We start from the raw sequence: 230686 nt of genomic DNA, 5'->3' as shown, positions 1-230686 counted from the left end.
TGCCGTCGGCCGACTCAAAGCCGGTGATGGTGTCGTCGGAGCGGGTCAGGCGCAGCCAACGCGGGGACTCCGCCGATACCTTGCCCGCGTCTCCAGAGACGTCGTGGCGGTAGTCGTGCTGGAAGCGCACACCGTGCCCGCCGGTCATCATCAGCGCCGCGTACTGGGAGCCCGGCCGCACGCCGTCCTTGATGATGATCCCAGCCTTCGCCCACGGCACCATCCCGGACACGATCTGGTCGTGGTTCGGCGGAGGGTAGGTGATCGTCCCGGTCATCGCGGTCATCCGGACCGTGATGCTGCCCTCGCGGCCCAGGTCGCGATGCAGGAACCAGAACCGGTCGCTGACGGTAGCGCCGTCGCTGGCGACGGGAGCGGCCGGGCACGGCCCCGGGCAGGACGACTGGTTGCCGAATGCGTACAACAGACCCAGCGCGATGACGGTGAGGGCTGCGGCGGCCAGCGCGGTCATGCGGCCCGGGCGGCGGAACGCGGTCCATTCCCGCCGGAGGAGTTCGGTGGTCGACATACCGTCGGTTCTACGGATCGACCCGTAACGCCACCCGAACTGCCACTGTCATGCTGTTGTTAGGTTGCCCAGGGCATGCTGTAGGAATGGTCAGGCTGTCCAGGGGTACCGTGCGGGCAAGGTTCACGATCCTCTATGCTGTTGTGTTTCTCGTGTCCGGTACCGGGCTTCTGGGACTGACCTTCCTGCTCTCCGGCGGCAGCATCAGCCGCGTCGCACCCGCCGGAAATCCCCCGGTCCAGCGGAGTGCGGATCCGGCCCAGCAGCGTATCCAGCAGCTGGAGGAACAGCTGGCCACGGTGCACACGCAGCAGTCCCGCCAGCTGTTGGCCGGCTCGATGGTGGCGCTGATCGTGATGGCGGTGGTGTCGCTCCTGCTCGGTCGGGTGCTGGCCAAACGCGTACTGCGACCGTTACGGCTGATCACCAGCGCCACCCGGCGCATCTCCGCCGACAGCCTGGATCGGCGGCTTGCCGTCACCGGCCCGGTCGACGAGGTGAAAGACCTCGGCGACACCATCGACGAACTGCTCGAACGACTCGAAGCTTCGTTCGCCGCACAACGCCGCTTCGTCGCCAACGCATCCCATGAGCTGCGTACGCCACTGGCCACCATCCGGGCGTCGCTGGACGTCGCGGGCGCCAAGCCCGACCCGGCCCCGTCGACGGTGGCGCTCGCGGACCGGGTACGCACCCAGCTGGACCGCGTCGATCACCTACTCGACGGGTTCCTCGTACTGGCCCGGGCACAGCACGGCACGCCGGCCGACGCCACCATGGTCGATCTCGGCGACCTCATCGGCGTGGCCCTGCATGAAAGGACCACCGACGCGACGACGAAGCGGCTGAAGGTGACGGTCGACGTACCACCGGCAACGGCGACCCAGGGCAGCCCGGCGCTGCTGGCGCGGATGGTGGCCAACGTCATCGACAACGCCGTGACACATAACGAGCACGGCGGATGGATTGAGATCACCGGATCCGCAAGCGAGGAGGAGACGGTGCTCGTCGTCGAGACCGGCGGGCGAGTCCTCGACCAGCAGGAGGTTGACCGGCTGTCGCAGCCCTTCGAGCGGCTCGGCGGCGAGCGGATCGGATCCTCGGGACTGGGCCTATCTATCGTGGCCGCCGTCGCCGCCGCGCATGGGGGCCGGCTCGCCCTGCTCGCCCGGCCAGAAGGCGGCCTGTGTGTCTCGATCACGCTCCCGGTCTCGAAGGTGCCGGCGGCGGCATGAGAGTGCTCGTCATAGAAGATGATCATGCCTTGGCGGAGGTCATCGCGGAAGGACTGGGTGACCAGGGGATAGCCGTCGACCTCGCTCACGACGGACTCACCGCGGCCGCCAAACTGGACATCGCCGGCTACGACGTGGTGATCCTGGACCGGGACCTGCCAGGCCTCCACGGCGACGCGCTGTGCCAGATGATCACCGAGCGGGCGGACCGGCCGATGGTGCTGATGCTGACCGCGGCGAGCGCTCCCGGCGACCGGGTCAGCGGACTGACCCTGGGCGCGGACGACTATCTCGCCAAACCCTTCCACTTTCCCGAGCTGATCCTGCGGATCCAGGCCCTCGCACGTCGCAAGCCAGACGCGCGGCCGCGGACACTTCACGCGGCCGGGATCGCGCTGGATCCGATACGCCGGACCGCCGTTCGCGACGGACGGCAACTCAACCTCTCGGTGAAGGAGTTCGCCGTGCTGCAGGCGCTGCTACGGGCCAGCCCAGGCTTCCTGAGCACCGAGGCCCTGCTCGAACAGGTCTGGGACGAGAACGCCGACCCGTTCACCAACACCGTCACCGTGACCGTGAGCCGGTTACGCCGCAAACTCGGCAACCCACCAATCATCGCCACGACACCGGGAGTCGGCTACCGGATCGCCTAAGGCGTGTTTCATAGACAGTGCAGCTCAGCGGGCTGTCAGGCGGGTGGGGATTGCAGGTGGGGCCGCCAACGGACGTCAACGGCGCCGAACCGGCGTCGACGCTCCTCAATGGATGAGCCGCTGACCTGGGTCCACGATGGAGGTCGTGGGGGCATGAAGAGGTCTCTTGCCATGCGCTCTACACCGGTGTAGGAAATGTAGTGCGCTGGTGTGAATGTGGACTGTCGCGGCTGTCGGGAAGGTCCGCTGGCCGATCTCGATGGTGAGGCGCATGCCTTCGATGCGGGAGGCCTTGACGCTCTGAGAGGAGCAGCAACGCGATGTCACACAGCAGTGGCCCCCGAATGACCAGCCTTGTCGCAGCCGCGGCTTTGGTGGTGGTGTCAGTCGTCGCGACCGCCCCGGCGGCTGTCGCGACCGACACGTGGCATTCGAACGACGACGTCTATCACTACTTCAAGGTGCCGCAGTCGCAGGCCAGCAGCATCGTCGGCGGAACGCCGGCGACGCTCGAACTGGAGGCGAACATCGGCCCGAGCGGCACCTGGTCGGCGCTCGCGCTCGACCCGAGCGGCTCGGACTACACCGCGAACGTCGGTCCGCTCGAGCCCGGGCTGTACTACTACCAGTACACGGCGACCATGCAGGACAGGTCGAAGGTGTCCTTCCGCCAGCCTGGCAGCCCGGTGGCGGTGACGTCGAAGCCAAACTGGAACACCTTCTTCGTGCCGGGTGATTCGGTCGCGTGGATGGACGACATCGCTGCGGGCGGGACGGTGGAGGAACTGTCCTACCCGAGCGCAGCGGCGGCGGAGGGCCGCACCGCCTTGGTGTGGACGCCGCCCGGCTACGACTCCGCCCGGGCCGAGGCGTACCCGGTCCTGTACCTGCTGAGCAGCGAGGGTCAGACCGCTCGTGAGTGGCTGGAACTTGGCCGGGCGAAGCAGATCCTCGACAACCTGGTCGCAGGCGGGGACGCCAAGCCGATGGTGGTCGTAATGGCTGACGTCAATTCCGCCGACCCCCGCGCCGAGCTGCTCAACGCCATCGTCCCCGCAGCACGGGCCGGCTACAACATCTCGTCTCGGCCGAAGAGTCAGGCGCTGGCCGGTGTCGCCACGGGTGCCGAGCAGGCGATCAGCATCCTCCGCAGCGATCCCGGCGCATTCGCCTACGTCGGCTCCTTCTCCGGCTCTGTCGACGGCCCGATCACCAAGGCGGAGGCCAAGGCGATCAACAAGGGCACCAAACTGCTCCGGGTATACGTCGGCAACACGCTCGATCCGTCCTACAACGACAACTACGACCTGCTGGTGGACCTGAAGAAGTCCGGAGTGAAGTTCGAGTTCGACGGCGTCAACCCCGACGACGGCGCCATCTGGGACGCGTGGCGGGAGAACCTGCGAGACTTCGCCGCTCGGCTCTTCGGACAGAAGGTCGTCCGCCACGGCGCCAGCAAGGGACACCGCGCGCTGACCCGGCCGTACGAGCCCCCTGCGGCCGGGTCGATCACGACCCCGCACATCGACCCGCACGGCATCGTCACGTTCGAGACCGGCACCCAGTGGGCTGGCGCCAAGGACGTCACGATCTGGGGCAACTGGGCTCCGAATGGCCAATGGTTCCGGATCCCGATGAACAAGCAGCCCGACGGCCGCTGGCGAATGACGATCGGACCGCTCGACGGCTACCACTACTACCGGTACGTGGTCGACGGCGTCGACATGAAGGACCCGGCCGACACCGTCAACACCCACGTGATGGAGTCGCAGCTTTTCGTGCCCGGCAAGTCCGATGCGATGCTGGCCGATGTCCCCGAAGGCAGGGGCGGCACGGTCTCGCTGATGACCTACGACGGAGATCAGGGCGCAGAGCGCTACGCGTACGTCTGGACGCCGCCAGGCTACGATGCTGACCGCGAAGCTGCCTACCCCGTGCTGTACCTGTACCACGGCGGGGGCCAGAACTACGGCAGCTGGCTCGAAACCGGGCGTGCCAAGCAGATTCTCGACAACAGCTACCTCAACGGGACAACGGCGCCGATGGTTGTGGTCATGCCCGACCAGAACGGCGTCGACTTCTGGACCGACCTCAGCCAGCACGTGATGCCAACCGCGGCGGAAAAGTACAACATCTCGACTGATCCGGATGAGCAGGCGCTCGCCGGTCTGTCGTGGGGAGGGATGAACACCCTCGGCACCTGGCTCGGCCACCCGGGCGAGTTCGCCTACGTCGGTGTCTTCTCGGGGTTCCTGTTCTCCTACCCCAGCGGCGTCGACGTCCAGGTAATCAACGAAGGCACCAAGCTGGCACGGCTGTACTCCGGTGACGTCGACTTCACGTACACGTTCACCCAGAACACGATGCAGTGGCTGACCTCCCAGGGCATCGAATACGAGTACGCCGGCACCTGGGTCGGACCGCATGGCTTCGACATCTGGATGGCGAATCTGATCGACTTCGTGCCGCGGATCTTCGCGCCCGAGTACCGGTTCGGCGGGGTGCGGCCACCGCTGGCCGGCGACGGCTCCGACATCGTCAAAGCCGGACACCCCGTGCCGGTCAAGTTCACCCTGACCGACGCAGACGGCGAGACGGCCACCGACGCGCGGCCGCGCCTCTACCTCGTGAAGAAGACCGACGGCGTGGCCGGCAACCGCGCTCCGGCCACACCTGTCCAGAAGAGGGCGGACAACACCGCACGCTACAGCGCCGCAAGAAACCAGTACATCTTCCACTGGGACACCACCGGGCTCGCCCCGGGTGCCTACGAGTTGCAGATCGACCCGGTCCGCGGCTCCGTTCAAACCATCGCCCTGACCATCAACTGACCTCGCGTCACGCGGCCGGCGCGCCCCGGATCGGGCGGGCCGGCCGCTGCGTCCTGGGGTTGTGAAGGGTGCAGTCTTATACGCTGGCCGCGAATCGACGACCGGCGGGAGGGGCTGTGGCACGCAAGACCAACAGGTCGGCGACGATGCGCGACGTCGCCCGACTCGCCGGGGTGTCGATCAAGACGGTGTCCAACATCCTCAACGGCTATCAGTACGTGCGTCCGGAAACCCGCGAGCGGGTGGACGACGCGATCCGTGAGCTGGGCTACCACGTGAATGTGTCGGCGCGGAACCTGAGCCGAGGCCGGACCGGGGCGATCGCTTTGGTGCTGCCGTCGCTGCGCGTTGTGTACTTCGCCGAACTCGCGGACGCCGTCATGCGAGAGGCATCCAGGCGAGGCCTGACCGTCTTCATCGAGCAGACCAACGCTGAGCGCGACCGCGAGTTGCGGGTACTGGACGGCAGCTACCGGTCACGCTTCGACGGCGTGCTGTACTCCCCGCTCGCGCTGGGCCAGAAAGACCTCCCGCTGTTCGACGTCGACTTCCCCCTCGTGCTCCTGGGCGAGCGGGTGTTCGATGGCGGCCTCGACCACGTCACGATGAGCAACGTCGAGGGAGCACGTGCGGCGACCGAGCACGTGCTGGGCCGAGGTGCGACCACGGTAGTTCCCCTGGGAGTTAAGGACGACCCATCGCCGAGCAGCGGAACGCTGCGGTTCCAGGGCTTCCGGGACGCCCTCCAGTCACGAGGGTTCGACGTCGACCCACGCGCGATCATCGGTGTACCCGACTATTTCCACTCCACCGGCGCCACGACGATCGCTCGCATCCTTGACAGCGGCGTCAAGCCCGACGCGGTTGTGGCGTTCGCCGACACACTCGCGCTGGGTGCGCTCGCCGCCTTTCAGGACCGGGCCTACGGGTTCCCGAGGACGTCCTGCTGATCGGCTTCGACAACATCGACGAAGCGAACTACTCCCGACCTCCGCTGAGCACCATCGACCCCGGACGCGACGTGATCGCACACCAGGCAGTCGCCCTGTTGGAAGAGCGGATCCAGCTCCAGTTCGACGGTGTGCCGCGAGAGGAACAGCCGGCGCCCCGGAGGATAGTCGTCGACTTCGAACTGATCCAGCGGCAGTCGACGCTGCGCTGAGGCCGTCCTGCCACACCGGTTGCGCAATTGCCGATGGCGCCCGTCGGCGTACTGCTGTGACTGGCACATCTGGGCCGTGAACTGGGAAAACGCGGTTTCTTGCTACTACTCGGTCAGCTTTGATTTCGCTGCTCTCTGCGCGATGGCGCGTCCTCAGGCAAACTCTCGTGCGGTGGATTCCAGCCTCTCGCGGTAGTCGGCCCACCACGCGTCGTCGCCCTGGACCACGTTGTCGCTCGGCCGTCGCCAGCCGACCCGGCCGTCAATCAGCTCGCGCACGATATCGGCGTGCCCGGCGTGCCGGTTCACCTCGGCGAGCACGTGCACGAGGATGTGGTGAAGCGTCACCGGCGTGTGTTGCCACCACCGCACCGAGCCGGGTGCGTCGATCGGGAGCGTCTCGATCGTGACGTCGGCGTGTGCCCAGGCTCGGTGCCACAGGCCGATGATGTCGTCGCGGGACTCGTCGGCTGTGGCCCACATGTCCACGTTGGGTTCGGCGTCCCCGTTCAGACCAGCGATGGGTTCGGAAAGGGGCGGCCAAACACCTCGCCGAAATGCCCGGCCGGGTGGAGTCGGCTCTCCGTTTACCGCCTACGGCAGGACTGACTGCCCCGAATCTTGTAGAGACTCCGCCGTCCCCATGTGCGTGACCGGCTGCAGTACCGTCACGCCGTGCATTTCGTGTATCGCTCCCACTACGAGGGTCAGTTGAGTAAGCGGGTCCGGCGGCTGCCGGACGAGACTGTGCTGAGTTGGTTCCAACGAGGTTGGGACTGCGACGATCCGGAGTCGTGGGTCGAGAACGAGTTGGGCGGTGACGTCTACGGCCTCGATTCGATCTTCGAGGCGGCACGGAAGCACGGCCTTACTCGGGCGGCAACGACCAGCGAGCTGCGAGAGCTCCTGCGTGAGCACTTGTACGTCGAGGGTGACGAGGACTTCATCCGCCTCGACGATCACAGCCTCCGGGTACGGACTGATGACGACGAGGTGGAACTGGCCTACTTTTTCCTCGATGACGAGGTGGTCGCGACCGCCCCCGACCGGTTGGCATACCTGCTCCAGCCGTGGCCGTTGCCCGGCGCGGGCGGTGAGTCGACGTCGTTCGTCGCGGATGTGCCAGTGACAGTCGTTACGTCCGCCGGTACCGGTGGCGCCAGCACGTACGCGGTGTTCCTCACGTTCTACGACGGCGCGAGCCTCGCTTGCTCCCGGCCGCTGGCATTCCCGGGGGTCGGATTGTGGGAACTGCCCGGACATCTGCGGATCGCCGACCCCGACAGCGGTGCGGCATGGCCACCCGAGTTGCTGGTCTTGCGAGCACTCGTCGCGCCTGAAGACGACGCCATCAGGCCGGCGCTGGAGCGATGCAACAGATGGCCCGGCTTCAACCTCAACGCCGACCCGTGGCCCAGCCTGTCCAACGAGCACACCCTCGCCCACCACGAAGCCATGGCGATTCTCACGACGGGCCGGTACGTCGACGGTCGACGCCCCGACGAATCGCGCATTGAGGTCGACGACCATCTTGCCCAGGTCGCCATCCATTGTGGTGGGTCGTTCGGGTGCCAGCAGTGGTTTCTCTTCGACAGCGTGTGGGCGGCCGCTCACTCCGACCTGGCCCAATCACTGCTGCGCTACAGCAACCACTGGGATCCACTCGAGGACTGAAGGCAGCCGTGCCATCAGCTCCGGTCGTCGGGATGGGCGGATGCTGATCGGGCGTGCGGTCGCCGGCTACTTGTTTCAATTACCTGCGCCCGTGGCCGGTCAGGCTTCGGGGCCTCAGGCAGCCCGGCGGTCACCGGGGGAGTGACCCCTCAATCCGTTGCGCCGAGTCCGATCCGCGGCAAATCAGGATGTGTGACTCCGGCGGTTCGGCTGGCAAGTGCGGTGATGTCAGGTGGCGCCGAGGAGGTCCCACCGGTTGCCGGCGATGTCGAGGAAGACCGCGACCCGGCCGTAGGGTTCGGTCCGTGGTTCCCGGACGAAGGTGACACCGGCCTCGCCCATCCGCCGGTAGGCCGCCTCGAAGTCGTCGACGCGGAGGAAGAACCCGACCCGGCCGGCTATCTGGTCACCGACGGCGGCGCGCTGGTGTTCTCCGTCGGCGCGGGCGAGCAGAATCCCGGTCTGGGCACCCGGGGGCCGGACGACGACCCACCGTTTGGGTCGCCCGTCATTGGTCAGCGATGGGGAGTCCTCGACGAGGTCGAAGCCGAGCACGTCGGTGAAGAACGCGATCGCCGGGTCGTACTCCTCGACAATCAGGGCAACCAGGTCGATCTGCACCACGGCAGCGTACGCGGGGATCGCCTCCTGCCCGCCGCACGCGCGCACCACTGCGGCATGCAAGTGTGGCGGCGGGGCGGTGTACTTCGCGATGCTGGCGGGCGTCGGGCAGAATGATCGGGTGGCAGGCTCAGGTGTCGTTCGGATCTATCACCGCGATGAAGGCTGGGGTGTCATCGATGGGTCAGAGGTCCCCGGCGGGCGCTGACAGCGAAGGCCTGCCCGACCAGCGGCCAACTATCGAGCATCCCGTCGATCAGCCACCGCCCCAGGAGCGGCACCCGCACTCGGCGAATCGCCGGTCCGCTCCCTCTTCGCAGCAGGGTGCATTGTTTGCAGTGCTGGGGCTGCCGGCTGGTTCCTCGTTGCCATCACCATCGGTGGTCTGGCCCCTTATGAGCCCTGTGCGTGACCGCAGCAGATGATGGCGCAGGCGAGGGTGAGGAAGGCTTCGCTGCCGCCGTCGCGTCATCAATCGACTGGATTGCGGTGGCACGCGGAGGCGAAACCGAGCCAGGTATGCCGGTTGCCGGCCCAGCACCATCCGATCTTTGGCGCTCTGCGTCGGGCGGTGCCGTCGCGTCCGGTTCCGCTGCTGATCCAGATGGCGGGGGTCCGGGCGTCGAGGGTGTGGCCGGTGCGTTTGCGAGAGCCGATGGTCATGAAGCAGTGACTAGGTTCGAGCACCTTCGGTTCCTGGAGCAGCCAGCCGATCCCCTCGTTGATGGTGAGCGGTGTTCGTCCGCGTTCGAGGATGGCCGGTAGCGCCTCGTTGGGACTCCAGTTGCGCATGTCGTCGCCGCGGTCGGGTTCGCGGACGAGATAGAGCGGGCGGTCGGGTAGGGCGATGCCGTCAATGGGTACGAACTGCTCGAGGTCGACCATGTCGTCGACGACGAAGCCGGGTTTGTCGTGCCGGCGCAGCAGCGGTGCCAGCTGACGCGCGGTGGCCAACTCGGGGTGCACGGCCAGCACGGACTGGGGTTCGTCCGGCAGCGCGGCGACGCAGGCGGCGAGTTCCGCCGGACTGCTGCCGGTGATGTCGGCGAGTCCGGCGTCGAGCAGGCGGTGGAGTTGGTCGGTCAAGCTCATGTGCTCTCCTGTGGGGTCGGGACCGTGAAGTGGTACACGGATCATCGGCAAAACTGCTTGAGCTGTGGGCCGAGCGGCGCGGACCGCGGTGGCGCACGAACGCTGCGTTGCCGGTTTCAGTGGCGCAGTCGGCGGTACGCACGCGCCGACAGCGGCACGAAGACGGCGGTCAGCAGGAGCGGCCAGCCGACCGCCAGCCACACCGCCCCGTCGACAAGTGGCCCCTCGGTGATGCCGGTCGGGTTGCCGAAAAGCTGACGGGCGGCGGACGCGGTCGCGGACAACGGGTTCCAGGCCGCGATGGCGCCGAGCCAGCCGGGCATCGTCTCGGCGGAAACGATCGCGGTGGACAGGAAGCCGATCGGCCAGACCAGCACCTGCACCGCCATCGTCGCGCCCTCGCCGCGGAAGGTCAGCCCCAGGAAGATGCCGATCCACAGGACGGCGAACCGCAGCAGGAGCAGGAGCAGCACGGCCAGGGCCGCCGATGCCGGATCCGACGAGATCCGCCAACCGATGAGCAGGCCGCCGAGGATCAGGACCAGCAGTTCGACAGCCGAGTTGGCCATGTCGGCGCCGACGCGGCCCAGCGCCACCGACGCACTGCCGATCGGCATCGAGCGGAACCGGTCGGTGATGCCCTTGCGGGCGTCGTTGGCCATCGCGGTCGCGGTGGCCTCCACCCCGAACATCATGCTCAGTGCCAGCATCCCGGGCAGCAGGAAGCTGATGTAGTCGCCGCCGCCCGGGACGCTTATCGCACCGCCGAACAGGAAGCCGAAGACCAACAGCAGCATGATCGAGAAGAGTAGGCCGAAGATGGGCGCCCACGGTTGGCGTACCCAGTGGGCCAGATCCCGCTGGGTGATGACCCAGCCGGCGCGCAGTGTGGTCATCGTGCCACCTCCTTGTCGGTCAAGGTCAGGAACACCTCGTCGAGGGTGGGGCGGCGCAGCATCAGGTCCTCCGGGGTGACGCCGAGCTCGTCCAGGGCGCGGACGATCTCGGCGATCGCGATCACGCCGGTGCCGACTTCGAAGGTGATGGTGCGGGTGTCTGCGTCGATCGCGGGCGGCGCCCCGACGGCGGCCGACATCCGCTGCGCGATGGACGCCAGTGGCTCGCGCAGCGGCACCGTGACGCTCACCCGGTCGCCGCCGACCTGGCGTTTGAGGGCGTCCGGCGTACCGCTGGCGATGATCCTGCCGTGGTTCATGACGGAGATCCGGGCGGCCAACTGGTCGGCCTCATCGAGGTACTGCGTGGTCAGCAGGACCGTTGTGCCGCGGTCGGCGATCTCGCGGACGGCGGCCCAGACTTCGTTGCGGCCGCGGGGATCCAGGCCGCTGGTCGGTTCGTCGAGGAACAGCACCGCAGGGGTCAGGATGAGGCCGGCGGCGATGTCGAGTCGGCGGCGCATCCCGCCGCTGTAGGTGGAGACCGCCCGGGTCGCCGCGTCCGTCAGGCCGAAGGCGTCGAGCAGCTGGTCGGCCCGCACCCGGGCGTCGGCGGAGTTCAGGCCGTAGAGTCGGCCGAACATCACCAGGTTCTGCCGGCCGCCGAGGATCTCGTCGACGGCGGCATGCTGCCCGACCAGTCCGATGCGGCGCCGGACCTGGTGGGCCTGGGTGTGCACGTCGAACCCGGCGACGCTGGCGCTGCCGCCGTCCACGTCGATCAGGGTGGCCAGCGCCATGACCGCGGTGGTCTTGCCGGCACCGTTGGGACCGAGCAGCCCATGGATGACACCGGGGGGCACGCTCAGGTCGAAGCCGTCCAGCGCGTGCACGTCGCCGTACCTCTTGCGTAGCCCGTCGGCGGTCAAGGCGTGGTTGGTCAACACAGGCTCCTAACTCCGTATACATTACGGAAATGGTCGCGCGGTACACCGTACACCTCACGGGGTAATCTCCGCACATGGAAAGTCAGGACATCGACCGCACGCTCGGACTGTTGTGGCGGCGCACCCTCGGCACGCCGCAGGGCTCCCGGGGGCCGAAGCAGCGGGCCACCATCGACGAGGTCATCCGGGCCGCGATCGCGGTGGCCGACGAGGAGGGCCTGCCGGCCTTCTCGATGCGCAAGGTCGCCGATCGCCTCGGGCTGAAGCTGATGTCCATCTACACGTACGTCCCCGGCCGCTCCGAGCTGATCGGCCTGATGGTGGACGAGGTGGCGGGCGAGCAGGAACTCCCGCCGCACGAGGGCACGCTGCGGCAGCGGATGACCCGGGTCGCCGAGCAGTTGTGGGATGAGTTCCACCGGCATCCCTGGCTGCTGCAGGTGGAGAACAGCCGGCCGTGGATCGGTCCGAACGTCTCCGACCGGTACGAGTGGCAGCTCGCGGCCATCGAAGGTGCCGGTTTCACCGATCTCCAAATGGACCAGGTGGTCACGCTGCTAAGTGGGTTCACCGCCGGGATGGCGCGGGCATCGGTGGACGCACGCCGTACGGCGGAGCGGTCCGGCATCTCCGACGCCGAATGGTGGGAGATCAACGCGCCGATTCTCGAGCGAGTGATGCCCGCCGACGCCTATCCGCTCTCCGGCCGGGTCGGGCAGGTGGCCGGCGAGGAGTACAACGCGATCGGCGATCCGGACCGTTCGTTCCGGTTCGGGCTCGACCGCCTCCTGGACGGACTGGAGCAGTTTCTCAACGGGTAGCCGCCAACCGCGGCCAGCCAGGCGGCCACCACGAGTACCCGATTGGCGGGCGGCCCGCCGCTCCACGCACCACGGTGTCGAGGCGGAGATCACCGCTTCCGCCGGGGGATGAGGAATGCAGCCGCTCCCACTACCGCGCCCAGCCCGATCAGCACCAGACCGAGCACCTGCTGATCATCTCCGGTCACCAGGTTCACCCCGAAGCCGATCAGGACCGTGCCCACCCAGGCCACCGCTACCGCGACGGTCGACTGGCGACTCAGTTCGGCGAGGCTTTGCTTCGTCGCCTCGAGCTCACCGGTCAGCCGCGCGATCTCGGTCAGTTGAGTGCCGTTGCGCTGCTCGTGGCTCAGTTTGGTTTCGTTGAGTTCGCGCTGGCTGCGCTCCAGGCTCCGTCGAATCGTCTCATGCTGGGCGCGTAGCTGGATGATGGTCTCCTGGGCCTTCCCCTCGGACAGCGCCAGCACCCGGATCATCGGCTTGTTGTCGACGTAATCCTCGGGCTCGAACTCGCTGAACAGGTTGTCGGAGTCGGCCATCGTCAGGACTCCTCGCCGACCATTGCCTCGCGAACCAGGTCGACGTTGTGGCGCATCGTCTTTGTGTGTGGGTGCTGCGGCCCACGCGCCTCCCTGCTACGCCGCAATCCAGATTCGAACACCTCCAAGGCGCGTGGCAGCTCATCCATCCGCACCAGCGTCGTCCCGAGGGTGGCGAGCACAGCGAGGGTGTCCGGATGATGTGTGCCCAGCACCCGCTCGGCGCGCTCCAACACGTCGTTGAGCCGTTCCAGCGCCTCGCTCCGGCGGCCTGCCAGCACCAGGGACACCGCGAGATTCTGCTCGATCACCAGCGTGCTGGGGTGGTCACGGCCCAGGACCCGGGCGCTCTCCTCGTACGTCTCGGTGTACAGCTCGATGGCTCGGGTCAGGTCACCGGCGTCCTGATAGGAGCCGGCCAGGTCGCTCTGGGAGATCAGCGTACTCGGGTGATTACGGCCGAGGACCCGCATCGAGGCGGCGAGGGTCTCCTCATACATCGGGATGGCCCGCTTGAGCTTGCCCTGCCGTCGATAGACCCCGGCGAGGTCGTTGCGCGTGCGCAACGTGTCTGGGTGGTCAGGGCCGAGGACGCGGATGCTGTCGGCAAGGGTGCGCTCGAAGATCGCGGTGGCTTCGTCGAGCCGGCCGGTGGACTCCAGGACGCTGGCAAGGTTGTTTCGGGTGCGCAGCGTATCCGGATGGTCCGGCCCGAGTACGCGAACCCGGTCGTCGAGTACCTTGCGGTAGAAGGAGATCGCCTCCTCCAACCGGCCGAGGGAGACGTACGCGTGGGCGAGGTCATTGCGGGTGCGCAGGGTGTCGGGATGGTCCCGACCCAGGATCCGCGTGCGATCTGCGAGCACCTCGCGGTAGAGGGCCGTCGCCTCCTCGTAGTCGCCGCGTGACTCCAGCACGCCGGCCAAGTCGTTGCGGGTACGCAGCGTATCGGGGTGATCGGGTCCGAGGATACGTTCACGATTTTGTAGGACCCGGGCATACTCGTCCCGCGCGCGAGGCACGTCACCGACGGCCCGGTAGGCGCCAGCGAGATTGCTGCGGGTACGCAGTGTGTCTAGATGGTCCGGGCCGAGAACGCGAATGCTATCGGCGAGCGTCCGCTCGTACAGGGAGATCGCGCGCCGGAGCTGTCCTGCTGCACGATAGGCGCCGGCCAGTTCGTTCCGGACAACTTGCGTCTCTGGATGGTCCGGGCCGAGCCGCCGCTCCTGGTCGGCCAGCCGCTGGTCGAGGTCGCGCACCCGGCGTTCCGGATCGTCGACCGCCGGAATCGCGGAGGACAGCTCCACCAATGCCCGGTACAGCCGGTCACGGAGCTCGCCGGGACTGCTGACCTCGACGACGTGCGACACCCGGCGCAGATGGTCCCGGAACCCGAGCTGCCGCTCGCCAGCCTCGTCGTCGACGTAGAACCGGCGGGGGACCGGAATGATCAAATCCTCCGCCAGCAGCAGGACGACCAGGGGACGATTGGTGGCTCGCGCGACCTCGAACGCCTCGGCAACGCGGGGATCCCAGTGGAAGCCCACGATGCAGACCACCAAGTCCGCACCGGCCGGAGCGACGATCTCGTGCCCGGCCTGCCGAACCGCCGCTCGCGCGGCTTCGGCGAACGGGCCGTTGGCCGGGTACTCCGCGAGCTCCGGCGCATAGACCAGTTGCACACGCCGCCCGGCGGTGGGGGTTGCGCCGAAGGTCGACCGTTCGCCAAACACATTGTGCTGGATGTTGCTGTTGCCGACCGTTACCCCGTGTGCTCCGGTCACTGACACCCGGAATTTTTCATCTGCCACAATGGATCAGATTATGAGGACTGTGGGTGGAGCCAGATCCGCTGTTCAGGTGATGCTGCAAGTTCCCGGGACTGTTCCGCCTGACACGCGTACCCCGCCGCCTCAGAGCGTGTTTGAGATGGGGTTGATCAGGTTCAGATGAAGCTGCGGCGGGGTTGCCGGCGGGCGGGTTGGCCGCGGCTCGTCCGACACGCCGCGGGCCGGCTCCAATGGCGACCAGTCGCTTGATCATTTGCCATTGGAGAAGGCCCGCTCAGGTCAAGGGCGCACTACCGGGACGAGATATCTGTCACCGGACATCTGTCAGTGAGTGGCGGTGAAGTTGTACAACTCCGACGCGGTGTCGTCGAAATAGGGTGACCACCACAAGGTCGGTGCCGTGTACGAGTTGAGCGTGCTGTTGACCCCGTTGAGGTAGCCCCAGTTCCCATCCCAGTTGATCAACCACGGGCCGCCGCTGGCGCCTGCGGTCAGGTCGCAGTTGATGCGGATCCGCGCCCCGGACTGGGTCGAGTTGCCGCTGCACCTCAACAGGTTGCCGCCGTCGAACGGTGCGCCGCTCGGGTAGCCGAAGTTGTTGATGCCGACCGTGAAGCCCTGGTGCGTACGGAAGCCGTGGCCCCCGAACTGGTTCACGATGCGGACGCCGTTCCGGGTGTTCATGATGGCCACGGCCATGTCGGCCTCCCAGTTGGAGCTGTCGATCCAACTGCTCCAGGTCCACAGCTCGCGGGCCGTCCAGGTGCCGTGCGGCCGGGGGTTGGCCAGGTCATCGTCGTACGCTGGGACGAACGACCAGTTGGTGGCGAGACTGCTGCCGGGGCCGCCGTGGATGCAGTGGCCAGCCGTCCACACGGTGTTGAAGCCGACCGAGTTGATGACCGCGCCGGAGCAGACCCACGATCCGCCGTCCATGTTGAAGAAGACCTTACCGTTGGACCGGGCGGTCGGGTGGTTGGAGCCGAGGTTCGGGTTGATGGCCTGCGTGGACATGCCCGGGGTACCCATCAGGCCCGCCACCGGAGGCACATCCACCGGCTTGGAACGGTTGGTCGGCGCGGCAGACGAGGTACCTCCACTCTGGGCGAAACGCCGTGCCGCGGCCTTGTACGAGGGAGACTCCTCCACGGGCCTGGCATTGCGCATCCGCTCGGGCGTCCAGTACGCCTCGATCGCCGTGTCGGCAGTCACCTGCGCGCCGTACCGCTGCCTGCCGGCCGCCCACGCCTCGGCGCTGACGGCCGTGCCCACCTGACGGATGCTGTCACCGTCGGCGTGCGGAGCCGCCTGCGCCGGCTGGCCGACGGTCAGCAGCGGCAGGGCCAGGGCCAGGGCCAGAATGGGGTACGTTAGGCGCCGACCACCGATTGTTCTTGCTCTCATCGAACATCCCTCTTCCCGGATCGTGTGAGATACTGGGGATTGCCCCGGTCGATATCGAGTTTCGGTCCCCTACGGTTGGTCATGCGGCCATCCTGGACTAGGTTGGACGCCGTTGGACCGCCGCTGTCGAAAAGCAGACAGACGTCCGTCGATCCGTTACCGATTCAAAGTCGCCGATCAGTCGTCGTTGTCGTGGCCCGCCCGGCGGGCCCGATGTCGGCAAGCGCATCGATGAGGGAAGACGTGACTGGGCTACCCGCCAATGCATCTTCCACAGCGGCCAATCACCCCGACAACCCAGCTCAAGCGGCTGCCCGTCGAACACACAATGGCCCTGCGTGCCATCCCAGTCCATCGCCTGATGGCAAGGATTTCGTCTACGTTGAGAAACTTTGTCGCCTGAAAATTTGCTTCGTTGCCTACCAATAAGTGATCGAGGATCATGCAGGGTCTCCGGCGAGTCCGGAGACTCTGCCGTGTCACGATGACGGGCCGTGTCAGACCGTGCGTCTACGTACCGCCTTAACCGTTACGATCGGTTCCTGAGCTGGGTGAATGTGGTTCGGACTCTGCCAAGAATGGTCCACCCGAGTTCGAGCCGTACCAATTGTCACGCTTACTGCCATAAGGCCAGTAGTTCGTAATGGGCAGAGGCCTGGAGCCGCCTAAGGTCGGAACCAGTTCGGGCCGCTCCGAGCGGGCGTCGGTGCGGGCGGGCAGGTCCCCGCAACTATGAGGTTTTCGGCAGGGCAGCAGCGATCACCAGGCGCAGGGTGTGTAGTCCTTGAGGAAGCAGCCGTGCAGGTCTTCGCCCTGTTCGCCGCGGATGATCGGGTCGTAGACCCGGGCCGCGCCGTCGACGAGGTCCAGCGGGGCGTGGAAGCCGGCATCCGCCAGCCGCATCTTCGTCGGGTGTGGCCGCTCGTCGGTGATCCAGCCGGTGTCGACGCTGGTCATGAGGATGCCGTCGGCCAGCATCTCCTGGGCGCTGGTGCGGGTCAGCATGTTCAGCGCGGCCTTGGCCATGTTGGTGTGCGGGTGCCCTGGCCCTTTGTAGCCGCGGGCGAACTGGCCCTCCATCGCCGACACGTTCACCACGTACTTGCGGCGGGCGGTCGCTGCGGCCATCGCCGGTCGCAGTCGGCTGATCAGTACGAACGGCGCGGTCACGTTGCACAGCTGCACTTCGAGCAGCTCGACCGGATTCACTTCGTGCACCCGCTGCACCCAGCTGTTGACCGGGTCGAGGTCCGGGACCAGACCGCCGGCGTCGATGGCGCTGGCTGTCGCGATCCGTTCCGGGGAGGCGGAGCCGCTGGTCAGCGCCAGCGCGGTGAGCGCGTGCGGGGTGATGGTGGGCGAGTTCAGTGGGGCTATGAGGCTGCCCGCCGGGTCGCCCCGGCCGGCCGGTTTGGCGAATGTGATCATCTCCGGCAGTGGGCCGTCCGGCAGGGCCGCCGCCTCCGCGGCGACGAGTTGCGCGTACGCCGCAGGCGTGCGGCGGACGGTCTGCGCCGCGTTGTTGATCAGGATGTCGAGTGGTCCCTGGCCGCTGACCGAGTCAGCGAGGGCGATTACCTGGGCGGGGTCGCGCAGGTCGATCCCGACGATCCGCAGGCGGTGGAGCCACTCCGCGCTGTCGGGCATCGCGGCGAATCGGCGGACCGCGTCGTGGGGAAACCGTGTGGTCACCGTGGTGTGCGCGCCGTCGCGCAGCAGCCGCAGCGCGATGTACATGCCGATCTTCGCTCGGCCGCCGGTGAGCAGCGCACGTCGGCCGGTCAGGTCGGTGCGGGCGTTGCGGCGCTCCCGGTTCAGCGCGGCGCAGGGCGGGCAGAGCTGATGGTAGAAGGCGTCCACATCGCGGTAGCGCTGCTTGCAGATGTAGCAGCCGCGCGGTTTGTGCAGGACGCCGGCCGTGGCACCTACGGTGGGGGAGGCGAGCGGGTTGCCCTGGGTCTCATCGTCGATCCGGCCCGGGGCGCCGGTGGCGGTGGCCGCCGTCACCGCGCGGTCGGCCGCCGCGATGGCATCCCGCCGTTCCTCACGTCGCCGCTGCTTGATCATTTTGTAGAGCTTCGCGGTGGCCCGCTGCACCCGCACCACGTCGGGGTGGTCGGGAGGCAGGTCCTCCAACGCCTCGAAGACGCTGAGACAGGTCTCCAGCCGGGCCGGGTCAATGCGGTATTGACCGTTTTCCGCAATTTTGTTCGCCGTCATGTTGTCGCTGTCTCGTCCCGTTCCCTGCGCCGGAGCTGTCCGGCCCACCCCAAGTCCGACCCGGAACTGTACGCACCGCGCGGCCTTCGACGCATCCCGCGCCTGTTCACCAGCCCGAAGACCGTAGAGGGAACTGGCTTCGCTGTCCCTCGACGGTTGCTGCGGTCACACGAGCGTTGAGCGGGAGTGGGTCTCGTACATGCGGACCCAGGCAAGGACGCCCGCGGCGGCGGTGACGGCGGCGACCACCCAGATGGCGGCCCGAATGCCGGCCAGGTCGGCGACCGCCCCGGCGAGGAGCGCACCGACGGCGAATCCGCCGTCGCGCCACAGCCGGTACACGCCGACGGCGCGGGCACGCCATGCGGGGTGGGCGACGTCGCCGACGGCGGCCAGCAGCGTGGGGTAGACCGCGGCGGTGCCGGCGCCGAGCAGCACCGCGGCGGCGGCCCAGCCGGTGCGGCTGTCGACCATGGCGACCAGCGCGAGGGCGACGGCTTGGGTGAACATGCCGACGACGATGAACGGCTTGCGGCCGTAGCGGTCCGAGGCCGGGCCGGTGACGAGTTGGCCGAGCCCCCAGACGGCGGGATAGAGGGCGCTGAGCAGCCCGATCTCGGTCAGTGACAGGCCGGCGGCGGCGAAGAGCAGCGGGAACAGGCCCCAGGCGAGGCCGTCGTTGAGGTTGTTGACCATCCCGGCGTGACTGGCCGAGGCGAGCGCCGGCTCCCGCCAGGAGGTCAGGGCGAGAATCCGGGTGTTGGCCAGTCCTTGCTCGTGCCGACCGTGATGGGTGGTCGCCTCGAACCGGGCGTAACCGTGGGTCTCCCGCACGAACACCAGGGACAGGCCGAGGCCCAGGGCGGCGTAGGCCAGGGCGAGCAGGAACGGCGCGGTCCGCAGGCCGTGTTCGGCGGCCAACCACCCGGTGGCCAGCGCGGTGGTGGCGACCGCCGCGTAACCGGCGGCCTCGTTGAGACCCATGGCCAGTCCGCGCCGCTGCGGGCCGGCCAGGTCGATCTTCATGATCACCGTGGTCGACCAGGCCAGGCCCTGGCTGACGCCGAGCAGGACGTTCGCCGCGACCACCCACTCCCACGCGGGGGCCCAGATGATTATCAATGGCACGGGAATGCCTGCCAGCCAACCGGCGATGAGCACCGGCTTGCGGCCGTACCGGTCGGACAACGTACCGGCAAAGAAGTTGGTCACGGCCTTGGTGAGCCCGAAGGCCACGATGTAGGTCATCGCGGCCGTGTACGCGGCGAGTTGGAACTCCTGCTCCGCGATCAGCGGCAGGACGGTGCGTTCCGAGCCGAGGACCCCGCCGACCAGGGCGTTGACCGCCACCAGCAAGGTGAACTGGACGGCGTTGGCGCGCAGCCCGAGCCGCAACGGGGCCTGCCGGTCCTTCACGTCCCCTCCCGCAGCCGCTGACCGGTTACGGCGACCCAGTCCTGCGGGCCGCCGACCAGGACGGCGAGGTCGGCCCGGCCGGCGCGTTCAAGCAGGGTGACCGCGGTCATGGCCCGCTCACCGTGACCGCACATCACGACGGTCGGTCCGGCTGGCACGGCGTCGGGCGCCGCGGCGGCCAGATCGCCCAGTTCGAGGTGGACGGCTCCGGGCAGGTGCCCGGCGGCGTACTCGCCGGCCTGCCGGACGTCGAGCACCGGCCCGGAGATCTCGGGTGCTCGGATCAGTGCCGTACGGGTCACCGGCCCGCCGTCGGCGATCCAGGCGCTCATTCCACCGTCCAGCTCGCCGGCGATGTGTTCGATCCCGACCGTCAGTGCGGGCCAGAGGATGTCCTCCTCAGCCTGGTCGGGGTTACGGACGATGACCACCGGCTGTTCCGGGGGCACCAACCAGCCCAGCCAGGTCGCGAACTGTGCTCGCAGCGGGATGGCGAGCGCCTGGGGGACGTGCCCCGCGGCCACGTCGGTCACCGGCCGCACATCCACCAGGACGGCACCGTGGGCGAGCAGCCGTCGTACCTCGTCGGCGGAAAGCCGGGCCAGCCCGGGAGTGCCGGTCACCACCTGCGGGCCGTGGCGGTTCATCTCGGCCAACCAACGGAAGTACGCCGGATAGGAGCCCAACGACGTGAGCAGACGCGTGGTGAACGTGTCGACGTCGGGTGCGCGCAGCAGCGGGTTGGTCGTCTTCTCGGCGCCGACCGTGGTGGTCCGAGCCGAACCGGGCGGTGCGGAGCAGAACGAACCGCTGCCGTGGGTCGGCCAGATTTCTGTCGGGTCGGGGAGTGCGGCCAGGCGATGCAACGACGCGTACTGGGCGTGCGCGAGTTCGACCGTCCGGTCCTCGCCGAGCAGGTCGGTGCGGGCGACCGATCCCACGATCAGCGACCCGCCGGTGAACACTCCCACTGCGGTGGGGCCGTCCCGCAACAGGTAGGACAGGTGCTCGTCGGTGTGCCCGGGGGTCGACCACGCCTGTAGGGTCAACCCGCCAAGATCGATTTCGTCGCCGTCGGTGAGCCCGTGGTGGGGGAACGTCCGCCGCCCGGTGGCCGACGCCAGGATCGTCGCGCCGTCGGTCGCGGCCAACTGCACGGCTCCGGAGAGGAAGTCGGCGTGCAGGTGTGTCTCCGCCACCCAGGTCACGGTGAGGTGGCGTCGACGGGCCTCCGCGCGTAGGGCTCGAAGGTCGCGCGGCGGGTCCACCGCCAGCGCCCGGCCGCTCCCGACGTCGAGCAGATAGGCGCTGTTGCCGAGACCTTCGTCGACCAATGGCACCAGCCGGCCCGCTTCGACACCCACCGCAACCCCTCTCGGCGGTCGCTCCTCCGTACGAGGCTCTCACAATATTCCATGAAAGCCTGGATGAAGAGGGGGCGTCCCCGGTCACCCGGGTATGGGGGCGCGTCAGCGGCGGTAGTCGGGTTGTGTCTGGGCGTTGAACTCGGTCAGCCGTACCGAGGCGGCCGACGCGGTCCGCCGGTCGTCGATGGCGAGGACGTCGAGTCCCTTCTGCAGGTCGCTGGAGTAGATGTATCCGTTGTAGTAGTAGGCCGACCACGAGCCGCCGGCCGGCAGCCCGCCGGGCGGTAGTGGACCCCGGTCGAAGTAGCCGATCTCGCGTGGGCGCCGGGAGTTCGTGAAGTCCCACACGCTCACGCCGCCCTGGTAGAAGGCCTGTACCAGGATGTCGCGGCCACGGGCGGGGACGAGTGAGGCGTTGTGGGCGACGCAGTTTTCCGCCGGGCTCTGGATGCGTGGGATCTTGAAGTAGGAGGCGAACCGCAGTCGTCGATGGTGGCCCACGCCGACGATGTCGTACACGGCGCTCGCCCCGTGTTTCGGGCCGACCTCGGGGTTGCAGGTGGCAGCCATTCCGCCGCCGAGTTCGTCGACGAACACCACCTTGCGGCCGGTCGCGTTGAAGGTGGCCGAGTGCCAGAAGGAGAAGTGCCGGTCGTCGCGGACCCGGTGGATGACGCGGGGGCGGTACGGGTTGGCGATGTCCAGCAACAGGCCGTCACCCATGCACGCGGCGGCGGCGAGGTGGTGTGTCGGCAGCACGGTGATGTCGTGGCAGCCAGTTGTCTGTGTGACGGGGCGCTCACCGGGGCGGCCCGGGTTGCCTCCGTAGGGAAACAGCACCGGCTTGGCGACGACGGCCGCGGCGGCCGGATCGTGCAGGGGCACCCGGATGATGCTGATGCTGTCGTGCGGCGGCCGGCAGTCCGGGAAGCTGGGGTCCGGTCCGTACGAGGAGACGTAGATGAGCACCGCCTTCCGCGGCCGGTCCGGTACCAGTGTGTGGGTGTGCGAGCCGCAGTCGGTCTCCACCGCGGCGACGTAGCGGGGCGCCGCCTTGTCGCTGATGTCGAAGATCTTGATGCCCTCCCACGCCTGTGGCAGTGTCGCGCTCAGCGGAGTGCTGGCGCACGAGTCGTCGCTGCGGGACTCGTCGGTGGACAGAAAGAGCAGGTTGCCCGAGACGGCGACATCGTTCTGCCCGCCCGGGCAGAGCACCTGACTGACCAGGCGTGGGGCGGTGGGCTGGGCGATGTCGTAGATGCTGAACCCGTCGTAGTTGCCGGTGATCGCGTAGTGGCCGGTGAAGGCCAGGTCCGTGCCGACCGAGAAGGAGGAGTCGAAGGGGGCCTGCTTCGGCACGTTTGCCACGTGCCGGATGTTGGTGCTGTGCCGGATCTCGTCCGGCGCGGGAATGTCCGGATCGGTGGTGGTGTCCGTCGCCGAGGCGGGTGTGGTGGGGCGTGTCGTGGTCACGCCTCCGGCGGATCCGGTGAGCAGGATCGCGAGGCCGACCGCCAGCCCCGCGGTGAAGATGCGGGAGATCAGCCGGCCCGTGCTGCTGTCTCGGATCATGGTCGGTCCTCTCTGCGGGCTCCGGCGGCCTGGCGACGCGGCACTGTCGGTGCTGGCCGGCGCGGCGCATGGCTCAGCAGAAGCTTGTAAAACATATAGCTTTCTGGTTGCCGACCATAAGGTCGCCCGTCTGGCCGGTCAAGGCGGAATGCCTTCCAGAGCAAGGGCGGGGGGTATCGGCGTGGTGCCTCGCGATATCGGCCCTGTCGGACAACACTTGAGAACCCGTCGGTACGGGACGGTTCCGCTGGCCGTTGCCATCGCCCCCGACGGCGGCCGGTGTCCCCGCGTGTCTTCCCGGGATGTGTGGATAGGGGCTGATGTGGGGTGGCGTGGTGATCCGATAGTTTCTACACTGTTCTGTGGAATTTGGGAGGTCACCCGCATGGCTGATTCGGCCGCGATGGCGCAGCTGCTGACATCCGTGGAGCGAGTGGGCAAGGCGCTGGCCAGTAGCAGGCGTCTCGAGCTGATCGATCTGCTGGCCCAGGGTGAACGCACCGTCGAGTCCCTCGCCCGGGTGGCGTCCCTGGGCGTGACCACCTGCTCGGCGCACCTGCAGATCCTGCGGCTGGCCGGGCTGGTCCTGACCAGGCGCGAGGGCAACCGGATCCACTACCGACTGTCCGGTCCGGAGGTCGCCGCGGCGTACGTGCTGTTGTGCAACCTGACCATCACGTACAACGCCGAGGCGGCGGTGGCTTGGGACCGGTACCTCGCGACGGCGGAGGTCCCGGAGACGGACCAGGACGACCTGCTGGGGCGGCTGGCCGATGATTCGACGATGGTGCTCGACGTCCGGCCCGTCGAGGAGTACGCCGTCGGTCACATTCCTGGTGCGCTCTCGGTGCCCCTCGACGAGTTACCGACGCGACTGGGGGAGCTGCCTCGCGACGTGGACCTCGTGGTCTACTGCCGCAGTCGCTACGGGACCCTCTCGTCCGAGGCGGTCCGGCTGCTGCGCGCGGACGGCCATCGCGCCCGGCGGCTGGTGAACGGGATGATCGAATGGCGTCTGGCGGGCAGCCCGCTCTCGCCCTCCGGCTCGTCGGAGGGCGAGAGCTGAGGCGGACGGCGGCCCGTTGGGGGTGGCACTCAGGCGGGTACGCCGAGCGGCAGGTGCACAGTGGCCGCCCGCTGCCCGCCCGGCGCGGCCCGACCCGGGCGGCGGTGCGAGGTCGGATCACGTCGGCCGGTCGCCACGTCGCAGATCCAGCTCAGTGGGGTGGCCGCCAGCAGTGGCAGGTCGGTGGGCTGGCTCGGACGCAGATACAGATCCGACTGGCCGAGCAGCCGGCCGCGGATGTCGACCCGCAGGCGGGCGGTACCGGTGAGGAAGCTTCCGGGCAGGTGATCCACGAACGCCTCGGCCGCCGTGGCAGCCGGATTGACCAGGACCAGTCGTACCTCGTACTCGCCGGGGTCCGTCGGGCCGCGCAACTGCACGGTAGGGCCCAGGCTCGCGCCACAACCGTCCGGTGGATCGGCCCGGTCGTGGCTGCGGCGCAGCTCGACCGAGAGCAGCCAGGCCGGCGGCGACGCACCCCGGCCGGTCACCGGCAGCTCACGGATGGGCCGGTCGGTGAGGCGCAGGGCCAGTGCCCGGAACCGCCGCGGCGAGGTGCCGACCAGTCGGTTGAACTGGGTGCCGAAGGTGCCCGAGCTGGTGTAGCCGACTCGGTTGCCGATCGTGGCGACGGACAGGTCGGTGTGCAGCAACAGTCGGCGGGCCTGAGCCATCCGCAGCGCCGCGAGGAACCGCGCCGGAGTGGTGGCCGTGATGCTGCGAAAGATCCGGTGGAAGTGGTACGGACTGAAGGAGCCCGTCGTCGCCAGATCGGACAGCGACAGCGGACCGGAAAGATCCTGACGCATCCGTCCGATCGCCCGCACGACCGCCACGGTGTGGTCGTGGCCGACCTCCGACCGGACGACGCGGTGCTGTTCCGGGGTGGGCCGTACCCGCATGGCGAGTGGATGTGGACCGGCGACGAGCACCTCCGGAACGGACTGCGGCCGGCTGAGTCGAAGGTCGCGCCGGTCACCGTCGACAGCGTGGTGCATGGTGCTCACCGTCCCTCGGCCGTGAGCAGACCGAGCCTTTTCGCCTCTTCCCGTAGTGGTGCGTAGTCGGCCGCGGTGACCGGCACATAGCTCTTGGCTCGCATCAGGGACAGCAGTGTCGGATCCGTCATCGAGGTGAACGCCTCGGTGATCGCCGTGCGCGCCGGGGCCGACAGGTCGGCTCGGGCCACCCACGGGTAGCCCATCACCTCCTGGGTCTGCACCGCGCGCAGCGCGCCGGGAGGGACCGTGCCCTGCCGTTCGAGCCGGTGCAGGATACGCAGTTCGATCCCGGCGGCATCGACGCTGTCGTTGAGCACCGCCTGGGCGGCAGCGTCATGTCCGCCGGTGAACACGACCCGGGACAGCGGCGGGCAGTTGGTGAGGTCGTCGGTCTGGCACCGGGCCCCGGCACCGACAAGCATGACCCGCGGGTACAGGCTGCCGGAGGTGGAGCTGACGTCGCCGAAGGCGAAGCTGCCGCCGGCGTTCACGACGTCCTCGACCGACCGGTGCGGCGAGTCGTCCTTCACCACCACCGCGGAGAGGTACCGCGCGGTGCCGGTCTCCTCGTCGACCTCCGTGACCAGGGGCGTGACCTCGTTCTGCTCGTCCGCCTGCACGTAGGTCAGGCCACCAAGGTACGCCATGTCGACCTGGTTGGAGACCAGCGCGGCGACGACGCCGGCGTAGTCGGTCGCCACGAACAGCTCGACGTCAACGCGGAGACGGTCGGCCAGGTACGCGCGGAACGGTTCGTACTGGGCCTGCTGTTTCTCCGGTGAGATGTTGGGGATGATGCCCACCCGTAAGTGCTTCGGGATGCCCTGTCCGTTGTTGTCGGATCCGTTCGAACAACCGGTGGTGCCAAGCGTTGCGATGGTGCCGGCGAGCACCATTGCTAACAGTGCCTGTCGTCGGTTCATGTCACCGTCTCCTCCCCAGTGGAAGTGCATGAATGGTCGCGCGCACCGTCCGTGGACTTGGTTGCGCGTCATTGCCTAGTGGGCGTGACCGAATCAGCTGTGAGTGGTCACGTTCGATTGACGTCTCCGACGACTTCCGTCCAGTCGCGGCTCATTGTCCGCACTGGACGTCAGGTGCGTAGCGAGGTCTCACCCGGTCGGTGTCCCCGGTCCGTGTGGGCGGTCGACCTGCTGGCACATGTTGATCAAGGTTCCCCCCGGGCGGCGCGGTCCTATAGCATTCCTATGATCATCTATTCCGCTAACCTTTGGAGAAGTATATGAGCGGTCACGCTCCGCGCAAGTTTCATGTCTACGACGAGACAGCCCGGGTGGCGCGAGCCCTGGCCAACGGCAAGCGGCTGGAGCTGCTGGACCTGCTGGGACAGGCGGAACGTACGGTCGAGGGCGTCGCCCGGGCCGCGGGCCTGGGCACCGCTCTGGCGTCGGCGCATCTGAAGAGCCTCAAGCAGGGCGGCCTGGTCGCCGTCCGCCGCGACGGCACCCGCGTGCATCACCGACTGGCCGGCGACGACGTAGCTGACCTGTGTCTTCGGCTTCGGGCGGTCGCCGTGACGCGCCTCGCCGACGCTGCCGCCGCCGTCGCCGAACAGCTCACCTCCGCGCCGATGGCGGTGCCACACACCGACGTGTCCAGCCGAGCCCGGGCGCGCGAGATCCTCCTGCTGGACGTCCGACCCGAGGTCGAGTACCGCGCCGGGCACATCGCCGGTGCCACCTCGGCGCCCCTGGAGGCGCTCGCCGGCCGCCTCAACCAGTTCCCATCCGCTCCGGAGGTGGTCGCCTACGGCCGGGACGCCTTCTGCGGCCTGGCTCCGGAGGCCGTCCGCATCCTCGCCCACCACGGCTGCGTCGCGCGGCGCCTGGACGTCGGGATGCTGGAGTGGCGGCTCGCCCGGCTGCCGGTGGAGCAGCTCGGCTGACGTCCGGAAACCATCGCCTTCGCGCTGCCCGCCAGGCTGCCGGCCCGGGTACGGGCAACCGTCCCGGGCCGCCGGCACCGCGTCACGGCCGACGCCGCAAGGTGAGAGTGGAAATAGACGCGCACTGTCGGTGAGGATGAGTGGCAACGGGGCCGAATCAGGTTCCCGGCACCATTTCCGATCCCGCTCCGGCCGGCTCTCACAATCAACCGCCCGCCATTCGGGGTCGCTCCGTGACCTTTTTCGTTGGGGGTGGGCTGTGCCCAGTGCATTACGGTTGATCCGCCGTCGGGTGCTCATGCCGGACCATTCGGAGACCACCCTGGCGAAACGCGGATTTCCGCCAAAGGACGTCGCGTCGAAGGAACTGCTGGAGACGATTGGCAGGACCTTTCTCACCGGATTCGGTCACGCCCTGGACGCCCGAGCACCCCGCGAGGTCGAACACCCCCTCGAGCAGGTGACCCCCGGGTACCGGGGCTTCGCCTACGAGGGCGCCGCCATGGCCCTGGCCGTGCTCGACGGCATCGGCCCGGGCCGGCCGACCCGCGTGCGGCGGTTCCTGCGGGGCCGCGCCGAGCGACACAGCTACATGGTGCATGTGGGCGTGGGCTGGGCCCTCGCCCGACTGCCCCGCTGGCGTCGGCACCGGGTACTGCCCGACGATCCCCTGCTGCGCTGGCTGACCCTGGACGGATACGGCTTCCACCAGGCCTACTTCCACACCGACCGGTACGTCCGGGCCCAGCACCGGGACCCGGCGCACCACTGGCCGTCCTGGACCCGCCAGCCGTACACCTTCCGCGCCATCGACCAGGGCATCGGGCGGGCGATCTGGTTCGTCGAGGGAACCGACCCGCGCCGGGTGGTGGACACCATCGAGCGTTTCCCGGCCGCCCGTCACCCGGACCTGTTCAGCGGCGCCGGCCTGGCCGCCACCTACGCCGGCGGCGCCGACCGGGCCGAACTGGAGTGGTTCGGACAACGGGCCGGCCGGCACCGCGCCGCAGTCGCCCAGGCTGCGGCCTTCGCCGCCCAGGCCCGGGTCCGCGCGGGCCTGGTGACTCCACACACCCACCTGGCAACGGCGGTCCTGTGCGGCACCGGCCCGGTGGAGGCGGCCTCGCTCACCGACCGCGCGCTGGTCGGACTCCCGCCGGACGGGCCCGACCCCGCCTTCGAGGTGTGGCGGAGCCGCATCGCCGACGCGTTCGTGACCCAGGGGAGGCAACAGTGACCGCCATCGTCCATTGGGGCCGCCGACAGATATCCGGCGTCCTCGCCCTCGTGCTGCTCATCGGCCTGTTCGCGGTGGCCCGCCTCCCCGAGGCATCCGCCGCCGAGCGGGCGGAACTGGCCCGGCCCTACCGCTTCACCCCGCTGTCCATCTCCATTCCCGGCGGCTTCCCGCAGCAGGGGATTCGCCGGGTGAACCAGGACTATCAGCACATCCGCGCCTGGATCTCGTCCGTCGGAGCCGGCATCGCCATGAACGACCTCGACGGCGACGGCCTTGCCAACGACCTCTGCCTCGTCGACGTACGCATCGACCGGGTCGTCGTGGCGCCCACGCCCGGCGCCCGGGAGGACCGCTACCGGTCCTTCGCCCTCGACCCCGCCCCGCTGCCGATGAACCCGCACATCGCCCCGATGGGATGCGTGCCCGGCGACTTCAACGGCGACGGTCGCGTCGATCTGCTCGTCTACTGGTGGGGCCGTACCCCGGTGATCTACCTCGCCCGCGCGGGTGCCGCCGGCCTCAGCGCGGACAGCTACCGCCCGGTCGAGCTCGTCCCCGGCACCGGTACCACCGGCCACTACGACGGCCCGCGGTGGAACACCAACGCGGTGGCCGTCGCCGACTTCGACGGGGACGGTCACGACGACATCTTCGTGGGCAACTACTTCCCGGACGGACCGGTCATCGACGACACCGTCCGAGGCGGAGTGTCGATGAACCACTCCATGTCGACCGCCTACAACGGCGGCCGCAACCATGTCCTGCGCTGGAGCGGCGGTACCGCCGGGGCGGTCCCCACCGTCACCTTCACCGAGACACCCGACGTCTTCACCGACGACGTCGCGGGCGGCTGGGCCCTGGCCGCCGCCGCCAACGACCTCGACGGCGATCAACTGCCCGAACTCTACGTCGCCAACGACTTCGGCCCGGACCGTCTGCTCCACAACCGCTCGACTCCCGGCGACATCCGCTTCGCGCAGGTGACCGGCACCGGCAGTCGGGCCGTCGTCCCCAAGTCCAAGCTGCTCGGCCACGACTCCTTCAAGGGGATGGGCGTCGACTTCGGCGACCTCAACGGCGACGGCGTCTACGACATGTACGTCGGCAACATCACCACCACCTTCGGTCTTCAGGAGAGCAACTTCGCCTTCGTCAGCACCACCGACGACCAGGCCGAGCTGCGCCGCAGACTCCGCGACGGCGAGGCACCGTGGCAGGACCGCAGCGCCTCACTCGGACTGGCCTGGAGCGGCTGGAGCTGGGACGTCAAGCTCGGCGACTTCGACAACAGCGGCCAACCCGCGATCGTGCAGACCGCCGGCTTCGTCAAGGGGGAGGTCAATCGCTGGGCACAGTTGCAGGAGCTGGCCACCAGCAACGACGAACTGCTGGCCCATCCCGCCTGGTGGCCCAACGTGGGGCCGGGCGACGACATCGCCGGCAGTCAGCACCTGGCCTTCCACGTCAAGGGGCCCGACGACCGGTACACCGACCTCAGTGCCGAACTCGGCCTCGACGTACCCGTCCCCACCCGTGGCATCGCCACCGGCGACGCCGACGGCGACGGCCGGCTCGACTTCGCCGTCGCCCGCCAGTGGGACGCCCCGGTCTTCTACCGCAACGACAGCCCCACGCCCGGATCCTTCCTGGGACTGCGGCTGTTCCATGACACACCGGCCGACCCGGCCGGCTCGCCTGCCGTCGGCACCCAGGTCACCGTCACCATGCCGGACGGCCGTCGGCAACTCGCCCGGGTGGACGGAGGCAGCGGCCATTCCGGCAAGCGCAGCTTCGAGGTCCACATCGGACTCGGCGACGTCAGTAGCGACGTCACCGTCGACCTCGCCTGGCGGGACCGCGCCGGTGTCACCCACGAGCAACAGCTGACCCTCGCGCCCGGCTGGCACACCGTCCGGCTCGGCACGCACGCCCAGGAGGCCCAGTCATGACCACCAGCGCACCGCCCCGGCCGCACCGGGACCTCCGGCTGGCCGCTCTCCGCCGGTTCGCGTTGTCGATCACCATCTTCAACCTCGTCGGGTACGCCTTCCTCGGCTTCGAACAACCCTGGACCTGGCCGATCATCGCCGTGGTCACCGCGTACACCACCGAGCTCCTGCTGGAGGCCGTCGCCGCCCGGGCCGAGGACCGCGCCCCCCGGTTTCGCGGCGGTGGCCTCCGCGGGCTGATGGACTTCCTGCTGCCCGCTCACATCAGCGGCATCGCCGTGAACATGCTGCTCTACGTCAACGACCAGGTTTTGGTCATGATGCTCGGCGTCGTCGCCGCGATCAGCGGCAAGTGGCTGCTGAAGGCGCCGGTCCGGGGCCGGATCAGACACTTCATGAACCCGTCCAACCTGGGCATCGTGGTCGTGCTGCTGCTCTTTCCCTGGGTCAGCGTGGCACCGCCGTACCACTTCACCGAGAACGTCACCGGAGTGGTGGACTGGCTCATCGTGGCCGTCATCCTGGTCACCGGCACCATGCTGAACGCCAAGATGACCCGCAGGTCCTGGCTGATCATCGGCTGGGTGGGCATGTTCGCCGTCCAGGCCGTCGTGCGCGGCCTGTTCCTCGACACCTCGATCCTCGCGGCGCTGGGGACCATGACCGGCGTCGCCTTCATCCTGTTCACCAACTACATGATCACCGATCCGGGTACCACTCCCACGGCACCGGTGTCGCAACTGGCCTTCGGCGCGGGAGTCGCCGTGGTCTACGGCGCCCTCACCGCCGTCTCCGTGGTGTACGGACTCTTCTTCGCCACCACCATCGTCTGCCTGGTCCGGGGCGGATTCCTCTGGGCACTGCACGTCGTCCAGCAGGCCCGGCAACGCCACGAGGCGGCGTCCGCGGCGCCGGCCGTACCGGCTGCCACGGCGATACCCGCGGTACCCACACCGGAGGTCGTACGGGCATGAACGACAAGATCGCGGTCGTCGGCCTCGGCTGCCGGTTCCCCGACGCCACCTCCCCCCGCGAACTGTGGGAGAACGTGCTCGCCGGACGCCGTGCGTTCCGGCAGCTCCCGGACGAGCGCACCCGACTGGCCGACTACTGGTCCGCCGACCCGACCGCCCCGGACCGCTTCTACAGCCGGATGGCCGCCGTCATCGAGGGCTACGAGTTCGACCGCGTTGCGTTCCGGGTCGCGGGCAGCACCTACCGGGCCGCCGATCTGACCCACTGGCTCGCCCTGGACGTCGCTGCCCGGGCATTCGCCGACGCCGGCTTCCCCGACGGCGACGGGCTGCCCCGGGAACGGACCGCGGTCGTCGTCGGCAACACCCTGACCGGCGAGTTCACCCGGGCCAACGTGATGCGGCTGCGCTGGCCGTACGTACGTCGCACCGTCGCCGCCGCGCTCACGGCCCACGGCTGGACCGGTGACCGCCTCGCCGAGTTCCTCGCCGAACTGGAGGACAGCTACAAGTCGCCCTTCCCGCCCATCGACGAGGACACCCTCTCCGGCGGCCTGTCCAACACCATCGCCGGTCGCATCTGCAATCACTTCGACCTCGGCGGGGGCGGCTACAGCGTCGACGGTGCCTGCTCCTCCTCCCTGCTGTCGGTCATCACCGCCGCGAACAGCCTGACCAACGGGGACGCCGACGTGGTCCTCGCCGGCGGTGTCGACCTCTCCCTCGACCCCTTCGAGCTGGTCGGGTTCGCCAAGACCGGCGCCCTGGCCCGCCACGAGATGCGGGTGTACGACCGTGGCTCCAACGGTTTCTGGCCCGGCGAGGGCTGCGGCATGGTCGTGCTGATGCGCGCCGCCCACGCCCGGCGCACCGGACGCCGCATCTACGCCCTGCTCAGCGGCTGGGGAATCTCCTCCGACGGTCGAGGCGGCATCACCCGTCCCGACGCCCTCGGCTACCAACGTGCCCTGCGCCGCGCCTACCGGCGGGCCGGGTTCGGTATCGAGACCGTGGCGCTGTTCGAAGGTCACGGCACCGGCACCGCCGTCGGGGACACCACCGAACTGCGGGCACTGTCCGCCGCACGCCGGGCGGCCGATCCCACCGCGGCACCCGCCGCCATCGGCAGCATCAAGGCAATGATCGGACACACCAAGGCGGCCGCCGGCGTGGCCGGCCTGATCAAGGCCACACTGGCCGTGCACCACGGGGTGGTGCCCCCCACGGCCGGTTGCCGCGATCCACACCCCGAACTCGACGGCGACGGCCGGGCCCTGCGGGTCATCCGCACCGCCGAGGAATGGCCGGCCGGCAGCGAGGTCCGGGCCGGAGTCACGGCCATGGGCTTCGGCGGCATCAACACGCACGTCGTCCTGGAACACGGTGCACCCACCCGTCGTCGTCCACCCGCGCGCACCTGGACGCTGTCGTCGTCCGCACAGGACGCCGAACTGCTGCTCCTGGACGCCGCCGACACCACGGAACTCCGCCAGCGACTGGACACCCTTCTCGATCTCGCACCGCGGTTGGCGTACGCGGAGCTGACCGACCTCGCCGCCACCCTCCAGCGCGACCTGCGGGACCGACCCCACCGCGCCGCCCTCGTGGTGGGTGACCCCGCTGGCGCCGTCCGCGCGATCACCGCCGCCCGGGCCGCCCTCGACGCCGGCCGAACCGGCCTCGTCGACCCGGCCACCGGCGTCTTCCTCGGTCACCCCACCCAGCCCGGAAGGACCGGATTCCTCTTCCCGGGACAGGGCTCCGGCCGTGGCACCGGGGGTGCCTTCCGACGGCGGTTCCCCGCCGTCGAGGAGATGTACGGCCGGTTGCCACTGTCGCCCGGCGACGACTTCGTCGACACCGCCGTCGCGCAGCCGCGTATCGTCACCGCTTCGATGGCGGCCCTGCGCGTACTGGCCAGCCTGGACCTGGACGCGACCATTGCCGTCGGCCACAGCCTCGGCGAACTTACCGCCCTGCACTGGGCCGGCGCGATGGATGACGAGACCCTCTGGCGGATGGCCGCCGCTCGGGGCGCGACGATGGCGAAGACCGCCGCGGCAGGGGTGATGGCCGGCATCGACGCCGGCGCGGACGTGGTCGGTCGACTGCTCACCGGCACTCCTGTCGTGATCGCCGGGTACAACGGCCCCCGCCGGACCGTCGTCGCCGGTCCCGCCGACGCCGTACGGGACGTCTGCCGGGCAGCCACGGACGCGGGAGCCACCTGCACCACGCTCGCCGTGTCCCACGCCTTCCACTCGCCGTTGATGGCACCAGCCGCCGAGGCGTTCGGCGAGTGGTTGACGGACGTGCCGTGGCAACCACTGCAACGCCGGGTCGTCTCCACGGTCACCGGTGGCCCGCTGGACCCGGACACCGACCTTGGCGAGCTGCTGCGCAGACAGATTCTGGAGCCGGTTCGATTCGCCTCGGCGGTCACCACGGCCGCCGCCGGTGTGGACCTGTTCATCGAAGTTGGCCCCGGCCAGGTGTTGACCCGGATGGTGCGCGACCTCACCGACGTACCCGTGGTCGCTGTCGACACCGATCATGACTCGCTGACGCCGCTGCTCAGCGTGGTCGCCGCCGCGCACGTCACCGGTGTGCCGATGAGCCTCGGTCCGTTGTTCGACGGCCGGTTGACCCGACCGTTCGCGCTCGACGCCGAACGGACGTTCCTCGCCAACCCGTGTGAGAGGGCTCCGCAGCACATGGGACCGGACCCCGACGCGACGGCCGGTACGTCGGCGGACGCCACCACGCAGCCCACCGTCGACGCCGAAGACGACGCCCTCAGCAGGCTGCGCCGGCTCGCCGCCGAGCGGGCCGAACTCCCGGCCGACCTGGTCCGCGCCGACAGTCAACTCCTCGACGACCTGCACCTGAGCTCGATCACGGTCGCGCAGATCGTCAACCAGGCGGCCCGCGAACTCGGCCTACCCGCCGTCGAGGCGCCGACGAACTTCGCGACCGCGACCGTACGGGAACTCGCCGACGCCCTCGACGAGCTCGGTCGCGGTGACACCGCGCCCACCGTGCCCACCGTGCAGGGCGTCGACACCTGGGTACGTCCCTTCGTGGTCGACCTCGAACCGGTGCCGCTGCCCGCGCCCGCCACCGCCGAGGCGAACGGAACCTGGCAGCTCCACGCCCCAGACCGGCATCCCCTCGCCGGTCCGCTCAGGCAGGCGTTGCAATGCGGCGGAGTCGGCCCCGGCGTGCTGGTCTGCCTGCCCGACAACCGCCCCGACGAGGTCCTGGAACTGGCCCTGGCCGGAGTGCAGCAGGCCATCCGCCAGCCGGACGGCGCCCGCCTCGTGCTGCTGCACAGCGGACGGGGCGCGGCAGGGCTGGCCAAGACCGCCAGGCTGGAGGCCCGGAACCTACGTACCACGGTGATCCGGGCGCCACTGACACCGGAGACCGTGACCCGGGTGCTCGCCGAGGTGCGCGCCACCACGGGCTTCACGGAGGTGGACTACGACGACACCGGCAATCGCCGGATCCCGCTGCTGCGTGCCGCGCCGCCTCCACCGGCCGGCGGACGACCACCGCTCGGCGCCGACGACGTCCTGCTGGTCGCCGGCGGCGGCAAGGGGATCACGACCGAGTGCGCCCGTGCCCTGACCGCCGACACCGGATCCCGCCTGGCGATCCTCGGTCGTTCCGACCCGGCGACCGACGCCACGCTCGCCGCCAACCTCGACCGGCTGCGCGACGTCTGCCCGACCGTCACCTACGTTCGCGCGGACGTCACAGACCCGACCGCCGTCCGCGCCGCGGTGGCACGGATCCAGGCGGAACTGGGGCCGGCCACCGCGATCCTGCACGGTGCCGGCCGCAACGAGCCGACCGCGCTGGCCGAGCTGGACGTGGCGACGCTGCGGCGTACCCTCGCTCCGAAGATCGACGGTTTGCGGGCCCTGCTCGACGCCGTCGACCTCGACCGGCTCCGGTTACTGGTCACCTTCGGCAGCGTCATCGGCCGTACCGGCCTGCGCGGCGAGGCGCACTACGCCCTGGCCAACGAGTGGCTCGCCGAGCTGACCCGCGAAATCGGTCGCGAGCGGCCGAACTGCCGGGCCGTCTGCCTCGAATGGTCGGTCTGGTCCGGCGTCGGCATGGGGGAGCGGCTGTCGGTGGTCGAGTCCCTGCTGCGCGCCGGGGTGACCCCGATCGGTCCGGACGCCGGCGTGCGCATGCTGCGCCAGGTCCTCACCGACGCGCAACTGCCGCCGGTGCTCGTCGTCACCGGCCGTACCGGGGGCCTTGAGACGATCCGCTACGACCGGCCGGAGCTGCCCGTCCTGCGCTTCCTCGAACGGCCCTTAGTGCACTACCCCGGCGTGGAACTGGTCACCGAGGTCGACCTGAGTGCCGACACCGACCGCTACCTGCCAGACCATCGGCTGGACGGGGATCTGCTCTTCCCCGCGGTTCTCGGGCTGGAGGCGATGGCCCAGGTCGCCGGCGCGGTGACCGGGGATAAGGAGATCAGCCTGATCGAGCGGGTGGAGTTCCGCCGGCCGATCGTGGTACCCGCCGGCGGCCGTACCACGATTCGCGTCGCCGCCCTGGTCACCTCGGCCGACGCGGTGGAGGTGGAGATCCGCAGTGCCGAGACCGCCTTCGCGGTTGTCCACTTCTCGGCCACCGTCCGCGGCGGTGCCGACGGAGCAGCCTCCGACGGTCCCGAGCGCCTGACCGGGGATCTCGCCCGGGTTCCCCTCGACCCGGCCAGCGACCTCTACGGCGACACGCTGTTCCAGTCCGGACGGTTCCGCCGGCTACGGCGGTACCGGCGCGTCGCTGCCCGCGAGACCGAGGCGGAGGTGACGACGGACCAGAGTGCCACCTGGTTCAGCGCGTACCTGCCCGGGGACCTGCTGCTCGGTGATCCCGGAGCCCGGGACGCCTTCATGCACGGGCTGCAGGTGTGCGTGCCGGACGCCACGCTGCTGCCCGTCGGTGTCGACCGGCTGCGCTGCGCCGGGCCACCGCTGGCCGCGGCCGGCGCGCTGACCCTCACCGCAAGTGAACGCGAGCAGTCCGGCGACACGTACGTCTACGACATCGCCGTCCGCGACCGCTGCGGGCGAGTCGTGGAGGTGTGGCAAGGGCTGCGGTTGCGGGCGGTGCGTCGTCGCGGCGGTCACGGCCCGTGGACGCCGGCCCTGCTCGGACCGTACGCCGAACGTCACCTCGCGGAGCTGCTCGGGACGGGCATCGCCGTCGGGGTGGAACCGCACCGCGGCGATCGACCGTCCTCGGCCGGGCTGCTCTCCCGCCTGCTGGGCCGGCCGGTCCAGCTCCGGCATCGCCCCGACGGCCGGCCCGAACTGGTCGGCGAGGCCACTGTGGCGCCGGTGGTCTCCGTCGCGCACGGTCGCTCGGTCAGCCTCGCGGTCGCCGCCGACACCGAGGTCAGCTGCGACCTGGAGGATGTGGCACCGCGATCCGAGACGGCCTGGGCCGACCTGCTGGGCGGCCACGCGACCCTGGCCCGGCTGGTGGCGACCGAGGCCGGTGAGTCCACCGACGTGGCCGCCACCCGGGTCTGGACCGCCGTCGAGTGCCTACAGAAGGTGGGCCGGCCGACGGCCGGCCCGCTCACCCTGCGAGCCGTCGTAGATCCGTGCTGGGTGACGTTCGACGCCGGCAACCTGCGGATCGCGACGCTGGCCACGACCCTCCGTGACGCCGGTGAACCGGTTGTCCTCGCCGTTCTACAGGACCGGGAGAGATGACATGCCCCCGTACTACGAGTACCGGCACGTGGTCGGCTTCGAGGAGACCAACCTGGTCGGCAACGTCTACTACGTCAACTACCTGCGCTGGCAGGGGCGGTGTCGGGAGATGTTCCTGCGGGAGCGGGCCCCGGACGTCCTGGCGGACCTTCGCGCCGACCTGAAGCTGTTCACCCTGCGGGTCGACTGCGAGTTCGTCGCGGAGGTGACCGCGTTCGACGAACTGGTGGTCCGGATGCGGCTGGCAGAGCTGACCCAGACCCAACTCGAACTCGCCTTCGACTACCTGCGCGTCGACGCAGCCGGCGAGCAGCTCATCGCCCGGGGACGCCAGCGCGTCGCCTGCATGCGTGGTCCCAACGGGCACACCCGGCCCGACCGGGTGCCACCCGCCCTGGTTCGTGCCCTACGTCCCTACGGCGCTTACGCCGACGCCCGCGCCGTCGCCTGAACCCAACCGCCTGGAGGTCGTCTGTGAAGAGGTACGAGAGCACCACCGCCCGGCCCGCCGGGTGGATCGGCAGCTGGAACGGTTCGCACCATCGGGCCGCGCTCAACCTGTTCCTGCTGATCGTCCTCGCCCACTGGGCCGAGCACGTCGTTCAAGCCGTACAGATCTGGATCCTGGACATGCCCAGGCCGCAGGCCCGCGGCGTCCTCGGCATGCCTTTTCCCTGGCTGGTGGAGCAGGAATGGCTGCACTACGGTTACGCCCTGATCATGCTGGTCGGGTTCTGGGTGCTCCGACACGGCTTCGTCGGCCGGGCCCGACACTGGTGGTTGGCCGCCCTGGCGATCCAGGTGTGGCACCACTTCGAACACCTGCTACTGCTGATTCAGGCGCTCACCGGCTGGTACCTGGCCGATCGCCTCGCACCGACCAGCGTCGTGCAGCTCATCGCGCCCCGGGTCGAGCTGCACCTGTTCTACAACGCGGTGGTGTTCCTGCCGATGCTGGTCGCCATGTACCTGCACCTGCGTCCGAACACGGCGGAACGGGAGCGGATGTGGTGCAGTTGCCGCTCGGCGTTGCCCGCCGCCGTCCGATGACCGGCCGCCGCAAACCGGGTGGCTCCACCCTGGTCGGCGCCGCGGTCACGCTGCTCGCGGTCGCCGTGGTCGTCCTCGCCGTCCTGGCCGGTTCGGCGCCGCCCCGGCTCACCGCGGTCGCCCCGGCCGACGGTTCCCGCCTGTCCCGAGCGCCCGAGGCGGTGACGTTCACCTTCTCCGCACCGCTCGACGTGCGGGACAGCCACGCGTCGGTGGTGGACCTGGCCACCGGTCAGCGGGTGGACGACGGCCTCCGAATCGACGGATCCACCCTGCGACTGCCGATCGCCGCGCCGGCCGGGCACTACCGGAGCGCCTATCACGTCACCTTCCGCAACGGTCGGGAACTCAATGGCCAGCATGTTTTCTCGGTCACCACCGCCGCACCGGGGGAATCTGTCGCCGCACCGTCGCCACCGGCCGAGACAACCTCCGGTGGTCTGCACCGTCACGGCACGGTCGATGCGGTCAGTGCCGTACTGATCGCCGTCGACGTGGCGCTGATCGCTGTTCTGCTGCTGGTCGCCGCGATCCGCCGCGGGTCGCGGCGACCAGCAGCACGTACCGGAAGTAGTCGTTGACCGCACCGTCGGACCGGAACCCGCGGAGGCCGCGCCGGAAGTCATCACCCACAGACCGCTGGTGACCAGCGGGGATGCCCGTACCGTCGGTGCCGGCACGCCCCGCTGGCACATCGGCTTGCCCCACCGCCGATACTATTGGTTAATATAGTTCGGTGGAGGCATTGTCATGACCAAGCGACGGACCTACAACCAGTACTGTGGTCTCGCGGCCGCCCTCGACGTGCTGGGTGAACGCTGGACCCTGCTGATCGTTCGCGAGCTGATGATGGGGCCCCGGCGCTACGGCAACCTGCTCAACGACCTGCCCGGGGTGGGCACCAACCTCCTCGCCGAACGCTTGAAATATCTCGTCGAGCAGGGCGTGGTGCGACAGGTTGACGCTCCCGGTTCCGCCGCACGGCAGGCTTACGAGCTGACCGAGAGCGGCGAGCAGTTGCGACCGCTCGTTCTCGGTCTCGCCCGGTGGGGGATGGACCATCTGGGCAACCTCTCCGCGGACGACACCGTGCGGCCGCACTGGGGTTTCCTGGCGATCGAGGCGATGATCCAGGACGAGCACGTGCCCGACCTCAACGAGCAGTACGAGTTCCGCGTGGCTGACGAGGTCTTCCACATCGACGTGCGGGAGGGTGCGGCGCGGGCGGTCAAGGGCCCGGCCCCGGAGCCGGCGATGACCGCCACGACGGATGCCGCCACCTTTGTGCAGATCGGCGCGGGACGGCTCACCCCGCTGGCCGCGATGGTGACCGGCAAGCTGGCGATGGACGGCGACATGGCGGCGGTGCTGAGGGCCTGCCTGCTCTTGGGTCTGGACGCGGGGCCGGTGGCAGGGCTGGCGCGCGCCGCGTAACCGCCAGCCCTGGCCCTTGGCTCAGCGCGGTCAGCCGCGCATGGCATCGGCCTCCCGCTGCCGGTCCACCCCGGTCGTCTCGGCCCGCGGTGGCCGGATGATCAGTGCCGGTACCAGCCCGATCAGAGTGATCACCGCCAACACGACCAGGGCCGGCCCGAAGCCGTCGACGAAATCCTGCGGCGAGCGGTAGCCGCCGAAGGTGGCGAAGACCGCCGCGGCCACGGCCACCCCGAAGACAGCGCCGACGTGCCGGCTGGTGTTGCTCACCCCGGACGCGATACCGACATGCGCCGGTTCGACCGAACGCATCACCGCTGAGGCGATGGTCGGGAAGGCGGTCGCCACCCCGACCCCGGCGATGAACAGAGGTACGAGAATGCGTCCGTAGCCGTCCTGAACGTCCGCCCGGAGGCCGATCAGCAGGAAACCGACGGCGAAGAGGAAAAGACCCAGCGCGACCAGGGGCCGCTCGCCGATCCGGTCGGCGACCCGCCCGGCGATCGGGGAGACCAGGGGAGCCAACGCCACCCACGGCAGCAGTCGGATGCCCACCTCGAGCGGATCGTAGCCCAGCGCGAGTTGCAGGTACTGAGCGAGCAGGAAACCGCCTCCGTAGAGGGCCGCGCCCAGCGCGAAGCTGGCCCCTGAGCCGCCGGCGAGACTGAGATTGCGGAAGATCCCCAGCGGCATCATGGGCGCCGCCGCGCGTCGTTGCCACAGCAGGAAGCTGACGAGCAGGACCACGCCGGCCACCAGGCCGATCAGCACCGACGGTCTCGTCCAGCCGATGTCGCCCGCGCGGATCAGGGCGTGCGCGAGCACCACCACACCGGCGGTGGACAGGACCAGGCCAAGGAGGTCGACCGGCTGGGCCTGCCCTCGCGACTCGGTGATCTTCGACCGGCTCAGCCCGATGAGCAGCAGCCCGACGGGCACGTTGATCCAGAAGATCCACTGCCAGTCGAAGCCCTCGATCACGGCACCGCCGACGAGCGGCCCGACCGCCACGGCCAAGCCGGTGATGGCGCCCCAGATGCCGAAGGCGGCGCCGCGTCGGGCCGGCGGTGTGGCCGCCGCGATGACCGCCAGGGCGAGCGCGGTGGCGATCCCGCCACCGATGCCCTGCAGTGCGCGGGCGGCGACCAGCATGCCGATGCTGGAACTCAGCGCGCACCACACCGAGCCGACCGTGAAGATGGCGACGCCGATCAGGAACCACAAGCGGCGCCCGTACCGGTCGCCGAGAGCGGCACCGGTGAGGATCAGCGCGGCGAAGCCGATTTCGTATGCGTTGATGGTCCAGCCGAGGGCGGCGGTACCGGCGTTCAGCTCCTGGTGCAGCGTGGGCAACGCGGTAGTGATGACCAGCACGTCCAGACCGACCATGAACGAGGCGACCGACGCGAGAATCAGCGTCCATCGTTGCCGGGCCGGTGAGTGGTTCGCGTCGTCGAGCGCCATGTTGACTCCGCCTAGGAGGGCTCAGGTGGTCGAAGCGGCGGCGGGAGGTCTGTGTCGGGGCGTCGGTGGAACGCCGTCCACCCGCTGCTTCCGGGACGAATCGAACGTTAGTAGACGCTTTCGAAAGCGTCAACCGACAACGCCGATTGGTCGGTGTTTCACCTGGTGGGGCCCTGCCGTCGGGCGCAAGGTCCGCAATTACTAAGAAAACAGATAGCGATATATGGACCTGCCAGGGGGTCGGAGCTAGTCTGCTTCACGTACGTATAGCCGACCAAGGTGAATGTGTCGTTGTCGCAGGTCACGGTGACCGTGATCGGCGTCGACGTCATCCACCCCTCCGGTTCGGCACCGAGAGCCACCCCGATCCGCCGGCTCGCCGCGGCGGACACCCCGTCGAGTGCGCGCACCCCGAAGCCTCTTGCCCCCGCGCCTGGTGGTGGTCGTGGTGCGCGCGCCGACGGCGATAGCCAACTGGAGGCCACCGTGAAACTCCGTAACAGCGGCATCGGCGCCGCCGCCGCACTCGCCGCGGTGACACTGGTGCTCTCGGGCACCCCGGCCCTCGCGTCCGGCCGGCCCGACCGGCCGCGCCCCGCCCCGGCAGAAACCGTCGTGGTGCGGTGGAACAACCTCGCGCTGGACTCGGTGACCGATGCCGTGATGGGGCCACCGGTGGCCGCCCGAGCCCTCGCGATCATCCACACCTGCATCTACGACGCGTGGGCCGCCTACGACACCCGCGCCGCCGGCACCCGCTTCGGCACCCGGCTGCGCCGTCCGGCGGCCGAGCGGACGTCGCGGAACAAGGAGGAGGCGATCAGCTACGCCGCCTTCACCGCGGCCATCGACCTCTGGCCGGACTCACGGGCGCGGGCCGAGGCGGTGATGAGGCGGCTCGGGTACCCGCTTGTCGGCCGTTCCACCGCCAGCCGGGTCGGCGTCCGGGCCTGCCGGGCGGTACTCACCTTCCGCCATCACGACGGCGCGAACCAACTTGGCGACCTCGCACCCGGGGCGTACACCGACTACACCGGCTACCAGCCCGCCAACGAGCCGATGGTGATGGACGAGGCGATGGACGACGACACCATGCACGACCCCAACCACTGGCAACCGCTCATGTGGCAGGTGAACGGCGTCCCGGAGCCGCAGACCTTCATCGCCCCACAGTGGAACCGGGTCGCGCGCTTCGCGCAGCGCACCAAACTCCCCGTTCCCGCCACCAAACCGCCAGCGCGCTCCGGTAGCAGGGGTTACGCCAGGCAGGCAGGTGAACTGGTCTCCGTCTCGGCCCACCTGACCGACCGGGAGAAGGCCATCGCCGAGTACTGGGCCGACGAGGGCAAGGGCTACGCGATGCCCCCCGGCACCTGGGCGCGGGTGGCCCAGTTCATCTCCCACCGTGACCGCCACACCGTCGACCAGGACGCCAAGCTCTTTTTCGCGGTGACAAACGCCGTGTTCGAGGCGAGCATCGACGCCTGGAGCCTGAAGCGGCGGTACGACTACGTGCGCCCGATCAGCGCGGTCCGCTACGTGTTCCGCGGCACCCGGGTTCCGACCTGGGTACCCAACGGCCGGGGTTCCCGGATGATCGACGGTGGCACCTGGATGCCGTACCAGCCCGCCGCGTTCGGCACCCCACCGTTCGCCGAGTTCCCCTCCGGCCACAGCACCTTCGGCGCGGCCGCCACCGAGGTGCTGCGTTCCTTCACCGGCAGCGACCGGTACGGGGGATCGACTGTGGTGCGCGCCGGATCGTCCCGGGTCGAGCCCGGCACGGCACCGCGCAGAGACGTCGTGCTGACCTGGGCCACCTTCACCGAAGCCGACAAGCAGAACAGCATGTCGCGCCTGATCGGGGGTGTGCACTTCCGGCACGGCGTCACGTACGGCCGCAGCGTCGGGCACGCGGCGGGCGTCTCGGCCTGGCGTGAGGCCAGCCTCTACTTCGCCGGCGTCGCCGACCCGGCGGTTCAAGCCGGTGGCCCGGTGGCGCCATGAGCTCCGCTGCCGGACAGCACTCCGATCGGACGACAACAGTGAATGGAGGCATGATGAAGTCGACAAGACGCACGCGGCGGAGCGCCGTCGCGGTGGCGGTGGTGTCGGTTCTGGCCGTGTCCGGCGCCGCGGTGGCGCCGACCGCAGCCGCAGCGGGCAGCCGAGAGCGGGGGGTGACCTTCCGGGAGATCGCGCTACCGGGCAGCAGTCTCGGCCGGTACGTGCGGGTCTCCTCGCCGGAGCAGGCGATCCGCGACACCAACCTCCAGCGTTCCGTGGTCACCCTGGCGGAGTTCGCCCAGGAGCCGATCCACAGCCGTGGCATCGCCGGCGTGGTGCTCTTCGACTACGACGGCGACGGCGATCTGGACATGTACGTCACCAACGGCCCGGGCCGGGCGAACAGCCTGTACCAGAACCGGTTGGGCCGCAACCGTCAGGTCAACTTCGTCGATGTGGCGAGGTCGGCGGGCGCGGCACTGACCGATGTGGACAGCAACGGAGCCTGCGCCGGCGACATCGACAACGACGGCGACACCGACCTCTACGTGCTCGGCCGGCACGCCCCCAACCACCTGCTGCGTAACAACGGCAACGGCACCTTCTCCGACATCACGGCCGGCAGCGGCGCCGGCGCCGGCAACCTGAGCCACCCGAGTTGCACCATGGCCGACTTCGACGGTGACGGTCTGCTCGACATCGCCATCGCCAACTCCTTCGACATGCACAAGGCGCAGGCCATCGTCGCGGTCCCGTACGCGCTCAACCAGCCCAACCAACTGTTGCGCAACGTCAACGGCCGGCGGTTCGTGGACGTCAGCGAACGATCCGGCTTCACCAACACGGTGGTGAAGGACCCGCCGCCGGAGGACGGGCCGCCCTTCTCCGATCCCTCCTGGGCCATCGCCGCGGTCGACTACGACCAGGACGGTGACGCGGACATCATGGTCGGCAACGACCAGGGTGCGATCCCGATGAAGAAGTACGGCGGCATCGACCGCGGCTACATCCGGGTCTACAACAACGATGGCCGCGGCCGGTTCACCGACGTCACGCACGACGTCGGAATGGAGCCCGGCGCCTGGATGGGCATGTCGTACGGGGACTTCAACTTCGACGGCACGCTCGACGTCTTCGGCACCAACGGTGGTGACTACATGATGCTGCCGCTGGCCGGGGTGCCGCACCAGCTCGGTGATCTGAGCAGCCGGTGGTTGCTGCAACGCCGGGACGGCACCTTCGCCGACCCGCGGCGCTCCTCGATCCAGGAGCCGTCGAAGAACGGGGCGGACCCGGATCTGGGGGGCCTGCGCGCCACCCCGTGGGGCTGGGGCACGTCCGCCTTCGACTACGACAACGACGGAGCCACGGACATCCTGTACCAGGGTGGCCTGGACGCGGTCTTCTTCGGTGCCACTGCCGACAACCCGGCGGCGTTGCTGCGGAACAAGGGGCCCCGGGCGTTGCGCAAGGGCTTCTACCCCTCCTTCGAGTACGACCCGGCGCTTACCAACGCCGGTCCCGATGAGCGGAGTCGACTCGTGGTCGGCGTGGCCGTCGGCGATCTGAACCGGGACGGCTTCACCGATGTGGTGAGTGTGGCCCAGTCCCGCAAGGTCGGCGAGCTGACCCGCTACGGCGACGTCAAGCCCTTCGACTACGGCTCGCCGTTCGACCAGGATGCCAGCTACCTGCAGGTGTACGCGCCGATCCCCGACCAGCCCGGCACCTTCCGGCCGACCGGAAACCACACCGAGCCGGGCAGCCTGTCGGTGAAGCTGAACAGCGGCAACGGCAACCGCTCGGCGACCGTGCGGACGCGGGGCAGCGTGGGGATCACCACCCGCGGCAGCGTCAACCGTGACGGGGTCGGCGCGGTCGTCAAATTCACCCCGAACAGGGGGCTCACCGCCATCCGTCCGGTGCTGGCCGGGTCCAGCATGTCGTCTCAGGATGCCCTGGACGGTGTCTTCGGCATGGGCCGGGCGCGTACCGGCACCGTCGAGGTGCTCTGGCCGGGTGGAGTCCGCAACAAGCTCTACGGGGTGCGAGCCGGTGAGCAGCTGACCTTCCCGGAGATTCCGTGCAGCTTCGCCGACCGCTCCAGCTCGGTGCAGAAGTACACCGGCTGCGTCCAGCGGTCGCTGCGTGAGCTGGTCGCCGCCCGGCAGTTGAGCCGGAGCGAGCAGGGTCGGTTCTTCGCCAGTGCCATGAAGGCGTACCACGAGGCACGCCGCTCCCGGTGACCGTAACCGCCGGTCGCCCGCCGGTCCCTCTCCGGCGGGCGACCGGGCCGCTTCGTCCAGCTCCGAGAAAGGAGCCCTCCGATGCGTCTGGTAACCCGGGCCGTGGCGATGGCGGCCTGCGCCGCCGCGGTGCTGTCCATGTCCGTGGCGGCCCACGCCGCCCGCGGGCACCCCACGGTCCATCACCAGGGCCCGCCGCTGAGTGTGCCCGCCGACCGCTTGGCCGCGAGCCTCACCTGCGGTCCCGGCGTGGTGCACGCCCGCCGCGCCCCGGTCCTGCTGCTCGCGTCCACGGCGCTCAACAGCGGCGAGAACTACGGCTGGAACTGGCAACGCACGTTGACCCGCAGGGGCATCCCGTGGTGTGCCAGCGACGTGGTCGGCAGCGAGTGGGCCAACCACAACATGGAAGACATCCAGGTCCGGGCCGAGTACGTGGTCCACGCGATCCGAACGATGAATCGGCTGTCCGGACGCAAGGTGAGCGTGATCGGGCACAGCCAGGGCGGCATGGTCACCCGGTGGGCGCTGCGGTTCTGGCCGGACACCCGGCAGCGGGTCGACGACGTGATCGGACTGGCGCCGACGAACCGGGGCACCGCGTTGGGCACCGTCCTGTGCATGGATCACTGCGCACCCGCCGGCTGGCAGCAGCGGGTGGGTTCGCGGTTCTTCGCCGCGCTCAACTCCGGGCGGGAGACGTACCCGGGGATCTCGTACACGGTGATCCGTTCCGACGCGGATCCGTTGGTCCCGCCGGAGACGGCGGACCTGACCGGGCCGGGTCGAATCGCCAACGTGCGACTGCAGGACCGCTGTCCCGCGAACACCGCCGACCACCTGGCGGTGGGCACCACCGACCCGGTCGCGGAGGCCGTCGCCCTGGACGCGCTGCGCCACCCCGGGCCGGCGCGCTGGCAGCGGGTGCACCGGGCGGTCTGCGGGCGCACGCTGATGTCCGGCATCGATCCACGTGCCTATCCGGACGATGTGGCCCGCACGGGCCAAGTGTTCAACCACTATTTCGACAGCGCCCCCAGGGTCACCGGCGAACCGGCGCTGGCCTGGTACGCCGTCGCCGCGCCACGGTGAGCGACCGTCCGGCGGGGTGGCATCGGGCGTACCGGACGGTGGTACATCCACGGCGGGGACTTGTGCGGAGCGTGATCGGGCGGGTACACATCCAATAGTTGTTGGAATAGACAAGCTATGTGAAGACACTCCTCCGGAAGGTGGACGGTGCGCACAATGGACATCCGACTGACCGAGGTGACCGTTGCCCTGGACCCGCACCGCCCACCTGTGCTCGTCGGAGTCGACCTGGGTGTCGGCGAGGGCGAGCAGGTGGCGCTGCTCGGCCCGTCCGGAGCCGGGAAGAGCACGTTGCTCCGGGTCGTCCTCGGGGCGGTCCCCCCGATCGCCGGTCAGGTCCGGGTGGGGGGTCTCGACCCGTACGGCCGCAGCGCTGACGCCACCCGGATCCGCCGCGCCACCGGCATCGTCCGCCAGCGCGACGATCTGGTCCGCGGACTCAGCGCTCGAACCAACATCCTGATGGGTCAGAGCCACCACTGGCGGTTGACCGACTGGCTCGTGGTGCTGCGGGGGCGGACCCCGCACCGCCACGCCGCGCAGCTGGGCGCACTGGCCCGCAAGCACGAGGTGGAGGACTTCCTCGACGTGCCGATCGAGCAGCTCTCCGGGGGGCAACGCCAGCGGGTGGCGCTGGTCCGGGCGCTGCTGTCCAACCCCCGACTGCTGCTCGCCGACGAGAGCACCAGCGGACTGGACCCGCGCCGGGCGGCGGAGGCGCTGGCCGACCTCCGGCGCGCGGACGGCGCGACCCTGGTGGTCACCACCCACGACCTCGCCGTGGCCCGCCAGTTCCCCAGGATCATCGCGCTGCGGGACGGGCATGTGGTCTTCGACGGCACCACCCTGGCCGATGGCACGGTCCACGACATCTACGGCCGCCAGCCCGTGGGAGTCCGGTCATGACCGCCACCACCGGCGTCGCCACCCAGCAGCGACGGCAACGGTCTGATCCACCGCCCCGCCGCAGACGCCCGCGTCCGAGCCGCTGGTTGCTGGCGGTGGCGGTCGCCGCGGTCGTCGTCTGGTCGCTGCTCCAGACCGACGTCGGCGTGTCGTCCCTGGTGCTCGGCCGGGCCGGGGCCGCCCGGCTGCTGTCCGGCATGTTCCCACCCGACCTCGACAACGAGCTGCTGGCCCGGGTGGCCGCCGCGGTGATCGAGACACTGCAGATCTCCGTCGCCGCACTCTTCCTCGGCGCGGTGCTCGGGCTGCCGCTCGCCGTGCTGATGGCCGCCAACGTGCAGATGCCACGGTGGCTCTCCGGCGGGGCACGGGCGGTGGCCACCGTGCTGCGGGCCGTACCGGAGCTGCTCTGGGCTCTGCTGTTCGTGGCCACCGTCGGTCTCGGCCCGGCCGCCGGGGTGTACGCGATCAGTCTGCACGCCGCCGGCCTGCTGGCGAAGCTCTGTTCCGAACAGCTGGAGGCGGTCGATCCCGCCCCTGTCGAGGCGATGCGACTGACCGGCGCCACCCGCACCGCCACCGCCGTCTTCGGCATCTTCCCCCAGGCGCGGGCGAACGTCGCCTCCCAACTGCTCTACCAGTGGGAGTGCAACATCCGCAGCTCGGTGGTGATCGGTTTCGTCGGCGCCGGCGGCATCGGGCAGGCCCTCGGCATCGCCATGAATCTCTTCCGCTACCAGCAGATGGCGACGCTGCTGGTCGCCGTGGTGGTCCTCGTCGTCGGCGTGGATCGACTGTCCCGGGCCGTCCGTGGCCGCCTCGGTGCGGCGGCCCCGAGGCGTGACGGGCGTTGCAGCATGTGGTTTCCCCAGTCCTTGAGGAGGTAACGATGAAGATCCTGTTCGTCCTGCACGACCCGCCCTACGGCACCGAGCGCACCTACAACGGCATTCGCTGGGCGCGCCAGATGGTCGACGCCGACGGCGCCAACGAGGTCCGAGTGTTCATGTTCGGCGACGCCGTGGCGGCCACCGCCGCCGGGCAGAAGGTGCCCAACGGCTACTACAACCTCGACAAGATGATCACCGCCTTCACCGACAAGGGCGGTGTGGTCGGTAACTGCGGTGCCTGCATGGATGCCCGCGGCATGGCCGCGGATCGCATCGTGGCCGGCGCGCACCGCTCCTCGATGGTGCAACTGGCCGAGTGGACCGCCTGGGCCGACAAGGTAATCAACGTCTGAGGGAGGTGCCTGACCATGGCGAATACCGTTGTCGTCCTTGGTGCCGGGGTCGGCGGCCTCACCGCTGCCACCCGGCTGCGCGAGCTGCTCCCCGAGCGGGACCGGGTGGTGCTCGTCGACCGCTCCTTCGACGGGGTGCTCGGCCTGTCCCTGCTGTGGGTCATGCGCGGCTGGCGCGACGCGGAGGAGGTCCGGGTCAAACCGCGTGAGCTGCCCGGCATCGATATGCGACTCGGGCACGTCGAATCGATCGATCTCAAGGCCCGGGCCGTGCTCACCGATCGCGGCGTGCTCACCTACGACGCGCTGGTCATCGCGCTCGGTGCGCAACTCGCCCCGAGCCGGATCCCGAACCTGACAACCGCCGCCGACGCGGGCGTGGCCGGTGAGTTCTACACCCTTTCCGGAGCCGCCCACCTGAGGAACCGGTTCCTGGACGTCGACACCGGCCGGGTGGCCGTGCTCGTTGCCGGCGTGCCGTTCAAGTGTCCGGCGGCCCCGTTCGAGGGCGCCCTCCTCATCGCCGATCTGCTGCGTGAGCGCGGTGTCCGTGACGCGGTCACCATCGACACGTTCACCCCGGACCCGCTACCCATGGCGGTGGCGGGACCGGACGTCGGCAAGGCTCTGGTCGCGATGATGGAGGAGCACGGGATCGGCTTCCATCCCGGTCGGACGATCGACCGGATCGACCTGGCCGGACGACGGATGCTGTTCTCTGACGAGAGCGACGAACCGTTCGACTTCCTCGTGGCCGTACCGCCACACCGGCCGGCCGCCGCCGTCGTCTCCACCGGCCTGGGCCCGAACGGGTGGATTCCGGTGGACGCACGCACGCTGGCCACCGCCGTACCGGCCGTGTGGGCCATCGGGGACACCGCCGCGGTCACCCTGCCCAACGGCAAGCCCCTACCCAAGGCCGCCGTCTTCGCCGAGGCCGAGGCCGAGGTCGCCGCCGCCGGCGTCGCCCGGCATTTCGGCTACGACGGGCCGGAGCCCTGGTTCAGCGGCGCGGGCTCCTGTTACGTGGAGGTCGGCGGGGGTCGCGCAGCCAAGGGGGCGGGCATGTTCCTCGACCCGCCGGCCCCGGCGGTCGTCCTGCACGAGCCCTCGCCCGAGTTCCATGAGGAGAAGCGGCAACAGGAGCGGGACTGGCTGGCGCGTTGGAACGCCTGACCCCTGAGCTGCCGTGCCGTGCCGGCCGGCGCCCACCCACCACCACGGAGGCTGACCATGACCCGGCTGGGCATGCTCATCGACCTGAGCACCTGCATCGGCTGCCACGCCTGTTCGGTGGCGTGCAAGGCGGAGTTCGACGTCCCGCTGGGCGCGTTCCGCGACACCGTCCACTACGTCGAGCAGGGCAGCTACCCCACGGTGACCCGGCACTTCATCCCGGTGCTGTGCAACCACTGCGAGGACGCGCCCTGCCTGAACGCCTGCCCGACCGATGCCATCAGCCGGCTGCCGGACGGCCAGGTCGTCATCTCCGAGGGCGATTGCAATGTCAACCGGTACTGCATGTCGGCGTGCCCGTACGACGCGATCTATATCGACGAGGACAAGGGCGCGGCTCAGAAGTGCACCTTCTGTGAACACCGCACTGCCCAGGGGCGGGAACCAGCCTGCGTCTCCGCCTGTCCCACCGGTTGCCGCGTGTTCGGGGACCTGGACGACCCGGACAGCGAGATCTCCCGCCGGGTGGCCGCCAGCCCGACCACCGTCTGGAAGGAGTCCGCCGGCACCTCGCCGCGGGTGCGCTACGTCGATCCCCGCAACGCCCTGCCGCTGATCGCCGTCAACGGGGTGCAGGTCGACACCCGCGCGGACCTGACCGGCGGCCAGGAGCGGAATCGATGACCGCTCCGTTCACCGCCGGCCGGCCGTGGGGTGCCCTGGTTGCGGTCTATTTCGTCATCATCGGTCTGCCCAGCGGCCTGGGCCTGGTCACCTGGGGCCTGGGCCGTCTTGGCGGGCCAGGCACCCGGCTGCGCCGATACACCGACCCGCTGTCCGCCGCCACCCTGGTCGCGATCTCCGTGCTGCTGGTGACCGATCTGGGCAGGCCAGAGCGGTTCTTCCTGATGCTGACCCGGTTCGACAACCTCGGCTCGCCGATCGCGGTGGGCGCGAAGCTCATCGCGTTGAAGCTCGCGCTGCTGGTCGTCGCGATCTGGGCGGTGGAGCGGTACCGGCGCCTGAACACCGTCGCGGCCCGCGGGTACGAGCGGGGCGGAACCGGAGCGGTCCGGACCGGCACACTCACCATCGAGCCGCCCGCAAGCCGCCGCTCTGCCCGGGACGCCGCGGCCACCGGTACCTCCGGGCCGCCCGGCCCGGAGGTCGGCACCGCCGTCGGTGCCGCGCTGATGCCGATCGTCGGGTGGGGACTGCTCGCCACCAGCTTCGCCCTCGCCCTGTATCCCGCTGCGGTGCTCTCCCGTACCTGGTCCTCACCGTTGGCCGCCACCAGCGGGGCGGGCCTGCTGTTCCTGCTGACCTCCCTGCTGCTCGGCGCCGCCGCGATCGGCCTGCTGGCGGCCACCGCCCCGGCCCGTCTCGGGCTCTCCGGGCTGCTGAGGCCGGTCCGCCGGCTACTGCTCGGGCTGCTCGGGGCGTACGCCATCACCCTGGTCTTCGAAGCGCTCAGCCTGATCGGCGACCCGCGCCACAGTCGAACCGTCGCCGAGTTGTCCACCGGTGCCCAGGCCCAGCTCTGGTGGCTGGCCGTGGTGGCGGTGGGTCTCGTCGTCCCCGCCGCCGTGCTGGCGATCGAACGCCGCCGGGCCTTCGTCGCCGGGGCCGCCGTCGCGGTCGTCGTCGGCGCCTGCGCCGCCCGCTTTCTCCTGTTCTCAGTCGGAGGCTGACCATCATGCTGAAGGACGTCGCGGACCCGAACGCTGAGACGGCGCCGGACTCCCCGCACGGGTGGGCCCTCACCCGCCGGGACCTGCTGGTGCTGGGTGGACTGGCGGCCGGTGCGACTGCCGGCCTGGCCGGCGTCGAGGTCGTCGCGGCCACCGCACCGCACGACGGGGGTACGGCCGCCGGCACTCCGGAGCCGGTACGCCGGGTCCCCTCGATGTGCCAGATGTGCACCACCGCCTGCGGCATCATCGGCCATGTCCGCGATGGACGGCTGGTCGGCGTGGAGGGCAATCCCGAGGACCCGAACAGTCGAGGCGGGGTGTGCGCCAAGGGGGTGGCCGGACCGTCGGTGCTCTACGACCCGTACCGGCTGCTCTACCCGATGCGGCGCGTCGGCGCGCGGGGCGAGGGACGCTGGCGACGGATCAGCTGGGAGGAGGCGTACACCGAGATCGGCGATCGGCTGCGCCCGCTGCGCGAGCAGGGCCGCCCCGAGGAGTTCTTCTTTCAACAGGGCCGCAACCGCTCGGCCGACGCGGTGCGGCGGTTTCTCAACGCCTACGGCACCCCGTCGTTCTTCAACCACCGGGCACTCTGTTCGCTCAACCGCCGGGCCGCCATCCTGGCCACGATCGGCGAGTCCGACTGGGATCTCGGTGACTACGAGAACAGCCGCTATGTGCTGAACTTCGGCAGCAACTGGGCGGAGGCCCACCAGGGCCACATCCCGGTCGCCACCCGGATGATGCGGGCCCGGTCGACGAACGGAGCCAAGATCGTAACCTTCGATGCCCGGCTGTCCAACACCGCGGCCCTCTCCGACGAGTGGTTCTGTGTCAAGCCGGGCACCGACGGGCTGATCGCCCTGGCCATGAGCAACGTCATCTGCGCTGAGGAGTTGTGGGACCGGGACTGGTTCGACCGCTGGTCCAACTTACCCGCGGCCGAGTACGCTCGGCACCTTGCCCGGTACACCCCGGAGTACGCGCAGGCCGAGAGCGGGGTACCGGCGACGGCCATTCGCCGCATCGCCCGGGAGTTCGCGGCCGCCGCGCCCCGCTGCACCACCATCTGCAACCGGGGTTCCGCCGCGCACCGCAACGGCTTCTACAACGACCGCGCGATCACCGTGCTCAATGCCCTGGTCGGCAACATGGGCCAGGTCGGTGGCTGGTGCTGGCACCCGAGATCGGCCTGGGACACCGATGCGCTGCCGGAACCGGAGCCGGTCCCGCCCAAGCCGGTCCGGCGCAGCCTGATCGCCGAGGCGAAGGGCTGGCCGCTGGCGAACGCCTGGCAGCGGAACCAGATGAAGGTCGCCGAGATCGTCTATCTGTGGATCAAGGAGGGGCGGCAGAAGGCCTCGGCGTTGATGACCTACAACTGCGACCAGGCCTGGTCGTTCCCGGACACCCGGCTGATCCGCGAGGTGCTCACCGACACCGAACTGATCCCGTTTCACGTGTGCATCGACGTGATGTACTCAGACACCGCCGACCTGGCCGATATCGTGCTGCCCTGGACCACCTACCTGGAACGGTGGGACATCGACTCCCGACCACCCCAGAGCCTGGTGGACTACGTCGGGCTGCGCCAGCCGGTGGTGCCCCCGCTGGGCGAGTCCAAGGACATCCGCGAGATCTTCCCCGAACTGGCCCGCCGTATCGGCGGTGGAATGGAGACGTACTACCCGTGGAATTCCGTCGAGGAGTACCTGGCCGAGTACTTCGCCCCGGTTCCCGGTGGACTGGACCACATGCGCCGACACGGCGTCTGGCAGGACCCGACCAAGAAACCCGCCTACCGTCCATACGAGCGGCAGCTCAGCGCCGATGAACTGGCCGGATCCCGTACCGACCCGCAGACCGGCATCATCCACCAAGGCAGCGATCCGCAGACCGGCGAACCGCTCGCCGTCGGCATCATGATCGACGGAGTGCCCCGCCGCGGATTTCCGACCCCGTCGCGGAAGGTCGAGGTGCACAGCGCCTTCATCGCCGACCGCGGAGACGAGGCGGGTGTGCCGATTCAGCCGCTGCCGGTGTATGAGCCCATCCCCGCGCATCAACGGGACTTCGCCGCTGACGAACTCATCATGATCAGCTTCAAGTGGAACGTGCACAACGCGCACCGGACCAGCCAGTCCAAGTGGCTCCAGGAGATCGCGCACACCAATCCCGCCTGGCTCAATCCCACCACCGCGCAGCGGCTGGGACTCCGTCAGGGCGACTGGATCGAGGTCACCGGGCATCGACCGTACGACCGGCAGGTGCCCGGGGGCGACGGAGGAGTGATCGGCAGCCTGCGCACCCGAGTCCACCTCACACACGGGGTCCACCCGCAGGTCATCGCGATCGCGCACAACGCGGGTCGCGGGCAGGGAGGGCCGTTCGCCACAAACGGCGTCGACCGGACCCACCAGCCCGGCTACGGGCGCAGCGCCGACGGCGACCAGGGGAGGATCTGGTGGGCCGGTGCGCTGTCGGTGGCCCAGAACACCATCATGCCGATCTACCCGGACCCGGTCTCCGGTCAACAGGCCTACCACGACACCGTCGTCCGGGTGCGGCGGGTATGAGCACCCCCGTGGACACCGCCGTTCAGCGGGCCGTCGCGGCGACGTGGCGGCTGGCCTCCCGTACCTTCGCCGTCGAGGTCGACCCGCCGTTCTACGCCGCCCTGGTGCGGTTGTCCGCCGAGGCCGGCCTGCGCGCCACCGGGCTGGACCTGATGGAGGACCGGCTGCGCTCGCTGCCGGTCGAGCAGGCGCTGGAGGAACTCGCCGTCGAGTACGCCCGGCTCTTCGTCGGCCCCCGGCCGCTGGTGCCGCCGTACGCCTCCGCGCGGTCGGGCCGCGCACTGGGTGCCGGTCCCCGGCGGGCGCTGGAGGATTTCCTGGCCGCGTACCGGTTGCGGCCGGTGCCGCCGGTGGCCGCGCCGATCGTCGCGGTCGACCACGTCGCGGTGGTGTGCGCGTTGCTCGACACCCTGCACACGGCCGCGGCCGGCGACGCCGAGGCGGAGTTGGACCGGGACACCGCCCGCGAGGCGATAGACGACCTGCATCGCAGCGAGTTGTTGAGCTGGGTGCCCGAGCTGCTGTCCGACGTGGCCGACGGTGCCCGGTGCGGGCCGTACCGGCCGGTGGCGCGGATCACCCTGCCGCTGCTGCCGTGAGCGCCGGTGGGACGGGGTGCCGGCGGTCCGCGCCGGCACCCCCGGTCGGCGCGGATCAGGTGTAGTACGACGGCTGGGGCAGCTCGCCGAGCAGCGCGTAGCGGCCGACCTCGCGCCGTTTGTAGGCCACCGGATCGTGCAGGCTGTGGGTGCGCAGGTTGCGCCAGAACCGGTCGAAGCCGTACCGCGAGGCGGTGGCCCGGGCGCCCATCACGTCGAAGATGCGGGAGCAGACGTCGAGGCCGTCCTGGATGATGCGTTGCTTGGCCGCGGAGATCCGCACGGCCGTCTCACCGCGCTGCTGCCAGGTGACCGCCGCACGAGGGCCGTGCAGGTGGGCGGCGAGCTGCGCGTTCACCGCGTCGATCAACGACTCGGTGGCCCACAGCCGGGACCGGAAATCGCCGTACGCCTCGAGGATGTACCACTCGTCGGTCGCCGACTCCTTGTCGTCCCCGCCGTACGGCCAGGGGCGGGTGGTGGTACGGGTGTACTCGACGGCAGCCGACACGGCGCCCTCGGCGATGCCCTGGTAGAGGTTCGTCATGATCAGCTGAAGGGTGAGCAGGGAGAGGCTGTTGTACGGCATCGGGTGCGCGGTCTTGTCGACGTAACCGATCGCCGCGTGCCACGGCAGTCGCAGTCCGCTGATCGTCACGCTTCCGGACTCGGTCAGCCGCTGGCCCATGTTGTCCCAGTCGTGGTGATAGACCAGATCCGGCGACTTGGAGTCGACGATGGTGAAGACGGGACGGCCGTCGGGGAGGCTTCCGGCAAGGCAGGTCCGGTCGGAGACCCCGCTGCCGGAGGCGAAGCTCTTGCGCCCGTCGAGCCGGATGGTGTCACCCTCGTCGGTAACCGTCAGGTCCTTGTCCCGTGGATTGATCGCCCCGCTGTAGAAGTGGCGGTTGCGGGTGTAGAGCTGTTCCTCCTCGGCTATCTGTGTCTCGGTGCCGAAGAACCGGACGGCCCACGACCAGAGGTAGTGGTAGCCGAGCAACTGGCCGATCGAGCCGTCTGCCCGGGACACCTCCCGGCAGGCGCGTAGCGCCGTGGTCCAGGACTGGCCGCCACCGCCGTGTTCCCGGGGCCCCAGCAGCGTGACCAGCCCGGAATCCTTCAGGAGTTGGACCTCACCGTGCGGTGCCCGCCCGTGCCGGTCACGCTCAGCCGCGTCCAAGGCCAGCGTCCGGGCCACCTCACGGGCGCGGGCGAGCCACTCGTCGGGGGTACGCGGAGAGACGTCGAACCGGTCGCTCGCCGGTGTCTGCGCAGTGGTCATCGCCTTCGACTCCTGTCGGTGAGGGACTGATTGGCCGGTGAACGGGGCAAGGTCGCCGTCAGCCTCCGGCGGCCGGCTCTCGGGTCGCCGTGACCAGCCATGCCGGCACCTCGACGAGGTCGCCCGGCGTCGCCCCCAGGACCCGCCCGACGGCCTCGTTGGGCACGCGTTCGAGCAGGGTCTCCTTGTCGGTGTGCCGTACCCGCCACCCGGTCGCGGTGAGTTCGGTGGCCAGCGCCTCGCGGCTGAGGCCCTCGGGTCCGAAGCGCGGCGCGTCGGCCGAGAGCGCGAGGACGTGCAGGGTCGCGTCCCGGAGGCTGACCTCGTGCAGCGAGCGCAGGTACCGGTGCCGGGCCGGGGCGTCGAGCACGTGCAGCGCGCCGCAGTCCACCACGGCGTCGAACCAGCCGGCGAACCGGGTGAGCGCGGTGAGGTCGGCGACTTCGAACCGTACCGGCAACGCGCGGCTGGCGGCCTTGCGGCGAGCCAGCTCGACGGCGGTCGGGGACAGGTCGCAACCCACCACTTCGACCACGTGGCCGGCAAGGTAGAGGGCGAGGTCGCCGGTTCCACAACCGGCGTCCAGGACGCGACCGGACCGCAGCTCTCCGCGTTCGTAGAGTCGGACGAAGGCCGGTTGGGGCGTGCCGACGTCCCAGGGTGGGAGGCCCAGTGGACCCTCGCCCCGGTAGACGGCGTCGAACCAGTCCGGTGGGAAGGCGCTCATCAGGGCATGACCTCCTGCGGTGTCGGCGGCCGGATCGCTACCGACTTCAATTGACAAACATATAGTGAACTACGACTCGACCATAGGAGCGCCTCGATCGGGGCGTCAAGGGCCATGGCGTGGGCCAGCAAGATTCGAGCGACGGGTGGGCATCGGCGGGCATGAGGTGTCCTCTGATAGCTGTTACTTGCGAAAGCTGGCGCTAATGAAAGCCGGCACCTAGACTTTGCCGGGTAGCCGAACCGCAACCGTGAGGAGTGGTCATGGGACAGCCAGTCGCCTGGTTCGAGATCGCCGTCAAGGACGGCGCCAAGTCGCGCCAGTTCTACGCCGATCTCTTCGACTGGAAACTCAACTACGTCGAGCAGATGAACTACGCGATGATCGACACTGGCGGCGAGGGTATTCCCGGTGGCATCGGGAAGGCTGGTGACGGCCGCACCTCCGGGGTGCTCGTCTACGTGGTCGTCGACGACATCAACGCCGCCCTGACCAAGGCGGAGTCCCTCGGCGGCAAGACCGAGGTGTCGCCCTACGAGATTCCCGGCACGGGGCACCTCGCTGTCTTCAGCGACGTGGAGGGCAACCGGATGGGTCTCTGGCAGCGCGCGTGACTCGCCGGCTAGGGTGCCCGTGATGCCCAGTCAAGGACCCGCTCAGGACGTCGACGTGGTGCTCCGCGCCATCGCGGAGCCACGCCGTCGAGCCATCCTGACCCTGGTCTCGCCCACGGAGATGTCGGCCGGTGAGATCGCTCAGCAGTTCGACGTGACCAGGGCGGCGGTCTCGCAGCACCTCCAGGTGTTGAAGGAGGCGCGGCTGGTGACCGAGCGGCGGGAGGGGACACGGCGTCTCTACCGGGCCAGTGAGACGGGCCTGACGGAACTGCGGGCGTTTCTCGAGGCGCTGTGGCGGCAGCGGATGGAGGTGGCTCGCGACATCGTGGAGGACACCGGCCGCGAAGACGGCGGCGTGGCGGCTGCCAGCTAGGGTTTTCTGGCAGACTGGCCGGCATGGCTGCCGCCGATGCCGCGAGGTCGTCCTCCGTCAACATTGTTGAGCCGATACGTCAGGCCGTGCTGGTCGAGGCGGCACAGGAGCGGACCTTCGACACCTTCATCGGACGGCTCGCCGAATGGTGGCCGATCCAGACCAGGGTTCTCGCGCCGGGTGCGGTGCGCGACGTGATCGTCGAGGCTCACCTCGACGGACGCATCTACGAGGTACGCGACGACGGCAGCCAGTCCGACTGGGGTCGGATCACGTCGTGGCGGCCACCGGAGTCACTCTCTTTCACCTGGGAGGTGACACCCGGGCCGGACTTCACCGAGGTGGAGATCCGTTTTCAGCGGCTCGGGCCGGCCCTGACCCGGGTCATGGTGACCCATCACGGCTGGGAGCGGCTCGATCCGGCCCTGTTCGACCGGTACCACAAGTTCGCCAATGGCTGGCCAGGGATCCTGCGCCGGTTCGCGATGCTCGCCGAAGGCGGCGTCTCCGGTGGCGCGGAGCTGCCGGAGATGCCGCCCTGCGACTGACGGCCATCGGTTCGCCCACGCGCGGCATCTCGCAGCCTGCGCCGTTGCTTGACAGTGTCAGATCGTCAGTGAATACGATCGATAACTGAAGCGACGCGTCGACGGCGGGGGTTGAAAAGTGTTTCCCGATGACCAGTCGCGGCGGCTTCCCGCCCCGCATGCCAAGGGTGCGGCGGGGTCGACCGGGCGAGGATCCGGGACGCACCAGGACCGACTGGTTCGTCGGCCGGCACCGGCCGCGAGGCCGACCATCGGCATCGTGGGTTGCGGCGCGATGGGATCAGCCCTGGCCCGTCTCTTCGCGGCCCGCGGCTTCCCGGTCAGCCTCACCAGCCGGCGGCAGAGCAGTGCCCGCCGGCTCGCCGACGCGCTGCCGGGCGCGCGTGCCGGCGACCCCCGCTGGGTCGCCGCCGGCGCCGACGTGATCCTGCTCGCCACTCCCGTCTTCGCCGACTACCGGCAGCTCGCCCGCGATCTCGGGCCGGTGCTGCCCGGTACGCCGGTCATCGACATGTCCAATCCGGGTCTGGGCCGTCGGGCGACGCTCGTGGGCGGCTGCTCCGGAGCCGAGTCCGTGGCGTCGGCCTTCCCGGCGCGGACGGTGGTGAAGGCCCTCAACTGCCTGTCCCCGCGCCAGATCGCCGGGTTGGACCGGAGATGTCGGGTGCTGGTGCCGGTGGCCGGCGACGAGGGCCTGCCCAAGCGGCGGGCGGTGGCCGTCCTGACCGAGGCAGGTTTCGACGTGGCCGACACCGGCGCGCTGTCCAACAGCAGGTGGATCGAGGCGTTGACCGAGATCCTGGTCAGGGTGGGCCAGACCGAGGGGGTCGGTGCTGCGGTGGTCTCCCTGCTCGGACAGCTGCACGCGTACGACGAGGCGGTGCGAGCGACCCCGTCTGGTGAGTGCGGCAACGGCGACGCCGCCCTGCCGACAGTCAGGACGGCGTCCACGCCGCGGGGTTCAGCGTAGTGCGGCCACCGCCCGGACGACCCGGGTCACCTCCTGCGGGCTGGTCACCAGGCTCGGTCCGAACCTGACGTAGGACTGCCGGTAGGGGGTCGCACCGGCGAGGATGCGATGTCTGTCCCGAAGCCGGGTGACCACCTCCTCGGCGCTCAATCCGTCGATGGCACAGCAGACGATCCCGGAGGACAGCTCCGGCGAGCGCGGGGTGACCAGCCGGACGTGGGACAGCTGGGCCAGACCCTCCTTGAGCTGGCGGGCCTGCGCGTGCGTGTACGCCGCGATCCGGTCCCGCCCCACCGCCCGGTGGAAAGCCACCGCCTCGGGCAGGGCCCACCGCTGCTCGAAGGAGTGGTAGCCGCCAGGGCTGTGCAGGTCGCCGGGAGCACCGAGCGGTGGCTGTCCGGTCAGCCAGCCGACGAACGCCGGGATCGAGAAGCTCGGGATGGTCGTCCGCAGCCGTGCCCAGGCCTCCGGACGGCCCCAGACGAAGCCGGTCCCGCGCGGGCCGAACAGCCACTTGTGCGTCGCCGTCATGAAGAAGTCGACCCCCAGCGCCGGCACGTCGATGTCCTCCACCGCGAAGCCGTGCACCGCGTCGAGGCAGACCAGGATTCGTTCCTCGACGTTGCGGCGGGAGTTCAACTCGGCGATCGCCTCCGCGATGCGGCGCACCGGAAGCTTGACCCCGGTGCTCGAGTGCACCCAGGTCATGGCCAGTACCCGGGTGCGTGGAGTGACCGCATCGAGCAGCCGCGCCACCATCACCTCCGCCCGCGCGGCGGCGGGGTCGTCGTAGGGTGCGACTTCCCGGACGACCACGCCGTCGGATTCCCGGCGCAGCCGCAGCGCCTCGTACGTCGAGTAGAACTCGTGCGTGGTGGTCACCACCTCGTCACCGGGGCGAAGCCGCAGGCCGGCGTAGACCAGACCGATGCCCATCGTGGTGCTGTCGGTGAGTGCGATCTCGGCCGGAGCGGCCCCGATGTAGTCGGCGAGGGCGGCCCGGGCGCGGGCACCGAGCTCGATGTCGGCCAGACCCATCTGATACCGCTCGGGGTAGGTGTCGAGCTGGTTGCGGACGGCCGTGATGGCGGTCCGCACGGAGGCCGGATGGGACGCCAGCATGAACGCGGCGAAGTGGGCGTGCTGTCGGGTGAGGAGGAACTGGTTTCGGACCGAGCGCCAGTCGTGCGGATTGAAGCGCGGCGGGGTGGCCGTCGCCGCCGTCGCGGTCGCCGGCGGGAGCAGCGCCATCGCCGGCGCGGCGAGCGTCGCGCCGCGCAGCAGAGCCCGTCGTCCAACTGGTCCGCCGGACCGCGACAACTGGCTCTGGTTCATCCCTGTCGATTCGGGCATGGTGCCTCCTCGTCGCCGCCCATCGCCTTGTGGCGGGCGGTTGCTGGGTCGGAGCCTATCTCTTGACTATATTGTTCTAAAGCAAGAGACTGGCCTGCGTAGAACCCGGAGGGGAAACCCCGCAAGAATTCGCATGTTGCGGGAATGGCCCGATCCCACCGGTGCCCACTCACGCGTCCAGCGAGGGAGTTCGCCATGCCCCACGTCACCCTGCCCGCCGGCCTGATGCCCGGCACCCCCGGCCTCATGCAGTACCGCCAGGAGACCGGCCGTCCGCTGAGCGAACTGGCCGAAGTCCTGCTCCGCGACGAGCACACGCTCAGCCGGGCCGAGCGGGAGTTGATCGCCGCGTACGTCTCGGTGCTCAACGAGTGCCGGTTCTGTACCAACACCCACAGCGAGATGAGTGCCCAGCAGCATCCCGAGGGCCGCTCCCTGGTGGACAAGGTGCTGGCGGACCACGTCAGCGCCCCGATCAGCCCCAAACTGAAGGCGTTGCTGACCATTGCCGGAGCCGTGCAGGAGAGCGGGCACGCGGTCACCGAGCGGATGGTCGAGGCGGCCCGCGGCGAGGGGGCGACCGACATCGAGATCCATGACACGGTCCTGATCTCCGCGGCCTTCTGCATGTACAACCGCTACTGCGACGGGCTGGCCGTGGTCGTTCCGGAGGATCCGGCGACCTACGTGCCGATGGCCACGGCCATCATCCGCGACGGCTACAGCATGTGCGCCCGCGGCCACTGAGGTACCGATCGGATCAGTTACCGAGCGGCTGAAGGCAAGCTCATCGGTAGCCAACCGTCGACGCGTTGCTGACGGCCAGCGCCCGTGGTCCGGGTGCTGGCCGTCCTTTGTGCTGTTCAGCGGTGGGGTGTGGGTGGCTGGCCGAGCCGGCCAGAAAATCCATCCATGGCCATTGACTATATCTTTCTAAAGTGGTTCGCTGTTCATAGCGGAAGACGCGTCAGCCGCCGACACCCCACCGACGCGGCCGCCGGAGACCACTGCCGGTTCCCGTCGTCTCGTCCCCGCACCCCGAGACCCGACGCGACGGCGCGCGCCCCCGGTACCGGCGGCAGACCGAACGCCCTTCCCCAGGACCCGTCCGTCACCGCTTCAGCTCAGGATCGGAGAACGCCATGACGACAAGCGGCAGCACCATCGGGACAGCCTCGCCGGACATCACCGCGCTGATCAGCCAGTACCGCGAGGTCTTCGTGCCCGCGGCCATCGACTACCTCGAGGAGAAGATCTCCGCCAACGAGTTGCGGGAGCGGTGGCGTCCCTACTACGACCAGACCTTCCACCGCTACGACCTGTCCGTCGAGCAGGCCTGGCGGCAGTCGTCCGGCTCGGAGGGTCGACTCGAGTCCGGGGAGCCCAAGGCGGACCCGGCGCACGCCGTACCCCTCATGCACTTTCCGGTGAGCATCGCTCACAACAACCTTGACCGCCTGATCGAGGTGCTCGTGGCCGAGCTGGGTGACCAGACGGTGGCCAAGACCGCGATCCCCGCGCGCAAGGTCGACTTCGCGCACGTCGTCGACAGGCTTGATGCCTTGATGGCGTCACTGGCCGACTAGCCGGTACCGCCGAACCCGTCCAGACATCGCAGGAGCGAAAGGACAAGGTCATGACTCGACCACTGAACATCATCAGGATGCTGCAGGAAAGGGGCGTCGCCGTCGGCATCGACGGCGAGAGCCTCGCCCCGGCGAAGGTCGTCGAAGGGCACGAGGCGGCGTGGGGAGGGCCGGGGAACCTGTACCCGATCCGCCCGTACACGCTGACCCCGTCGGCCCTCGAGGCGTTCACCGTCCGTGAGCGGATCCACGTCCGCATCGACGGTCTGGGTGAGGACGTCGTCGACCTGTACGGCATGGCGATCTACCGTCGCCACGACCCGCACGCCGCGCAGGGGCGGGAGCTGGACTGGGCCAGCAGCACCATCACGGCCCAGTTCCTGTCCCTCCAGGTGACCGGCCACAGCGACATCTTCGGCCAGGTCAAGGTCATGAACACCCCGGCCAAGCCGGAGGGTGCGCGGGTCAAGCCCAGCCCGTCCCACTTCACCACCCCCATGCCGATCAAGGACTGCGTCACCGCGATCTACCCGCAGTTCGAGGTGGAGCAGCTCGGCCAGACCGTGACCACGGGCGAGCAGATCGTGCGGCTCGAGTCCCGGGTCGCCATGGTCCCGCCGATCGGCGACGTATCCCGTACCTCCATGAGGTACCCGCTGTACGACGGTGAGAACCGTCAGGTCGGCGAGCTCATCGCGGCGGACATCGAGATCGGTGCGCTCCTGCACCACGTCCCGATCGACAGCGCGGTGATCCCGGAGTACCTCGCCGGCGTGCTCGCCTAAGCACTGAGAACATGGACGACGTGCGTGTTGCGGGGCCGGTCCGTCCGAACCTTCGGGCGGGCCGGCTCACGGCCTACACCTTCAGCGTGGAGACGGCGATCGGCCGCAACCCGATGCGCTACCTGCTCGCCCGTCGCTTCGACGGCGAGCGTCCCACGCGCGCCACCACCGTGCTCTTCGTCCTACAGCCGGCCGTGCTGTCCGGCACGTACGTCCGGATCGAGGAGGACAAGCTGGCCGGTCGTTGTCAGGTCCACACGTTCCTGCCGACCATGGCCGCGCCGTTGCCGGTGGCCGAACCGCTGACCTTCGACTGCCTACCCTTGACCGACGTCAGCTACCTCGACCTGATGGCATGGTCACACCCGGCGCTGCGGCCGGTCGAGACCACCCACGCCGAGGACCGGAACCTCGACGGCTCCGCCGCGGTGGCACCGGACACCCGTCACTATCTCGGTCCGCCCAGCCTGCCGACGCTCGAGGTCACCGAGTTCGTGGACCTGGACCGGGGACTGGTGTCCCGGCGCCTGTTGCGGCGCGACGGGCAGCCGCTGCGTACCTGGGAGATCACCGAGCACGGTGGTGCCGGGGGAGAGGAACCCCCTCGGCGTATCGAGGTGTGCCGGTCGCGCACCGGCCACCGGACCGAGTTCATCCGAACCAGCCCCGCCGTGGCGTTGCCGGACGGTGTGTTCACCCGACCGCCCATGCAGCTGCGGCACGCGGCGGAGGAGCGGCTCGACAGGAGGTGACCGACCTTGCCACGATCCCTTACGCACGTGGCGGTCCGGACAGCCCGGGTCGGCGCGGAGGTAGGTGCGGCAGCGCTGCGCCTGGCCGCCGCCCGAGTCGCCCGCCGGCCGGATGCCCTCGGCGTCGAACTGAGCCGATTACTCGACCGACTCGGTGGCGCGTACCTGAAGCTCGGACAGCTGCTCGCCACCCGGGTGGACGTGATCGGCCCCGATCTCGCCGCCGCTCTCGGCCGGCTGCACGACCGGGCCAGACCGATGAGCGCCGGAGCGGCCCTGAGTACTGTCCGAAGCGGCTTCGGCCAGGTGCCCGCCTTCCTCGAGGAAGCCGTTCGCCGGCCCCCCGTGGCCAGCGGCTCCGTCGCGTGTGTCTACCGAGCCGAGACCGAGGGCCGCATTCTCGCGGTCAAGGTGCTCCGGCCTGACGTCGGCTGGGCCATGCGCAGCGACCTGGCGGCGATCCGGGCCCTGGCCGCGTCGCTGCAACGGCTGCCGAAGCTGCGCCGGATCCCGCTGGCGGAGATCGTGGACCAGCTCGCCGATTCACTGCTGACACAGCTCGACTTCGTCGCCGAGGCGCAGAACCTGCGCCAGCTACGCGAGGACCTCGGCCGCGTACCGGGCGTGGTCGTGCCGCAGGTGGTCGCCGAACACTGCCGACCGGGTGTGATCACGATGGAGTTCCTCGACGGCCTCGACACCTCCACCGTTCATCAGCTTGCCCCTCGGCAGCGGGAGCAGGAGGTACGTGCGCTGGTGCAGGCCGTCTACCGGATGCTGTTCATCAACGGCTTCATCCACGTCGACCTGCACCAGGGCAACACCTACTTCCGTACCGACGGCACCGTCGCCGTGGTCGACGCCGGCTTCGCCTTCCGAATGGCCGAACCGGCCCGTCGAACGTTCACCGAGTTCTTCGCCGGGATGATCAGAGGAGACGGCGAGACCTGCGCCGACATACTGCTCTCCACCACCCGGGGTGACCTGTCCGGCGCCGACATCGACGGTTTCCGCCGGGACGTGATCCGGTTGGTGACCGGCAGCGCCGGCCTGACGGCCGAGGAGTTCAGCCTCGTCGCCTTCTCGGTCGAGCTGTTCGACCTGCAACGGCGCCGCGGGCTGTTCGCCGAACCCCAGTTCGTCTTCCCACTGCTCTGCCTGCTGTCGCTGGAGGGCACCGTGAAGCGTCACCACCCGTCGATGAACTTCCAGCTCGAGGCGGCACCGCACGTCATGCACGGACTGCTCGACACCGTCTGAGCCCCACCCACCACCCCGGATCCGAAGGTGACGACATGCCGGACCGCGCCGCTACCGAAGTCTCCACCCGCTTCGTTCCGACGGTACTGGCGCTCTGTCTCGCCACCTTCGTGGTGATGACCGACACCACCGTCGTACAGGTCATGCTTCCGACCCTGATGCGGGAGCTGGGGGCCGGCCTCGACCAGGCGCTGTGGGTGGTGAACGCCTTCGTCCTCGCCTACGGGGCGCTCCTGATCCCCGGCGCCCGGATCGGCGACATGCTCGGCTTCCGTAAGGTGCTCGTGGCCGGGCTGCTGGTGTTTCTCGTCGGCTCGGTTCTCTGCGGTGTCGTCGGATCGGTACCCCTGCTCGTCGCGTCCCGGTGCGTGCAGGCCGTCGGCGGCGCCCTCCTCGTTCCACAGACCCTCGGCCTGATCACGGTGGCGGTTCCGGCCCACCGCCGGGGCACCGCGTTCGGAATGGTCGGTGCCACCATGGCGCTGGCTGCCATCGTCGGCCCGGTGCTCGGCGGGCTGCTCGTGGCGGAACTCGGCTGGCGCTCGGCCTTCCTGGTCAACGTGCCGCTGTGTCTCGGAGCGCTCGCGTTGGTGCGCCGGTTCGTGCCGGAACGCGCTCCCAGTCGCCGCCATCGGCTCGACCTCGGCGGCGTGGTACTGATCGCGGCCAGTGTCGGCATGATCACGTACGCGCTGCTGACCGCCGGTCGGTACGACACCGACGCCGCCGTGCCGGTGCTCTTCGGCGCCGGCCTGCTGCTCTTCGCGGGCTTCGTCCGATGGGAGCAGCACCGTCGTGAACCTCTGGTGCCCGGCGCACTGCTTCGGCACCGTTCCTTCACGGTCTCGGCGGCCCTGGCCGCGGCACAGTTCGCCGTGATGTTCGGGATGATGCTGCTGGTGACGCTGCATCTACAGGGCACGCTGGGTAGCGGACCGGTCCGCACCGGCCTGGTGTTCCTGCCGATGGCCGTGGTGTCCGGAGTGGTCTCACCCCTCGCGGGGCATTTGACCGACCGTTGGGGTGGTCGACGGATCATCACCGCTGGCTTCGTCGCCTTCGCCGTCAGCCTCGGCTGGCTCGCGGTCGTCGGTGACGCGACGGCCGGCGCGCTCGACTTTCTGGGACCGCTGGCAATCGCCGGGCTCGCGGTCGGCTTGGTGATGGCGCCCGTCAGTACCGAGGCGATGCGAGGGCTGCCGGAGCACCTGCTCGGCGCCGGTGCCGGGGTGCTCAACACGGGCCGCCAACTCGCTGGGGCGGTGGGCGTGGCGCTGGTCGGAGGGGCACTCCAACTGGCCGCTGCGGTTCGACAATCCATGCCCGAGCCGGGCTCCGGCCGGTCCGGACTGGACGGTGTCGCCTCCTTCGCCGGTAGCCCCCGGGGCGCGCTGCTGGTGCTGGCGGTGATCGTGGCCGGCTCGCTTGCCGGTGCGCGGTTGCTGCCCGCGCGGGCAGCTGCCGTGACCGCATCGTCTGCACGGCGCGCCGTGCGCACCGCTGCCTCGGAAGACGGCTGACGGGGCCGGTGTAGGGCCGGGTCCGCTGTCCAAGATCGGCTTCGTCGTCGCTGGCTCACGGCTGGTACAGTCTTCCATGCAAAGCTGGAGGATGATATGGGCGACCCGACGCGCAAGGCGGCACTCTTCGACAACCTTGCCCGGGTAGGCAAGGCGCTCGGCAACGGCAAACGGTTGGAGATACTCGACCTGCTCGCTCAGGGCGAGCGCAGCGTCGACGCGCTGTCCCGTGCCGCCGGGCTCGGGCTGACGACCGCCTCGGCCCACCTGCAGACCCTCCGCCAGGCAGGTCTCGTCGCCTCCCGCCGCGACGGTACCCGGATCCACTACCGGCTCGCCGGCGACGACGTCGCCGGGCTCTTCCAGATGCTGCGTGACGTCGCCGCGACGCACCTCGCCGACGTGGTCGCGGCCAGCCGCGCCTATCTCGGCCCCGACGACGCCGTCCCGGTCGGGCGCGAAGAACTGCTCCGCCGAGCCGAGCAGGGCGAGGTCGTCGTCCTCGACGTCCGACCCGCCGCCGAGTACGCCGCCGGGCATATCCCCGGAGCGATCAGTATCCCAATCGACGACCTCGCCGACCGGGTCGCCGAGATCGCCGCCGACGTCGAGGTGATCGCCTACTGCCGCGGTCGATACTGCGTGTTCGCCCACGAGGCGGTGCGGATCCTGTCCGCGCACGGCCGGGCCGCTCACCGCCTCGATGAGGGCATGCTCGAATGGCGGTTGGCCGGGCTGCCCGTCGCAGCCTGAGCCCAGCCGATAACCCGTCAGTGCTCGACCGGGTCCCGGGTGAGGCAGAGCAGGGCGATGTCGTCGCGTCGTGGCGACGGACCGACGTCACTGGCCAGGATGTGGTCCAGGATCTCGGCCGGGTCGAGGCGGGGCGCGTCGTGCACTGCCGCGCACAACTCCTCCAGGCCCCGGTCGAGCGGATGGCTGCGGTCCTCCACGAGTCCGTCGGTGTACAGCACCAGGGTGGCGGCGGGCGGAAGATCGAAGCGGTTCTCGCGGTAGACAACCGAGTCCGTGACACCCAGGGCGGGGTGCGTGGGGAGACGGACCAGACCGGTGGTGTGTGCGTCGCGCAGGATCGGCGGTGGATGTCCGGCGAGCACTCCGGTGACGGCACCCTCGGCGACGTCCAGTTGCAGGTAGCAGCAGGTGGCCATGGTGTTCAGTCGCAGGGCGCGGATGAGGTGGTTGACGTTGTTCATGACCACGGACGGCCGCTGCCCGGCGATGGCGTACGCGCGCAGTGCGTCACGGACCTGGCCCATCGTCGCCGCGGCCGCGGTGTTGTGGCCGGCGACATCGCCGATCACGACGGCGACGACACCGTCACTGATGGGAATGATGTCGTACCAGTCGCCCCCCACCTCGGCGCCGCGTGTCCACGGTAGGTACCGGGTCGCGTGCCGCAGCCCCGCCGTCTGTGGCAGCGTCGCCGGCAGCAGCGCGTGCTGCAGCTCGGAGGCGATCGACACGCTGGTCTCGAACAGCATCGCCCGCTGAAGTGCCTGGGCTCCCAGCCCTGCCAGTGCCGTCAGCGTCGATCTGGTGTCGGGATCGAAGTCGCGCGGGCTCCGATAGCCGACGACGAGCGCACCCAGCACCTCGCCGGCCACGGTCAGCGGGAGGAAGGCCCACGCCTGGCGGGACCCGGGCGGGACGGCTGTCTCCGGGTCTGGCTGAGCGGCGTGGAACTGCGCCAGTGAGGTCAGGTAGCGCGGCTTTCCGGTGTGGGCGACGGTCGCCGCCGGGTAGGGATGCTCGATCGGCAGATCATGCAGCCGCGCGACGACCTCCGGTTCGTACGCGGCGTGGTAGGCAAGGCGCAGGGACTGCTCCTGGCGCAGGAGCAACGCCAGGGACTGCCCGCCGGCCGAGGGCCGCAGCACCGATCCGATGGCGGTGTACACCTGCGCTGTCGTGCTCGCCGCCACCAACGCCGCGGTCACGCTCTCCAGGCTGCGGGCACGGGCGGCGGCCTGCTCGGCGCGGGCCACGCTGTCGGCCAGCTGGCGCTGTTTGTCGACCTGCTCGGTGATCTCCCGGAACGACACCGCGACGTGACTGCCGCTGGTACGCCCGACCTTGATCTCCCACACCTGGCTGATCTCGGGATAGGTCAGCTCCTGCCGCCACGGCTCCCCGGTCTCGGCCACCGTGCGGTAGCGATCGAACAGCCCGCTGTCCCAGCTGTGGGCAGAGACATCGCTGAGCCGGTGACCGATCACATCCTCCACGCTGCAGCCGGTCATCTTGGCCCCGACCTGATTGATGTATTCGCAGACGAAGTCCACGATTTCCGCACTGGCGTCCCGCACGGGACGAAGCACCGTGAACCCGTCGAACGCGGTGTCGAGCATGTCGTACAGCCGTACCGCACCGGCCGACTGCGGAGACACCGTCACCTGGCGCAGGTCCACGCACCGAACCATGATCCCGTCGCGGTACGGCCCCACCCGGAACTCGAAATGTCCGGTGATGGACTGCCGCTCGTAGTACACGGTGCGTAGGGCCGGGTTCCCCGTCTCCACGACCGACCGGTAGAACGGAAGCGTCCCGTCGTGCACGGTCTCCGGCCACAGCTGCCGGTAGCGGTGGCCGACCAACTCGACGCGTGGCCGTCCGACCAAGCGGCAACCCGCGTCGTTGATGTAGGCCAGTTCGAAGTCAACGATCAGACGACCCTCGTGCACCGCCCGGGCCAGCATCCAGCCCTGCGGCTCCAGGTCCAGCATGGCGAGCACCTGAGCGTCAGGCAGCCAGTCGTCCACCCCGCCACCTCCCTCACGCGCCATCGCCGCGCGCACAGGCATCATCGCCTGCCGACATCACCTTCGCCTAATGTCGTGGTCCCTCCGAGATTCAACGACAATGGTCGTGACGGCGATTCAACGACAACGGTCGGGACAGGTTTTCGCCGGCTGGAGCTGTGCGGGTTGGGTGGCAGGGGCGGCGAACCCGCCCCTGCCACCCGGAATCAGCCGGCGAAGTCGGGCCGGTGATCCTCGGCCCACGCGGCGTAGGTCCGCGCGGGGTTCCCGGTGATCCGCTCGATGACGTCGTTGACCGGCGCGGGTTTGCCGACCGCCTCCGCCATGAGGCCGAACAGCGCCGTCAGAAACTCGCGGTCCATGAACTGGCTCATCTGCTCCAGCACGGGCTGCGGGTCGAGGGTCTCGACGCTGAGCGAGCGTCCGAGCGTCTTGCCGAGTATCTGGATCTGCTGCGCCTGGGTCAGCGACTCGGGGCCGGTCAGCTCGTAGGTTCGTCCTTCATGCCCGCCGTCGGTGAGGATCCGCGCAGCCACCGCGGCCACGTCTCGTTCGTGTACGGCGCTGAACGCCGCCTCGGCGTACGGCGCACGGATCACGTCGCCGCCTTGCAGCTGCATCCCGAAGGCCAGTGAGTTGACGGCCGGGAAGAGCAGTCGCAGGAACGTCCATCGGATGCCGGACGCCTCGATGGCCCGCTCGACGTCCCGGTGGTACTGGGCTATCACATTGGGCTGCCGCTCGGCCTGCGAGACGATGGCTCCGGAGGACAGGAACACCAGCCGACGCAGGCCGGCCGCCTTCGCGGCCGCCAGCAGTGGGGCGACGTCCATGCCGTACTGCGGGACCAGGAAGGCGGCGTGGACGCCGGCCAGTGCCGCCGGGAGCGTCTCCGGCTTGGTCAGGTCGCCGTGGACGACGTCGACGCCGTCGGGGAGCGCGGCCCGTTCCGGGGTGCGGGTCAGCGCCCGCACCGGCACCTGGGCGGCGACCAGTTCCTCCACCGTCTGGCGTCCGAAGTGACCGGTGGCGCCGATGACGAGGTACATGAGGGGTTTCCTTTCGTCGGACCCGCTGAGGGTGATGGAGGAGGTTCAGCGAACCTTGCGGAAGAACTGCCGGATGTCGTTGACCAGCAGATCGGGGGCGTCGTGCGCAGCGAAGTGGCTGCCCCGGTCGTAGGTGTTCCAGGAGACGATGTTCTGGTGGTCGCGCTCGGCGAACCTGCGGATCGACGGGAAGTCCCAGGCGAAATTGGCCAGGCCGAGCGGCACGGTGGTCGGCTCCGGCACGGAGGTGCCCCGGCCGTTGGACTTCTGCTGTACGGGCGCCGCCGCCGCGTCCTCGTAGTAGAAGCGGGCCGCGGAGGCCGCCGTGTTGGTCAGCCAGTAGAGCATCACGTTTGTGAGCACGTAATCCGGGTCGAGCTGCTCACCGAGCAACTGGGCGTGCCAGCCCAGCAGGCCGGCCGGCGAGTCGGCCAGGGCGTGCGCCAGGTTCTGCGGCTCCGTGGACTGGAGCTTGTCGTACGCGCCCCGGTTCTGGGTGAACCATTCGGTGAACGTCAGCTTCCCGCGCTCCTCCTCGGAGAGGCCGACCAACTCGGCAGGGTCGCCGGACGGAAAGGAGAAGACCTGCGTGACGTGTACGCCGCAGACGTGTTCCGGGTCGACCCGGCCCACCTCGACCGAGATCAGCGAACCGCCGTCGTTGCCGGCCGCGCCGTACCGGTCGTATCCGAGCCGGCGCATCAGCTCGGCCCAGGCCCGCGCCACCCGGTACCGGTCCCAGCCCCGCTCCCGGGTGGGCCCGGCGAGGCCGAAGCCCGGCACCGACGGGATGACCAGGTCGAACGCGTCCGCTGGGTCGCCGCCATGGGCCGTTGGGTCGGTGAGCGGGCCGATCACGTCCAACCACTCGACCACCGTGGTCGGCCAGCCGTGGGTCAGGATCAGCGGCGTCGCGTCCGGCTCCGGTGACCGGACGTGCAGGAAGTGGATGTTCTGGCCGTCGATCTCGGTGATGAACTGCGGGTACAGGTTCAGCCTCGCCTCCCAGGCACGCCAGTCGTATTCGGTGCGCCACCGCTCGACCAACCGCTTGACGTAACCCACTGGGACGCCGTACTCCCAGCCGGGCGGCACCGGTCCCGTGGGCACCGCGTCGTCCGCCGGCAGTTCCTCGGCCCACCGGGTCCGGGCCAGCCGCTCCTGGAGATCGTCGAGGTCGGTCTGAGGGATGTCGATCCGGAACGGGGCGAGTCTGCTGTCGTTCGTCATGGTGATCAGCGTAGGAACCTATTAGGCAAGCTCCATTCCTAATCAGGTGGCAGACTCCGAGAAATGTTGGAAACCTCGGCGCGGCTGTTGCGCCTGCTGTCCCTTCTCCAGACGCCCCGGGAGTGGACGGGCACCGAACTGGCCCAGCGGCTGTCGGTCAGCACGAGGACGGTCCGCAACGACGTGGAGCGCCTGCGCAGCCTCGGCTACCCCGTGCACGGCACGCGCGGCGCGGTGGGCGGTTACCGGCTGGGTGCCGGGGCCGCCCTGCCGCCGCTGCTGCTCGACGACGAGGAAGCGGTCGCGGTCGCAGTCGGGCTGCGTACCGCCGCCGGCGGCACGATCACCGGAGTCGAGGAGACCGCCCTGCGCGCGCTGACCAAACTGGAGCAGGTGCTGCCCACCCGACTCCGGCGCCGGGTCAACGCCCTCCAGCGGTACGCCGTCTCGGTGCCCCGAGACGACCCCGGCCCCCGGGTGAGCGCGGACACGCTGAGCGCCATCGCCTCCGCCTGCCGCGACCACGAACGCCTGCGGCTCGACTACCGAAGCCACGACGGCTCCGAGAGCCGACGGGAGGTCGAGCCCTACCGACTGGTCAACTGGGGGCGACGGTGGTACCTGGTCGCCTACGACCTCGACCGGGCTGGCTGGCGCACGTTCCGGGTGGACCGACTCGACCCGCGTGGACCGGCCGGCCCCCGTTTCAATCCCCGTGACCTTCCCGAGGAGGCCGTCGACCAGGTCCGGCGGGGAGCTTCGTCGGCCGCCTGGCGATACCGGGCCCGAGTCGTCGTACACACACCGGCGGAACAGCTCGCCGAGCGCATCAACCCCGCCGTCGGCACGATCACGCCGGTCGACGACAGTCGCTGTGTCCTGGACACGGGAGCCGACAGCATCGAGGCGCTCGCCGTCCACCTCGGCCTGCTCGGCTTCGACTTCACCGTCACCGAGCCCGCTGAACTCGTCGAACTCGTACGCGAACTCGCCCACCGCTATCACCGCGCCGTCGAGACCCGGTGTGGAACGGCGAGCGGGGACCACCAGTCAGGTAGCTGACAGGCCGACCGTGTATCCGGTGGCGACCTCCGTCGTCTTGCTTGTGGCGCGGTTCGCGCGCCTCGTCGAACGGGAGGTTTCCATGTCACATCAACGTTCTCGCAGCCGGTGGTGGCGGCTCGGCCTTGGCTTGGCCGTCGCCGGCACGACCGGAGCCGCAACCCTCGCTGCGTCTGGTGGCCCGGTCGCCGCCGCGACCGCTGAGCTGCCGACCTACCAGGTCCGTGCCGCGGGCCTCAGTGAAGCCCAGGCCGCCGCGCTGGGAAAGGCGTTCGGCATCGAACGGCTTTCCCGCTCCCAGGACGGCAGCGTGCGGTTCGCGGACGAGCAGGGCTTCCTCGACATCCCGTCGATCACGGTCGGCGAGACGGGTAAGGACGAGGATGGCAACCCGACGGTCGGCAGCGTGCTGGACGAGGCGGCCTTGGCTCGCCTGCGTCCGATCGACGCCGACAAGGCGCTGAGCCTGACCCGCGAGGCGCTGACCCGCGCCGGCCTGTACCCCGAGCAGGCCCGGCCCACCGTCGGTCACACCACCCTGGAAATGGTCGACTCCAAGGGCGAGCAGACGGTCTCGGCGGCGCTGGACACCACGGTGTCGTTCTCGTTCGACCTGAACGGGCTTCCGTACGAGGGTCCGGGCGCGAAGATCAGGGTCGGCTTCGGCCCTGAGGGCGCGGTCACCCAACTGTCCTACAGCACGCGCGTCCTGGCGCGGGGCGAGCCGGTGCGGGTCCTCGACAGCGAAGCCGGCCGGGAACGGTGCGCCAAGGCCCTGCGTGGTGCCGTACGGATCCAGCAGGCCGACTACGCCTACGCGGCACCCGCCCTCGACGCGAAGCTGGACCGTATCGAGCCGAGCTTCCGCTGCTCGGGTGTCAACGCCGACGGCTCACCGGCGCAGATCACCTTCGTCCCGGCGGCCGTGGACGCCGAATTGCCCGAGGTCACTCCGTCACCGGTGCCGCCGCGGCGGCCGGCGGCGGCGCTCGCGGCACCGCGTGTCCAGGCCTACGGTGTCGTCGATGTGGGCAGCGAGGGCACCGGCCCTTGCTCCGGTCTGCCGTGGACCGGCAACAACCTCGCCTCGTTCAACGGCCAGTTCACCTCCCGGGGCATCCCGGTCGAGTTCAGCTGGTTGAATGCCAACGCCTGGGAGCAGGACTTCAAGGACCCGGCGTACGGCGGTGACGACAGCAACTGGACCGATCACGTCGACATGACCTACTGGCAGGGGCACGGGTCGCCCACCGGGTTCAGCTTCGCCGGGTGCAGCAGCAACGACGACACGTTCCTGGCGAACACCGAGGCCCGCTGGGGCAACGGAGACGTCGAGTGGATGAGCCTCTTCACCTGCCTGGTGCTCGCCAAAGAATCCGGCGGGAAGCGGTGGTGGCAGCGCTGGGGTGGCGCCTTCGACGGCCTGCACCAGATCAACAGCTTCCACACCGTGTCGTACCACAGTGCCAGCCACGGCGGAACGTTCGCCAACTACATGCTGCGTACGCCGTTCCTCTGGTGGAACAAGCCGATGCCGGTACGTAAGGCATGGGCGCAGGCCTCCATCGACGACCAGCCCGCGTCGGTGGTGTGGGCCACCATGGGTCCGGTCGGGCCGGGCGGTCTGGTCAACTTCGACGACTACTTCTGGGGCAAGGGCAGCGTCGGCCCGGACGTGCCCGCGTCGTCGTTGACCGGCTGGTGGTACATCTCCGGCACCTCCTGACATCACTGACCCGCCGGGGGCCGTGGGTAGTGCCCGGCCCCCGGCGCGGTCGCTCAGGCAGCCCCGTAGGCGGTCAGACCGCACCAGGTGACGAAATCGGCCGGGGAGGCCGGCGGCTCGGCGGCCCGTACGGCCCACAACGCGCAGGCAAGCGATTCGCCGCGCACGATCCGGTCGTGCAGCCGGGGCATCAGCGCCAGCGACGTGCCGTCGGGCAGCGGTACGCCGGACGCGATCACCCCGGCCGCACCGCCCGCCATCAGCGCGCTGACGAAGCCCAGCACCTCGTCGCCCTCGTAGTCGCGCTCGACTCCGGAGTCACAGGCGGCCAACACCACCCGGTGCGGGGCGACGGCGCGGCTGTGCAACTCGTACACGGTGAGCGGACCGTCGCTGAGCTCGAGCGCCGAGAAGAGCGGGCTGTCCGAGCGCAGGTGGCCGTGGCAGGCCAGATGCGCGAGGTCGGCCTGTCGGAGTGCGGCGACGACGCCCTCGACGGTGCTCTTCGGTGGCAGCAGCGTCGCCGCTCCGGGGTGACGGGCTTCGAGGGCCTGAACCTCGGCCACGGCGCCGGTCAGATTGGGCCCGGCCACCAGCGCGACCCGGTGGCCCGGTCGCCGGGACCGGGCCGCCCGCCGGCTGCGCGCCCACATGGTGGCCGACGGTGCGCCGCACACCGGCCCCTGGTGCAGCGGGGACCAGGGAACCCGCAGCAGCTTCGCGGGCGGGACCACGACCAGCGGTGCCCCCGGCGGCACCCCGAGCGGGGTAACGAGCAGGTCGGCGAGGGTGTCCAGGGACGCCCGGGCGGCCGACAGGGCCTGGTCGGTGTAGCGACCGCCGTGTAGCAGCCGCCGCAGGGCGAAGTGCAGCGCGGCAGTCTCCCGTTGCACAACGGACAGCGGACCGAGCCGGACCCGGCGGGTCCGGCGCGGCCCGACCACGACCGCGACGACCGCGTCGTCCACCGTCGCGAACTCGGCGAGCCATCCGCCGTCGAGCAGATCACGGAGTTGACCTGCGGTGACGATCTCGGCCGACCGCGTCGTCCTCCCGTCGCGGCCCCAGGACCGCCGCCTGATCTGCGCCTCCAGCGCGGCCTGGCGGGCCAGCAGGTTTCGCGGTTGCACGCCACGTTCACGCTGCGCCGCCCGCAGTTCCTGCTCGACCGTGCGCAGCGCGATCACGAGGTCGTCGACGTCGTCGTGGGCAGCGGGTTCCACGGTCAGCAGGGCAGCCGCCCGGGTGCGTTCCAGCCAGTGCAGAATCCGGCTCGGTGGCGCCGTGCGCAGCAGGTGGCGCAGACCGAGGTCGCCGAGTTCCACGCCGTGCCCAGCGGCCAGCACGCGCAGTTCCACCGACGGCAGCGCCGCCCGGTGGCGGGCGAGGTCGGCCAGTCCGGCCCCGCAGTGCCGCAACGCTGCACCTGCGCCGGGCGTCGCCGGGCGAGCCACTGCACCCTGGCCGTAGCTGGTGGCCGAGACCGCGCGGCGTCGAGCGGTCGCGGTGGCACCTCCGCCCTGGGCGGCCTGCTCCGCGGCGTCCGCCAGCAGTGCCAGCGCCAACCGTCCGCGTAGCCGGACCAGCAGCGGCTGCCCGCACGCCAGTGCGCCGGCCGCGGTCAGGTGGCGCTTCGCCCGCCGCTTGTCGTCCGTGGCCAACGCCGCCCGCCCGGCCACCAGATGCGCCTCCACCGCGTTGGCCCGCAGGCCGAAACGATGCAGCGTAGCCGCCGCGCGACCGAGTTGGCGTACCGCCATGGTGGTGAAACCGTCCGCGACGGCGTCCGCCTCCACGGCGGTGACGACGGCGCGCGCCGCCCAGGCCGCACGGCGCTGCCGCCGGAAGTCCCGCACGGCGCTGATCGCGTCTGCGCGGGCCGTGTCGACATCGCCCAGCGCAAGCGCCAGCCGGGCACAGCGCAGCCGCGCCTCCGCGGCCATCAGCCGGGCACCGTGTCGCTCGAGGTCGGTAGCAGCCAGCCGGACAACCGCGGCGGCCTCGTCCAGCAGGCGCAGTTCGGCAAGTGCGTCGGTGTAGTCGAGATAGTGCTCGCCGAGCGGCAGTCCGGCTGCGGTGTAGAGCCGGCCGGCCTCCTCGAACCGGCGCAGACTCTCGGTGAACCTTCCGGCATGGAAGCTGGACCACGCTCGACTGTTCTCGATGACTGCCGACAGCATCGGTCCCAGTTCGCTCGCGAGCGTGGCGGCCCGGTCCAGGTAGGCCAGCGCCGCCTGCGGACGACCGAGCTGGGTCTGCGCGTACGACAGGTTGTTTGCCGCCTTCACCCAGATCGCCGGCGGGCAGGCGGGCTCGGCGAGCACCAGCCGGTACTGACGCGCGGCTGCGAGCACCCGACCGGCGTTGTGGTCCAGGATGGCGAGCTGCATGAGCAGTTCGGGACGCTGGTGCGAGGACACCAGCTTCGCTGCCCGCCGCAGGTCCCGCGCGGCCGCGGCGTACCGGCCGAGTTCCTGCAGCGCCACCGAGCGGGTGAGGAGTACCTCCCCGAGCCGGCGGTGCAGGCCGTTGCGGATGGCCAGCCGGGCCGCCTGATCCAGCAGGCTCTTGGCCGCCTCGTTGTCCAGTACCGCGTGGCGGGTCCAGGCCAGCGCACGCAGACCCGCGACAAGTGCCTCGTCGTTTCCTGCCCGGCGGGCCAGCTCCACGATTTCCCCCGCCGCGGCGGTGTATCTCGCGGGGTCGAGGACGACTCTGGAGTACGCGGCATCCGCCTCTGCCACGAGGTCCGCGCCAAGATCAGCCGTCATCGTGGGACCGCTCGCCGCCGTACGTCAATATTTGCAGTCTATCCACACCCGGCGTCAGGTTATTGCTGGTGGTACCGATCAGCCGTGGCCGACTCTGGCTGCCGTCACGCAGCGGGAATCACCGCGATCTTCGATAGGAGCGTCACCGTGAACATAAAGACCAGGTCCTCTTCGGCGCCGGCCCCGGACGAGTTCCCGGAGCACCGGTCCAGGGAGCAGTTGAAGATCGACGCCGCCCACGTACGCCGCCAGCTGAAGGTCCTGACCGACGACGCGATACAGGGGCGAACCAGCGAGATCATCGGCCAGATGCAGGACCGGCAGGACCGGGCACCGGGGCGGTTCGCCCTGCCGTTCGACAGGTACCCGGTGACCGACCTGGCCGGACGGCCGACCTACGTGCTCGTCGCGCGGGGTCAGCTGGTGGTCGAGATGGATTCGGCCGGGCCGGGAGCCGACCCGCGGCAGGTGCTGCGCAAGTTGGGCTACCGACCGTGGAAGCGGGCCGTGGCGTCGCCGGAGCGGCGTCTCGGGGTATATGAAGGCCGCAAGCGTCCGCAGGAGTTGGCCGGTGACGTCCGGAAGTTGGCCGAGCTGGGCATCACCGCCGCGCCACATCTGGTCGTACCGCTCGGGCACATCATCAAGGGCGACGACTATCCATTCGCCACCGCCGCCCTCGGCGACTTCGTGCCGGACGCCGCCAAGGGCAAGCCGGGCATCCCGGCGGTGCGCGTGGCGGTCATCGACACGGGCATCACCCCGGAGGATCGGACCGACAGCTGGCTGGACGCTGTCGTCCGGCGCGCGGACAACACCGAGTCCCTCGACGTACTGCCGGTCACCGACGGCCGTGCGGGGGACGGCCGGCTCGACTGGTCGGCCGGGCACGGGAGCTTCGCCGCCGGCATCGTGCAGCGGGTGGCGCCCCGGTGTGAGGTGGCGGCATACCGGTTCACCCGCAGCGACGGGCTGGGCACCGACGCAGAGGCCGCCGAGGCGATGCTGCGCGCCGTAAAGGAGGCAGCCGCCGACGGCGTACGACTGATCATCAACGCCTCGATCGGCACGCCCGCCGTCGACGGTGTGCCACCGCTGGCCCTACAGAGCGCGGTGCGGATGATCGCGGACCGGTTCCCGGAGGTCCTGATCGTGGCGAGCGCCGGAAACAACGGCAGCGAGGATCCGATGTATCCGGCGGCCTTCGACGGCGTGGTGGCGGTCGGTGCGCTGACCGAGGACCTGCTACCGGCCCCGTTCTCCAGTCACGGCGACTGGGTCGACTGCTCCTGCGTCGGCCTCGGGGTGGTCGCCACCTTCGTGACCGGCACGCTGCCGCCGGTGCCGGACCCGGCGGTAGCCGACTACTCGTTTCCGGCGAACTCCTGGGCGGTCTGGAGCGGGACGTCGTTTTCCGCCCCGCAGATCAGCGGCATGGTCGCCAGGGCCTGCCTGGACGATCCCGGCCTGACTCCCCGTGACGCGCTGGACGCGTTGCTGGCCGGGCGGCGCACAATTCCCGGTTACGGGCGGGTGCTGCGGGTACTGCCGGGTACGCCGGTCTGAGGACCGCAGGTGCCGGCCGGTGTGACGCCGGCCGGCACAGTCAGTCCAGTCTGACCCAGGCCGTGGTGATCGCGTTCCGTCCCGGGCGACGCCAGGTCAGACGCATCAACCCGGCACCGACCGCCTCCACCACGAACCGTCCCTGGTCGTCGGCGTCCACCTGACGGACGGCGTCGACCTCGGGCTGCCGTACCTCGATCCTGGCCGCCCCCGGCGGTTGCAGTTGGCCGAGCAGCCGACGGTACCGGCCGGACCGGCTGACCTCCACCTCGACCGCCTCCGGCTCACCGGTCTCGGTCGGGCCCCCGAACTCGAAGGTGAGCAGCCGTGGGACGGTTCCCCGCTCGCCGGCGCGTACCGCGGTCCCGACCGCGTCCACCGCCGAGTCGGCCACGAGCGTCGCCAGCTCGGTGTCGACCTGGCGCAGACCGAAGCTCTGCTTGGCCAGCTCCACCGCCACGGCCGGCGGCGGGTCCTCCGCCCGGATCAAATCGCCGAGGGGGGCCAGCAGCCGATCGTCCGCGCCCGGCGCTGGCGTCTCCGGCCCCGCGTGCTCGTCGTCCACGATTCCTCCCTCAGTCCTCGGGTTGCCGTCAACCGCTTTTCCTCCTACGAGTCGCGCAGCGCGTCACTGATACCCTCGGCGTCAAGTAGGCCACGCAGTCTTGCCAGGCACCGCCCCCGGATCGGCCCGAGACTGCCCACCGGCATGTCGAGTGCCGCGGCGACCAACTCGTAGGAGACCCGGTCTCCTGCCGGTTCGATCAGCAGGAGTCGCAGGATCTTCTGGCAGCGGACGTCGAGTCGGCCAAACTCGCGCCACAGCCGTGCGTTCCGGTCCGCGATCAGCGCCGGTTGGTCGGCCGACGAGGACGGTCCGCTGAAGCGGTCCAGTAACCGGTCGTCATCCGTGGGCCGGACACGCTTGTTGCGGCGGAGGATACCCAGGCACTCCCGGCGGCAGGTTGTGCCGAGCCAGCCGGGCAGGCGGGCGGGGTCGTGGATGGTGTCGAGGTGCTCAAGTAGTCGCAGCCAGGTGAGTTGAAACGCGTCAGCGGCGTCGGCCGAACTCAGGCCGAAATGCCGGCAGATGGACCAGAGCAGCGGGCTGAACCGGTCGACGAGGTTGTTCCAGGCGACCTGGTCGCCGGAGGCGGCGAGCCGCAGTTGGTGCGCGACGTCATGCTGCACAGCGGGCACCGGTTGCGGCGAACCCGCCCCGGTCTGCCTCTCTCTCATCCGAAGCCTTCCGACGTGCCGGCCGCGCAGCTGTAGGTGGGCGGGCCGGACCCCGGCCGTGCACACGTCGCGGTGAGAGCTGACCAGACCAGCGGATCCTATCGGATGCAGTGAATGGGGAGGTGCGCGAACCGCGGTAGGGCCGGCGGGCGAGCCGGGCCGCGTACCTGCTGCTATGGACGTTTCTCCTGGTCAACTTGGTGATCCTCCAGGTCATGTTCGCCCATCCGAGCCGGCCGGTGCCCAACACCCTGACCGCGATCGGCCGTTACCGCCCGACGGTCGTACCCTGCGGCTGACCGCGAAGGCGATCGGCTCGACCAGCGCCGGGCTGCGGCAGTTGCCGGTGGGCACCCGGGTCTACGCCGAGGGACCGTACGGGGCCCTCACCACCGCCGGCCGTACCCGGGAGAACGCGCTGCTGATCGCTGGCGGCATCGGCATCACTCCGATCCGGGCGTTGCTGGAGGACCCGGAACTGACGGGAGACGTCGTGGTCCTCTACCGAGCCCGCACACCCGCCGACGCGGTGCTGATCGGCGAGCTGCGCAACCTCGTACAGGCCCGGGGTGCCCGCCTGCACCTGCTGACCGGGCGCACCGCCGACGGCAGCCAGCCGTTCAGTCCGGAGAGCCTGCGCGGCCTGGTTCCCGACATCGCCGAACGGGACGTCTACCTGTGCGGCCCCCCGGCGAAACTGCGTGGCGGACCGCAGCGGCCAGCTGCTAGTTTGCCGGCGGCCGTGCGAGAGACCGAGGAGGTGGTACCCGTGAACGTTTCGACATGGGTGCTCCCCCGCGGGGTCACGGTCGGACGATAGGTCGTCCGGGAGCGCCGTTCGCGAGCACTCCCGAAAGGTACGACCATGCGATTCACTACTGAGCAGCGCCTCGATGGCGACGTCCTCGAACGCGAGTTCGCCCTCGGCGAGATCCCCGGCATCCTGTGGACGCCCGCATCCATATCCGCTCCGGTCCCGCTGATCCTGCTCGGCCACCCGCCGCTCGGACTGCGCAGGATGTATCCCCGGCTGGTGGCGCGGGCCTGCCAGGCCGCGGCGGAGGGCTTCGCCGCAGCTGCGATCGAGCTGCCCGGCAGCGGTGACCGGCCCCGTTGGGCCGCCGTCGAGCAGGCCCGCGTCGGCCTGCGCCGGGCGCTGGAGGCCGGCGAGCCGGTCAGCGATGAGATCATCGACGCCCTCGTTCTCCCGCTCGTCGACAAGGCAGTCCCGGAATCGCAGGCCGCCCTGGACGCCCTCCTGTCGCTGCCCGAGATCGGTGGCCCGGTCGGGTACTCGGGTGGCGTGATCTCCGTCGGCATCCGGCTTGCGGTGGTCGAGCCGCGCATCGTGGCCGCCGGTCTCTTCGCCGGGAGTTTCGTGCCGCGCCTCATGTTCGAGCAGGCCCGGCAGGTCACCATTCCGTTGCACGTGCTGTTGCAGTGGGATGACGAAAGCAATGACCGACAGGCGGCCCTGAATCTGTTCGACGCCTTCGGCTCCAAGGAGAAGACGCTGCACGCCAACATGGGCGGACACACAGGTGTTCCCTGGTACGCAGGGGAGGACGCCGGCCGGTTCTTCGCCCGGCACCTACGTTAGCGGGCCTGAGGCGATCCGGGCGAGGCCGAGCAGAGTCAACTCTGCTCGGTGCCGGCGTCCGTAGGTCGGGCACTCCGGACCCCCGTCCCGCGGCGTGGCCCGTACGATGGCGGTGGTGCTGGTTCGTCCCGTCCGGCTGGGTGGGGCGTCGTAAGAGGGAACCCGGTGTGAATCCGGGGCTGCCCCGCAGCGGTGAGTGGGAACGACCGCCGTCAACAGAGCACTGGACCGTGAGGTCTGGGAAGCGACGGCCAGTAGGCGACCTGGTGTCATGCCCGCGAGTCCGAAGACCTGCCAGTGCTGCGCACGCCGCCGGTGTGCGCCGCCGGCGGCCTCTCGGGAGGGCCAGGGCGGAAGCCGGTACCTGAGGTGTACCCGTCTTCCCCTCCCGTGTCCGCCGGACACTGCGAGGGAAGGACCCCCTTGGTGAGTACCGCATTCGGGCAGAGCACCGTGCTCGGCTATCCACGCATCGGCGCCAACCGTGAATTGAAAAAGGCCGTCGAGGCGTACTGGGCCGGCACCATCGACGCCGAGGCTCTGGCCAACACCGCCGCCGGCCTCCGGGCGCAGGTGTGGCGGACGCTGCGCGATGCCCGTCTGGACGCGATCCCGTCGAACACGTTCTCCTACTACGACCAGATGCTCGACACGGCCGTCGCCGTCGGAGCGGTCCCGACCCGGTTCGCTCGGCTGGGCCTGTCCGCGCTGGACAGCTACTTCGCCATGGCCCGCGGGGTGGATGCCGAGCCGGCGCTGGAGCTGACGAAGTGGTTCGACACCAACTACCACTACCTGGTGCCGGAGATCGCCGCGGACACCGTGTTCACCGCCAACCCGGTGAAAGCGTTGGACGAGTACGTCGAGGCCCGTGACCTGGGTGTCATCACCCGGCCGGTGTTCGTCGGCCCGGCCACGTTCCTGCTGCTGGCCAAGGGGGACGATCCGTTCGCCCGGCTCGACGACCTGGTCGAGACGTACGCCCGGATTCTCGCCGCCCTGGCGGATGTGGGTGTCGGCTGGGTGCAGCTGGACGAGCCGGCCTACGTCACCGACCGCAGCCCGGCCGAGATCGATGCACTGCGTCGCGCCTACACCAGGCTCGGTGAACTCGCACACCGACCGCGGATCTTCGTGGCGACCTACTTCGGTGACCTCGGCGACGCGCTTCCGGCCCTGCTGGACACCCCGGTCGAAGCCGTCGGCCTGGACCTGGTCGCCGGACCGGGCAACCTTCACCGGCTCGCCGCCGCCGGACCGCTGGGCGGCAAGACCATCGTCGCCGGTCTGGTCGACGGCCGTAACGTCTGGCGTACCGACCTGCGGGCGGCCGTGACGGCCGGCGCGACGGTCGCCGGCCTGGCCGATCACGTCGCCGTGTCCTCGTCCTGCTCGCTGCTGCACGTGCCGGTCGACGTGTCCGCCGAGACCCACCTCGACCCCCGGTTGTCCGAGCGGTTGGCGTTCGCCCGGCAGAAGGTCGACGAGATCGTCGTGCTCGGCCGCGCGCTGCGCGACGGCACCACCGCGCTACCCGCGCCCCTGCCGCCCACCCCGGCCGACTGGCGTCACGACGACGTACGCGGTCGGCTGGCCGCCCTGCGCCCCACCGACCGGCAGCGTGGTGAATACCCCACCCGGGCCGCCCGCCAGCAGGAACGACTCAGCCTGCCGGAACTGCCGACCACGACGATCGGGTCGTTCCCGCAGACCGCCGAGCTGCGCAAGGCCCGCGCCGCGCACCGGGCCGGCAGCCTCGACGACGCCGGCTACGCGTCGCGGATGCGCGCGGAGGTGGAGCACGTCATCCGGTTGCAGGAACAGCTGGGCCTGGACGTGCTCGTGCACGGTGAACCGGAACGCAACGACATGGTGCAGTACTTCGGCGAGCAACTCGACGGCTTCGCCGCCACGCAGCATGGCTGGGTGCAGTCCTACGGCTCCCGCTGCGTACGCCCGCCGATCATCTACGGCGACGTGTCCCGCCGGGCACCGATGACCGTGGAATGGTCCACCTACGCGCAGTCGCTGACCAGCAGACCGGTCAAGGGCATGCTCACCGGCCCGGTCACCATCCTGGCCTGGTCGTTCGTCCGCACCGACCAACCCCTCGCGGACACCGCCGACCAGGTCGCGCTCGCCCTACGCGATGAGTGCCGTGACCTGGAGGGCGCCGGGGTCCGGGTCATCCAGGTCGACGAACCGGCGCTACGGGAGACGCTGCCGCTGCGCAGCGCCGACCAGAAGGCGTACCTGGACTGGGCCGTCGGAGCGTTCCGGCTGGCCACCAGCGGTGTCGCCGACGACACCCAGATCCACACCCACCTGTGCTACTCGGAGTTCGGTGAGGTGATCCACGCCATCGACGCCCTCGACGCCGACGTCACAAGCATTGAGGCGTCGCGGTCCAAGATGGAGGTCCTCGACGACCTGGCCGCGATCGGCTACGGCCGGGGCGTCGGCCCCGGGGTGTGGGACATCCACTCACCCCGGGTACCGCCGCGCGGCGAGGTGATCGAGGCGCTGCGCCGGGCCGTCGCGGCCGTGCCGGCCCGCCGGTTGTGGGTGAATCCGGACTGCGGCCTCAAGACGCGCGGCTATCCGGAGGTCGAGGCGTCCCTGCGGCACCTGGTGGCCGCCGCCGCCGAGGTACGCGCCAGCTGACCGTACCGAGCCGGGCGGTACCGACCACGCGGCTCGTGGTCGGTACCGCCCGTCAACACGTTCGGCTCGCCACTCGCCGCGAACACGCCAGCGGTGATCACCATGGTTTCCGCAAGGCAATCCCAGGGCGAGGTAATCGCGGTCTCCAGCAGGTCGATCATGGAACACGGCCGGCCACATCGAGCCTTCGTCCAGCTCGGCCTGGTCGCTGAACCCCAGCGTGGCGTAACGCGTCTTGAACTTCGCCGCCGGCTGGAAGTGGCAGATGATGCGTGAAAACCTCGTAGACGCTGCTGTCGGTGGCACTCATTGAACACATCTTCCTTCGATGGAACGATGAGGACTGCGTCCGGGATGACGAACCCCGATACCTGAATTCGCCATCCCGGCCGCACTCAGGTGGCGCTCCATTCGAAGCCGTCCGGGTCGGTGAAGGTTCCGGCACTGCTGCCGATGGCGAGCCGGTGTGATCCGGTTCCCTCGGGTGAAACGCCGACGTCCTTGGCCGCGGTACGCCGGCTGTACAGTGCCAGCTTGATGTTCGAGGTGGCGAACTCGACGTACCTGCGGCCAAAGCTCTTGGCCACGGGCAGGCCGCGTTCGGCGTAGAACCGTCTGGTGGCGGCGACGTCGGCCACTCCGAGCAGGAGGACGATCTCGTCGATGTGTCGGCTGGTCGGTCCGGTGTTCTTCTTCGTCGAGGTCGCGATCTTCCAGATCGTGCCGTACGGGTCACGCAGTACGCCGCCGTAGCCCCAGAAACCCTTCGCGGCCGGTTTCAACTCTGTCGCTCCGGCGCCCAGAGCGGTGCCGAAGAAGCTGTCCACCGTGCTTGGCTGGGATACCACGAGCGACATGGCGAAGCCGCGGAAGCCGGTTGTGGGAGCCTGCGAGGCGCGTACGCGCAGCCGTTCGCCCAGATCGAACGCCACGGTGTAGAAGTGGCGGGCGGCGGCGGGGTCGGTCACTTCGAATGTGACCGAGTCGATGGAGGCCATGGCTGAGGTCCTTCCGTGGGTGCGGATTGCGGCCGAGACGCCGCGAAGCGGCCGTGTCACCGGCACAGATTCGTCGGGTGGTTCCGACAGTGGTCGGGGTGACGCTGTCACCGGTCTTGGATCAGCCCCAGCACATTGCCGTCGGGGTCGGTCACGGCAGCTACGAGGCGACCGCCGCCGACGTCGTGTGCGGGCTCGGTCAGCGTGGCGCCGGCGGCGCAAAGCTCGGTCAATTTCGCCTCGATGTCGGTCACGTGCCAGTAGGCCACGGGGGCGGTCATGCGCTGCGGTCCACCGCCCGGCACGAGCCCGATGTGCTGGCCGGAGGCATTGAATCCGACGTAGTAGGACGAGTCGTCCGTGGGCGGGATACCGAGTAGGGCGGCATACACCGTTTTGGCCCTGGTCAGATCCGACACTGGATGCAGCACGGTTCTGATTCCCTGGGTGGTGAGGCGGGTCATGGTGACTCCTTCAGTTCGTCGGCCGCAGGCGCGGTCGGTGGGTGTTTCCCAGCATGGTCCCGGGCGCGTCGGGTCGGATCCGTGCTGACCACGGAGCCGGCCACGGAACCGGAGCACGGAGGGCCTGCGGCAGAATGGGGCGGTGGTTGACGTCTCCCCTCGGGAAGCCGAGGTGCTCGCGCTGGTCGCAGACCACCTCAGCAACGCCGAGATCGGAGCACGGCTGTTCATCTCGGTGCGTACTGTGGAGACGCACGTCTCCTCGCTGCTGCGCAAGCTGGAGGTCCCGGATCGGCGCGGCCTCGCCCAGCGTGCGCCTGAGCTGGCTGCCACCGACGCGGCGCCCCGGGCACCGGTGCTGCCGGCAGCGCTGACGTCGTTCATCGGCCGGGTCAGCGAGCGGGCCGAGCTGACCGAGCTGATCAGGGCGCATCGTCAGGTGACCGCGGTCGGCCCCGGGGGAGTGGGCAAGACCCGGCTCGCGCTGGCGGTGGCCGCCGAGACCGCTGGCGAGTACCCCGACGGGGTGTGGTTCGTCGACCTGGTCCCGGTCGCCGATCCCGACATGATCGCGACGGCGGTCGCCGTGGCGCTTGGGCTCGGCGAGCAGCCCGGCCAGGACATGACCGCCTCCGTGGTCGCCGCGCTGGCCGACCATCACGCGTTGCTGGTGCTTGACAACTGCGAGCACGTGGTGGACGGAGTGGCGCTGTTCCTGGAACGGCTGTTGGCGGCATGCCCCACCGTGACGGTGCTGGCCACCAGTCGGGCCCGCTTGATGGTGCCCTTCGAGCGGGTTTATCCGGTGCCGCCGTTGTCGCTGCCTGCCGACGGCGAGTCGGACGCGGTCACGTTGTTCACGCAGCGGGCGGCGGCGGTGGGCTGGCCACTGGATCCTCCACTGCACGACCAGGTCGCTTCGATCTGCGAGCGCCTGGATGGAATGGCGCTGGCTATCGAGCTTGCCGCCGCCCGGTATCCGACGCTTGGGCTGGACGGCATCACCGCCGCCCTGTCCCACCCGCTGCGGATGCTCACCGGAGGTGCCCGTGCCGACGACCGGCACCGGTCGGTGCGGGCGACGCTGGACTGGAGTCACGCCCTGCTGGAGCCGGCTGATCGGGTGCTGCTGCGCCGGGTGTCGGTTTTCGCGGCACCGTTCACCGCCGCAGCCGCGGCGGAGGTGACGGGAATGGAGGAGGCCATTGTTGCCGACGGGCTGGCCCGGCTCGCCGGACAGAGTCTGCTGGTGGTGAGGCCCCTTCCGAATGCAACCGAGTACCGGGCGCTGGAAACCATCCGCCAGTACGGGACGGAGCGGCTCACCGAGGCCGACGAGTTGGTCGACGCCCGATCTCGGCACCTGCGCTGGTGCCTGGCCAAGGCAGCCGACCTGACGGTTGTCCGACCGGATTGGCGGACCCGATTCGATCCGATGGCCGACGACCTCCGCGCCGCCCTGACCTGGGCGAGCGACCTGCCGGAGCAGCGTACGAACGCCTGCCGCCTCGCCCACCGGCTGGCAGAGCTGACCTTCACCCGGAATCTCGTCGGCGAGTCCCAGCTGCGCTATGAGCAGGCAGCCACACTCGCCGACGACCCCGCCGTCACCGCATCGATGCTTCGGCAGGCCGCCGTGGTGGCGGCCTGCCGGATGCGCGGTGACGACATGTATCGCCTGCACCTTGCGGCTGCGGAGGCGGCGCGTCGGTCCGGAGACACTGCCGTCGCCGCCTCCGAGCTGGCCACCGCTGCCACGAACGCCTACCGATTCTGGAGCAAGTTCGAGCGGATCCCGTCCCGGGACGAGGCGATCGCACTCATCACCGAGGCGCGGCGGCTTGCCGGGGACAACCTGGCCGCCCAGGCCGCGGTGGCCCTGGCCGAGGCCGGGGTGCTCAGCGACGCATTCGGCGCTCCGCAGGGGCCGTCGGACAATTACGTACCGGAGACGGCGGCGCGCGCCGAACGAGCGGTCGAATTCGCGCGCCGCGCGGGCGACCCGCTGGCCGAGTCCGCCGCCCTCGACGCGCTCACCGGTGCCCGGGGCTGGGCCGGCGAGACGTTCGCCAGCGCCGCCACGGCCCGAAGCCGGATCGCGCTGCTCGCGTCCCTGCCGGTCACGCCGGCCAGCACCCACGAACTGCTCGACGCTCTCGGCAACGCCGCCGAGGCCAGCCTCGGTGCCGGGGACCTGACGGCCGCCCGCCGCTGGGCACGGCAGATCGCTGACCATCCGCTGCTCGGGGAGGTCGGCCACCGTGCCACGAGTTGGCTGCTGACAGCCGACGCGTTGGCCGGCAACGCCGACGAGGTTCTGGCTACCAGCGTCCGGTTCCTGGACACGTGGCGGCGCGCCGGCAGCCCCGCCAGGTCAGTTCTCGGGCCTGCGGCGGCCGGCGTTGCCATGATCCACGGCCTCCGCGACGACCAGGAGGCCCGGCGCGCCTGGAGCGCGATACTCGACCAACTTGGTGCCCCGCCGGAAACCGTCCACGGCTATGGGGCAGTTTTCGACGCGATGCACCTGCTGCACCACGGGCAGCCACAGAAGGCGCTGGAACGGATGGCGCCCGAGCCCGGTGAGGTGTGGAAGTCGGTCACCTGGATCTGGCTCCACTGGTACGTCGCGCTACGTGCCGAAGCCGCTGTACTCGCCGAAAGTCCTGGCGCTCACGACCGCCTGCACGAAGCCCGGGCAATCGTAGGCGGTAATGCCGTCGCTGAGGCATTCGTCGACCGTGCCGAAGCCCTCCTCGACGGCGACAAGCAGGCGTTGCTCGCCACCGCAGCTGCGTTCGGCGCCGCCGGCTGCGCCTATCAATCCGCACGTACCCTGGTCCTCGCCGGCGGCGACCATGCCAAGCGCGGAGCGGCCGCGATTGACGACCTTGGACTTGCCCCGATGAGCACCCGCTGACTCCTACTGACGGCGCGAGGTGAGGCAGCCGAGTGCGCCGGCTGAGTAACGAACGTGAGCGGCCTCCTGCTGTTCATGCAGATCGCTAGCCGCTCTGAGCGGAGTCCTCGAAAGGACCGGTTGGCCGGTACGGGGCCACCTGCTCGGCCGGATCACCGGCGGTGGCGTTCGTGCTGTTGATTTTTTACGATGGGCCATCGTCCCATTCGGGGAGATGGATGCCATGAGTGACCGGATCTTGGCAGGCAAGACCGTCGTGATCACCGGAGCCAGTGCGGGTATCGGCGCCGAGGCTGCCCGCCGGTTGGCGTGTCTGGGCGCGTCCGTGGTGGTGGTGGGCCGGTCACCCGAGAAGACCGCCGCCGTCGCGCGCCGGGTGGGCGCCGAGCCGCTGGTGGCCGACTTCACCCGGTTGTCCGACGTACGCCGGCTCGCCGACACCCTCCTGGGTCGTTACCCCCGTATCGACGTACTTGCCAACAATGCCGGCGTCGTGCTGACCAGGCGGAGTCGTACCGAGGACGGTCATGATGTCATGTTCCAGGTCAACTACCTGGCCCCGTTCCTGCTCACCAACCTCCTGTTGGACCGGTTGACCACCGCCGGGCGGGCGCGCGTCATCACCACGTCCAGCAAGGGCCACCGGTTCGGCAGCGTCGATCTCGACGATCTCGAAGGTGCCGGCAAGCGGTCCGAGCTGCTGCGGTACGGGATGACGAAGCTGCAGAACATCCTGTTCACCCGCGAGTTGGCCCGTCGTACGCGCGGCAGCGGGCTGACCGCGATGGCGTTCCACCCGGGCGTGATCGCCGCCACCGACATCAACCGGGAAGCCCCGCTGGTCGCTGCGCTGGTCCGGTACCGCCTGCTGGGTGGTCTGTCCACCCTCGAGGAGGGTGCCGAGCCGCTGGTTCACCTGGCCACGCTGCCTGGTCCGGAGGCGGTCAACGGCGGCTACTACCACCGCCTCAGACCGAACGGGCCGGTGCACCGGCAGGCCACGGACGCCCAGTTGGCCACCGGCCTGTGGGAGCGAACGACCGAGCTGCTCGGTGCGCCGGTGTGACGAACCGCCCACGCTGACGGGCCGCCGGTCGGACGCGGCTTACGTAAGGTCGGGCCATGAGCGCGGATTCCGAGGTGCGGCGCTGGCTGCGGCAGCGTGGAGCCGAGACCATCCCGCACCCCGGCGGCACTCTCTACGCCCATCTGTGCCGGGTCCACGACCGCCTTGCGGACCTGGGCTGTGACATTGACGCGCAGCTGGCCGGTCTCGCGCATGCCGGCTATGGCACGGACGGCTTCGATGTGACGCTGCTCGACCGGGCCGATCGAGTCACACTCCGCAACCTCATCGGTGACGACGCCGAGGCACTGGTCTACCTGTACGGGGCGTGCGACCGAAGGCGGACCTGGCGACAGCTGGCGGAGGCCGGAGTGGTCGTCGACCGATTCACCGACCAGACATGGCACCTGAAATCCGATCAGAGGCAACCGTTCGTGGATCTCAGCATCGTCAACGAACTGGATGTCATCGAGCAGGATCCTGCTACCGCGGACCGGTACGGCGACTACTTCCGCTCGCTGTTCGCCGCTTGGGCGCCGATCGCTTCACCCCAGGTCATCGGCGAGGCGCAGCGACTTCTCGGTGTCGCTCGGCGTCAGTCGGGCTGACTCTCCATGTGGGCAAGGACGCGATCCGAGATCCTGGCGAGCATGTCGAGTTCTTCCTGACTGAGGGCGTCGATGAACAGTCGGCGGACATGCTCGACATGCACGGGTGCCGCGTCTTCGATCGCCTTGCAGCCGGCTGGGGTGGCGGCGATGAACGCTCCGCGTCCGTCGTCGGGGCATTCCTCCTTGGCCACCAGCCCGCGTTCGACCATTCGCCGCACTTGGTGAGACATGCGGCTTTTCTCCCACTCCACCTGCTTCGCCAGATCCATCAGGCGCATCCGTCCACCGCTGGTCTCGGTAAGTTTGACCAACACGATGTAGTCGGCGGCGGACATGCCGGAGTCGGCCTGGACGCGGCGGGCGAGTCGTCCGATGAGCTTCTCCTGCATACGGATGAAACTGTCCCAGGCGACCTGCTGTTGCGAGGTGAGCCAGCGGGGCGTTGGGTCCATGCGGGGAGCGTAGCGACAACTTCGACGGCTCGTGGCTGCCGGACTTCCTGAGCGGATTTGATCAAGGGTTGCCGGCTCCGAGGGAATTGGTTGACGCATCAACCATCGGTGGCTAGTCTAGGTGACACATCAACCAACCGGGGGGTGGGTCGCCGTGCGCGTGGCCGCGTACCCGGCTCATCACGGCATCGGGTGTCGATGCGCAGCATGGCGAGACGGAGGACACATGGTAGTGAATGTGAGCGATGCCCCCGAGGCCAATCGGTACGAGGCTCGGGTCGAGGGAGAGTCGAAGGTCGCGGGTTTCGCGCAGTACATCCGCACTGCGGAACTCGTTGCGTTCGTGCACACCGAGGTCTCGCCGGAGTATGAGGGCAGGGGAGTGGGTGCGGCCCTGGCCCGCGCCGCTCTCGACGAGGCCCGCGCCGCGAACCTGCTGGTCCTGCCCACCTGCCCGTTCATCGCGGGATGGATCGCCCGGCACCCCGAGTATCACGGCCTGGTGTACCAGTCCCGCAGCAGAGTCAGCGACTGAACAGCCGGGTACGGCAGCGACGGAGGTCGGTATGAGCAGCGAAACGGCGACGAAGGCGTACGAGGGTCGGTCGATCACCGTGACCTTCGAGGCTCGGCGTTGCCTGCATGCCGCCGAGTGCGTCCGCGGCCTGCCGGCGGTCTTCGACCCGGGTCAGCGCCCGTGGATCCGGCCCGACGGTGCCGAGGCCGAGCGCCTGGCCGAGGTGGTGCGGCGCTGTCCCTCCGGAGCGTTGCAGTACGAACTCGTGGACGGTGGGGCGGAGGCACCGGACCGGCCGACGCAGATCAGGCGCGACTCCACCGGACAGTTGATCGTGCGCGGTGAGTTGATAGTGGACACGCCGCAAGGCGTGCGCGCGGAGACCAGGGCAGTCCTGTGCGGGTGCGGGCGGAGCCAACTGCAGCCGTACTGCGATCACGGCGGGCCCTGCGGGCAGGCCCGGCTGGGCTGACTCGACACCGCCGCGTGACGCGTCCGGGCCGCTCCGACGCTGACGCGGCACTGAGGCCGCCGTGAGGCCGGTACGGATCGTGGGTTACCTGCCGCGTCACCCCGTCGGGGTGTAAACGTCTCGCGGCAGGTACGAAGTGGAGTGCACGATGCGTACTCGATCCAGGCTCGCCCGGCTCTCGGGCGCCGCGGGCCTGCTGCTGGCCAGCACCGCCGTGGCCGTCGCCACCGGCGCGGGGCCGGCGCAGGCGACCGTGGTGAACGTCAGCGTGGCGGGCGCCTTTCCCAACCAGTCCGCCGTGGCCACCTGTCCGGCCGGCGAGTTTCTCGCCGGTGGCGGTGGCTCGGTCGACGGCGGTGGCGGCGACGTCACGTTGACCGACATCATTCCGAACCTGGCCACCCAGTCGGTGACGGTCTGGGCGCACACCAACCCGGGCGGTGTGGCGGGCGCGTACAACGTCGTGGCGCAGGCGATCTGCGTGCCGGGCCCGCCCCCCGCCAACTACCAGCGTGTCACGTCGGCGAGCGGCAGCAACGCCGACCCGATCAAGAACCAGGTGGCCGCCTGCCCGGCCGGCACCGACCTGCTCGGGCTCGGCGCGGAGCTGCGCACCGCCAACGGTGAGGCGTTCTACCAGCGGATCGAGCCGAACGCGGCGCTCACCGCCGGGGTGGTCACCGCGGGCGCGGCCGGCGGGTTCGCCGGGCCGTGGGAACTCGTCGGGTACGCCATCTGCGCCACCCTGCCGGCGAACCTCACCGGCACGCTGGTCAGCCTGACCGGGGCGGCGAACAGCGCCAGCCCCAAGGGCCAGGTGTCCGCGGGTTGCCCGGCCGGGGCGCTCGCCACCGGTGTCGGCGCCACGGTCGCCGACACCGCCACCGGCAACGTCCTGCTCACCCGGGTCACGGCGACCGGCGCCCAGAACAACGCCCAGGCGATCGCTTTCGAGGACGGGGTCTACCTGCCCCCGTGGGACCTGGAGAGCCACGTCATCTGCTGGGGCCCGTAACGGTTTGCGGCCCGCCCCGTTCGGGCGCAGCGCCTGGTCCCGCCGACCGGCGGGACCAGGCATCGGGGGCTGTTCGGGGCGTGGCGGGCGGCACCATGACGCCACCGTGACGCGCGCGCCGAGGATTGCGGGCAGCGCCGCGCGAACCGTTCGCGGCGGCGTCAGCAGGAAAGGACAGTCGTCATGAGCAGGGGCACCACATTTGGCACCAGCATCCGGTCGCGGTGCGCTGTCGCGGCGGCCGCAGCGGTCGTCGCGGTCGCCGCGACCCTCGTCCTACCCGGGGCGGCGCACGCCGCGTACCGGCATCGAGCCGAGAGCACCTACGACACCACGTCGCCCAAGAGCGTGACCGCGACGTGCGGGTCCGACGAGGTGCTGATCGGCGCCGGTGGCCGGATCAGGAACGGCAACGGGGGAGTCCGCCTGGCCGCGATCGTGCCGGGCGCGATCTCGGTCGTGGTACGCGGCGAGGCGTATCCGGACCACGTGGAACCCTGGTCGGTAATCGCCGCCGCCATCTGCGAGTCGGACGACGGCACGACGCGGGTCGTCCAGGTCTCCCCGGCCGGGTCGCGGACCGCGAGCTGCCCGGCCGACCTGGTGCTCAGCGGCACCGGGTTCGACCTGCCCGCGGGGGTGCCACTGGCCGGACTGGTCCCCGACGCCGACGGCGCAAGCGTGACTGTCCGCACGGCCTTCCACCTGATCGGCGCCAGCCCGGTCGCCTACGCGGTCTGTGTGGAAGGCAGCCGTGCCTCGTGGGAGGACAGCGGAGTGTTTCGCTACAAACGGTTCGCCACGACCAGCCCGGCTGGTACGTCCTCGCCGAGGACCGCGACCGTGCAGCGCGAGTGGGAGTGGGAATTCCCGTCACTGTCCGGCGTCGGCGGTGAGATCACCGTGCTGCCCGACCCCTCAAACCCGTTCCCGACCCCCGCATCCGACATCTTCATCGACGCGATGATGCCCAACGACGACGGGACCCGCGCGACCGTCGTGGCGGTCCAGCGGGCCGGAACCGAGGCGGGCCGGTCCGCCCAGGGGCGCGCCCCCGGTGGGGTTTCGACGGCCGGCGACGAGCTGGGGTCGGTTCCCCGGTACTCGACCGACGACGACAAGATGTGGATGGTCACCGGGTACAGCACCGACCACGACATCTACTGAGCCATCGGGTGGGGCCGGGTACCGCCTGAGCTCTCACCCTGGCCGGGGTACGACCGTCGCAGGCGGCCGTACCCCGACCCGTGGCGTCAGGATGATCTCGTCCGGCGGCCGTACTCCGATGGCGCGCATCGCGGTGCGGTAGCGGGCGAACGCCCGCCGCGCCTCGCCGTGCTGCCCGCCCGCCACCAGGGTGCGTACCAGCATCCGGTGCGCCGGCTCGTCGTACGGGTCCTGCTCCAGCAGGCGGAGCAGGCAGTCCACGGCGGCGCCGCCGTTTCCCGCCGACCGGTGCGCGTCGGCCAGCATCCGCAGCGCCGCGACGTACGCGGCTCGCGCCTGTTCTCGCAGCGCGGAGGCCCAGTCGGCGTACGGCTCGTCGGAGAACACGTCCGCCCGGTAGTCCCGGACGGCCGCCGCGAGGATGGTGCGTGCTTCCGCCCGGGCACCCCGATCGAGCAGCCGACGGCCATGGGTCACGGCACCGAGGAACTCCATCACGTCGACCCGCAGGTGGGTGACGTCCAGCGCGACGCTGGCCGCGTCGGTCACCAGGTAATGGTCCGAGGCGAAGACCCGGTCCGGGTCGAGCACCCCGCGCACGATCGACAGCAACACGGAGAGCCGGTGCCCGGTCCTGCTCGGATCGTCGTCGGGCCAGAGCAACTCGCACAGCTCGCTGCGGGGGACCGGTCGCCCCCGGCGCACCACCAGGATCCGCAGCAGGTCCCGGGCCCGCCGCGACTGCCAGGCCGACGGCGGCACCGCGGCGCCGGCCACCCGTACCTCGAATCTGCCGAGGGTACGGACCAGGACGCCGACGCGGCCTACGCCGGTGGACGGTTGGCCGGCTGGTACGTCCGGCGGCGTCTCCTCCTGGTCGATCGAGACGCCGCCGGCGGCGAGGCGCTCGGCGGCCAGGAGCGCGGCGAACCGGTCGTCGGCGGTGGCACCGGGCAGCCGGCTCAGCGCCAGCGCGGCCCGGGCCGCGTCGCCCACGGCCGACGCGTCGGCCCAGATGGCGTGGGCCTCGCGCAGGGCGGTGCGGGCCCGGTTCGGGTCGATCTCCGCGGCGGCGCGCAACTCCAGCGCCCGGGCCAGGCCGGCCCGCAGCCCACCGGACCGGGCCAGGTCGAGCGCCTCGTCGGCGAGCCGCGCGGTGTGTGCGGCGTGGCCGCCGGCCAGCGCCACCCAGCCCTGGGCGAGCAGCGCCGGGACCCGGAGGTCGTCAGTGGCCAGCCGGGTCGCCTCGGCGGCGTGCCGGGCAGCCGCCGTCGCGTCGTCGGGTAGCAGCACCCGGGCCAGCCCGGCGTGCGCCCGCACCGCCAACTTCCGGCTGTCACTGTCATCGGCCAGCCGGACCGCTTCGACGAACGCGGCCCGGGACTGTTCCCGCCAGCCCCGCATGAGATGCAGCTCGGCCAGCCCCAGGTACGTGTCCGCGCAGCGGCGCGAGCCCATCCGCTGATGGCGGGCGAGCACCTGGGCGTACCGCGCGGCCGCCTCGTCGTACCGGCCGAGCATCGCCAGCATGTCGGCCTCGGTGCCGGCGGCCATCGCGTACAGGTTGGCGTGCCCGGCCGCCTCGGCGTGCCCGGCGGCCCGTTGCGCGGCCGCCAGCGCCGCCGGATAGCGGGCCTGCTCGACGAGGTGATAGCTCTGGTTGACCAGGATCCGGGCCAGCAGCACCAGGTCGCCGGTGCGTTCGGCGATTCCCAGCGCCAGTCGGTAGTGTTCCTCGCCGCCGACCTGGTCACCGGTGAGCCCGAGGCAGAGCGCAAGGCTGACGTGTGCGGTGGCCAGCGCACTGTCCCGGCCGGTCTCGGCCGCGAGCCGATAGGCCCGCCAGGCGTGTGCCACCCCGGTCGTCGCGTCACCACTTCGGGCGGTCGCCGCCGCCGTCCACGCCAGCAGCATCGCCTGATCGGTGGGGCAACCTGGGGCCTCGTCGCCCCGGGCGAAGTCAGCCAGGGCCCGGGGCTGGTCGCCGCGCAGGTAGTGGATCAAGCCCATCCGCCAGGCGATGCCCGGCTCCCACGCCGGCTCGGTCGCCGCCACCTCCTGGTACGCGCGTGCCGCCGCGGCGACGTCGCCGGCGGTACGCAGCGCGTCGCCGGCGAGCAGCCGCAGCCGGCGGGTGCGCAGCGGGGCCGGGAGAGCGGCGACCAACTCGGCTGTCGCGCCGGGCCGGCCGGCCGCGATCATCCGGTCGCCGTGCTCGTCGAGCACCGCCGCCAGCGCCGCGTCGTCGCCACCGAGCCGGAAGGTGTACGCGGCGGCGCGCGCCGGGCCGTGCTCGCGGTACCAGGTCGCCGCCCGCAGCAGCGTCCGGCGCGCTACCGGGGGCCGGTCGTGGCCGGCGACCGCGGCGATCACCGGTACCACCCGGGGCCCGGTGTCGGGATCGGTGCCCACCCTGGTCAGTAGCCCGGTACGCACCAGCCCGCCGAGCTGCGGTCCGGCCGCCGGGTGGCCGGCGACCACGCAGACGCCCGCCGTCACCGGCGCGAGATCGGCCACCTCGTGCAGCAACCGCCGGACGTCCTCCGGCAGCGGGCCGAGCACCTCCTCGGTCACGTAGCCCGTCACCAGACCTCCGGGCTCGGTCACTGCGGGCAGGAGCGGCCCGGCGGGTATGCCCTCGGCGACCAGGGTCTCGGCGACCAGCCGGACCAGCGCGGGCCACCCCGCCGTGATCTCGTGCACGCGCTGCGCCAGGGTGGCTACGGTCAGCCCGTACTCGGTGTGCAATAACTCATCGACCTGATCGGTGGTCAGGCTCAGCTCGGCCGGGCGGAGCTGCGCGGGCGCCATCCGGGTCAACCACGACGACGCGGCACAGCCCACCGGCCAGCGCGACGACAGCGCCAGACGTACGCCGTCCGGCAGGCCGGCGATCGCGTGCAGCAACGCCTGCTCAATCCGTTCCGGCATGGCCGGCAGCCCATCGAGAACGAGCTGCGCGGTGCCGGCGGCGAGCTCCGCCAGCTCGCCGCCGAGCAACGCGTCGACGTCGCACTCCCGCTGCCACCGGACGGTGGGGCCGGGGAACAGCCGGCGCAGCGCGGTGGTCTTGCCGTAGCCGGCGGCCGCCACCACCAGCCACAGCTTGCCGCGCTGCTGTTCCAGCATGGCGGCAGCGTGTCCCGCCGGGCGTGTCCGGGCAAGGCGATTCCCGCAATCCCGACAGCAACACCGTCCAAAGGGCCCACGCCGTCGCGGTGTCATCGACATGCCCCGGGGGATCGTCGGTGGCGTCCTCCTCGGTGCGCGCGACGTACGAATGCACCACTCGCGTCAGCGCCGCAGACCTTGCCCGCAGGTGTGCCCGGGCATTCGGAGAGAAACCGCTGGCCACCGAGTGGAACTGCGCGAAGTGACGCGACGTGGCGCGTCTCTGGCGCGTGATCAGCTATTGGTATGGATGATTGTGCTCGTGGGCCCCCGCTTCGCTCGGCGGGCTGTGGCCGTGGCCGTGGCCGTGGCCGGAGGTTCCGACGCACCGCTTCGATCGCGAGGTCACAGTGCCGTTCCGTTGACCGGGGTGACCCGGCCGGCTGGGTCCGGCGGTAGCTGCGACAGCAGACCGGAGGACATCAGATCCGCGACTGCCTCGACGTGGTCCAGGATGAAGAAGTGTCCACCTGGGAACACGTGTTGCGCGAAGGCGCCACGGGTGACCTCGGCCCATGCGTTGGCCGAGCCTACCGGCACCGCCGGATCCTCCGCGCCGTTGAGCACGGTCACCGGGCAGTGGAGCAGCCGGCCCCGGTGGTACCGGTACGCGGACAGGACACGGTAGTCGGCCCGGATCACCTCTAACGCGAGCGCGCGCATCGCCGCGTCGTCGAAGATCCGGCGGTCCGTGCCACCGAGGGCGCAGATGTGCTCGATCAACTGTGTGTCGTCCAGCAGGTGTTGTCCGCCCTTGGGCGGCGCCGACGGGTCACCCCGCCCCGACAGGTAGAGCGCCACAGGTTCTCGCCCTTCCGCCGCCAGGATGCGGGCGGTCTCCAGGGCGACGAGGGAACCCAGGCTGTGACCGAGAAGCACGATCGGACCGTCGACACAGGTCAGGATCGCCGCCGCCGTGTTCGCCGCAAGCTCGCCGATCGAGCGGGCGTAAGGCTCCTGGATCCGTTGCGCCCGCCCCGGATACTGCACGACCATCGTCGCCAGCCACGACGGGTACGCCCGGACGAGCTTGAGGTAGGCGGCGGCCGATCCGCCCGCGTGCGGGCAGATGACCAGGCTCGCCCGGGGATCCGCGGCAGCGGGTGTCATCTTGACCAGCCACGGTGACGCGGGCCGGCCGAGGTGTGGTCGCAAGATTCTTTCACCGTTGGTCGAGGAGAGAGCCGGTCGTCGGCCGAGGTGTCCGCCTGGTCCGGTCAGTCCCTGAAGACTGCTGCTTGGCATTCAAGCTCCTGGGATGTCTTTCGGCACACCCGCTGGCAACGATCGACGATTCGCAGTGCATCGGCAGTGTAGGCGATCCGGTGTGGATCTGTCTCTCCGCATCGACTGTGTCACGCCGGGTGTGCGGGGTTGCCGGCGGTACGGCGGTCGGGCGGGAAGTCATCGCCGGATGCCGGCATGATCGTCGGTTCAGCTCGTGCTGGCGATCAGCACGAGGATGCTGGCGAGGATCTCGATGAGGCCGACGTGTTTCGGGGTGAGCCGGCGTCGGGGTAGGACGGCGGCGCGGACGAGGAGAAGCAGGAACACGCCGAGCAGGGGGAGACTCAGCCAGGCGGCAAGGACGACCGCGCCGATGTGATAGCCGACCGAGGCTCGGTGGTAGGTGGTGTTGCCGCGTTCGCGGATCATCGTCTTGACGTACAGCACGGTGCCGGTGAAGTAGGCGGCGACGGCGAGGAACGCGGTGACGACCGTGTCGAGAGGCTGACCGGCGGCGGTGGCGACGACGAAGACCATGAGGCAGCTCTGCGCGACGGAGGCGATGTCGTTGCCGAGGGCACGTTCGGCCCGCCGTCGCGCGTGCACGACGTTGACGGCCAGCAGGGCGGTGTAGGCGGGGGCGTACCAGAGCAGTTCCGGGCGGAGCAGCAGGACGAGGCCGCCCAGCAGTGCGGTCGGGACGCCGTAGGTCCACAGCTGGGCGCGTACCCGGCCGGGCCGGCGCGTCTTGACGGCTTGCAGCAGGTAGTAGCTGAGCAGGTAGCCGGTGAGCCAGGCACCGAGCAGGGGCAGGTGCGGCCAGTGAAGTCCGACGGTGAGGACCGCGGCGAGCCACGGTACGAGCAGCATCGCCCAGGCACCGTGCTGAGGCGGGACGAACTTTCGGAGCCTGCGGGGCCGCGGCCGGACGGCGGTGGACCTGGCGGTGCGGCGTACGGGAGTGGTCATGGGCGTGGTCACCGCACCTCGATCACGCCGCGGGCGCCGCGTTCGGCGTCGACCATGGCATGGGTGACGAAGGGGAACCGCCCCGGTTCGGGCAGGACGGTCTCGACGAAGCCGCCGGCGGCGGGCGCGAGGTCGAGCACCTGGGCCGCCCCGGGGTCGTCCGGCCGCAGTCGCCAGCCGCCCTCGGCGTAGACGGTGTCGAACTGGGCGCCGACGACGTGGAAGGCGCTGGAGCGGTTCGGGCCGGCGTTGAGCAGCCAGATGCGGATCCGGTCGCCGGCCCCGGCGGTCAACGGCCGGTGCGCGTACTGGGAGACGTAGCCGTTGAAGACCACCGCGTCGGGTCGTTCGGCCTGCATCTTGGCCAGGTCGCCGGGTTGACTGTCGGGGCCGAGGTGGAACTCGGACTGCACGAGCACGTATTCGTGGTCGACGGCGGGCAGGTCGGGCGGGTCGATGATGACCGCGCCGTACATGCCGTTGCCGATGTGGTGCAGCATCGGCATCGTCGAGCAGTGGTACATCCAGATGCCAGCCTTGGTGGCGGTGAACCGGTAGGTGAGCCGCTCGCCGGGGTCGATCGGCCGCATGGGTCGGTCGGGGGCGAGGGCACCGGCGTGGAAGTCGACGCCGTGGTCGATGGTGCCGTCGTTGACGAGGGTGACGTCGAAGGTGTCGCCGACGCGGCCGCGCAGCACCGGCCCGGGCGACGTTCCGTTGAACGTCCACAGTTGCTGCCGTACGCCGGGTGCGACCTCCCGCACGACCTCCCGCACGCGCAGCTCGACGCGGTGGACCCGGCCGGTCGGGACCGGCGGGGCGGTGGCGTCGCGGGCGGTGAAGCCGGCCGGAGGCTCCGCCATCGCGTCGATGACCGGTGCGGGCGCCGGATCCGTGGTCGGTGCGGCGTGCTGGGCGTGACTGTCGGTCCCGGTCGGTGTCGCCGTGGTGATGGTCAGGGTCATGCCGGCCCGGCGGTGCCCGGGCAGCGAGCACCATCCCTCGACGGTGGCGCCGATGATGCCGGCGTCCAGGCGGGTGGTGCCGTTGCGGGCGAGGATGGCGGTCTTGGCGCCGGTCGCCAGGACGAGATCGTGGCGGCGTTGATCGCTGTTGGTCAGTTCGATGACCAGCCGGTCCCCGGCGGGAACGGTGATGCGGTCGGGTTGGAAACGCATGCCGTCGGCGGTGACGGCCACGGTGGTGGTCCGCCCGGTGGGTGCCACGCCGGCCGCCGCAGCGGTGTTGGTGGCTGGTGCGGTGGCGCGTTCGGCGGCCACGCCGACCAGGACGGCCAGCAGGACCAGGGCGAGCCCGACCGCCACGCCGCCGAGCGGGCGCGCCGGTGGGGGGGTGGCGACAGGTGGTGTCACGGTTGTCTCCGGGAGGCGAGCAGGACGTGCACGGCGGGCACGAGGAACTGCAGCAGGGCGGCGAGCAGGAGCAGCGAGGTGGTGATCCGTACGTAGGGGGGTACCGCCAGGACGAAGACCGCCAGGGCGGCGTTGGTCGTGGCGACGCGCTGCGGCCAGTGACGGTCGAGCCGTTCGGTGCGCTCGCGTACCAGGGCCGGTCCGCCACCGAGCGCCACGGGCAGCAGGTACGCCAGGGCACCGAGGAGAACCTGGCCGACGAAGCCGATGAGGAACGGCACGAGCACGGCACCGAAGCGATCTGCCGCCACGGCGGGGTCGGACGCGGACAGCAGCGTCCAGGCGTCGACGCCGAGCGCGACGACCAGCCAACCGGCGGCGGCCGTGATGGACCAGCTCGGGAATGAGGCTGGGGTCTTGCGCCGGGCGGCCTGTGCGGCCGGCACCGCGGTGAGCAGGACGGCCGTGGCGGTCAGCGCCAGCCCACCGACGGCCAGCAGCGGCCACCAGGCCAACACGCCGGTGCTGACAGCCGTGAGTCCGGCGACCGCGACCGGCAACCCTCGCCGGGCCGCGGTGGCGGCACCGTCGGCCATGCGGGTACGCAGCACTGTCGGCCACAGGGTGAGCAGGGTGCCCAGCACGGTCAACGTCACCCAGCCCAGCAGGTTGACGTGCGCGTGGAACAGCAGCAGTCGTGGCCGGCTGTCGTCGTCGACGACGAGCATCCAGGCGCCGACCGGGATCCCGACCAGCAGGGCACCGGTGGCGGCCAGGTAGTGGTGCACCGTGACGGCGAAGCGGGCGGGCAGCGCCGCGCGCAGCCGCGCGACCAGCCACACCAGGTGTGCCGCGACCGCGGCGAACACCAGGCCGGCGCCGACGACGCCGATCCACGGCTGGTCGACGACACCGCTGGCGAGCACTCCGGCCACGCCGAGGTTGAGCACGGTGAGCCGGATGCCGTCGCCGTGGCGGCTGGCCGGTGGTGGGCAGCGCAGCACGGCGCTGGTGAAGTGGGCGCTCCAGATGACGATGGCGTTGGTGGCGACACCGAGCAGCAGCAGGTGCATGCCGAGCCACCGCCAGGCCGGCAGGACCGGGTGGGTGAGCGCGACGGCGACGAGTGCGACCAGGTACGCCAGGGGCAGCATGCCGGCGCGGCGGTGCCAGGTCGCGCGGCCGGTGGGGCCGCTGCCGCTGGCTGGAGCCTGATCGCCGGCCACGATGGTGCTCACGACACACCCGCCGGGATGCGGTGCCGGATCGGCGTCGGCGTCGGTGACAACCTTCCGTGTCGTAGTGACAGGGTGACGGCGCAGCCGGCGAAGCCGAGCACGGCGGCCACGTTGGCGACTCCGGCCCAGCGCCACACCTGCGCCATGCCGGCGGCGTCGCCGAGGCCGACGCGTACCAGCAGCGAGGCGTGCAGCACGGCGAGGGGCGGATAGAGCATCCGGTGGTACGGCAGGGGCCGGCGCAGCACCGCGGGCAGGATCACCGGCGCGTGGACGAAGATCATGGACATGACGAAGCCGAGGAAGACCGCGTGCAGCGTGGCGTCGTACCGGGGGCCGTCGGTCGCCGGTCCGGCACCGGCCCACAGCACGCCGGCCAGGGCCAGCCACCCGTAACCGGACAGCAGACCCACGGCGACGTAGCGGGGGAGGGCCCGCGCCCGGACGGTGTGGCGGGCGACGTCGAAGACGGCGAGCCAGGCCGTGACGGCGAGGACGCCCGCACCCAGCAGATGGGGGCCGGTCATCGGCCACAGCGTGGTCGCCGTGGCTCCGGCCAGCAGGGCGGCCAGCGCGGTGAGGAACCACCGCTCGGCGTACGGGTGGTGCAGTGCGACGTGCGCCAGCTCAAGGCGTTCGCCGGCGATGGTGGCCACGACGAAGGTGGCCAGCCACGGCACGGTCTCGGCGACCGGGTAGCCGGCCAGCCACAGCAGTGTGGCCGCGTACCAGGCGAACGCGCCGGTGGCCTGGGCGAGCAGAGCGGCGCTGGGTTGGCGGCGCCACAGCGCCCGGTAGATCCCGAGCAGGACCACCGACGCGGACATGAGCAGCGCCTTGCCGGCCAGGCTCGGTCCGGTGGCGACCAGCGCGAGACCGCCGAGCCCGGAACAGGTGGGGGCGAGCAGCGCCCAGCGCGCGCCGAGTGCGACCGCGCGTTCCAGCGCGATCAGCGTGCCGACGAAACCGAGGACCATCAGCGGTCCGTGCACCTGGTCCACCGCGACCGGCGGGGTGGGAACCGGCGTGCCGAGCAGCAGCAGGCCCGCGTACAGGCCGGACAGCAGCGCGACGGCGGCGGTGGCGAGGGCGGGTAGCCGCCACCGGACGGGCATCGAGGCGGGGAGGCTCACGACCGTTACCCGGCCGTTCGCCTCGTCGCGGGCAGTCTCACGACGCACGCGGCGGGGGCGCCGAAGGGCTCCAGCACCACCGGCGCGTCCGGCGCGTCGTCGTGCCGCAGGGCTCCCCGGACGACGCCGAGGTGCAGGCCGCACATCGCGTCGGGGTTCTGGCCCACCAGTTCCAGGAACGGGCAGGTCAGCAGGTGTACTTCCATTCCGGCACCGTCGTCGGTGGTGGGCTGGCGTCGCGGGCTGAAACCCAGGCCGTTCAGGACCGCCAGGACGGTGTCCACCGGGTCGTCGCCAGGCGGTGCCGCGGCGGCCAACTGTCGGCCCCAGTCCTGGCCCACCTGGGCTGCGGTGGCCTTGACGTCGCCGCCGCTGCGGGACAGGTGTCCCAGCAGGGCAGCCGCCAGGTCCCGGTAGGTGGCCGGGGCGGGATCGGCCGCCGCCGCCCGGTACCGCCACGCCGGACGACCCGGCAGGCCGCCGCTGGCGCGGGCCTTGACCAGGAGCCCGGCCTTGGTGAGCCGGTCCAGGTGGGCACGGGTGGTGGACAGGTGCTGCCCGGTGCGGGCGGCCACCTCGGCGGCGGTGACACCGCCCTCGGCGGCCCGTACCAGCCGCAGGATCGACACCCGGCTGGTCGAACCCAGAGCACGGTGACGAGGAGTGTCGATCGTCTCCCCGCTGGGGCCTTTACGCGGAGTTTCCACGATGCATAACGTTACAACGTCAAACGACGTAGAAACCCTCGGAGGGTCTCATGTCACAGCTGAATCGTGTCGCCGACGAGCGGGCCGCGCGTGCGGTGGTCCGTCACCACAGCGAGCTGTCCGCAGCGCTGACCAACCACGTGACGCGCCTGGTCGATGCCGTCGATGCCGGTGTCACCGAGCAGGTGTGGTTGCGCCGCGACGAGTTGGTGGCCTGGTTGCACGGCGAGCTGCTGCCACACGCGTACGCCGAGGAGGCGGGCCTGTATCCGGCCGCTGCCGGTCTGCCGGCGGGCGAGCTGCTGGTGCAGGGAATGCTCGGCGAGCATCGCGCCATCACGGCACTGGTCACCGAGCTGACGGCGACCGCCTCCCCGACGACGGCGGCGGCGACGGCCCGCGCGTTGCAGGCGGTGTTCGCCACCCACCTGGCCAAGGAGAACGACCTTGTGGTGCCCCTGCTGGTCGCCGACGAATCGTTGTCCCTGGCCGGGCTGCTCGACGGCATGCACGAACTCATCGGCGCCGAGACCGGCTCGTCGCCGGGTGGCTGCGGCGGCGGTGGCGGTGGCTGCGGCTGCGGCGGCGATGCCGCCAGCGTGGAGGTGGATGCTCCGCTGCTGAGCATCGATCCCCGGCTCGACGTGCGGGATCTGCCCCACGGGGAGCGCCACGCCCGAGTTCTCGCCGCCATCGACGCCCTGCCCGCCGACGCCGCGCTGGTTCTGGTCGCCCCGCATGCGCCCCGGCCCCTGCTGGCCGAGATCGATTCCCATTTCGTCGGGCAGGTGACCGCCGAGTGGTTGCAGGACGGTCCGGACGTCTGGCAGATCCGCCTGCACCGGCTGTCCGTCGCGGCCTGAGCGTGTCGATGGCCGACGCCGGGGTGGGGCACACAACCGCCCCGCCGGCCGCGGCACCGATCGACGTCGCGGCCGGCGGCCCCTGCCGCGGCACGGGCCCAACGGCCCTACTCGCCCGAGTTTCTACCGGGGCAAGCTGGATGTATCACCACATCACCGTCAGGAGATCGATCATGTGCAACTACTGCGGTTGCCGGGAGTTTCCGTTGATCGGTCAACTGAGCGTCGAGCACGAGGCGATCGCGAACGCCGCGGGGCGGCTCCGGACGGCGATCACCTCCGGCGGGGCTGACGCCGTCGCCCTCCTCGACGAGCTGCTCGCGCTGCTGATGCCGCACACCGACACCGAGGAACGTGGCCTGTTCGTCGAGCTGCGCGCCGAGGGCAGCCTCACCGAAGCCGTGGACCGGTTGTGCGACGAGCACGACGACATCCACGGCGTCCTCGGTACCTTCGACCGCGCGGCGCCGGACTGGCCGACGGTGCTGGCCGCCTTGGACCGATTGCGCCGACACATCGACAACGAGGAGCACGGCCTGTTCCCGGCCGCGGTCATCGCCCTGCCGATTCCGGCCTGGGACCGCCTCACCGGCAGGTAGCCGAGCGGTGGAACACGACATGGTCGGGGTTGGCGACGCCACCCACCACCAAGCTGCGGCCATCGACTGTCAACGGCCGGCGGCGATCACCGGGCCTCGGTGCGGCGAATCCGGTCCACCATGCCGCATCGGGACCTTTGGCCCGGGCGGCGGGCGCCGACATCACGAAGTGATGGTCCGCGGTCCCAGGTTCGGGGTTGCGGCGAGGCGGCAGAGATACGAACGTGGGATCAAGGTCACGACCGAGGGAATGAGGCGCATGGCGGGCACTGGGGAGCACGCGAGTCGGGCACTGTTGGCGGTCGGAGGGCTGGTCCGCCGGGCGGAGGTGTCGCCGGACGGCCGGGCCCTGTATCAGATCGGCGGTCGTGAGGCGGACGCGTTCTACCGCGACCGCTGGTCGTACGACAAGGTGGTGCGCTCCACCCACGGCGTCAACTGCACCGGCTCGTGCTCGTGGAAGGTGTACGTCAAGGACGGCATCATCACCTGGGAGCAACAGCAGGTCGACTATCCCAGCGTGGGGCCGGACCGGCCGGAGTACGAGCCGCGTGGCTGCCCGCGCGGCGCCGCGTTCTCCTGGTACACGTACTCGCCCACCCGGGTGCGTTATCCGTACGCGCGCGGTGTGCTGGTGGAGATGTACCGCGAGGCCAAGCAGCGGCTCGGCGACCCGGTCGCGGCGTGGGCCGACATCCAGGGTGACCCCGAGCGGCGCCGCCGGTACCAGCGGGCCCGCGGCAAGGGCGGCCTGGTCCGGGTCACCTGGGACGAGGCGCAGGAGATGATCGCCGCCGCGCACGTGCACACGATCAAGCGGTACGGCCCGGACCGGGTCGCCGGTTTCTCGCCGATCCCGGCCATGTCGATGGTGTCCCACGCGACCGGCGCGCGGTTCCTGTCGCTGCTCGGCGGTTCCATGCTGTCGTTCTACGACTGGTACGCCGACCTGCCGGTCGCCTCGCCGCAGGTGTTCGGCGACCAGACCGACGTGCCCGAGTCCGGCGACTGGTGGGACGCCTCCTACTTCGTCATGTGGGGCTCCAACGTCCCGGTCACCCGTACGCCGGACGCCCACTGGATGGCCGAGGCCCGCTACCGCGGCCAGAAGGTGATCGTGGTCAGCCCGGACTTCGCCGACAACGTCAAGTTCGCCGACGAGTGGATGCCCGCCCAGCCGGGCACCGACGGCGCGCTGGCCATGGCGATGGGCCACGTGATGCTCAAGGAGTTCTTCGTCGACCGGCGCACCCCCCGCTTCGTCGACTACGTCCGCACCTTCACCGACCTGCCGTTCCTCATCACGCTCGAGCAGGCCGCCGACGGGTCGTACCGGCCGGGGAAGTTCCTCACCGCGGCCGACCTCGGCGGGCAGGGCACGGAGGACGCGTTCAAGCCGGTGCTGTGGGACTCGGTGACCGACGAGGTCGCGGTGCCGCGCGGCTCGCTGGGGCACCGCTGGCAGGAGCAGGCCGGCCAGTGGAATCTCGACCTGGGTGACCTGCAACCGGCGTTGACCTGCCTGGGGGCGGGCGACGCGGTGGAGGTGGCACTGCCGCGCTTCGACACCGACACGCCACAGGTGCTGCGTCGCGGCGTGCCCACCCGCACGGTGGCGGGCAAGCTCGTCACAAGCGTCTACGACCTCCTGCTGGCGCAGTACGGGGTGGCCCGTGACGGTCTGCCGGGGCAGTGGCCGGCCGGCTACGACGACGCCGAGGTGCCGTACACCCCGGCGTGGCAGGAGCCGATCACCGGTGTGCCGGCGGCGCAGGTGGCCCGGGTGGCGCGGGAGTTCGCCGACAACGCCGAGCGTTCCGGCGGCCGGTCGATGATCCTGCTCGGTGCGGGCACGAACCACTGGTTCCACTCGGACACCACCTACCGGGCGATCCTCGCGCTGGTGACGCTCACCGGCTGCCAGGGGGTGAACGGTGGTGGCTGGGCGCACTACGTGGGGCAGGAGAAGTGCCGCCCGGTGACCGGCTGGGCCAACCTTGCGTTCGGGCTGGACTGGGTGCGCCCGCCGCGGCAGATGATCGGTACCGCCTTCTGGTACGTCCACACCGACCAGTGGCGTTACGACACGTACTCCGCCGACACGGTGTCCTCGCCGACCGGCACCGGCCTGTTCGACGGCAAGCACACGATGGACCTGTTGGCCCAGTCGGCGCGGCTGGGTTGGATGCCGTCGATGCCGACGTTCGACCGCAGCCCGCTCGACCTGGCCGACGAGGCGTTGGCCGCGCAACCCGACGACCCGGCCGGGTACGTCGCGAGGTCCCTGCACGAGGGGCGGCTCAAGTTCGCCTGCACCGATCCGGACGCGCCGCAGAACTGGCCGCGGGTGCTGACGGTGTGGCGGGCGAACCTGCTCGGCTCCTCGGCGAAGGGCAACGAGTACTTCCTGCGCCACCTGCTCGGCACCGACTCCAACCTGCGTGCCACCGAGGCCGAGCCGGGCCTGCGGCCGCAGGACGTGGTCTGGCCGGACGAGGCGCCGGAGGGGAAGCTGGACCTGCTGCTGAGCCTGGACTTCCGGATGACGTCCACGACGCTCTTCTCCGACGTGGTCCTGCCGGCGGCGACCTGGTACGAGAAGCACGACCTCAACAGCACCGACATGCACCCGTTCGTGCACGCGTTCACCCCGGCGATCAACCCGCCCTGGCAGACCCGCACCGACTTCGACGCCTTCCACGGCATCGCCCGCGCCTTCTCCGCCATGGCCGGTCCCTACCTGGGCGTACGCAAGGACATCGTGGCGGCGCCGCTGCTGCACGACACCCCGGACGCCATGGCCACCCCGCACGGGGTGGTGCGGGACTGGGCCCGTACCGGTGAGATGCCGGTGCCCGGCCGCACCATGCCGAAGCTCGTGATCGTCGAACGCGACTACGCCGCCGTCGCCGACAAGCTCGCCGCCCTGGGTCCGCTGCTGGACACGCTCGGCACCACCGGCAAGGGCGTGCACACCGACGTGACCCCCGAGATCGAGTACCTGCGTCGCAAGAACGGCACGGTGCGCGGCGGCGTCGCCGACGGCCGTCCGTCGCTGGCCCGGGACGTGCACGCGTGCGAGGCGATCCTCGCGTTGTCCGGCACCACCAACGGCAGGGTGGCCACGGCCGGATTCCACGACGTGGAGAAGCGTACCGGCGTGGTGCTGGCCGACCTGGCCGCCGAGCACGAGGGCAAGCAGATCACCTTCGCCGACACCCAGTCGCGGCCGGTGCCGGTGATCACCAGCCCGGAGTGGTCCGGCAGTGAGCACGGCGGTCGGCGGTACTCGCCGTTCACCATCAACACCGAGCGGCGCAAGCCGTGGCACACGCTCACCGGCCGGCAGCACTTCTTCCTCGACCACGACTGGATGCACGAGGCCGGTGAGTCCCTGCCGATCTTCCGGCCGCCGCTGGACATGCACCGGCTGTTCGGCGAGCCTCGGCTCGGCCCGCACGGCGAGCTGGAGATCACCCTGCGGTACCTGACCCCGCACTCGAAGTGGTCCATCCACTCCGAGTACCAGGACAACCTGCTCATGCTGACGCTGTCGCGGGGTGGTCCGACGATGTGGATGAGCGAGGCCGACGCGGCGAAGGTCGGCGTACGCGACAACGACTGGATCGAGGCGGTCAACCGCAACGGTGTGGTCGTGTGCCGCGCCGTGGTGACGCACAAGATGCCCGAGGGCACGGTGTACATGTACCACGCCCAGGAGCGGGTCATCGACGTGCCGAAGACCGAGCGGACCGGTCGCCGCGGGGGCATCCACAACTCGCTGACCCGACTGCTTGTCAAACCCACCCACCTGATCGGCGGGTACGCCCAGCTGTCGTTCGCGTTCAACTACCTCGGTCCCACCGGCAACCAGCGCGACGAGGTCACCGTGATCCGCCGCCGTTCCCAGGAGGTGCAGTACTGATGCGGGTGATGGCGCAGATGGCGATGGTGATGAACCTCGACAAGTGCATCGGCTGCCACACCTGCTCGGTGACGTGCAAGCAGGCGTGGACCAACCGGTCCGGGGTGGAGTACGTCTGGTTCAACAACGTCGAGTCCCGGCCCGGGCAGGGCTATCCGCGCACCTACGAGGATCAGCAGCAGTGGCAGGGCGGGTGGGTGCGGACCCGCTCCGGGCGGCTCAAGCCCCGATCCGGCGGGCGGGTGAAGAAGCTGTTCAGCATCTTCGCCAACCCGAAGCTGCCGTCGATGCAGGACTACTACGAGCCCTGGACGTACGACTACGAGCACCTGCTGACCGCGCCGGCCGGCGACGACATCCCGGTGGCCCGACCGAAGTCGCTGTTGACCGGCGAGGACACGAAGATCAGGTGGAGTGCGAACTGGGACGACTCCCTCGCGGGCGGCAACGAGATCGCCGCAGGTGACCCGGTGCTGCGGCAGGTGTCCGACCGGGTCCGGGAAGAGTACGAGAACGCCTTCCTGTTCTTCCTGCCGCGCATCTGCGAGCACTGCCTCAACCCGTCCTGCGCCGCGTCCTGCCCGTCCGGGGCAATCTACAAACGCAGCGAGGACGGCATCGTCCTGGTCGACCAGGACCGGTGCCGGGGCTGGCGGATGTGCGTCACCGGCTGCCCCTACAAGAAGGTGTACTTCAACCACCGCACCGGCAAGGCGGAGAAGTGCACGTTCTGCTTCCCGCGTATCGAGATCGGCCAGCCCACCATCTGCTCCGAGACGTGCGTCGGGCGGCTGCGCTACCTCGGCCTGATGCTCTACGACGCCGATGCCGTGGCGGCCGCCGCAGCGGTCAAGGACGAACACGACCTGTACGCCGCCCAACGCTCGGTCTTCCTCGACCCGCACGACCCCGCCGTCGTGGCCGCCGCCCGGCAGGCGGACATCCCCGACGACTGGATCGAGGCGGCGCAACGATCCCCGATCTGGGATCTGATCATGCGCTACGAGGTGGCCCTGCCGCTGCACCCGGAGTACCGGACCATGCCGATGGTCTGGTACATCCCGCCGCTGTCCCCGGTCGTCGACGTGCTGCGCGACACCGGCCACGACGGCGAGGACATGGGTAACCTGTTCGGCGCCGTCGACGCGCTGCGCATCCCGCTGGAGTACCTGGCCGGGCTGTTCACCGCCGGCGACACCGCCCCGGTGCGGGCGGTGCTCAACCGCCTCGCCGCCATGCGCGCCTACCAGCGCCGGATCAACCTCGGGGAGCCCCGCGACGAGTCCCTCGCCGCCGCCGTCGGCATGACCGGTGCGCAGATGGACGACATGTACCGTCTGCTGGCCATCGCCAAGTACGACGAGCGTTACGTCATTCCGGCCGCCCACGCCGAGGACGCGCACCGTCTGGAACAGCTCGGCACCGAGTGCAGCCTCGACTACGAGGGTGGGCCCGGGATGGGTGGCGGTGGCCCGTACGGGCAAGGCCCCTTCGGTGAGTCGTCCGGCACCCCCGCGCCGATCCAGGTCGAGACCTTCCACATGCTGCGGGAACGCCAGACCTCGGACAGCTTCACCGACCCGGGCGACGAACCGCGCCGGGTCAACCTGCTCAACTGGGACGGCAAGGGCCGGCCCGCCGGTCTCTTCCCGCCCCGCCGGGACACGTCGGCCGGTGGCGCGGGCATCGACGAGCCCGGTGTGATCGACACCGACGGGAGCGCACGATGACCACCACACCCCTCTGGCGGGCCGCCGCGGCCCGGGCCGCCTCGCTGCTGTTGCGCTATCCCGACACCGACACCCTCGACGTGCTGCCGACGCTGCTCGCGGCCCTCGACGAACTGCCCGACACCGTGGCCCGGCACCTGCGTCCGGTAGCCGTGCACCGCCGCGACGGTGACCCCACCCGGCTCGCCGCGGAGTATGTGGAACTGTTCGACTTCCGCCGCCGGTGCGCGCTGCACCTGACCTACTACACCTGCGGCGACACCCGCAAGCGCGGTGAGGCCCTGGTGGGATTCACCGCCGCCTACAAGGCTGCGGGCGTGGAGGTGATCGACGGCGAACTGCCCGACTACCTGCCCGCGGTGCTCGATCTGGCCGCCGTCGACGGCGCAGGGTGGCGGCTGCTGCGTGACAACCGGGTCGGCCTGGACCTGCTCACCGAGTCGCTGGCCAGGGAGAAGTCGGTCTACCGGCATGCGGTGGAGGCGGTGCGCGCGGTGCTGCCCGCCGCCGGACCGGCGGAGGTGAGAGCCGCCGCCCAGCTCGCCCGCACGGGCCCGCCCACCGAACAGGTGGGCCTCGAACCGTTCGGACTCGTCGACACCACCGGAGGTCGCCGGTGAACGTCCTGCTGTGGGTGGTCTACCCCTACCTCGCCATCGCGATCATGGTGGGTGGGTTGATCTGGCGTTACCGATACGACAAGTTCGGCTGGACGACCCGCTCGTCGCAGCTGTACGAGTCGGCGGTGCTGCGCTGGGGCAGCCCGATGTTCCACTTCGGCATCCTGATGGTCCTGATCGGGCATATCGGCGGGCTGCTGATGCCCAAGTCGTGGACCGAGGCCGTCGGCATCACCGAGCACACCTATCACCTGATGGCCGTGTTCATCGGCACCGTCGCCGGCTTCTGCACGCTGATCGGCATGGCGATCCTCATCGCCCGCCGCCGCCTCACCGGGCCGGTCTTCGCCGCCACCACCAAGAACGACAAGGCGATGTACGCCGTGCTCGCCGCCGTCATCATCGTCGGCCTGTGGAGCACGCTCCGGGCCAACGTGCTCGGTGACGGCTACGACTACCGCGAGACCATCTCGCCCTGGTTCCGGTCGCTGTTCTACCTCAGCCCGGATCCGGAGATCATGGCCGGCGTCCCGGTCGGTTTCCAGATCCACATCGTCGCGGCGTTCGCGCTGTTCGCGTTCTGGCCGTTCACCCGGCTCGTACACGCCTTCAGCGCCCCGGTCGGTTACCTCACCCGCCCCTACGTGCCCTACCGCAGCCGCGACACCCGGCCCGGCCTACGGCCGTCGCGCCCCGGATGGGAAGGGCCGCCCACGGCACCGAGCGCGCAGCACAAACCCCGCCGCACCCGCCGCTGACGCGCCCACCGCCGCCGGCCAACCCACTACGAGGTACGAGATGACCACAACCGGCAAAGGGCCGAGGCCGAACGCGGCCGGTGCAGCGCCACGCCCCGGCGCCACGCGCAACCTGGTGGTCGCCACCATCGGCTTCACCGTCAACTTCTGGGCCTGGGCGCTGCTCGGCCCGCTCGGCCCCGGCGTCAAGGAGCGCCTCGGGCTCAGCTTCGCCGCCCAGTCGCTGCTGGTCGCGGTGCCGGTGATCGTCGGCTCGCTGGGCCGTGTCCCGGTCGGCGCGCTCACCGACCGGTACGGCGCGCGCATCATGTTCCCCCTGCTCAGCCTCGCCACCGTCGTGCCGGTGCTGACCCTGACCGTCGTGGACAGCTACCCGGCGCTGATCGCCACGGGGTTCTTCCTCGGCCTGGGCGGTACGACCTTCGCCATCGGCGTACCGCTGATCTCCGGCTGGTACCCACCCGCCCGTAAGGGGTTCGCGCTCGGTGTCTTCGGCATTGGCACCGGTGGTACCGCCATCGCCAACTTCACCACCGTGCGGCTCGCCGACGCCTACGGCGAGAACACGCCCTTCCTGCTGGTGGCGGCCATCCTCGCCGGCTACGCCGTGCTGGCGTTCCTGCTGCTGCGCGACCCACCCGGCCGTACCGCCCCGGCTGGGTCCGCGCTGGCCCGCACCGCCGAGGTCAGTCGGCTGACCGTCACCTGGCAGCTGTGCTTCCTGTACGCGGTCGGCTTCGGCGGGTTCGTCGCCTTCAGCGTCTACCTGCCCGCGTACCTGCGCACCGCCTACGAGTTGAGCGCCAACGACGCGGCGCTGCGAACCGCCGGCTTCGTCGTCCTGGCCGTGGCCGCCCGCCCGGCCGGCGGCTGGCTTTCCGACCGTCTCCACCCGGTGCCGGTACTCGTCTGGTGCTTCGCCGGCACGGCCGTGTTCGCCGTCGTTCAGGCGTTCCAGCCGCCCCTGATGCCGGTCGCCACGATCGCTCTCCTCGCCATGGCGGCTCTGTTGGGTGCCGCCAGCGGTGCCGTCTTCGCCCTCGTCGGCAGGGTCGCCCCGGCCGACAAGGTCGGCACGGTGACCGGCGTGGTCGGGGCGGCGGGCGGCCTGGGCGGGTTCGTCCCGCCGCTGATCATGGGCTGGGTGTACGGCATCGAAGGCTCGTACGCCATCGGTTTGATGCTGCTGTCCGACGTCGCCCTCGCCGCCGCCGTCTACACCGCCGTCAAGATGAGCCGGGTCGACAAGAAATCAAACCTCGTAGCGGACACAGCGCCCCGCCGGAGCATCCAAGCCTGATCTGATGACAGATATCGACCAGAAGAGGGAGATCATGCAGAAGTCGTCGCTGACCGACCTGACCGACCAACTGCTCACCGCGGCGCGGGGCGCGTCCAGCGGGCGTAGCGCCCAGACCGTGCACGGCGGCCACACCAAGACGTTGCGGCAAACCGTCATCGCCCTCGTCGCCGGTCAACGGCTGGACGAACACGAGAACCCGGGAGAGGCGACCGTGCACGTGCTGCACGGCCTCGTCCGGCTCGCCACCGACACGGCCAGCTGCGACGGCAGCGCCGGCGAGCTGCTGCTGGTCCCCGACGCCCGGCACAGTCTCGAGGCGTTGCAGGACTCCGTGGTGCTGCTGACCGTCGCCAAGAAAATGTGACACGGCACGGGGGCGGAGCCGTGCCATGCACTGATGTTATGGATTACCCAACCAAGTCGCAGTGGTGCTCATAGCTGGGTCCGTACACACTCACTTCCGTGGACAGCGTCCGAAGAGGTGATCAGATGCGGGTGGCGAACGCTCACCAGGCGATGGCCTGGAATGGTCCGGAGGGGGCCCACTGGGCCGAGCACCACGATCGGCGGGAGGACCTCGACGATGCGCTGCTCGACCGCCCGTTCCGGATGGCCGAAACCGGCCCCACCGACGTGGTGCTCGACATCGGGTGCGGCACGGGGCGCACCACCCGGAGAGCGGCACGACAATGTGCCCGGGGTTGGGCAGCCGGAATCGACCTGTCAGCGCCGATGCTCGACCGGGCCCGGGCCGAAGCGGCCCGGGAGGGGCTGACGGACGCCCGGTTCCACCAGGGCGATGCGCCGGTGTACCCATTTCCCCGCGGTCGGCACGACGTGGTGATCAGCAGGTACGGCCTCGGGGCCGGTGTCCGCCTGAGCGGTAGGCACTGGGTGGTCGCGGCGAGGTGGCAATGACCGACCGTGGAGTGGCCGTCGTGATCGGCGGTTACGGCGCCGTGGGTCGGGTGGTGGCCACCACCCTGGCCCGGGATTCGGCGAACGAGGTCGTCGTCGCTGGTCGTGATCTGGCGCGTGCTGAGGCCCTGGCCCGGACCGGCCCGGGCCGGCTGACCCCGCACCGGTTGGACCTTGACGACCTGCGGGGTCTCGACGGGCTGCTGGCCGACGCCGCCGTGGTGGTCATGTGTGTGGAGCATCGCAACGAGGCGGTGGCCCGCGCGTGCCTGGACCGCGGCGTCTCCTATGTCGACATCAGCGCGTCGGCCGACGTGCTGGCCGGCATCGAACGGCTCGACGCCGCCGCGAAGCGGACCGGAACGACCGCCGTGCTCAGCGTCGGGCTGGCACCCGGACTGACAAACGTGCTGGCCCGCCGCTGCACCGGGCGCCTGCCATCCGCGACCTCCGTCGACGTGACGATCCTGTTGGGCGCGGCCGGTGACCACGGGCCGGACTCGGTCCGGTGGACGGTGACGGGACTGATGGCCCCGCTCGACCGGACCCAGCGGCCGGGACGGGCTCGGGTGGACCTGCCGGGATTCGGCGTGCGTACCGCGTACCCGTTTCCCTTCTCGGACCAGTACACCTTGACCCGTACGCTCGGCGTCCCGGTGACCACCCGCCTCTGTTTCGACTCCGGTGCCGTCACGGCGGCGTTGTTCCGGCTGCGTGCCGTCGGCGCATTCCGGCTGGCGGACCGGCTGGGTGGGGCTCGCCTGCTGACCGGCGCGTCGAGCCGACTGCGGCTCGGCGGAGACCGGTTCGTGGTGCACGCTTCGGCCACCGACGGAGGGGGAAGGCACGTGTGGTCGGCGGTGACGGGCCGTCAAGAGTGCCACGCGACAGGTGTGGTCGCTGCGGAGATCGCCTTCGGCGTGCTGGGGCGCCGCTATCCGCCCGGGGTGCATCACATCGACCAGATCGTCGACGCGGGTGAGTTCCTGAAGACGATGCAGCGGCACGACCTGGCGGTGCACGAGCACCCGCTGCCGTTCCCGGCCGAGCCGTCGGCAGGCCGGTTGCCAGTTGTTCCCGAGGGAGGTGAGAAGTGATGCAACGAATGCCAGCCGGCCGGCTCCGAGCCGCCATCACCTGGACCACCGTGCTCTTTCTCGTGACGTTCGTCCACCACGTGTACGGGGGTCTCCGGTTCGACAGCCCACAGCGGACCATCCTGGCCGGGGTGTTCAGCGCCGTCTTCGCCGTCACGTATCTGGCATATCGGCTCGGATCGACGATGCGGTGGGCTCGCGCGATCTTCTGGTCCCTGGTCTACGCCTTCTGGGTGGCGGCGGTCGGCCTTTTCGAGGGTGGGCTCAATCACGCCCTGTTCGTCGTGCTGCGGCTGCTGGACGCTCAGACCCTCATCAACGACCTCTATCCCGTTGACGGCGATGCGCGCATCTCGGACGACGTGTTGTTCCAGGGCACCGGGGTGCTGACCCTGGTCACCGCGGTGGTGCTGGCGGTGGCGCCCGCCTGGTCCCGGAAGTCGCCGACGGTCGTCACGCCTCGACGGGCTGCCGGCAGATTGCCGTGAGGATCTCGATCATCGCGGTCGCCGCCGGCGACCGGAACGGCGGGGCGGCCGCTGCGGCATACAACCGGCGGGTCGGCAGGACCGGAACGGTGGGGCGCAGGACGATGTCCGGCCGTAGCGCGGCCTGGGTCAGCGTCGGCACGAGCATGACACCGGCCCGCGCGGCGACCAGGGCCTGCTTGCCGTTCCAGTCGTCGCAGAAGAAGGCGATCTGCGGGGGACCGCCCAACGCCTCGGCGATCGGCGGGATCGGACCGAGGCAGTCCGGATAGGCGCCCTCGATCCACCGCTCGTCCTTCAGTTTCCGCAACGGCACTCGATTGCGCTGCGCCAACGGATGATCGGCCGGCAGGGCGACGTGTAGCCGTTCGTCGCAGAGCGGCACCAGGTCGAGACCGTCCAGCGCTTCGTCGGTGACTCGCGACGCGGACGGGTCGTACTTCGCGCTGGCCGGGTCGACGAACAATTGCCACGAGGTCAGCAGGGCCACGTCGATCCGGCCGTCCCTGATGGCCGCCAGCGGCCCCGCCTCGTCCGGTCGGACAAGGTTCACCGCGACGCCCGGATGGGACTCGGCGAAGCACCGAATGGCTTCCGGAGTCAGCCGGGCGTTGGCGCTCGGGAAGGCCGACACGTTGAGCTGCCCGCCGGTCAGGCTGGTGAAGGCGCGCAACCGGGCTTCCAGGGCGTCGGTCCGCACCAGGATGTCGCGGGCCAGCTCGACGGCGGTCTGCCCGGCCTGGGTGAGCCGTACGCCGCGCGGAAGCCGACGGAACAACGGCACGCCGACGCGCCGTTCCAATCCGCTGATCTGCCGGGATACGGCTGGTTGTGTCATGGACAGCGCCTCGGCCGCGGCGGAGAACGAACCCCGGCTGGCGACCTCCAGGAGCACCCGCAAGGTCCAGGGGTCAATCATGCATGCAGCTTATATCCGTGGTTTCCGCCGAGACCGTACGCTGTGCGTTGTCAGCGCCCGGAACTGGCGACCGGAGGCCCCGCACCGACCATTACTCCTGCGCATGGCAGACGGGCCCGGCGCCTCGGGTGAGGGGCTGAGCCAGGAGGGCGGCCCGGGTACGGTTAGGCCCTGTGTCGAGTCCCTGGCCGACGCACGGCGGGCCCAGGCGGGACCGGGGGAGGAGTGGGTGTGACGCAGCGGAGAGCCCTTGTGGTCCGAGGCGGGTGGGAGGGCCACCGGCCGGTCGAGGCGACAGAGTTGTTCATCCCGTTCCTCGAACGCAGCGGATACGCGGTACGGGTGGAGGGGTCGACGGAGGTCTACACCGACGCCGCCGAACTGGCCGACACCGACCTCATCGTGCAGTGCATGACGATGTCGCAGATCACCGCGGAGCAGGTGGCGGGTCTGGCTGCGGCGGTCGTCGCCGGTACGGGTTTCACCGGCTGGCACGGTGGCATCGTCGATTCGTTCCGCGCCTCGTCGGATTACCTGCACCTGGTGGGCGGCCAGTTCGCCACCCATCCGGGCGTCCAGCCGTGCGACCGCAGCGGCGGAGAGGCAGACAACTTCCTGCCTCACTCGGTCACCATCACCGACCTCGGCCGGGAGCATCCGATCACCGCCGGGATCGAGAACTTCGACCTGGTCACCGAACAGTACTGGGTCCTGCACGACGACCTGATCGACGTCCTGGCCACCACCACCCACCCGACCCGGGAGTGGCACCCGTGGCACCGGCCGGTCACCTCACCGGCGATCTGGACCCGACACTGGGGCGCCGGGCGGATCGTGGTGACGACTCCGGGGCACAGCCTCGACGTGCTGGAGCATCCGAGTGTCCGTACCGTCATCGAGAGGGGAATGGTGTGGGCGACCCGCACGGCGTCGGCGTCGTAGGTCTCGGGTTCATCTCCCGCGCGTACCTGAACACGCTGGCCGACCATCCGACCGTGCGCGTCGTCGCGGTGGCCGACCTGGATCCGGCCCGGGCCGACGCGGCCGCCGCCACGATTCCCGGCGCCGAGGCGGTCAGTGTCGAGCGACTGCTCCACCACCCCGACGTGGAAACGGTGCTCAACCTGACCATCCCGGCGGCGCACGCCGAGATCTCGAACGCGGCGATCGACGCCGGCCGGCACGTCTACGTCGAGAAGCCGCTCACCGTCACGCTCCCGGAGGGCCGGTCGCTCATGAACCGGGCGGCGTCGGCCGGCGTCCGCGTCGGATGCGCGCCGGACACCGTTCTGGGCACCGGTACGCAGACCGCCCGCGCGGCGATCGACGGTGGGCTGATCGGCCGCCCGTTCTCCGCATCGGCCGTCATGGTTACTCCGGGACACGAGCGCTGGCACCCCAACCCCGACTTCTACTACGCCCCGGGCGGCGGCCCACTCATGGACATGGGGCCGTACTACATCTCCGCGCTGGTCCACCTGCTCGGGCCGGTCCGGGCGGTGATCGGAGCGGCCAGCCGCCTGCGTGACAGCCGGGTCATTGGCTCGGGCCCCCGGCTCGGGCAGCGGATCCCGGTCGAGGTGCCGACCCACGTGAGCGGTGTGCTGGAACACGAGGGTGGTGCCCTGAGCACGCTCACGACCACCTTCGACGGTGTCGCGACGACGGCCGTGCCGATCGAGGTGCAGGGGGAGGAGGGCACCCTCGCCGTACCCGATCCGAACAACTTCGGCGGCGAGGTCCGCCACCTCGCGCTCGACGGCCCTGAATGGCGCACAGTCGAACCGCGGGCCGGGTACGTCGCCGCCGCCCGGGGGGTCGGCCTGATCGACCTGGTCCGGGCCGACGATACGCGTCCGCCACGGGCCAGCGGCGAGGTCGGGCTGCACGTACTCGACATCATGACCAGCCTGCTCCGGTCGGCCGCGGAGGGCCGGCGGATCGAGCTGACCACGGCGGTCCAACGCCCCGCACCCGTCCCGCTCACCCCGGTCGAGGACTGGCTCTCCGCTGTCGTATCCGAAGGCTGAGCAAATCCTCGGCACGCGGATCGCCGTCTTCGCTGGGCTCAGGCGGCCCCGCCGTTGGCGTAGACGATCTGGCCGTTGACCCAGCGCCCGGGACCGGCCAGGAAGGACATCACCTCCTCGGCGTCCTCGGGTGCCGAGGCGCGCTCACTGGGGTTCATGCGCGCCATGCGCTGCACGGTCGCCTCGCCCTGCAGGAGCAGCGTCGTTACTCTGCGTGCTGATTGGCACTCTGCGCTCGTGATGTGGCGGATCGACGCGGCGTCGTCACGGTGGTCGCCGAATCGGGATCAGCCTGGCCCGGGCAACTGTTCCGTCGCGTCGGTAGAAGTCCCTGATGCTCTCGGCCGGTCGGCGCGGAGTCTCGGCGTACACCTGCGAGTGCAGAGGTAGAACAGCCGCTCAGGTTGGTAGCGGCTGGGTCCGTACGCCCGCCGCGCGGATTTGACAACCCTATAGCTAACGGCTATCTATGAGCGGTCCGGAACGAAGGGATGTGCCTGGGGTGCAGGACGTGGTGCTGGCCATGCTGGCAAAGGAGCCAGCGCACGGGTACGAACTGCGCGGCCGGATGCGTGACGCACTCGGCCCGCTGGGCGACGCGATGAACGCTGGGCAGGTCTACGTGACGCTGGCCCGGCTGGGCAAGGCCGGACTGGTGACCTCGGAGCGGGCCGACGGCCTGCCGGACCGGCCCGACCGCCGGGTCTACGCGCTGACCCCGGCCGGACAGCAACGGGTCGCCGGTTGGCTGGCCGAGGTGAGCTGGCCGAAGCCGGACCTTACGGAGTTCCATTTGAAGCTGGTGACCGCCGCGGCTGGCCGGCTGGCCGATCCCGTGGCACTTGTCGACGCACAGCGGCGCGAGGTACTGCGCCGGCTGCGCGATACGCAGCTCGCCGCATTGGACAGGTCGGTGGATCCGGTCGCCGGGGTGCTGCTGGAGGGTGTGGTGCTACGGCTGCGGGCCGACCTGGAGTGGCTCGAGGCATGCGAGCGAATGTGGACCGATCGTGATCGGACGGCGCGGGAGGCGGAGGCGTGACCGGTTCGATGGCGTTGCGGGCACGTGGGCTGACCAAACGGTACGGCTCGAACAACACGCTCGTACGGGCGGTCGACGAGGTCGACCTGGACGTGCCCGCCGGGCAGACGTTGGCGGTGATGGGCCCGAGCGGCTGCGGCAAGTCCACGCTGCTGCACCTGCTCGGCGGGCTGCAACGCCCGACCTGTGGGCAGGTGTGGCTGGCCGGAAACCGGATCGACACGCTGACTGAACGGGCGCTGGCCCGGCTGCGGCGGGACCGCATCGGCTTCGTCTTCCAGTCGTTCCACCTCATGGACGAGCTCACTGCGGTCGAGAACGTCGAGCTGGCGGCGCTACTGGCTGGCCGCTCACCGGGGCGGGCCCGCAGGCGGGCGATGTACCTGCTGGACCGGGTCGGGTTGGCCGACCGTGCCGCCCACCTGCCCTCGGCGCTCTCCGGCGGGCAGCGCCAGCGGGTTGCGATCGCCCGCGCCTTGAGTAACGAGCCACTGATCGTACTCGCCGACGAACCCACCGGCAATCTGGACAGTGCGGCCACCCTGGAGGTGCTGCGGCTGTTCGAGGAGTTGCACACCGCCGGGCAGACCCTCGTGGTGGTCACCCACGACGCCCGCATCGCCGCTGTCTCCGACCGGGTGATCTCGATGCGTGACGGGGCGTTCGCCGACGACAACCGCTTCGCCGCCCCCATCGGGAACGTCTACGGCTGGCGGCGCTGACATGTCCGGCCGCCTTCTGCTCGTCTGCCGGCTGCTGATTCGGGACCTGCGCCGCCGTCGGACCGAGACCCTTCTGCTCCTGGTCGCCATCACCGCCGCCACCGCCACGCTGACCCTCGGCCTCAACCTCAACGAGATCGCCGACCGGCCGTACCAGCAGACCCGGGCCGCCACCGCCGGACCGGACGTGATCATGACACCCCTGGCCACCGGTCAGGCCGCGTTGGACGAACTCGCACCACTGCCGAACGCGGCCGGCGTCGCCGATCACAGCGGTCCCTTCCCGATCGCCTACCTGACCATGACGGCCGCCGGCATCTCCGCCCACGCCGTCGTCGAGGGCCGGGACATCGCACCGGACTCGATCAACCGGCCGGCGATGACCGACGGCACCTGGGTACGCCCGGGCGGCGTGGTCGTCGAGAGCGCCTTCGCTGACGCCCTCGGCATCCGCGTCGGCGACACCGTCGACATCGAAGGCCATCCGCTACGCGTGACCGGAACCGCGGTCACCGCCGCGAGACCGACGTATCCGTACGCCGGGTGGCACTACTCCGGCAGCGTCCTGATCGAGCGCGGCGGCCTGGTCTGGGTCGAGCGCGGCGACATCGCCACGCTTGCGGGCGGTGAGCCGCTGTCGTACACCCTGAACCTCAAACTCACCGACCCGGCGGACAGCGCCAGCTACGGCGTTGGCCCACACGTGGCCACCTGGCAGTGGATCGGCGAGCTCAACGGCCGGCTGTACCAGGACGCGCAGATGGCGCTGCTCGTCGGTAGCTGGCTGCTCAGCGGCCTCGCGCTGGCCGGAGTCGCCGGCATCGTCGCGGGCCGGATCATCGGCCAGCGACGCCGGGTGGGGCTGCTCAAGGCCGTCGGTGCCGGACCGGCCGTGATCGCCGCCGTCCATCTCGCCGAGTACCTCGTCATCGGGCTCACCGCCGGCGCGACGGGCGTGGCCGTGGGCTGGTCCGCCGCACCCGTGCTGATCCGCCCCAGCGTCGGACTCATCGGCTCGGTCAACGCCCAGCCGCCCGCGCTGCGTACGGTGGTCGCAGCCACGGTCCTCGCCCTCGCGATCGCCGTGACGGCCACCCTGGTACCGGTGATACGCGCCGCCACCACCAGCACCGTCCACGCACTGTCCGACGCCGCGACGCCACCGCAGCGCCGGCAATGGCGGATCTGGCTGTCGCGGCAGTTGCCCACCGCCCTGCTGATCGGGGTGCGGATCAACGCCCGCCGGCCGCGCCGGGCCCGGCTGGTCACCGTGAACGCCCTGATCACCACGACCGCACTCGTCGCCGTACTCGTGATCCGCACCCGGGTGGAGCACTTCGACCTCGGCTACACGGAGCTCGCCAACCCCCGCAGCGAGCGAATGGACCAGGCCCTGCTCGTCGTCATCGTCGTGCTCTGCATCCTTGCGCTCATCAACGCCGTCGTGAGCACCTGGACCGCGGTCCTCGACGCCCGGCAGCCACTGGCCGTCGCGCGGACGCTCGGTGCCACGCCCGCGCAGGCCGGCCTGGGCCTGGCGGTAGCGCAACTGCTGCCCGCCGTACCCGGCGTCGTGGCGGGGATCCCGTCCGGCCTCGGGCTCCTCACGTTCGTCAGCCGTGCCGAGATCCAGTACCCGCCCACTGCCTGGCTGCTCGCCACGGCACTCGGAGTCCTACTCGCCATCGCCGCGCTCACCGCCATCCCCGCAATGCTCGCCACCCGGCGCTCGGTCGTGGACACGCTCCGGTCCGCACCGAGCTGACCGCCGTCACCTGCACCACGACACGTCCTTGAAACGACTCGCACGGCAACGGCCGGATAACCGCGATGCGGAGGTTCGCGCTGCGGCTGGGTTACTGGGCGGGCGTGGTGATGAGTTCGTCGGTGACCCACTGGGCGACGTTGGCGGGGTAGGGCGCGGGCAGTCCGAGGACGATGTGCTGGAAGCCGGCGTCGATCGCTCTGCCGATTGCCTCCTGGTTGATGCCGGGCTGCTCGTAGGAGACCGGCAGGACGATGGATCGGGTGATCGAGGCGGGGTCGCGCCCGATCTCGGTGCAGTAGCGGTCCAGCAGTGCGCTGCGACGGACGGCGTCGTCGATGTCGCCGCCGGGGATGTTCCACAGGTCGGCGTGCTCGGCCGCCACGCGCAGCACGGCTGCCGAGCGTCCGCCCACGAGGATCGGTGGATGGGGGCGCTGGACGGGTTTGGGGTTGCAGAATGCTCCGGTGAGACGGTGGTAGGTCCCGTGGAAGTCGAACGGCTCGGCCTCGGTCCACAGCCGGCGAATGACGGTGCACGCCTCGGCGAGGCTTCCCACCGCGTGTGCCGCGTCGTGGAAGGGCAGGCCGTGTGCTTCATACTCGCGCCGGGCCAGCGGGTGGCTGGGTCGTGAACCCGCGCCGATACCGAAGTCGAGCCGTCCGTCGGAGACGATGTCCACGGTCGCGGCGATCTTGGCCAGCATCGCGGGCGGGCGGATGCGGTTGCTGGTCACGAGCAGGCCGAGGCGCAGTCGTCGGGTCTGTGCGGCGAGGGCCGAGAGCAGGGTCCAGCCTTCGTAGGTCGGCCCGTTCGGGTCGCCGCCGATCGGCATGAGGTGATCGAACAGCCACGCGTGCTCGATCTCCGGGATGGTGTCTGCCTCGCGCCAGACCCGCAGGACGTCGTGGTAGTCGACCTGTGACGGGGCGGTCATGATTCCGAATCGAGGCAGGGGTGTTCGCGGCATGGGTCCGTTCGTCCTTTCTGAAGGGCCACCCTGCGACGCACCGAGCAGGGGTACGCCTGCCGGCGCGTGCCTGACGTGACGAGCGATCAGCGACGTCGCCGCGCCGAGTCGAGCAGGGCGGGCGGCGTGTCGTTCTTCTCGTGTGCGGCGAGGTCGACGCCGGGATCGACGATCGCGTCGATCGCGTCGAGCACGTCGGCGGAGAGCACGGTGTCCGCGGCGGCGAGCTGAGCGTGCAGGTGGTCCATCGTGCGAGGGCCGATGATCGCGCTGGTCACGGCGGGGTGCGCGGTGACGAATCCGAGCGCGAGCTGGATCATACTGAGGCCGGCCTCGTCGGCTACTGTGGCGAGCTGCTCGACGGCGTCGAGCTTGGCGCGGTTGGCGGGGATGCTGATGTCGTAGCGCTGCTGCATGAAGCCCGAGCGGTTGGTGCTGATTTCCTGGCCGGCACGGATCGCGCCAGACAGCCATCCCGACGCCAGTGGGCTCCAGGCGAGCACGCCCATGCCGTACTCCTCGGTCACCGGCAGCACGTGGGTCTCGACCCCACGCTGCAGGATCGAATAGTTGGGCTGTTCGGTGACATACCGGCCCAGATGGTTCTCCCGGGCGGCCCACTGCGCCTGCACGATGCGATAGGCGGGGAAGGTCGACGAGCCGAAGTACCGAATCTTTCCCGCCCGCTGTAGGTCGGTCAGCGCTGACAGCGTCTCCTCGTCGCTCGTGCTCGGGTCCCACCGGTGGATCTGGTAAAGATCCACGTGGTCGGCGCCGAGCCGGCGCAGGCTGTTGTCCAACGCGGTGACCAACCAGCGGCGCGAACCGCCCCGATGGTTGCGCTCGTCGCCCATCGGCAAGCTCGCCTTCGTAGCCAGCACGACGTCGTCGCGGCGACCGGCGATGGCCTTGCCGATCATCTCCTCGGACTGGCCGCCGCTGTACACGTCGGCGGTGTCGATGAGGTTGATCCCCGCATCGAGGGCCGCATCGACGATGGCGGTTGCTTCCTCCTGCGTGGTGTTGCCGATCTTCCCAAAGTTCATCGCGCCGAGCACGAGGGTGCTGACCTGCACACCGGTGCGGCCCAAAGTGCGGTACTGCATGACTTGTCCCCCTTGGGAGGTGAAGTGGTTTGCGAGGCTCGGCTTGGGTCCTGGCTCGCCTGTTCAGTATGCTGGTTGAGCGGAACCTTGTTCCGTTAGCCAACATACGGAACACGGTTCCGCATGGCAAGTAGAGTGGCGGAGGTAACGCGCAGTGGTCGGCACCGACAGCGGATCAGGGTCGTCAGCCAAGCGGAAGCGTGCGGACGCCCGGCGTAACGAGGAGACACTGCTGGACGCGGCCGCCGCGGCTTTCGTCACTTCCGGCGTCGATGTGCCCGTGCGCGACATCGCCGCCAGGGCCGGCGTCGGCATCGGCACGATCTACCGCCACTTCCCGACGCGAGCCGATCTCATCGTCGCGGTCTACCAGCACCAGGTCGAGGCATGTGCTGAGGCTGGTCCGACACTGCTGGCGAACAGCAGTACACCGCACGCCGCCCTGGTGCGTTGGATCGACCTCTTCGTCGACTTCCTGGTGACCAAGCACGGCCTTGCCGAGGCGTTGCAGTCCGACGACGCCGCCTTCGAGACCCTGCACGCCTATTTCATCGACCGCCTCGTCCCCGTGTGTGCCCGGCTGCTCGATGCTGCTGCCACAGCGGGCGAGATCCGCCCCGACATGGATGCCTACGAACTGCTGCGTGGCGTCGGCAATCTCTGCATCGGCGCGGACCACAACCCCCGCTACGACGCGCGTCGCATGGTCGGACTCCTCACCGAAGGACTGCGCCTCCGCTAGGCAGTCGGCCGCGATCTCCGCCTTCCGTGCCGGTCCTGGGCCGGCGGTAGATTCGCCGCCACGACGGCGGTCGACGGAAGGGCAACCGGGAATGGACGACAGGACCGAGGAGCTGCGGCACGCGCACGACGTGCTGTCGGAGTGGTACGCGAAGAACGTGGCCGAGGCGCTTGAGCGGATGCCGATCGAGCGGGCGATGCTCGACCTGTTCGCCGAGCTGACCCTGGCGGTGGGGCCGGAGGTCGCGGATGTGGGTTGCGGCACCGGGCGACTTCTGCCGTACCTCGCCGACCGGGGTCTGTCGCCGCGCGGGGTGGACCTCTCGCCGGGAATGATCGAGGTGGCGCGGCGGGACAACCCGGGCTTCGCGTACGAGGTCGCCGACCTGCGCGAGCTGCCGTTCGAGGATGCGTCGCTGGCCGGGGTGGTGTGCTGGTTCTCGTTGATCTACCTTCCGCCCGAGGCCCGGGCTCACGCGTTCGCCGAACTCGCCCGGGTCGTGCAGCCGGGCGGCTACCTGGTGGCGGCCTTCAAGCACGGCGACGGCACCGCGCACCGTAACGGTCCCGGCAGCCGTATCGCCGCTTCGGCATCGACTTCGATCGCTACTGGCTTTCGGCCCGGGAGATGGCGGACCGCTTCGCCGCCGCCGGGCTCGCCCTGGTTTTTCAGGGCAGCACTCCGTTCGAGAAAGGCGAGCCACCGTACGGCTACATGCTGGTCCGCAAGACCGACTCGGCGACCGCGTAGCCGTGCCCCCTGCAACAGCACGGGACCGCGTGCCGGCTCACGGGCGCTCCGAGCAGGTGAAGTCGTCCGCAGGCCGCAGCGGGAAGACCGCGGCGTAGTCGTCGGTGAAGCAGTCCGGGGCGTCGGAGTTGAGGGCATCGCGAAGTCGTTCGACCGGGTCGTCCCGCACGGTTGTCTCCCCGCTGCCCTGACCGGACCGCTGCGGGCACGTGGCCGGACCGGAGGCACGCTACTCGGCGAAGTAGGCGGCGCTCTCCGCGTCCGCCGGGTAGTAGGACTCGATCGCGATCTCGTCGATGGTGACGTCCATCGGGGTGCCGAACGTGGTGATGGTCGAGAACAGTCGCAGTTCCCGTCCGTCGACGTTGAGGATCATCGGGATCACGACGTCGCCGTCGATCCGTTGGTCTGACGCCTCGTCCGGCCCGGGCGTCAGGAGTTCCTCGTAGAGCGCGGTGAGGCCAGGGTCGGGAGCGGTGGCGAGTTGGCGTGAGATCCGGGTGCGGAACACCGCGCGTACGTCGGCCAGGTTGACGACCAGGCGGGCGAGCCCGCGCGGGTGCAGTCCCAGCCGCACCAGGTTGACCGGTGGCCGCAGCAGGTCGGGAGCCACCTGTGCGAAGAACGGGTCGACGGCGCGGTTGGTCATCAGGATGTTCCAGCGGCGGTCGAAGACCACCGCCGGGTACGGCTCGTGTGCGCGGAGCACCCTGCGGATGGCGTCCTGTGCGGCCGACAGTGCATCGTCGTGGAGTGGACGCTCGGTGTAGCGGGGTGCGAAGCCGCCGGCGAGCAGGAGCTGGTTGCGATCACGTAGCGGCACGTGGAGCTGATCCGCGAGCCGGAGGATCATGTCGGCGCTCGGTTTGGACTTGCCCGTTTCGACCAGGCTGACGTGACGGGCGGAGACGTCCGCGGCGATAGCGAGATCGAGTTGGCTGAGTCCCCGGCGTTGTCGCCACTGTCGTAGGAGTTCCCCGACCGTGTGCACGATCAAGGATCGTACCCATCGATGGGCCGGGCGCCATGAAATCCGATGTCATCGACAGGCGTCGCGGATGCGTAAACACTGCGTCCATGACCACGGAGAACAAGAACATCGTCCAACGGGCGCTGGCGGGGTTGATCGAGACAGGTGACGTCGACGCGCTCGCACGATCGCTGAGTGACGACTTCGTTCACCATCGCCCGGGTTCGATCACATCGAGCAGAGGGGAGTGGCTCGCCGCCGTCCGCGCCGCGCTGGTGCCGCTCGCCGGTATGCGGGTCGAGATTCATCAGGTGCTGGCCGACGGTGATCACGTCATGGTGTACTCGCGGCGCTGGCTTGCGGACACCGGCCCGGAGATTGCGGTCGTCGACATCTGGCGGATCGACGATGGGCTGATCGCCGAGGGTTGGGAGATCATCGAGCCGGTCGCCCAGGTCGCCGCCAACCTGGTGTGGTGGGCACCGGCCCAGCGCTGACCGTCGGCCCTACTGGCGGGTGCCGGTTCGTGCGGCCCGCTCGACTCTGGCGATCAGGCGGCTGTTGTGGGCGGCGTGTCCGAAGCCGGCGAGCGCCAGGTGTCATCCCGGGTCGACGTGAACGAGACCCGGTCGCGGAAATGATGGAAGTGGAGGGATCGTCATGAGCGTCGCTGCCACTGTCGGCGGAGTGCTGGCGCTGCTCATCGCGGTGGCAGCGCTCATCTACCTGAGTCGTCGGCGCGCCGCGCCGCACGCCCTCGGCCGGTCGTTGCGACTGCTCGCGCTCGGGGTGACGCTGGGGATCGTCGTCGCCGTGCTGCCCGCCACCGTGTCGGACAGCGGCCCCGCCGCCGGCTACCTGCTGGGTGTGCCGACGGTCGCCGCCCTGTTGCCCCTCGGCGCAGACCTGGCGGGCCGCGCGGTCGGTGTCACGACGACGCTGGCGGCGATGGCGATGCTGACCTGGGGGCTGCTCCTCGGCCTCGGTGACGGCGTCTATCTCGTGATTCCGGCCCTGATCCTCGGTGCGGCCGCCATCGCGTCGATCACGCCACGGCGCGGGATGCCGTCGCCGACCGCCGGAACCGGACCGCAGGGCGGTCGTGAAGGCCACCGGAGCCCGTGACATCCGCTTCGCCGCGGTCGATCGGGGCGCTGGTCGCGCTCTCCATCTCGGCGTTCTGCTACGTCGCCATGGAGATGCTGCCGATCGGGGTCCTGTCGCTCATCCCCACCAATCTGAACGTGTCGGTGTCGCACACCGGCCTGCTCGTCACCGGGTACGCGGGCACCGTCGCGATCGCTCCCGAGATCGACAAACTGGTCGGGAAGTGACCGGTCAGCATGCCTGCCGATGCTGTTCAGGCGGGCAGTTCGGGGAGAGGGCCGGCGGTGACAAGCGCGGCGAGCGTGAGCGGTTGGTCGCCGTCGCTGTGCCCGAGTACGAGGGCCAGGCGTCGGTCCGGCGCCTGGTCGGGCGTCCAGACGTGCAGGTCGCCGTAGAGATCCTGACGAAGTAGTGCCTCGTAGACCGGCGGGCGGTCCGCCTGTGGGTTCCGGATGAGGTAGTCGACGGTGAGGACCCGGTGTGGGCCCCATTGCCCGTCCAACGTCCGGGCCAGGGTGTCCAGGTGCCGGTCACCGGCTTCCAGTTGCTCGGTCCACTCCGGGTCACGCAGGCCATTGAGGTCCGGGCCCTCCCACAGCGGCACGAGGACGAAGCCGGCCGCGCGGGTGGCCAGCCATTCGCCGGTGTGCGGGTCGGATTCGACCGAGGTGGGGCTGCCTTCGGACGGTATCGGTCCGGTCAGGAGCGCCGCGACGGCCCCGAGGGCCCGGGACACATCGAAATCAAGGCCACGTACGACAGTCACCGCACCCATCTTTGCCGCAAGTCGCCGAATTGCCCAGGGGGTACTGGCCAGCGGTGATCGAAGCGGCTGCCGCGACTACGGCGTACCGCTTTCGAGGTCGCTCTTGAGGGCGGCCAGCATGCCCACCGCGGCGCTGGCGTAGTCACCGATCCACCGGTCGTGGATGTGCTTGATCGGTAGTGGGTCGAGATGGTTCCACCGCTCGCGGCCCTTGCGCTGGGCGATGACCAGCCCGGCCGCCTCCAGCACCCGCAGGTGCTGCATCACCGTGCAGCGGTCCAGGTGCGGGAACCGTTCGCAGAGATCGCCGGTGGTCCGGGCCTGGTCCTTGAGCGAATCGAGGAGCTGCCGCCGGGTCGACGATGCCAGCGCCTTGAAAACGCGGTCCTCGTCGACCGGCTCCGGGCTGGCGCGTTCTCCACCACGACTCGACATGTTATAAAGATACAACATGTCGACGATGCGAGAGGGGACCGTCATGGACCTGCGATTCAAGATCGCGGGACGGATCAGCCGTCCGGTGCACGAGGTGTTCGAGGCGGTGGTCGATCCCGACCAGCTCTCCCGGTACTTCACCACCGGTGGCGCGAAGGGCCGACTGGTCACCGGTGCCACCGTCACCTGGGATTTCGCCGACTTCCCCGGAGCCTTCCCGGTCGAGGTGGTCGAGGTGGAGCAGGACCGGCGGATCGTGCTGCGCTGGGAGGCGGCCGACGGTGCCCAGTCCACAAACGACGAACCGGTCGCCGGCGCGTCCTACTTCACCACCGTCACCATGGAGTTCGAGTCACTCGGTGCCGATCGGACCCTGGTCACCATCGCCGAGCAGGGGTGGCGACCCACTCCGGAGGGCCAGGAGGCCTCGTACGGCAACTGCCAGGGCTGGACCCAGATGCTCTGCTGCCTGAAGGCGTGGCTGGAACACCGCATCAACCTGCGCGACGGGTTCTTCGCCTGACCGTGCCGCGCCGGTCGGCCACGCCGGCACGGGCCGGGTCGGCGCGTCGACGACGCCGCGGGGTCATCGGATCTCGTGGCCGGGGTGTTCGCTGTCGTAGTCCTGTCGGGCCTGGGCGATGGTGTCGCGGTGCTGGAGGGACCAGTCGGTGAGTGCCTTGACGAGGTGGGTGAGGCTCGCGCCGGTCTCGGTGAGGCGATAGTCGACCCAGGCGGGCACGGTGGGATAGACGGTACGACGCACGAGGCCGTCTCGCTCCAACCGGCGCACCGTGAGGGTCAGCATCCGCTGGGAGATCCCGTCGATGGCGCGCTGGAGTTCCCGGAAACGCCGCGGTCCGCCCGCGAGTTCGACGATCACGAGAACCGACCACTTGTCCCCGATCCGGTCGAGGACGTCGCGGATCCCGCAGTCGGGGTGATCCGCCTGCCCGCAGGGTTCGAGTTCGGCGGCGCGGTGGGTTACCTCCGTGTGCGTCGGTGACACGAAACTGCCTCCTTGTGGGCCGAACCAGGCCGATTCAGGATTCCCACTGTAGTTACTGAGAAGAACCACAGTGGGAGACTGAACCGAAATGATCATGGTTACGGGCGCGAACGGACAACTGGCCTCGCTCACGCTGCGGGAACTGGCCGAGCGGGACGTGCCCGCCCTGGGGGCCAGCCGCACCCCCTCGGCCGCACAGCGTCACCTCGACTTCGACGAACCCGCGAGCCTCGAGCTCACCGGTGTCTCGACGCTGGTCCTCGTCTCGGCCGGGTACGCCGAGGACGACCGGGTCATCGTTCGTCACCGGGCTGTTCTCGACGCCGCGATCCGCGACGGCGTGAGCCACGTGGTCTACACCAGCCTGACCGGTGTCGGGGACCACCTCGGTTTCGCGCTCGCCCACCGCGCCACCGAGCGGATGATCAGAGCGAGCGGGCTCGGCTGGACCGTCCTGCGCAACGGGCTCTACGCCGAACTCTTCGGTGCGCTGCTGACCTGGGTGCCCGACGGACTGGAATCGGCGTTCGGCGACGGCGCGCTCTCCGCGGTGGCGCGAGCGGATCTGGCCGCCGCTGCGGCAATCGTCGCAACCGACGCGACCGCGCACGCCGGCCGGATCTACGACCTGGTCGGCGACCAGATCACCGCCGCTGAGATCGCTGAGCATCTCGGCGTCGCGCACCGCACCATCGGGCTGGACGAGTACCGCGCACAGCTACTCGCCGATGACACACTCCTGCCGTTCCAGCCGCCGATGCTCGCCTCGATCGCCACAAGCGTGCGGCACGGCTTCCTCGACAACACCAGCCCCGACCTCGGTCAACTACTCGATCGACCGCTCATTGCCCCGCTCGCCGTAGCCGCGAAGGCTGCCGCCGCGATGCAGCCCGGCGCGCACTGACACCCGCGGATCATCGCGACGGCCGCCGCGACACCGCCAACGTTCCGGGACACCGCACTAACCGGCCGGCGTGTGGTGCTCGGTGACGGCGCGGCCCATCCGGGTCACCGCCTCGGTCAGGATGTCCGGGGAGGTGGCGAAGTTGAGCCGTACGAAGCCGGCACCGCCGGTGCCGAAGACATGCCCGGAGCTGAGGGCGACCCGCCCACGGTCGAGGAACAGCCTCGCCGGCCCGGCGACGTCGGTCACCACACCCGGCTCGTCGCCGACCGGGCCGCTGTCGATGCCGAGTGCGGCGCAGTCCAACCAGGCGAGGTAGGTGCCCTCGGGACGGTGGTACCGGATGGTCGGCGCGTGCCGGGCCAGCAACACCCCCAGCAGCTCACGGTTGTCGTCGAGACCGGCCAGCAGCCGGTCCAGCCATTCGTCGCCGTCGCGGAAGGCGGCGGTGTGCGCGATGACGCCGAGATGGCTCGGCCCGTGGCTGACCTCCTCCGGGATCCGTCGCAGGTCGGCGACCGCCTGCCGGCCCGCCACCACCAGCGCCGACTTCAGCCCGGCCAGGTTCCACGCCTTGGAGGCGGACAGCACGGCCAGGGCGTCCTCGGCGCCGGGCACCGTGAGGTACGGAGTGAACCGCGCCCCGGGCAGCACCAGCGGAGCGTGGATCTCGTCGGAGACCACCCGCACCCCGTACCGGCCGGCCAGGTCGGCGACCGCTTCGAGTTCGTCACGTCGGTGTACGACACCGGTCGGGTTGTGCGGGTTGCACAGCAGCAACACCGCCCGGCGGCCGTCCGCGCGGGCCAGGCGGAACGCCTCGTCCAGCGCCGCCAGGTCCATCCGCTGGTCCGCACCGAGCGGTGCCTCGATCACCCGCCGGTCGGCGTGGCTGACGAAGGCGTAGAACGGCGGGTAGACCGGTGCGCAGACCACGACCGCGTCGCCGGGAGCGGTGAGCAGCCGGAGCACCTCGACGATGCCGAGCATCACGTCCGGGACCAGGGTCGTGCGGTCGACCGGCAGGTCGGACCACCCCCACCGCCGGGCCGCGAAATCGCCGAGCGCCTCGGCGTAGTTCGTTCCGCAGGCGTATCCGGTGTCACCGCGCCCGACCGCGTCGTGCAGCGCCTCGGCGACGGGCGCGGCCAACGGCACGTCCATCTCGGCCACCCACAGGGGCAGCACGTCATCGGCGTACTGCCGCCACTTGACGCTTGTGCGTCGTTGTAGTTCGGCCAGGGACAGCTGGGTCAGTGGATTCACCGTCGTCACGGCCGATCAGGGCTTGCGGGCGACGCGCGGTACGTCGGGCTCAAGCTTCGCGATGACGTCGGGATCCGGGCTGGCCATGCCGGGCTCCTATCGGAGGGGTCGTCTGAAGGGGCCTAGATCACCGCATCGTACCCACAGCAGATCCACTCTCGACGTATGGACGGTGGTTGCCGGCTGCTGCCAGGCTGTCCGGCCATGGACGGAATCGCTGCGCAGCTACCCGCACTACTCGGCGTGCTGATCGGCACGATCGGGACGATCGTCGCCACGTCGCTGGCCGACCGGTCACGGTGGCGACGCAACCAGACCGTACGCTGGGACGAGCGCCGGCTCGACGCGTACGTCGAGTTCGCCCGTGCGCTGAAGGAGACACACACCATCGCCAGTCGGCTGATCGGCGGCTACCTGGAGCGGGACGCCGCACTCGCCGCGCTCGCGGAGGCCGACTTCCGGCACACGCTGGCCTGGGAGAACGTGCTGCTGCTCGGCGACGCGCCGACGGTGACGGCGGCGCGGGCGTGGCGGGACAGTGTCTGGGAGGTCGAGCGGCTGGCGCGGGACGGGCAGGCCGATGCCGACCGGCCCACGTTGCTGCACCGGGCCAACGAGGCACGGGACGGGTTCTACCGTGCCGCCCGTGGTGGACTCGGGGTCGGCGGCGGATCGGTGGCCCAGGCCGAACTGCTGGTGAGCAGGCTCAAGCTCCAACCCGACGCACCGACCGGAGCCCCAGCCGAACGGTGACCGACCGGCTCAGGCGGGGTGGGCGGGCTGGTCGAGGATGGCGCTGAAGCGTTGCTCGGCCAGGTCGAGCTGGTCCAGGATGTGCCGCTTCACCGGCTCGGACAGGGGAGTGTCGGCACGGGTGACGAGGTCGCGGTACACCGGCACCAACGGGCGGTACTTGCGGGCCGACGACTCGACCTTCGGACCCACGGAATGGATCACCCCGACGCCGTTGTCGGTGAAGTCGGAAACCTTGATGACCCGCGCCCAGGGCTCCCCTTCGAGACTTGCCGCCACATGCTCCCGGTACTGCTCGTACCGGTCGCGCCCCGGATCCCACGGCGGGTTGGTGACCGCCGCGACCAGCCGCGCCACCCGTACCCCGAACCGCTCGGCGAGCACCACCAACGCCGCGTCAATCAGTTCCTCGGCCAGCTCCCCACCGCTGCCCAGCTCCCCACCGCTGCCCAGCTCCCCGCCGCTGACCAGCTCGGCGGGATGGTCCTCGACGGCGTCGTGCAGCAGCCCGGCGACGATCACGTCGACGTCGCGTACCTGGTAGTGGTGCATCATCCGGATCGCCACCCGGAGCAGATGATTGACGTACGGCTCCCGGGACCGCCGATCGTCGCGATGCAGCCACCCGGCCAGCTCAAGCGCCTCGTCGAGCCGGCCACGCTCCTCGTCGCCGAACTCCTCGATCTCCAGCCGGAACCGCTCCCGCAGCCCGGCCTCGCCGTGCATCTCGGTGATCGCGTGCATCGGCATCGTGGCCAGATACGGCGGCAAGTCCATCCGTCCCTTATATCGGATCACCCCCACCTTTCGGTGGACCGGCGACGCCCGCCGCTGTCGCCCGCTGAGCATAGGATCTGCCCATGCAGGAGGGCCGGTGGACGACGATCACCCCGTCGCAGTTCACGCACGAGCGGGAGGCACTGGCGCACGTCCAGACGCTGCTTCCCGACACCGAGCCCTACCGCGCCTGGTCGAACTTCACCTTCACCGCACAGACCGGGCATCCGTACGAGGTCGATCTGCTCGTCGCCGCCCCCGGCGGCCTCTATCTCGTCGAGATCAAGAGCTGGTCCGGGCGGCTGACCTCCAGCGGTTCGAACTGGCTGCTGCACGGCCCGAACGGCACCCGCACCTTCGACAACCCGTTGCATCTGGCCGACGCGAAGGCCAAGAAGCTCAAGTCCCTGCTCCAGGTCGCCGCGAGCCGCCGCCGGGGCCAGGCGGTGCGGATTCCGTTCGTCCAGGCGGCGGTCTTCCTGTCCAAGCCGGGGCTGACGATCGAGCTGTCGGAGCATCACCTGCACGGCGTCTACGGTCCCGAGCCCGTTGTGGGCCGTGACGGCAAGCTGGATCCGATCACGTCGCTGCTGCTGCGCCAGCCGGACGACGAGCGGCGAAGGGTCACCCGGGAGGTGTCGGCGGCTCTGCCGGATCTGCTTGCCGATGTCGGGATCGCTCGCAGCCGCCGGCACTACCAGGTGGGCGCGTGGGAGCTGGAGACCCGGCCATTCGACGTCGGACCGACCTGGCAGGATCACCGGGCCCGGCACCGTGACCTGGAGCGGGAGCACCGCCGGGTACGGATCTACCTGGTTGAGCGCAACGCCGCTCAAGCGACGCGGGCCAGCATCGAACGGGCCGCCCGGCGCGAGATGTCGGTGCTGCACGGCATCAGCCATCCCGGCATCGTCCAGGCCGACTCGATGGAGCAGCACGAGGCCGGGCCGGCGCTGATCTTCCGGCACGATCCACGGACGATCCGTCTCGACCATTACATGTCGCAGTACGGCGAGCGCCTCGACGTGCTCACCCGACTCGCCATGATCCGTCAGCTCGCCGAGACGGTGGCGTACGCGCACCGCCGTAAGCTGCACCATCGCGCCCTGTCCGCCCGCAGCGTGTTGGTCGCTCCCGGGCCACGGCGGCGCGGCGGTAGCGAGGACGAGGCGTGGCTGACGCCCCGACTGCTGGTCAGTGACTGGCAGGCGGCCACCCGCGGCACCGACACCAGCGGCAGCGGCGACCCGATCACCCCCTCCTCACACGCTGCGGACCACATCGAGCGTTCGGCGGAGGCGTATCTCGCGCCGGAGCTGACCGCGCCGAATCCGGACGCGGTCGCGATGGACGTCTTCGGCCTCGGCGCGTTGGCGTACCTGATCCTGACCGGCCAACCCCCGGCGGCCAAGCGTCCGGAGCTGCTGACCCGGCTCGCCCGCGACAACGGGCTGCGCGCGGCATCGATCGCCGACGCGATCAGCACCTTCGCCGACGAGATGATCCAGGCGGCAACGGCCCCGGTGCCCATCCAGCGACTCACCACGGTCGCCGAGTTCGTCGAGATGCTCCAAGAGGTCGAGGACGAGCTGACCGCCCCGCCACCCACCTCGACCCACCCGCCCGAACCGGCACCGGACCAGGTCGATCCGCTGGAGGCGCGCGGCGGCGATCGGGTCGGCGAGTGGAAGATCGTCCGCAGCCTCGGCACCGGCTCGACCTGCCGGGCGTTCCTGGCCTTCAACGAGCGCACCCGTCGCAACGAGGTGCTCAAGGTTGCCCTCTCCGACGAGAAGGCCGCCCGCCTGGCCCACGAGGCCCGGGTGCTCGGCCCGCTCACCGACTCCCGGGTGATCCGCCTGGCCCGGCCGGAGCCACTGCAACTCGGCACCCGCACCCTCGTGGTGCTGGAGCACGCCGGCGACCACACCCTTGCCCGCAAGCTGCGTGACGACGGCCGACTCACCGTCGACGAGCTGGAGACCTACAGCGACTACCTGTTCGGCGCCCTGGACTACCTGGAGGGCGAGGGCGTCTACCACCGCGACATCAAGCCGGACAACATCGCCATCCGCATCCGCCCGAACCGCACCCGCCAACTGGTGCTCTTCGACTTCTCCCTGGCCGGCGTCTCGGTCAAGGAACTCGCCGCCGGCACCCCGCGCTACCTGGACCCGTTCCTCGGCACCGCGGCCCGCCAGGTCTACGACAAGCACGCCGAGTGGTACGCCCTGGGTGTCACGCTGCACGAGATGGCCTCCGGCGAGCTGCCGCTGTGGGGCGACGGCGGCACCGAGCCGCAGCTCACCGAGGGCCCGCCGGTGCTGGCAGCGGAGGCGTTCGACGCGGCGATCCGCGACGGCCTGGTGGAGTTCTTCCAGCGGGCCCTGCACCGCGACCACCGTCGTCGGTTCGCCTCGCTCAAGGAGATGCGTGACGCCTGGCAGCAGGTGTTCCGTCGCTCCGACGCGAGTGCCCCGGTCGGTAGTGAGCATCCGGAGATCGAGGCAGAGGAGCCCGACGAGCAGGCCGCCGAGAAGGCTCGCGAGGAGGCCGCGGCCAAGGCCACCCGCGCCACCTCGCTTGAGGCCGCCGGGCTCACCCCACGGGCGGTGTCCGCCGCGCACCGGGTGGAGGCCACCACCGTCGGCGAACTGCTCGCCGTCGGTAACAACACCTTCGCCACGCTGCCCGGTCTCGGTGCCCGGACGCGCAGGGAGTTGCAGCGCCGGGTGAAGCAGTGGCGGACCCGGCTGGGGGAGCGGGAAACCATCCCCACCTCCGCCGCCGCCCGTAAGGCGGCCACCGCCGAGGTCGCCACCGAGACGACAAATGCCGGCGGCGACACCGATCTGGTACGCGTCGGCCTCGACGCCATCGCCGCGCTGCTCGTGCCGGCCAAGAACGGCCGTAACGCCGCCGAGGTGGAAGCCACCCGGCTGCTGTTGAACCTGCCCGACACCACCGGCACGCTGCCTCCGCTGCAGCTGTGGCCGCAGCAGCCACAGGTCGCCGCCGCTGTCGGCGTCACGTCCGGCCGGATCGCCCAGATCCTCGGCAAGCAGCGCAAGCGTTGGCAGGGCATGCCGGTGGTGGGCAGCGTGCGTACCCAGATCATCGAGCTGTTGCGCGACGGTGGACGGGTGATGGGGGTCGCCGAGCTGGCCGAGGCCCTGCTGATCAGCCGCGGGTCGGTGCGCACCGGCGATGACCTGCGGCTCGCGGTGGCGGTCGCCGCCGTGCGGGCGGCCGTCGAGGTCGACGCCATCGAGGAGGAGCCGCGCCTGCTGCTGCGGCGGCATGGGCGCGGCGACATCGACGGCAAACCGAATCCGCGTGGCGACCGGCTGCTCGTGGCGCTCGAAGCGGGCGAGGACGACGGTCCGGACGCCCCGGCCGCGCCGGCGCTGCTCGACTACGCCGACGCGCTCGGAAAGGCTGCCGACGAACTCGCGGCCAGCGAGGTGTTGCCCAGCGCGGCGACAGTGCTGCGTACCCTCGCGGCCGTCACCCCGCCCGGCGGTGTGGCCGACGCTGTCGACGACCGGCGGCGCGTGGTGCTCGCCGCCGTGGCCTCCGACCAGGCCGCCGCGACCGCCCGGCTGGAGCTGTATCCGCGCAACCTCGATCCGGTCCGCGCGCTGCGGCTCGCTCAGGCCGGCGTGGTACCGCCGGCGACCACGCCCGAGGGGCGGCGCGGCCTCACCCCGGAGCACGTCATCCAGCGGGTGGCCGCCCGTTTCCCCGAGTTGACGGCACCGCTACCGTCCCACCCGAAGCTCGACAAGCTGCTGGCCGAGGCCGGTTTCGAACTGCGCTGGGATCGCGACCGATACCTTCCACCCCCACCGCGCGCCGGCTCGTCCTCGATGTCGATCGTCCAGCGTCGCCCGTCGGCCACGAACGCGCCGAGTCGGTGGGAGGCCGAGTCGCCGGAACTGGCGGCGGCGGTGCGGGCCGAGGAGCGGCTGACCGGCGCCAGGTCCGCCGGCGGGTTCCGCGCGCTTACCGTACGCCTCAACCGGTACGCGCTGGCCCGCGAGGAACTGGCCCGACGCTTCGACGCCCGGCCGGTGAACGTGGCGGCGGTGTTCCTTCGTGAGCTACGCGGCCTGGTCGACGCCCGACCGAAGCCAACCTGGGAGACGGTGCTGGGCGCAGACATCGCCGAGCCCGGCTCCCGGGCAGCCATCAAGCTCGGCGAGTACGTCGAGCAGGCTTGGCAGCTGGCGATGCCCTCGTTGCGGGCACACCTGCGCGTCGACGCCGGGCCGGTGCTGCTGCACGACGCGGCGGTGTTGGCCCGCTACCGGGCGATGGAACGGCTCCACGAGCTGGCCGAGGCGGCTCGCGGCGGTGAGGGCGACGTCTGGTTGCTCTGCCCCATGGACGACCCCGGGGTGCTGCCCAAGCTGGACGGTGCGGTGGTGCGGGTCGGCGACAACGAGTGGATCGCCCTCCCAGACGCCTGGGCCGTCAACGCCCACCGCAGCACCGTGACCGCCTGACAGCTCCCCCGACCGTGCACCTCCTTGATCGTGGCAGTGTGGCTGTCCGCCACGCCGCCACCTGAACAGTCACACCGCCACGATGAGGCGCGATGCGCGCCATAGCAGATGGTGGCGGGTGACGGGAGTTCGTCCACAGCGGGGTCGTTGTCCACAGGTGTAGCGCTTCGTCGTAGCGGGAGGCTGGCCGCGGGCGGCACGGTCGGTGGCATGGACGCGGTGTTGGCGGAACTGGTGAAGCGCGGGGATGGGCTGGTGACCCGATCCATCGTCGAGCAGGTCGTGCCAGAGTGGATCCTGCAACGGGCGTGCACCAAAGGTGAACTGGTGCGGGTCCTGCCCGAGGTGTTCGCAGCAGCGCCCCTGCTGAAGGATCAGAGCGTTCCGCCGCTCAGTCAGATCGGCCCGGCCCTCGGTCGCCGTGCGGTCGCCGCCTGGATTCGCGGGCGCGGCGCGCTCAGCCACCTCACTGCCCTCGACGTGTGGGGGCTGCGCCAGCAACTGCCCGGGGACCTGTTGCACGTGAGCACGCCAGCCGCCAGCGGCCTGCGAAATTGGCCCGGAGTGAGGGTCCACCGACGCCGACACCTCACCCTCGCCCCGCCGTCGGTGGTGGTACGCCAAGGGCTGCCGGTTACCACCATCGAGCGAGCCCTCGTCGACTCCTGGCCGATGCTTCCGCTGGGCGAGCAACGGACGCCGATGATCAGGGCGGTCAACAACCGGCTGACCACCCCCGGTCGCCTGCAAGCTGCACTCGACGAAACGGCGCGGGTGGCTGGCCGAGTAGCGCTGCGGACGCTGCTGACCCGGCTCGCCGAGGGCTGCCGCAGTCCGCTGGAGATCTGGGGGCACGAGCGGGTCTTCACTGGCCCTGGAATGCCGGCGTTCCAGCGGCAGGTGCGAGTCCGGCTCGGCCAGCGCAACGTCTACCTCGACCTCTACGCCGAGTCGGAACGCGTCAACATCGAACTCGACGGTGCCACCACCCACGGTGATCCACGACAGCGCGAGATCGACCTGCGCCGTGATGCACAACTGGCAGCCCTCGGCATCCTGGTCGTACGCTTCGCCCATCGTCGGCTCGTGTGCGAACCGGAGGCCGTACGCCGAGAAACCCTCGCCATCCTGGCCAGCCGCCGGCCGGTGTGATCACCAGAACGACGCACTCGTAATGCGCAGGTCGACGGAGTGACACGTTCAATTGGCCGCCGAGCGGGCGACCGGCCGTGCCGGACGTGGACGCGCGGTGGCACTGGTAGCCGGCCGAAGGCCGGCGAGTCGGACGTAGAGTTCGCGTTTGGCGGTGGCGTTGCCGCGCCGGTCGATGACGTACCCGGTCAGCCAGATCCAGCCGTCGTAGGCATGGCGGTCGCTGGTCGAGACGACGCGCAGGGTCAGTGCCCGGCCTCCGGCGAACTGCACCGAGGCGCGACCGTCTACCCGGAGCAGGTCGCCGGGGGTCGGGCGCTCGGTCACCAACGGCCCTGGTTCGGTGGTCGGCAGTGCCGGGCGTGCATCGACTGCCAGTCGCGCAGCGCCCGCTTGAGCCGCTCGTTCTCCTGGGCGACCGTACGGAACTGCCGGTGCAGGTCGGCCAGCTCGTCGGCGACCGTGGCCTGGAACTCGCGTACCTGATCGGGATCGACCCCACGGCGACGCGGGGCGAACGTGCGGGTGCGTACCTCGTGCGGGGTCAACCGGGCCGGGTGGCCGGTCCCGTAGGGCTGGCCACCTCGATACACCTGGGCCACGACGGTCCTCTCCGGGGTAGTCGGGAGCGCGGAGGGTCGGTGCGGTGGTGCGTGGAAGGGCGGGCCGTGCGTGGCCGGCGTCCGCACGGCCCGCCCGCTCGGTCGCCGCAGCCCAGTTCGGCGGTACGACGACAGAGCAGTTCATTGGGTCGGGACGGGCACGCGCACCCGCCCCGACCAGGGGGATGAGCCGAACTCGTTGCCACGCGAGGATCAGCTCCGGATCAACCATATATGCCTAAGTGACTAATGGCAACGCTCGGTTGTCCGGCCAGCGCGTGGCGTGATCAAATAGGCGTGCCACGCGAGGAGTGCCATGCCACAGACACCGGACTACATCCGGATCTCAGACGAGATCGTTAGCGACGTGCGGAGCGGGAAGGTTCGGCCAGGGGAGAAGCTGCCTTCGATCGCCGACATGGGTGACCGTTTCGAGGTCAGCTCATCGACCATCCAGATGGTCTACGTTCGACTTGAAGCGCTGCGGGTGATCCGGCGACACCAGGGCAAGGGCATCTTCGTGACCGATCCGAAGACCTGGATGCGGGAGCCGTAGGTAGCGGCTCGGCGACGGGATTGGCCCTTACGGGTAACCCGTCCCGTGAGCGGGACGACTAGAGTCGTCGCGTGGTCGACCGGAAGCTGCTCTTGTCGGACCTGCAGAAGCAGGTCAAGAACCTGGAGAAGGACCTGCGGGAGCAGGCCGAGACGGTCGGGGAGGTGCGCTCCCGGCTGCGTGGCGAATACGACCACGCCTTCAAGGTGGGCCGTACCGCCGCCACCTGGACAGCCTGGCGCGACGAGCGGGTGACGCAGGTCGCCGTCGCCTGGGTGCTCGGCACCGTCTTCGTCCGCTTCTGTGAGGACAACGGGCTGCTGCCCGACCCCTACCTGGCCGGGCCGGGCGACCGCCTGGTGCTGGCCGAGGAAGCCGAGGCGCAGTTCTTCCGTGACCGGCCGGAGGAAACCCTGCGTGGCTGGCTGGAACAGGGCTTCGACGCCATCGCCAGCACCCAGGCCGGCAAGTCACTCTTCGACAAGCGGCACAACCCGCTCTACCAGATCCCGCTCTCCCACGACGAGGCGAAGAACCTGATCGCCTTCTGGCGTCGACGCGGCGAAGCTGGCGGCCTGGTGCACGACTTCACCGACCCCGAGTGGGACACCCGCTTTCTCGGCGACCTCTACCAGGACCTCTCCGAGGCCGCCCGCAAGACCTACGCCCTGCTCCAGACCCCCGAGTTCGTCGAGGAGTTCATCCTCGACCTGACGCTGACCCCGGCGATCGAAGATTTTGGCCACGACGTGGTCAAGATGATCGATCCCACCTGCGGCTCCGGCCACTTCGTCCTCGGAGCGTTCCACCGGCTGCTGAAGGAGTGGGAGCAACACGCCCCCAACCGCGACCCCCACGAGCAGGTACGCCTCGCCCTCGACGCCGTCCACGGCGTCGACATCAACCCCTTCGCCGTAGCCATCGCCCGCTTCCGCCTCCTCGTGGCCGCTTTGAAAGCCTGTGGCTTGAAGACGCTCGCCGACGCGCGGCCTTATGCCTTCCCGTTTCACCTTGCTGTTGGTGACTCTCTTATTCGGGACCAGCAACTTGCTCTCATTGATGAAGACGGCAAACCGATGGCTGCATTCCACTATGTCACAGAAGATATTCAGGAACACGGTCCGATCCTGCAGGAAGGGCGCTACCATGCGGTGGTCGGAAATCCTCCCTACGTTACCGTTAAGGATAAGCGCCTTAACGAGATTTATCGCGGTAGCTATTCGGCCTGCCACATGCAGTATGCCCTGTCTGTTCCGTTTGCTCAGAGGTTTTTCGAGCTTTCACAGCCTCCTCGTCACGGGGTTAGGGGAGGCCGGGTTGGCCAGATTACTGCAAACTCGTTTATGAAGCGCGAGTTCGGCAGGAAACTGATCGAGGATTTCTTTCGGGATAAGGTCGCGCTAACGCACGTAGTGGACACCTCTGGTGCCTTCATCCCTGGGCATGGCACACCGACTGTCATTCTTGTTGGCGAGCGTCAGGGGGAAGGCAGTCCGCAGTCTATCCGAGCGGTCCTCGGCGTTCGAGGTGAACCAGGTATCCCGGCTGTCGCAAGGGAGGGTTTTGTCTGGCGGGCCATCGTTGACCAACTGGACCGTCCTGGGTCGGAGAGTGCCTGGATTAGCGTCCTGGATATGCCTCGCGCTGCCCTGACAAAGTTCCCTTGGAGCCTGAGCGGTGGCGGGGCCGGAGAGTTGCTCGCGGACGTTGAGCGGAAGTCGGCAAAACTACGCGGGGCCATCGATTCGGTTGGGCGCACAACGGTGGTCGGTGAAGACGATGCGTGGATCATTCCAAACAATTCGGCTGCCAAGCGTCTTCGGGAGGATTCATACCTTCGCCAATTCGTGGTCGGAGAGTGTGTCAAGGACTACTGCCTCGAATCCCCGCCGCTTACTCGCTCGCCCTACTCGAATCGGGGGAACACCGCCGTTGTTGGTGCCGATCATCGCCTGCCGTCGTTTTCGTTATGGCCCATGCGGCGGCTGCTCCAAGCACGGATGATCTTCGGGCGGACCATAAGTGAGCAGGGTCGCCCGTGGTACGAGCATCTTGAGAACTACACGAGCAAGCTTCGCTCTCCGCTTTCGATCTCTTATGCCGAAGTTTCTACACATAACCGCTTTGTCCTAGACCGAGAGGGGAGACTCTTTAAGCAGACCGCACCCGTAATCAAGCTCGCGGATGACGCCTCGGAAGAGGATCACTTGCGGCTGCTGGGAGCGTTAAATAGTTCGACCGCTTGTTTTTGGCTGAAACAGGTCTGCCACGACAAGGGCATTCGTGGTGAGGGCGGTGGTTTCACCAGCGATGACTGGGAGAGGTTCTACCAGTTCAGCAGCACTAAGCTGGAAGAGTTTCCGCTGCCTTCGGCGTACCCCCTTGAACTGAGCCGGGAGATTGACGGGCTGGCGCGGCGGCTCGCGGCGGTGAGTCCGGCGGCGGTGGCGGGGTCTGGGGTGCCGACGCGGGAGCGGCTGGATGCCGCCGCCTACGAGTGGCATGCCACCCGTGGGCAGATGATCTCCTTGCAGGAGGAGCTGGACTGGCAGGTCTACTCGCTCTACGGGCTGCTGGACGAGGACCTGACCGCGCCGGAGAGCGTCCGGCCGCCGATGCTGGCGCTGGGGCAGCGGGCGTTTGAGATCGTCCTCGCTCGGAAGATGCGCGACGAGGGGTTGGAGACACAGTGGTTCGCGCGGCACGGGTCGACGCCGATCACGGAGCTGCCGGCGGGCTGGTCGGACGAGTACAAGGCGATCGTGCAGCGGCGGATCGCGATCATTGAGGGTAACCGCAACATCGGGCTGATCGAGCGGCCGGAGTGCAAGCGGCGGTGGGCCACCGAGGGCTGGGACAAGATGCAGGCCAGGGCGCTGCGGGACTGGCTGCTGGACCGGTGCGAGGCGCGGGAGCTGTGGTACCACCACGTCGACGGGTTGGAGCAGCCGCGCCCGCTGACCACCGCACAGCTCGCCGACGAGCTGCGCCGTGACCCTGACGTGCTCGCCGTCGCCGAGTTGTACGCGCCCGGTCAGGATCTCGGCAAGGTGGTCGCCGACCTGGTCGCCGACGAGCACGTGCCGCACCTGGCGGCGCTGCGCTACAAGGACTCCGGCCTGAGCAAGCGTGCCGACTGGGAGCAGGTGTGGGACCTGCAACGGGCCGAGGATGCCCTGCCCGACGAGGCGGCGAAGCGGGAGTTCCGCAAGCAGATCCCGGTGCCGCCGAAGTACACCTCGGCGGACTTCGTCAAGGCCAGCTACTGGAAGCATCGGGGCAAGCTCGACGTACCCAAGGAACGTTTCGTGTCGTACCCGGGGGCCAGCCGCGACGGTGACCCGTCGCTGCTGGTCGGCTGGGCCGGCTGGGACCATCGCGAGCAGGCCCAAGCCCTCGCCACCCTGATCGTCGCCCGCGAGCAGGAAGACGGCTGGGCCACCGACCGCCTGCTGCCGCTGGTCGCGGGGCTGCGCGAGATCCTCCCCTGGGTACGCCAGTGGCACGGCGAGTTCGACGCGGAGTGGGGTGCCTCGCCGGCCGACATCTACGCCGGCTTCCTTGCCGAGACGACCAACCGCCTCCACCTCACCGACGAGGCGCTGACGTCGTGGCGCCCACCCAAGACCACCCGAGGCCGCAAGGCCAAGGTATGACGAGGGAAAGCAACCAGGCCGACTGGTGGAGCACGGCGGACGTCAACGAGCTGACGGGTCTGCTGGCCGGGCGGATGCGCTCCAGGTTATGGCAGCACACCGAACCCGGTGAGTTGGCCGCATGGGTGTTCGACACCCCGGAGCCGGCCTCGCTGCTGTCGGCACCGGCCCTCCTCGATGGTCACTGGCGCGACGGACTGGACGAGCGGCAGCAGTTGTCCTGGGCGCTCGCCGGGTGGGTTCTGCGGACGGCCGTACCGGAGGTCCGGGCAACGGCGGGCACTCACTGGCTGCTGTCCCACGTCCGGGAGGCGGGCCTGCGACGGCTGCGCTTGACGGTCGGTCCCGTGGCCTTCCTGCGGCTCAATGAACACGGTGACGAGGTGCGACTCAGGCTTGCCCTGGCGCCCCTGCATGCCGCATTGCAGGCCGGTGCCCTGAGCGATGAGGAGTGGGAAGATCGGGGCATCGCGCTCCCGGAGGACACGACCAGGACGTACGAAGAGGAAAAGATCCTGGTCCGTTGCCCCGACGTGGAGACCACGCTCTGGCTGCTGAAGCAGTCGCCCGTCATGGTGGCCGCCCGGATGCTTGCCGCTCGGCTGTCGACCAGGGCCTTTCCTTTTCATGAGGACTATCGTCCGGAGGTCGCGGCGCGGGCGTGGGTAGCCGCCGAGGATCTGCTCACCCGGGAGGTCACTGCGCCCGCGACGGCCGGAGGCCCACGCGGCTTCGATCGGCCGTACCGCGGATCGGCTGTAGCCGCCGCTCTGCCCACCCAGCGGTCGTTCGACGCGGACGCCTATCGCGCAGGGGTGAGCGAGCACGACCGACTGTGCCGGGCGGTGATCGACCATCTGGAAAAGGGCGGCACACAGGTGGGGACCGGGCTGCACGCTGTGCCCGTGGACCTGGCCTGGCGCAACAACAACGGGCGACAGGTCATCGCCGAAGTGAAGAGCGTCCTGGACGGGAACGAGATCGAGCAGCTGCGACTCGGCCTCGGCCAACTCCTCGAATATCGTCACCGCCTGGCGACGTTGAATGTGCCGGTCACGGCGGTGCTTGTCGTGTCCCGGTCTCCTGACCCGATCTGGCGGGACATCTGTGCCGACAGCCGCATCACGTTGCTCACCATGGACGATCCATCGTGGGCAGCGGACCTGGCGGCAGTCATCGCCCTGTCGTAGTAGCCAAACCGCCGAGGGATCAGAGCCATCGGTGGTGTTGGAACTTCGGCGGACTTCGCTACGGTCAGCGCCCAAAGGTTGAAGTTGAGGGAGCTGACGTGGCCAAGCCGGGTGGGGTGTTCTGCGTTGAGGGTCTATGGCACGACAACCTCACCGACCGTGGATCCGTACTACCGACCCTCGAACTGCTGGAGCGGCTGGGCGTCCTCCGCTTCATCCACCGTGACACCGCTACCCCCCAGGAGCTTCGCTACTTCCTGGACCGATGGCTGTCCCGCAAATACGCCGCCTATGAGGTCGGCTTCTTCGCTCTCCATGGGTCACCCAGCGAGGTTCACCTGTCCGATTCGTACTCGGTCAGCCTCACGGAAGTCGCTAGCTGGATGTCGGGCCGTTGCCTCGGAAAGCGCCTCTACTTTGGGAGTTGCTCCGCCCTACGTGCCTCCGAGAGCGCGCTCCGGGAGTTCTTGGAGGAGACGCAGGCATCCATGGTGTGTGGGTTTACGAAGAAGATCGACTGGATCGAGTCCGCTGCCTTCGAAACGGTGATCCTCAACAGGCTCGTGAACGGCGGAAAGGTCAACAGCGTAGAACTGCTGGCCCGGTCGGCGCGCTGGTCGGCGCTAGCGCAGCACCTAGGATTTCGGGTCGTCTACCGACACAACGACCTTCGTCGACTTCCGGCGGCAAGGTCGCCGGAAGAGTTCGATGCTCTCCTGTGATGGGATCCGACACAGGCTAGCTCCCGCCCAGGTCCGTGGCTATCGTGGCGCCATGGGGGAGCGGCGCTGATGGATGCATCTTCCGACAGGATGGCAGATTCGGCCGAGGAGTGGACCCGATCGTGGGCGGCGTCCATGTCGGAGCGGGCCGCGCAGGCGCAGGAGATGTCGCAGCGGGTCGCTGGCCTGTCAGTCTCTGCCACCGGCGGTGATGGGGCGATAGAGGTGACGGTCGCTGGCTCAGGGATCGTCACCGACCTGCGGATCGACGACCGGTTGTCGAACTGGTCCGGGGCGAGGATCGCGGCGGAGATCATGACGACGATGCTCCGGGCCCAGGGCCGCCTGTCCGGAGCGGTGGCCGAGATCGCCGCCCAGACCGTCGGCGCCAACTCCGAGACCGCACGCGCGATCGTGGCGAGCTACGCCGAGCGCTTCCCCGAGGTCCGTGACGACCGCGAGCAGGGACGCGACGACTCGCGGCGGGAGCGCGGTGGCTGGTGAGGCGGGCTTCGAGGTCGAGAGCCTGGCGCTACGCCGGCACGCCAGCAGCGTCGACGAGGTCGCTGAGACGGTCGATCGGAGCCGCCGGGCAGCCGGATCGGTTCAACTCGGCCGGCATGCGTACGGTCGGTTGTGCCAGCTCATCCCCAGCCTGCTCGACCCGGTCCAGCAGGCCACGATCAGCGCGTTGAGCGAGGCCACCGACGCATTGCAGCGTACGGCTGATGACCTGCGTGCCACCGCGAGCCAGTACGAGAGCGGTGATCAGGAGGTCTCTGCTCTCTTCGGTCACGGAGCCGGGCGGTGAGCGAGCCGACCAACCCGCTCATCGCACCCCGCCAGGACAGCACCACCGCGCTCAGCGGCGTGTTCATCGCCGAAGACATCGACGGTCTGCTGGCAAGCTACGCCGGGGGCGGATGGATCGACACGGCGATCGGCGGGTTCGCCGTCTCCATGGACGCCCTCGCCTTCGTGACCGACCCGCTGGGCCAACTCGTCGCCTGGGGTGTGGGCTGGCTGATCGAGCACGTCAAACCGCTCTCGGACGCCCTCGACGAACTGGCTGGCGACCCCGATCAGATCACCGCGTACGCCCAGACATGGCGCAACGTCACCGGCGCGGTCGCGGACTCCCGTGTCACCCTCGGCGACGCCGTCAACCGGCAGGTCGCCGGCTGGGCCGGCGCCGCATCCGTCGCCTATCGGCGGCACAGCCAGGAGCAGCAGGCCGTATTGGACGCACTCGCCCGGGCCAGCAACGCCCTGTCCGAGATCACCACGGGTGCCGGGCTGCTCGTCGCTCTGGTCCGTGAACTCGTCCGCGACCTGATCGCCGAGTTCGTGTCGGTGCTGGCCGTACGCCTGTGGGTGTGGCTGGCCGAGGCCGGTGTCACCCTGGGGTTGGCCACTCCCTGGGTTGTCACCCAGGTCACCGCCCTTGCCGCCAAATGGGTGGCGCGCATCACCCGGCTGCTGCACGGCCTGATCAGCAGCCTGCGTCGGCTGGCGCCGATGCTGCGTCGCCTCAGCCGGCTCATCGGTGAGTTGCAGGCCACTCTCCGTCGTCTCACCGACCGGGGGTCGGCGTCACCGCCGACAACCGCTCGCGACACGCACCTGATGCACTCCGATGCCGACCCGCTGAGAAAGTGGGGCGCGGCCCGCGAGACCCATCCGGAGCAGTGGGATGCCGCGATTCAGGAGGCGCGCGAGCTGGGTGTCGAGATCACCTTCCGGGAGGGCGGATTGGCGTACGGACCCAGCCCGTCACCGGGGCAGCCAGGGCACCTGATTCTCGACCCGGACGCCTCGTACGGTGCGTTGCTGCACGAGATGCAGCATCTCCGCGAGGACCAGGCCGCAGGCTGGGTCGGGATGAGAGGCTGGTTCGAAGACCCGGTGGTGCGCTACGAGAACGAGGTGCGGGCCTACCAACAGGAGATCCGATACGCGGAGTCCATCGGTGACCGCGACTCCGTCGAGCGACTGCACCAGCTGATCCGCGAAGAGTACGCAAAGATCTTTGGAGAAGAACCATGACCGTGCCCCAGCCGCCGAACCTCACACCACCTCCGGTGCGGCAGATGGGAAACGCGGAGCTGGCGGAGTTGGCCAGGAGCGGTGGAGCGTACCGGGGGAAGGCCGTGTTCGAGCTTGTCGACCGCGCCGGCAGAGACGACGACGCGGCGACCAGGCTGGGCGAGCTGAGCAGGCTCACCGCATTGCGCGAGGACCGGGTGTTCCATTCGGTGTCGCTCGCCTGGGCCGCCATCATCGGGTTGCTGGCCACGGAGACGCCACACGCGCGAAGGGTCGCCTACGCCGCGTTCGCGGCCCTGCCGGCAACCGACCAAGCCGACCTTCTCGCGTACGTCAAGGCTGAGCGCATCGAGGACGCGCATCCTCGCCTCTGATCGCTCGGCCCGGGCGACGGTGTGGTGCTTGGACACCCCAGCGGGTCGTTTGACGGAAATCTGACGCTGCGCCGTCTCGTGAGTGAGACCCGATAAGGTCACCTACGGCGTTGACATGGATTCATATTGTGACCGCGCGACGGTTCGCCTCGGGGGTGTGCGATGGCGCCGAGCAAGCGACAAGCCGTCCTGATCGGAGTCAACCAGTGCGGCTACGACGTGCAGCTTCCCGCGCTGCGGTTCGCCGAGAGCGACGCGCAGGACCTGCGGGCCGTGCTGCTCGACCAGGATTACGGCACCTTCGACGACGGTGCCGTCAAGATGTTCATCGGGCCAGACGCCACCTGGCGTGAGATCAAGGCCTACCTGCGCGAGATCGTTGTCGGGTCCGGGCCGTCGGATGTGCTCCTGGTCTACTTCGCCGGCCACGCGCTGGTGCCGGAGTGGAACGACCAGCTCGACGCGTACCTGGTGACCGCCGACCTGGACCCGGAGGTGCTGCCCCGGGAGCCGGACAACGGGCTGCGGATGTCGTTTCTCAAGCAGGACGTGTTCGAGGCGTTCGCCGGCACGTCGTTCCTGGTGCTCGACTGCTGCCAGGCGGGCATCTACGCCGACGCCGACCGGCGACACGCCGCGGCGATGCACACGTACCGGACCCAGGTCGACCGGCACAGCGCCCTGCTCGCGTGTCCCCGGGGCGGTGTGGCCCGGGAGAGTCCGGAGTACGGGCACGGTGTGCTGAACCATCACGTGCTGCGGGCGCTGCGCGGTGACGCGGCGGACGAGGGGCGCCGAGTGTCCTTCGCCCGGATGGCGGCCTTCGTGGCGGAACAGGGGATCGACCCGCGGCCCGCGCAGTGGGTGAAGACCTACGGTCCAGCCACGCCACTGACCCAGCCGCCGGTGTCCCGGCACGACCGGCAGGCGCTCAACACGCCGGCGAACCCCGGCATCATCCGTCCCTGCAAGAATCCGCTCGAGGACCACGGCAACTCGATCATGCAGTTGCTCGGCCGGATGTTTCGTGGCCTGAATCGACCGAGGTACCACGCCCAGCAGGGCGGCCCCGCCGAGCGGGTGGAACTGATCCGGTACGCCGTCGACGCGGATTCGGTGGCGGTGGTGGAGTTCATCGGCGACGACTTCCGGGTGATGGACAAGACGGCGCGGTTCGACCGGGATCTGTTGCGGCCGATGCTGGAGCTCGCCGCAGACGAAGCCGTGCAGTACCGCACCTCGATGCCGGGCCATGTGGTCTCCGACGGTGGCCGGCGACGGATGCTCTGCGTCCCGGTCAAGTACGTGGACGAGCGGGTCGTCGCCCTCGCCGTCGTCAACCCAGCCCCCGCGCAACTGGAGATGGGGGAGCCGCTCGCGGTGATCCTGCGCGCAGTGTGGGACTCCGACCCGGTCGACGATCCCGTCGAGTCGGAGATGACGGTGATGACCGCGCTGCGCATCGCGTTCGGACGCCTGCCCGCGCCGGTGTACGAGTACGCGTTCACCATCTACCAGAAGCTCATCGACTCCATGACCATGGTGTTCCAGCCGGTGGTGGAGCTGAGCAGGCACCCCGCTGGAGTAGGCGTGCACAGCTTCGAGGCGCTGGCCCGCCGCAACGAGCGGGAGATCAGCGCACCGCTCGCGGCGCTGCGCATGGCGTACGACTGGGGCGACCGCTTCATCATCGAACGTGACGCTCTGCTCGTGTCGAAGGCCATCCGGTCGTACGCCGAGGCCGCCGGTGCCGCAGGCTGGCAGGGCATCAAACCGCTGTCGGTGAACGTCGCGGTCCGCTCGCTGCTGCGCGACGCCTACCTGCAGCAGGTGAGCAAGGCGCTCACCGAGGCGGACGTCAACCCCGGGACACTCACCCTGGAGATCTCCGAGCAGGATCCCATCGAGCCGGGGCCGGGCGAGGACTGGCCGCAGAAGCCGCTGGACTACTTCCACCGCAGGCTCACCGCACTGGCCAGGAAGCTGCACATCAACTTCGCCGTCGACGACTTCGGGGTCGGACACGCGTCACTGGCGCGGATGGCCGAACTACGGCTCACCCAGATCAAGGTGGACCGGGCTGTGCTGCACCACCCGCTGGCCGTGGACGAGCTGCGGCTGGTGGCGCAGGTGGCGCGCTATGCCAGAGATCAGGGAGACGCGCCCCACCCGCGTGCCGTCGTGGTCGAGGGCTACGACGACGAGGCACCGGTCAGCCTGCGACAGATCTGGGATCTCGGCATTCATCACGTGCAGGGATACTTCTGCGGCGCGGTGGCCAGTGCCAGTCTGCATCCCTTGGACGGGGACATGCAGGAGCAGATCGCCTCGCGGGTCAAGGGAGAACGATGAGCGTCGTCAAACTGCTACTGCCAGCCGAGGTGCTGGACGAGGTCGACCTGCCGTACGAGGGTGTTCGTGGCGTAGGCGTCGTCATCACGCTGGCAATGGAGGGGGTTGCCGTGATGGCCAATCTCGCCACCCTGGCTTCCGTGCAGCCGCAGTTGGGCGCGCTGGTCACCGCGATCAGAAACTGGCGGCTGCGGGACGAGCGCCAAGTGGTCGTGTTGACGGCCAAGGGGCCGGGCATCGACATTCGCCTGGACCTGCCGCGAAACGTGGACACCGCCATGCTGCTCGACTGCCTACAGCCGCTGTTCGACGGCCGAGAGTGAGATGTCCCTGCCGCTCTTGACCAGTGACAGTCTTCGGATCACGTCCGTTCCGGCTCGACGGTCCGATGGAGGGTTACGTGGCGCAGCAGGCGGCGCGTTTGTCGGGCATCGGATTGCGGAGCGTAAAGGTTGAGTTCTACAGCGGCGTGCCGATGCGAACAGCGAAGTTGTGCAGGTCGGGTAGCACTTGCCGGCGATCTGCGTTGAGCAGGGCCACGGTGAGGTGCTGCGCCCATGGGCGGTACCGGACTTCCTGCGGTGCGATCCGCTCGGCGGCCAGCAGCGCTCGGAACGACTCCGTGTATGCCCCACGCCCGTGCAACGCCAGGGCATAGTCCTCCCAGTAGCGGGCGCGTCGCTCGACGGTGCCCAGCTGACCGGGGCGCAGTTCGCGGGCGTACTGCACCGCTGCTCCGAAGTCGTTGAGCACCCGGGCGACACTGATCCGGTAAAGCATCACGTCGACGTCAGCGAACTCGCCGCGATCGCCGTTGCGACGCCCCGCCTCGTCGGCCTCGTGCAGCAACTCCCGTGCGGTATCTCGACGATCCGTGAGCGCGGCCGTGTAGGCGGCCGTCGCCAACAGCCGGCTGTAGGCAGCAACCTGTTGAGGTGATCGGAGCCGGGTCGATTCGTCGAGGGCCTGCGCCGCGTCGATAAGTGTTTGCTGGGCCCGTTGCCCATGGCGGGTGCGTCGCAGCACGATCGCGGTCATGCGCGCCGTCTCGGCGTACAGCAGCGGATCGTCGGCCTCCCGGGCCGCATGCCTGGCGCGGTCCATCGCCGACCAGGCCATTCCGTCCTCGTGCAGCTTGACCAGCACCTGAGTGGTCAGGTGATACGTCCGGGCGAGGGTGGCGGCGGCGATTGGACGTTGTCCATCGGCCGCCAACGAGTGGGTGGCGGTTGCCGCCGAAACCAACTGTGGCAGCCGGGCTGAGAGCCTGGTGTAGCGACATGCGCGGAAATCGGACCAGGCATGGGCGAGCATGGTCCGCAGCCAGTCAGGGTCGATCGGGCCGGTCGGTGGCGGGCAGTGACCGAGGAGGACGTCCTCCAGGCTGGCAACTACCCGGTCGGGCGGGGTCGGCGCGGGCGTGCTTCCGGAGAGTGTCGAACCGACCAGGCCGGCCAGTCCGCCGAGCACCTCACGCCGTCGCACTGAATCCTCTCCCACCTCGCGCCGCGCTGCTTTACCGCGCACCTTATCGATCGGCGAGGCGGATTGGTGGATTGCGGGGCCGTTCATGTCCGTGAGCCCGAAGAGTTCGGGTGGGATGTCGAAGATCGCTGCCAGTCGTCGCAGGACTGTGACGTCGGTGAGCCGCTGCCGGCCCCGCTCGATCCGGGACAACGTCGCCGCCGAGTAGCCGCACCGTTTACCGGCTTCGGCCAGGGTCAACCGCGCCGCGGTACGAGCGACACGCAGCAGCGTGCCGAAGTCGCCCACGGCAGCAGCCTGTCTGGCCTCCGGAAGCGCCGACCACTGGAGTTCGCCGCCCATGGCATCCCCCCGCCACATCCTCACCGTCGAATGTCCGCCGTGAATGCCGCCTCACGCAAACATCTTTCGTTTGGTGCATGAACTGGAGCCCCTGGTGCCCCTCGTCTGCTGTTCTGGTCGTAGCGGTGAGGGTCGGGAGATGCTGATGGGCAGGGTAGACAAGACCATGGGGAAAGAGCTGGCCGAGGCGGTCATCAATCGAACGCTTGTCACCGGCGTGATTGCGCTCGTCGCCTTGGTCGTGCTCGCCCTGATCGGTGGCGAGGCGGCGGCGACGGCCGCCGTGGCTGTGGTCGGCACGATCGTCGTCGCTCTCGTGAGGCTGGCTAGTAGCTGTCTCAACCGACCGAACCGGCCACGGTGAGTCAGCCCACCCTGCTGCGGTCCAAGGCGGCGACCAGCGGTCGCATGATGTCCTACCGTGCCAGGTCATCGCATGTCCACCCCATTATCGGCCGTTCCGTGTCCTCCTGCGGCCGACGGGATTCCATTTCTCGGTTGGACCAAGCGAGCCAAGGGTCTATCTGCCTCGCAAGGTCGCGTGCCTGCGGCAACGCCGCGGTCGTTCGTCGGTACGGTAGCGGCATGTCCTCGTCCGCCTCCGCTCCGCTGCTTCGCGACGTCATCGACATTCCCGAACGCACGAGCACAAGTGACTTCGTGCTCAAGCTCGCCGACAGCGTCGCCGACGCCGATGCGACCTTGCGTGACTATGTCATCACGGATCGACTGCTCGGGAACTTCGACGAAGCACTCAGGCTGATCCGTTCCGCGGTCGAGGGGCAGGCGTCCAAGGCCGCGTACCTGCACGGTTCCTTCGGCTCCGGTAAGTCGCACTTCATGGCGGTGCTGCACGCGCTGCTGCGTGGTGAGTCCGCCGCCCGGGGCCGGGACGAGCTGGCCCCACTGGTTGCCAAGCACAGCGTCTGGCTCGACGGCCGACGGTTCCTGCTCATTCCGTACCACCTGCTCGACGCCCGCTCGCTGGAGCAGCGGGTGCTCGGTGGTTACGTCGACCGGGTGCGCGCGCTGCATCCGGAGGCGCCCATCCCGGCGGTGCACCGCACCGACGCGCTGCTGGAGCAGGCCGCCTCGCTGCGCGAGAAGATCGGCGACGGCCAGTTCATCGCCGGGCTGCCCGGTGGCGACGTTGAGGACGAGTGGGGCGACAGCGAGAGATTCTGGACGCCGGAGCGGTTGGATGAGGCGTTTGCCGGTGCGTACTCCGACGAGCTGCGCCGCAAGCTGGTCAACGACCTGCTGACCAGCTGGAACAAGGGCTTCTTCAGCAACGCTCGGGAAGACGCCGAGGCGTTCATCTCGCTCGACCGTGGCCTGACCGAGATCAGCCGGCACGCCAAGGAACTCGGCTACCACGGCCTGATCCTCTTCCTCGACGAGCTGATCCTCTGGTTGGCCAACTCCATCGGCGACCAGCAGTTCGTCTCACGGGAGATCCAGAAGATCACTAACTTCGTTGAGGGCGGCGACACCCGCCGCCCCATCCCGGTGGTCAGTTTCATCGCCCGCCAACGTGACCTGCGCGAACTGGTCGGCGAGGAGGTCGTCGGCGCCAACGAGCTGAGCTACCAGGACACCCTCAACCTGGCCAGTGGTCGGTTCGACGTGATCAAGCTGGAGGACCGCAACCTTCCGGAAATCGCTCGCCGCCGCCTGCTCAAACCGCGTACCACCGAGGCCGGCGAGGCGATCTCGCGGGCCTTCGACGCCACCACGAAGGTCCGCCGGGAGGTCTTCGACACCCTGCTCGGCACCGATTCGGGCAGTGGCGCCGACATCGACGCCTTCCGGTCCACGTACCCGTTCAGCCCGGCGTTTCTCTCGACGCTGGTGCATGTCTCCAGCGCTTTGCAACGCTCTCGTACCGCGCTCAAGCTGATGCGTCAGCTCCTGGTCGACCGGCGTGACACCTTGCGCCTGGGGCAGCTCGTCCCGCTCGGAGACCTCTACGACGTGATCAGCGGCGGCGGAGATCAGCCCTTCACCGAGAAGCTCAAGGCCGAGTTCGAGATGGCCCAGAAGCTGTACGACGTCAAGCTGCGTCCGTACCTGCTGGGCCGATACGGTCTCACCGAGGAGGACCTCGAGGCGGCCCGACGCGGCGATCAACCGGCCACCGACACGGCTGGACGGCTTCGTGCCTTCACCGGCGACGACCGTCTGATCAAGACGTTGCTGCTCGCCGCCCTGGCCCCCAGCGTGCCGGCGCTACGCAATCTCACCGCACGCCGACTGTCTGCGCTCAACCACGGCAGCATCACCAGCCCGATACCCGGCGGTGAGGTGGCCCAGGTGTCGCGCAAGGTCGCCGACTGGGCCGGCCAGTTCGCCGAGATCCGGATCGGCGAGGGTGACGATCCGGTGGTGTCGCTGGAACTGGTCGGCGTGGACGTCGACAGCGTGCTCGCCACCGCCAAGCACTACGACAACGAAGGCGCCCGCAAACACCTCGTCCAGCGGCTGCTGTGGCAGCAACTCGGCGTGGCGTGGACCGATTCGTTCTTCGCCGAGGCCGGGTTGACCTGGCGAGGCAGCCGCCGTGCGATCGAGCTGGTCTACGGCAACGTCCGCGACCCGAACGACATCCGCGACGAGGCGTTCCACCCGAGCGCCCGGGACGGGTGGCGCATGATCGTCGACTACCCCTTCGACGACGGCAATCACGGGCCGGCCGACGACCGGCAGCGGGTGCAGGACCTGACCTCCCGCACGCACGCCCAGACCGTCTGCTGGATCCCCGCGGCATTGACCGTGGAACGCCGGAACGAGTTGGGCAAGCTCGTCATCATCGACAAGCTGCTTGAGGGTCAGCGCTTCGACAGCCACGCCGAACATCTCAACCCGGACGACCGGCGGCGGGCGCATGCTGCCCTGACCAATCAGCGCAGCGCGTTGCTGGCCAAGATGCACGGGGTGCTGCGCCAGGCGTACGGGCTGGCCGCGAAGCAGCCGACGGACGTGCAGCTCGGCTTCGACGACCACCTGCAGTCGCTGACCCGGGCGCTGGAACCGAAACTGCCGATGGGCGCCACCTTCAACGACACGCTGCGCAGCATCGGCGACCAGATGCTCACCCACCAGTACCCGGCCCACCCCGACTTCGACCCGGACCGTAAGGGCGACCCGGTGCGTCCACCGGATGTCAAGACCGTGTTCGGGTACGTCCAGCGGGCGGTCGAGTCGCCCGAAGGACGCGTCGAAGTGGACCGGGCGCACCGGCTGACCATGCGCCGGATCGCCAACCCACTGCGGCTCGGCACGATGCACGAGGCGGCCTTCGTCGCCGAAGGAGAGTGGGTCCAGCACTTCCAGCAGAAGGCGGCAAGCGAGGGCATCACCGGTGAGCTACGGGTCGCCGACCTGCTGCGCTGGATCGACGAGCCGAGGCCGCGTGGCCTCGACCCGATCGTCGCCCAACTCGTCGTGGCGACCTTCGCCGAGCAGACCGACCGCGCCTTCCACCTGCATGGCAGCCAGGTCACCCCGGCACCCGAGCCGGGCCGGATCACCTCTGAGTACACGTTGCGGGAGGAGAGCCTGCCCAGCGAAGAGGACTGGAAGTCGGCCCACGCCCGCGCTGTGGCGATCTTCGGCCTCCGACCACTGGACCTGCGTCGAGGCCGCCTCGTCGCGATCTTCGGTCGGGACCTGATCACCGAGGCGAACAGGCACCGCGTCGCCGCCCACCAACTCGCCAGCCAGCTCGACGCGTACGCCGACCAACTGCGGCTCGACCGGGAGGCCGGTCGCCTCGCCACCGCGCGAGCAGCCGCCGACCTGCTCGACGCCCTGACAACCGGACGGTCAGCGAAGGAGACGGTTGAACAGCTGGCGCAGGCCGAACTCGCCGGGCCCGCGGACCGCGCCGGCAGGAGCATCAGCAGCGCCGCTCAGGTGACCGCCGCACTCACCGCCGCGCCCTGGGACACCTTCGAGATCATCGCCAGCCTGCCAGCTCCCTACGCGGCCCGGGGCGCGGCGATTCTGACCGAACTCCGTCGGGTCGCGCAGGCCGACGAGCTGACAGCACCGCTGGTGCCGGCCCTGAAACGGGCGCAGGGCGACGCCACGGCGTTGCTCCGCGAGGCCACCAGCGGTGTCGCGAGTAGCGGGGCGGGCACCGGTGCGGGTAGCGGAGCAGGTGCCAGTACAGGCGGCGGCTCTGGCGCTGCGAGGGCGGGCACGCCGACGAACACCGGGGGTAGCCGACGTACGGGAGTGAACGGAATCGACGAGGTGCTGGCCGACCTGCGCAGGTTCGCCGAGGCGCATGGCGACGCCACCATCGAGGTGAGCTGGAGAGTGGTGTCGTGACCTCGGCACCCGCGCACCCTCATGCGTTGCGGATCAATCCAGTAGCGCTGCGTCAGAAGGTGGCACAGCAGCTCGACCGGCACGGCAACGGCGACGCGTACCCGGTCATGGTCGTTGCTGCGGAGCCCACCTGGTCACACGATCCGGTGTTGGCCCTGCCGGACGGACGACAAGCTCGGGTCGTGCCGTGCGCCTCGCCACTCGCCATCTGGGATCACCTTGTGGCCGACCGGGGCGATGAAGTGCTGGTGCTGCTCACGGACATCCCGGAAACAAGCCTGGGACACGGGGTGCGCAGCCGCGTTTTCCGTCAGGGTGTCATCACCGTCGAACCCTGGGACCTGGTTGTTGACGCCTTCGGCGCACAGGTGCCCGATGCCGCACTCGAGTCGGAACGATGGGCCGGTCCGGCGCTGCTGGACGCGATGCCACCGGCTGGCTGGCCGCGACTGGCCACCACCGTCCTCACCCGTGAGGTGGCACTGCGTCACCTCGCCGCTGCTCGTCTCGGTCTCGACCGACGGGGAAACGGACCAAACGACCTCGACGTGACCACGCTGCTGCAGTGGAGCACCGAGCCGGGTGCGGTCGAGGCGTTCACTCTGCTCCGCGCGGAGGAGCGTGCCGGCCTCGCGCGCTGGCTGATCGAGAGGTTCGGCGGGCCGGCCCGTGCGCTCTTCGCGCTCATCGACGCAGGCCGCGGCAACGACGCGCTGCCACTCGGCCTGCTCTGCGAAGCTCTGTGGAGCAATGAGACCCCCGAGGCGGTACGGGCACAGGGGCGCGTCGACCAGTACTTCGGCGGTCTTCAGGACGACGCCGCGATCCGCGGACTTGCCCAGGCGGCGGTGCAGATGGTCGGCGCGATGCTGATTGACCGTGACAAAGGGATCCGGCGGCAGGGTCACGCGCTGCTCGATCGGGCGGAGCAACTGGTCGTCCAGTTCAACGCGGCCGGAAGCGTCGATCACAGCCCGATCCTGCGGACCGGGTTCACGCGGCGGCTCACCACGGCGGCACACGCGCTTGCAGCTCGTCCCTCAGACATCAGCCCGGACGTGGCCGTCGACGAGCTTGCCCAGCACCGTCTGGCGCAGGTGGAGGCGGAGCGGGTACTCCGGGTCAGGATGGCGCAGCGGCTCGTCCGGTGGCTCGGCACCGAGGTCGAGGCCCCGGCGAGCGTCGCCGACGGGCTGCGGCGGCAGATCGGCGAGTGGGGCTGGGTCGACCGGGCACTGCACCACGTCTGGGCGGGTGAGGATGCGCACCCGGAGCTTCAGCGCGCCTTCCGGACGGTGTTCGACCGGGCACAACAACGACGCCGGGAACTCGACCGTGCTTTTGCCAACCGGCTCGCCGCCTGGGCCGCCGCCGGCCCCGGTAACGACGGCGACCTGCTGACCGTCGAGAACCTGCTCCCACGGGTCGTCGACCCGCTGATCCGCGCCGAGCGCCCGGTACTGCTCGTGGTGCTCGACGGGATGAGCGCCGCCGTCGCCGTGGAGTTGGCCGAGGAACTGTCCCAGCACTGGGTCGAGTACGACCCGCTTGCCGGCGCGGGGACCGGGCAACGCCGTGCGCTGGTCGCGGCGCTGCCCACTCTGACGGCGGTGTCCCGGACCTCCCTGTTCGCCGGAGCCCTGCGCTCCGGTACGCAGGCCACCGAACGGCAGATGTTCGCGCAGGGACGGTGGGGGCCCGGAGCGTGTGTTTTCCACAAGGGACCCTCCCGTGGTGGGGCAGGGGAGGTCTTCGCCGGTGAGCTCACCGAGGCGATGGCCGACCCGGGACGCCTGGTCGCCGTGGTGATCAACACGGTGGACGAGTCGCTGGCCAGCGGCCGCGAAGGTGACGAGGCCGGTTGGCAACTCAGCGATCTTGGCTTTCTGCGTAGCCTGCTCGACCTCGCCCGGTCATCGGGTCGGGCGGTGCTCATCACCAGCGACCACGGTCATGTCCTCGAACACGGCGGCGAGCACATCAAGACCGCCGACGCGGCATCGGCCCGGCATCGCACCTCTGCAAATCCGGTCGGGCCCGGCGAGGTGGAGCTGAGAGGGCCGCGGGTGGTAGCCGACGGGCAACGGATCGTCGCCCTCTGGGATCCGTCGTTGCGCTACCGACCCAGCAGGGCCGGCTACCACGGTGGTGCCGCGCTCGCGGAGGTCACCATCCCGCTGCTGGCCTATCTGGTGCCCAACGTCGCGGACGTGCCGAAGGGCTGGGCACCGGTCCAGGAGCGGTACCCCGAGTGGTGGGAAGCGCAGCCCTCGGAGACTTCTCCCGACGCAGCGTCGGCTCCACCGCCAGCACCCAGGCCCCGCAGGAAGGCCCCGGTCGTCGTCGGTGATGCGTTGTTCGACGTGCCGCAGCAGACGCCGGCGCCTATCGCGAGGCCGGCGGCCGTCGACCTGGTTGCGGCGTTGCTTGCCACCGAGCTGTTCCAGGCACAGCATGCGCTCACCCCACGTCGCGTGGACCCGGGAAAGATCGAGGCGGCGCTCCGGGCACTGGTCGAGGCCAAAGGCGTACTGTCCACCCCGGTACTGGCGCAGCGGGCCGGTGAACTACCGGCCCGAGCAGGCGGCTTCGTCACCACCCTGCAGCGGATCTTCAACGTGGACAACTACCCGGTGCTGTCGCAGATCGACGACGGGCGCAGCGTCCGGCTGGACATCGCGCTGCTGCGTACCCAGTTCGGCCTCCCGGCCGGTGCCGCGTGAGCGACGTCAGCCCGGTACGGCGGCGTCAGGTCATCGACGCGCTACGTCGCGGTGCTGTTCCCGCAGCAGGGTTGGACCTCCTGGCCGTCGGGTTGGACCGGTTCGCGACCGCGGTAGGGGACGATCTGAGTGCCGTCGCCGCCGGCGGCTCGGTATTCAAGGCGATCCGCGGCGAATACGGCTCTGGCAAGACCTTCTTCACCCGCTGGATCGCGGAGCAGGCGAAGCGGGCCAACTTCGCCACTGCCGAGGTGCAGATCTCGGAGAACGAGACGCCGCTGCACAAACTGGAGACCGTCTACCGGAGGTTGACCGAGCGGCTCAGCACCGCGACGTTCCCGCCGAGTGCGTTGCGGGCGGTGGTCGACGGGTGGTTCTACGCCTTGGAAGAGGACGTCCTCGCCACGGGCGAGGTCGCGGCGGATGACGCTGGCGCACTCGACAAGGCCGTGGGCGCTCTGCTGGACCAACGGTTGGCCACGGTCAGCCGTAGCGCCCCCGCCTTCGCCGCCGCGCTCCGCGGCTATCGCACCGCCGCACTCGGCGACGATCCAGCCACCGCTGACGCCGTGCTGGCCTGGCTCGGCGGACAGCCGCACGTCGCGGCCTCCGCCCGACGGGTTGCTGGCGTACGCGGCGACCTCGACCACTTCGCGGCGCTCAGCTTCCTCCAGGGCCTGCTCGTGGTGCTACGCGACAGCGGTCATCCGGGTCTGTTGCTGGTGCTCGACGAGGTCGAGACGCTCCAACGGGTTCGGTCCGACGCCCGCGACAAGGCCCTCAACGCACTTCGACAGTTGATCGACGAGGTGTACTCGGGCCGGTTTCCGGGGCTGTACCTGGTCATCACCGGTACCCCCGCTTTTTACGAGGGGCCGCAGGGGGCGCAGCGGCTCGCCCCACTCGCCCAGCGGCTCGCGGTGGACTTCACCACCGACGCGCGGTTCGACAACCCGCGCGCGGTGCAGATCCGGCTCACCGGTTTCACCGTGGACTCCCTCGTCGAACTGGGCGGTCGGGTTCGGGACCTGTACGCCGACGGGTCGGCAGTACCGCATCGGGTCCGGGCCGTCGTCGACGATGACTACCTTCGGGAGCTGGCACAGGCCGTTGCGGGCGGGCTCGGCGGCAAGGTTGGGGTGGCTCCTCGCCTGTTCGTCAAGAAGCTGGTGGGGGAGGTGCTCGACCGAGTAGACCAGTTCACCGATTTCGACCCTCGGCAGCATTACGCACTCACCCTGACCGCCGCCGAGATGACCGACGTGGAACGCAACGCGACCAGGGCTGACGAGATTTCACTCGAGCTGTAGGCGAGAATCAGATCATGAGCACCGACCTCGCCGACCTGCTCGGAACGCAGGAGACGGCCGCCCTTGAGTTCAAGCGGGAGGCAAGGGACCGCAACGCCATCCGCAAGGCGATCTGTGCGCTCGCCAATGATCTTGCGCAGGTGGGCGGCGGCGACCTGCTTGTCGGAGTCGACAGGCACGGCGAGCCGGTCGACGGTGTCGACACCTCGGACGACGCACTGCTCACCTTCACCAGCATCCGGGATGAAGGGCGCATCCTCGACCGTCCCTCGATCGTGGTCACCGTCGAGCCGTACCGGGGGAAGCCGGTGATCCGGGTACGGGTGAACGCCGCACACACGCCGCCCGTTCGATTCGACAACATCGTCTACGTCCGTCCCGGACCATCCACCCGGGCGGCCACCAGCGACGACGAGCGGATTCTGACCGAGCGGCGGCGAGCCTACGACACCCTCTTCGATGTCCGTCCGGTGATTGGTGGCAAGCTGGATGAACTCGATCTTGAGCTCTTCCGGACCGAATACCTTCGACAGACCGTCGACCCCACCGTGTTGGCGGAGAACCACCGTCCTACCGAACAGCAGCTTGCGTCGTTGCGGCTGGCCGACCTCGGCGGCGCACCGACCGTGCTCGGCCTGCTGCTCGTCGGAATCGACCCCACCAATCGCATTCCAGGTGCATACGTACAGTTCGTGCGATACGAGGGGACGGATGTCGGCGGCGCGGTGCTAGACGAGCAGGAACTTCGACTCAACGTCATCAACGCCGCAGAGCGCCTCGAAAGTCTGCTCAAAGGGCACCTGAGGACCCGGTTGGTCGAGGTGAGCGGCTTCCGCGAGGAGGCTCGGCCGAACTATCCATTCGACGCCCTCCGGGAGGTTTGCATGAACGCTCTCATGCACCGGAACTACGAGTCGTCGAATGCGCCGGTGCGAGTCGCCTGGTTCGATGACCGGATCGAGGTCACCAACCCCGGCGGGCCGTTCGGGCAGGTCCGGGCCGACAACTTCGACCGCGTCAACGACTACCGCAACCCGTCGCTCGCCGCCGCGATGAAATCGCTCGGCTACGTCAATCAGTTCGGTCGCGGCATCGGCCGGATCAGAGCCGCCCTCGCCAGGAACGGCAATCCACCGCCCGAGTTTCTCATCGAGGACGCGTCCTGGACCGTCCTGGTCAGAGGTGCCGCATGATTTCGATTGCACTCTTCAACAACAAGGGTGGTGTTGGCAAGACCACCCTCACATACCACCTGGCACACATGCTCCAGCGGCTCGGGCACCGAGTCCTTGCCGTCGACCTGGATCCACAGTCGAACCTGACAGCAGCATTCCTTGACGAGGACGAACTCGCGACGCTCTGGCAGGAGAACTACCAGGTTGATTGGCCACTGCTCGACGGACAGCAGAAACTCCTGCTGCGTGTCAACGGTGGATCTGGAACCGTCGCCTCGGCTGTCGCGCCGATCATGAAAGGTTTGGGGGATGTTCGTTTCGCAGATCCTGTTGTGATTGCGGATGGGCTATCGCTGGTTCCGGGAGACCTGAATCTCAGCGCCTTTGAGGACAAGCTCTCTGCGGCGTGGCCTAACAGCTTGATTGGTGATCACGCGGCCCTTCGGACGACGACTGCCTTCTATCGCTTGATTCGCGACGCGGGGACGCGGTCTGGCGCAGATATTGCGCTCCTGGACGTTGGTCCTAACCTGGGTGCCATCAACCGTGCTGCCCTTCTCGCGGCAGACACAGTCCTGATGCCGCTGGCGGCGGACCTGTTCTCTCTGCGTGGTCTGCGCAACCTGGGGCCGGCACTCCGGGAGTGGCGGCGTATCTGGCAGAGCAACGTCCTCCAGCATGTGCCGCCGGACATCGCAGCGCCGCGAGGCACCATGACACCGCTTGGATATGTGGTGATGCAGCCCAAGATGCGGCTCGACCGCCCGGTCAAGGCGTACCAGCGCTGGCTGGAGAGGGTTCCCACGGTATTCGCCAACTCTGTGCTGGAGCGCACGACCAGCAACGGATCGTATGAGATCGCGACGCTGCGTAATTACCAGAGTCTTATGCCGTTGGCACACGACGCGCGAAAACCCATGTTTGATCTCCGGTCGGCAGACGGCGCCCTGGGCAGCACACAGACCCTCGTTCAGCGCTGTTACCAGGACTTCGAGTCGCTCAGCCAGAAGCTTCTAGCGCGTCTCGACGACGTTGGTGTCGAGCGTTGACGGACGGTGCGGGCCTGCTGCATCCGGTCGTACTGCACCATGTGGTCAACTCGCTGCAGTGGCCGGCGCTTCGGCCGTTGCAGGAGGCCGCCGTGCAGCCGCTGCTCGACGGATACGACGCGCTGCTGCTCGCGCCGACCGCCAGCGGTAAAACCGAGGCGGCGATGTTTCCTCTGCTGTCCCGGATGGCGCAGGAGAACTGGTCGGGGACCAGCGTGCTCTACGTATGCCCACTGAAGGCACTGCTCAACAATTTGCTGCCTCGGGTCGAGCATTATGCCGGCTGGTTGGGGCGACGGGCGGCGTTGTGGCATGGCGACGTGACCATGGGGCGACGCCGCACGATCCTGCGGGAGCGGCCGGATGTCCTGCTCACCACGCCCGAGTCGATCGAGTCGATGCTGGTGAGCGGGGCCGTCGACCACGAGGAGTTCTTTCGCGGCGTACAGGCCATCGTGATCGACGAGGTGCACGCCTTCGCGGGGGACGACCGTGGCTGGCACCTACTGGCCGTGCTGGAGCGGCTCGGTCGGGTTGCCGGCCGGCCGATCCAGCGGATCGGTCTCTCCGCCACGGTGGGTAACCCTGACGATCTATTGCGCTGGTTGCAGGGCTCAGGCCGGGACAAGCGGCCTGCCCGGGTGGTCGCTCCGCACCTGGCCGCGCCGGTCACCGCCGCGGTGCCAGATGACGTGGAGCTGGACTACGTCGGCTCTGTGCACAATGCGGCCCGGATCATCGCCGCGCTCCATCGCGGTGAGAAGCGGCTGGTCTTCTGCGACTCCAGGGCGCTCGTGGAGGATCTCGGGCAGCGGCTGCGTGCACTGGGAGTCAGGACGTTCCTCTCCCACGCCTCACTCGCCGTCGACGAGAGGCGGCGGGCGGAGGAGGCGTTCGCCCAAGAGAGGGACTGCGTCATCGTCGCGACGAGCACCCTGGAACTGGGCATCGATGTCGGCGACCTCGACCGTGTCATCCAACTCGGCGCGCCGCGCACTGTCGCCGCCTTCCTGCAGCGGATCGGCCGGACCGGGCGACGACCCGGCAGCACCCGCAACTGTCTCTTCCTGGCGCTGGACAGCGCGGGACTTCTGCACGCCGGCGCGCTGGCACTGCTCTGGCGACAAGGCTGGGTGGAAGCGGTTGTTCCGCCAGTCGAACCGCGACACATCATCGCGCAGCAGGTTCTCGCACTAGCCCTGCAACGTCACCGGATCGGTGATCAGCTGTGGGCGGAGGAGTGGAACGGGCTCGCACCGTTCAACAAGAGGGCCGACGTCATCGTGCGGCACCTGGTCGAACACGGCTACCTCGACTCGGATTCAGGAATGCTGTTCATCGGGCCACAGGCCGAGTTGCGATTCGGTCGCCGGCACTTCATGGACATGCTCGCGGTCTTCACCGCGCCACCGCAGTTCACGGTGCTCGCCGGTCGCACGGAGATCGGCCGTACCGACCCCGCGTTGCTGACGGCCCGGGTCGACGGCCCTCGGCTGCTACTGCTCGGCGGACGCAGTTGGCAGGTCACGTACGTCGACTGGAAACGACGCCGCTGTTTCGTCGAGCCGGCCGAAGGTGGTGGGAAGGCGCTCTGGATGAGCGGTGGACCGCCGCAGGGCTTGTCGTACGACATGGTTCGGGCCATGCGAGACGTGCTGCTCGGAGCCGACCCTCCGGTTCGGCTCACGCAGCGGGCCCGCAACCGGTTGGCGCAGTTGCGGGACGAGGCGGCCTCCCACGTGCACCCCGGCGGCTCGATGATCGTCCGGGACCGCGAGGGGGAGATTCGCTGGTGGACCTGGGCCGGCTTCCGGGCCAACGCCACCCTGGTCGCAACTCTTGACGGCCTTGCCGATCCGAACCAGCACTACGACGACGCTGCTATTCGACTGCGTCCGGACCTGGAGCGCGACATGTGGCGGAAAGCAGCAGCCGACGCGTCGAACCGGGTCTGTTTGCCGGAGGTGACCCAGAAGGCACTGGCGGGGCTCAAGTTCAGTGCCGCCCTGCCGCCGCAGCTGGCGACCGCCACGCTTGCCGCACGGCTCGCCGACGTGGACTCCGCCGTCACCGTGCTCCAGGAGCCGGTCCGATTCGCCTACCTCTGACCGCCGTCGCTGTCGCCGTCGTCGCGGATTCGGGTGGCGAGGTCGAGGGCGGCGCGGATCGGGTCGTCGGCCCAGTGGCTGGCGAACCCGTCGTACAGGCGCCAGCCGGCCCGGGTGAGGGTGCGCTGCCGCTCCACATGCGCGGCCACGCCGTCCGGGTGCACCCCGCACAGCAGACCGACCGGGCCGTCGTCGCCGACACACAGGTCGACCCGCCAGCGGCCGACGGGGTAGTCGGGTCGGACGGCCAGGCCGACCCGGGTCAGCTCGACGGCGAGCGCCCGGGGCCAGGGGTCCGGCTGGGCGGAGCCTGTCCCGGTCGTGTCCAGCGGTACGGCGTGGGTTCCGGCCAGCGGTTGTCCGGCGTACCGGAGGTAGTCGCCGACGATGCCCTCCGGGGACTGGAGGGACGTGACCACCGTGAGTTGCTTCCTGGCCCGGGTGACCAGGACGTTGAACAGGTTCGGTTCGGCGACGAACCGGTGCCGGGCCGGCGGGTCGTCGTCGACCAGTCCGAGCGTGGCGATCACCACGTCCGCCTCACTGCCCTGGAACGCGTGCACCGTGCCGGTGCGCAGGCCCAACCGTTCGATCTCGTCAACGTCGTACGCCGACAGTAGCGCCGCCTCCACCGCGTCGGCCTGCGCCCGGAACGGGCTGATCACCGCGACGCCGCCCTGCGGGGGTCGGGCCGCGAGGGCGGCGACCAGGTCCAGCACGGTCGCCACCTCGGCCTGGTTGACGCCGTCGACGACGGTGGCACCGGCGACCGTCACCACGTCGATGGCGTCGGCCCGTTCGTTGCCGGGGTGCCGGGTGACAAGTTCCAGCCGGTCGTCGTAGAACCGACGGGCGGAGAAACCGATCAGGTGCGGTGCGCAGCGGTGGTGTTCACCGAGCCAGGTCACGGGCGCGGCACCGGCCGCCACGTCGAAGGCGCTGGCCCGGCGTACGTCGAGTCGGTCGGCGTAGCGGTCCAGGCCGTGCCGATGCAGTGTCGCGGTCACCTCGGCGTCCGCGACGAACGACACGAAACGTAGCTGCCGTGGATCGCCGGCCACAAGCGCCCGGCGGGCCCGGGCCAGCACCGGAGCGGCCCGCAGTTGATCGATGTGCGCCGCCTCGTCGAGCACCACCAGGTCGAACATGCCGGTCGCCGGTGGCAGCAGATCCTCGACATCTGCCACCGTGCCCACCCACAGGGGCAGTGCCCGTACCAGCGCCTCGGCGTCCAGCGTGGCGAGCAGTTCCCGGCGGCGGTTGCGTCCCGCCCGCAGGGCGGTGCCCAGGCCGCTGGCGGCGCGCCGGGCCTCCCCGGTCCACCGTCGCGCGCTGGCGGTCTGGTTCCGCAGCGCCGTGCCGACCGCCTCGGCGAGCGCGCCGTCCGCCTCGGCCAGTGCCCGCCAGGCGGCGGTCAGGTCCGTGCCACCGTGCGAGGACAGCCGGGCGGCCGCCCGTACGGCGTGCGCGGCATCCACCGCCGCCCGCAGCCGGGCCACGGGTACGCCGGCGCCGGCGAGGCGGTGCAGCCGGCGGGCGGCGCGGGACCGGCGCCACCGTGACCACCAACCGTCGCCGCCCCGGCTCGCGTCGTGCAGGGCGGCGCGGATCGCGGCGAGGTCGGTTTCCGGCTCGAACACCGCCGGGGCGTCGTGACTCAGGGCGGGCAGCAGCGGCTGCCAGTCGGGCAGGGTGGCGGCGAGGCGTTCCTGCTCCAGCGCGGCGACGATGCCGGCCCGGACCCCGGTGACCCGGTCGCGGGCGGCCGACACGGCGGCAGTGTCGTGGCGCAGCTGTGTGTCGTCCACGCCGACGGCCACGCCACCGGCGAGTTCGGTGGCGATGGCCCCGCGTCGCTCGGCGTCGCCGAAGAGCACCGGTGGTGGGCCCGGATGCCGGCTCAGCAGTTCCCCCAGCACCTCGGCGGCGTGGGTCGACTGCGTCGCCACCAGTACCGATCCACCGCGGGCCACGGTGTCCAGCGCGGCGGCGACCAGGGCGTGACTCTTGCCGTTGCCCGGCGCACCGGAGACCACCACCACGGGTGCCGTCCTGGTCCGCCGGATCACGTCCCGCTGCGCGGCGTTCAGCGGCAGGGGTGACAGCACCTCACCGTCGTCGCTGGGATCGTCTCCGACTTGATCCGGCGCGTCGTCGTCGGTGCCGAGGTAGAGCCGGCTCAGGGCCGTGTCCGCCAGCCCGGGGCGGCCCGCCCAACTCAACAGGGTGTCGCGGAGGCGACCAGCGAACACGTCGCGGGTCACGAAGACCGCCGCCGCGGCGACCCCGGTGACGTCGTCGTCGACGCCGCGCGGCGGTCGCGCCTGGACCGTGGCCACCTTGACGCCTGCGGCCTCGGCCGCCGCGGTGATCCAGGCGGTGGTGCCGGGGGCCGTCAACCAACCGGGCCCGGCCAGCCCGGGTGCGGCCTCCAGTCGGGCGGCGAGTTCCCGGTCCTCGATGAGTGGAGTCAGTTCGAGGTCACCGGCCGGCACGACCCGGTAGCTGCGCCGGCCACGTTGCAGGCGGATCGGCTGGGCCAGCAGTGGCAGTCGGATCCGTCGCCGCGCGCCGTCCAGGTCGGCCGTGCCGACGAGGAAGGCCAGCCCGAGGCGGAGGATCCGTTCGTCGCGGTGCAGGGCGTCCAGCGCGGCGAGCCGGTCCAGCCGTGCGCCGCGTGGGCCCCGGTGCGGTTCCGGCAGCCAGACCAACGGCCGGCCGGTTCCGGCCACGTCGAGGATCCGCTCGGCACCGGCCGGGGCCAGGTCGGCGAGCGCGGTGAGGATGGTCGCCACGTGCATCGCCCGCAGATTCTGCCGTACCCGATCACGGTCGTGCTCCGGTCGGTGGCCGCGGCCGGGCACCGGCGCCCGGGGCCGTCGCGCGGCGGCCTCTGGCCAGGTTGTGCGCCGCGCCGGACTTACTGGTGTGCCCCCTTGCTCTGCTTCAACTGGCGCAACGGATTCACCCGGAAACCGATGCGTGGGTTGAAGCAGAGCAAAGGGGGGCGGGGAGAACAGTGGTGGGAGCCGTCGACAGCCGACGGCTCCCACCGTGTCGGTGCAGGTGCTAGCTGGCGTACGTCTCGAACTCGGCGACCCTCGGCGTGCCGGACGAGCTGGTGATGTCGAAGGTGATCTTGCGTAGGGACGTCGAGCCGAAGCTGATGACGCCCGCGCCGGTGCCGGAGGCCAGCACCGCGCCGGTGTCGTGGTTGAGGACCCGCCAGTTGCGGATGTTGCCGACGGAGCCGGACGCCTCCCGGATGTTGATCTTCGACACCGTGGTGGCGGAACCCCACTTGATCGAGATCTGACCGGTCGCGCCGTTCGGTGACCAGGCGGTGTTCATGTTGCCGTCGCGCACGTCGCCGTAGCTGGTGCCGCTGGCCTTGCTGGAGCCGTCGGAGCCGGCGCCGATGCTGAGGTTGGTGCCGCTGGGCTGGCTGGGCGTCGGCGTCGGGTTGCTGGTCGGGGGCGGGGTGGTGGTGGTCGGGCCGGGCGTCGGGCTGGTCGGCCCGGCGGTCGGGCTCTGCGGCGTGCAGTTGCCGTTGGAGGTACGGATGCCCTTGTTCGCGCCGGCGGTCTGGCTGACGATGCTCGGCACGCAACTGGCCGAGTCGAGGCGGTACGAGTACGGGATGCTGACGGTGGTGTTGGAGGTCGGGTTGGGGCCGGCCGGGTTGGTGTCACCACTACGTGAGGACCAGGTCACGTTGTCGAAGATGTTGCCGCTGACCTGCCAGTAGCCGGCCTCGTCGGTGTAGAAGGTGCCCAGCACGTCCTTGGAGTTCTGGAAGTAGTTGTTGTCCACCTTGGCGCGTGCCCCGGCCCGGGAGTTGATGCCGGACTCGTTGAGGCGTACGTAGTGGTTGTTGTACATGTGGGCGATGCCACCGCGCAGCAGCGGCGTACGGGAGTCGATGTTCTCGTACAGGTTGTGATGGAACGTGACGTTCCCGTTGGAGCGGTCGCTCTCGCTGGACCCGATCAGGCCGCCCCGACCGGAGTTGCGCAGGATGCTGTAGGACAGCGTCACGTACTGGGTGTTGTTCTTCATGTCGAACAGCCCGTCGAAGCCCTCCGACTCGCCACCGGAGGCCTCCAGGGTGACGTGGTCGACCCAGACGTTGCGGACGTCGGCCTCCATGCCGATGGCGTCGCCGCCGTTGGAGGTGGGCGAGCCCGACTTCTTGACGTTCCGGACGGTGACGTTCTGGATGATGATGTTGCTGGCCTCGCGGATGTGGATGCCGATCTGGTCGAAGACGGCTCCGTTGCCGACGCCGAGGATCGTGACGTTGCTGATCTGCTTGAGCTCGATCACGTCGGCGGCGGTGTTGCAGCTCGAACCGGACACCTTTGTGGTGTTGCCGTGGTTGATGGTCCCCTCGACCTGGATGGTGATCGGGGTGCTGCTGCTGGCCCGGTTGCACAGGGCCGCGTGGATCTGGGTGCCGCTGGTGGCGCGTACGGTCTGTCCGCCCGCGCCGCCGGTGGTGCCACCGTTGCCGGTCGCGAAGCCGGTGGCGCTGCCGACCGCGGCCGACGCCTGGGGCGTCGTCAGGGCCACGCAGACCACGGCGCCCGTGGCGGTGGCGGCCAGTCCCGCGAGGAGTCGGAGTGCGACGTGTCGTCTCATCCTCGTCTCACCTTCCTTGTTGATGGTGGTGGTGGAGTAGGCGGTTACAGCGGTAGGCGTTCGGCGCCGGCGAGTGGGCCGACCACCAGCGGCACCAGCGGGGCCGGCAGTACCGGGCCGTGCCGCAGCGTCGGCGTCCAGCCGGCGTCGGGGCTCAGGTCGGGGTCGTGTGCGGCGTTGTACGCGGCCACCAGGTCGACCGGGCGGGACGGCGCACCGGCGGACTTGACCCAGTTGCCCCGGGTGGTGATCGCGGTGCCGCCCCAGTCGTAGAGCAGCTCGGCGGCGTCGACACCGGCGTCGAGGGTGAAGTGGTTGTTCTCGGCGTGCACGGCGGACTGGACACCGACGCCGATGGCGTACTGGAAGCCGTCGCCGCCGAGCCGGTAGGCGTTGTTGTAGACGTCCACCTGGCCGAAGCGGACCCGCGGCAACCGCTGGAGCGCACCGTCGAAGAGGTTGTGGTGCAGGGTCACGTTGAGCCGGCCGACGTCCGGGCCGACGGTGTTGGACGAGCCGATCAGCATCAGCTTGTCGCGTCCTGAGAACCGGTTCCAGGAGGCGGTGACCAGGCTGGCGGTGTGGGTGATGTCCAGCGCGCCGTCGTGCACCTGGTAGGGCCGTCCGAAGTAGACGGGCTGGGCGCTGTCCGGGTTGTCGCCGTCGGTGAACGTGTTGTGGTCGATCCAGACGTTCTCGCTACGGCGCACCGAGACCTGGTCGTACTGCGAGTTCCAGTTGCCGGTCTCGCCGTCGGTGGGGGACCAGGCGGGGAAGCAGTCTCGGGCGTCGTCGAAGGTGATGTTGCGGACGATCACGTTCGGCGCCCGGTCGATCATCAGGGTGAGGCCGGTCAGCCGTGCCCCCCGCAGCCCGATGATCGTGGTGTTCGGGCCGACGTTGATCTGGGTCTGTCGGGTCTGGTTGGTCACCGACCGTCGCCGCGCCTCCTCCAACGGCCCGCTCGGCGTCACCCGGCCCCACACCGCCGGGTCGTACGCGGCCAGGTATCCCTCCAGCGAGTACCCGGGATCGGCCAGGTCGGTGCAGTCGAGCAGCCAGCCGTCGGCGTCCTCGAAACCGTCGACGCTGCCCCTGACGTACACGATCTTGGCGGTGGCGTTCGTGGCGTTGGTGGCGTTGTCCCCGCCGAGCGCGGCGACCAGCTCGGCGCGGCTGCTCACCAGGTGGATCTGATCGGCCGAGGCGGCGGCGCCTCCGGTGGTGCCGGGCCCGGCGGCGGCCCAGCCGTCACCGGCCGGGAGGGCCTGGCGGCCGAGCTGTCGGGCCATCGGGGTGAGTGATGTCCTCGCGTCCCGCTCGCGGTGGCTGCCGGCGGCCGCTTCCGCGTCGTTCGACGGCTGCGCCATGGCAGCGGTGGGTGCGGCGGTCAGGGCGATAATTGTCGATGCCGCGGCGGCGGCAAGTCTGCGCATCGGCTCGTTCCGTTTCCTTCGTCGGTGTTTCTTATTAATGACGAAGGTTACGGTCGTGTTTTTATGAGGGTCAATATTAATGATGTGCAGATTTGTTGCAGTTAAAGCTGTCGAGTGGCATCGTCCCGACGTGTCCTGGTCGGGAAACCGCTGTTCAGCCCATTGCCCCTGATCCTGTGTGGACCGGAGATTTGCAGTTTGTTGCGGCGATGCCTCCTATTCTTGCCCGACGGGTTCGGTTCGCCAAGGCGTTATCGCCCACGGCACGCCGAGTTCCGACGGTAGTCGGCCCTCGTCGACTACCCGACGTAGCACCTCGTTGACGCCGCGCACCCGCAGCACCCGTTGCGCGTCGGTACCGACGGCCTCCACCAGCGCGCCATCGAGCAGCGCCGGCTCGGGTGCCGCCTGGAGGGCGGTCAGTACGGCGGTGAACGGCGCGGTCCGGGCCAGCGGCGCGATGAGCGGTACCCGTGGATCGGCCCGATGGGCCAGCAGGTTCTCCAGCAGCCCGCACCGGCCGGGCACCCGACCGGCGGTGGCCTCACCGGGCAGCAGCAGCCGGTCGGTCGGGTACTCCAGCACCGCCCGCCCGGCGTCGCCGGTGACGATCACCTCACCGGCGACGAAGTCCTCGCCGGCCAGGGTCACCGCGGCCACGATCGGCGGCCCGTGTCGCGGACGCACCCGCAGCGCGGCGGTGTCGTCCACCTCGATCGGCCGCACCCGGTAGCGCTCCACCTCGATGCTGACCGGCTCCACCGGTCCGCCGCCGACCACCTCGGCGACCGCCAGACACTGCATCACCGCGTGCGCGAGCGGATTGGCCAGCGCGCCGTCGAGCACCGGGCGCCCGTCGAGCAGCCGGCGCCCGGCCCAGGGTGCGCGGGCGTAGTAGGCGTCCGGGCGCTGCCAGGCGGCCACCGTGGCGATGCCGCGCACGGCGCCCAACCGACCGGCCGACACCGCATCCGTCAACGCGGTAAGTGCCGCCGAACCGAGCGCCTGGAACCCGACCTGCACGACCCGACCCGTGGTGGCCAACGCCCCGGACAGTTCCTCGTGCTCGGCGGTGGACAGCACCGGCGGCTTCTCCAGCAGCACGTCCGCACCGGCGGTCACCGCGTCCCGGGCGATCCGCAGATGGGTGTGCGGTGGGGTGCAGATGACCACCACGTCCGGCGCGACATCGGTGAGCATGGCCCGGTGGTCGGTGAACACCGGCACGCCGGCCGGCACCGGTGCCGCCGGTTCCGGCTCGATCGGCCGGGTGTCGACCAGGGCGACCAGCCGTACCCGGCCGGTGTCGTGCAGCGGCCCGATCACCCGGCGATGCCAGCGCCCGTGCCCGTTCGCCCCGACCAGCGCCACCCGGGGCGCCGGTGCGCCGCGCGACCACCGGGCCGCCGTGAGCCGAGCCGGTCCGGCTTCGCCGCGAGCGGGCTCGACGTGCGGACCGTCGCGGGTCGACCCCACCGGCACCCCGTCGACGGACGTCACACCGCACCGGCCAGGGTGGCCCGTACGCCGTGGTGGTGCAGGTCGGTGAGCCAGGCCACCACGTCGGCGCGGACCTGCCCGTCGGCGGCCACCTCGGGCGGGACGACCTCGTCGAGGCCGAGCACGGCGTCCACCGCCCCCGCCGGGGTCTGCGGCGCGGCGGCCAGCGCCGCGCGGATCCGCTCCGCCAGTGGGTCGTCCAGGGGCAGCGACCGGCCGTCGTCGGCGGTGCCCTGGGCGAACCGGATCCAGGCGGCGACGACGAGAGCCGCCCAACGGGCCGGCCGTCCGGCCGCGCGCAGGTCGGCGACCGTGTGCAGGATGCGCTGCGGCAGCTTCTGCGACCCGTCCATCGCCACCTGGAGGGTGCGGTGCCGGATCGCCGGGTTGCCGAAGCGCTCCAGCACCTGCTCGCCGTAGCCGACCACGTCCACCCCGTCGGGTGGGGCGAAGCTGGCGGCCACGTCCTCGGCGATCAGCCGGCGGAGCACGGTGTCGAGGTGCGGCAGCGCGAGGGCGTCCGCGATCGTCTCGCAGCCGGCCAGCGCGCCGAGGTACGCGGTAGCCGAGTGCACGCCGTTGAGGGCACGCAACTTCAGCCGCTCCCACGGCCCCGCGTCCGCGCAGAGCACCGCACCGGCGCGGTCCCACGCGGGTCGGCCGCCCGGAAAGTCGTCCTCGATGACCCACTGGGTGTACGGCTCGGCCGCCACCGCCGCGAGATCCTCGACGCCGAGCGCCCGGTGGGCCGCGGCGAGGGTCTCCGGGGTGCTGGCCGGGACGATCCGGTCCACCATGGTGCCCGGGAAACCGACCTGCGCCTCGACCCAGTCGAGCACCCGTCGCGGCGTGCCGGCGTACGCCAGGGACTGGGTCACCAGGCCGCGCAGCCGGCGGCCGTTGGCGGGCAGGTTGTCGCAACTGACCAGGGCGATCGGCCCGGCATCGGCGGCGGCGCGGGCCAGCAGGCCGCGCACCAGCAGCCCCGGCACGGTGGTCGGCGGTCGGTCGATGGTCAGGTCGGCGACCAGGTCGGGGTCGGGGCGCAGCGTGCCGGCGGCCGGGTCGAGTTGGTACGCCTTCTCGGTCACGGTCAGGGTGACCACCCGGATCGCCGGATCGGCCAGCAGGGCCACCACCGCCTGCGGGTCGGCGGCGGCCAGCCGCACCCCGGCCAGTGCCCCGACTACGCGGGTGCGCTTGTCGGCGGCGGAGAGCGTGCTGACGCTGAAGAGGTTGTCCTGGGCGGCCAGGGTCGCCACGACCGCCGCGTTGCGGGGGGCCACCCCGATGATGCCCCAGTCGCCGCCGGCCAGGCCGATCGCCTGCTCGGTGTAGACCGCCTGATGGGCGCGGTGGAAGGCGCCGAGCCCGAGGTGCACCACACCGGCCGGCACGGTGCCCGGGCGGACCAGCGGCCGGGCCTCGGCCGGCAACCGGCGTACCGCGCCCAGCCCGAGTCGGGACGCGCCCACGGTCACCGCCATGCCGGGCCGTCCGGGAAGCGGAAGGTGGCGATCGACTCGGGGTGCATGGTGGCGCTGTAGCCGGGTGCGGTCGGCAACAGGTAGCGCCCGTCGCGGGTGCGTACCGGGTCGACGAAATGCTCGTGCAGATGGTCGACGTACTCCACCATCCGTCCCTCCAGACTCGTGCCCACCCGCAGGTAGTCGAAGATCGCCAGGTGCTGCACGTACTCGCAGAGACCGACCCCACCGGCGTGCGGGCAGATCGGCACCCCGAACTTCGCCGCCATCAGCATCTCGGCGAGGACCTCGTTGACCCCGCCGACCCGGCAGGCGTCGATCTGCATCACGCCGATCGCCTCGGCCTGCAACAGCTGCTTGAAGATGACCTTGTTGGCGGCCACCTCGCCGGTGGCGACCCGGCACCGCCCGCCGGTCAGCTCGTCCATCGCGCGGGCGATCCGGGTGTGGCCGAGGATGTCGTCGGCGTGCGTCGGCTCCTCGATCCAGTACGGGTCGACCTCGACCAGCGCCGTCATGTTGGTGATCGCCTCGTCGACGTCCCAGACCTGGTTGGCGTCCATCATCAACAGCGCGTCCGGGCCGATCTCCGACCGGATGATCCGGGCCCGCCGCAGGTCGTCGGCGGGCGGGCCGCCGACCTTCATCTTCATCGCCCGCCACCCCTGCGCGTACGCCTCCCGGGTCAGCGCCCGGACCTTGTCGTCGGGGTAGCCGAGCCAGCCCACCGAGGTGGTGTACGACGGGAAGCCGTCGCGTTCCAGCCGGGCCAGCCGGTCGGTGAGACCGTCGCGTCCCTTGTCCATGATCGCGGCGGCCTCGTCGGCGGTGAGCGCGTCGGTGATGTGCCTGAAGTCGACGTTCGCCACCAGCTCGTCGGTGGGCAGCTCGGCCAGGTGACGCCACAGCGGCTTGCCGGCCAGCTTGGCCCGCAGGTCCCACACCGCGTTGACAAGCGCGCCGGTGGCCATGTGGATGACCCCCTTCTCCGGGCCGAGCCAGCGCAGCTGCACGTCGGCGACGAGCGAGCGCCAGAACGCCACCGGCTCGGCGGTGATCTCCTCGACCGTACGGCCCACCACGTGGTGTCGCAGGGCGCGTACCGCCGCGCAGGTGATCTCGTTGCCGCGGCCGTTGGTGAAGGTGAACCCGGCACCGGTCGGCCCGCCGTCGGTGCTCAGCTCCACATAGGTGGCCGAGTAGTCGCCCCGGTTGATCGCGTCGGAGCCGTCGCCGCTGGCGGCGGTCGGGAACCGTACGTCGTGCACGGTCACCTCGGTGATGCTGGTCATGCTCTCTCCCCGAACTTGAAGACCCGCTTCGGCAGCCGGTACGCCAGGTCGACGATGGTCTCGGCGGCCTCGTCCATGGGCAGCCGGTGCTCGGCGACCAGCCGGGCCAGGAAGCCGGCGTCGACGCGGCGCGCCACGTCGTGCCGGACCGGGATGGAACAGAACGCCCGGGTGTCGTCGACGAACCCGGCGGTGTTGTAGAAGCCGGCGGTCTCGGTCACCGACTCGCGGAAGCGACGCAGCACCTCGGGGGAATCCAGGAACCACCAGGGGGCACCGAGCAGCAGGGCGGCGTACCCGCCCGCGAGGGGGGCCAGTTCCCGGGTGAAGGTGTCCTCGTCGAGGGTGTACAGCACCACCCGCAGCCGGGGGTCGTTGCCGTACGCGTCCAGCAGCGGCGCTAGGGCGTGCACGTACTCGGTGACCTGTGGGATGTCGCCACCCACGTCGCGGCCGTGTCGGGCGTGCAGCCACCGGTTGTGGTTGCGCACCGCCCCCGGGTGCAACTGCATGACCAGGCCGTCGTCGAGCGACATCCGGGCGAACTCCAGCAGCATGTGCGCCCGGAACGCCTCCGCGTCGCCCGGCTCCGCCGCGCCCCGCCGCGCCCGGTCGAACAGCGTCGCCGCGTCGGCACCGAGATCGAGGGTACGGGCGGTGGGATGGCCGTGGTCGGAGGAAGTGGCACCGGCGGCGATGAAGGCGGCCCGGCGGGCCCGCAGGGCGGCCAGATAACCGGCGTACGCGCCGGTGTCCTCGCCGGTGATCTCGCCGAGCTGGTCGACGTTGCCCGACCAGCCCTCGAAGTCCAGGTCGACCACGTTGTCGGGACGGAAGGTGGTGACCACCCGCCCGCCCGGGCCGCCCCAGCCGTCGGCGGCGAGCTTGGCGTGCCGACCCAGGTCGTCCAGGGGCGACTCGGTGGTGGCGAGCACCTCGATGTTGAACCGCTCGAACAGCGCCCGGGGCCGGAAGCCGGGCTCGGCGAGCCGGGCCGCGAGGGCGTCGTACACCTCGTCGGCGGTGCCCGGGGTGAGCCGGGTGTCGACGTCGAAGACCTCGGTGAAGGTCTGCTCCAGCCACAGCCGCGACGGGGTGCCCCGGAACAGGTGCCAGCGGTCGGCGAAGCGACGCCAGATCCGCCGCCCGTCGGTCTCCACCGGGCTGCCGTCGCGGCTGGGCACGCCCAGCTCGCCGGGCGAGACGCCCTGGCTGAGCAGCATCCGGGTCACATAGTGGTCGGGCACGATGAGCAGTTGGGACGGGTCGGGGAACGGCTGGTCCTCGGCCAGCAGCGCCGGATCGACGTGCCCGTGCGGGGAGATGATGGGCAGCTGCGCCACCAGCGCGTACAGCTCCCGGGCCAGCGCGCGTTGGCCCGGCTCGGCGGGGAGGAGCAGGTCGGGTCTGGTCGAGGTGGGCACGGGGAGCGGCTCCTGTGGTCGAGTCAGTCGAGGGTGAGCAGGTCGGCGACCCGCACGGGGGCGCCGGTGTCGAAGGACCGGTTCGCGGCCAGGCCGGTGAGCAGGGCCAGCGCCCCGTCGCGGGCGGTGGCCGCGCGGTGCAGCGGATCGGGTACGCCGCCGAACAGCACCTGGGTCATCCGGGCGTCCGCCCCGCCGTGCCCGTGCCGGGTGTAGCCGTCGACCTCGATGCGTTGCGGCGGTGACCAGAAGGGTCGCAGGGTCAGCGTGGCGGTGCCACCCTCGTCGGCGGCCTGGTCGCCGTGCAGCGCGGCGCCCTTGAGCGCACCGGCGGCGGCCGGGCTGACGAACTCGCTCTCGGTGACCTCCAGTTCGAGGCGGCCCCGGCTGCCGTTGACCATCACCCGGTATCCCTCCCAGGGCGCGTACGCGGTGAGGTGGTAGGTCATGGTCGCGCCGGTGGAGTAGGTGGCCAGCACCGCCATGTCGTCCTCGATGCTGACCCCGGGGGCGAAGACGTTCTGGTCCCGGTGGTAGCCGTCCTCGGCCTCGGCGTCGAGGTACAGCTCGCGCAGCCGGGGGTGTTCGGCCAGCCGCAACGCGAACGGATCGTCGGCGGCGGCCGGCGAGGCGTGCGCCCGGTCGTAGTCGCGGGCGTAGCCGTGGCGGCGGCCGGTGTCACCGTAGAAGAACAGCCGACCGGCGGCGTACACCTGCACGGGTGTGGCATCCAGCCACCAGTTGACCAGGTCGAAGTGGTGGCTGGCCTTGTGCACCATCAGGCCGCCGGAGCTGGCCTTGTCGCGGTGCCAGCGACGGAAGTAGTCGGCGCCGTGGCGCACGTCGAGCAGCCACTCGAAGTGCACCGAACCGATCTCGCCGACCGCGCCGTCGGCCAGCAGCCGCCGCAGCTGCTCGTGCAGCGGGTTGTAGCGGTAGTTGAAGGCCACTGTCACCCGCCGGCCGGTGCGGCGTACCGCGTCGAGGATGCGTTGGCAGCGCGGCGCGTCGGTGGTCATCGGTTTCTCGGTGACCACGTCGCAGCCGGCCTCCAACGCGGCCACCACGTACTCGTCGTGGGTGACGTCCACGGAGGTCACCAGCACCACGTCGACGTGCTCCTTGACCAGCATCGCGGCGAAGTCGCCCGCGTGGTACGTCGGCACTGGCCGGTGGCCCAGCTCACCGAGCCACCGGTTGTGGGCGTCCATCCGAGCCTGGTTGACGTCGGCGAAGGCCACCAGCTCGGCGGTGTCGGCGTGGTCGCCCACCAGCGCCCGGACGAACATCTCGGCGCGTGCGCCGGTGCCGACCACGGCGTACCGGGAGCGTCTGCCAGGTTGCGGTGACACCTACCGATCCTCCTCGATCTCCCTGCAAACCTTTGCATTGAAGTAACCACGGTCGATCGGCTCACGTCAACGAGGGTCTGAAAATCGGCGGCCTTTGCCCCGTTTCGTAGGCTTAACTGCATATGGTGTGTGGGCCGCCGAAACACAGCTGTAACCATCCACCGTTGACACTGGAGCAACCGTTTGCATTAATTGGCGGCACCGTGACCGCCGACACATCGACGAAGGGGGCCTGGATGCCAGTCACCATCAGGGACGTCGCCCGGGCCTCCGGAGTGCACATCTCCACCGTCTCCCGCACCTTCTCGGCACCCCACCTGGTCAATCCGGAGACCCGGGTACGGGTGCTCGCGTGTGCCGAGGATCTGGGTTACCGGCCCAACCGCGCCGCCCGCGCACTCATCACCGGCCGTACCCACAACATCGGGCTGATCATCGCCGACATCGCCAACCCCTTCTTCCCGCCACTGATCAAGGCGGCGGAGAGCCAGGCCCGCCACCGCGACTACCACGTCTTCGTGGCCGACACCAACGAGGACGCCGCCGCCGAGGAGGAACTGGTCCACGCGTTGGCCAAGCAGGTCGACGGGGTGCTGCTGTGCAGCCCTCGGATGAGCAACAGCCTGATCGAGCAGCTCAGCCGGGAGGTGCCACTGGTGGTGGTGAACCGACAGTTGGCCGGGCTGCCGTGCGTACTGATGGACGTCGGGCAGGGCGCCCGGTCGGCCATCGAACACCTCGCCGGGCTGGGCCACCGGGAGATGGCGCTGCTCGGCGGGCCACGCGGGTCCTGGACCAGCCGGGAGATCCGGCGAGCGGCAAGCGCCGCCGCCCGGGCCGCCGGGGCGGACCTGACGGTGCTCGGCCCCAACCCGCCCACCGAGACCGGTGGCCTGGCCCAGGCGGAGCAGGTCCGCCGGGCCGGCGTCACCGCCGTGCTCGCCTACAACGACCTGATGGCGATCGGCCTCCTGGAAGGGCTCGACGCACTCGGGGTCCGGGTACCACAGGAGGTCAGTGTCGTCGGCGTCGACGACATCTCCCTGAGCCGACTCACCCGCCCCAAGCTGACGACGGTGGCCACGCCAACCGCGGCCGCCGGCCGGACGGCCGTCGACATGTTGCTGCAACAGGACACCGATCTCCCGCGTACCGCGCGGGGCGGCGGTGCCACCGTGGCAGTCGGCGTCCGTCGCACCACCGCACAGGTAATGCTCCAGACCGAGTTGGTCATCCGCGACTCCACCGGGCCGGGCCCCTACGCCGGCCGGGAGCGTCCCGGAACCGCTGCCGCTGGCCCGGGCCCGCATCGCCGTGCGGACCCGGGCAACCCGGTCGTGGCCGCCGGTGACGTGGTCGCCTCCTAACGCCAAGGAGTGAGCGCACATGCACCCCGCAACACACCCCACCGCCAGCGCGCCCGACGGGCGCACCTACCGTACCCCCCTGCTGCGCCGCAGGCTGTTGCGCGGCCTGCTCGCCGCGGTCGTGGCCCTGCCGCTGGTCGGCGCGGCCGCGGCCTGCGGCGACGACGCCGCGTCCGACGGGAAGACCAAGATTTCGATCTTCTGGTGGGGTGGCGAGGCCCGCGCCCAGCTCACCGAGCAGGCGCTGGATCTCTACACCCAGGAGAACCCGGACGTCGTGTTCGAGAAGACCTGGCAGGCCAACCAGGGCTACTTCGACAAGCTGGCCACCCTCACCGCCGGCGGCAGCCCGCCCGACATCTTCCAGATCGACGACAACTACCTGACCGAGTACGCGGCCCGCAACACCACCCTCGACCTGACCCCCTACCAGCAGTCCGGCGACCTCGACACCTCCAAGTTCCCGGAGAGTCTCTGGCAGTACGGCGTCGTCGACGGCAAGCTCGCCGGCCTGGCCGCCGGGGAGAACACCCAGGGCCTGGTCTACAACAAGACCCTGGTGACCAAGAACGGCCTGCCCGAGCCGACCACCGGGATGAGCTGGGAGGAGCACATCGCCTGGGCCGAGCAGGTCAGCAAGAAGACCGGGGTGCCCGGCACGATGGACGCGAGCGCCGTCGACAAGGCCTTCTGGGTGTGGCTGCGCCAGCAGGGCAAGGACCTGTACTCCGGCAACGACCTCGGCTTCACCGTCGAGGACGTGACCAGGTGGTTCGAGCTGTGGAAGGACGCCCGCGAGCGGGGTGCGACCCCCACCCCGGACGTCATCCACGAGGGCAACGCCACCGACATCACCAAGCAACTGGTCGTCACCGGTAAGGCCGCCACCTCCTGGGTGTGGGTCAACCAGATGCCCGAGCTGAAGAAGAACACCTCCGACGAACTCGGTGTAATCGCCTACCCGGGTGACCCCAGCGGCCAGTGGGCCCGGGCCGCGATGTACTGGTCGGTCTTCCGGGGCAGCAAGAACGCCGACATCGCGGTCGACGTGATCAACTTCCTGGCGAACGACCCCGACGCGGTCAAGCTGCTCGGCACCGACCGTGGCCTGCCGTCCAACCTGGACCTGCGCCGGGTGGTCAGCGACGACACCACCGACGAGGCGATGAAGCAGTCCATCGCCGTGGAGACGGAGCTGGCCGAGTCGTTCGGCGAGTCGCCGCAGGTGCCGATCAAGGGCCACAGCAAGGTCCGCGCCGAGCTGACCAAGGCCGCCGAGAACGCCCAGTACGGCCGGGCCACCCCCGCCGAGGCCGCCGCCCAGTTCGTCGAGGCATGCAAGGCGGCAATCGCCTCCTGACCCGCCGCACCACCCGGAGAGGAGCAGTTCGTGGCCTTGACCACGGCGCCCGACCCGACCCGACGCGGCACCGGATCCGTCCGACCCGACGCCAACCGGCGCGGGACCGGACGGATCCGGCACGGGGAAGGTCTGGCCGGTTACGTTTTCCTGTCGCCCTGGCTCATCGGTCTGATGGGCATCACGGCGATACCCATGCTGTTGTCGCTCTACCTCAGCTTCACCAACTACGACATCCTCACCCCGTTCTCCGAGGTGGAGTGGGTGGGGCTGGCCAACTACGAGCGGATGTTCACAAGCGATCCCTCGTGGTGGCACTCGGTACGGGTGACACTCAGCTTCGCCCTGATCGCCGTACCGCTGAAACTGGCCGCGGCACTCGGGGTCGCGCTGCTGCTCAACCGGGCCTGGCGCGGAGTCGGGCTGTTCCGTGGCCTGTTCTACCTGCCGTCACTGCTCGGCGGCAGCGTGGCCCTGGCCATCGTCTGGGTCAACATGTTCAACCGGGACGGCGCGTTCAACTCGTTCCTCGCCCTCTTCGGCATCCAGGGCAAGCCCTGGGTCAACGACCCGGACTGGGCGCTGGAGACGCTTATGGTGCTCGCCATCTGGCAGTTCGGCGCACCGATGGTGATCTTCCTGGCCGGGCTCAAGCAGGTGCCGACCGAGCTGTACGAGGCCGCCGCCGTCGACGGGGCCGGCAAGTTCCGGCAGTTCGTCAACGTGACCCTGCCGATGCTCTCCCCGGTGATTTTCTTCAACCTGGTGCTGGAGACCATCAACGGCTTCCAGGGCTTCACCGCCGCGTTCGTGCTCAGCAACGGCACCGGCGGGCCGGTCGACTCGACCCTGATGTACACGCTCAACCTCTACATCACCGGCTTCACCGACCTGGAGATGGGCTACGCCTCCGCGATGGCCTGGGTGTTCCTGATCGCCATCGCGATCATCACGGTGGTCTTCTTCAGCACCGGCCGGTTCTGGGTGCACTACTCCGACGGGGAGGACCGCTGATGGTGGCCGGTACCGTCGCCCCACCCGTGGCGACCCGCCCGCAACGTCCACGCAGCCGTTCCTGGCTTCGGCTGATCGTGCTGCTGGCCATCGTCGCGGTCGTGCTCTACCCGCTGTTCTGGATGATCGGCACCTCCGTGAAGTCGCAGGAGGAGATCGTCAACAACATCGGTCTGCTGCCCCGGAACTTCACCCCGGGCAACTACACCGACGGGTGGACCAACTTCGACGTCAGCTTCGCCCGCTTCTTCCTCAACAGCGCCATGGTCAGTCTGCTCACCGTGGTCGGCAACGCGGTGAGCTGCCTGCTCGCCGCGTACGCCTTCGCCCGGCTGAAGTTCCGGCTGCGCGGGCTGTGGTTCGCCGTCATGATCGGCACCCTGCTGCTACCGGGACACGTGCTGATCGTGCCGCAGTACATCCTCTTCCGCACCCTCGGCCTGGTCGGTGGGGAATGGCCGTACCTGCCGCTGCTGATCCCGCAGTTCCTGGCCACCGAGGCGTTCTTCGTCTTCCTGATGGTGCAGTTCATGCGCGGCATCCCCCGCGAACTGGACGAGGCGGCACGGATCGACGGCGCGAACGCGTTCGGCATCTTCCGGCACGTGATCCTGCCGCTGAGCCGTCCGGCTCTGGTCACCACCGCGATCTTCTCGTTCATCTGGACCTGGAACGACTTCTTCCGGCAACTGGTCTTCCTGTCCGACCTGAGCGACTACACCGTCCCGGTGGCGCTGACGCTGTTCATCGACTCCACCAGTCAGAGTGCCGTCGGGCCGATGTTCGCCATGGCGGTGCTGTCCCTGCTGCCGGTCTTCGGATTCTTCGTGGCCTTCCAGCGGATGCTCGTCGAGGGGATCAACACCAGTGGACTCAAGGGCTGACGCTCGCGCCGAGCGGCGCGGGTCGGGGCGGGACTGGCGGGACACCGTCAGCGACGCCGCCGACCTCGCGCTGCTGGGCATCCTGGCCGTGCTCGCCGCGGCACCGGTGCTGACCGCCGGCGCCGCGGTCGGCACCGCAAGCGCGGCCGTGCACGACTGGCTCACCACCGGCAGTTGGCCGCCGGCACGGCGTACGCTGTCGCGCTTCGGCCGTGCCCTGCTGCCGGGCGTACCGGCGGTCCTGATCGGGTTGGTCGCCGCCGGGTTGCTCGTCGCGGACCTGGCCGCGTTGGCCACCGGCCGTGTCCCGGGCGGTACGGTGGCGCTGGTTCTCACAATCGTCGTCGCGGCGGCGCTGCTCGGCTACGCCGCCGCGATCGTGGTCGAGGTGGGCCGCGTCGGCGGCACCGGGTGGCGGTCGGCGGTCACCCGGGCCGCCCGCGCCTGCCTCGACCACCCCGCGAACTGGGCCGCACTCGCCGGCACCACGGTCGTCGTGGTCCTGCTGGGTGTGCTGGTCACCCCGGTGGCGGTGCCGATCCTCGCCGGGTACGCGCTGGCCGCCGTGCACGCGGTCGCCCGTCGTCGGCCGGTCACCCGCGCGGAGCTGTCGTGACCAGCGCGGAGCTCTCGTGACCAGCGCCAGCGCCGATCCGCAGCTCTTCGTCGGAGACACGCCGGTCGCCCGGTACGTGCTCGCCCCCGACCTGGACGTCCGACACGGGCCCCGGCCGTACCTGCATCCGGTGCGCACTCTGGCCGGCACCCCGGTCACCGACGTGCTGCCCGCCGATCACGTGTGGCACCTGGGTGCGTCGCTGGCCGTGCAGGACGTGGCCGGCACCAACCTGTGGGGTGGGCGGACGTACGTGCGCGGCACCGGTTACACCTGGCGCAACGACCACGGTCGGATCGTGCACACCGGCTGGGCACACCGGGCGGCGGACCGGCTCGACCACAAGCTGCACTGGTGCGACCCGACGGGTCGGGTGCTGCTCGCCGAGCGGCGGGTGCTCACCGCTTCGGCGGTGCCCGGTCACGACGGTGCGTGGCGGCTCGACCTGACCAGTACCCTGACCGCGCCCGCCGACCGCGACGTCACGCTGGGCAGCCCGGCCACCAACGGCCGCCCCGGCGGAGCGGGCTACGGCGGGTTCTTCTGGCGTGCCGTGGCGGCCGAACCGCCCGAGGTCTTCACCGCCCGGTTGACCGGCGAGGAGCGGGTCAACGGGTGCGCGGATCCGTGGGTGGCGATGCGGGCGCGGGCACCGGAGGGTGGCGCGTACACCCTGGTCTTCAGCGGTCTCGGTGACGGCGACAGGTGGTTCGTCCGGACCGCCATGTACCCGGGGGTCTGCGTGGCCTTCGCCTTCGAGCAGACCCTGACCATCCCGGCCGGCACCAGCCGACACGGTCACTACCGGGTGGCCGTCGCCGACGGCCAACTCGACCGGGACACCGCCGCCGCCCTCGCCGGCCACTGACCACCGCCTCAGCGCGTCGGGGCCCTGGCTCGGCCTCTGGGCCTGGCTCGGCCTCTGGGCCTGGCTCGTGAGATGCGGCATGTCGGGGTCTCCGGCGCCGGGGATACCGCGAGATGCCGCATTTCGCGAGCGCCGGGCGTCGAGCGCCGGGCGTCGGGCGTCGGGCGCCGGGTGTCGGGTGCGGGGTGTCGGGCGGCGGGGTGGCTAGGCGTCGGTGGGGTCGTGGGGGCGGCAGGAGGAGCGGACGACCAGTTCGGTGGGCAGCCGGATGTGGGTGTCCCGTTCGACGCCGGCGATCAGGTCGACCAGCAGGCGCAACGCCTCGGCGCCCATCCGCTGCAACGGCTGCATTATCGTCGTCAGCGGTGGGTTGACCAGCGCTGATTCCGGGATGTTGTCGAAGCCGATCACGGACAGGTCGTCGGGGACCGACAGGCCCAGGCTCCGGGCGACGTCGATCGTGGAGATCGCGGAGAGGTCGTTACCGGCGAAGACGGCGGTCGGGCGGTCGGGCAACGAGAGCAGTTCAGCGGCGGTTTCGGCGGCGCTCTCGATCCGGAACCCGCCGACCCGGACCAGCCGTTCGTCCACGGTCACGCCCGCGTCGGCCATGGCCTGCCGGAAGCCCGCCTCGCGCAGGCGGGACGATTCGAGGTCGGGGCGGCCGCTGATGTGTCCGATGCGGCGGTGGCCGAGGGACAGCAGGTAGTTGGTCGCCAGGACGGCACCGGCGAAGTTGTCGGAATCGACGGTCGGCAACCCCGACGGGCCGGTGTGCGGGTCGACGGCCACGACGTGGAAGCCCTGCTTGGTCTCCACCACGGTCGGCGTGACGATCACGGCGCCGTCGATCAGCGTGCCCGACAACCGGGCCAGCGAGCGGCGTTCCCAACCGACGGCCGTCCCGGCACCGTCGCCGCCGGAGTACGCCAGCAGTTGGTAGCCGGTGCCGGCGACCTCCACGCTGGCACCCTTGAGCAGCTCGGTCGAGAACGGCTCGAACTCGGCGACCAGGATGCCCAGGACGTTGGTGCGATGGCTGCGCAAGCTCTGCGCCCCCAGGCTCGCCTCGTAGCCGAGTTGACGGATGACCTGCTGAACCCGTTCCACGGTCGCCTGTGCCACTCCGTAACGGCCATTCACCACCTTGGATACGGTCGCCACGGAGACGCCGGCGGTGCGGGCTACGTCCGACATCTTGACACGCTGGGGAAACGCCACGTCGATGATGATAGAGGGCCATCGGGCCGGTTACGGAGACGAGTCGAAAACGTTATCGACACCGATTGACACTGGGTTACCCGACTGAAAAACTCGCTCAGGCCGAGCACCCGACTGACTGGTCGAGGAGACATCGATGGCTATAAAGCGCCGTGCAACCACCTTTCTAGCGCTGTCCATGACAACCGCACTACTCGTCGCCGGCTGCGGTGGCGGCGGTGAGGACGAGGCACCTGCCGAGAGCGAGCTGTACAAGAACCCGGTGACGCTTACCTGGTGGCACAACGCCTCCCAGGACGGTCCCGGTAAGACCTACTGGGAAAAGGTCGCCAAGGACTTCAACGCGTTGCACCCCACGGTCACTATCGAGATCGAGGGCATCGAGACCAACCAGCTCCAGCGCACCCGGCTCCCCGCCGCGCTGCTGAGCAACGACCCGCCGGACATCTTCCAGGCGTGGGGCGGCGGCGAGATCCGCGAGCAGGTGGAGGCCGACTACCTCAAGGACATCACCGAGCAGGTCAAGGACGAGGCTGCCAACATCGGCAGCGCGGTCGAGATCTGGCAGGTGGACGGCAAGCAGTACGGCCTGCCGTACCGGATGGGCATCGAGGGCATCTGGTACAACAAGGACCTGTTCCAGCAGGCTGGCATCGCCGCTCCGCCGACCACCTTCGACGAGCTGAACGACGCCGTCACGAAGCTCAAGGCGATCAACGTCATTCCGATCGCCGTCGGTGCCGGTGACAAGTGGCCGGCCGCGCACTGGTGGTACAACTTCGCGCTGCGCGCCTGCTCGGTCGACACCCTGCGGAAGGCCTCCCTCGAGAACGTCTTCGACGACCAGTGCTTCGTCAAGGCCGGTCAGGACCTGAAGGCCTTCATCGACACCGAGCCGTTCCAGCCCAACTTCATCGCCACGCCGGGTCAGAACGACCCGACCAGCGCCAACGGCATGCTGGCCAACGGCAAGGCCGCGATGGAGCTGATGGGTGACTGGAACAAGGGCACCCTGGACACCGTCACCGAGGACCAGGAGGCGCTGAACAAGTTCATCGGCTGGTTCCCGGTTCCGGCCATCGCCGGTTCCGCCGGTGACCCGAAGGCGGCTCTGGGCGGCGGCGACGGCTTCGCCTGCGCCAAGAACGCCCCGGCCGAGTGCGTCGAGTTCCTCAAGTACATCGTCAGCCCCGAGGTGCAGAAGGGCTACGCCGAGACCGGCACCGGCCTGCCGGTCGCCAAGGGCGCCGAGGACGGCGTCAAGGACCCGGCTCTGAAGTCCATCCTGGAGGCCACCACCAGCGCCACCTACGTGCAGCTCTGGCTGGACACGGCGTTCGGCAGCACCGTCGGTAACGCGATGAACGACGCGATCGTCGCCATCTTCGCCGGCAACGGCACCCCCGAGAAGGTTGTCGAGGCCATGAAGGCGGCCGCGCGCAAGTGACCTCGACCAACCCGACCCTGGACCTCGCCGGCGGCGCATCCGCGCCGCCGGCGGGACCCCGGCCTGCCCGGCGCTCGTCAGCTCGGGCCGCCGAGACCCGACGCAAGTGGTACGAGATCATCGGGCTCACGACGCCAGCCGTGATCGTCTACGTGATGTTCGTGCTGGTCCCGATGGGCTTTGCCTTCTACTACAGCTTGTTCCGTTGGCGTGGCGTCGGACCGCCGACCGACTACGTCGGCTTCGACAACTACGTCCTGGCGTTCCAGGATCCGATCTTCATCGACGCGTTGCGCAACAACGCGATCATCGTGTTCGGGTCACTGCTGATCCAGGGGCCCATCGCCCTGGGCGTGGCCCTGCTGCTCAACCGCAACTTCCGCGGCCGTACGCTGTTCCGGCTGCTGGCGTTCGTGCCGTACGTGCTCGCCGAGGTCACCGTCGGCATCATGTGGAAGCTGCTGCTGTCCGACGCCGGCACGGTAAACGCGATGCTGGAATCGCTGGGGCTGGGCAGCCTCGTGCAGGCGTGGCTCGCCGACCTCGATATCGTTATCTGGACGATGCTGGCCGTCCTCACCTGGAAGTACGTCGGTTTCGCCATCATCCTCCTGCTCGCCGGTCTGTCGAACGTGCCGCAGGAGCTGAACGAGGCCGCCGCCATCGACGGTGCGAGCTGGTGGCAGATCCAGCGTCACGTGACGCTGCCGCTGCTGGGGCCCACGATCCGGATCTGGATGTTCCTGTCCATGATCGGCTCGTTGCAGGTCTTCGACGTGATCTGGGTGACCTCCGTGCCCGCGGTCCGGTCGCTGGGTGCGTCGGCCACCATGGCGACGTACATGGTGGACAACGGGTTCTTCGCCCGCCTGTGGGGCTACGGCAACGCGGTGGCGGTCATCCTGTTCGCCATCTCGTTCGTCGCGGCGGTGCTGTTCCAGCGCTTCCTCCTGCGTCGTGACATCGAGGGCGCCATCACCAGAAGGGCAAACTGATCGTGGCCGCGAACGCCGTCCTGTCTCCAGTCGCCAAGCGTCGCCCGGTGTCGTGGGGGAACCCGCTCACCTACGCGCTGGCGCTCGCGGTCGCCGCCGTGTCCATCACCCCGGTGGTGTACGTGATCATCGGCGGCTTCCGCACCACGCCGCAGATCGTCGCGGATCCGGCCGGACTGCCCGACCCGTGGGTCTGGGACAACTACACCCGGGTGCTGACCCAGAGTGACTTCTGGCGGCAGGTGTTCAACAGCGCCGTGGTGTCCCTGGGCACCACGATCGGCGTCGTGGTGCTGGGGGTCTGTGCCGCGTTCGTGCTGGCCCGCTACACCTTCCGGGGCCGTGAGGTGCTCTACACCTTCTTCACCCTCGGTCTGCTGTTCCCGGCCGGAGCGGCGATCCTGCCGCTCTACCTCATGCTGCGTGACCTCAACCTGATCAACTCGTACTACGCGGTGATCCTGCCGCAGGTCGCCTTCGCGCTGCCACTGACGATCGTGATCCTGCGACCGTTCCTCACCGCCATCCCCCGCGAGCTGGAGGACGCGGCGGCCATCGACGGCACCGGTCGGCTCGGGTTCCTCTGGCGCATCCTGCTGCCCCTGTCGCGGCCCGCGCTGGTCACCGTCGGTATTCTCGCATTCGTGACCAGCTGGAACGCGTTCCTGCTGCCGCTGCTCGTGCTCGGTGACGCGAGCCTGCACACCCTGCCGCTGGGCGTGCAGAACTTCTCCAGCCAGTACACCTCCGACACGGCGGGCATCCTCGCCTTCACCTCGCTGGCGATGCTGCCGGCACTTATTTTCTTCACGTTCGCCGAGAAGCAGATCGTCGGTGGCCTCCAGGGTGCGGTCAAGGGCTGAGCGGCAGCGGCACGAACACAAAGGGGTAACACAGCATGACTGAGGTCCGCGAGGTCGTGGGCGGGCCGGCACCGGTGCCGGCCCAGACAGGATCGGGCCACGACCGGCCCGACCGGTACGGGTCCGATGGCGAGACGCGCGTCCGTGAACTGCTGGGTCGGATGACGATCGAGGAGAAGATCGCGCAGCTCGTCGGCTTCTGGGAGAAGGTGGAGGGCGAGGCCGTCGCGCCGTTGCAGGGCGAGTTCGGCGACATCGGCAGGCTCGAAGACTTTTCCCGGCACGGGCTCGGTCACCTCACCCGCGCCTACGGCACCCGGCCCGTCGAGGCCGTATCGCGGGCGTCATGGCTGTGGAAATTCCAGTCCGACCTGGTGACGGGGACCAGGCTCGGCATCCCGGCGATCGTGCACGAGGAGTGCCTGACCGGGCTTTCGGCGTGGAAGGCGGCCACCTTCCCCACCCCGCTGGCGTGGGGGGCCGCCTTCGACCCCGACCTGGTCGCCGAGATGGCTGCGGCGATCGGGGCGTCGATGCGCGCGCTCGGCATCCACCAGGGGCTCTCCCCGGTGCTCGACGTGATCCGTGATCCCCGCTGGGGACGGGTCGACGAGTGCATCGCCGAGGACCCGTATCTGGTCGGCACCGTCGGCACCTCGTACGTGCGTGGCCTTCAGTCGCAGGGCGTGCACGCCACGCTCAAGCATTTCGTCGGCTACTCCGCCTCCCGCGCCGGGCGCAACTTCGCGCCGGTGCACGCCGGTCCGCGCGAACTGGCCGACGTGCTGCTCGTACCGTTCGAGATGGCGATCCTCGACGGCGACGCGCGTTCCGTGATGCACTCCTACGCCGAGATCGACGGAGTGCCCGTGGCCGCCGACCCGACGATGCTTACCGGGTTGCTGCGGGACCGGTGGGGCTTCGACGGCACGGTGGTGGCCGACTACTACGGTGTGGCGTTCCTGAACCTGCTGCACCAGGTCGCCGGTGACCACGCGGACGCGGCCGTGCAGGCGTTGACGGCCGGTGTCGACATCGAGCTGCCCACCGGCGACGCGTACCTGACCCTGGCGGATTCGGTGCGTGCCGGCCGGATCGAGGAGTCGGTGATCGACCAGGCGGTGCTGCGGGTGTTGCGGCAGAAACTGGAACTCGGGCTGCTGGACGCCACCTTCACCGACGAGCCCGCCCAGGTGGTCGACCTCGACTCGCCCGAGCACCGGGCGATCGCCCGCAGCCTCGCGGAGAAGTCGATCGTCCTGGTCGCCAACCAGGGCGCGTTGCCGCTGCCGGCGGGCCGACGGATCGCGGTGATCGGGCCGAACGCCGACCGACAGGGTGCCCTCTTCGGGTGCTACTCCTTCCTCAACCACGTGCTCGTGCAGCATCCCGACGTGGAGACCGGTATCGAGGTGCCGACCGTGCTCGAGGCGCTACGCGCCGAGTTCGGCACCGAAGTGATCACCTCGGCCCGCGGCTGCGAGGTGGACGACGACGACCGCTCCGGCTTCGACGCCGCGGTCGCCGCGGCGACCGCCGCGGATGTCGCCGTACTTGTCGTGGGTGACCACGCGGGTCTGTTCGGGCGCGGCACGGTCGGCGAGGGTTGCGACCGGGACGATCTGGAGCTGCCCGGTGTGCAGCGGGACCTGATCGAGGCGGTGCTGGCGACGGGGCGGCCCGTCGTGCTGGTGCTGCTCACCGGCCGCCCGTACGCCATCGACTGGGCGTTGAGCCGCTGCGCGGCGGTGGTGCAGACGTTCTTCCCCGGCGAGGAGGGTGCCGGCGCGATCGCCGGCGTGCTCTCCGGGCGGGTCAACCCGTCGGGCCGGCTGCCGGTCAGCCTGCCCCGGTCCGCGGGGGCGCAGCCGTACTCGTACCTGCATCCCACGCTCGGCGACGGCAACGAGGTGACCAACCTGCTGGCGACGCCCGCGGCGCCGTTCGGCCACGGGCTGTCCTACACGACGTTCGAGTACGCGGACCTGACGGTGCCGGCCACGGTGCCGACCGACGGGGCGCTGACGGTGAGCGTGCGCGTCACAAACACCGGTGCGGTGGCCGGCGACGACGTGGTGCAGCTCTACGGCCGTGACCTGGTGGCGTCGGTGACCCGACCGGTGGCGCAGTTGCTCGGCTACCAGCGGGTCCACCTGGCGCCGGGCCAGTCGGTCACGGTCGCGTTGACGGTGCCCACCACCCGGCTGGCGTTCTCCGACCGGACGCTCACCCGCGTGGTGGAGCCCGGTGACGTCGACCTCTGGGTCGGCACCAGCGCGCGCCGCGACGTCGAGGCGTCGACCACACTGGTCGGCGACGTGGCACCGGTCACCAATGCCTCCGCCCGCTGGACGACCGCCGAGATCAGCTGATTCCCGGCCATCGCCGCGACGGTGGCCGGTCGGGCGATCCAGGGCAGTCCCGTCGTCGGGAACTGCCCTGGATCGCACCCCGGCGGCGCGGCTCAGGTGGTGCGCCTCCGGCGGCGGTTGGTCGGCTTAGCCCCGACCTTCGGTGTGGTTGCCCGCCCAGGCTCGACGCCGGTGCGGTTCGGGACGGCCTTCGGTGTGCCGGTAGGCGCGTCCGAGCCGGTGGCACCACTGGCCGGCGGCGGGTACCGGCGCAGCATCCAGGTCTGCTGGCCGAGTGAGAAGAGGTTCGTGGTCACCCAGTAGATGATCACGCCGATCGGGAAGATCAGTCCGGAGACGAGCAGCGAGGCGGGGATGCCGTAGAGCATCAGCCGCTGCACCAGCCGCTGCTGCGGGTCCGCGGCCCAGCCGCTGCGCAGGATCAGTTGCCGGCTGGACAGGTAGGTCGTGGCGACCATCGTCGCGATCAGCACGGCGGCCACGATCCGGACCGTGGCGGCGTCGGCGCCGAGCAGGGCCAGATCCTGCCCGGTGGAGCCGAAGGTACCCGCGATCGGTGCGCCGAACAGCGTGGCCGACGAGGCGCTGTCGAACTGGGTGACCGACCAGCCGTACAAGGTCTTCAGATGTTCGGGCATCGTGGGCTTGAGATGACGCAGCACGTGCAGCAGGCCGAGGAACACCGGGATCTGCACCACCACCATCGGCAGACAGCCCATCAGCGGATTGGCCTTCTCCACCCGGTACAGCTCGACGAGTTCCTTCTGCAAGGTCTCCCGGTCGTCGCGGTGCCGGGCCCGCAGTTCGGCGATCCTCGGCTGCAACGCCTGCGTCGCCCGCTGCGACCGGATCTGCTTGACGAAGACCGGGAACAGGATGATCCGGACGGTGAGCACCAGGAAAACGATGCCCAGCACCCAGGACCAGTCGGTGCCCAACGCGGACGCGTCGCCGAGCAGCCGCTGCCAGGTGCTGTGCCAGAACAACAGGATCTCGGAGATGGCGTGGTAGATCATGGACATGGGAACACCCCTCGACAAAGCGACTACGACTGATGTGCGCAGGAACGATCACCAGCGGTCGCCGACGAGCGGCAGAGATGAGTGACGTGAGCAGGCTCAGGCGACCGCGAGGGTCGCGACGGTGGGAGCTCTGGGGCGGGCCCGGCCGGCGGCGTCCGGATCGCGGTGGCGGGGTACGCCCGTACGACCGGAGCGTTCACGCAGCATCCGACGGGTGATCCGTTGGTCGGAGTCGGCCGTCGCCCCGGTGAGCAGCACCGCGGCGGCGAGCAGGGCGGTCAGCAGCACCCCGGTCACCGCCGCCGTGCCGGAGAGCATGCTGGACGCACCGACGTCGGCCAACACACCGACGAGGTGCCAGAGCACGCCGAGCCCGATCACAAGGGCAACCATATCTGGCGTAAGCAAACGCGGGTGTCCAGCCGGTCGTGCCGCCGCTTCCGGTCGGCGAGACGGAGGCCGGGGCCTTCGTTCAGGGGGTGGTCGGGATCGGCGAAGGGTTGAGCCTGGCGAAGGCTTCTTGTCGGTGATACGGGAAGTACGGGTAGGGCGCGGTGCGGCTGCTTGCGGTGTCGAGCCGGGCTGTCTGTTCCGGCGTGAGTGACCAACCGGCAGCGTCGATGGTCTGCCGCAGTTGCGCCTCGTTGCGGGCGCCGATGATGACGCTGGCTACCGTGGGCCGTCGTAGTAGCCAGTTGATCGCGATCTGCGGCACTGCCCGGCCGGTCTCGCGGGACAGTTCGTCGAGGACGTCCACGACGCGGAACAGGTGCTCGTCGTCGACCGGTGGGCCGAAGGTGGCGGTCGCGTGGAGCCGGCTCGTGGCCGGTGGCGGTGTGTCGCGGCGGATCTTGCCGGTGAGTCGTCCCCAGCCGAGCGGGCTCCACACCACGGCTCCGACGCCTTGGTCGAGGCCCAGGGGCAGCAGTTCCCACTCGTAGTCCCGACCAACGAGTGAGTAGTAGACCTGATGTGCCACGTAGCGGCGGCGATGGTCCCGGTCGGCTGCGGCAAGGGATTTCATGAGCTGCCAGCCGGCGAAGTTGGAGACGCCGAGGTAACGGATTTTTCCGTCCCGTACCAGGTCGTCAAGGGTCGCCAAGACTTCTTCGACGGGCGTCGCGGCGTCGAAGGCATGTAGCTGGAACAGGTCGATGTAGTCGGTGCCGAGTCGGCGTAGCGCCAGGTCGACCGATCGGATGAGCCGGGCCCGTGAGGTTCCCGCGTCGTTCGGCCCGTCACCGGTCGGCAGGCCGCTCTTGGTCGAGATCAAGACGGCGTCGCGTCGATCTTTGATCGCCTGCCCCAGCACCTCCTCGGACGCGCCGTCGGAGTACACGTCCGCAGTGTCGAACATGGTTATCCCGGCCTCGATGCAGATGTCCACGAGGCGTCTCGCCTCCCGGGCGTCCGTGTTGCCCCAGGCGCCGAAGAGTGGGCCGGACCCGCCGAAGGTGCCGGTGCCGAAGCTGAGGGCGGGCACGGTGAGTCCGGATGCCCCGAGTCGTCGGTACTCCACGATGAAAGCCTTCCACTAAGGGAACTGTGGTTTCGTTAGTGCGTCGGCTACGCTAGCAGCCAACCGCAGTTAAGGGAACTGGAGACCCGTTATGGCCGTCGGCGCGACTCGACCCGGAGGGCGGACCGCCCGGGTCCGCGCGGCCGTGCTCCGAGCTGCCGGTGACGCGCTCGTCGAGCACGGCTTCGATCGTCTCGACCTCGCCGACGTGGCCCGCCGCGCCGAGGTGGGCAAGACAACGGTCTACCGCCGCTGGGGCACGGTCGCCGGCCTCGTCGCCGACCTGCTGACGGACATGGCGGAGCAGTCGCTACCGCGAGCCGACACCGGATCGCTGATCGAGGACCTGCGTGCCAATGCCCGGCTCGTGCAGCGCACCCTGGTCGACCCGCGTCAGGGTGCGCTGTTCCGGGCGGTCATCGTCGCCGCGACCTGCGACCCCCGTGCCGCCGAGGCGCTGCACCGCTTCTACGCCGTCCGTATCGCCGAGTGGACCCCCTGCGTGGAGCAGGCCGTGCGGCGGGCGGAACTGCCTCAGGGCACGGACGCGGCCGAGGTCATCCGCGCCGTCTCGGCACCGCTCTACTACCGCTTGCTGGTCACCGGAGAACCCGTCGACGAGGCCACGGCGGACCGGGCCGCCGCAGCGGCAGCGGCAGCCGCCCACGCCGGCGTCTACACGCCCACCAGCGGTTCCAACTGACGACACAGCTCATCCCGTCAGGCCAGTCTCTCAGCCGTGCGGGTCCGGTTCGGCGCGAAGCGCGGCCGTGGCCCGCACCGCTTTGACGATCGCCGGGATCGCGCCGATCAGCAGCACCAGCGCCCAGACGACAGCGATGATCGCGAAGACGAGGGCGCCCACGGAGTCGAGGATGCTCACCAGGATCACCGGCACCAGATGGTGCAGGAACTCCAGCAGCACCGTGCAGAGCAGGCTGGTCAGGATCAGCAGGACCAGGCCCTTGTTCTGCAGGAACTTCGGTTGGGCCAGGATCAGCAGCCCCGCCCAGGCGAGCTTGAGCAGCAGCACCAGCCCGAGCAGCACCGTGGCGTCACCGACCGGGAAGAACCCCCACAACGCCAGGTAGGCCAGCGTGCCGAACGGTGGGGCCAGGAACAACGACACCATGATCGTCAGCTCGACGAACGCGAGCACCAGCGCCAGCAGGGCCACGATGATCAGGACGATGGAGAAGATCAGCGTGGCGACGCCCTGGATCCGGCCGTGCAGCCGGTCCGGCAGCACCAGGCCCAGGCAGAACAGCCCGGTCGTCCAGAGCGCCGCCGCGTCGATCAGCGCCAGATAGCCCGTACCACGGCCGGATGGTTCGCTGACCTCCCTTACGTCGCCGACCTCCACACCGAGGTCGGTGGCGCTGCCGGCCAACTCCGCGCCGGCGTCACCGCCGCCCAGCAGCAGCCCGGCGCCCACCTCCACGCCGACCGCCAGCACCAGCGCCAGCATCGCCAGCAGCAGGAACGGCTTGCGCAGCGCACCCATGCCGACCTCCCGCCTCAGTCCTGCGCGATCGTGACGAGGCACCCGGCCGGACAACTCACCAGCACCGTGGTGGCCCGGTCGACGGCGACGCGGGCCACGGCGCCGCTGCCGTCGGCGGCGGGATCCACCTCGTCAGTGACCGTGAAGTCGGCGTCGCCCGGGGCCGTGGCCCGCACGCCGAACGCCTGCGGGCTGCGCAGGATCAGGGTGCGCAGCCCGCCCGGGTCGGCGATGCGCAGCTCACAGCGGCCGTTGATCACCAACCGGCCGGTGGCCTCGGCACAGTCCGCGTCCACGCCGGCCGGATCGACGGCGCTCCGCCCACCGCCGGCCCGACCCAGCAGGTCGACAAGCGGGTGCCGGGCCGCCGGGTCGCCCCGGTCGTCGCTGCCCGCGCCCACCGCCACCGCGAACAGCACCACAAGCAGTACGCCCAGCGCCGCCAGCAGCGCCTTCTGCTGCTCGCTCATGTCGGCACTTCGCTTCGCTGCGTGCCGTCATGAGGCACCGCCGCGCTGAGTTGATGATTCGCTCGCTGCCGCTCGCTCATGTCGGCACTTCGCTTCGCTGCGTGCCGTCATGAGGCACCGCCGCGCCGAGTTGATGATTCGCTCGCTGCCGCTCGCTCATCGCCGGTCCTCCGGCGCGACCTCGGTGAACCGGAGCAGGTCGATGCCGGCGAAGTAGCGGTTAGTGCTCTGCGTCTTGCCGATCGCGACCAGGGTGATCTCATGCGTCCCGGGGCCGAGCCGTACCCGACCCACGTCGACCCAGTCGGTGACCTGCACCTTCGGGGTGAACGCGATGAACGGGTCGCCGACCTGCCGGCCGTCGATCAGGAAGACCGTGTTGGCGTAGTCGAACGAGGTGGTCAGCACGGCGGAGAACTGCCAGGTCGCCTCGGCGGGCAGCTCCACCGTCACGGTCACCCGGTCGTTTACCGCGCGGCCGAGGAAGAACAGCTGAGCATCCTGCGACCAGGTCACCTCGCAACAGTTCTGCTGCACCTGAACGGTGGCCCCAGAACCCGATGGTGAATCGACCCGGGCCCCGGTCACCAGGGTCTCCGCCTCGACGGTCACCACCTGCGCCTGCGGTGGCGGCTCGTCGTCGCGGGCCACCAGGAACACCACCACCGCCGAGACCACAAGCACCAACGCCGCCGCCGCGGCGATCCAGGGCCAGGGCGTACGCTTCGGCGGCGCCACCGCGCGTACCTCGTAGGTGACCCGGCCGCTGGAGCGGGAACTCTCCTCAGGTGCCGTGTTCGCCGAGTACGCGAACCCGGTCATGTCGTAGCGTCGCGGCGGCGTGCCCGCCGGCACGGCCAGGCGGACCAGGAACGACACCGAACCCTGGCCCGGTACCACCCGTTGGGGCTCGGTGACGGTGAACCACGATCGTTGGGTGCCCTCGCCGGGTGCCACGTCGAACACCACGGTGTCCGGTGCGACGCCCGGGTTGGAGACGGTGAAGGTCAGCTCACCGGCGTTGCGGGCGTCCAGGGTGAACTGCTCGGCGGCGGCGACGACTGTCCATTCGGTGGTCATGACGGCTCCTCGGGAGCGGAAACGGGGGAGGCGGGAGCGGGCGGAGCGACAGTGGGCGACGGCACGCTGGCCCGGCCGACCGCCCGTTCGGACGGCACATCCTCGACCGTGATCTCGGCGGTGACGGCGGCCGGCTTCTCCGCCGCCACGATCCGGTCGATCAGGGCCAACTGGTCGGCGGCGTCCGGGGGCACCCGGACGACCAGGTGAAACGGTCGTTCGGCCGGCTCGTCGAGGACGAACCCGGTGACCCCGGTGGCCAGTTCCAGGGCGGTACGCAGACCCTCCGGGGTGCCCCGCCAGGCGGCCAGCGCGGCGCCGTGCGCCACCAGATCGCGCAGCCGATTCAGTGACAGCGGCAGGGGAACGTCCCGCCGGGGCGCGGTGACCAGGTGGTCCATCGCCACCCACCGGGCCAGGTACGCCACCATCGGGGCCGGTGCCCGGTACGGCGCGAAGAGCGCGTCGACCTCGGCCAGCACCGCCTCGTCCGGGGCGTGCAACGCCTCCATCACGTCGAGCAGCGCCCACAGCACGCTGCCCGGCACGGCTGCCCGCTGGTAGGCCGCGGGCAGCAGCCGCTCAATGGCCGCTCGTCGCATCCTGCCGCACCACCTCGATGTCGTGCTCGCCGGAGCAGAGCAGCCAGGTGTCCGGGACGGTCACCACGTCGGCGGTGGACTGGTTGGCACTGGCCGACCATTCCACCGCGTCATCGCTGCGGTGCACGCCGCGTTCCCCGCCGGCCAGCACCAGGCGTTCCGCCGCGCCGGTGGCGGCGACCGCGTCCACCGGCATGAACCGGGTCCGGTCGCGCAACGGCAGCCCGCAGTTCACCGACACCGCCGTCCACTGCGGCTGCGCGGCGAGGGTGTCCAGCCGGAGCACCCCGCCACTCTGCGTCGCGGCCAGCGCGAGGGAACCGCTGAAGGTGAGGTCCCGGCAGGTGCCCCCGAGCCAGCCCGCCGACAGCGCCTGCCATTTCACGTCGGATTCGAACAGTCGGGCGCGGAAGCAGCCCTGGCCGGGTTTCTTCGGATCCGGTTCACCGGTACCGCTCCACAGCAGGGTGGCCGGCCCGTCGTACTGCACGGCGAGGACCCGGTTGTCGACGTTGGCCAGACCGATGTGGCTGAAGCTGCCGGGTCGGCCGGCGTTGTTGGACAGGTACACCCCGAAACCGGCCTGGGCGGCCACCGCCACCCCGGCCGCGCCGCGCTCGGAGACGAACGCCCGCACCGCGTAGAAGCCCCGGTCCGCGTCGGCCGGATCGACCAGGATCTGCAACGGCACCGCACCCGGCAGCAGGGAAACCTCGTACAGGCCGGTGTCGGTGGCGACCAGCAGTGCTCCCGCACCGTCCCGATCGATCCAGGCCAGGTCGCCGACCCGCGAGTCCAGGTCGGCCAGCAGCGACCAGGTCTCACCCAGATCGGTGCTCAGGTGTACCCGGGACCCGCCGCCGGTGCGTACGGTCGCCACCGCCACCGAACCGGCCCGGGGCACGATGCCGGGTCGCACCGGCGCGGGCGCCGGCACCACCCGCTGCACGGTCTCCCCGTCGAAGCGTCCCGCCGGCTCCCAACCGGCCCCCGCGTTTGTGGAGCGGAACAGCACCGCCCCGCTACCGGCGTACCAGGTGCGGGGCTGGTACTGGTCGGCCGCCAGGGTGCGCACCTGGCTGTCCGGTGCCTCGTCGACCTCGAACCGCACCGACTCGACGTAGCGCACCCCGGGCTCGGCGTGCTCCAGCAGGCGGTACACGTTGGACGCCCGCAGCGGTTCGCCGAACGCCCAGCCGGTCGGGTTGAGCGTGGTCGGCAGCGGGCTGAGCGTCTGGTGCAGGCGGTCGTGGATGCGTCGGCGTACCGCGTCGACGTCCTCCTCCCGGCGGACCACCACCCGGGCCCGGATCGACACCGCCTTGTACCGCGCCCAGGTGGCCCGGCAGGTGGTACCCAGCGAACGGCGGCGCTCCAGGTCCGCCTCGACCCGCAACCGGACCTCCTCCACCTCGTGGTCGCGGAGCACCGCCACCGGCAGTCGACCGCCGGGCCGCGCCTCGTCCGGCACGTACGGCACCAGCACCACCTCCACCTCACCGGGGCGCGCGAAGCTGTACACGGCGGCCCGGGTGAAGGCGCGGGCCCGGCTCACCCCGCCGGCGGCGGTGGCCAGCACCTCGAAGTCCCGGGCGGTGACCGCGCGTTGCTGGGCGAAGAAGGCGTACGGCCCGCGCAGCAGCACCGACTCCATGGCCTCCAGTTCCCGGCCACCGGCCGCCGGCAGGGGATTGACCACCTTCACCCCCGGCAGCGGGTCACGCAGGCTGGTCAGGGTGCCGGCGGCCACGTTGCCGGCCGGTCCGCCGCCCGCGCGGTACCAGAGCCGAACCTGCCGCCCGGCCGGTGGCACCGCCGCGATCGCGCCGTCGCCGAAGGTCAGCGTCCCGCCGTCGACGGCCCGCAGATCCAGTGCCGGGGCGAAGGTCACCGTGCCCGAGCACCGGTCCACCAGGTACGCCTTGTCCTGCGGGCCGAGGCCGGCGAAGCTGTCCACCGCCCGCCAGATCTCGAAGGTGCGCCCGTCGTGTTCCCGAGCCGCGGCGCCCAGCTCCACCGAGCCGGCCGGCACCTCGACACCGAGCAGCAGGTCCAGCGGTTCGGCGGTCCGCGCCAGGGGCGCGCGTCCGGCGCGCAGCACCTGCCCCGGCTGCCCGGTGCCGACACCGAGCAACTCCGCCTCCACCGGCTCGCAGTGGTGCATCCGGACGGTCACCTCGCGCTGCCCGGCGGCGAGCAGCGCCGGCTCGCAGGTGACGAAGACCACCGGCCGTGGGTCGGCACCCCGGGCGGCGGCCACCCGGGTGCCGGCGGGGATCCGCAGCGGGGCCTCGTCCGGGCCGGTACGGGTGAACCGGACATCCGCCCAGGCCGCCGTCGGTGGGTGGCGGGTCACCCCGAGCAGGTTGAGGAAGGAGACGTACGCCTTCTCCGGCAACTGGTTCAGCCGGTAGATCATCACCTCGGTGAGATGCGCGAACGCCTCCAGCAGCGCGACACCGGGGTCGTGCGCGGACAGGTCGGTCCACTCCGGACAGGACTGCCGGATCCGGTCCCGGGCCTCGGTGACCAGTTCGAGGAAGGTCCGATCGTCCAGGTGCGGCACGGGCAGCGTCATCGTGCCTCCTCGATGTCGGCGTCGGAACCGGTGGTCGGCCCGGCGGGCGGGTCGTCGTCGGCGGGCAGCAGATCGACCGAGAAGACCAGCTGGCCGGGGGTGAGGCTGGCCCGGATCCGGTAGTCCAGCCGGATCACCAGACGCCACGGGTCGTCGGGATCCGGTCCGGCGTCGACGTCGAGCACGTCGACCCGGCGCTCCCAGCGCGCGATGGCCGCGCGGACGTAGTGGATGGCCAACCCGGCGGTGGTGTCGTCGTTCGGCGCGAAGACCAGTCGGTGCAGGCGTGAGCCGTACCCGGGTCGCATCAGCCGCTCGCCCGGTGTGGTGGACAGCAGCAGGAACAGCGCCTGGCGTACCGTCTCGTCGCCGTCGGTCATCGCCAGGCCGCCGGCCGCGGTCAACCCGAGCCCACCGCCCTGACCGGGGTCGAAGCCGGCACCGACGAACCGGATCGCCCTCACCTGTCGGCCCCCACGAAACGCTGCCGGGGATCGCGTACCCGGTAGGTGAACTGGCCGGGTGGACTGCCGTTGGTGAACCCGGACAGGTGCGACAGCACGATCCGCTGGCCGTCGACGCGTATCCAGTCGCTGTAGCCGGCCCGCACCGCCTCGGTGCCGGTGCACGGCTTGACCGTGGCACCGTAGTTCGGGCAGGCGACGACCTCCCGGCCCTTCGGATCGTCGGCCACCAGCACCGGGACGCCGGCCACCGTGACCCATCCCTGGGACGCCCGGTTGCGGACCCGGCCGTCGTGGCTGCACCTGATCACCGAGTCGCGGTGGATCCAGCGCATCAGCTGCCTCCTTCGTGGTGGGCGCGGGCGAGCACCCGGGCCCGCTCGGCCGCCGTCTCCGGGTCCTCGACGGTCTCGGCGTGCAGGAAGTCGACGCTGCGGGCCCGGACGACCATCGCCCGACCCGGCGCGGACAGCACCAGATCGGTCGCGGCGTGCAGGGTGGCCAGCTGCGGCGTCAGTTCCAGCCAACTGCCGGCGTCGGTGCTCAGTCGCAGGCTGCGCGCCACGTCGTCGACCACCACCTGCTGGCCACCGGCGGTACGCAGCGACCAGCGCCGGGCCCGTCCGTCGTCGATCCCGGTGTCGTACGGCTCGACGGTGCCGAACAGCGAGCCGAGCACCACGCCGGAGGCCGGCTCACCACCGGGCAGCGCCACCAGCACGCTGTCCTGCGGATCGGGCAACGCGACAAGCCCCTTGCCCCGGCCCGCTCCCGGACACAGCACCGCCAGCCAGCCGGCGTCCGTCCCGCCGTACGCGGGCAGCTCCACCCGTACCCGGCCCAGACCGTCCGGGTCGGTCACGTCGGTGACGATGCCGAGGGTGACCACCGCCGGTGCCGGCGATCCGGTGCGCGGCGCCGGTGGCGGCAGGGTGGAGAAACGGCTCAGGTGACCGTTCGCGTCGACGGTGTGCACCACCTCCGTCAACACGTACGTGCCGGCCACCGGCTCGGCCACCCCGGTCAGCTGGATCCGACGGCCGGGCCGCAGCGCGGGGTCACCGTCGGCCGTTCCGTCGGCGGTGACCAGGGCGGCGGCCCGGGTGTCGAGCCGGGCCTGGGCCAGCGCGGCGATCTCGTCGTCGCTGCGCCCCGGCTGGTCCAGGGCGGTACGGGTGCCGTCCGCGCCGACATCGGCCGGATCGGGGTCCGCCGGGGTGTGACGCCCGCAGCGGGCGGTGTCGACGCTCTGGGCGATGGGTTCGGCCCGCTGCGGATGCCAGCCCAGCACCGCGCTCTCCCCGGCAGCGCTGTCGGCGTTTACGGACAACCGTAGGCCGTGCACGTCGCCGCCCAGCTTCAAGGGGATCGTTTCGCCGTGGCCGTCCAGGGTGACCAGTCGCAGCACGTCACCGTCGAGGATCAGGTGCAGCCCGGCCCGTCCGGCCACCTCGACGAGCAGGTCCAGGTCGCTGGGCCGGTGGTGCGGCAGCCGGTCCAGGTGGGGGCCGTCGACCTCCGCCTCGACGCGCAGGCCGAGGTCGGCGCAGAGTTCCGTGGCCAACGCGGCGGCGGTGACCGACTCGAAGACCCGGATCCGTTGCCGCTTGCGCAGCCGGTGCAGCAGGTCGTACCCGCGCACCCGCAGCGTGGCCGTGCCGTCGGCGGCGTACTCGACCTCGACGGCGGTGACCTCTCCGGTGAACAGCGCCTCGGGGTGCCCGTCGAGGCGGACGTCCAGGCTCGCGCCGACGTGCACCGGCCCGGTCAGTGCGGCGGTGCCGGGGCTGGTACGCAGCGCCACCTCGCACTGGGTGGGCCGGTTCAGGCGGGCGGCGACCCGTACCGAGATGACCCGGCCGGCCACCGTGTCGGGCAGCGATCTGCCGTCGAGCAGCACGGTGAGCGCCCGGGGCGCGGCGGCGGTCACGACCCGGTCCCGGGAGAGGTGGCCGATGCTGCCGTTGCCGGTCCGGTGCCGGGCAGCGGCGGTACGGCGAGAGCGGTGCCGGCGGGCACGGCCAGCGGGTCGGTGATCCGGTTGTGCTCGGCCAGCAGCCGCCAACGCAGGGGCGAGCCCAGCGCGTCGTGGGCGAGCAGATCGAAGCGTACGCCCGAGGTGTCGGCGGCGGCGGTGCCGTCGCCGGCGGCCACCACGGCCGTGCCCGGGGCGACGGTGGGGGTCTGCGCGGCGGACAGTTCCTCGGCGAAGCCCTCCTCGGCGTGGCGGGCGTCCTCCGCCACCCGGACCAGCTTGAGCCGCAGCCAGGAGCGGCGCGGGGAGCCGGTGGCGGTGAACGCGTCGAAGCGTTCCGCCACTGCGACGATCACACCGGGCACGTTCCAGGTCTTGCCCCAGACCATCCGCACCAGCGGCGGCCGCAGCCAGCCGTGTTCCACCGCCGAGTTCTCGGCCAGCATCCAGAGTGGTCGGGTGAGCGCCCGCACGTCGGTGGGACGGACCTGCCCCTCGGCGAAGTCGATGTCGAAGAGCAGGTCCAGCACGAGTTCGGTGCGGCCACCGCCGGTGAAGAGCAACGGGTCGTCGGCCAGCCCGGCGCCGGTGAGCTGGCCGTCGGAGCCACCCCGCTGACGCACCCCGGCGAGGCGGGTCACCTGCACGGTCTCCGGGTTGAGCAGACAGTCGATCCGTTCGCCGGTGTCGATGAGGAAGGCCACCCGTTGCATCAGCCACCTGCCTGTTCCCCGTCGAGCCGACGCGTCCGGTGCTCGCTGCCGTCGGCCGGTCCGGGCGCCGACCACAGTGCCCGGTCGTCGGGAAGGGGCGGCCACGGGTCGGGCCCGGTACGTCCACCGCGCGACGACTCCAGCTCCGGCCAGCGGACGTCCGCGCCCACCGGCCAGCGTCCGTCGCCGGTGGGAAGCCCACTGCCGGGCCAGCGTCCGTCGCCGGTGGCGGCTCCGTCGGGGAACCAGCGTCCGTCGCCGGGCCGGACCGGGCGTCCTGCCCAGCCGTCCCCGCCTGGCAGGCGGGGGTCGGCCATCCGCTGGTGCCCGGAAACCAGCCGGAGCACCGCGCGGTGCCCCGGGACGGCTCCGGCCGGGCGCGCCTCGGAGTTGCTCGGCGGCGGCCCGGCCGGTTGCGGGCCGGCCACGTCGGTGGGCTGGCGGCCTGCCGAGCCGGTGAGCCGGCCCGCCGCGTCGGTCGGCGAGCCCGATGCGTCGGTGGGCGGGCTCGCCGAAGCGATGTCCGGGTTCGCCGGACCGGTGTGCCGGGGGGTCGGGGCGTCCGGCAGCGGCGACCCCGCCGCTGCCGGAGCGGCGCGGGGCCGCTCCGCACCGATGCGGAACCGGGCGCCGGTCGTGCCCTGGTCCCTCCACACCGGCTCCGCCGGCTGGTGACTCGGCGTCTGGGCTGCGGCCCCGTCGTGAGCGTCCGCCCCCGCCGCGCCGACTGCCCGGACCGCCCTTCGGCTCCACCACCGGCGGACACCACCCGGCCGGCCCGATCCGCCCGATCCATCCGATCCGCCTGGTCCAACTGGTCCGCCGGCCCTGCCCGGCCCGCCCTGCGCGGCCGTCGCCGGAGCGGGCCGGAACCTTCCACTGCGGTCCCTTTGCTCTGCTTCAACCGGCGCACCGGCCGATGTCCGGATACCGGACGCCGAGTGGTGCGTGGGGTGAAGCAGAGCAAAGGACGTGAGGGAGTGGGTGGCCGGTGCCGGCCCGGCCGTCGGGGAGTGCTCCGCCGGCCGCGGGTCCGCGTCGGCGGCCGGTCCCCGACCTGCCGTCGCGCCGGGTCGGTGGGCGTACCGAACGGCTGCGTCGACCGCCGTCACGGGTCGATGCCCCGCGCCGTCCGCACCACCCCGGCCTGCCGGGTCGGTGGTGCGGGCGTCCGTCCGGCCGTCGCCGTCCGGTTCGTAAGGGTCCGGCCCGTGGTGGTACCGCCCGGCCGGCGCGGACGCGGCGTCCGGAGGCGGGTCGGGGGCCAGGTCCCGGAGCAGGCCGGGGGCGTGCGCGGTGACCACCCGCAGCCAGTGCTCGGGTGGCTGCCCCGGTCGCCGGGGTCGACCGTCGCGCTCGTCGAGGGTGGCTGCGACGGCACGATCGACCGTGCCCGACGCCCCGCCCGACCTCGCGGGCGGGCCGGCCGGCAGCGCCGGGGCGGGGGAGTCGACCACACCGGCGAGGCGATCCACGGCAGCCGCCGCCGACCGGAGGCGATCGGCCAGCCAGCTACGCGGGCGTCGGCGCGGCACCACCGGCCTCCAGTTCCAGGCTCTCGTAGCGCAGCGTCAGCGCCGCGATGGCGATCTCCTGACCGAGCGTGTTCAGGTGTGCACCCCGCCAGTTGGTCGGCCACGCGTTGATCAGGTTCCAGCGCAGCACCTCCGCCGTGCCGGCGGCGTCGAGCAGCACCACCGAGACGTTGCGGCGGCTGACCGTGCCCCGGGCCACCGCGTGCACCCAGTCCCACAGCTCCCGCGACGCGGTGAGGCCGAAGTGCAGGGTGACCGGCCCGTACTCCACCTGGCCCGGGACCATCCGGATCCGGTCGTTGCCCTGCTCCCGGTACGGCACCGCCGGTATGTTCACCTCCAGCCCGCTGACCTCGGTGAAATGGCCGTTGGTCACCCCGTTGACCAGCAGCTTGAAGTTGTAGGCCCGGTACGGGTCGACCGGGGTGCCCGGCTGCGGAGTGGCCGTGGTCGGCATGTCAGCCTCCAATCGTCTCGGTCTCGGTGCCGCCGGCCCATTGGCTCAGCTTGAACACCACGAACTCCGCGGGCTTGACCACGGCGATGCCGATGTGGGCGACCACCATCCCCGCGTCGCGGACGTCGGCCGGGTTGGTCTCCTCGTCGCACTTGACGAAGAACGCCTCCTCGGGAGTGCGTCCCAGCAGCGCCCCGTCACGCCACACCCGGGTGAGGAAGGCACCGATGTCCCGACGGATGGACCGCCACAGTGTGTAGTCGTTCGGCTCGAACACCATCCAGCGGGTGCCGTTGGCGATGGCCTGCTCGATGGCGATGGAGAGCCGCCGGACGTTGAGGTAACGCCACTCGCTGGCCTCGGCGGCGAGGGTACGGGCACCCCAGACCCGGATGCCTTCGCCGGGGAAGTACCGGATGACGTTGACGCCCCGGGGGTTGAGCACGTCGTGCTCGGCCCGGGTGACCAGGTGGCCCAGGTCGACCGCGCCCCGGACCGGCTCGTTGGCCGGTGCCTTGTGCACCCCGCGCAAAGCGTCGGTGCGGGCCCAGATGCCCGCGACGTGCCCGCTCGGCGGGGTGAGCACCAGTTCGCCGCTGAGCGGGTCGCGGACCCGCAGCCACGGGTAGTAGAGGGCGCCGAAGTCGGACTGCCGGGGGCGGTGCGCCACCGGCCCACCCCCGCCACCGCTGCCCGATCCGGCGGGGGCGTCCGGGTCGCTGGTGTCGCTCGGCTTCGCCGGGCGGCCCGAACCGGGCGTGGCGACCCGGGTGAGGGTGGAGATGTCGTCGATGTCGGGTGCCGGGTCGCAGATGGCGACCATGGTGCGGGTGCGTTCGGCCATGCTCAGCAGCGCCTCGTGGGAGACCGGGTCGTGGAAGCCGGGCGCGGCCAGGATGGAGACCTCGTCGACCGCCTCCAGCAGGTCCAGGCCGGCGCGTTTGCGGCCGGTGCCGGAGATGGCGCCGCCCTCGCCGACGTTTACCACCCAGCAGCGGGTGCCACCGTTGTCCAGGAAACCGAACACGGCCCGGGCCAGCGGCGTGCTCTCCAACTGGTCGCCGTCGGCGTACAGGCGGAGGAAGTCCGTCCAGTTGTTCACCGCGAGGGCTTCGCCGAGATGGGCGGTGCGGTCCGGTGCGACGCCGACGAAGGCCGCCGTGCTGGTGCCGACCGGTCCGATCGGCCGGGCACCACTGGGCACCTCCTCGACGTAGATGCCGGGCGAGAAGTAGGTGGGCATCGGTCCTCCCGTGCAGGTCGGGTCGGCGGATCAGGAAGTCGGCGGCGCGCAGACGATGACGATGTCGGGTTCGGTCGGGTCGACCTCGGCGGTGAGCACCTGCCCCCGGCCGGTGAGCCGGAGTCGGACCGGTGCCGGCCGGTCCGGGTCGTGGGGCACGCCGACGACCCGGAAGCGGCCCGCCGGGTCGGTTCGCGTCGCGTACGGCTGGCCGACGACCTCGACCCGCATCGCCGCGAGGGGCTGGTCGGCCGGGCCGACGACGCGCCCATCGAAGGTCAACATCTCGAGCTGCCGCAGCCGCAGCGGTCGCAGGACCGGTGCGGCTGGCCGGGTCGGATGGGTGACCTGAACCGGGACGTCGATGAGCAACGCCGGCCGGGGCGGCGCACCGAAGGCAGCCCAAAGGGTCGGATCGCCGGCCTCCAGCACCAGCGTGCGCCCGTCCGTGCCGGTGGCCGCGACGAGCGCCCGGTCCAGCACGGCCAGGGCCTCCGGGCCGCCGGCGGCCAGCAGGTAGCGGACCGTGAACCGGTACGGTTCAGGGCCGCTGCCGCTGCCCCGGGTCTGTCGGGCGGGCCGGATCTCCAGCGGCCACAGCGTCAACCGGCTCGGGTCGGCGTCGGGTCGGGGCGGGCCGACCGGGACGGTGTCACCCACCGCCCCGGCCAGCCACGCCACCAACTCCGCGGTGGCCGTGCAGATCGGACCGTCGTCGGTCATCGCGGCGGCGTCCCCTGGATCCGGTACGCGATGGCCTCGTTCCACACGTGCGGGTAGACGCCGATCTCGAAGTACCGGGTGAAGCGGTTGATCGGTGCGCCCGTGTGGTCGTGGTACAGCAGCCAGATCGGCGCGATGGTGAACAGCACGTAGTTGGCCAGGACCAGCGGGATGTACAGCGGGCCGAGCAGTCGGGCCTGGAAGATGTGCACGTCCTCGTGTCGCTGGATGCCGGGACCGGAGCCGGCGCAGACCGTGCCGAGCGTGGTGGCGTAGCGGGGGGAGACCCCCTCGACCACGTTGACCCGGCAGCTGTGCCGGGAGGTGACGCGGTCCAGCGAGTGACCGAACACCAGGTGCAGGGCCAGGTACATCGCACCGACGAGGGTGTTCAGCAGGCTCCAGGTGTGGTCGACGACGAAGAGGAACACACCGCGCGGGCTGGCCGCGTAGACCTCGGCCGCGGCGACCGCCCAGCCGAAGACCGCGCCGACGAGCAGGCCGATGCCCGCGCCGATGAGCAGCCCCACGCCACCGCCGACGAGTTGCCCGAGTACGGCGCCCGCCGCGACGTGAACGGCGGCGCTGAGGATTCCGAAGACCATGTCCGGCTCCCCTCAGGCCCAGGAGCGGATGAACCGGGGCTCGTTGCCCTGTGCCAGTTGGATCGGCGTCGCCTGCCGGTTGCCGGGGGGCAGCTGGTTGATGCCGAGCGCGGCGGAGAAGATGACCAGGCCGTTGAAGAACGCGATGATCCACTTCTCGGCGCCCGCGTCGGTGGCGAAGGCCGCGGTGAGGTACGACAGCGCGAGCGCGATGCCCAGCGCAATCCACTTGCGGGCCTTGTCGGCGCTCGGGCCGATGAGTCCGCCGATGACGTTTGTGGTGAGCAGCGTCGCGGCACTGGCGCCGGTGAGGCTGCCCAGAGCCGCCCAGGTGAAGAGATCGTTCATTGCCGATCCCCCTTCGGTGTTGCGTACTGCGGGTGGGGTGTGGGTGAGCCGCCGTCCTCGGTGGGCGGCGGCATGCCGGTCGTCAGCCGGCGTCCGGCGGGCCGGGATTCGTGGTGGCCGGCGTCACCGGTGTGGATCCGCCGACCGGGGGTGTGGCGCTCTCGGGCGGCGAACCGCCGGTGCGGGAGCGGCGGAGCAGGAACGCGACCAGCACCGCGACGAGCAGCAGTACCACGGCGCCGGCGACGATCAGCAGCCATGGGAACCCGCCGCTGGAGTCCGCGCCGGCCGCCGGAGACGGTCGCGGCGGTGCCTCGGCGACGGCGCGCAGTTCGGCGGGCTTCTGCTCGTTGGGCTTGACCCGCCAGGTGACCGTCCGGTCGTTGACCTGACCGCCGGTGCTGGCGTCCAGGACGCGGCCGGGAAAGGTCACGGCGATCTCGAACGACATCAACAACATGAATCGTTCTTGATTCTTGGGGTCCTGCTCGGCCACTTTTCCGCCGTACTTCTTCGGGTCCAACGGAAGGGTGAACACGTACCGGTCGTCGGTGCGGACGATGCTCAGACTTTCGCTGTCGAATTGGTGCAGCGGCACGTTTCGGTAGTTGATCAGAGATCCGAAGTGGGTGGCGTCCTCGTATCGGGTCTCCGGGCCGGCGGGTAGCGCCGGTATGTTCTGCCGCAACTCGGCGAAGCCCGCCTCGACCGGCCTGTTGTTCAAGGTCAGGACGTTCCGCTCGGCCGTGAGCAGAAGTTGGCCGCTGACCGTGTCGTCGGCGTTGACGGTCAGCCCGGCATTGAGTTGCATACAGCCGGAAAGGGCCGCCACCAGCACGAGACACACCGCGCCGCGGAGTGCCCTGAAGCGCCTGAGCCCCGAATTCATGGGCTCAGTGTGTGCTCTCGCCGTCCGAGTCATCAGTCAGCGATCAGTCACATGCAAGTCGCCGATCTTACCGGGACCCCGTCACATTCGGCCGAGGTCGCGAACCCGGAAAATCGATATTCTGAAGGGTTGGCCGCAATGAAGCACTCGGCGCCGGTCGGATCGCGTCGGCTCCGGCGTCAGGCGGGCCGTGGTGGATGCCAGTCGGCGTGTCGGGCCATGCCCCGCAGCGCCGTCCGGCTCGGCGTCAGGCGCAGCATCGCGTTGCGTACCGCGATGGCCGCCGGATGTCGCAGTTCCTGTCCGAACCGGGCGGTGCGGGAGGCCGCGCGGGCGATGGCCTGGCTGCGGGGTCGGCGCAGCCGGTCGTACGCGTGCAGCGCCGCCGGAACGTCGACCGCCGGACCGGCGAGCGCGCCCAGGGTGACCGCGTCCTCGATCGCCTGGCAGGCGCCCTGCCCCAGATGCGGGGTCATGGCGTGTGCCGCGTCGCCGAGCAGGGCGACCCGGCCGCGCACGTACCGGGGTAGCGGCGTGGCCATGTGGTACAGGTCGTTGCGCAGCACGTCGTCGGGTCGGGTGGCGGCGAGCAGCGCCGGTACCGGGTCGTGCCAGTGACCGAAGCGTTCCCGCACCTCGGCCAGCTCGTCGGCGGCGTGCCCGCCGGGCGGGGCGGTGACGGCCCCGTACCAGTAGACCTGCCCGTCGCCGAGCGGGACGGTGCCGAACTCGCTGCCCGGTCCCCAGCTGACCGCTGCGGGGACCGGCTCGTCGAAGGTGATCGCCGCACGCCAGGCGGTGGAGCCGGCGTACGCCGGTGGCGGGCTCTCCGGCCAGAGCCGGGTACGCAGCGTGCTGCGCAACCCGTCGGCGCCGACCACCAGGTCGGCGGACACCTCGGCCGGCTCACCGTCACGCTGGTAGCGAACCGTGCCGCTGGCCGGGTCGGCGTGCCGCACCGTGCAGCCGGTCCGCAGTGCCTCGGCCGGCAGCGCCTCGCGCAGCGCCCGGTGCAGCGCGCCCCGGTGTACGCCGAGGGCAGTAGTGCCGAGCACCCGTTGCAGTTCGGCGGCGTCCACCCGGGACAGCCAGCGCCCGTCCCAGGTGCGTAGCCCGCCGGTGGCGCCGTCGCGCCCCAGCCGGCGTACCTCGGTGCCGAGGCCGAGTGCGTCCAGCCCGCGTACCGCGTTCGCCATCAGGGTGATGCCCGCGCCGACCTCACGCGGCTCGGGGGCGCGCTCCAACACGGTGACCCGCCAACCCCGCCGATGCAGGGCGAGGGCGGCGGCCAGCCCGCCGATTCCCGCCCCGGCCACGACCGCATGTCTCTCCGTCACGGCGACCGCCCTTCTACGCCTGTAGAAGTGCATACTACATCCGTAGAAGCAGAGATGGGGGAGCAGGTTGAGCGGGCGGGCGAAGCGGGTGGCGGTACTGGCCGACGCCGCCATCGCGCTGATCGCCGAGAGCGGCATGCGAGGGCTGACCCATCGCGCGGTGGACGCTCGGGCCGGGATGCCCGCGGGAACCACTTCGGCGTACCTGCGTACCCGGCAGGCGCTGATCGAGGCGGTGGTGCAGCGTCTCGCCGACCTGGACCGCGCCGACCTCGCCGGTCACGAACTACCCACCGGGACGCCGTCGGTGCCGGCGGGGCCGTCGCTGTCCCCGGCCGACCTCGACCGGCTCGCCGCCGGTATCGCCGGGGTGCTCGACCACTGGCTGACCGCCGCTCGGGCGCGCACCCTGGCCCGGTACGCCTGCCTGCTGGAAGCGGTGCATCGGCCGCAGCTTCGGGGAATCCTGGAACACGGCGCCGTGCTGCGGGCCCAGGCCGAGGACCTGCTCGCCCGCGCCGGCGCCCCGGACCCCCGCCGCCGGGGACACCGGTTCGTCGCCTTCGTCGACGGCCTGCTGTTCGATCGACTCGTCGGTGCCGGAGCGCTCAGCGCGCCGCCACCCGGCACCCCGGCCAGCCGCGCCGATCTCGCCGAGGCGGTACGTGACCTGCTGCGCGCCCTGGTCGACCGGGAGGAGACCGGCTGACGGCTCAGGCGCTGGCCCGTAGCACCAACGCCGACGGAAAGACGGTCGTCTCCGGTGCCGCGCGCTGCTCCAGCACCATGGTCGCCGCCGCGGTGATGATCTGCCGTACCGGGTGACTGGCGGTGGTCAACGCCACCGTCGCGGCCAGTGGGATGTCGTCGAATCCGGTCACCGCGACGTCCTCGGGCACCCGGATGCCGTCGGCCCGCAGCCGACCGATCACCCCGAGCGCGGTCGCGTCGCTGATCCCGACGATCGCGTCGGTGTCCGGCCAGCGTCGCAGCACCTCCCGAGCGGCTGCGTACCCCCGGGCCGCACTGAAGTCACCGACCACCTCCCGGGCCGGCAGACCGGCGTCGTACAGCAGCCTCCGGTACGCCCGCACGGAGCGGTTGGCGCAGGCCAGCCAGCGGGGACCGGTGACCATGGCGATCCGTCGGCGGCCGGCGTCGTACAGGTGACGGACGATCGCCGCGGTGCCGCCGCCGTTGTCGATGTCCACCGACGGCACCGTGGCCGAACCGATCCCGATCGACACGGCCCGGCCGCGCAGCCGGCGCGGCACCAGATCCAGCAGCGCCGGGGTCGTGTTCAGCAGGACCAGGCCGGCCACGCCCCGGTCCTCGGTCAACTGGGTCAACCGCTCCGGCGCCCCCAACGGCACCCACTGCACCGCCACACCCAGACCGTGCGGCGTGCAGGCCCGGGCCACCGCGGCGACCGCCTGGTCGACGTAGGGGTCGTCGAGGACCGCCGGGCTGGTGCCCGCCACCGCGATCAGCAGCCGTACGCCGGAACCGTGCACCAGGGCCCGGGCCGCCGGATTCGGCACGTAGCCGAGCAGATTCACTGCGGTGCGTACCCGCTCGCGGGCGGTCGGTGACGCGAAGCCGTTGCCGGCGAGGACCCGGGACGCCGTGGAACGGGACACCCCGGCGGCCCGGGCCACGTCGTCGAGGGTGGCCGGGCGGCGCGCTGCCGTCGTCATGAGCTTTCTCCCCGTTGTTGTTCCCGCCCGCCTGGGGCGCCCACCAGCATCATGCCGTGCCCGACGGCCACTGGTAAGGACCGGAGATGGATTGTGCTGGTAGCGCTCCCAGGTGTGTGATCGTCGTACTGTCCGAGGAGAGGACCGGAACGTACGTGGACCCCGTCGTCACCACCCCTGCCACCCCGCCGACCAGCCCCGGCCCGTCCCGCGCCGTGCTGGCCGCCCGTAACGGTGTGGCGGTCGTGTTCGCGCTCAACGGACTGGCCGTCGCCACCTGGTTCGCCCGGGTGCCGGCGATCCGCGACGGACTCGGCCTCACCCCGGGCCGGCTCGGCCTGCTGCTGCTCGCCATGTCGGTCGGGGCGATCCTCGCCATGCCCACCGCCGGCCTGGTCACCCAGCGCCTCGGTGCCGCCCGAGCGGTGGCGGCGTCCACCCTGCTCGTCGCGCTCGGGCTGACCATCGCCGGGATCTCGGCCGGTGTGGCCGGATGGCTGCCCGGGGTGGCGGTGGGCCTGTTCGCGCTCGGCTACGGCTCGGGCAGTTGCGACGTCGCGATGAACACCGAGGGCGCGGCGGTCGAACGGCGGCTCGGCTGGACGGTGATGCCGCGCTTCCACGCTGCCTGGAGCCTTGGCTCGGTGGCCGGGGCGGGCGTCGGCGCGGGGGCCGCCCGCCTGGGCGTCCCGGTCGCCGTGCACCTCGGCGTGCTGGCCGCGGTGGTGCTCGGCGGCACCCTGCTCGGCGCGCGCGCGTTCCTGCCGGCCGAGCCGGAGCCGGCCGGCACCCCGGCCGGGCGTCGCAGTCGGCTGCTGGCCGCCTGGCGGGAGCCGCGCACCCTGCTCATCGGCCTGCTGGTGCTGGCGGCGGCGTTCGCCGAGGGAAGCGCCAACGACTGGCTCGCGGTCGCCTTCATCGACGGCTACGGCTTCAGTGAGGCGGCTGGCGCGGCGGTGTTCGGCGTCTTCGTGGTCGGTATGACACTGGGCCGCACCGTCGGCACGGTGGCGCTGGATCGCTGGGGGCGGGGACCGGTGCTGACCACGACCATCCTGCTGGCCGTCGTCGGCGCCGGTCTGGCGGTGCTTGCCGGTTCCGGTCCGATCGCGGTGTTCGGCGTCGCGTTGTGGGGAATCGGTGCCTCGCTCGGCTTCCCGGTGGGGATGAGCGCCGCCGCCGACGAGGAGGAGCACGCACACGTACGGGTCAGTGTGGTCGCGGTGATCGGCTACACGGCGTTCCTGGCCGGGCCGCCGTTGCTGGGCCTGCTCGGTGATCAGGTGGGCACGTTGCGGGCGCTGCTTGTCGTACCGCTGCTGCTGCTGCCGACCCTCCTGTTGGTCCCGGCGGCCCGCCCGCCCGCAGCCGGCGGCACGGGGGCGCCGGCGCGGGCGGGCTCAGCGCAGCCAGACGCGTAGCGGGCCGATGGTCCGGAAGCCGTGTCGTCGTGCCGTCGCCAGGTCGGCATCCTGTTCGTAGCCGACGAGGTGCCGACCCGCCCCGGCCGCGCACACTCCGGCCCACACCTGCTCCGGCGCGGCGTCGCGGGTGAAGACGTTGCTGACGCCGACCACCTCACCGGCGTCGTGCAACACCGCTCCGCCGGACCAGCCGCCGTGGCCGTCCGCCAGGCCGAGGATCCGTACCCGGGGGTCGGTCAGCAGGTCGGGACGGAAGACCGACCCGCCACCGTGGGCGTGGGCCCACGCCTTCAGGTCACCGGCCGTGGTGACCGGCACCAGGGCCTCGTGTCCCACCGGACTGCCGGGTGGCCGGTGCAGCCACTGCGCCTCGAACAGCACGTCGAAGCCGTGCCCGGCGAGGTCCAGGTCGGCGTAGCTGTCCTTGACCGACGCCCCCGGTCCGGCGTCGATCCGCCGCAACAGGCCCGCGTCGAGGCCGGGCCGCAGGGTCACCGCGTCCGGGTAGAGCGGCGGCGAACGGCGCGACACCGACCAGGCATCGGTGTCCAGTGAGCCGGGCCGGCCGTGAGTAGCGCAGACCAGGTCACACCAGGCGGCGTTCTCCCGCACCGCGAAGTGGATCATCGAGGCAGCCTACCGCGACGGGGGATTCTCACCCGGCTCACAGGCATCTGCCAGGTGACGGTGCTGCACTGGGAGTCACGCCGAGGAGAGGAGCCGGGCATGGGCTGGTTCAGCCGGCGGTCACGAGCCGCGCAGGGCACCCCGACGAAACTCGACCGCGAGGCCACCCCCGAGGACCTCGCCGCGCTGGAGCAGTTCGCCACCAGCCGGCAGGGGGTGGAGTTCTACCTGGAGCCGGAGACCACCGCCACCGACACCACCGTGATGGCCATCGCCCACGACGGCGAGTGGATCCGCCGCCGCACCGGCACGCCGCGCGCGGCCGGAGCCCTGGCCCGCAAACACGCCATCCCGCTCTACGAGGCCAACAAGGTCGGATACCCGGACCGGATGCGCGCCTGGAACCGGGCCCATCCGGAGCGTCGCGCCCGCTGAGCCGACCGGATTGCCGACTCAGCCGGTGATCGCCGCCCGGGCCTCGCCGAGGGTCAACGGTGGGCTGTGGCTGGAGACGTACCAGCCGATGTGGTCGTCGAGCAGCCGGCCGACAAGCGCGAGGTCCGGTTCGTCCGCTGGCGTCCGCAGGTGCGCCGGCGGTGGATACCAGCTGTCCCCGAGCAGCATGACCCCCGAGTCGGGTACCACCACGATGGTGGAGTCCGGGGCGTGCCGGCCGCCGACGTGGCGTACCAGCACACCGGTGGGCAGCTCCACCTCGTCGGTGAAGACGCGGGTGGGCGGCAGCACCCGCAGCTCGTCCCAGGAGTCGACGGCGAGGGCGCGGGCCCGGAAGCTCGGCCCGAGCCGTCGGTTGCGTAGCACCTCCTGGCGTAGGTAGCGGACGCTCCACGGCCGGGTCGCCTCGGCGCGCAGCAGTTCCGCGCCGCTGACCTGCCCGACGATCTCCACGTCCGGCCAGGCGCAGGCGCCCCAGACGTGGTCCCAGTGGTGGTGGGTGTAGACCAACCAGCGGGGTGCCGGCAGACCGGCGGCGAGCAATGCGGCCTGGATCTCGCGCGCATGCGACGGGCTGTGCCCGGCGTCCACCAGCACGCTGCCCCGCTCGTCGGCGATCACCGCGACACCGGCCTGCACCAACTCCGGATCGGGGTCACCCGCACAGAGCCAGACCCGCCCGGCAAGATGCTCGAACGCCATCACCATCACCGCACCCTAGCCCTTCACTCGCCACCCCGAACTCGGCGATCATGCAGTTCTGGCACTGAACAAAACAGGCATTTGGTAGGGGATCAACGACCACAACTGCATGATCGCGAGGGCTGGGGATCAGCGGACGGCGACCACGGCGGCGTCGGCGGCACCGCGCCAGAGGGTGCCGACCTCGGTGAATCCGGCGTTTCTGAGGGCGGTGAGGTGCCAGGAGGCCGGGGGCGTCCACTCCGGGCTGTGCCCGGAGGGGTAGATGGCGTGGCGTTGCCGCACCAGCGGAGCCAGGGTCGGGTCCTGCTCGGCCTGTTGCCACCACTGCGACCACGACAGCACGGCACCGGCGGCGTACCGGGCCGCCCGGTGTTCCCCGGCGTGGGCGAGCAGCCGTTTGGTCAACTCGGGCAGGTCGTCGTCGGGCATGTGGTCGGCGTTTACGAACAGAGCACCCGGCCGGAGCAGGTCGCGGATCTCCGTGTAGAGGATGCTCAACCGGTCGGCGGGCAGCCAGTGCAGCGCGGTGGCGGTGAGCACGGCGTCGTAACGCCGGTGCGGCAGCGCCGCGACCCAGTCCGGCCGGCTGAGATCGGCGGGAACGATGGTGGCCCGGTCGCCGAGGGAGGCGGTGGCGAGGGCGAGCAGCGCCGGGTCGAGATCGACCAGGGTGACCTCGGCGTCGGGGAACCGACGCAGGGCACGCAGTGAGATGGTGCCGGTGCCGCCGGCCAGGTCGAGCAGCCGGGGCGGGGTGGCCTCGCGGACGGCGTCGACCGCGTCGAGCATGGCGGCGAACCGGTGCTCGCGGTCCGGTAGATACGCCTCCTGCTGACGGTCCCAACTTTCCTGCCAGGCTGCGACGTTGCTGATGTAAGGACTCATGACGTGCACGCTAGTTACTAAGTGGCTCGCGTGTCCAGGCTTGTTGCCAAGCTTTTGCAACTACGAAAGAATGGCGGAGCGATGATCGGATCGGGCCGGACCGGGATGACCCGGCCCGGCCCGATCGTGTCTGCGCGTGCACCCACGTCCGCTCGTCCGTGGCCAGCCTCCGCGAACGCCCGGCGACCGGCGGTGCCATGATGTTCGTGGCGAGGGCGAGTGCCCGGCCGGAACGGACTGGAAGCAAGGTGGACCCGCAGCGCACCGCCGCGCACGAGATGTTCGACGCCGACGTGGCCTCCAACCGGCTCGGCATCGAGCTGATCAGCGCCGCCGACGGCAGCGCGGTGGCCCGGATGCGGATCACCGACGGCATGGTCAACGGACACCGCATCGCGCACGGCGGTTTCGTGTTCCTGCTGGCCGACACCGCGTTCGCACTGGCCTGCAACAGCCACGGTCCGGCCACCGTCGCGGCCGGAGCCGACATCACCTTCGTCCGCCCTGCCCGGCAGGGGGACGTGCTGGTCGCTCGGGCCAGCGAGCGCACCCGGTACGGCCGCAGCGGCATCTACGACGTCACCGTGAGTCGGGAGGGCGGGGAGGTGGTCGCGGAGTTCCGTGGACAGAGCCGGACACTGCGGGCGGTACCTGCCCCCGACGGTGGCGCGCCGGAACCGGAGGAGCGGGACCGCGCACCAACAGCCGGCCAGGGACGCTGACCCGGAACCCGGCACCGCTGCTCCAGCCGGTCCGTGTCGACGGCCCGCCCGGGACGGATCCCGTGCGCGCCGCTCCGTGGTGGTCGCGGGCGTCGGGCACGATGTCCCGATGGGACACGTCGTGCTCTTCCATTCCGTGTACGGGCTGCGGCCGGCGGTGCGGGAGGCCGCCGACCGGCTGCGGGCCGCCGGCCATCAGGTGCGCTCGCCCGACCTGTACGGCGTACCCGCCGTCGACTCCGTGGCGGAGGGTTTCGCCCTGCTGGAGCGGATCGGCCAGCAGACCGTTCTCGACCGGGCCCGCGCGGCGCTCGACGGGCTGCCGCCCGACACCGTGCTCGCCGGGTTCTCGATGGGTGCCGGGGTGGCTGGCGCGTTGCTGGCCGAACGACCCGACACCGCCGGCCTGCTGTTGTTGCACGGCACCGGAGGCTCCCCGGCGGCGGTTCGTCCCGGCCTCCGGGTGCACCTGCACCTGGCCGACCCGGACGCCTACGACCCGCCCGACGAGGTAGAACTGTGGCAGCGGGAGATGATCGCGGCCGGAGCGGATCTCGTGGTGCACCGTTATCCCGGGGCGGGGCATCTCTTCACCGACCCGACCGTCGCCGACCACGACCCGGTCGCTGCCGAGCTGACCTGGGATCGGGTGCTGGCTTTCCTGCAGCGCCGTTGACTCCGCCGTCGACCGGGGGACCACGGCGCAGGCCCGCCGCACCAGCCGGCTCGCGATCGTCCCGGCCGTCGAGGTGACGCGGCCGGCCGGGACGACCCGGCTCGGGGGCATCCCGGTCACCGGGGTGGTCTGGCCGATCCGCCGGTCGAGGACGGCGCGCACCGCCCGGGGCAGCCGGGCGCCGGCGACCTGCCGCAGCACCGGATCGGTGACGTCGTAACCGCCGGTCGGCAGGGGCACCAGCAGGCCGTCGCCGGTCAGGGTGGTCAGCTCCGCCGCCGCCCGGCTCGGCGGCCAGTCGAGGACGTCGGCAAGCTCCGCGACGGTGCGGCCCGGCGCGAGCGCGGCGGCGGTCAGGACCGCACGCGCACCACCGTCGAGACGATCCAGTCGGGCCTCGACGACCCGACGGACACACTCCGGTACGGGCAGCTCTCCGGGCTCGCCCCCGGCGAGCGTACGGACGTAGGCCACCGCCCGCCCGGGGTTGCCCCCGGTCACCGAAATCAGCCGGGCCGCCAGTCCGGCCGGTTGACCGGCCCGGCGCAGCAGTCGGCGCAGGAGCCGGCCGGTGGTGATGGTGTCGAGCGGGGACAGGCGCACCCTGGCCGCCGGTCGACCGGCAACGCCCAGCTCCTGGGTGCCGGTCGCGACCAGCACCAGCGGCAGGTCACGCTCGTCGGCCAACTCCACGAGCGTGGCCAGTTGGCGGCGCAGCTCCGGTGCGGCACGGTCGAGATCGTCGACGGCGACCACGACCGGCTGCCGCCGGGCCAGGCTCAGCAGCACCTCGCGCCAACAGCTCACCGCGCGGGCCTGAGCGGCTGGCGGGGAACCCCGCTGCGGCTGCGGCTCGCTCGCCGTCGGATGTCCCGGCGGACTCTGCGCCGGATCGGCGGCCACCCCGAGCAGGTCGTCCATCGTGTCCAGGGCGGGCGTCAGCAGGTCGGCCGGCACCAGACCCGTCAGGGCGGCGGCGAGCCGGCGGCGTACCGTCTCGGGGTCGTCGCTCACGCCGGCCCGGGCCAGCCCACGGACCAGGTCCGCGACGGGCGCCAACGGCCCCTCCGGATAGGGCGGGCAGGTCGTCGAAGACCAACGCACCGGGACACCGCCCAGCGTGTGGGTGGTCCGCGCCAGTTCCCGCAACAGGCGACTGCGCCCGCTACCGGGCGGACCGAGCAGCAGCACCCGCCGGTCGCCGCGCCCGCGCACCGCGTCGGCGAGGTGTTCCCGCGCGACGGCCAACTCCCGTCGCCGGCCGAGCAGCGGGAGGTCGTGCCGTGGCGCTCGGGGACGCTCGGTGCCGATCGCGTGCCAGACGTCGACCGGCAGTGCCTTGCCGGCAACGGTCACCGCCGGAACCGGGCGCTGTGCGATCAGCCCGACGACGGCCCGATGCGTGGCCGGGCAGAGCGCCACCCCGCCGGGCGGGGCGTGCTCCTGTAGCCGGGCGGCGAGGGTGACGACCGCACCGCTGGCCACGCCGTGGCCACCGTCGTGGCTGACGGCCAGGTCGACCACGGCCTCACCGGTGGCGACGCCGACCCGGACCCGCAGGCCCGGTGCCGAGGCCAGCGGGCGGCCGTCCAGCGCCCGCTGGATCTCCAGCCCGGCGCGCACCGCTCGGTACGCGTCCCACCCGTCAGCGCGGCGCGCGCCGAACAGAGCCATCACCGCGTCGCCGACGTACTTCTCCACCGCGCCGTTCCACCGTCTCAGCACTCGGCCGACGGTGCCGAAGTAGGCCCGTTGCAGGGCGCGGACGTCCTCCGGGTCGAGCCGGTCGACCAACCGGGTCGACCCGACGATGTCGACGAAGAGGACCGTGACGGTCCGCCGCTCCTCCGTCACGGGCCAACACACTCGCTCGACGGCTACCTGACCAGCGACAACAGAACTGGGCATGGAGATCGCACCTGCCTCTCCCCCCGTACGCGCTGACGATGTCCGGAGCCTGTCACCGCTGGTCTGACGGCGGATCGGCAGAACGACGTATGTCGGCCGAACGCAACCTTTGGTCGCAATGTCGACGCGATGAGTAGGACTGACGGGAGGCACCTGTAGAACGGGGACGGAACCTGTGACTAGGCTGCGAGCCATGGCCAGCGACGTGGACACCACACCGCTCGTGGGTCGGGACGACCTGATGGCGACGGTACGATCCGCGCTGCTCGACGACGTCACGCCGGGGCAAACGGCGGCGGTGTTCCTGACCGGTGAGAGTGGCGTGGGTAAGACCCGCCTGCTGCACGAGATCGGCGAGCAGTTGGGCCACGGGGGTGCCCTGGTGCTCACCGGGTCCTGTCTGGACATCGGCGACGCCTCGCCGCTGCATCCCCTGCGACAGGCGCTGCGCCGCCTCGACGCCGACCTCGCCCCGCCGGCCGCAGCGTCCGTCCGCGCGCTGCTCGGGGTCTTCGCTGAGGACCGGGCCGGCCCGGACGGCGCGGGTGCGTTGCTGGAGCGGGTGTCCCGCGGGCTGAATGTGATCGCCGGTGGCCGCCCGCTGGTGCTGGTACTCGACGACCTCCAGTGGGTCGACCGGACGACCCGCCAACTTCTGCTCTACCTGCTCGCCGGCCTCGGTGACCTGCAACTGTCGGTGCTGGCGGCGGTGCGGTCGGAGTCGTTGCAGGGGGCGCATCCGTTGCGTCGGGTGCTCACCGAGCTGCGCCGACTGCGTTCGGTGCGGGTGCTCGACCTGGCCCCGCTGGATCGGGCCGGCACCGAGGAGTTGGCCACCACCGTGATGCGTCGGCACCTGGCGCCGGAGGCGGCCGAGCAACTGTGGCAACGCAGCGGCGGCAACCCCTTCGTCGTCGAGGAGCTCTCCCGGGAACTGCGCGATGGTCGCGACGGGCTCTCCGACACCCTCCGCGAGGTCTTCCTCGCCCGGGTGGACGCGCTGCCCCGACCGGCGCACCGCGCTGTGCACGCCGTCGCCGCCGGCGTCGAACCGGTGGAGCACTGGCTGCTCGCCCGGGTGGTCGGGCTGCCGGAGCACGAGCTGCTCGACGCGGTCCGGGCAGCGGTGTCCCATCGGTTGCTGGTCGGCTCGGCCGACGGCTACCGGCTACGCCACCGGCTCGTCGCCGAGGTGCTGGAGGATGAGCTGCTCCCCGCCGAGCGGGCGCTGCTGCACCGGCGCTACGCCGAGGCGCTGACCTCGGCACCGGCCGAGTTGCATCAGGCCCGCTTGGCCCATCACTGGCGGCTGGCCGGTGAGCCGGAGCGGGCGCTGCCGGCGGCGATGGCCGCCGCCGAGGAGGCGGAGCGGCTTTACGGCTACGCCGAGGCGCACCGACACTGGTCGGTGGCGCTGCAGTCGGCCGAGGGGTTGCCCGGCGTCGACCGGCCCACGCTGCTCGGGCGGGCGGCCGAGGCGGCCCACCACTGTGGTGAGTACGCCCGCGCGTTGGCCCTGCTCGAGGAGCTGGCCGGTGCCGACACCGACCTTCCGGCCTGCGAGCTGCACATCCGGCGGGCCCGTTACCTCGCCGCCGCCGGCCGTTCCGCGTTGGCCGAGGCGGAGTACGAGCAGGCGCTCGCCGCCGCCGACTGCACACCAGGGCAGCGGGCCACCGCCGCCGCCCGACTGGCGGAGCTGCTGCTGCAACTCGGCCGGTACGCCGAGGCAGGCGAGCGGGCGCGGGAGGCACTTGCCCTGGCCGAGCAGGTGGACGGGGCGACCACCGAGGTGGTGCTGGCCAGCGCCGCGTTGGGCTTCTCCGAGGCGTACCGCCAGGATCCGGACGCGGGCCTGGCGGTGTTGCGACGGGCACTGGCCACCGCCGAGCGGGCGGGTCGTCCAGAGGATGTCGCGTTGGCCTATCTGCACCTGGCCGAGCTGCTGACCGGGCCGCTGAACATCCTCGAGGAGGGTGTGGTGGTCGCCCGCCGGGGTGCCGAGCGGGTCGCCGAGCTGGGGTTGGGTCGGTCCTACGAGACCCGGCTGCTGGCCATCGCCACCAATGGGCTGTTCCGGGTAGGACAGTGGGCCGAGGCGGAGAAGGTGGTCGCCTCGGCCCTGCGGCACCGTCCCTCCGGCGCGGATGCCGTCGAGTTGCTGCTGGCCCGCTGCCGGCTGTCGGTCGGCTACGGCGACGTCGAGGCGGCCGACCGGGATCTGGACGCCGTGGCGACAATCCTGGCCGGCGGCGGCGCCCGGCACGTCATCCCGCTGCTCACCTTGCGGGCCGGGCTGGCCATGTGGCAGGGGCGGCACGATGTGGCCCGACACGCGGTGCAGCGGGGTCTGACCGAGACCCGCTCCGACGACCTGGTCATCCTCGCGGTGCTCGTCTGGCACGGGCTGCGCGCCGAGGCGGAGGCGCACGCCAGCCGCACGGTCGCCGTCGACGACAACGCGGTGCGCCGGCTGCGTGGGATCGCCGAAAGGGTGGCGGCACGCAGCGAGCGGGCGGCCCGGCCGGTGCGCTACGTGATCGACGGCTACCTGGCGTTGTGCGCCGCTGAGGTGAGCCGGCTCGACGGTGCCGATCCGGAGCTGTGGGCGCGGGCGGCGGCCGAGTGGGACCACCGCAACCACCCGTACCCGGCGGCGTACTCGCGCCTGCGTCAGGCCGAGGCGTTGCTGGCCAGCCGCCGCAAGGCCGCCACCGCCGGTAAGCTGCTGCGCCAGGCGTACCAGTCGGCGCAGGCGCTGGGGGCGGTGCCGCTGACCGACGAGATCCGTACGCTCGCCGGGCGGGCCCGGGTCGCGTTGGAGGAACGCGGCGCGGTCGGGGCCGCGACGCCCGACGGATCGGGCGGTGAGGAACTGGCCGCCCTGACCGCGCGGGAGCGTGAGGTGCTGGCCGCGGTGGCCGAAGGGCTGACCAACAAGGAGATCGGTCAGCGGCTGTTCATCAGCGAGCGGACCATCGGCGTCCACGTGTCACACATCTTCGACAAGCTTCAGGTACGTACCCGGGTCCAGGCCAGCGCCATCTTCCTGCGTAGTCGGGCGTAGGTGTCGGATACGTCGTTCTACTGATGTCCGCGCAGCGGACGCCTGAAAGGCTGGGGCCCGGCGTCGCAACGGGCACGACGACGCCGGCGAGCAGCCTGGAGGGGACATGAGCGAGCGCGGTGGGTGTGGTGAGCCGGCGTGGGGGCCGGTGCACCGGGACATCGTCGACCTGCTGGCCGATCATCCGACCGACGTGCCCGCCGTCGTCGACCACCTGACGAAGCTTCAGGACATGCTGGTCCGGCTGCCTCCGCTGCTGGACAGCTGCCCACTGGCCGATTTCAACAAGCTGTATCTCACCATCACCTCCAGCGTGCTGGACGGGCTGTACGCCGACCGGTTCGTCGACCCGGTCTTCCTGTCCCGGCTGGACGTCGAGTTCGCGGCCCGCTACTTCGACGCGTTACGGATGTGGAGTGACGCCAGCCCGAGCACGCCCCGGGCCTGGTCGTGCCTGTTCGAGCGGATGCGTGGGCCGGACGCCCGACCGTTGCCCTCGGCGGCGGCCGGCGTCAACGCGCACATCAACTTCGACCTGCCGTTCGCGCTGGTCACCACGTTCGACCACCTGGAGTCCGAGCCGGTCGACGGCAGCGACCAGCACCGGGACTACCTGGAGATCAACAAGATCTTCGCCGACAAGATCCCTGGCCTGCGCCGGGGCTACCTCGAGCAGTGGCAACTGCTCATCGACATGCTCAACGGCGAGATCGACGACTGGTATCAGGGCGAACTGATCCACTACACGCGCGATGTCGCCTGGCGCAACGCGCAGCGGATCTGGCGGTGCCGGCACGACCCGCACCAGCATGAGCGCGAGCGCAGGCGGCTAGACGACACGGCCGCCGCGCTCGGTCGGTTGCTGCTGTCGCCCCTCGGGGCGTTCCTGCAGTAACCGGGACGGGGGGTCCCCGCGCTCCGTCCACCCGAGGGGCGCGGGGGCATCCGACCCGAGCCCCGGACGGCAACGTCCGGAGGCGGCCACGGGGGGCACGGGGGAGATGGGGGACACGGGGGACCACGGGGGGACCACGGGGAAACAGGGGCCGGCCGGCCCGGGGGGTGTCGGCCGGCCCCTGCGGGGTACGCCGCGACCATGACCGCTGTGTCCCGGCGCCGTCCTGCCGCCCGGCCGCGACCGCGCCCCGCCGCCCCACCCCGCCCCGCGCGGCCGGGAGACCGTGCCGGCCGCGGAGCCCGGAGATGACCGCTCAGGTTTTCGGGTTCCGCTTCGACTCGCGGTTCCGTTGGCTGCTGGCGCTGATCGGCGTCCGGCCCGGCACCGCCTGGGTGCGGGTCGACTCCGCCCAACTGCTGGTCCGGTTCGGCCCCTGGCAGCTACGCACCGAGCGGGAGAACGTCGCGGGCGTGGAGAGCGGCGGCCCGTACCGCTGGTGGCGGGTGATCGGCCCGCACCTGTCCGGCGCCGACACCGGCGTCACCTTCGGCACCACCACGGCCGCCGGGCTCTGTGTCCGATTCGTGCGACCGGTGCCTGCTCTGCTGCCCGGCCGGTGGCCCCGCCATCCCGGGATGACGGTCACCGTGGCCGACCCCGCCGACCTGGCCCGGGCGCTGACCGCTCCGGCTGGCGGCTGACCGGAAGCGGACCGGTTGACCGACCGAACCACCACCTACGGTCTGTTCGACAACGGTGAGGCGGGGGCATGGGGGACGGGACGAGAGCGCGACGGGGCCGGGAACGCCGCCGCCCGGCGACCGGTGCCCCGGAACCGGGGTTGCGTGCCGCGCGGGATCCGACACGTAAGGGGGAACGGGCGGGGCGGCGGGTCACCGTGCCCGAGCGGGTGGCCGTCCCGACCGGCCCGGTGGCACCGGAGAGCCGGCTGCGTCGGTGGTTGTTCGTCCACCGGGTGCAGCCGGTCGGACCGGAGACCGCCGAGGGACAGACCCGGTCGCACGCCTGGTGGCGGGTGATGTGCCTGACCGGTGTCGACTACTTTTCCACCCTGTCCTACCTGCCCGGCATCGCCGCCCTGGCCGCCGGTGCACTGTCTCCCGTGGCGACCCTGCTGATCGTCGCACTGACCCTGTTCGGCATGTTGCCGATGTACCGCCGGGTGGCCCGGGACAGTCCGCACGGCCAGGGCTCGGTGGCGATGCTGGAACGCCTGCTGCCGTTCTGGCGCGGCAAGATATTCGTGCTGGTGCTGCTCGGTTTCGTCGCCACCTCGTGGATCGTCACGATCACGCTCTCCTCGGCCGACGCCACCGTGCACGTGCTGCAGAATCCGTACCTGCCGGAGTGGTTCGGCGGTACCGGCATCGCCGTCGGGGTGACCGTGGTCCTGCTGCTGATTCTCGGCGCGGTGTTCCTGCTCGGCTTCCGGGAAGCCGTGGCGGTGGCCGTACCGCTGGTGGCCGCCTTCCTCGGGCTGAACGCGGTGATCGTGGGGGTGTCACTTGTCGAACTGGCCGGTGATCCTCGTCCGCTGGCGGACTGGACGGCGGCGCTGACCGCGGGCGGCGGTCCGGGCCAGGTGGCGCTGACCGCGGCGTTGGCGTTCCCGCTGCTGGTGCTGGGTTTGTCCGGGTTCGAGACCGGGGTCAGCATGATGCCGCTGGTGGCGGGGGAGGGGCCCGACGCGCCGGCCCGGTTGGCCGCCCGGATCCGCAACACCCGGCGGCTGCTCACCGCCGCCGCGCTGATCATGTCGGTCTACCTGCTCTCCACCACCTTCGTCACCGCGGTGCTGATCCCGCCCGAGGCGTTCGCCCCGGGCGGTGCCGCCAACGGGCGAGCGCTGGCGTATCTCGCCCACGAGCAGGTGGGTGAGGCATTCGGTACCGCCTACGACGTGAGCAGCGTGCTGATCCTCTGGTTCGCCGGTGCCTCGGCGATGGCCGGGCTGATCAACATCGTGCCGCGCTACCTGCCCTCGTACGGCATGGCGCCGGAGTGGGCGCGCGCGGTGCGCCCGGTGGTGATCGTCTACACGCTTGTCTGCATCGTGCTGACCGTCGTGTTCCGTGCCGACGTCGACGCACAGGCGGGGGCGTACGCCACCGGGATCCTGGCGATGATGGTATCGGCGGCCGTCGCGGTGGCCATCGCCGCCGCCGGCCGCCGGCAACGCGGCGTCGCCGCCGGCTTCACGGTGCTCACCCTGGTGCTGCTGTACGCGCTGGTGGAGAACGTGATCGAGAAGCCGGACGGGATCGCCATCTCCGGACTGTTCATCCTCGGCATCATCGCCGTGTCGCTGGTGTCCCGGGTGACCCGCACCACGGAGCTACGGGCGGAGCGGGTCGAGTTCGACGAGACGGCGCGGCGGTTCGTGGCCGAGTCGGTGGCGCACGACGGGCGGCTGCACGTGATCGCCCACAAGCGGCGCAGCGGGGCGGTCAAGGAGTACACCATCAAGGAGCGCGCGCAGCGGGGCCTGAACCCGGTCCCGGGAGCGACCGACGTGCTCTTCCTGGAGATCGACGTGGTGGACCCCTCCGGGTTCCGCCATGTGCTGCGGGTGTGCGGCGTCGAGGTGGGTGGCTACCGGGTGCTGCGGGCCAGCAGCCCGGCGGCACCAAACGCCATCGCGGCGATCCTGCTGGCGCTGCGGGACGCCACCGGCGTACGCCCGCACGCCCACTTCGAGTGGTCGGAGGGGAACCCGATTGCTCACCTGCTGCGCTATCTCATCCTCGGTCGGGGGGACACCCCACCTGTGGTACGCGAGATCCTGCGCAAGTCCGAGCCTGATCCGGCACGCCGTCCCGGCATTCACGTCGGAGGTTGAGCGGCGCCGTCGATGCCGGCTCCGAGTAGACGTGAAGCCGAATGGCTTACTCATTCACTTATGCCTGATTTGTGCCATGTGTCGCCGTACGGTGGCCTCTGGTGGGCTGAGGCGATGTCAGCCACCCCGCGCCCGATTCGGTGCGGCCGTGTTTCCGCATGCACGAGAGGCAGGAGCGCTGATGTCCACGTACCAAGGGAGCCGTGGGTCCACCCGACCCGGTCGGCGGTCCCGGTGGTTGCTGGCCGGTGGCCTGGTGGCGGGCAGCCTGGTGGCCGGGGCGGCGGGCCTGACCGCCGTCACCGCCTCGGCCGCCGACCGTGACCCGGCGGCACCGAACCCGGGCCGGCCCGCCGCGATGTTTCAGGATGACGTACCCGGAGTCGACGAGACACCGCCACGCCGGGGGCCGGACCGGCAACGGCCGGAGTGGCGGCACGACTCCGGCGCTACCCCGGACGGCCCGGGGAGGGCGACCGGCGGGTCGACCGGTCACCACGGACGCGCACCCGACGGCAAGGTGGTGCCGGTGCCCTGCGACTCCGCCCGGCTCATCGCGGCGCTGGTGCGGGCGAACGCCGAGGGCGGTGCCACGCTGCGACTGGCGGAGAAGTGCACCTACACGTTGACCCACGCGTTCCAGCAGCCCGACGAGTACGACGGCGGCATCCGTGACGCGCGGGAGGCCGCCGATGCGGCCGAGAACCCCGGCGACGCCGAGGCGCCACCGCGCAACCCGGCCGACGACAAGGCCGGCCTGCCGGTGATCTACCACGGGATCACCATCGAGGGCTCCGGCGCGACCATCGTCCGGGGCGTCAACACTCCTGACTTCCGCTTCTTCACCGTCCGCGACGGCGGCGAACTGACCCTCCGGGACGTGACCCTGCGCAACGGCCGTTCGGCGGCGGAAGGCGGCAGCATCCACATCGTGCACGGTGCCACGGCGGTCGTCGAAGGGGTCACCGTCGTCGGCAGCACCTCGCTGTCGGCGGAGGGCGGCGGTGGTGCCATCTTCAACGACGGCAACCTGCTCATCCGTGACAGCAAGCTGATCGGCAACCGGGCCGCCGGCACCCAGGGCAAGGGCGGGGGCCTGCTCAACGGTGGTGTCATGACCATGCACGGCACCGAGTTCCGGCACAACAGCGCGGTCAGCTACGGCGGTGGCCTGGCCAACTTCCGGGCCGCGGGTGACGTCTACTCCTCCACCTTCGTGCAGAACAACGCCGGACAGGGCGGTGGTCTGGCCAGCTTCTCCGCCCGTACCAAGGTCTTCGACACGCTGGTGGCGCAGAACAGCGCCGAGACCGGCGGTGGCCTGGCCAACTCCGACGCGGTGCTGGTGCTGCGGCAGCTGACGGTCCGGGACAACGTCGCCACCGTCTCCGGTGGCGGCATCTCCACCTTCCAGGGCCTGCTGCCGGTGGACGACAGCGTGGTCAGCGGGAACACGACGCGCGGCAACGGCGGCGGCATCCACGCCGAGAAGTCGAACCTGCTCGTACGGGGCAGCGACGTCAAGGGCAACGCCGCGGTCGGCAAGCGGTCGCAGGGTGCGGGCCTGTTCGTGACGGCGGGCTCGACCTCGCTCTACCGCAGCCGCGTGATCGGCAACCAGTCCACCGTCAAGGCCGGCGGGATCCAGGCAGAGCGGGCCCAGGTCAAGATCGATGACGACAGCGTCGTCATCGAGAACAATCCGACCAACTGTGCGGGAAGCAAGGTGCCGGTGGCGCACTGCTTCCGCTGAGCGCCGACCTTCGGCAGCCGCAACCCGCGGACGAACAAGGCCCGTGCCGGAAGCCGGCACGGGCCTTGTTCGTGCGTCACCGGGCTCACTGAGAGGGCTGGGGCAGGTCGCAGTCGACCTTCGGGTTGGCGCCGACGTAGTTCAGCGGCCCGGCGGCGATGGTCACCAGGATCGTGCCGACCTCGGCGCAGTTGGCTTCCTCGTCGCTGTAGTAGCCGCGCTGGCCGGCGGCGATGGCGCCGATGACGAGCCAGATCACCACGAGGACTCCGAATATCGACGTGCCACGCATGGCTTCCTCCACGGATTCGGGGGTGGGTTGCAAGGTGTGGGCCTTGTACCCAGACGAGCCGAGCGGCTAACGGAGCCGGCGTGACCTACGGCGGCGTGGGCGCCTCGGGCGGACGGCTGCGGCTGTGGCGGAGGTCGGCCAGCGCCACCCCGGTGAGCACCAGCATGGCGGCGAGTGACGCGGTCAGCGGGGGCAGGAACAGCACCGCCGGTGCCACGGTCACCAGGGCCAGCACGCCGCCCGGCCGCGACGGCGAGATCCGGTTGAACACCTCGCGCTCGAAGAAGGCACGGCCGGTAAGGAACAGGGCCGGACCGCCCAGGATGACCGCCGCCCAGGCGGGCGGGGTACGCGCGGGCAGGGCGTGCAGCACCAGTTCGAAGCCGGCCGCCGTGGTGACCACCCCGGCGACCATCAGCAGATGGCTGTACGGCGCGGTCCTGACGAACCGGTTGGGAACCTTCGAGATCTTTATGGCCAGCGGCAGCAACTCCCCGGACCTGTGCACGTAGACCCGCCACAGCAGCAGGATGGTGCCGAAGGCCAGCACGAAGCCGACCGTGTTCTCCGCCTGCGCGTGGACCGCGCTGTAGGCCACGCCGGTGACCAGGATCGCGTCACCCAGGGCGATGGTGTAGAACTGCTGGTACCGCTCGGCGAGGTGCTCGGCGGTCACCCGCAGTTGGGCCGCGGGCACGGTGCCGATCCCGGGTACCGGATAGGCCAGCCGCAGCCCGAGATAGTCGATGCCGAGGGCGAGCAGCCACAGCGCCATCCGGGCGTCCTCGGAGACGAACGCGCCGAGGATCCACGGCACCGTCGAAAGGGCGAACCAGCAGAAGACCCGCGCTGCCCGTCGCTGGATCCTCGGGTCGCCGCGCACGGTCGGCATGAGGATCAGACCGCGTCCGAGATGGATGGCGACGTACGCGCCGGCGAAGAGCAGCCCTCGGTCGCCGAAGGCCTTGGGGATCGCGGTGGCCATCAACAGCACGCCGAGCATCACCGTGACGATCAGTACCTTGATCTCGGTGCGTGCGGGGTCGTACAGGTCGGTGACGAGCGAGGTGAGCACCCAGGTCCACCACACGGCGGCCAGCAGGATCAGTGACTGTCCGGCCTGGTACCAAGTGATCTCGTGGGCCAGGTCGCGCGAGATGAGCGCCAACGCGACGACGTAGACCAGATCGAAGAACAGCTCCAGGAGGGTGACCCGGCGGGGCGTGGCCGGGCCGCGGGTGGGGGGCCGCCGTGGGTGTCCGGGCTCTTCCTGGGCGAACGGCACGGACGACTCCCGGCAGCCGGCGACACTTCGACGGGCCGGCCTCTCCACGATGGGAGGCGGTGCGATGGCCGCGCAGCCGGCGTACCGACCGTAACCACGCCCCGGCCCGATCGTGACCTGACCGGGGTCGGTCACCGGAATGGCGTACACCGGAGCCGCCGGCTGCGGGGCCCGCGAGGGCGTTCCGCGACCGGCGGCCCCGGGGCTGTCAGGACGCGCTGTCGGCCTGGGCGGCCAGCACCTTCGCCTGCTGAGGCCAGGTGGCCAGGCTGGCGGTGGCGCGCAGCCCGGCACTCTTGACGGTCTCCCGCAGCGCGGCCTCGTCCAGTTCGGCCAGTTGCCGGTAGGTCCGGATGCCCGCGCCGTGCAGCGCCGCCGCCATCTTCGGCCCGACCCCCTGGATGCGCCGGAAGTCGTCGGCCGGGGCAGCGACCGGCTCCGCTGCGGCGACCGGCTCGGCTGCGGCGACCGGCTCGGCTGCGGCGACCGGCTCGGCTGCCGCGACCGGCTCGGCTGCGGCGACCGGCTCGGCTGCCGCGACCGGCTCGGTCGCCACCGGGTCGGCTGCGGTGGGTACCGCCGAGGGCTCGGCGGCGGCCGTTGGCCGGACCGGCGGAGTGGCAACAGTCGGTCGCGGTTCCGCGGTCGCGTCCGCCGTCGATCCTTCTTGGACGGAGGTCGGGTCGGCGTCGCTCGCGAGCGGTTCGCTGGCCCGCGTCGCCTCGGCGGATTCACCGGCCACCGGCTCCTCGGCGGGCTCACCGGCCACCGGCTCCTCGGTGGTGCTGGCGGTCGACTCGGCGGCGGCCGGGGCCGGTTCGGCCTCGGCCGGTGCCGGAGCGGTGGCTTCACTGCCCGTCGGCGCGGGCGGTTCCGCCCGCCGACCGCGCAGCAGCACCCAGCCCACCGCCAGCCCTGCCAGCAGCGCCACGAGCAGTATCAACCAGCTCCCGAAGGACTCGCCCACGGTAACCCTCCCTGAGGTTCACGTCCGGATCGTCGCGAGAAAAACTCGCCGCAGCTTCGCACACGCGCGGCCGGGACGACAGGCAGGCCAGGTAACAGTCCGTACCGGACGGGCGGAGGCTACGGCAGGTGTCC

The 230686-nt window shown here is 70.4% G+C and carries 197 protein-coding genes, 4 pseudogenes and 1 riboswitch (1 of these 202 cut by a window edge); of the genes and pseudogenes, 115 read left to right on the top strand and 86 right to left on the bottom strand.

The genetic code is table 11. From position 1 onward, the window contains the following. Window positions 1-529, bottom strand: partial view of a hypothetical protein gene (locus AB0J93_RS10125; RefSeq protein ID WP_363920168.1) — the 5' end (the start) only. The gene continues 959 nt to the left of window position 1, outside the view; 529 of the gene's 1488 nt are visible here — the first part of the coding sequence; its start codon is at window positions 527-529; its stop codon lies beyond the left edge, outside the window. Between the two features lie 152 nt (window positions 530-681). On the opposite strand from AB0J93_RS10125, the gene AB0J93_RS10120 reads away from it, so the two are divergent. The 4 genes and pseudogenes from AB0J93_RS10120 to AB0J93_RS10105 all read left to right on the top strand — a co-directional run bounded on the left by AB0J93_RS10120 (window position 682) and on the right by AB0J93_RS10105 (window position 6410). Beyond that, window positions 682-1764, top strand: coding sequence for a HAMP domain-containing sensor histidine kinase (locus AB0J93_RS10120; RefSeq protein ID WP_363920166.1), 1083 nt, complete (start codon window positions 682-684; stop codon window positions 1762-1764). Then, entirely contained in the window at window positions 1761-2417 is a 657-nt protein-coding gene (locus tag AB0J93_RS10115; RefSeq protein ID WP_363920164.1) for a response regulator transcription factor, read from the top strand. Before AB0J93_RS10120 ends, AB0J93_RS10115 begins: the two co-directional genes overlap by 4 nt. 380 nt (window positions 2418-2797) lie before the next feature. Further along, a complete protein-coding gene (locus AB0J93_RS10110; RefSeq protein WP_363920162.1) occupies window positions 2798-5248 on the top strand; it encodes an alpha/beta hydrolase-fold protein in 2451 nt (816 codons plus the stop codon). 146 nt (window positions 5249-5394) lie between these two features. Next, window positions 5395-6410 (top strand): annotated as a pseudogene (locus AB0J93_RS10105) (LacI family DNA-binding transcriptional regulator). A 153-nt stretch (window positions 6411-6563) separates the two neighbouring features. On the opposite strand, the gene AB0J93_RS10100 reads toward AB0J93_RS10105, so the two are convergent. Further along, window positions 6564-6893: a DUF664 domain-containing protein gene (locus tag AB0J93_RS10100; protein ID WP_363920160.1), complete on the bottom strand. Its 330-nt coding sequence runs from the start codon at window positions 6891-6893 to the stop codon at window positions 6564-6566. A gap of 192 nt (window positions 6894-7085) precedes the next feature. Here AB0J93_RS10100 and AB0J93_RS10095 point away from each other — a divergent pair, with 192 nt between their 5' ends. Continuing rightward, the gene (locus tag AB0J93_RS10095; RefSeq protein ID WP_363920158.1) at window positions 7086-8084 is read left to right on the top strand and encodes a hypothetical protein; all 999 of its coding nucleotides are present in this window, start codon (window positions 7086-7088) and stop codon (window positions 8082-8084) included. Between the two features lie 228 nt (window positions 8085-8312). Here the strand turns inward: AB0J93_RS10095 and AB0J93_RS10090 are convergent, their stop codons facing one another. From AB0J93_RS10090 to AB0J93_RS10075, 4 genes are all read right to left on the bottom strand, one after another. Further along, window positions 8313-8708: a VOC family protein gene (locus AB0J93_RS10090; RefSeq protein ID WP_363920249.1), complete on the bottom strand. Its 396-nt coding sequence runs from the start codon at window positions 8706-8708 to the stop codon at window positions 8313-8315. Window positions 8709-9176: 468 nt separating this feature from the next. Continuing rightward, window positions 9177-9797, bottom strand: a complete 621-nt coding sequence (locus tag AB0J93_RS10085; protein ID WP_363920156.1) for a DUF5701 family protein — start codon at window positions 9795-9797, stop codon at window positions 9177-9179. Window positions 9798-9913: 116 nt separating this feature from the next. Next, entirely contained in the window at window positions 9914-10693 is a 780-nt protein-coding gene (locus AB0J93_RS10080; protein ID WP_363920154.1) for an ABC transporter permease, read from the bottom strand. Then, a complete protein-coding gene (locus tag AB0J93_RS10075; RefSeq protein ID WP_363920152.1) occupies window positions 10690-11637 on the bottom strand; it encodes an ATP-binding cassette domain-containing protein in 948 nt (315 codons plus the stop codon). The genes AB0J93_RS10080 and AB0J93_RS10075 overlap by 4 nt, the downstream gene beginning before the upstream one ends. A 77-nt stretch (window positions 11638-11714) precedes the next feature. Between AB0J93_RS10075 and AB0J93_RS10070 the strand changes: the two genes are divergently transcribed. Beyond that, complete coding sequence (locus AB0J93_RS10070) at window positions 11715-12461, top strand: TetR/AcrR family transcriptional regulator C-terminal domain-containing protein (RefSeq protein WP_363920150.1); 747 nt, start codon at window positions 11715-11717, stop codon at window positions 12459-12461. A gap of 89 nt (window positions 12462-12550) precedes the next feature. Here the strand turns inward: AB0J93_RS10070 and AB0J93_RS10065 are convergent, their stop codons facing one another. The 7 genes from AB0J93_RS10065 to AB0J93_RS10035 form a co-directional block, all read right to left on the bottom strand. Further along, complete coding sequence (locus AB0J93_RS10065) at window positions 12551-13000, bottom strand: LPXTG cell wall anchor domain-containing protein (RefSeq protein WP_363920148.1); 450 nt, start codon at window positions 12998-13000, stop codon at window positions 12551-12553. A 2-nt stretch (window positions 13001-13002) separates the two neighbouring features. Next, on the bottom strand, window positions 13003-14736 hold the full coding sequence (locus tag AB0J93_RS10060) for a tetratricopeptide repeat protein (RefSeq protein WP_363920146.1): 1734 nt from the start codon (window positions 14734-14736) through the stop codon (window positions 13003-13005). 381 nt (window positions 14737-15117) lie between these two features. Continuing rightward, complete coding sequence (locus AB0J93_RS10055) at window positions 15118-16197, bottom strand: hypothetical protein (protein WP_363920144.1); 1080 nt, start codon at window positions 16195-16197, stop codon at window positions 15118-15120. A 759-nt stretch (window positions 16198-16956) separates the two neighbouring features. Then, a complete protein-coding gene (locus tag AB0J93_RS10050) occupies window positions 16957-18417 on the bottom strand; it encodes an SDR family NAD(P)-dependent oxidoreductase (protein ID WP_363920142.1) in 1461 nt (486 codons plus the stop codon). Between the two features lie 165 nt (window positions 18418-18582). Beyond that, window positions 18583-19833: an MFS transporter gene (locus AB0J93_RS10045; RefSeq protein WP_363920140.1), complete on the bottom strand. Its 1251-nt coding sequence runs from the start codon at window positions 19831-19833 to the stop codon at window positions 18583-18585. Further along, window positions 19830-21197 carry an MBL fold metallo-hydrolase gene (locus AB0J93_RS10040; protein WP_363920138.1) on the bottom strand — a complete coding sequence of 456 codons (1368 nt, stop codon included), beginning with the start codon at window positions 21195-21197 and terminating at the stop codon, window positions 19830-19832. Before AB0J93_RS10040 ends, AB0J93_RS10045 begins: the two co-directional genes overlap by 4 nt. A 105-nt stretch (window positions 21198-21302) precedes the next feature. Further along, window positions 21303-22772 (bottom strand): hypothetical protein, encoded by a 1470-nt coding sequence (locus AB0J93_RS10035; RefSeq protein ID WP_363920136.1) that lies wholly within the window; start codon window positions 22770-22772, stop codon window positions 21303-21305. Window positions 22773-23157: 385 nt separating this feature from the next. On the opposite strand from AB0J93_RS10035, the gene AB0J93_RS10030 reads away from it, so the two are divergent. Next, window positions 23158-23838 (top strand): metalloregulator ArsR/SmtB family transcription factor, encoded by a 681-nt coding sequence (locus AB0J93_RS10030; protein ID WP_363920134.1) that lies wholly within the window; start codon window positions 23158-23160, stop codon window positions 23836-23838. Between the two features lie 29 nt (window positions 23839-23867). On the opposite strand, the gene AB0J93_RS10025 is transcribed toward AB0J93_RS10030, so the two are convergent. Both AB0J93_RS10025 and AB0J93_RS10020 read right to left on the bottom strand, forming a co-directional pair. Continuing rightward, window positions 23868-24836, bottom strand: coding sequence for an AraC family transcriptional regulator (locus tag AB0J93_RS10025; protein WP_363920247.1), 969 nt, complete (start codon window positions 24834-24836; stop codon window positions 23868-23870). Window positions 24837-24841: 5 nt separating this feature from the next. Further along, window positions 24842-25762, bottom strand: coding sequence for a phosphate/phosphite/phosphonate ABC transporter substrate-binding protein (locus AB0J93_RS10020; RefSeq protein ID WP_363920132.1), 921 nt, complete (start codon window positions 25760-25762; stop codon window positions 24842-24844). Between the two features lie 320 nt (window positions 25763-26082). On the opposite strand from AB0J93_RS10020, the gene AB0J93_RS10015 reads away from it, so the two are divergent. From AB0J93_RS10015 to AB0J93_RS09975, 9 genes are all read left to right on the top strand, one after another. Continuing rightward, complete coding sequence (locus tag AB0J93_RS10015) at window positions 26083-26745, top strand: metalloregulator ArsR/SmtB family transcription factor (protein WP_363920130.1); 663 nt, start codon at window positions 26083-26085, stop codon at window positions 26743-26745. A 259-nt stretch (window positions 26746-27004) separates the two neighbouring features. After that, window positions 27005-27982 carry a DUF1702 family protein gene (locus tag AB0J93_RS10010; protein WP_363920128.1) on the top strand — a complete coding sequence of 326 codons (978 nt, stop codon included), beginning with the start codon at window positions 27005-27007 and terminating at the stop codon, window positions 27980-27982. Further along, on the top strand, window positions 27979-29934 hold the full coding sequence (locus tag AB0J93_RS10005; protein WP_363920126.1) for a CRTAC1 family protein: 1956 nt from the start codon (window positions 27979-27981) through the stop codon (window positions 29932-29934). The genes AB0J93_RS10010 and AB0J93_RS10005 overlap by 4 nt, the downstream gene beginning before the upstream one ends. Then, window positions 29931-30908 carry an enediyne biosynthesis protein gene (locus AB0J93_RS10000; RefSeq protein ID WP_363920124.1) on the top strand — a complete coding sequence of 326 codons (978 nt, stop codon included), beginning with the start codon at window positions 29931-29933 and terminating at the stop codon, window positions 30906-30908. Before AB0J93_RS10005 ends, AB0J93_RS10000 begins: the two co-directional genes overlap by 4 nt. Beyond that, complete coding sequence (locus AB0J93_RS09995; RefSeq protein ID WP_363920122.1) at window positions 30905-36658, top strand: type I polyketide synthase; 5754 nt, start codon at window positions 30905-30907, stop codon at window positions 36656-36658. Before AB0J93_RS10000 ends, AB0J93_RS09995 begins: the two co-directional genes overlap by 4 nt. A 1-nt stretch (window position 36659) precedes the next feature. Next, window positions 36660-37109: an acyl-CoA thioesterase gene (locus AB0J93_RS09990; protein WP_363920120.1), complete on the top strand. Its 450-nt coding sequence runs from the start codon at window positions 36660-36662 to the stop codon at window positions 37107-37109. 23 nt (window positions 37110-37132) lie between these two features. Beyond that, the gene (locus AB0J93_RS09985; RefSeq protein WP_363920118.1) at window positions 37133-37708 is read left to right on the top strand and encodes a hypothetical protein; all 576 of its coding nucleotides are present in this window, start codon (window positions 37133-37135) and stop codon (window positions 37706-37708) included. After that, on the top strand, window positions 37669-38289 hold the full coding sequence (locus AB0J93_RS09980) for a copper resistance protein CopC (RefSeq protein ID WP_363920116.1): 621 nt from the start codon (window positions 37669-37671) through the stop codon (window positions 38287-38289). The genes AB0J93_RS09985 and AB0J93_RS09980 overlap by 40 nt, the downstream gene beginning before the upstream one ends. 169 nt (window positions 38290-38458) lie before the next feature. After that, window positions 38459-39142, top strand: a complete 684-nt coding sequence (locus AB0J93_RS09975; RefSeq protein WP_363920114.1) for a winged helix-turn-helix transcriptional regulator — start codon at window positions 38459-38461, stop codon at window positions 39140-39142. Between the two features lie 30 nt (window positions 39143-39172). On the opposite strand, the gene AB0J93_RS09970 is transcribed toward AB0J93_RS09975, so the two are convergent. Continuing rightward, window positions 39173-40606 (bottom strand): DHA2 family efflux MFS transporter permease subunit, encoded by a 1434-nt coding sequence (locus AB0J93_RS09970; RefSeq protein WP_363920112.1) that lies wholly within the window; start codon window positions 40604-40606, stop codon window positions 39173-39175. Window positions 40607-40891: 285 nt separating this feature from the next. On the opposite strand from AB0J93_RS09970, the gene AB0J93_RS09965 reads away from it, so the two are divergent. The 11 genes from AB0J93_RS09965 to AB0J93_RS09915 all read left to right on the top strand — a co-directional run bounded on the left by AB0J93_RS09965 (window position 40892) and on the right by AB0J93_RS09915 (window position 54145). Then, window positions 40892-42613, top strand: coding sequence for a DUF6851 domain-containing protein (locus tag AB0J93_RS09965; protein WP_363920110.1), 1722 nt, complete (start codon window positions 40892-40894; stop codon window positions 42611-42613). Between the two features lie 53 nt (window positions 42614-42666). Then, window positions 42667-44859 (top strand): CRTAC1 family protein, encoded by a 2193-nt coding sequence (locus AB0J93_RS09960; RefSeq protein WP_363920108.1) that lies wholly within the window; start codon window positions 42667-42669, stop codon window positions 44857-44859. A gap of 81 nt (window positions 44860-44940) precedes the next feature. Then, window positions 44941-45951 (top strand): hypothetical protein, encoded by a 1011-nt coding sequence (locus AB0J93_RS09955; protein WP_363920106.1) that lies wholly within the window; start codon window positions 44941-44943, stop codon window positions 45949-45951. A 156-nt stretch (window positions 45952-46107) separates the two neighbouring features. After that, entirely contained in the window at window positions 46108-46857 is a 750-nt protein-coding gene (locus AB0J93_RS09950; RefSeq protein ID WP_363920104.1) for an ATP-binding cassette domain-containing protein, read from the top strand. After that, entirely contained in the window at window positions 46854-47744 is an 891-nt protein-coding gene (gene phnE / locus AB0J93_RS09945; protein ID WP_363920102.1) for a phosphonate ABC transporter, permease protein PhnE, read from the top strand. The genes AB0J93_RS09950 and phnE overlap by 4 nt, the downstream gene beginning before the upstream one ends. 2 nt (window positions 47745-47746) lie before the next feature. Continuing rightward, complete coding sequence (locus AB0J93_RS09940) at window positions 47747-48100, top strand: DsrE family protein (RefSeq protein ID WP_363920100.1); 354 nt, start codon at window positions 47747-47749, stop codon at window positions 48098-48100. Between the two features lie 15 nt (window positions 48101-48115). Further along, window positions 48116-49276 carry an FAD/NAD(P)-binding oxidoreductase gene (locus tag AB0J93_RS09935; protein WP_363920098.1) on the top strand — a complete coding sequence of 387 codons (1161 nt, stop codon included), beginning with the start codon at window positions 48116-48118 and terminating at the stop codon, window positions 49274-49276. A 57-nt stretch (window positions 49277-49333) separates the two neighbouring features. Then, window positions 49334-49960, top strand: a complete 627-nt coding sequence (locus AB0J93_RS09930; protein WP_363920096.1) for a 4Fe-4S dicluster domain-containing protein — start codon at window positions 49334-49336, stop codon at window positions 49958-49960. After that, window positions 49957-50967: an NrfD/PsrC family molybdoenzyme membrane anchor subunit gene (nrfD, locus tag AB0J93_RS09925; RefSeq protein WP_363920094.1), complete on the top strand. Its 1011-nt coding sequence runs from the start codon at window positions 49957-49959 to the stop codon at window positions 50965-50967. Before AB0J93_RS09930 ends, nrfD begins: the two co-directional genes overlap by 4 nt. A 5-nt stretch (window positions 50968-50972) precedes the next feature. Continuing rightward, window positions 50973-53546: a molybdopterin-dependent oxidoreductase gene (locus AB0J93_RS09920; protein ID WP_363920092.1), complete on the top strand. Its 2574-nt coding sequence runs from the start codon at window positions 50973-50975 to the stop codon at window positions 53544-53546. Further along, window positions 53543-54145: a molecular chaperone TorD family protein gene (locus AB0J93_RS09915; protein ID WP_363920090.1), complete on the top strand. Its 603-nt coding sequence runs from the start codon at window positions 53543-53545 to the stop codon at window positions 54143-54145. The genes AB0J93_RS09920 and AB0J93_RS09915 overlap by 4 nt, the downstream gene beginning before the upstream one ends. 55 nt (window positions 54146-54200) lie before the next feature. Here AB0J93_RS09915 and AB0J93_RS09910 read toward each other — a convergent pair whose 3' ends face one another. After that, entirely contained in the window at window positions 54201-55427 is a 1227-nt protein-coding gene (locus tag AB0J93_RS09910) for an acyl-CoA dehydrogenase family protein (protein WP_363920088.1), read from the bottom strand. A 58-nt stretch (window positions 55428-55485) separates the two neighbouring features. Beyond that, a complete protein-coding gene (locus tag AB0J93_RS09905) occupies window positions 55486-56154 on the bottom strand; it encodes a class I SAM-dependent methyltransferase (protein ID WP_363920086.1) in 669 nt (222 codons plus the stop codon). A 263-nt stretch (window positions 56155-56417) separates the two neighbouring features. Here AB0J93_RS09905 and AB0J93_RS09900 point away from each other — a divergent pair, with 263 nt between their 5' ends. From AB0J93_RS09900 to AB0J93_RS09885, 4 genes are all read left to right on the top strand, one after another. Further along, window positions 56418-56768 (top strand): VOC family protein, encoded by a 351-nt coding sequence (locus AB0J93_RS09900; RefSeq protein WP_363920084.1) that lies wholly within the window; start codon window positions 56418-56420, stop codon window positions 56766-56768. Between the two features lie 22 nt (window positions 56769-56790). Beyond that, a complete protein-coding gene (locus tag AB0J93_RS09895; RefSeq protein WP_363920082.1) occupies window positions 56791-57144 on the top strand; it encodes a metalloregulator ArsR/SmtB family transcription factor in 354 nt (117 codons plus the stop codon). Between the two features lie 23 nt (window positions 57145-57167). Next, on the top strand, window positions 57168-57692 hold the full coding sequence (locus tag AB0J93_RS09890) for an SRPBCC domain-containing protein (RefSeq protein ID WP_363920080.1): 525 nt from the start codon (window positions 57168-57170) through the stop codon (window positions 57690-57692). 118 nt (window positions 57693-57810) lie between these two features. After that, window positions 57811-58662 carry an NAD(P)-binding domain-containing protein gene (locus tag AB0J93_RS09885; protein WP_363920078.1) on the top strand — a complete coding sequence of 284 codons (852 nt, stop codon included), beginning with the start codon at window positions 57811-57813 and terminating at the stop codon, window positions 58660-58662. On the opposite strand, the gene AB0J93_RS09880 is transcribed toward AB0J93_RS09885, so the two are convergent. Beyond that, window positions 58654-60015 (bottom strand): aminotransferase class V-fold PLP-dependent enzyme, encoded by a 1362-nt coding sequence (locus AB0J93_RS09880; protein WP_363920076.1) that lies wholly within the window; start codon window positions 60013-60015, stop codon window positions 58654-58656. The two genes, AB0J93_RS09885 and AB0J93_RS09880, sit on opposite strands and share 9 nt — an antisense overlap. 195 nt (window positions 60016-60210) lie before the next feature. Between AB0J93_RS09880 and AB0J93_RS09875 the strand changes: the two genes are divergently transcribed. From AB0J93_RS09875 to AB0J93_RS09845, 7 genes are all read left to right on the top strand, one after another. Beyond that, window positions 60211-60762, top strand: coding sequence for a peroxidase-related enzyme (locus tag AB0J93_RS09875; RefSeq protein WP_363920074.1), 552 nt, complete (start codon window positions 60211-60213; stop codon window positions 60760-60762). A gap of 395 nt (window positions 60763-61157) precedes the next feature. After that, window positions 61158-61601: a hypothetical protein gene (locus tag AB0J93_RS09870; RefSeq protein ID WP_363920072.1), complete on the top strand. Its 444-nt coding sequence runs from the start codon at window positions 61158-61160 to the stop codon at window positions 61599-61601. Between the two features lie 50 nt (window positions 61602-61651). After that, on the top strand, window positions 61652-62386 hold the full coding sequence (locus AB0J93_RS09865; protein WP_363920070.1) for a DUF6073 family protein: 735 nt from the start codon (window positions 61652-61654) through the stop codon (window positions 62384-62386). A gap of 11 nt (window positions 62387-62397) precedes the next feature. Continuing rightward, complete coding sequence (locus tag AB0J93_RS09860; RefSeq protein ID WP_363920067.1) at window positions 62398-63138, top strand: hypothetical protein; 741 nt, start codon at window positions 62398-62400, stop codon at window positions 63136-63138. Between the two features lie 27 nt (window positions 63139-63165). After that, a complete protein-coding gene (locus AB0J93_RS09855; protein WP_363920065.1) occupies window positions 63166-64398 on the top strand; it encodes an AarF/ABC1/UbiB kinase family protein in 1233 nt (410 codons plus the stop codon). Window positions 64399-64433: 35 nt separating this feature from the next. Continuing rightward, on the top strand, window positions 64434-65918 hold the full coding sequence (locus tag AB0J93_RS09850; protein ID WP_363920062.1) for a DHA2 family efflux MFS transporter permease subunit: 1485 nt from the start codon (window positions 64434-64436) through the stop codon (window positions 65916-65918). Window positions 65919-66014: 96 nt separating this feature from the next. Continuing rightward, window positions 66015-66671, top strand: coding sequence for a metalloregulator ArsR/SmtB family transcription factor (locus tag AB0J93_RS09845; RefSeq protein WP_363920060.1), 657 nt, complete (start codon window positions 66015-66017; stop codon window positions 66669-66671). A gap of 17 nt (window positions 66672-66688) precedes the next feature. Here AB0J93_RS09845 and AB0J93_RS09840 read toward each other — a convergent pair whose 3' ends face one another. From AB0J93_RS09840 to AB0J93_RS09830, 3 genes are all read right to left on the bottom strand, one after another. Then, the gene (locus tag AB0J93_RS09840) at window positions 66689-68746 is read right to left on the bottom strand and encodes a SpoIIE family protein phosphatase (RefSeq protein ID WP_363920058.1); all 2058 of its coding nucleotides are present in this window, start codon (window positions 68744-68746) and stop codon (window positions 66689-66691) included. A 161-nt stretch (window positions 68747-68907) separates the two neighbouring features. Further along, window positions 68908-69750: an NAD(P)H-binding protein gene (locus AB0J93_RS09835; RefSeq protein WP_363920056.1), complete on the bottom strand. Its 843-nt coding sequence runs from the start codon at window positions 69748-69750 to the stop codon at window positions 68908-68910. A 45-nt stretch (window positions 69751-69795) separates the two neighbouring features. Continuing rightward, a complete protein-coding gene (locus tag AB0J93_RS09830) occupies window positions 69796-70980 on the bottom strand; it encodes an epoxide hydrolase family protein (protein WP_363920053.1) in 1185 nt (394 codons plus the stop codon). Window positions 70981-71043: 63 nt separating this feature from the next. Between AB0J93_RS09830 and AB0J93_RS09825 the strand changes: the two genes are divergently transcribed. Further along, the gene (locus tag AB0J93_RS09825) at window positions 71044-72042 is read left to right on the top strand and encodes a YafY family protein (protein ID WP_363920051.1); all 999 of its coding nucleotides are present in this window, start codon (window positions 71044-71046) and stop codon (window positions 72040-72042) included. A gap of 82 nt (window positions 72043-72124) precedes the next feature. Beyond that, entirely contained in the window at window positions 72125-73768 is a 1644-nt protein-coding gene (locus tag AB0J93_RS09820) for a DUF6345 domain-containing protein (protein ID WP_363920049.1), read from the top strand. A gap of 53 nt (window positions 73769-73821) precedes the next feature. On the opposite strand, the gene AB0J93_RS09815 is transcribed toward AB0J93_RS09820, so the two are convergent. Further along, window positions 73822-76539, bottom strand: a complete 2718-nt coding sequence (locus AB0J93_RS09815) for a CHAT domain-containing protein (RefSeq protein ID WP_363920047.1) — start codon at window positions 76537-76539, stop codon at window positions 73822-73824. A 147-nt stretch (window positions 76540-76686) separates the two neighbouring features. On the opposite strand from AB0J93_RS09815, the gene AB0J93_RS09810 reads away from it, so the two are divergent. Further along, window positions 76687-78105: a S8/S53 family peptidase gene (locus AB0J93_RS09810; RefSeq protein ID WP_363920045.1), complete on the top strand. Its 1419-nt coding sequence runs from the start codon at window positions 76687-76689 to the stop codon at window positions 78103-78105. Between the two features lie 40 nt (window positions 78106-78145). On the opposite strand, the gene AB0J93_RS09805 is transcribed toward AB0J93_RS09810, so the two are convergent. Both AB0J93_RS09805 and AB0J93_RS09800 read right to left on the bottom strand, forming a co-directional pair. After that, window positions 78146-78670, bottom strand: coding sequence for a hypothetical protein (locus AB0J93_RS09805; RefSeq protein ID WP_363920043.1), 525 nt, complete (start codon window positions 78668-78670; stop codon window positions 78146-78148). Between the two features lie 44 nt (window positions 78671-78714). Further along, window positions 78715-79296, bottom strand: a complete 582-nt coding sequence (locus AB0J93_RS09800) for a sigma-70 family RNA polymerase sigma factor (RefSeq protein WP_363920041.1) — start codon at window positions 79294-79296, stop codon at window positions 78715-78717. 394 nt (window positions 79297-79690) lie between these two features. On the opposite strand from AB0J93_RS09800, the gene AB0J93_RS09795 reads away from it, so the two are divergent. The 3 genes from AB0J93_RS09795 (at window position 79691) to metE (ending at window position 83608) form a co-directional block, all read left to right on the top strand. Then, on the top strand, window positions 79691-80164 hold the full coding sequence (locus AB0J93_RS09795) for a hypothetical protein (RefSeq protein WP_363920039.1): 474 nt from the start codon (window positions 79691-79693) through the stop codon (window positions 80162-80164). A gap of 45 nt (window positions 80165-80209) precedes the next feature. Further along, complete coding sequence (locus AB0J93_RS09790) at window positions 80210-80944, top strand: alpha/beta hydrolase (RefSeq protein ID WP_363920037.1); 735 nt, start codon at window positions 80210-80212, stop codon at window positions 80942-80944. 102 nt (window positions 80945-81046) lie between these two features. Beyond that, window positions 81047-81258, top strand: a riboswitch (cobalamin riboswitch). Window positions 81259-81370: 112 nt separating this feature from the next. Further along, entirely contained in the window at window positions 81371-83608 is a 2238-nt protein-coding gene (gene metE / locus AB0J93_RS09785; protein ID WP_363920035.1) for a 5-methyltetrahydropteroyltriglutamate--homocysteine S-methyltransferase, read from the top strand. 395 nt (window positions 83609-84003) lie between these two features. Here the strand turns inward: metE and AB0J93_RS09780 are convergent, their stop codons facing one another. Both AB0J93_RS09780 and AB0J93_RS09775 read right to left on the bottom strand, forming a co-directional pair. Then, window positions 84004-84606 (bottom strand): glyoxalase, encoded by a 603-nt coding sequence (locus AB0J93_RS09780; protein ID WP_363920033.1) that lies wholly within the window; start codon window positions 84604-84606, stop codon window positions 84004-84006. A 107-nt stretch (window positions 84607-84713) separates the two neighbouring features. Next, window positions 84714-85070 carry a VOC family protein gene (locus tag AB0J93_RS09775; protein ID WP_363920031.1) on the bottom strand — a complete coding sequence of 119 codons (357 nt, stop codon included), beginning with the start codon at window positions 85068-85070 and terminating at the stop codon, window positions 84714-84716. Between the two features lie 142 nt (window positions 85071-85212). On the opposite strand from AB0J93_RS09775, the gene AB0J93_RS09770 reads away from it, so the two are divergent. The 3 genes from AB0J93_RS09770 (at window position 85213) to AB0J93_RS09760 (ending at window position 89664) form a co-directional block, all read left to right on the top strand. Next, window positions 85213-87990, top strand: coding sequence for a LuxR C-terminal-related transcriptional regulator (locus AB0J93_RS09770; protein ID WP_363920029.1), 2778 nt, complete (start codon window positions 85213-85215; stop codon window positions 87988-87990). Window positions 87991-88213: 223 nt separating this feature from the next. Continuing rightward, entirely contained in the window at window positions 88214-89056 is an 843-nt protein-coding gene (locus AB0J93_RS09765) for an SDR family NAD(P)-dependent oxidoreductase (protein WP_363920027.1), read from the top strand. A gap of 56 nt (window positions 89057-89112) precedes the next feature. Next, a complete protein-coding gene (locus tag AB0J93_RS09760) occupies window positions 89113-89664 on the top strand; it encodes a DUF6817 domain-containing protein (protein WP_363920024.1) in 552 nt (183 codons plus the stop codon). Here AB0J93_RS09760 and AB0J93_RS09755 read toward each other — a convergent pair. Next, window positions 89652-90119 carry a MarR family winged helix-turn-helix transcriptional regulator gene (locus AB0J93_RS09755; protein ID WP_363920022.1) on the bottom strand — a complete coding sequence of 156 codons (468 nt, stop codon included), beginning with the start codon at window positions 90117-90119 and terminating at the stop codon, window positions 89652-89654. The genes AB0J93_RS09760 and AB0J93_RS09755 overlap by 13 nt on opposite strands. Before the next feature lie 238 nt (window positions 90120-90357). Here AB0J93_RS09755 and AB0J93_RS09750 point away from each other — a divergent pair, with 238 nt between their 5' ends. The 4 genes from AB0J93_RS09750 (at window position 90358) to AB0J93_RS09735 (ending at window position 93290) form a co-directional block, all read left to right on the top strand. Beyond that, complete coding sequence (locus AB0J93_RS09750; protein ID WP_363920020.1) at window positions 90358-90654, top strand: GNAT family N-acetyltransferase; 297 nt, start codon at window positions 90358-90360, stop codon at window positions 90652-90654. A 31-nt stretch (window positions 90655-90685) separates the two neighbouring features. Then, the gene (locus AB0J93_RS09745) at window positions 90686-91108 is read left to right on the top strand and encodes a (4Fe-4S)-binding protein (protein ID WP_363920018.1); all 423 of its coding nucleotides are present in this window, start codon (window positions 90686-90688) and stop codon (window positions 91106-91108) included. Between the two features lie 148 nt (window positions 91109-91256). After that, window positions 91257-92123, top strand: a complete 867-nt coding sequence (locus tag AB0J93_RS09740; protein ID WP_363920016.1) for a hypothetical protein — start codon at window positions 91257-91259, stop codon at window positions 92121-92123. A gap of 183 nt (window positions 92124-92306) precedes the next feature. Continuing rightward, the gene (locus AB0J93_RS09735; RefSeq protein ID WP_363920014.1) at window positions 92307-93290 is read left to right on the top strand and encodes a hypothetical protein; all 984 of its coding nucleotides are present in this window, start codon (window positions 92307-92309) and stop codon (window positions 93288-93290) included. A gap of 33 nt (window positions 93291-93323) precedes the next feature. On the opposite strand, the gene AB0J93_RS09730 is transcribed toward AB0J93_RS09735, so the two are convergent. The 7 genes from AB0J93_RS09730 to AB0J93_RS09700 all read right to left on the bottom strand — a co-directional run bounded on the left by AB0J93_RS09730 (window position 93324) and on the right by AB0J93_RS09700 (window position 103108). Then, window positions 93324-96419 (bottom strand): BTAD domain-containing putative transcriptional regulator, encoded by a 3096-nt coding sequence (locus AB0J93_RS09730; RefSeq protein WP_363920012.1) that lies wholly within the window; start codon window positions 96417-96419, stop codon window positions 93324-93326. Window positions 96420-96806: 387 nt separating this feature from the next. Beyond that, the gene (locus tag AB0J93_RS09725) at window positions 96807-97571 is read right to left on the bottom strand and encodes an alpha/beta fold hydrolase (RefSeq protein WP_363920010.1); all 765 of its coding nucleotides are present in this window, start codon (window positions 97569-97571) and stop codon (window positions 96807-96809) included. Window positions 97572-97895: 324 nt separating this feature from the next. After that, window positions 97896-98657 (bottom strand): YwiC-like family protein, encoded by a 762-nt coding sequence (locus AB0J93_RS09720; protein ID WP_363920245.1) that lies wholly within the window; start codon window positions 98655-98657, stop codon window positions 97896-97898. An 8-nt stretch (window positions 98658-98665) separates the two neighbouring features. Beyond that, a complete protein-coding gene (locus AB0J93_RS09715; protein ID WP_363920008.1) occupies window positions 98666-100030 on the bottom strand; it encodes a multicopper oxidase domain-containing protein in 1365 nt (454 codons plus the stop codon). Continuing rightward, complete coding sequence (locus tag AB0J93_RS09710) at window positions 100027-101268, bottom strand: hypothetical protein (RefSeq protein ID WP_363920006.1); 1242 nt, start codon at window positions 101266-101268, stop codon at window positions 100027-100029. Before AB0J93_RS09710 ends, AB0J93_RS09715 begins: the two co-directional genes overlap by 4 nt. Further along, on the bottom strand, window positions 101265-102401 hold the full coding sequence (locus AB0J93_RS09705; protein ID WP_363920004.1) for a hypothetical protein: 1137 nt from the start codon (window positions 102399-102401) through the stop codon (window positions 101265-101267). The genes AB0J93_RS09710 and AB0J93_RS09705 overlap by 4 nt, the downstream gene beginning before the upstream one ends. Before the next feature lie 5 nt (window positions 102402-102406). After that, entirely contained in the window at window positions 102407-103108 is a 702-nt protein-coding gene (locus AB0J93_RS09700; RefSeq protein WP_363920002.1) for a helix-turn-helix domain-containing protein, read from the bottom strand. A 50-nt stretch (window positions 103109-103158) separates the two neighbouring features. On the opposite strand from AB0J93_RS09700, the gene AB0J93_RS09695 reads away from it, so the two are divergent. From AB0J93_RS09695 to AB0J93_RS09645, 11 genes are all read left to right on the top strand, one after another. Further along, window positions 103159-103971: a DUF2249 domain-containing protein gene (locus AB0J93_RS09695; RefSeq protein ID WP_363920000.1), complete on the top strand. Its 813-nt coding sequence runs from the start codon at window positions 103159-103161 to the stop codon at window positions 103969-103971. Between the two features lie 173 nt (window positions 103972-104144). Beyond that, window positions 104145-104570, top strand: a complete 426-nt coding sequence (locus AB0J93_RS09690; protein ID WP_363919998.1) for a hemerythrin domain-containing protein — start codon at window positions 104145-104147, stop codon at window positions 104568-104570. Window positions 104571-104829: 259 nt separating this feature from the next. Beyond that, entirely contained in the window at window positions 104830-108495 is a 3666-nt protein-coding gene (locus AB0J93_RS09685; protein WP_363919996.1) for a nitrate reductase subunit alpha, read from the top strand. Continuing rightward, window positions 108495-110225, top strand: coding sequence for a nitrate reductase subunit beta (gene narH / locus AB0J93_RS09680; protein ID WP_363919994.1), 1731 nt, complete (start codon window positions 108495-108497; stop codon window positions 110223-110225). The genes AB0J93_RS09685 and narH overlap by 1 nt, the downstream gene beginning before the upstream one ends. Next, window positions 110222-110845 (top strand): nitrate reductase molybdenum cofactor assembly chaperone, encoded by a 624-nt coding sequence (gene narJ / locus AB0J93_RS09675; RefSeq protein ID WP_282238971.1) that lies wholly within the window; start codon window positions 110222-110224, stop codon window positions 110843-110845. The genes narH and narJ overlap by 4 nt, the downstream gene beginning before the upstream one ends. Beyond that, complete coding sequence (gene narI, locus AB0J93_RS09670; RefSeq protein ID WP_363919991.1) at window positions 110842-111603, top strand: respiratory nitrate reductase subunit gamma; 762 nt, start codon at window positions 110842-110844, stop codon at window positions 111601-111603. The genes narJ and narI overlap by 4 nt, the downstream gene beginning before the upstream one ends. 40 nt (window positions 111604-111643) lie before the next feature. Further along, complete coding sequence (locus AB0J93_RS09665) at window positions 111644-112903, top strand: MFS transporter (protein ID WP_363919989.1); 1260 nt, start codon at window positions 111644-111646, stop codon at window positions 112901-112903. Window positions 112904-112907: 4 nt separating this feature from the next. Continuing rightward, window positions 112908-113270, top strand: coding sequence for a cupin domain-containing protein (locus AB0J93_RS09660; RefSeq protein WP_363919987.1), 363 nt, complete (start codon window positions 112908-112910; stop codon window positions 113268-113270). Between the two features lie 125 nt (window positions 113271-113395). Next, window positions 113396-113824 carry a class I SAM-dependent methyltransferase gene (locus AB0J93_RS09655; RefSeq protein ID WP_363919985.1) on the top strand — a complete coding sequence of 143 codons (429 nt, stop codon included), beginning with the start codon at window positions 113396-113398 and terminating at the stop codon, window positions 113822-113824. Then, entirely contained in the window at window positions 113821-114921 is a 1101-nt protein-coding gene (locus tag AB0J93_RS09650) for a saccharopine dehydrogenase NADP-binding domain-containing protein (protein ID WP_363919983.1), read from the top strand. Before AB0J93_RS09655 ends, AB0J93_RS09650 begins: the two co-directional genes overlap by 4 nt. Continuing rightward, a complete protein-coding gene (locus AB0J93_RS09645; protein WP_363919981.1) occupies window positions 114921-115409 on the top strand; it encodes a hypothetical protein in 489 nt (162 codons plus the stop codon). The genes AB0J93_RS09650 and AB0J93_RS09645 overlap by 1 nt, the downstream gene beginning before the upstream one ends. On the opposite strand, the gene AB0J93_RS09640 is transcribed toward AB0J93_RS09645, so the two are convergent. Next, window positions 115375-116328 carry a LysR family transcriptional regulator gene (locus tag AB0J93_RS09640; RefSeq protein ID WP_093402567.1) on the bottom strand — a complete coding sequence of 318 codons (954 nt, stop codon included), beginning with the start codon at window positions 116326-116328 and terminating at the stop codon, window positions 115375-115377. The genes AB0J93_RS09645 and AB0J93_RS09640 overlap by 35 nt on opposite strands. A 231-nt stretch (window positions 116329-116559) precedes the next feature. Here AB0J93_RS09640 and AB0J93_RS09635 point away from each other — a divergent pair, with 231 nt between their 5' ends. Next, entirely contained in the window at window positions 116560-117270 is a 711-nt protein-coding gene (locus AB0J93_RS09635) for a ThuA domain-containing protein (RefSeq protein ID WP_093402804.1), read from the top strand. After that, window positions 117240-118358, top strand: a complete 1119-nt coding sequence (locus AB0J93_RS09630) for a Gfo/Idh/MocA family oxidoreductase (RefSeq protein ID WP_363919978.1) — start codon at window positions 117240-117242, stop codon at window positions 118356-118358. The genes AB0J93_RS09635 and AB0J93_RS09630 overlap by 31 nt, the downstream gene beginning before the upstream one ends. A 38-nt stretch (window positions 118359-118396) precedes the next feature. Here AB0J93_RS09630 and AB0J93_RS09625 read toward each other — a convergent pair whose 3' ends face one another. After that, window positions 118397-118525 (bottom strand): hypothetical protein, encoded by a 129-nt coding sequence (locus AB0J93_RS09625; protein ID WP_275415487.1) that lies wholly within the window; start codon window positions 118523-118525, stop codon window positions 118397-118399. Between the two features lie 326 nt (window positions 118526-118851). Between AB0J93_RS09625 and AB0J93_RS09620 the strand changes: the two genes are divergently transcribed. Genes AB0J93_RS09620 through AB0J93_RS09610 form a run of 3 tightly spaced genes read left to right on the top strand, consistent with a single transcriptional unit; the run spans window position 118852 to window position 121887 of the window. Further along, a complete protein-coding gene (locus AB0J93_RS09620) occupies window positions 118852-119400 on the top strand; it encodes a PadR family transcriptional regulator (RefSeq protein ID WP_232511119.1) in 549 nt (182 codons plus the stop codon). Then, the gene (locus tag AB0J93_RS09615; RefSeq protein ID WP_363919975.1) at window positions 119397-120122 is read left to right on the top strand and encodes an ABC transporter ATP-binding protein; all 726 of its coding nucleotides are present in this window, start codon (window positions 119397-119399) and stop codon (window positions 120120-120122) included. Before AB0J93_RS09620 ends, AB0J93_RS09615 begins: the two co-directional genes overlap by 4 nt. Window position 120123: 1 nt before the next feature. Continuing rightward, on the top strand, window positions 120124-121887 hold the full coding sequence (locus AB0J93_RS09610; RefSeq protein ID WP_363919973.1) for an FtsX-like permease family protein: 1764 nt from the start codon (window positions 120124-120126) through the stop codon (window positions 121885-121887). A gap of 91 nt (window positions 121888-121978) precedes the next feature. On the opposite strand, the gene AB0J93_RS09605 is transcribed toward AB0J93_RS09610, so the two are convergent. Further along, window positions 121979-122824 (bottom strand): LLM class flavin-dependent oxidoreductase, encoded by an 846-nt coding sequence (locus AB0J93_RS09605; RefSeq protein WP_363919971.1) that lies wholly within the window; start codon window positions 122822-122824, stop codon window positions 121979-121981. A gap of 119 nt (window positions 122825-122943) precedes the next feature. Next, the gene (locus AB0J93_RS09600; protein ID WP_363919969.1) at window positions 122944-123963 is read right to left on the bottom strand and encodes an aldo/keto reductase; all 1020 of its coding nucleotides are present in this window, start codon (window positions 123961-123963) and stop codon (window positions 122944-122946) included. A 154-nt stretch (window positions 123964-124117) separates the two neighbouring features. Here AB0J93_RS09600 and AB0J93_RS09595 point away from each other — a divergent pair, with 154 nt between their 5' ends. Together AB0J93_RS09595 and AB0J93_RS09590 are read left to right on the top strand one after the other, a co-directional pair. After that, window positions 124118-124705 carry a TetR/AcrR family transcriptional regulator gene (locus tag AB0J93_RS09595; protein WP_363919967.1) on the top strand — a complete coding sequence of 196 codons (588 nt, stop codon included), beginning with the start codon at window positions 124118-124120 and terminating at the stop codon, window positions 124703-124705. 91 nt (window positions 124706-124796) lie between these two features. Continuing rightward, window positions 124797-125455 (top strand): annotated as a pseudogene (locus tag AB0J93_RS09590) (class I SAM-dependent methyltransferase). Between the two features lie 37 nt (window positions 125456-125492). On the opposite strand, the gene AB0J93_RS09585 reads toward AB0J93_RS09590, so the two are convergent. Together AB0J93_RS09585 and AB0J93_RS09580 are read right to left on the bottom strand one after the other, a co-directional pair. Then, window positions 125493-125624, bottom strand: a complete 132-nt coding sequence (locus tag AB0J93_RS09585; RefSeq protein WP_363919965.1) for a hypothetical protein — start codon at window positions 125622-125624, stop codon at window positions 125493-125495. Window positions 125625-125684: 60 nt separating this feature from the next. Next, on the bottom strand, window positions 125685-126452 hold the full coding sequence (locus tag AB0J93_RS09580; RefSeq protein WP_363919963.1) for a helix-turn-helix transcriptional regulator: 768 nt from the start codon (window positions 126450-126452) through the stop codon (window positions 125685-125687). 80 nt (window positions 126453-126532) lie between these two features. Between AB0J93_RS09580 and AB0J93_RS09575 the strand changes: the two genes are divergently transcribed. The 3 genes from AB0J93_RS09575 (at window position 126533) to AB0J93_RS09565 (ending at window position 127759) form a co-directional block, all read left to right on the top strand. Next, window positions 126533-126922: a nuclear transport factor 2 family protein gene (locus tag AB0J93_RS09575; RefSeq protein ID WP_363919961.1), complete on the top strand. Its 390-nt coding sequence runs from the start codon at window positions 126533-126535 to the stop codon at window positions 126920-126922. A 163-nt stretch (window positions 126923-127085) separates the two neighbouring features. Then, window positions 127086-127550: a hypothetical protein gene (locus tag AB0J93_RS09570; RefSeq protein WP_363919959.1), complete on the top strand. Its 465-nt coding sequence runs from the start codon at window positions 127086-127088 to the stop codon at window positions 127548-127550. Next, window positions 127547-127759, top strand: a complete 213-nt coding sequence (locus tag AB0J93_RS09565) for a hypothetical protein (protein WP_363919957.1) — start codon at window positions 127547-127549, stop codon at window positions 127757-127759. The genes AB0J93_RS09570 and AB0J93_RS09565 overlap by 4 nt, the downstream gene beginning before the upstream one ends. Window positions 127760-127785: 26 nt before the next feature. Here AB0J93_RS09565 and AB0J93_RS09560 read toward each other — a convergent pair whose 3' ends face one another. Beyond that, window positions 127786-128298, bottom strand: a complete 513-nt coding sequence (locus tag AB0J93_RS09560) for a hypothetical protein (RefSeq protein WP_363919954.1) — start codon at window positions 128296-128298, stop codon at window positions 127786-127788. Between the two features lie 75 nt (window positions 128299-128373). Continuing rightward, complete coding sequence (locus AB0J93_RS09555; RefSeq protein WP_363919952.1) at window positions 128374-128733, bottom strand: metalloregulator ArsR/SmtB family transcription factor; 360 nt, start codon at window positions 128731-128733, stop codon at window positions 128374-128376. Between the two features lie 25 nt (window positions 128734-128758). Here AB0J93_RS09555 and AB0J93_RS09550 point away from each other — a divergent pair, with 25 nt between their 5' ends. Next, window positions 128759-129256 carry an SRPBCC family protein gene (locus tag AB0J93_RS09550; RefSeq protein ID WP_363919950.1) on the top strand — a complete coding sequence of 166 codons (498 nt, stop codon included), beginning with the start codon at window positions 128759-128761 and terminating at the stop codon, window positions 129254-129256. Window positions 129257-129319: 63 nt separating this feature from the next. Here AB0J93_RS09550 and AB0J93_RS09545 read toward each other — a convergent pair whose 3' ends face one another. Then, a complete protein-coding gene (locus AB0J93_RS09545) occupies window positions 129320-129661 on the bottom strand; it encodes a helix-turn-helix domain-containing protein (protein ID WP_363920243.1) in 342 nt (113 codons plus the stop codon). Between the two features lie 169 nt (window positions 129662-129830). On the opposite strand from AB0J93_RS09545, the gene AB0J93_RS09540 reads away from it, so the two are divergent. Further along, entirely contained in the window at window positions 129831-130646 is an 816-nt protein-coding gene (locus AB0J93_RS09540) for an NAD(P)H-binding protein (RefSeq protein ID WP_363919948.1), read from the top strand. 57 nt (window positions 130647-130703) lie between these two features. Here the strand turns inward: AB0J93_RS09540 and AB0J93_RS09535 are convergent, their stop codons facing one another. Further along, entirely contained in the window at window positions 130704-131921 is a 1218-nt protein-coding gene (locus tag AB0J93_RS09535) for a MalY/PatB family protein (RefSeq protein ID WP_363919945.1), read from the bottom strand. A gap of 195 nt (window positions 131922-132116) precedes the next feature. Here AB0J93_RS09535 and AB0J93_RS09530 point away from each other — a divergent pair, with 195 nt between their 5' ends. Further along, window positions 132117-132665, top strand: coding sequence for a hypothetical protein (locus AB0J93_RS09530; RefSeq protein ID WP_363919943.1), 549 nt, complete (start codon window positions 132117-132119; stop codon window positions 132663-132665). A 9-nt stretch (window positions 132666-132674) separates the two neighbouring features. Here the strand turns inward: AB0J93_RS09530 and AB0J93_RS09525 are convergent, their stop codons facing one another. Next, a complete protein-coding gene (locus tag AB0J93_RS09525) occupies window positions 132675-133442 on the bottom strand; it encodes a phosphohydrolase (protein WP_363919940.1) in 768 nt (255 codons plus the stop codon). Between the two features lie 83 nt (window positions 133443-133525). Here AB0J93_RS09525 and pglW point away from each other — a divergent pair, with 83 nt between their 5' ends. After that, a complete protein-coding gene (pglW, locus tag AB0J93_RS09520) occupies window positions 133526-137950 on the top strand; it encodes a BREX system serine/threonine kinase PglW (protein ID WP_363919938.1) in 4425 nt (1474 codons plus the stop codon). Window positions 137951-138160: 210 nt separating this feature from the next. Next, a complete protein-coding gene (locus AB0J93_RS09515; protein WP_363919936.1) occupies window positions 138161-139102 on the top strand; it encodes a DUF559 domain-containing protein in 942 nt (313 codons plus the stop codon). 48 nt (window positions 139103-139150) lie between these two features. Here AB0J93_RS09515 and AB0J93_RS09510 read toward each other — a convergent pair whose 3' ends face one another. Then, window positions 139151-139429 carry a hypothetical protein gene (locus AB0J93_RS09510; protein WP_363919934.1) on the bottom strand — a complete coding sequence of 93 codons (279 nt, stop codon included), beginning with the start codon at window positions 139427-139429 and terminating at the stop codon, window positions 139151-139153. Further along, window positions 139426-139704 carry a DivIVA domain-containing protein gene (locus AB0J93_RS09505; protein WP_363919932.1) on the bottom strand — a complete coding sequence of 93 codons (279 nt, stop codon included), beginning with the start codon at window positions 139702-139704 and terminating at the stop codon, window positions 139426-139428. Before AB0J93_RS09505 ends, AB0J93_RS09510 begins: the two co-directional genes overlap by 4 nt. A 316-nt stretch (window positions 139705-140020) precedes the next feature. Between AB0J93_RS09505 and AB0J93_RS09500 the strand changes: the two genes are divergently transcribed. From AB0J93_RS09500 to AB0J93_RS09455, 10 genes are all read left to right on the top strand, one after another. Continuing rightward, window positions 140021-140260 (top strand): winged helix-turn-helix domain-containing protein, encoded by a 240-nt coding sequence (locus AB0J93_RS09500; RefSeq protein WP_363919930.1) that lies wholly within the window; start codon window positions 140021-140023, stop codon window positions 140258-140260. Window positions 140261-140331: 71 nt separating this feature from the next. After that, window positions 140332-143916 (top strand): BREX-2 system adenine-specific DNA-methyltransferase PglX, encoded by a 3585-nt coding sequence (pglX, locus tag AB0J93_RS09495; protein WP_363919928.1) that lies wholly within the window; start codon window positions 140332-140334, stop codon window positions 143914-143916. Further along, window positions 143913-145106, top strand: coding sequence for a hypothetical protein (locus tag AB0J93_RS09490; protein ID WP_363919926.1), 1194 nt, complete (start codon window positions 143913-143915; stop codon window positions 145104-145106). Before pglX ends, AB0J93_RS09490 begins: the two co-directional genes overlap by 4 nt. Window positions 145107-145204: 98 nt before the next feature. Next, the gene (locus AB0J93_RS09485; protein ID WP_363919924.1) at window positions 145205-145828 is read left to right on the top strand and encodes a hypothetical protein; all 624 of its coding nucleotides are present in this window, start codon (window positions 145205-145207) and stop codon (window positions 145826-145828) included. A 90-nt stretch (window positions 145829-145918) separates the two neighbouring features. Next, window positions 145919-146332: a YbaB/EbfC family nucleoid-associated protein gene (locus tag AB0J93_RS09480; RefSeq protein WP_363919922.1), complete on the top strand. Its 414-nt coding sequence runs from the start codon at window positions 145919-145921 to the stop codon at window positions 146330-146332. After that, entirely contained in the window at window positions 146322-146639 is a 318-nt protein-coding gene (locus tag AB0J93_RS09475; protein ID WP_363919920.1) for a type VII secretion target, read from the top strand. The genes AB0J93_RS09480 and AB0J93_RS09475 overlap by 11 nt, the downstream gene beginning before the upstream one ends. Beyond that, entirely contained in the window at window positions 146636-147874 is a 1239-nt protein-coding gene (locus AB0J93_RS09470; RefSeq protein ID WP_363919918.1) for a hypothetical protein, read from the top strand. The genes AB0J93_RS09475 and AB0J93_RS09470 overlap by 4 nt, the downstream gene beginning before the upstream one ends. After that, the gene (locus tag AB0J93_RS09465) at window positions 147871-148248 is read left to right on the top strand and encodes a hypothetical protein (RefSeq protein ID WP_363919916.1); all 378 of its coding nucleotides are present in this window, start codon (window positions 147871-147873) and stop codon (window positions 148246-148248) included. Before AB0J93_RS09470 ends, AB0J93_RS09465 begins: the two co-directional genes overlap by 4 nt. 162 nt (window positions 148249-148410) lie before the next feature. Then, entirely contained in the window at window positions 148411-150600 is a 2190-nt protein-coding gene (locus AB0J93_RS09460; RefSeq protein WP_363919914.1) for an EAL domain-containing protein, read from the top strand. After that, window positions 150597-150923 (top strand): hypothetical protein, encoded by a 327-nt coding sequence (locus tag AB0J93_RS09455; protein WP_363919912.1) that lies wholly within the window; start codon window positions 150597-150599, stop codon window positions 150921-150923. Before AB0J93_RS09460 ends, AB0J93_RS09455 begins: the two co-directional genes overlap by 4 nt. Before the next feature lie 136 nt (window positions 150924-151059). Here AB0J93_RS09455 and AB0J93_RS09450 read toward each other — a convergent pair whose 3' ends face one another. After that, on the bottom strand, window positions 151060-152373 hold the full coding sequence (locus AB0J93_RS09450; RefSeq protein ID WP_363919910.1) for a helix-turn-helix transcriptional regulator: 1314 nt from the start codon (window positions 152371-152373) through the stop codon (window positions 151060-151062). A 127-nt stretch (window positions 152374-152500) separates the two neighbouring features. Between AB0J93_RS09450 and AB0J93_RS09445 the strand changes: the two genes are divergently transcribed. The 7 genes from AB0J93_RS09445 to AB0J93_RS09415 all read left to right on the top strand — a co-directional run bounded on the left by AB0J93_RS09445 (window position 152501) and on the right by AB0J93_RS09415 (window position 165127). Beyond that, window positions 152501-152791 carry a hypothetical protein gene (locus AB0J93_RS09445; protein ID WP_363919908.1) on the top strand — a complete coding sequence of 97 codons (291 nt, stop codon included), beginning with the start codon at window positions 152501-152503 and terminating at the stop codon, window positions 152789-152791. Window positions 152792-153012: 221 nt separating this feature from the next. After that, window positions 153013-156762 carry a hypothetical protein gene (locus AB0J93_RS09440; RefSeq protein WP_363919906.1) on the top strand — a complete coding sequence of 1250 codons (3750 nt, stop codon included), beginning with the start codon at window positions 153013-153015 and terminating at the stop codon, window positions 156760-156762. Window positions 156763-156788: 26 nt separating this feature from the next. After that, window positions 156789-159485, top strand: coding sequence for a BREX-2 system phosphatase PglZ (gene pglZ / locus AB0J93_RS09435; protein ID WP_363919904.1), 2697 nt, complete (start codon window positions 156789-156791; stop codon window positions 159483-159485). Continuing rightward, window positions 159482-160795: a BREX system ATP-binding protein BrxD gene (gene brxD, locus AB0J93_RS09430; protein ID WP_363919902.1), complete on the top strand. Its 1314-nt coding sequence runs from the start codon at window positions 159482-159484 to the stop codon at window positions 160793-160795. The genes pglZ and brxD overlap by 4 nt, the downstream gene beginning before the upstream one ends. Before the next feature lie 14 nt (window positions 160796-160809). Further along, on the top strand, window positions 160810-161988 hold the full coding sequence (locus tag AB0J93_RS09425; protein ID WP_363919900.1) for an ATP-binding protein: 1179 nt from the start codon (window positions 160810-160812) through the stop codon (window positions 161986-161988). Beyond that, the gene (locus AB0J93_RS09420) at window positions 161985-163019 is read left to right on the top strand and encodes a ParA family protein (protein ID WP_363919898.1); all 1035 of its coding nucleotides are present in this window, start codon (window positions 161985-161987) and stop codon (window positions 163017-163019) included. Before AB0J93_RS09425 ends, AB0J93_RS09420 begins: the two co-directional genes overlap by 4 nt. Then, on the top strand, window positions 163016-165127 hold the full coding sequence (locus tag AB0J93_RS09415; protein ID WP_363919896.1) for a DEAD/DEAH box helicase: 2112 nt from the start codon (window positions 163016-163018) through the stop codon (window positions 165125-165127). The genes AB0J93_RS09420 and AB0J93_RS09415 overlap by 4 nt, the downstream gene beginning before the upstream one ends. Here the strand turns inward: AB0J93_RS09415 and AB0J93_RS09410 are convergent. The 8 genes from AB0J93_RS09410 to AB0J93_RS09375 form a co-directional block, all read right to left on the bottom strand. After that, window positions 165118-167928, bottom strand: coding sequence for an AAA domain-containing protein (locus AB0J93_RS09410; protein ID WP_363919894.1), 2811 nt, complete (start codon window positions 167926-167928; stop codon window positions 165118-165120). The genes AB0J93_RS09415 and AB0J93_RS09410 overlap by 10 nt on opposite strands. 268 nt (window positions 167929-168196) lie before the next feature. Continuing rightward, window positions 168197-169768 (bottom strand): pectate lyase, encoded by a 1572-nt coding sequence (locus AB0J93_RS09405; RefSeq protein WP_363919892.1) that lies wholly within the window; start codon window positions 169766-169768, stop codon window positions 168197-168199. A 44-nt stretch (window positions 169769-169812) separates the two neighbouring features. Then, entirely contained in the window at window positions 169813-171204 is a 1392-nt protein-coding gene (locus AB0J93_RS09400) for a polysaccharide lyase family 1 protein (protein ID WP_363919890.1), read from the bottom strand. Window positions 171205-171420: 216 nt separating this feature from the next. Then, the gene (locus AB0J93_RS09395) at window positions 171421-172704 is read right to left on the bottom strand and encodes a Gfo/Idh/MocA family oxidoreductase (protein WP_363919888.1); all 1284 of its coding nucleotides are present in this window, start codon (window positions 172702-172704) and stop codon (window positions 171421-171423) included. Next, the gene (locus tag AB0J93_RS09390; protein WP_363919886.1) at window positions 172701-174191 is read right to left on the bottom strand and encodes a mannitol dehydrogenase family protein; all 1491 of its coding nucleotides are present in this window, start codon (window positions 174189-174191) and stop codon (window positions 172701-172703) included. The genes AB0J93_RS09395 and AB0J93_RS09390 overlap by 4 nt, the downstream gene beginning before the upstream one ends. Further along, on the bottom strand, window positions 174182-175483 hold the full coding sequence (locus tag AB0J93_RS09385) for an enolase C-terminal domain-like protein (protein ID WP_363919884.1): 1302 nt from the start codon (window positions 175481-175483) through the stop codon (window positions 174182-174184). The genes AB0J93_RS09390 and AB0J93_RS09385 overlap by 10 nt, the downstream gene beginning before the upstream one ends. Then, window positions 175480-176907, bottom strand: a complete 1428-nt coding sequence (uxaC, locus tag AB0J93_RS09380; protein WP_363919882.1) for a glucuronate isomerase — start codon at window positions 176905-176907, stop codon at window positions 175480-175482. The genes AB0J93_RS09385 and uxaC overlap by 4 nt, the downstream gene beginning before the upstream one ends. 23 nt (window positions 176908-176930) lie before the next feature. After that, the gene (locus tag AB0J93_RS09375; RefSeq protein ID WP_363919880.1) at window positions 176931-178259 is read right to left on the bottom strand and encodes a Gfo/Idh/MocA family oxidoreductase; all 1329 of its coding nucleotides are present in this window, start codon (window positions 178257-178259) and stop codon (window positions 176931-176933) included. Between the two features lie 236 nt (window positions 178260-178495). On the opposite strand from AB0J93_RS09375, the gene AB0J93_RS09370 reads away from it, so the two are divergent. From AB0J93_RS09370 to AB0J93_RS09345, 6 genes are read left to right on the top strand one after another with little or no spacing between them, the layout of a single operon-like run. Beyond that, the gene (locus AB0J93_RS09370; RefSeq protein WP_363919878.1) at window positions 178496-179626 is read left to right on the top strand and encodes a LacI family DNA-binding transcriptional regulator; all 1131 of its coding nucleotides are present in this window, start codon (window positions 178496-178498) and stop codon (window positions 179624-179626) included. A 19-nt stretch (window positions 179627-179645) separates the two neighbouring features. After that, entirely contained in the window at window positions 179646-180986 is a 1341-nt protein-coding gene (locus AB0J93_RS09365) for an extracellular solute-binding protein (protein WP_363919876.1), read from the top strand. A 30-nt stretch (window positions 180987-181016) separates the two neighbouring features. Further along, entirely contained in the window at window positions 181017-182000 is a 984-nt protein-coding gene (locus tag AB0J93_RS09360; RefSeq protein WP_363919874.1) for a sugar ABC transporter permease, read from the top strand. Continuing rightward, complete coding sequence (locus AB0J93_RS09355; RefSeq protein WP_363919872.1) at window positions 182000-182884, top strand: carbohydrate ABC transporter permease; 885 nt, start codon at window positions 182000-182002, stop codon at window positions 182882-182884. Before AB0J93_RS09360 ends, AB0J93_RS09355 begins: the two co-directional genes overlap by 1 nt. Continuing rightward, window positions 182868-183500 (top strand): hypothetical protein, encoded by a 633-nt coding sequence (locus tag AB0J93_RS09350; protein WP_363919869.1) that lies wholly within the window; start codon window positions 182868-182870, stop codon window positions 183498-183500. Before AB0J93_RS09355 ends, AB0J93_RS09350 begins: the two co-directional genes overlap by 17 nt. A 16-nt stretch (window positions 183501-183516) precedes the next feature. Continuing rightward, window positions 183517-184368, top strand: a complete 852-nt coding sequence (locus AB0J93_RS09345; protein ID WP_363919867.1) for a PmoA family protein — start codon at window positions 183517-183519, stop codon at window positions 184366-184368. Between the two features lie 204 nt (window positions 184369-184572). On the opposite strand, the gene AB0J93_RS09340 is transcribed toward AB0J93_RS09345, so the two are convergent. After that, window positions 184573-185565 carry a LacI family DNA-binding transcriptional regulator gene (locus tag AB0J93_RS09340; RefSeq protein ID WP_363919865.1) on the bottom strand — a complete coding sequence of 331 codons (993 nt, stop codon included), beginning with the start codon at window positions 185563-185565 and terminating at the stop codon, window positions 184573-184575. Between the two features lie 202 nt (window positions 185566-185767). On the opposite strand from AB0J93_RS09340, the gene AB0J93_RS09335 reads away from it, so the two are divergent. From AB0J93_RS09335 to AB0J93_RS09320, 4 genes are read left to right on the top strand one after another with little or no spacing between them, the layout of a single operon-like run. Then, window positions 185768-187036 (top strand): extracellular solute-binding protein, encoded by a 1269-nt coding sequence (locus AB0J93_RS09335; protein ID WP_363919863.1) that lies wholly within the window; start codon window positions 185768-185770, stop codon window positions 187034-187036. Further along, window positions 187033-188031 (top strand): sugar ABC transporter permease, encoded by a 999-nt coding sequence (locus tag AB0J93_RS09330; RefSeq protein WP_093402620.1) that lies wholly within the window; start codon window positions 187033-187035, stop codon window positions 188029-188031. Before AB0J93_RS09335 ends, AB0J93_RS09330 begins: the two co-directional genes overlap by 4 nt. Further along, the gene (locus tag AB0J93_RS09325; protein WP_363920241.1) at window positions 188028-188894 is read left to right on the top strand and encodes a carbohydrate ABC transporter permease; all 867 of its coding nucleotides are present in this window, start codon (window positions 188028-188030) and stop codon (window positions 188892-188894) included. The genes AB0J93_RS09330 and AB0J93_RS09325 overlap by 4 nt, the downstream gene beginning before the upstream one ends. A 35-nt stretch (window positions 188895-188929) precedes the next feature. Then, a complete protein-coding gene (locus AB0J93_RS09320; RefSeq protein ID WP_363919860.1) occupies window positions 188930-191266 on the top strand; it encodes a glycoside hydrolase family 3 N-terminal domain-containing protein in 2337 nt (778 codons plus the stop codon). A gap of 92 nt (window positions 191267-191358) precedes the next feature. On the opposite strand, the gene yidC is transcribed toward AB0J93_RS09320, so the two are convergent. The 3 genes from yidC to AB0J93_RS09305 all read right to left on the bottom strand — a co-directional run bounded on the left by yidC (window position 191359) and on the right by AB0J93_RS09305 (window position 193807). Beyond that, window positions 191359-192288: a membrane protein insertase YidC gene (gene yidC / locus AB0J93_RS09315; protein WP_363919858.1), complete on the bottom strand. Its 930-nt coding sequence runs from the start codon at window positions 192286-192288 to the stop codon at window positions 191359-191361. A gap of 96 nt (window positions 192289-192384) precedes the next feature. Next, window positions 192385-192669: a DUF6412 domain-containing protein gene (locus AB0J93_RS09310; RefSeq protein WP_363919856.1), complete on the bottom strand. Its 285-nt coding sequence runs from the start codon at window positions 192667-192669 to the stop codon at window positions 192385-192387. A 91-nt stretch (window positions 192670-192760) separates the two neighbouring features. Continuing rightward, entirely contained in the window at window positions 192761-193807 is a 1047-nt protein-coding gene (locus AB0J93_RS09305; RefSeq protein ID WP_363919854.1) for an aldo/keto reductase, read from the bottom strand. A 91-nt stretch (window positions 193808-193898) separates the two neighbouring features. Here AB0J93_RS09305 and AB0J93_RS09300 point away from each other — a divergent pair, with 91 nt between their 5' ends. Beyond that, window positions 193899-194510 (top strand): TetR/AcrR family transcriptional regulator, encoded by a 612-nt coding sequence (locus tag AB0J93_RS09300; protein WP_363919852.1) that lies wholly within the window; start codon window positions 193899-193901, stop codon window positions 194508-194510. 30 nt (window positions 194511-194540) lie between these two features. On the opposite strand, the gene AB0J93_RS09295 is transcribed toward AB0J93_RS09300, so the two are convergent. From AB0J93_RS09295 to AB0J93_RS09215, 17 genes are all read right to left on the bottom strand, one after another. Next, complete coding sequence (locus tag AB0J93_RS09295; protein WP_363919850.1) at window positions 194541-195311, bottom strand: hypothetical protein; 771 nt, start codon at window positions 195309-195311, stop codon at window positions 194541-194543. A 14-nt stretch (window positions 195312-195325) separates the two neighbouring features. Then, complete coding sequence (locus AB0J93_RS09290) at window positions 195326-195781, bottom strand: hypothetical protein (RefSeq protein WP_363919848.1); 456 nt, start codon at window positions 195779-195781, stop codon at window positions 195326-195328. A gap of 156 nt (window positions 195782-195937) precedes the next feature. Next, window positions 195938-196861 carry a hypothetical protein gene (locus AB0J93_RS09285; RefSeq protein ID WP_363919846.1) on the bottom strand — a complete coding sequence of 308 codons (924 nt, stop codon included), beginning with the start codon at window positions 196859-196861 and terminating at the stop codon, window positions 195938-195940. Then, the gene (locus tag AB0J93_RS09280) at window positions 196858-197463 is read right to left on the bottom strand and encodes a phage tail protein (RefSeq protein WP_363919844.1); all 606 of its coding nucleotides are present in this window, start codon (window positions 197461-197463) and stop codon (window positions 196858-196860) included. The genes AB0J93_RS09285 and AB0J93_RS09280 overlap by 4 nt, the downstream gene beginning before the upstream one ends. Further along, window positions 197444-200041, bottom strand: coding sequence for a putative baseplate assembly protein (locus tag AB0J93_RS09275; protein WP_363919842.1), 2598 nt, complete (start codon window positions 200039-200041; stop codon window positions 197444-197446). Before AB0J93_RS09275 ends, AB0J93_RS09280 begins: the two co-directional genes overlap by 20 nt. Next, window positions 200038-200505, bottom strand: a complete 468-nt coding sequence (locus tag AB0J93_RS09270) for a GPW/gp25 family protein (protein WP_363919840.1) — start codon at window positions 200503-200505, stop codon at window positions 200038-200040. Before AB0J93_RS09270 ends, AB0J93_RS09275 begins: the two co-directional genes overlap by 4 nt. Next, window positions 200502-200840 (bottom strand): hypothetical protein, encoded by a 339-nt coding sequence (locus tag AB0J93_RS09265; protein ID WP_363919838.1) that lies wholly within the window; start codon window positions 200838-200840, stop codon window positions 200502-200504. The genes AB0J93_RS09270 and AB0J93_RS09265 overlap by 4 nt, the downstream gene beginning before the upstream one ends. Beyond that, entirely contained in the window at window positions 200840-202435 is a 1596-nt protein-coding gene (locus AB0J93_RS09260) for a phage baseplate assembly protein V (RefSeq protein ID WP_363919836.1), read from the bottom strand. Before AB0J93_RS09260 ends, AB0J93_RS09265 begins: the two co-directional genes overlap by 1 nt. Beyond that, on the bottom strand, window positions 202432-203193 hold the full coding sequence (locus AB0J93_RS09255) for a hypothetical protein (protein WP_363919834.1): 762 nt from the start codon (window positions 203191-203193) through the stop codon (window positions 202432-202434). Before AB0J93_RS09255 ends, AB0J93_RS09260 begins: the two co-directional genes overlap by 4 nt. After that, a complete protein-coding gene (locus AB0J93_RS09250; protein WP_363919832.1) occupies window positions 203193-203849 on the bottom strand; it encodes a hypothetical protein in 657 nt (218 codons plus the stop codon). The genes AB0J93_RS09255 and AB0J93_RS09250 overlap by 1 nt, the downstream gene beginning before the upstream one ends. Before the next feature lie 856 nt (window positions 203850-204705). Beyond that, window positions 204706-205185, bottom strand: a complete 480-nt coding sequence (locus AB0J93_RS09245) for a phage tail protein (protein ID WP_093402636.1) — start codon at window positions 205183-205185, stop codon at window positions 204706-204708. Between the two features lies 1 nt (window position 205186). Further along, the gene (locus tag AB0J93_RS09240) at window positions 205187-206428 is read right to left on the bottom strand and encodes a phage tail sheath subtilisin-like domain-containing protein (protein ID WP_363919829.1); all 1242 of its coding nucleotides are present in this window, start codon (window positions 206426-206428) and stop codon (window positions 205187-205189) included. A 30-nt stretch (window positions 206429-206458) separates the two neighbouring features. Further along, window positions 206459-207151 (bottom strand): carboxypeptidase regulatory-like domain-containing protein, encoded by a 693-nt coding sequence (locus AB0J93_RS09235; RefSeq protein WP_363919827.1) that lies wholly within the window; start codon window positions 207149-207151, stop codon window positions 206459-206461. Then, window positions 207148-207756: a glycine zipper family protein gene (locus AB0J93_RS09230; protein WP_363919825.1), complete on the bottom strand. Its 609-nt coding sequence runs from the start codon at window positions 207754-207756 to the stop codon at window positions 207148-207150. The genes AB0J93_RS09235 and AB0J93_RS09230 overlap by 4 nt, the downstream gene beginning before the upstream one ends. A 12-nt stretch (window positions 207757-207768) precedes the next feature. Beyond that, window positions 207769-208104 carry a hypothetical protein gene (locus AB0J93_RS09225; RefSeq protein ID WP_164450182.1) on the bottom strand — a complete coding sequence of 112 codons (336 nt, stop codon included), beginning with the start codon at window positions 208102-208104 and terminating at the stop codon, window positions 207769-207771. Window positions 208105-208186: 82 nt separating this feature from the next. Then, complete coding sequence (locus tag AB0J93_RS09220) at window positions 208187-208993, bottom strand: DUF3153 domain-containing protein (RefSeq protein WP_363919823.1); 807 nt, start codon at window positions 208991-208993, stop codon at window positions 208187-208189. Between the two features lie 179 nt (window positions 208994-209172). Then, a complete protein-coding gene (locus AB0J93_RS09215) occupies window positions 209173-210330 on the bottom strand; it encodes an FAD-dependent oxidoreductase (RefSeq protein WP_363919821.1) in 1158 nt (385 codons plus the stop codon). Between the two features lie 67 nt (window positions 210331-210397). Between AB0J93_RS09215 and AB0J93_RS09210 the strand changes: the two genes are divergently transcribed. Continuing rightward, window positions 210398-211039, top strand: a complete 642-nt coding sequence (locus AB0J93_RS09210; RefSeq protein ID WP_363919819.1) for a TetR/AcrR family transcriptional regulator — start codon at window positions 210398-210400, stop codon at window positions 211037-211039. Window positions 211040-211043: 4 nt separating this feature from the next. Here AB0J93_RS09210 and AB0J93_RS09205 read toward each other — a convergent pair whose 3' ends face one another. Beyond that, on the bottom strand, window positions 211044-212027 hold the full coding sequence (locus AB0J93_RS09205) for a LacI family DNA-binding transcriptional regulator (protein ID WP_363919817.1): 984 nt from the start codon (window positions 212025-212027) through the stop codon (window positions 211044-211046). 215 nt (window positions 212028-212242) lie between these two features. On the opposite strand from AB0J93_RS09205, the gene AB0J93_RS09200 reads away from it, so the two are divergent. Further along, window positions 212243-213448 (top strand): MFS transporter, encoded by a 1206-nt coding sequence (locus AB0J93_RS09200; protein ID WP_363920239.1) that lies wholly within the window; start codon window positions 212243-212245, stop codon window positions 213446-213448. Here the strand turns inward: AB0J93_RS09200 and AB0J93_RS09195 are convergent. Next, the gene (locus AB0J93_RS09195) at window positions 213428-214078 is read right to left on the bottom strand and encodes a hypothetical protein (RefSeq protein ID WP_363919815.1); all 651 of its coding nucleotides are present in this window, start codon (window positions 214076-214078) and stop codon (window positions 213428-213430) included. The genes AB0J93_RS09200 and AB0J93_RS09195 overlap by 21 nt on opposite strands. Before the next feature lie 99 nt (window positions 214079-214177). Between AB0J93_RS09195 and AB0J93_RS09190 the strand changes: the two genes are divergently transcribed. Further along, on the top strand, window positions 214178-214513 hold the full coding sequence (locus AB0J93_RS09190) for a hypothetical protein (RefSeq protein WP_363919813.1): 336 nt from the start codon (window positions 214178-214180) through the stop codon (window positions 214511-214513). An 18-nt stretch (window positions 214514-214531) separates the two neighbouring features. Here AB0J93_RS09190 and AB0J93_RS09185 read toward each other — a convergent pair whose 3' ends face one another. Beyond that, window positions 214532-215242 (bottom strand): MBL fold metallo-hydrolase, encoded by a 711-nt coding sequence (locus AB0J93_RS09185; protein ID WP_363919811.1) that lies wholly within the window; start codon window positions 215240-215242, stop codon window positions 214532-214534. Window positions 215243-215365: 123 nt separating this feature from the next. Next, window positions 215366-216124, bottom strand: coding sequence for a class I SAM-dependent methyltransferase (locus AB0J93_RS09180; RefSeq protein WP_363919809.1), 759 nt, complete (start codon window positions 216122-216124; stop codon window positions 215366-215368). A gap of 200 nt (window positions 216125-216324) precedes the next feature. Here AB0J93_RS09180 and paaI point away from each other — a divergent pair. Together paaI and AB0J93_RS09170 are read left to right on the top strand one after the other, a co-directional pair. Further along, window positions 216325-216765 (top strand): annotated as a pseudogene (gene paaI, locus AB0J93_RS09175) (hydroxyphenylacetyl-CoA thioesterase PaaI); the annotation flags it as partial. 190 nt (window positions 216766-216955) lie between these two features. Further along, window positions 216956-217522 carry a dienelactone hydrolase family protein gene (locus AB0J93_RS09170; protein WP_363920237.1) on the top strand — a complete coding sequence of 189 codons (567 nt, stop codon included), beginning with the start codon at window positions 216956-216958 and terminating at the stop codon, window positions 217520-217522. A gap of 663 nt (window positions 217523-218185) precedes the next feature. Here the strand turns inward: AB0J93_RS09170 and AB0J93_RS09165 are convergent. Then, window positions 218186-219430: pseudogene (locus AB0J93_RS09165) on the bottom strand (adenylate/guanylate cyclase domain-containing protein); the annotation flags it as partial. A 193-nt stretch (window positions 219431-219623) separates the two neighbouring features. Here AB0J93_RS09165 and AB0J93_RS09160 point away from each other — a divergent pair. The 5 genes from AB0J93_RS09160 (at window position 219624) to AB0J93_RS09140 (ending at window position 228008) form a co-directional block, all read left to right on the top strand. Further along, on the top strand, window positions 219624-222497 hold the full coding sequence (locus AB0J93_RS09160; RefSeq protein WP_363919807.1) for an AAA family ATPase: 2874 nt from the start codon (window positions 219624-219626) through the stop codon (window positions 222495-222497). Between the two features lie 106 nt (window positions 222498-222603). Further along, a complete protein-coding gene (locus AB0J93_RS09155; protein WP_363919805.1) occupies window positions 222604-223392 on the top strand; it encodes a DUF5995 family protein in 789 nt (262 codons plus the stop codon). A gap of 308 nt (window positions 223393-223700) precedes the next feature. Continuing rightward, window positions 223701-224096 carry a hypothetical protein gene (locus AB0J93_RS09150; RefSeq protein ID WP_363919803.1) on the top strand — a complete coding sequence of 132 codons (396 nt, stop codon included), beginning with the start codon at window positions 223701-223703 and terminating at the stop codon, window positions 224094-224096. 68 nt (window positions 224097-224164) lie between these two features. Continuing rightward, window positions 224165-226255, top strand: a complete 2091-nt coding sequence (locus tag AB0J93_RS09145) for an amino acid transporter (RefSeq protein ID WP_363919801.1) — start codon at window positions 224165-224167, stop codon at window positions 226253-226255. A 181-nt stretch (window positions 226256-226436) separates the two neighbouring features. Then, window positions 226437-228008, top strand: a complete 1572-nt coding sequence (locus AB0J93_RS09140) for a hypothetical protein (protein ID WP_363919799.1) — start codon at window positions 226437-226439, stop codon at window positions 228006-228008. Between the two features lie 85 nt (window positions 228009-228093). Here AB0J93_RS09140 and AB0J93_RS09135 read toward each other — a convergent pair whose 3' ends face one another. The 3 genes from AB0J93_RS09135 to AB0J93_RS09125 all read right to left on the bottom strand — a co-directional run bounded on the left by AB0J93_RS09135 (window position 228094) and on the right by AB0J93_RS09125 (window position 230552). After that, a complete protein-coding gene (locus AB0J93_RS09135) occupies window positions 228094-228300 on the bottom strand; it encodes a hypothetical protein (protein WP_204006432.1) in 207 nt (68 codons plus the stop codon). An 85-nt stretch (window positions 228301-228385) separates the two neighbouring features. Beyond that, window positions 228386-229585, bottom strand: coding sequence for a low temperature requirement protein A (locus AB0J93_RS09130; protein ID WP_363919797.1), 1200 nt, complete (start codon window positions 229583-229585; stop codon window positions 228386-228388). A gap of 208 nt (window positions 229586-229793) precedes the next feature. Next, window positions 229794-230552, bottom strand: coding sequence for a helix-hairpin-helix domain-containing protein (locus tag AB0J93_RS09125; RefSeq protein ID WP_363919795.1), 759 nt, complete (start codon window positions 230550-230552; stop codon window positions 229794-229796). Window positions 230553-230686 lie beyond the last annotated feature (134 nt).

Origin of the sequence: Micromonospora sp. NPDC049374, assembly GCF_040677165.1 — a bacterium.
Classification (GTDB): domain Bacteria; phylum Actinomycetota; class Actinomycetes; order Mycobacteriales; family Micromonosporaceae; genus Micromonospora.
The sequence above is the reverse complement of the archived record's forward strand: the minus strand, read 5'-3'. Positions and strand labels throughout refer to the sequence as shown.

Bases quoted from the DNA above. Each gene is read 5' to 3' on its own strand.
- AB0J93_RS10115 (WP_363920164.1), top strand. From the start codon at position 1,761: ATGAGAGTGCTCGTCATAGAAGATGATCATGCCTTGGCGGAGGTCATC.
- AB0J93_RS10100 (WP_363920160.1), bottom strand. From the start codon at position 6,893: ATGTGGGCCACAGCCGACGAGTCCCGCGACGACATCATCGGCCTGTGG.
- AB0J93_RS10085 (WP_363920156.1), bottom strand. From the start codon at position 9,797: ATGAGCTTGACCGACCAACTCCACCGCCTGCTCGACGCCGGACTCGCC.
- AB0J93_RS10080 (WP_363920154.1), bottom strand. From the start codon at position 10,693: ATGACCACACTGCGCGCCGGCTGGGTCATCACCCAGCGGGATCTGGCC.
- AB0J93_RS10070 (WP_363920150.1), top strand. From the start codon at position 11,715: ATGGAAAGTCAGGACATCGACCGCACGCTCGGACTGTTGTGGCGGCGC.
- AB0J93_RS10065 (WP_363920148.1), bottom strand. From the start codon at position 13,000: ATGGCCGACTCCGACAACCTGTTCAGCGAGTTCGAGCCCGAGGATTAC.
- AB0J93_RS10055 (WP_363920144.1), bottom strand. From the start codon at position 16,197: ATGAGAGCAAGAACAATCGGTGGTCGGCGCCTAACGTACCCCATTCTG.
- AB0J93_RS10050 (WP_363920142.1), bottom strand. From the start codon at position 18,417: ATGACGGCGAACAAAATTGCGGAAAACGGTCAATACCGCATTGACCCG.
- AB0J93_RS10035 (WP_363920136.1), bottom strand. From the start codon at position 22,772: ATGATCCGAGACAGCAGCACGGGCCGGCTGATCTCCCGCATCTTCACC.
- AB0J93_RS10030 (WP_363920134.1), top strand. From the start codon at position 23,158: ATGGCTGATTCGGCCGCGATGGCGCAGCTGCTGACATCCGTGGAGCGA.
- AB0J93_RS10025 (WP_363920247.1), bottom strand. From the start codon at position 24,836: ATGCACCACGCTGTCGACGGTGACCGGCGCGACCTTCGACTCAGCCGG.
- AB0J93_RS10020 (WP_363920132.1), bottom strand. From the start codon at position 25,762: ATGAACCGACGACAGGCACTGTTAGCAATGGTGCTCGCCGGCACCATC.
- AB0J93_RS10015 (WP_363920130.1), top strand. From the start codon at position 26,083: ATGAGCGGTCACGCTCCGCGCAAGTTTCATGTCTACGACGAGACAGCC.
- AB0J93_RS10000 (WP_363920124.1), top strand. From the start codon at position 29,931: ATGACCACCAGCGCACCGCCCCGGCCGCACCGGGACCTCCGGCTGGCC.
- AB0J93_RS09995 (WP_363920122.1), top strand. From the start codon at position 30,905: ATGAACGACAAGATCGCGGTCGTCGGCCTCGGCTGCCGGTTCCCCGAC.
- AB0J93_RS09990 (WP_363920120.1), top strand. From the start codon at position 36,660: ATGCCCCCGTACTACGAGTACCGGCACGTGGTCGGCTTCGAGGAGACC.
- AB0J93_RS09975 (WP_363920114.1), top strand. From the start codon at position 38,459: ATGACCAAGCGACGGACCTACAACCAGTACTGTGGTCTCGCGGCCGCC.
- AB0J93_RS09970 (WP_363920112.1), bottom strand. From the start codon at position 40,606: ATGGCGCTCGACGACGCGAACCACTCACCGGCCCGGCAACGATGGACG.
- AB0J93_RS09960 (WP_363920108.1), top strand. From the start codon at position 42,667: ATGAAGTCGACAAGACGCACGCGGCGGAGCGCCGTCGCGGTGGCGGTG.
- AB0J93_RS09955 (WP_363920106.1), top strand. From the start codon at position 44,941: ATGCGTCTGGTAACCCGGGCCGTGGCGATGGCGGCCTGCGCCGCCGCG.
- AB0J93_RS09950 (WP_363920104.1), top strand. From the start codon at position 46,108: ATGGACATCCGACTGACCGAGGTGACCGTTGCCCTGGACCCGCACCGC.
- phnE (WP_363920102.1), top strand. From the start codon at position 46,854: ATGACCGCCACCACCGGCGTCGCCACCCAGCAGCGACGGCAACGGTCT.
- AB0J93_RS09940 (WP_363920100.1), top strand. From the start codon at position 47,747: ATGAAGATCCTGTTCGTCCTGCACGACCCGCCCTACGGCACCGAGCGC.
- AB0J93_RS09935 (WP_363920098.1), top strand. From the start codon at position 48,116: ATGGCGAATACCGTTGTCGTCCTTGGTGCCGGGGTCGGCGGCCTCACC.
- AB0J93_RS09930 (WP_363920096.1), top strand. From the start codon at position 49,334: ATGACCCGGCTGGGCATGCTCATCGACCTGAGCACCTGCATCGGCTGC.
- nrfD (WP_363920094.1), top strand. From the start codon at position 49,957: ATGACCGCTCCGTTCACCGCCGGCCGGCCGTGGGGTGCCCTGGTTGCG.
- AB0J93_RS09920 (WP_363920092.1), top strand. From the start codon at position 50,973: ATGCTGAAGGACGTCGCGGACCCGAACGCTGAGACGGCGCCGGACTCC.
- AB0J93_RS09915 (WP_363920090.1), top strand. From the start codon at position 53,543: ATGAGCACCCCCGTGGACACCGCCGTTCAGCGGGCCGTCGCGGCGACG.
- AB0J93_RS09910 (WP_363920088.1), bottom strand. From the start codon at position 55,427: ATGACCACTGCGCAGACACCGGCGAGCGACCGGTTCGACGTCTCTCCG.
- AB0J93_RS09905 (WP_363920086.1), bottom strand. From the start codon at position 56,154: ATGAGCGCCTTCCCACCGGACTGGTTCGACGCCGTCTACCGGGGCGAG.
- AB0J93_RS09900 (WP_363920084.1), top strand. From the start codon at position 56,418: ATGGGACAGCCAGTCGCCTGGTTCGAGATCGCCGTCAAGGACGGCGCC.
- AB0J93_RS09895 (WP_363920082.1), top strand. From the start codon at position 56,791: ATGCCCAGTCAAGGACCCGCTCAGGACGTCGACGTGGTGCTCCGCGCC.
- AB0J93_RS09890 (WP_363920080.1), top strand. From the start codon at position 57,168: ATGGCTGCCGCCGATGCCGCGAGGTCGTCCTCCGTCAACATTGTTGAG.
- AB0J93_RS09880 (WP_363920076.1), bottom strand. From the start codon at position 60,015: ATGCCCGAATCGACAGGGATGAACCAGAGCCAGTTGTCGCGGTCCGGC.
- AB0J93_RS09875 (WP_363920074.1), top strand. From the start codon at position 60,211: ATGCCCCACGTCACCCTGCCCGCCGGCCTGATGCCCGGCACCCCCGGC.
- AB0J93_RS09870 (WP_363920072.1), top strand. From the start codon at position 61,158: ATGACGACAAGCGGCAGCACCATCGGGACAGCCTCGCCGGACATCACC.
- AB0J93_RS09865 (WP_363920070.1), top strand. From the start codon at position 61,652: ATGACTCGACCACTGAACATCATCAGGATGCTGCAGGAAAGGGGCGTC.
- AB0J93_RS09860 (WP_363920067.1), top strand. From the start codon at position 62,398: ATGGACGACGTGCGTGTTGCGGGGCCGGTCCGTCCGAACCTTCGGGCG.
- AB0J93_RS09850 (WP_363920062.1), top strand. From the start codon at position 64,434: ATGCCGGACCGCGCCGCTACCGAAGTCTCCACCCGCTTCGTTCCGACG.
- AB0J93_RS09845 (WP_363920060.1), top strand. From the start codon at position 66,015: ATGGGCGACCCGACGCGCAAGGCGGCACTCTTCGACAACCTTGCCCGG.
- AB0J93_RS09840 (WP_363920058.1), bottom strand. From the start codon at position 68,746: ATGATGCCTGTGCGCGCGGCGATGGCGCGTGAGGGAGGTGGCGGGGTG.
- AB0J93_RS09835 (WP_363920056.1), bottom strand. From the start codon at position 69,750: ATGTACCTCGTCATCGGCGCCACCGGTCACTTCGGACGCCAGACGGTG.
- AB0J93_RS09830 (WP_363920053.1), bottom strand. From the start codon at position 70,980: ATGACGAACGACAGCAGACTCGCCCCGTTCCGGATCGACATCCCTCAG.
- AB0J93_RS09825 (WP_363920051.1), top strand. From the start codon at position 71,044: ATGTTGGAAACCTCGGCGCGGCTGTTGCGCCTGCTGTCCCTTCTCCAG.
- AB0J93_RS09820 (WP_363920049.1), top strand. From the start codon at position 72,125: ATGTCACATCAACGTTCTCGCAGCCGGTGGTGGCGGCTCGGCCTTGGC.
- AB0J93_RS09815 (WP_363920047.1), bottom strand. From the start codon at position 76,539: ATGACGGCTGATCTTGGCGCGGACCTCGTGGCAGAGGCGGATGCCGCG.
- AB0J93_RS09790 (WP_363920037.1), top strand. From the start codon at position 80,210: ATGCGATTCACTACTGAGCAGCGCCTCGATGGCGACGTCCTCGAACGC.
- AB0J93_RS09780 (WP_363920033.1), bottom strand. From the start codon at position 84,606: ATGGCCTCCATCGACTCGGTCACATTCGAAGTGACCGACCCCGCCGCC.
- AB0J93_RS09775 (WP_363920031.1), bottom strand. From the start codon at position 85,070: ATGACCCGCCTCACCACCCAGGGAATCAGAACCGTGCTGCATCCAGTG.
- AB0J93_RS09765 (WP_363920027.1), top strand. From the start codon at position 88,214: ATGAGTGACCGGATCTTGGCAGGCAAGACCGTCGTGATCACCGGAGCC.
- AB0J93_RS09760 (WP_363920024.1), top strand. From the start codon at position 89,113: ATGAGCGCGGATTCCGAGGTGCGGCGCTGGCTGCGGCAGCGTGGAGCC.
- AB0J93_RS09755 (WP_363920022.1), bottom strand. From the start codon at position 90,119: ATGGACCCAACGCCCCGCTGGCTCACCTCGCAACAGCAGGTCGCCTGG.
- AB0J93_RS09745 (WP_363920018.1), top strand. From the start codon at position 90,686: ATGAGCAGCGAAACGGCGACGAAGGCGTACGAGGGTCGGTCGATCACC.
- AB0J93_RS09740 (WP_363920016.1), top strand. From the start codon at position 91,257: ATGCGTACTCGATCCAGGCTCGCCCGGCTCTCGGGCGCCGCGGGCCTG.
- AB0J93_RS09735 (WP_363920014.1), top strand. From the start codon at position 92,307: ATGAGCAGGGGCACCACATTTGGCACCAGCATCCGGTCGCGGTGCGCT.
- AB0J93_RS09730 (WP_363920012.1), bottom strand. From the start codon at position 96,419: ATGCTGGAACAGCAGCGCGGCAAGCTGTGGCTGGTGGTGGCGGCCGCC.
- AB0J93_RS09725 (WP_363920010.1), bottom strand. From the start codon at position 97,571: ATGACACCCGCTGCCGCGGATCCCCGGGCGAGCCTGGTCATCTGCCCG.
- AB0J93_RS09720 (WP_363920245.1), bottom strand. From the start codon at position 98,657: ATGACCACTCCCGTACGCCGCACCGCCAGGTCCACCGCCGTCCGGCCG.
- AB0J93_RS09695 (WP_363920000.1), top strand. From the start codon at position 103,159: ATGTCACAGCTGAATCGTGTCGCCGACGAGCGGGCCGCGCGTGCGGTG.
- AB0J93_RS09690 (WP_363919998.1), top strand. From the start codon at position 104,145: ATGTGCAACTACTGCGGTTGCCGGGAGTTTCCGTTGATCGGTCAACTG.
- AB0J93_RS09685 (WP_363919996.1), top strand. From the start codon at position 104,830: ATGGCGGGCACTGGGGAGCACGCGAGTCGGGCACTGTTGGCGGTCGGA.
- narH (WP_363919994.1), top strand. From the start codon at position 108,495: ATGCGGGTGATGGCGCAGATGGCGATGGTGATGAACCTCGACAAGTGC.
- narJ (WP_282238971.1), top strand. From the start codon at position 110,222: ATGACCACCACACCCCTCTGGCGGGCCGCCGCGGCCCGGGCCGCCTCG.
- AB0J93_RS09665 (WP_363919989.1), top strand. From the start codon at position 111,644: ATGACCACAACCGGCAAAGGGCCGAGGCCGAACGCGGCCGGTGCAGCG.
- AB0J93_RS09660 (WP_363919987.1), top strand. From the start codon at position 112,908: ATGACAGATATCGACCAGAAGAGGGAGATCATGCAGAAGTCGTCGCTG.
- AB0J93_RS09655 (WP_363919985.1), top strand. From the start codon at position 113,396: ATGCGGGTGGCGAACGCTCACCAGGCGATGGCCTGGAATGGTCCGGAG.
- AB0J93_RS09650 (WP_363919983.1), top strand. From the start codon at position 113,821: ATGACCGACCGTGGAGTGGCCGTCGTGATCGGCGGTTACGGCGCCGTG.
- AB0J93_RS09645 (WP_363919981.1), top strand. From the start codon at position 114,921: ATGCAACGAATGCCAGCCGGCCGGCTCCGAGCCGCCATCACCTGGACC.
- AB0J93_RS09640 (WP_093402567.1), bottom strand. From the start codon at position 116,328: ATGATTGACCCCTGGACCTTGCGGGTGCTCCTGGAGGTCGCCAGCCGG.
- AB0J93_RS09625 (WP_275415487.1), bottom strand. From the start codon at position 118,525: ATGGCGCGCATGAACCCCAGTGAGCGCGCCTCGGCACCCGAGGACGCC.
- AB0J93_RS09610 (WP_363919973.1), top strand. From the start codon at position 120,124: ATGTCCGGCCGCCTTCTGCTCGTCTGCCGGCTGCTGATTCGGGACCTG.
- AB0J93_RS09605 (WP_363919971.1), bottom strand. From the start codon at position 122,824: ATGACCGCCCCGTCACAGGTCGACTACCACGACGTCCTGCGGGTCTGG.
- AB0J93_RS09600 (WP_363919969.1), bottom strand. From the start codon at position 123,963: ATGCAGTACCGCACTTTGGGCCGCACCGGTGTGCAGGTCAGCACCCTC.
- AB0J93_RS09575 (WP_363919961.1), top strand. From the start codon at position 126,533: ATGACCACGGAGAACAAGAACATCGTCCAACGGGCGCTGGCGGGGTTG.
- AB0J93_RS09570 (WP_363919959.1), top strand. From the start codon at position 127,086: ATGAGCGTCGCTGCCACTGTCGGCGGAGTGCTGGCGCTGCTCATCGCG.
- AB0J93_RS09555 (WP_363919952.1), bottom strand. From the start codon at position 128,733: ATGTCGAGTCGTGGTGGAGAACGCGCCAGCCCGGAGCCGGTCGACGAG.
- AB0J93_RS09550 (WP_363919950.1), top strand. From the start codon at position 128,759: ATGCGAGAGGGGACCGTCATGGACCTGCGATTCAAGATCGCGGGACGG.
- AB0J93_RS09540 (WP_363919948.1), top strand. From the start codon at position 129,831: ATGATCATGGTTACGGGCGCGAACGGACAACTGGCCTCGCTCACGCTG.
- AB0J93_RS09530 (WP_363919943.1), top strand. From the start codon at position 132,117: ATGGACGGAATCGCTGCGCAGCTACCCGCACTACTCGGCGTGCTGATC.
- AB0J93_RS09525 (WP_363919940.1), bottom strand. From the start codon at position 133,442: ATGGACTTGCCGCCGTATCTGGCCACGATGCCGATGCACGCGATCACC.
- pglW (WP_363919938.1), top strand. From the start codon at position 133,526: ATGCAGGAGGGCCGGTGGACGACGATCACCCCGTCGCAGTTCACGCAC.
- AB0J93_RS09515 (WP_363919936.1), top strand. From the start codon at position 138,161: ATGGACGCGGTGTTGGCGGAACTGGTGAAGCGCGGGGATGGGCTGGTG.
- AB0J93_RS09500 (WP_363919930.1), top strand. From the start codon at position 140,021: ATGCCACAGACACCGGACTACATCCGGATCTCAGACGAGATCGTTAGC.
- AB0J93_RS09490 (WP_363919926.1), top strand. From the start codon at position 143,913: ATGACGAGGGAAAGCAACCAGGCCGACTGGTGGAGCACGGCGGACGTC.
- AB0J93_RS09480 (WP_363919922.1), top strand. From the start codon at position 145,919: ATGGCAGATTCGGCCGAGGAGTGGACCCGATCGTGGGCGGCGTCCATG.
- AB0J93_RS09465 (WP_363919916.1), top strand. From the start codon at position 147,871: ATGACCGTGCCCCAGCCGCCGAACCTCACACCACCTCCGGTGCGGCAG.
- AB0J93_RS09460 (WP_363919914.1), top strand. From the start codon at position 148,411: ATGGCGCCGAGCAAGCGACAAGCCGTCCTGATCGGAGTCAACCAGTGC.
- AB0J93_RS09455 (WP_363919912.1), top strand. From the start codon at position 150,597: ATGAGCGTCGTCAAACTGCTACTGCCAGCCGAGGTGCTGGACGAGGTC.
- AB0J93_RS09440 (WP_363919906.1), top strand. From the start codon at position 153,013: ATGTCCTCGTCCGCCTCCGCTCCGCTGCTTCGCGACGTCATCGACATT.
- AB0J93_RS09425 (WP_363919900.1), top strand. From the start codon at position 160,810: ATGAGCACCGACCTCGCCGACCTGCTCGGAACGCAGGAGACGGCCGCC.
- AB0J93_RS09420 (WP_363919898.1), top strand. From the start codon at position 161,985: ATGATTTCGATTGCACTCTTCAACAACAAGGGTGGTGTTGGCAAGACC.
- AB0J93_RS09410 (WP_363919894.1), bottom strand. From the start codon at position 167,928: ATGCACGTGGCGACCATCCTCACCGCGCTCGCCGACCTGGCCCCGGCC.
- AB0J93_RS09405 (WP_363919892.1), bottom strand. From the start codon at position 169,768: ATGAGACGACACGTCGCACTCCGACTCCTCGCGGGACTGGCCGCCACC.
- AB0J93_RS09400 (WP_363919890.1), bottom strand. From the start codon at position 171,204: ATGCGCAGACTTGCCGCCGCCGCGGCATCGACAATTATCGCCCTGACC.
- AB0J93_RS09390 (WP_363919886.1), bottom strand. From the start codon at position 174,191: ATGGCGGTGACCGTGGGCGCGTCCCGACTCGGGCTGGGCGCGGTACGC.
- AB0J93_RS09385 (WP_363919884.1), bottom strand. From the start codon at position 175,483: ATGACCAGCATCACCGAGGTGACCGTGCACGACGTACGGTTCCCGACC.
- AB0J93_RS09370 (WP_363919878.1), top strand. From the start codon at position 178,496: ATGCCAGTCACCATCAGGGACGTCGCCCGGGCCTCCGGAGTGCACATC.
- AB0J93_RS09365 (WP_363919876.1), top strand. From the start codon at position 179,646: ATGCACCCCGCAACACACCCCACCGCCAGCGCGCCCGACGGGCGCACC.
- AB0J93_RS09355 (WP_363919872.1), top strand. From the start codon at position 182,000: ATGGTGGCCGGTACCGTCGCCCCACCCGTGGCGACCCGCCCGCAACGT.
- AB0J93_RS09340 (WP_363919865.1), bottom strand. From the start codon at position 185,565: ATGTCGGACGTAGCCCGCACCGCCGGCGTCTCCGTGGCGACCGTATCC.
- AB0J93_RS09335 (WP_363919863.1), top strand. From the start codon at position 185,768: ATGACAACCGCACTACTCGTCGCCGGCTGCGGTGGCGGCGGTGAGGAC.
- AB0J93_RS09320 (WP_363919860.1), top strand. From the start codon at position 188,930: ATGACTGAGGTCCGCGAGGTCGTGGGCGGGCCGGCACCGGTGCCGGCC.
- yidC (WP_363919858.1), bottom strand. From the start codon at position 192,288: ATGTCCATGATCTACCACGCCATCTCCGAGATCCTGTTGTTCTGGCAC.
- AB0J93_RS09300 (WP_363919852.1), top strand. From the start codon at position 193,899: ATGGCCGTCGGCGCGACTCGACCCGGAGGGCGGACCGCCCGGGTCCGC.
- AB0J93_RS09295 (WP_363919850.1), bottom strand. From the start codon at position 195,311: ATGGGTGCGCTGCGCAAGCCGTTCCTGCTGCTGGCGATGCTGGCGCTG.
- AB0J93_RS09290 (WP_363919848.1), bottom strand. From the start codon at position 195,781: ATGAGCGAGCAGCAGAAGGCGCTGCTGGCGGCGCTGGGCGTACTGCTT.
- AB0J93_RS09285 (WP_363919846.1), bottom strand. From the start codon at position 196,861: ATGACCACCGAATGGACAGTCGTCGCCGCCGCCGAGCAGTTCACCCTG.
- AB0J93_RS09280 (WP_363919844.1), bottom strand. From the start codon at position 197,463: ATGCGACGAGCGGCCATTGAGCGGCTGCTGCCCGCGGCCTACCAGCGG.
- AB0J93_RS09275 (WP_363919842.1), bottom strand. From the start codon at position 200,041: ATGACGCTGCCCGTGCCGCACCTGGACGATCGGACCTTCCTCGAACTG.
- AB0J93_RS09265 (WP_363919838.1), bottom strand. From the start codon at position 200,840: ATGCGCTGGATCCACCGCGACTCGGTGATCAGGTGCAGCCACGACGGC.
- AB0J93_RS09255 (WP_363919834.1), bottom strand. From the start codon at position 203,193: ATGCAACGGGTGGCCTTCCTCATCGACACCGGCGAACGGATCGACTGT.
- AB0J93_RS09245 (WP_093402636.1), bottom strand. From the start codon at position 205,185: ATGCCGACCACGGCCACTCCGCAGCCGGGCACCCCGGTCGACCCGTAC.
- AB0J93_RS09240 (WP_363919829.1), bottom strand. From the start codon at position 206,428: ATGCCCACCTACTTCTCGCCCGGCATCTACGTCGAGGAGGTGCCCAGT.
- AB0J93_RS09235 (WP_363919827.1), bottom strand. From the start codon at position 207,151: ATGACCGACGACGGTCCGATCTGCACGGCCACCGCGGAGTTGGTGGCG.
- AB0J93_RS09230 (WP_363919825.1), bottom strand. From the start codon at position 207,756: ATGGTCTTCGGAATCCTCAGCGCCGCCGTTCACGTCGCGGCGGGCGCC.
- AB0J93_RS09225 (WP_164450182.1), bottom strand. From the start codon at position 208,104: ATGAACGATCTCTTCACCTGGGCGGCTCTGGGCAGCCTCACCGGCGCC.
- AB0J93_RS09220 (WP_363919823.1), bottom strand. From the start codon at position 208,993: ATGAATTCGGGGCTCAGGCGCTTCAGGGCACTCCGCGGCGCGGTGTGT.
- AB0J93_RS09205 (WP_363919817.1), bottom strand. From the start codon at position 212,027: ATGACGACGGCAGCGCGCCGCCCGGCCACCCTCGACGACGTGGCCCGG.
- AB0J93_RS09195 (WP_363919815.1), bottom strand. From the start codon at position 214,078: ATGATCCACTTCGCGGTGCGGGAGAACGCCGCCTGGTGTGACCTGGTC.
- AB0J93_RS09190 (WP_363919813.1), top strand. From the start codon at position 214,178: ATGGGCTGGTTCAGCCGGCGGTCACGAGCCGCGCAGGGCACCCCGACG.
- AB0J93_RS09185 (WP_363919811.1), bottom strand. From the start codon at position 215,242: ATGGTGATGGCGTTCGAGCATCTTGCCGGGCGGGTCTGGCTCTGTGCG.
- AB0J93_RS09180 (WP_363919809.1), bottom strand. From the start codon at position 216,124: ATGAGTCCTTACATCAGCAACGTCGCAGCCTGGCAGGAAAGTTGGGAC.
- AB0J93_RS09170 (WP_363920237.1), top strand. From the start codon at position 216,956: ATGGGACACGTCGTGCTCTTCCATTCCGTGTACGGGCTGCGGCCGGCG.
- AB0J93_RS09160 (WP_363919807.1), top strand. From the start codon at position 219,624: ATGGCCAGCGACGTGGACACCACACCGCTCGTGGGTCGGGACGACCTG.
- AB0J93_RS09155 (WP_363919805.1), top strand. From the start codon at position 222,604: ATGAGCGAGCGCGGTGGGTGTGGTGAGCCGGCGTGGGGGCCGGTGCAC.
- AB0J93_RS09150 (WP_363919803.1), top strand. From the start codon at position 223,701: ATGACCGCTCAGGTTTTCGGGTTCCGCTTCGACTCGCGGTTCCGTTGG.
- AB0J93_RS09145 (WP_363919801.1), top strand. From the start codon at position 224,165: ATGGGGGACGGGACGAGAGCGCGACGGGGCCGGGAACGCCGCCGCCCG.
- AB0J93_RS09140 (WP_363919799.1), top strand. From the start codon at position 226,437: ATGTCCACGTACCAAGGGAGCCGTGGGTCCACCCGACCCGGTCGGCGG.
- AB0J93_RS09135 (WP_204006432.1), bottom strand. From the start codon at position 228,300: ATGCGTGGCACGTCGATATTCGGAGTCCTCGTGGTGATCTGGCTCGTC.